General features: G+C 58.2%; 226 protein-coding genes and 4 tRNA genes (2 of these 230 only partly in view). 102 read left to right on the forward strand and 128 right to left on the reverse strand.

Going from position 1 to position 227,589, the window contains the following annotated elements; translation table 11 throughout:
* On the forward strand, window positions 1–740 hold the 3' portion of the coding sequence (gene folP / locus B0B09_RS01070; RefSeq protein ID WP_076658001.1) for a dihydropteroate synthase. The gene continues 274 nt to the left of window position 1, outside the view; 740 of the gene's 1,014 nt are visible here — the last part of the coding sequence; its start codon lies off the left edge, out of view; its stop codon occupies window positions 738–740.
* Window positions 737–2,080, forward strand: coding sequence for a phosphoglucosamine mutase (gene glmM / locus B0B09_RS01075; RefSeq protein WP_076659719.1), 1,344 nt, complete (start codon window positions 737–739; stop codon window positions 2,078–2,080). Before folP ends, glmM begins: the two co-directional genes overlap by 4 nt.
* Here glmM and B0B09_RS01080 read toward each other — a convergent pair.
* From B0B09_RS01080 to B0B09_RS01090, 3 genes are read right to left on the reverse strand one after another with little or no spacing between them, the layout of a single operon-like run.
* Window positions 2,077–2,976, reverse strand: coding sequence for a DMT family transporter (locus tag B0B09_RS01080; RefSeq protein WP_076658002.1), 900 nt, complete (start codon window positions 2,974–2,976; stop codon window positions 2,077–2,079). The genes glmM and B0B09_RS01080 overlap by 4 nt on opposite strands.
* A complete protein-coding gene (locus B0B09_RS01085; protein ID WP_076658003.1) occupies window positions 2,973–3,335 on the reverse strand; it encodes an antibiotic biosynthesis monooxygenase family protein in 363 nt (120 codons plus the stop codon). Before B0B09_RS01085 ends, B0B09_RS01080 begins: the two co-directional genes overlap by 4 nt.
* Window positions 3,332–3,655, reverse strand: coding sequence for an NIPSNAP family protein (locus B0B09_RS01090; protein WP_076658004.1), 324 nt, complete (start codon window positions 3,653–3,655; stop codon window positions 3,332–3,334). The genes B0B09_RS01085 and B0B09_RS01090 overlap by 4 nt, the downstream gene beginning before the upstream one ends.
* 79 nt (window positions 3,656–3,734) lie before the next feature.
* Here B0B09_RS01090 and B0B09_RS18185 point away from each other — a divergent pair, with 79 nt between their 5' ends.
* Both B0B09_RS18185 and B0B09_RS18190 read left to right on the forward strand, forming a co-directional pair.
* Entirely contained in the window at window positions 3,735–4,166 is a 432-nt protein-coding gene (locus B0B09_RS18185; RefSeq protein WP_311135444.1) for an ArsR/SmtB family transcription factor, read from the forward strand.
* Window positions 4,163–4,414 carry a hypothetical protein gene (locus B0B09_RS18190; protein WP_311135445.1) on the forward strand — a complete coding sequence of 84 codons (252 nt, stop codon included), beginning with the start codon at window positions 4,163–4,165 and terminating at the stop codon, window positions 4,412–4,414. The genes B0B09_RS18185 and B0B09_RS18190 overlap by 4 nt, the downstream gene beginning before the upstream one ends.
* 67 nt (window positions 4,415–4,481) lie before the next feature.
* Here B0B09_RS18190 and ilvC read toward each other — a convergent pair whose 3' ends face one another.
* Complete coding sequence (gene ilvC / locus B0B09_RS01100; RefSeq protein ID WP_055292133.1) at window positions 4,482–5,504, reverse strand: ketol-acid reductoisomerase; 1,023 nt, start codon at window positions 5,502–5,504, stop codon at window positions 4,482–4,484.
* A gap of 130 nt (window positions 5,505–5,634) precedes the next feature.
* Between ilvC and B0B09_RS01105 the strand changes: the two genes are divergently transcribed.
* From B0B09_RS01105 to B0B09_RS01115, 3 genes are all read left to right on the forward strand, one after another.
* Window positions 5,635–6,090 carry an Lrp/AsnC family transcriptional regulator gene (locus tag B0B09_RS01105; protein ID WP_076659720.1) on the forward strand — a complete coding sequence of 152 codons (456 nt, stop codon included), beginning with the start codon at window positions 5,635–5,637 and terminating at the stop codon, window positions 6,088–6,090.
* On the forward strand, window positions 6,087–6,539 hold the full coding sequence (locus B0B09_RS01110) for an Lrp/AsnC family transcriptional regulator (RefSeq protein ID WP_076658006.1): 453 nt from the start codon (window positions 6,087–6,089) through the stop codon (window positions 6,537–6,539). Before B0B09_RS01105 ends, B0B09_RS01110 begins: the two co-directional genes overlap by 4 nt.
* Before the next feature lie 66 nt (window positions 6,540–6,605).
* The gene (locus tag B0B09_RS01115; RefSeq protein WP_076658007.1) at window positions 6,606–7,733 is read left to right on the forward strand and encodes an aminotransferase class V-fold PLP-dependent enzyme; all 1,128 of its coding nucleotides are present in this window, start codon (window positions 6,606–6,608) and stop codon (window positions 7,731–7,733) included.
* Here B0B09_RS01115 and B0B09_RS01120 read toward each other — a convergent pair.
* Both B0B09_RS01120 and B0B09_RS01125 read right to left on the reverse strand, forming a co-directional pair.
* Complete coding sequence (locus tag B0B09_RS01120) at window positions 7,730–8,920, reverse strand: UbiH/UbiF family hydroxylase (protein ID WP_076658008.1); 1,191 nt, start codon at window positions 8,918–8,920, stop codon at window positions 7,730–7,732. The genes B0B09_RS01115 and B0B09_RS01120 overlap by 4 nt on opposite strands.
* A gap of 38 nt (window positions 8,921–8,958) precedes the next feature.
* Window positions 8,959–9,606, reverse strand: coding sequence for a pyrimidine 5'-nucleotidase (locus B0B09_RS01125; RefSeq protein WP_076658009.1), 648 nt, complete (start codon window positions 9,604–9,606; stop codon window positions 8,959–8,961).
* Window positions 9,607–9,707: 101 nt separating this feature from the next.
* On the opposite strand from B0B09_RS01125, the gene B0B09_RS01130 reads away from it, so the two are divergent.
* Window positions 9,708–10,361 (forward strand): GntR family transcriptional regulator, encoded by a 654-nt coding sequence (locus tag B0B09_RS01130; RefSeq protein ID WP_055292145.1) that lies wholly within the window; start codon window positions 9,708–9,710, stop codon window positions 10,359–10,361.
* A 107-nt stretch (window positions 10,362–10,468) separates the two neighbouring features.
* Here B0B09_RS01130 and carA read toward each other — a convergent pair whose 3' ends face one another.
* Window positions 10,469–11,605 carry a glutamine-hydrolyzing carbamoyl-phosphate synthase small subunit gene (carA, locus tag B0B09_RS01135; protein WP_076658010.1) on the reverse strand — a complete coding sequence of 379 codons (1,137 nt, stop codon included), beginning with the start codon at window positions 11,603–11,605 and terminating at the stop codon, window positions 10,469–10,471.
* Between the two features lie 174 nt (window positions 11,606–11,779).
* Between carA and B0B09_RS01140 the strand changes: the two genes are divergently transcribed.
* Window positions 11,780–12,241, forward strand: coding sequence for a GatB/YqeY domain-containing protein (locus B0B09_RS01140; RefSeq protein WP_076658011.1), 462 nt, complete (start codon window positions 11,780–11,782; stop codon window positions 12,239–12,241).
* On the opposite strand, the gene B0B09_RS01145 is transcribed toward B0B09_RS01140, so the two are convergent.
* The 3 genes from B0B09_RS01145 to ctaD all read right to left on the reverse strand — a co-directional run bounded on the left by B0B09_RS01145 (window position 12,222) and on the right by ctaD (window position 15,379).
* A complete protein-coding gene (locus tag B0B09_RS01145) occupies window positions 12,222–12,740 on the reverse strand; it encodes a DUF2244 domain-containing protein (RefSeq protein WP_076658012.1) in 519 nt (172 codons plus the stop codon). The two genes, B0B09_RS01140 and B0B09_RS01145, sit on opposite strands and share 20 nt — an antisense overlap.
* A 60-nt stretch (window positions 12,741–12,800) precedes the next feature.
* Window positions 12,801–13,625, reverse strand: a complete 825-nt coding sequence (locus B0B09_RS01150) for a glycosyltransferase family 25 protein (RefSeq protein WP_084190695.1) — start codon at window positions 13,623–13,625, stop codon at window positions 12,801–12,803.
* Window positions 13,626–13,705: 80 nt separating this feature from the next.
* A complete protein-coding gene (ctaD, locus tag B0B09_RS01155; protein ID WP_076658014.1) occupies window positions 13,706–15,379 on the reverse strand; it encodes a cytochrome c oxidase subunit I in 1,674 nt (557 codons plus the stop codon).
* 212 nt (window positions 15,380–15,591) lie between these two features.
* Between ctaD and B0B09_RS01160 the strand changes: the two genes are divergently transcribed.
* Window positions 15,592–16,725: a carboxylate-amine ligase gene (locus tag B0B09_RS01160; protein ID WP_076658015.1), complete on the forward strand. Its 1,134-nt coding sequence runs from the start codon at window positions 15,592–15,594 to the stop codon at window positions 16,723–16,725.
* Window positions 16,726–16,759: 34 nt separating this feature from the next.
* On the opposite strand, the gene B0B09_RS01165 is transcribed toward B0B09_RS01160, so the two are convergent.
* Together B0B09_RS01165 and lipB are read right to left on the reverse strand one after the other, a co-directional pair.
* The gene (locus B0B09_RS01165) at window positions 16,760–17,044 is read right to left on the reverse strand and encodes a hypothetical protein (RefSeq protein ID WP_131824978.1); all 285 of its coding nucleotides are present in this window, start codon (window positions 17,042–17,044) and stop codon (window positions 16,760–16,762) included.
* A 563-nt stretch (window positions 17,045–17,607) separates the two neighbouring features.
* Window positions 17,608–18,258: a lipoyl(octanoyl) transferase LipB gene (gene lipB, locus B0B09_RS01170; RefSeq protein ID WP_076658017.1), complete on the reverse strand. Its 651-nt coding sequence runs from the start codon at window positions 18,256–18,258 to the stop codon at window positions 17,608–17,610.
* Between the two features lie 107 nt (window positions 18,259–18,365).
* Between lipB and B0B09_RS01175 the strand changes: the two genes are divergently transcribed.
* From B0B09_RS01175 to B0B09_RS17755, 7 genes are all read left to right on the forward strand, one after another.
* A tRNA-Leu gene (locus tag B0B09_RS01175) sits at window positions 18,366–18,452 on the forward strand.
* Between the two features lie 467 nt (window positions 18,453–18,919).
* A complete protein-coding gene (locus B0B09_RS01180; protein ID WP_242654316.1) occupies window positions 18,920–19,636 on the forward strand; it encodes a tetratricopeptide repeat protein in 717 nt (238 codons plus the stop codon).
* Window positions 19,637–19,644: 8 nt separating this feature from the next.
* Window positions 19,645–21,303 (forward strand): ShlB/FhaC/HecB family hemolysin secretion/activation protein, encoded by a 1,659-nt coding sequence (locus tag B0B09_RS01185; protein ID WP_165689272.1) that lies wholly within the window; start codon window positions 19,645–19,647, stop codon window positions 21,301–21,303.
* Between the two features lie 12 nt (window positions 21,304–21,315).
* Complete coding sequence (locus B0B09_RS01190) at window positions 21,316–27,261, forward strand: two-partner secretion domain-containing protein (protein WP_076658020.1); 5,946 nt, start codon at window positions 21,316–21,318, stop codon at window positions 27,259–27,261.
* A gap of 11 nt (window positions 27,262–27,272) precedes the next feature.
* Complete coding sequence (locus B0B09_RS01195) at window positions 27,273–27,611, forward strand: immunity protein CdiI family protein (protein ID WP_076658021.1); 339 nt, start codon at window positions 27,273–27,275, stop codon at window positions 27,609–27,611.
* Window positions 27,612–28,023: 412 nt separating this feature from the next.
* Window positions 28,024–29,784, forward strand: coding sequence for a toxin glutamine deamidase domain-containing protein (locus B0B09_RS01205; protein WP_165689273.1), 1,761 nt, complete (start codon window positions 28,024–28,026; stop codon window positions 29,782–29,784).
* The gene (locus tag B0B09_RS17755) at window positions 29,784–30,095 is read left to right on the forward strand and encodes a hypothetical protein (RefSeq protein ID WP_131824979.1); all 312 of its coding nucleotides are present in this window, start codon (window positions 29,784–29,786) and stop codon (window positions 30,093–30,095) included. The genes B0B09_RS01205 and B0B09_RS17755 overlap by 1 nt, the downstream gene beginning before the upstream one ends.
* Before the next feature lie 9 nt (window positions 30,096–30,104).
* Here the strand turns inward: B0B09_RS17755 and B0B09_RS17825 are convergent, their stop codons facing one another.
* Window positions 30,105–30,263 carry a hypothetical protein gene (locus B0B09_RS17825; RefSeq protein WP_165689274.1) on the reverse strand — a complete coding sequence of 53 codons (159 nt, stop codon included), beginning with the start codon at window positions 30,261–30,263 and terminating at the stop codon, window positions 30,105–30,107.
* A gap of 9 nt (window positions 30,264–30,272) precedes the next feature.
* Here B0B09_RS17825 and B0B09_RS01210 point away from each other — a divergent pair, with 9 nt between their 5' ends.
* Window positions 30,273–31,160 carry a hypothetical protein gene (locus tag B0B09_RS01210; RefSeq protein ID WP_076658024.1) on the forward strand — a complete coding sequence of 296 codons (888 nt, stop codon included), beginning with the start codon at window positions 30,273–30,275 and terminating at the stop codon, window positions 31,158–31,160.
* A gap of 32 nt (window positions 31,161–31,192) precedes the next feature.
* Here the strand turns inward: B0B09_RS01210 and B0B09_RS01215 are convergent, their stop codons facing one another.
* The 6 genes from B0B09_RS01215 to B0B09_RS01240 form a co-directional block, all read right to left on the reverse strand.
* The gene (locus B0B09_RS01215; RefSeq protein ID WP_076658025.1) at window positions 31,193–31,834 is read right to left on the reverse strand and encodes a hypothetical protein; all 642 of its coding nucleotides are present in this window, start codon (window positions 31,832–31,834) and stop codon (window positions 31,193–31,195) included.
* Window positions 31,835–32,144: 310 nt separating this feature from the next.
* Entirely contained in the window at window positions 32,145–32,810 is a 666-nt protein-coding gene (locus tag B0B09_RS01220) for a hypothetical protein (protein WP_076658026.1), read from the reverse strand.
* Between the two features lie 14 nt (window positions 32,811–32,824).
* A complete protein-coding gene (locus tag B0B09_RS01225; RefSeq protein WP_076658027.1) occupies window positions 32,825–33,277 on the reverse strand; it encodes a hypothetical protein in 453 nt (150 codons plus the stop codon).
* Between the two features lie 71 nt (window positions 33,278–33,348).
* Window positions 33,349–33,594 (reverse strand): RHS repeat-associated core domain-containing protein, encoded by a 246-nt coding sequence (locus B0B09_RS18200; protein WP_076658028.1) that lies wholly within the window; start codon window positions 33,592–33,594, stop codon window positions 33,349–33,351.
* A gap of 348 nt (window positions 33,595–33,942) precedes the next feature.
* Window positions 33,943–34,359, reverse strand: coding sequence for a VOC family protein (locus tag B0B09_RS01235; protein WP_076658029.1), 417 nt, complete (start codon window positions 34,357–34,359; stop codon window positions 33,943–33,945).
* A gap of 87 nt (window positions 34,360–34,446) precedes the next feature.
* Complete coding sequence (locus B0B09_RS01240) at window positions 34,447–34,998, reverse strand: pseudouridine synthase (RefSeq protein WP_076659722.1); 552 nt, start codon at window positions 34,996–34,998, stop codon at window positions 34,447–34,449.
* A 218-nt stretch (window positions 34,999–35,216) separates the two neighbouring features.
* Here B0B09_RS01240 and B0B09_RS01245 point away from each other — a divergent pair, with 218 nt between their 5' ends.
* Window positions 35,217–36,497 (forward strand): DUF3422 family protein, encoded by a 1,281-nt coding sequence (locus tag B0B09_RS01245; RefSeq protein WP_076658030.1) that lies wholly within the window; start codon window positions 35,217–35,219, stop codon window positions 36,495–36,497.
* Between the two features lie 64 nt (window positions 36,498–36,561).
* Entirely contained in the window at window positions 36,562–37,872 is a 1,311-nt protein-coding gene (locus tag B0B09_RS01250; RefSeq protein WP_076658031.1) for a cytochrome-c peroxidase, read from the forward strand.
* 50 nt (window positions 37,873–37,922) lie between these two features.
* On the opposite strand, the gene B0B09_RS01255 is transcribed toward B0B09_RS01250, so the two are convergent.
* Together B0B09_RS01255 and B0B09_RS01260 are read right to left on the reverse strand one after the other, a co-directional pair.
* Window positions 37,923–39,389 (reverse strand): CRTAC1 family protein, encoded by a 1,467-nt coding sequence (locus tag B0B09_RS01255; RefSeq protein ID WP_076658032.1) that lies wholly within the window; start codon window positions 39,387–39,389, stop codon window positions 37,923–37,925.
* Window positions 39,386–40,651 (reverse strand): ROK family protein, encoded by a 1,266-nt coding sequence (locus tag B0B09_RS01260; protein ID WP_076658033.1) that lies wholly within the window; start codon window positions 40,649–40,651, stop codon window positions 39,386–39,388. The genes B0B09_RS01255 and B0B09_RS01260 overlap by 4 nt, the downstream gene beginning before the upstream one ends.
* 208 nt (window positions 40,652–40,859) lie before the next feature.
* Between B0B09_RS01260 and xylF the strand changes: the two genes are divergently transcribed.
* The 8 genes from xylF (at window position 40,860) to B0B09_RS01300 (ending at window position 50,136) form a co-directional block, all read left to right on the forward strand.
* Window positions 40,860–41,888, forward strand: a complete 1,029-nt coding sequence (xylF, locus tag B0B09_RS01265; RefSeq protein ID WP_055292184.1) for a D-xylose ABC transporter substrate-binding protein — start codon at window positions 40,860–40,862, stop codon at window positions 41,886–41,888.
* A 91-nt stretch (window positions 41,889–41,979) separates the two neighbouring features.
* Window positions 41,980–43,245, forward strand: coding sequence for a sugar ABC transporter permease (locus B0B09_RS01270; protein WP_076658034.1), 1,266 nt, complete (start codon window positions 41,980–41,982; stop codon window positions 43,243–43,245).
* Window positions 43,245–43,994, forward strand: coding sequence for an ATP-binding cassette domain-containing protein (locus B0B09_RS01275; protein ID WP_055292187.1), 750 nt, complete (start codon window positions 43,245–43,247; stop codon window positions 43,992–43,994). Before B0B09_RS01270 ends, B0B09_RS01275 begins: the two co-directional genes overlap by 1 nt.
* Window positions 43,994–45,433 (forward strand): xylulokinase, encoded by a 1,440-nt coding sequence (xylB, locus tag B0B09_RS01280; protein ID WP_076658035.1) that lies wholly within the window; start codon window positions 43,994–43,996, stop codon window positions 45,431–45,433. Before B0B09_RS01275 ends, xylB begins: the two co-directional genes overlap by 1 nt.
* Window positions 45,430–46,731, forward strand: coding sequence for a xylose isomerase (gene xylA, locus B0B09_RS01285; protein WP_076658036.1), 1,302 nt, complete (start codon window positions 45,430–45,432; stop codon window positions 46,729–46,731). The genes xylB and xylA overlap by 4 nt, the downstream gene beginning before the upstream one ends.
* 66 nt (window positions 46,732–46,797) lie before the next feature.
* Window positions 46,798–47,751: a hypothetical protein gene (locus B0B09_RS01290; RefSeq protein WP_076658037.1), complete on the forward strand. Its 954-nt coding sequence runs from the start codon at window positions 46,798–46,800 to the stop codon at window positions 47,749–47,751.
* Window positions 47,712–48,959, forward strand: coding sequence for a phosphatidylglycerol lysyltransferase domain-containing protein (locus B0B09_RS01295; RefSeq protein WP_242654317.1), 1,248 nt, complete (start codon window positions 47,712–47,714; stop codon window positions 48,957–48,959). The genes B0B09_RS01290 and B0B09_RS01295 overlap by 40 nt, the downstream gene beginning before the upstream one ends.
* On the forward strand, window positions 48,949–50,136 hold the full coding sequence (locus B0B09_RS01300; RefSeq protein WP_076658038.1) for a glycerate kinase type-2 family protein: 1,188 nt from the start codon (window positions 48,949–48,951) through the stop codon (window positions 50,134–50,136). The genes B0B09_RS01295 and B0B09_RS01300 overlap by 11 nt, the downstream gene beginning before the upstream one ends.
* 70 nt (window positions 50,137–50,206) lie before the next feature.
* On the opposite strand, the gene B0B09_RS01305 is transcribed toward B0B09_RS01300, so the two are convergent.
* The gene (locus B0B09_RS01305; RefSeq protein WP_446001691.1) at window positions 50,207–51,508 is read right to left on the reverse strand and encodes a cytochrome-c peroxidase; all 1,302 of its coding nucleotides are present in this window, start codon (window positions 51,506–51,508) and stop codon (window positions 50,207–50,209) included.
* Between B0B09_RS01305 and B0B09_RS01310 the strand changes: the two genes are divergently transcribed.
* Window positions 51,494–51,994, forward strand: coding sequence for a tetratricopeptide repeat protein (locus tag B0B09_RS01310; RefSeq protein WP_076658039.1), 501 nt, complete (start codon window positions 51,494–51,496; stop codon window positions 51,992–51,994). The genes B0B09_RS01305 and B0B09_RS01310 overlap by 15 nt on opposite strands.
* A 308-nt stretch (window positions 51,995–52,302) precedes the next feature.
* Here the strand turns inward: B0B09_RS01310 and B0B09_RS17830 are convergent, their stop codons facing one another.
* Window positions 52,303–52,479, reverse strand: a complete 177-nt coding sequence (locus tag B0B09_RS17830) for a hypothetical protein (RefSeq protein WP_165689275.1) — start codon at window positions 52,477–52,479, stop codon at window positions 52,303–52,305.
* Window positions 52,480–52,676: 197 nt separating this feature from the next.
* Here B0B09_RS17830 and B0B09_RS01315 point away from each other — a divergent pair, with 197 nt between their 5' ends.
* On the forward strand, window positions 52,677–53,921 hold the full coding sequence (locus tag B0B09_RS01315) for a PqqD family peptide modification chaperone (RefSeq protein ID WP_076658040.1): 1,245 nt from the start codon (window positions 52,677–52,679) through the stop codon (window positions 53,919–53,921).
* Window positions 53,922–54,032: 111 nt separating this feature from the next.
* Here B0B09_RS01315 and B0B09_RS01320 read toward each other — a convergent pair whose 3' ends face one another.
* The 6 genes from B0B09_RS01320 to B0B09_RS01345 form a co-directional block, all read right to left on the reverse strand.
* On the reverse strand, window positions 54,033–55,088 hold the full coding sequence (locus B0B09_RS01320; RefSeq protein ID WP_076658041.1) for a TRAP transporter substrate-binding protein: 1,056 nt from the start codon (window positions 55,086–55,088) through the stop codon (window positions 54,033–54,035).
* 22 nt (window positions 55,089–55,110) lie between these two features.
* Window positions 55,111–56,682 carry a TRAP transporter large permease gene (locus B0B09_RS01325; protein WP_076658042.1) on the reverse strand — a complete coding sequence of 524 codons (1,572 nt, stop codon included), beginning with the start codon at window positions 56,680–56,682 and terminating at the stop codon, window positions 55,111–55,113.
* Window positions 56,682–57,278 carry a TRAP transporter small permease gene (locus tag B0B09_RS01330; protein WP_055292205.1) on the reverse strand — a complete coding sequence of 199 codons (597 nt, stop codon included), beginning with the start codon at window positions 57,276–57,278 and terminating at the stop codon, window positions 56,682–56,684. Before B0B09_RS01330 ends, B0B09_RS01325 begins: the two co-directional genes overlap by 1 nt.
* Window positions 57,279–57,384: 106 nt before the next feature.
* The gene (locus B0B09_RS01335) at window positions 57,385–57,888 is read right to left on the reverse strand and encodes a flavin reductase family protein (protein WP_076658043.1); all 504 of its coding nucleotides are present in this window, start codon (window positions 57,886–57,888) and stop codon (window positions 57,385–57,387) included.
* Entirely contained in the window at window positions 57,888–58,778 is an 891-nt protein-coding gene (locus tag B0B09_RS01340) for an aldo/keto reductase (RefSeq protein ID WP_076658044.1), read from the reverse strand. The genes B0B09_RS01335 and B0B09_RS01340 overlap by 1 nt, the downstream gene beginning before the upstream one ends.
* Entirely contained in the window at window positions 58,778–59,935 is a 1,158-nt protein-coding gene (locus B0B09_RS01345; RefSeq protein WP_076658045.1) for an LLM class flavin-dependent oxidoreductase, read from the reverse strand. Before B0B09_RS01345 ends, B0B09_RS01340 begins: the two co-directional genes overlap by 1 nt.
* Before the next feature lie 104 nt (window positions 59,936–60,039).
* Between B0B09_RS01345 and B0B09_RS01350 the strand changes: the two genes are divergently transcribed.
* The gene (locus B0B09_RS01350; RefSeq protein ID WP_076658046.1) at window positions 60,040–60,747 is read left to right on the forward strand and encodes a GntR family transcriptional regulator; all 708 of its coding nucleotides are present in this window, start codon (window positions 60,040–60,042) and stop codon (window positions 60,745–60,747) included.
* Window positions 60,748–60,752: 5 nt separating this feature from the next.
* Entirely contained in the window at window positions 60,753–61,841 is a 1,089-nt protein-coding gene (locus B0B09_RS01355) for a Gfo/Idh/MocA family protein (RefSeq protein ID WP_076658047.1), read from the forward strand.
* On the opposite strand, the gene B0B09_RS01360 is transcribed toward B0B09_RS01355, so the two are convergent.
* From B0B09_RS01360 to pobA, 10 genes are all read right to left on the reverse strand, one after another.
* Window positions 61,838–62,101: a hypothetical protein gene (locus B0B09_RS01360; RefSeq protein ID WP_055292214.1), complete on the reverse strand. Its 264-nt coding sequence runs from the start codon at window positions 62,099–62,101 to the stop codon at window positions 61,838–61,840. The two genes, B0B09_RS01355 and B0B09_RS01360, sit on opposite strands and share 4 nt — an antisense overlap.
* A 248-nt stretch (window positions 62,102–62,349) precedes the next feature.
* Window positions 62,350–62,688, reverse strand: coding sequence for an MBL fold metallo-hydrolase (locus tag B0B09_RS01365; RefSeq protein WP_076658048.1), 339 nt, complete (start codon window positions 62,686–62,688; stop codon window positions 62,350–62,352).
* Window positions 62,689–62,789: 101 nt separating this feature from the next.
* Window positions 62,790–63,401: a protein-methionine-sulfoxide reductase heme-binding subunit MsrQ gene (locus B0B09_RS01370; RefSeq protein ID WP_076658049.1), complete on the reverse strand. Its 612-nt coding sequence runs from the start codon at window positions 63,399–63,401 to the stop codon at window positions 62,790–62,792.
* Window positions 63,402–63,517: 116 nt separating this feature from the next.
* Window positions 63,518–64,567: a 3-carboxy-cis,cis-muconate cycloisomerase gene (locus B0B09_RS01375; protein ID WP_076658050.1), complete on the reverse strand. Its 1,050-nt coding sequence runs from the start codon at window positions 64,565–64,567 to the stop codon at window positions 63,518–63,520.
* Entirely contained in the window at window positions 64,564–65,343 is a 780-nt protein-coding gene (pcaD, locus tag B0B09_RS01380) for a 3-oxoadipate enol-lactonase (protein ID WP_076658051.1), read from the reverse strand. Before pcaD ends, B0B09_RS01375 begins: the two co-directional genes overlap by 4 nt.
* A 22-nt stretch (window positions 65,344–65,365) precedes the next feature.
* Entirely contained in the window at window positions 65,366–66,202 is an 837-nt protein-coding gene (locus B0B09_RS01385; RefSeq protein ID WP_076658052.1) for a 3-oxoadipate:acetyl-CoA acetyltransferase, read from the reverse strand.
* Window positions 66,203–66,208: 6 nt separating this feature from the next.
* A complete protein-coding gene (pcaG, locus tag B0B09_RS01390) occupies window positions 66,209–66,805 on the reverse strand; it encodes a protocatechuate 3,4-dioxygenase subunit alpha (RefSeq protein WP_076658053.1) in 597 nt (198 codons plus the stop codon).
* Between the two features lies 1 nt (window position 66,806).
* Window positions 66,807–67,526, reverse strand: a complete 720-nt coding sequence (gene pcaH, locus B0B09_RS01395; protein ID WP_076658054.1) for a protocatechuate 3,4-dioxygenase subunit beta — start codon at window positions 67,524–67,526, stop codon at window positions 66,807–66,809.
* On the reverse strand, window positions 67,523–67,906 hold the full coding sequence (gene pcaC, locus B0B09_RS01400; protein ID WP_076658055.1) for a 4-carboxymuconolactone decarboxylase: 384 nt from the start codon (window positions 67,904–67,906) through the stop codon (window positions 67,523–67,525). The genes pcaH and pcaC overlap by 4 nt, the downstream gene beginning before the upstream one ends.
* Window positions 67,907–67,948: 42 nt before the next feature.
* Entirely contained in the window at window positions 67,949–69,118 is a 1,170-nt protein-coding gene (gene pobA, locus B0B09_RS01405) for a 4-hydroxybenzoate 3-monooxygenase (RefSeq protein ID WP_076658056.1), read from the reverse strand.
* Window positions 69,119–69,211: 93 nt separating this feature from the next.
* Between pobA and pcaQ the strand changes: the two genes are divergently transcribed.
* A complete protein-coding gene (gene pcaQ / locus B0B09_RS01410; protein WP_076658057.1) occupies window positions 69,212–70,114 on the forward strand; it encodes a pca operon transcription factor PcaQ in 903 nt (300 codons plus the stop codon).
* Here the strand turns inward: pcaQ and B0B09_RS01415 are convergent.
* The 4 genes from B0B09_RS01415 to B0B09_RS01430 are packed head-to-tail and all read right to left on the reverse strand — an operon-like array spanning window position 70,083 to window position 75,012.
* Window positions 70,083–71,372: a flavin-dependent oxidoreductase gene (locus tag B0B09_RS01415; protein ID WP_076658058.1), complete on the reverse strand. Its 1,290-nt coding sequence runs from the start codon at window positions 71,370–71,372 to the stop codon at window positions 70,083–70,085. The genes pcaQ and B0B09_RS01415 overlap by 32 nt on opposite strands.
* A 12-nt stretch (window positions 71,373–71,384) precedes the next feature.
* A complete protein-coding gene (locus B0B09_RS01420; protein WP_076658059.1) occupies window positions 71,385–72,911 on the reverse strand; it encodes an acyl-CoA dehydrogenase family protein in 1,527 nt (508 codons plus the stop codon).
* Window positions 72,912–72,919: 8 nt separating this feature from the next.
* The gene (locus B0B09_RS01425; RefSeq protein WP_076658060.1) at window positions 72,920–74,098 is read right to left on the reverse strand and encodes a cytochrome P450; all 1,179 of its coding nucleotides are present in this window, start codon (window positions 74,096–74,098) and stop codon (window positions 72,920–72,922) included.
* 26 nt (window positions 74,099–74,124) lie between these two features.
* Window positions 74,125–75,012, reverse strand: coding sequence for an amidohydrolase family protein (locus B0B09_RS01430; protein ID WP_076658061.1), 888 nt, complete (start codon window positions 75,010–75,012; stop codon window positions 74,125–74,127).
* 96 nt (window positions 75,013–75,108) lie between these two features.
* Here B0B09_RS01430 and B0B09_RS01435 point away from each other — a divergent pair, with 96 nt between their 5' ends.
* From B0B09_RS01435 to B0B09_RS01450, 4 genes are all read left to right on the forward strand, one after another.
* Complete coding sequence (locus B0B09_RS01435; RefSeq protein WP_076658062.1) at window positions 75,109–75,894, forward strand: crotonase/enoyl-CoA hydratase family protein; 786 nt, start codon at window positions 75,109–75,111, stop codon at window positions 75,892–75,894.
* A gap of 76 nt (window positions 75,895–75,970) precedes the next feature.
* The gene (locus B0B09_RS01440; protein ID WP_055292242.1) at window positions 75,971–77,020 is read left to right on the forward strand and encodes a TRAP transporter substrate-binding protein; all 1,050 of its coding nucleotides are present in this window, start codon (window positions 75,971–75,973) and stop codon (window positions 77,018–77,020) included.
* 88 nt (window positions 77,021–77,108) lie between these two features.
* A complete protein-coding gene (locus tag B0B09_RS01445) occupies window positions 77,109–77,618 on the forward strand; it encodes a TRAP transporter small permease (RefSeq protein WP_242654318.1) in 510 nt (169 codons plus the stop codon).
* Complete coding sequence (locus B0B09_RS01450) at window positions 77,615–78,943, forward strand: TRAP transporter large permease (protein ID WP_076658064.1); 1,329 nt, start codon at window positions 77,615–77,617, stop codon at window positions 78,941–78,943. The genes B0B09_RS01445 and B0B09_RS01450 overlap by 4 nt, the downstream gene beginning before the upstream one ends.
* Here the strand turns inward: B0B09_RS01450 and B0B09_RS01455 are convergent.
* Genes B0B09_RS01455 through B0B09_RS01465 form a run of 3 tightly spaced genes read right to left on the reverse strand, consistent with a single transcriptional unit; the run spans window position 78,940 to window position 81,936 of the window.
* Window positions 78,940–80,724 carry a feruloyl-CoA synthase gene (locus B0B09_RS01455; RefSeq protein ID WP_076658065.1) on the reverse strand — a complete coding sequence of 595 codons (1,785 nt, stop codon included), beginning with the start codon at window positions 80,722–80,724 and terminating at the stop codon, window positions 78,940–78,942. The genes B0B09_RS01450 and B0B09_RS01455 overlap by 4 nt on opposite strands.
* A 13-nt stretch (window positions 80,725–80,737) precedes the next feature.
* Window positions 80,738–81,505 carry an SDR family NAD(P)-dependent oxidoreductase gene (locus B0B09_RS01460; RefSeq protein ID WP_076658066.1) on the reverse strand — a complete coding sequence of 256 codons (768 nt, stop codon included), beginning with the start codon at window positions 81,503–81,505 and terminating at the stop codon, window positions 80,738–80,740.
* Window positions 81,505–81,936 carry a MarR family winged helix-turn-helix transcriptional regulator gene (locus B0B09_RS01465; protein ID WP_242654319.1) on the reverse strand — a complete coding sequence of 144 codons (432 nt, stop codon included), beginning with the start codon at window positions 81,934–81,936 and terminating at the stop codon, window positions 81,505–81,507. The genes B0B09_RS01460 and B0B09_RS01465 overlap by 1 nt, the downstream gene beginning before the upstream one ends.
* Before the next feature lie 142 nt (window positions 81,937–82,078).
* Between B0B09_RS01465 and B0B09_RS01470 the strand changes: the two genes are divergently transcribed.
* Window positions 82,079–82,543, forward strand: a complete 465-nt coding sequence (locus B0B09_RS01470; RefSeq protein WP_076658067.1) for a DUF3237 domain-containing protein — start codon at window positions 82,079–82,081, stop codon at window positions 82,541–82,543.
* A gap of 28 nt (window positions 82,544–82,571) precedes the next feature.
* Here the strand turns inward: B0B09_RS01470 and B0B09_RS01475 are convergent, their stop codons facing one another.
* From B0B09_RS01475 to B0B09_RS01500, 6 genes are all read right to left on the reverse strand, one after another.
* The gene (locus B0B09_RS01475) at window positions 82,572–83,576 is read right to left on the reverse strand and encodes an endonuclease/exonuclease/phosphatase family protein (protein ID WP_076658068.1); all 1,005 of its coding nucleotides are present in this window, start codon (window positions 83,574–83,576) and stop codon (window positions 82,572–82,574) included.
* Complete coding sequence (locus B0B09_RS01480) at window positions 83,573–84,610, reverse strand: ABC transporter ATP-binding protein (RefSeq protein ID WP_076658069.1); 1,038 nt, start codon at window positions 84,608–84,610, stop codon at window positions 83,573–83,575. The genes B0B09_RS01475 and B0B09_RS01480 overlap by 4 nt, the downstream gene beginning before the upstream one ends.
* Before the next feature lie 9 nt (window positions 84,611–84,619).
* Complete coding sequence (locus B0B09_RS01485) at window positions 84,620–85,471, reverse strand: ABC transporter permease subunit (RefSeq protein ID WP_076658070.1); 852 nt, start codon at window positions 85,469–85,471, stop codon at window positions 84,620–84,622.
* Window positions 85,472–85,482: 11 nt separating this feature from the next.
* Window positions 85,483–86,364 carry an ABC transporter permease subunit gene (locus B0B09_RS01490; protein WP_076658071.1) on the reverse strand — a complete coding sequence of 294 codons (882 nt, stop codon included), beginning with the start codon at window positions 86,362–86,364 and terminating at the stop codon, window positions 85,483–85,485.
* 71 nt (window positions 86,365–86,435) lie between these two features.
* The gene (locus B0B09_RS01495; RefSeq protein WP_076658072.1) at window positions 86,436–87,737 is read right to left on the reverse strand and encodes an extracellular solute-binding protein; all 1,302 of its coding nucleotides are present in this window, start codon (window positions 87,735–87,737) and stop codon (window positions 86,436–86,438) included.
* 327 nt (window positions 87,738–88,064) lie between these two features.
* Window positions 88,065–90,203 (reverse strand): esterase-like activity of phytase family protein, encoded by a 2,139-nt coding sequence (locus B0B09_RS01500; RefSeq protein ID WP_076658073.1) that lies wholly within the window; start codon window positions 90,201–90,203, stop codon window positions 88,065–88,067.
* Between the two features lie 337 nt (window positions 90,204–90,540).
* On the opposite strand from B0B09_RS01500, the gene B0B09_RS01505 reads away from it, so the two are divergent.
* On the forward strand, window positions 90,541–90,723 hold the full coding sequence (locus B0B09_RS01505; protein WP_076658074.1) for a DUF2783 domain-containing protein: 183 nt from the start codon (window positions 90,541–90,543) through the stop codon (window positions 90,721–90,723).
* A gap of 109 nt (window positions 90,724–90,832) precedes the next feature.
* On the opposite strand, the gene B0B09_RS01510 is transcribed toward B0B09_RS01505, so the two are convergent.
* Complete coding sequence (locus B0B09_RS01510) at window positions 90,833–91,243, reverse strand: Rrf2 family transcriptional regulator (protein ID WP_076658075.1); 411 nt, start codon at window positions 91,241–91,243, stop codon at window positions 90,833–90,835.
* 107 nt (window positions 91,244–91,350) lie between these two features.
* On the opposite strand from B0B09_RS01510, the gene B0B09_RS01515 reads away from it, so the two are divergent.
* Both B0B09_RS01515 and B0B09_RS01520 read left to right on the forward strand, forming a co-directional pair.
* Window positions 91,351–92,559, forward strand: coding sequence for a GTP-binding protein (locus B0B09_RS01515; protein ID WP_076658076.1), 1,209 nt, complete (start codon window positions 91,351–91,353; stop codon window positions 92,557–92,559).
* The gene (locus B0B09_RS01520; protein WP_076658077.1) at window positions 92,556–92,864 is read left to right on the forward strand and encodes a DUF6525 family protein; all 309 of its coding nucleotides are present in this window, start codon (window positions 92,556–92,558) and stop codon (window positions 92,862–92,864) included. Before B0B09_RS01515 ends, B0B09_RS01520 begins: the two co-directional genes overlap by 4 nt.
* 25 nt (window positions 92,865–92,889) lie before the next feature.
* Here B0B09_RS01520 and B0B09_RS01525 read toward each other — a convergent pair whose 3' ends face one another.
* From B0B09_RS01525 to B0B09_RS01605, 17 genes are all read right to left on the reverse strand, one after another.
* Window positions 92,890–93,789 carry a TonB family protein gene (locus B0B09_RS01525; protein ID WP_076658078.1) on the reverse strand — a complete coding sequence of 300 codons (900 nt, stop codon included), beginning with the start codon at window positions 93,787–93,789 and terminating at the stop codon, window positions 92,890–92,892.
* A complete protein-coding gene (locus B0B09_RS01530; protein WP_055292276.1) occupies window positions 93,789–94,175 on the reverse strand; it encodes an ExbD/TolR family protein in 387 nt (128 codons plus the stop codon). The genes B0B09_RS01525 and B0B09_RS01530 overlap by 1 nt, the downstream gene beginning before the upstream one ends.
* Complete coding sequence (locus B0B09_RS01535) at window positions 94,172–94,552, reverse strand: biopolymer transporter ExbD (RefSeq protein WP_076658079.1); 381 nt, start codon at window positions 94,550–94,552, stop codon at window positions 94,172–94,174. Before B0B09_RS01535 ends, B0B09_RS01530 begins: the two co-directional genes overlap by 4 nt.
* A complete protein-coding gene (locus B0B09_RS01540; RefSeq protein WP_076658080.1) occupies window positions 94,545–95,195 on the reverse strand; it encodes a MotA/TolQ/ExbB proton channel family protein in 651 nt (216 codons plus the stop codon). The genes B0B09_RS01535 and B0B09_RS01540 overlap by 8 nt, the downstream gene beginning before the upstream one ends.
* Window positions 95,192–95,626: a hypothetical protein gene (locus B0B09_RS01545; protein WP_076658081.1), complete on the reverse strand. Its 435-nt coding sequence runs from the start codon at window positions 95,624–95,626 to the stop codon at window positions 95,192–95,194. Before B0B09_RS01545 ends, B0B09_RS01540 begins: the two co-directional genes overlap by 4 nt.
* A 157-nt stretch (window positions 95,627–95,783) precedes the next feature.
* The gene (locus tag B0B09_RS01550) at window positions 95,784–96,254 is read right to left on the reverse strand and encodes a Dps family protein (protein WP_055293315.1); all 471 of its coding nucleotides are present in this window, start codon (window positions 96,252–96,254) and stop codon (window positions 95,784–95,786) included.
* Window positions 96,255–96,362: 108 nt separating this feature from the next.
* Window positions 96,363–96,701, reverse strand: coding sequence for a hypothetical protein (locus B0B09_RS01555; protein WP_165689276.1), 339 nt, complete (start codon window positions 96,699–96,701; stop codon window positions 96,363–96,365).
* A 128-nt stretch (window positions 96,702–96,829) separates the two neighbouring features.
* The gene (locus B0B09_RS01560) at window positions 96,830–97,090 is read right to left on the reverse strand and encodes a DUF1289 domain-containing protein (protein WP_076658083.1); all 261 of its coding nucleotides are present in this window, start codon (window positions 97,088–97,090) and stop codon (window positions 96,830–96,832) included.
* A 54-nt stretch (window positions 97,091–97,144) separates the two neighbouring features.
* Window positions 97,145–97,627: a hypothetical protein gene (locus B0B09_RS01565; protein ID WP_076658084.1), complete on the reverse strand. Its 483-nt coding sequence runs from the start codon at window positions 97,625–97,627 to the stop codon at window positions 97,145–97,147.
* Complete coding sequence (locus B0B09_RS01570) at window positions 97,624–97,788, reverse strand: hemin uptake protein HemP (protein WP_375342217.1); 165 nt, start codon at window positions 97,786–97,788, stop codon at window positions 97,624–97,626. The genes B0B09_RS01565 and B0B09_RS01570 overlap by 4 nt, the downstream gene beginning before the upstream one ends.
* Before the next feature lie 5 nt (window positions 97,789–97,793).
* On the reverse strand, window positions 97,794–97,961 hold the full coding sequence (locus tag B0B09_RS17835) for a hypothetical protein (RefSeq protein ID WP_165689277.1): 168 nt from the start codon (window positions 97,959–97,961) through the stop codon (window positions 97,794–97,796).
* A 178-nt stretch (window positions 97,962–98,139) separates the two neighbouring features.
* On the reverse strand, window positions 98,140–98,466 hold the full coding sequence (hmuQ, locus tag B0B09_RS01580) for a heme-degrading protein HmuQ (RefSeq protein ID WP_076658087.1): 327 nt from the start codon (window positions 98,464–98,466) through the stop codon (window positions 98,140–98,142).
* Between the two features lie 10 nt (window positions 98,467–98,476).
* Window positions 98,477–99,229 (reverse strand): ChaN family lipoprotein, encoded by a 753-nt coding sequence (locus tag B0B09_RS01585; RefSeq protein WP_110549911.1) that lies wholly within the window; start codon window positions 99,227–99,229, stop codon window positions 98,477–98,479.
* Between the two features lie 11 nt (window positions 99,230–99,240).
* Window positions 99,241–100,023, reverse strand: coding sequence for a heme ABC transporter ATP-binding protein (locus B0B09_RS01590; protein ID WP_076658089.1), 783 nt, complete (start codon window positions 100,021–100,023; stop codon window positions 99,241–99,243).
* Window positions 100,020–101,087, reverse strand: a complete 1,068-nt coding sequence (locus B0B09_RS01595; RefSeq protein ID WP_076658090.1) for a FecCD family ABC transporter permease — start codon at window positions 101,085–101,087, stop codon at window positions 100,020–100,022. Before B0B09_RS01595 ends, B0B09_RS01590 begins: the two co-directional genes overlap by 4 nt.
* A gap of 3 nt (window positions 101,088–101,090) precedes the next feature.
* Window positions 101,091–101,987, reverse strand: coding sequence for a heme/hemin ABC transporter substrate-binding protein (locus B0B09_RS01600; RefSeq protein ID WP_084190699.1), 897 nt, complete (start codon window positions 101,985–101,987; stop codon window positions 101,091–101,093).
* Window positions 101,984–103,036: a hemin-degrading factor gene (locus tag B0B09_RS01605; protein WP_076658092.1), complete on the reverse strand. Its 1,053-nt coding sequence runs from the start codon at window positions 103,034–103,036 to the stop codon at window positions 101,984–101,986. Before B0B09_RS01605 ends, B0B09_RS01600 begins: the two co-directional genes overlap by 4 nt.
* 196 nt (window positions 103,037–103,232) lie before the next feature.
* On the opposite strand from B0B09_RS01605, the gene B0B09_RS01610 reads away from it, so the two are divergent.
* Window positions 103,233–105,275 carry a TonB-dependent receptor domain-containing protein gene (locus B0B09_RS01610; RefSeq protein ID WP_076658093.1) on the forward strand — a complete coding sequence of 681 codons (2,043 nt, stop codon included), beginning with the start codon at window positions 103,233–103,235 and terminating at the stop codon, window positions 105,273–105,275.
* A 329-nt stretch (window positions 105,276–105,604) separates the two neighbouring features.
* Here the strand turns inward: B0B09_RS01610 and B0B09_RS01615 are convergent, their stop codons facing one another.
* From B0B09_RS01615 to B0B09_RS01625, 3 genes are read right to left on the reverse strand one after another with little or no spacing between them, the layout of a single operon-like run.
* Window positions 105,605–107,011 carry a S8 family serine peptidase gene (locus B0B09_RS01615; protein ID WP_076659728.1) on the reverse strand — a complete coding sequence of 469 codons (1,407 nt, stop codon included), beginning with the start codon at window positions 107,009–107,011 and terminating at the stop codon, window positions 105,605–105,607.
* Between the two features lie 2 nt (window positions 107,012–107,013).
* Window positions 107,014–107,880: a phosphatase PAP2 family protein gene (locus B0B09_RS01620; protein WP_084190700.1), complete on the reverse strand. Its 867-nt coding sequence runs from the start codon at window positions 107,878–107,880 to the stop codon at window positions 107,014–107,016.
* Between the two features lie 12 nt (window positions 107,881–107,892).
* Window positions 107,893–109,635: a tetratricopeptide repeat protein gene (locus tag B0B09_RS01625; RefSeq protein ID WP_242654320.1), complete on the reverse strand. Its 1,743-nt coding sequence runs from the start codon at window positions 109,633–109,635 to the stop codon at window positions 107,893–107,895.
* A gap of 397 nt (window positions 109,636–110,032) precedes the next feature.
* Between B0B09_RS01625 and B0B09_RS01630 the strand changes: the two genes are divergently transcribed.
* Window positions 110,033–110,701, forward strand: a complete 669-nt coding sequence (locus B0B09_RS01630; protein ID WP_076658094.1) for a LuxR C-terminal-related transcriptional regulator — start codon at window positions 110,033–110,035, stop codon at window positions 110,699–110,701.
* Between the two features lie 335 nt (window positions 110,702–111,036).
* Here the strand turns inward: B0B09_RS01630 and B0B09_RS01635 are convergent, their stop codons facing one another.
* The 5 genes from B0B09_RS01635 to B0B09_RS01655 form a co-directional block, all read right to left on the reverse strand.
* The gene (locus B0B09_RS01635; protein ID WP_076658095.1) at window positions 111,037–112,722 is read right to left on the reverse strand and encodes a S8 family peptidase; all 1,686 of its coding nucleotides are present in this window, start codon (window positions 112,720–112,722) and stop codon (window positions 111,037–111,039) included.
* A 13-nt stretch (window positions 112,723–112,735) separates the two neighbouring features.
* The gene (locus tag B0B09_RS01640) at window positions 112,736–113,011 is read right to left on the reverse strand and encodes a hypothetical protein (protein WP_076658096.1); all 276 of its coding nucleotides are present in this window, start codon (window positions 113,009–113,011) and stop codon (window positions 112,736–112,738) included.
* A gap of 65 nt (window positions 113,012–113,076) precedes the next feature.
* On the reverse strand, window positions 113,077–113,493 hold the full coding sequence (locus B0B09_RS01645; protein ID WP_055292311.1) for a hypothetical protein: 417 nt from the start codon (window positions 113,491–113,493) through the stop codon (window positions 113,077–113,079).
* A 638-nt stretch (window positions 113,494–114,131) separates the two neighbouring features.
* Complete coding sequence (locus tag B0B09_RS01650; RefSeq protein WP_076658097.1) at window positions 114,132–117,203, reverse strand: efflux RND transporter permease subunit; 3,072 nt, start codon at window positions 117,201–117,203, stop codon at window positions 114,132–114,134.
* 4 nt (window positions 117,204–117,207) lie between these two features.
* Entirely contained in the window at window positions 117,208–118,284 is a 1,077-nt protein-coding gene (locus tag B0B09_RS01655; RefSeq protein ID WP_076658098.1) for an efflux RND transporter periplasmic adaptor subunit, read from the reverse strand.
* A 115-nt stretch (window positions 118,285–118,399) separates the two neighbouring features.
* Here B0B09_RS01655 and B0B09_RS01660 point away from each other — a divergent pair, with 115 nt between their 5' ends.
* Window positions 118,400–119,014: a TetR/AcrR family transcriptional regulator gene (locus tag B0B09_RS01660; RefSeq protein ID WP_076658099.1), complete on the forward strand. Its 615-nt coding sequence runs from the start codon at window positions 118,400–118,402 to the stop codon at window positions 119,012–119,014.
* Between the two features lie 165 nt (window positions 119,015–119,179).
* Here B0B09_RS01660 and B0B09_RS01665 read toward each other — a convergent pair whose 3' ends face one another.
* Both B0B09_RS01665 and B0B09_RS01670 read right to left on the reverse strand, forming a co-directional pair.
* Window positions 119,180–121,495, reverse strand: a complete 2,316-nt coding sequence (locus tag B0B09_RS01665) for a TRAP transporter permease (RefSeq protein ID WP_076658100.1) — start codon at window positions 121,493–121,495, stop codon at window positions 119,180–119,182.
* A gap of 40 nt (window positions 121,496–121,535) precedes the next feature.
* Window positions 121,536–122,591, reverse strand: coding sequence for a TAXI family TRAP transporter solute-binding subunit (locus tag B0B09_RS01670; RefSeq protein WP_076658101.1), 1,056 nt, complete (start codon window positions 122,589–122,591; stop codon window positions 121,536–121,538).
* A gap of 139 nt (window positions 122,592–122,730) precedes the next feature.
* Between B0B09_RS01670 and B0B09_RS01675 the strand changes: the two genes are divergently transcribed.
* A complete protein-coding gene (locus tag B0B09_RS01675) occupies window positions 122,731–123,249 on the forward strand; it encodes a MarR family winged helix-turn-helix transcriptional regulator (protein WP_076658102.1) in 519 nt (172 codons plus the stop codon).
* Complete coding sequence (locus B0B09_RS01680; RefSeq protein ID WP_076658103.1) at window positions 123,249–124,895, forward strand: sulfatase-like hydrolase/transferase; 1,647 nt, start codon at window positions 123,249–123,251, stop codon at window positions 124,893–124,895. Before B0B09_RS01675 ends, B0B09_RS01680 begins: the two co-directional genes overlap by 1 nt.
* A gap of 176 nt (window positions 124,896–125,071) precedes the next feature.
* On the opposite strand, the gene B0B09_RS01685 is transcribed toward B0B09_RS01680, so the two are convergent.
* The 5 genes from B0B09_RS01685 to B0B09_RS01705 form a co-directional block, all read right to left on the reverse strand.
* Window positions 125,072–126,253, reverse strand: coding sequence for an acetyl-CoA C-acyltransferase (locus B0B09_RS01685; protein ID WP_076658104.1), 1,182 nt, complete (start codon window positions 126,251–126,253; stop codon window positions 125,072–125,074).
* Complete coding sequence (locus B0B09_RS01690) at window positions 126,250–127,911, reverse strand: AMP-binding protein (protein ID WP_076658105.1); 1,662 nt, start codon at window positions 127,909–127,911, stop codon at window positions 126,250–126,252. Before B0B09_RS01690 ends, B0B09_RS01685 begins: the two co-directional genes overlap by 4 nt.
* Before the next feature lie 70 nt (window positions 127,912–127,981).
* The gene (locus tag B0B09_RS01695; RefSeq protein ID WP_076658106.1) at window positions 127,982–129,517 is read right to left on the reverse strand and encodes a DUF2306 domain-containing protein; all 1,536 of its coding nucleotides are present in this window, start codon (window positions 129,515–129,517) and stop codon (window positions 127,982–127,984) included.
* Between the two features lie 83 nt (window positions 129,518–129,600).
* Window positions 129,601–130,536, reverse strand: a complete 936-nt coding sequence (locus B0B09_RS01700; RefSeq protein WP_076658107.1) for a SphA family protein — start codon at window positions 130,534–130,536, stop codon at window positions 129,601–129,603.
* An 84-nt stretch (window positions 130,537–130,620) separates the two neighbouring features.
* Window positions 130,621–132,027, reverse strand: coding sequence for an aldehyde dehydrogenase family protein (locus B0B09_RS01705; protein ID WP_076658108.1), 1,407 nt, complete (start codon window positions 132,025–132,027; stop codon window positions 130,621–130,623).
* Between the two features lie 247 nt (window positions 132,028–132,274).
* Between B0B09_RS01705 and B0B09_RS01710 the strand changes: the two genes are divergently transcribed.
* On the forward strand, window positions 132,275–132,814 hold the full coding sequence (locus B0B09_RS01710) for a MarR family winged helix-turn-helix transcriptional regulator (protein ID WP_165689278.1): 540 nt from the start codon (window positions 132,275–132,277) through the stop codon (window positions 132,812–132,814).
* Window positions 132,815–132,835: 21 nt separating this feature from the next.
* Here B0B09_RS01710 and B0B09_RS01715 read toward each other — a convergent pair whose 3' ends face one another.
* The gene (locus B0B09_RS01715; RefSeq protein ID WP_076658110.1) at window positions 132,836–133,318 is read right to left on the reverse strand and encodes a MarR family winged helix-turn-helix transcriptional regulator; all 483 of its coding nucleotides are present in this window, start codon (window positions 133,316–133,318) and stop codon (window positions 132,836–132,838) included.
* 97 nt (window positions 133,319–133,415) lie between these two features.
* Between B0B09_RS01715 and B0B09_RS01720 the strand changes: the two genes are divergently transcribed.
* The 6 genes from B0B09_RS01720 to fahA are packed head-to-tail and all read left to right on the forward strand — an operon-like array spanning window position 133,416 to window position 139,402.
* Entirely contained in the window at window positions 133,416–134,366 is a 951-nt protein-coding gene (locus tag B0B09_RS01720; protein ID WP_076658111.1) for an MBL fold metallo-hydrolase, read from the forward strand.
* Window positions 134,363–135,967, forward strand: a complete 1,605-nt coding sequence (locus B0B09_RS01725; RefSeq protein ID WP_076658112.1) for an FAD-dependent oxidoreductase — start codon at window positions 134,363–134,365, stop codon at window positions 135,965–135,967. The genes B0B09_RS01720 and B0B09_RS01725 overlap by 4 nt, the downstream gene beginning before the upstream one ends.
* Window positions 135,964–136,161: a DUF2783 domain-containing protein gene (locus B0B09_RS01730; RefSeq protein WP_076658113.1), complete on the forward strand. Its 198-nt coding sequence runs from the start codon at window positions 135,964–135,966 to the stop codon at window positions 136,159–136,161. Before B0B09_RS01725 ends, B0B09_RS01730 begins: the two co-directional genes overlap by 4 nt.
* A complete protein-coding gene (hmgA, locus tag B0B09_RS01735; protein WP_076658114.1) occupies window positions 136,158–137,507 on the forward strand; it encodes a homogentisate 1,2-dioxygenase in 1,350 nt (449 codons plus the stop codon). Before B0B09_RS01730 ends, hmgA begins: the two co-directional genes overlap by 4 nt.
* Window positions 137,504–138,133, forward strand: a complete 630-nt coding sequence (gene maiA / locus B0B09_RS01740) for a maleylacetoacetate isomerase (RefSeq protein ID WP_076658115.1) — start codon at window positions 137,504–137,506, stop codon at window positions 138,131–138,133. Before hmgA ends, maiA begins: the two co-directional genes overlap by 4 nt.
* Window positions 138,134–138,145: 12 nt before the next feature.
* A complete protein-coding gene (gene fahA, locus B0B09_RS01745) occupies window positions 138,146–139,402 on the forward strand; it encodes a fumarylacetoacetase (RefSeq protein WP_076658116.1) in 1,257 nt (418 codons plus the stop codon).
* 429 nt (window positions 139,403–139,831) lie between these two features.
* Here the strand turns inward: fahA and B0B09_RS01750 are convergent, their stop codons facing one another.
* The 4 genes from B0B09_RS01750 to B0B09_RS01760 all read right to left on the reverse strand — a co-directional run bounded on the left by B0B09_RS01750 (window position 139,832) and on the right by B0B09_RS01760 (window position 141,888).
* Window positions 139,832–140,473 carry an NAD(P)-dependent oxidoreductase gene (locus tag B0B09_RS01750; RefSeq protein ID WP_076658117.1) on the reverse strand — a complete coding sequence of 214 codons (642 nt, stop codon included), beginning with the start codon at window positions 140,471–140,473 and terminating at the stop codon, window positions 139,832–139,834.
* A gap of 102 nt (window positions 140,474–140,575) precedes the next feature.
* A complete protein-coding gene (locus tag B0B09_RS01755; RefSeq protein ID WP_242654385.1) occupies window positions 140,576–141,187 on the reverse strand; it encodes a DODA-type extradiol aromatic ring-opening family dioxygenase in 612 nt (203 codons plus the stop codon).
* A gap of 21 nt (window positions 141,188–141,208) precedes the next feature.
* A complete protein-coding gene (locus B0B09_RS18080) occupies window positions 141,209–141,373 on the reverse strand; it encodes a hypothetical protein (RefSeq protein WP_242654321.1) in 165 nt (54 codons plus the stop codon).
* 65 nt (window positions 141,374–141,438) lie between these two features.
* The gene (locus B0B09_RS01760) at window positions 141,439–141,888 is read right to left on the reverse strand and encodes a DoxX family protein (protein WP_110549912.1); all 450 of its coding nucleotides are present in this window, start codon (window positions 141,886–141,888) and stop codon (window positions 141,439–141,441) included.
* 94 nt (window positions 141,889–141,982) lie between these two features.
* Between B0B09_RS01760 and B0B09_RS01765 the strand changes: the two genes are divergently transcribed.
* A complete protein-coding gene (locus tag B0B09_RS01765; RefSeq protein WP_076658119.1) occupies window positions 141,983–142,891 on the forward strand; it encodes a LysR family transcriptional regulator in 909 nt (302 codons plus the stop codon).
* Window positions 142,892–142,987: 96 nt separating this feature from the next.
* On the opposite strand, the gene B0B09_RS01770 is transcribed toward B0B09_RS01765, so the two are convergent.
* A complete protein-coding gene (locus B0B09_RS01770; protein ID WP_076659733.1) occupies window positions 142,988–143,866 on the reverse strand; it encodes a LysR family transcriptional regulator in 879 nt (292 codons plus the stop codon).
* Between the two features lie 111 nt (window positions 143,867–143,977).
* On the opposite strand from B0B09_RS01770, the gene B0B09_RS01775 reads away from it, so the two are divergent.
* The 4 genes from B0B09_RS01775 to B0B09_RS01790 all read left to right on the forward strand — a co-directional run bounded on the left by B0B09_RS01775 (window position 143,978) and on the right by B0B09_RS01790 (window position 147,243).
* Window positions 143,978–144,340, forward strand: coding sequence for a DoxX family protein (locus B0B09_RS01775; protein ID WP_076658120.1), 363 nt, complete (start codon window positions 143,978–143,980; stop codon window positions 144,338–144,340).
* Between the two features lie 354 nt (window positions 144,341–144,694).
* Window positions 144,695–145,690, forward strand: a complete 996-nt coding sequence (gene dusA, locus B0B09_RS01780; RefSeq protein ID WP_076658121.1) for a tRNA dihydrouridine(20/20a) synthase DusA — start codon at window positions 144,695–144,697, stop codon at window positions 145,688–145,690.
* Window positions 145,691–145,702: 12 nt separating this feature from the next.
* Window positions 145,703–146,521: a sulfite exporter TauE/SafE family protein gene (locus tag B0B09_RS01785; protein ID WP_076658122.1), complete on the forward strand. Its 819-nt coding sequence runs from the start codon at window positions 145,703–145,705 to the stop codon at window positions 146,519–146,521.
* A gap of 38 nt (window positions 146,522–146,559) precedes the next feature.
* Window positions 146,560–147,243, forward strand: coding sequence for a hypothetical protein (locus B0B09_RS01790; RefSeq protein ID WP_311135447.1), 684 nt, complete (start codon window positions 146,560–146,562; stop codon window positions 147,241–147,243).
* Here the strand turns inward: B0B09_RS01790 and B0B09_RS01795 are convergent.
* Window positions 147,240–147,899 carry a helix-turn-helix transcriptional regulator gene (locus B0B09_RS01795; RefSeq protein ID WP_076658124.1) on the reverse strand — a complete coding sequence of 220 codons (660 nt, stop codon included), beginning with the start codon at window positions 147,897–147,899 and terminating at the stop codon, window positions 147,240–147,242. The genes B0B09_RS01790 and B0B09_RS01795 overlap by 4 nt on opposite strands.
* 205 nt (window positions 147,900–148,104) lie before the next feature.
* Between B0B09_RS01795 and B0B09_RS01805 the strand changes: the two genes are divergently transcribed.
* From B0B09_RS01805 to B0B09_RS01820, 4 genes are read left to right on the forward strand one after another with little or no spacing between them, the layout of a single operon-like run.
* Window positions 148,105–148,317 carry a twin-arginine translocase TatA/TatE family subunit gene (locus tag B0B09_RS01805; RefSeq protein ID WP_055292409.1) on the forward strand — a complete coding sequence of 71 codons (213 nt, stop codon included), beginning with the start codon at window positions 148,105–148,107 and terminating at the stop codon, window positions 148,315–148,317.
* Window positions 148,318–148,348: 31 nt separating this feature from the next.
* Window positions 148,349–148,777: a Sec-independent protein translocase protein TatB gene (gene tatB / locus B0B09_RS01810; RefSeq protein WP_076658126.1), complete on the forward strand. Its 429-nt coding sequence runs from the start codon at window positions 148,349–148,351 to the stop codon at window positions 148,775–148,777.
* The gene (gene tatC, locus B0B09_RS01815) at window positions 148,774–149,757 is read left to right on the forward strand and encodes a twin-arginine translocase subunit TatC (protein WP_055292413.1); all 984 of its coding nucleotides are present in this window, start codon (window positions 148,774–148,776) and stop codon (window positions 149,755–149,757) included. The genes tatB and tatC overlap by 4 nt, the downstream gene beginning before the upstream one ends.
* The gene (locus B0B09_RS01820) at window positions 149,754–150,596 is read left to right on the forward strand and encodes an ATP-binding protein (protein ID WP_076658127.1); all 843 of its coding nucleotides are present in this window, start codon (window positions 149,754–149,756) and stop codon (window positions 150,594–150,596) included. Before tatC ends, B0B09_RS01820 begins: the two co-directional genes overlap by 4 nt.
* A 34-nt stretch (window positions 150,597–150,630) precedes the next feature.
* Here B0B09_RS01820 and B0B09_RS01825 read toward each other — a convergent pair whose 3' ends face one another.
* The 6 genes from B0B09_RS01825 to purF form a co-directional block, all read right to left on the reverse strand.
* On the reverse strand, window positions 150,631–151,827 hold the full coding sequence (locus B0B09_RS01825) for a M23 family metallopeptidase (RefSeq protein WP_076658128.1): 1,197 nt from the start codon (window positions 151,825–151,827) through the stop codon (window positions 150,631–150,633).
* A gap of 62 nt (window positions 151,828–151,889) precedes the next feature.
* Window positions 151,890–152,531, reverse strand: coding sequence for a protein-L-isoaspartate(D-aspartate) O-methyltransferase (locus B0B09_RS01830; protein WP_055292419.1), 642 nt, complete (start codon window positions 152,529–152,531; stop codon window positions 151,890–151,892).
* A complete protein-coding gene (gene surE / locus B0B09_RS01835; RefSeq protein ID WP_076658129.1) occupies window positions 152,528–153,313 on the reverse strand; it encodes a 5'/3'-nucleotidase SurE in 786 nt (261 codons plus the stop codon). The genes B0B09_RS01830 and surE overlap by 4 nt, the downstream gene beginning before the upstream one ends.
* A 112-nt stretch (window positions 153,314–153,425) precedes the next feature.
* Window positions 153,426–154,079: an SDR family NAD(P)-dependent oxidoreductase gene (locus B0B09_RS01840; RefSeq protein WP_076658130.1), complete on the reverse strand. Its 654-nt coding sequence runs from the start codon at window positions 154,077–154,079 to the stop codon at window positions 153,426–153,428.
* A gap of 39 nt (window positions 154,080–154,118) precedes the next feature.
* Window positions 154,119–154,385, reverse strand: coding sequence for a hypothetical protein (locus B0B09_RS01845; RefSeq protein ID WP_076658131.1), 267 nt, complete (start codon window positions 154,383–154,385; stop codon window positions 154,119–154,121).
* Between the two features lie 134 nt (window positions 154,386–154,519).
* Entirely contained in the window at window positions 154,520–155,977 is a 1,458-nt protein-coding gene (purF, locus tag B0B09_RS01850) for an amidophosphoribosyltransferase (RefSeq protein WP_055293333.1), read from the reverse strand.
* Window positions 155,978–156,215: 238 nt separating this feature from the next.
* On the opposite strand from purF, the gene B0B09_RS17760 reads away from it, so the two are divergent.
* Complete coding sequence (locus B0B09_RS17760) at window positions 156,216–156,410, forward strand: hypothetical protein (protein WP_131824981.1); 195 nt, start codon at window positions 156,216–156,218, stop codon at window positions 156,408–156,410.
* Between the two features lie 74 nt (window positions 156,411–156,484).
* Here the strand turns inward: B0B09_RS17760 and B0B09_RS01860 are convergent, their stop codons facing one another.
* The 8 genes from B0B09_RS01860 to pyrC form a co-directional block, all read right to left on the reverse strand.
* On the reverse strand, window positions 156,485–157,075 hold the full coding sequence (locus tag B0B09_RS01860; RefSeq protein WP_076658133.1) for a CvpA family protein: 591 nt from the start codon (window positions 157,073–157,075) through the stop codon (window positions 156,485–156,487).
* Window positions 157,076–157,097: 22 nt separating this feature from the next.
* Entirely contained in the window at window positions 157,098–158,462 is a 1,365-nt protein-coding gene (gene radA, locus B0B09_RS01865; RefSeq protein ID WP_076658134.1) for a DNA repair protein RadA, read from the reverse strand.
* A 41-nt stretch (window positions 158,463–158,503) separates the two neighbouring features.
* Complete coding sequence (locus B0B09_RS01870) at window positions 158,504–158,962, reverse strand: paraquat-inducible protein A (protein WP_076658135.1); 459 nt, start codon at window positions 158,960–158,962, stop codon at window positions 158,504–158,506.
* A 45-nt stretch (window positions 158,963–159,007) separates the two neighbouring features.
* On the reverse strand, window positions 159,008–160,045 hold the full coding sequence (gene alr, locus B0B09_RS01875; RefSeq protein WP_076658136.1) for an alanine racemase: 1,038 nt from the start codon (window positions 160,043–160,045) through the stop codon (window positions 159,008–159,010).
* Window positions 160,046–160,102: 57 nt separating this feature from the next.
* Window positions 160,103–160,459, reverse strand: coding sequence for a hypothetical protein (locus B0B09_RS01880; protein ID WP_055292433.1), 357 nt, complete (start codon window positions 160,457–160,459; stop codon window positions 160,103–160,105).
* A 40-nt stretch (window positions 160,460–160,499) separates the two neighbouring features.
* Window positions 160,500–161,987, reverse strand: coding sequence for a replicative DNA helicase (locus B0B09_RS01885; protein ID WP_055292435.1), 1,488 nt, complete (start codon window positions 161,985–161,987; stop codon window positions 160,500–160,502).
* 201 nt (window positions 161,988–162,188) lie between these two features.
* Window positions 162,189–162,857: an orotate phosphoribosyltransferase gene (locus tag B0B09_RS01890; RefSeq protein ID WP_076658137.1), complete on the reverse strand. Its 669-nt coding sequence runs from the start codon at window positions 162,855–162,857 to the stop codon at window positions 162,189–162,191.
* Between the two features lie 12 nt (window positions 162,858–162,869).
* Window positions 162,870–163,922 (reverse strand): dihydroorotase, encoded by a 1,053-nt coding sequence (gene pyrC, locus B0B09_RS01895; protein WP_076658138.1) that lies wholly within the window; start codon window positions 163,920–163,922, stop codon window positions 162,870–162,872.
* 135 nt (window positions 163,923–164,057) lie between these two features.
* Between pyrC and B0B09_RS01900 the strand changes: the two genes are divergently transcribed.
* Window positions 164,058–164,345, forward strand: coding sequence for a hypothetical protein (locus tag B0B09_RS01900; RefSeq protein ID WP_076658139.1), 288 nt, complete (start codon window positions 164,058–164,060; stop codon window positions 164,343–164,345).
* 110 nt (window positions 164,346–164,455) lie between these two features.
* A complete protein-coding gene (locus tag B0B09_RS01905) occupies window positions 164,456–164,668 on the forward strand; it encodes a YjiS-like domain-containing protein (protein WP_076658140.1) in 213 nt (70 codons plus the stop codon).
* Here the strand turns inward: B0B09_RS01905 and B0B09_RS01910 are convergent.
* Complete coding sequence (locus B0B09_RS01910) at window positions 164,659–165,597, reverse strand: hypothetical protein (protein WP_055292444.1); 939 nt, start codon at window positions 165,595–165,597, stop codon at window positions 164,659–164,661. The two genes, B0B09_RS01905 and B0B09_RS01910, sit on opposite strands and share 10 nt — an antisense overlap.
* Before the next feature lie 106 nt (window positions 165,598–165,703).
* Window positions 165,704–166,927 (reverse strand): acyl-CoA dehydrogenase, encoded by a 1,224-nt coding sequence (locus B0B09_RS01915; RefSeq protein WP_076658141.1) that lies wholly within the window; start codon window positions 166,925–166,927, stop codon window positions 165,704–165,706.
* Between the two features lie 114 nt (window positions 166,928–167,041).
* On the opposite strand from B0B09_RS01915, the gene B0B09_RS01920 reads away from it, so the two are divergent.
* From B0B09_RS01920 to B0B09_RS01950, 7 genes are all read left to right on the forward strand, one after another.
* The gene (locus tag B0B09_RS01920; RefSeq protein WP_076658142.1) at window positions 167,042–167,947 is read left to right on the forward strand and encodes an AAA family ATPase; all 906 of its coding nucleotides are present in this window, start codon (window positions 167,042–167,044) and stop codon (window positions 167,945–167,947) included.
* On the forward strand, window positions 167,947–169,194 hold the full coding sequence (locus tag B0B09_RS01925) for a vWA domain-containing protein (protein WP_076658143.1): 1,248 nt from the start codon (window positions 167,947–167,949) through the stop codon (window positions 169,192–169,194). Before B0B09_RS01920 ends, B0B09_RS01925 begins: the two co-directional genes overlap by 1 nt.
* A 58-nt stretch (window positions 169,195–169,252) precedes the next feature.
* A complete protein-coding gene (locus tag B0B09_RS01930; protein ID WP_076659735.1) occupies window positions 169,253–170,227 on the forward strand; it encodes an XdhC family protein in 975 nt (324 codons plus the stop codon).
* Window positions 170,224–171,204 (forward strand): molybdopterin-binding protein, encoded by a 981-nt coding sequence (locus tag B0B09_RS01935; protein WP_076658144.1) that lies wholly within the window; start codon window positions 170,224–170,226, stop codon window positions 171,202–171,204. The genes B0B09_RS01930 and B0B09_RS01935 overlap by 4 nt, the downstream gene beginning before the upstream one ends.
* Before the next feature lie 106 nt (window positions 171,205–171,310).
* A complete protein-coding gene (locus B0B09_RS01940; RefSeq protein WP_055292455.1) occupies window positions 171,311–171,796 on the forward strand; it encodes a (2Fe-2S)-binding protein in 486 nt (161 codons plus the stop codon).
* A 71-nt stretch (window positions 171,797–171,867) separates the two neighbouring features.
* The gene (locus B0B09_RS01945) at window positions 171,868–174,237 is read left to right on the forward strand and encodes a xanthine dehydrogenase family protein molybdopterin-binding subunit (protein ID WP_076658145.1); all 2,370 of its coding nucleotides are present in this window, start codon (window positions 171,868–171,870) and stop codon (window positions 174,235–174,237) included.
* Between the two features lie 12 nt (window positions 174,238–174,249).
* On the forward strand, window positions 174,250–175,041 hold the full coding sequence (locus tag B0B09_RS01950) for an FAD binding domain-containing protein (protein WP_076658146.1): 792 nt from the start codon (window positions 174,250–174,252) through the stop codon (window positions 175,039–175,041).
* Between the two features lie 53 nt (window positions 175,042–175,094).
* On the opposite strand, the gene infC is transcribed toward B0B09_RS01950, so the two are convergent.
* Window positions 175,095–175,649, reverse strand: coding sequence for a translation initiation factor IF-3 (gene infC, locus B0B09_RS01955; RefSeq protein WP_311135457.1), 555 nt, complete (start codon window positions 175,647–175,649; stop codon window positions 175,095–175,097).
* Window positions 175,650–175,836: 187 nt separating this feature from the next.
* On the opposite strand from infC, the gene B0B09_RS01960 reads away from it, so the two are divergent.
* Complete coding sequence (locus B0B09_RS01960) at window positions 175,837–176,613, forward strand: hypothetical protein (protein WP_076658148.1); 777 nt, start codon at window positions 175,837–175,839, stop codon at window positions 176,611–176,613.
* 71 nt (window positions 176,614–176,684) lie between these two features.
* Here the strand turns inward: B0B09_RS01960 and B0B09_RS01965 are convergent, their stop codons facing one another.
* The 6 genes from B0B09_RS01965 to cysG form a co-directional block, all read right to left on the reverse strand.
* Entirely contained in the window at window positions 176,685–177,533 is an 849-nt protein-coding gene (locus tag B0B09_RS01965; RefSeq protein ID WP_375342218.1) for a ferredoxin--NADP reductase, read from the reverse strand.
* An 88-nt stretch (window positions 177,534–177,621) separates the two neighbouring features.
* Window positions 177,622–178,032, reverse strand: a complete 411-nt coding sequence (locus B0B09_RS01970) for a DUF934 domain-containing protein (RefSeq protein WP_076658150.1) — start codon at window positions 178,030–178,032, stop codon at window positions 177,622–177,624.
* Window positions 178,029–178,748 (reverse strand): phosphoadenylyl-sulfate reductase, encoded by a 720-nt coding sequence (locus B0B09_RS01975; RefSeq protein WP_076658151.1) that lies wholly within the window; start codon window positions 178,746–178,748, stop codon window positions 178,029–178,031. The genes B0B09_RS01970 and B0B09_RS01975 overlap by 4 nt, the downstream gene beginning before the upstream one ends.
* A complete protein-coding gene (locus B0B09_RS01980) occupies window positions 178,738–180,408 on the reverse strand; it encodes a nitrite/sulfite reductase (RefSeq protein WP_076658152.1) in 1,671 nt (556 codons plus the stop codon). The genes B0B09_RS01975 and B0B09_RS01980 overlap by 11 nt, the downstream gene beginning before the upstream one ends.
* Window positions 180,409–180,410: 2 nt before the next feature.
* Window positions 180,411–180,710 (reverse strand): DUF2849 domain-containing protein, encoded by a 300-nt coding sequence (locus B0B09_RS01985; protein ID WP_055292470.1) that lies wholly within the window; start codon window positions 180,708–180,710, stop codon window positions 180,411–180,413.
* Entirely contained in the window at window positions 180,710–182,101 is a 1,392-nt protein-coding gene (gene cysG / locus B0B09_RS01990; RefSeq protein WP_076658153.1) for a siroheme synthase CysG, read from the reverse strand. Before cysG ends, B0B09_RS01985 begins: the two co-directional genes overlap by 1 nt.
* Before the next feature lie 135 nt (window positions 182,102–182,236).
* On the opposite strand from cysG, the gene B0B09_RS01995 reads away from it, so the two are divergent.
* The 3 genes from B0B09_RS01995 (at window position 182,237) to B0B09_RS02005 (ending at window position 183,928) form a co-directional block, all read left to right on the forward strand.
* Window positions 182,237–182,698 (forward strand): Lrp/AsnC family transcriptional regulator, encoded by a 462-nt coding sequence (locus B0B09_RS01995; RefSeq protein WP_076658154.1) that lies wholly within the window; start codon window positions 182,237–182,239, stop codon window positions 182,696–182,698.
* A gap of 84 nt (window positions 182,699–182,782) precedes the next feature.
* On the forward strand, window positions 182,783–183,118 hold the full coding sequence (locus B0B09_RS02000) for a hypothetical protein (RefSeq protein ID WP_076658155.1): 336 nt from the start codon (window positions 182,783–182,785) through the stop codon (window positions 183,116–183,118).
* 12 nt (window positions 183,119–183,130) lie between these two features.
* Entirely contained in the window at window positions 183,131–183,928 is a 798-nt protein-coding gene (locus B0B09_RS02005; RefSeq protein WP_076659736.1) for a DUF2145 domain-containing protein, read from the forward strand.
* A gap of 2 nt (window positions 183,929–183,930) precedes the next feature.
* On the opposite strand, the gene B0B09_RS02010 is transcribed toward B0B09_RS02005, so the two are convergent.
* Window positions 183,931–185,100 (reverse strand): cytochrome P450, encoded by a 1,170-nt coding sequence (locus B0B09_RS02010; protein ID WP_076658156.1) that lies wholly within the window; start codon window positions 185,098–185,100, stop codon window positions 183,931–183,933.
* A 197-nt stretch (window positions 185,101–185,297) separates the two neighbouring features.
* Here B0B09_RS02010 and B0B09_RS02015 point away from each other — a divergent pair, with 197 nt between their 5' ends.
* A complete protein-coding gene (locus B0B09_RS02015; protein ID WP_076658157.1) occupies window positions 185,298–186,116 on the forward strand; it encodes a cobalamin B12-binding domain-containing protein in 819 nt (272 codons plus the stop codon).
* An 8-nt stretch (window positions 186,117–186,124) separates the two neighbouring features.
* Here B0B09_RS02015 and tpiA read toward each other — a convergent pair whose 3' ends face one another.
* The 4 genes from tpiA to B0B09_RS02035 all read right to left on the reverse strand — a co-directional run bounded on the left by tpiA (window position 186,125) and on the right by B0B09_RS02035 (window position 188,290).
* Window positions 186,125–186,856: a triose-phosphate isomerase gene (gene tpiA, locus B0B09_RS02020; protein WP_076658158.1), complete on the reverse strand. Its 732-nt coding sequence runs from the start codon at window positions 186,854–186,856 to the stop codon at window positions 186,125–186,127.
* Between the two features lie 192 nt (window positions 186,857–187,048).
* Window positions 187,049–187,411 (reverse strand): HesB/IscA family protein, encoded by a 363-nt coding sequence (locus B0B09_RS02025; protein WP_055292483.1) that lies wholly within the window; start codon window positions 187,409–187,411, stop codon window positions 187,049–187,051.
* Window positions 187,412–187,506: 95 nt separating this feature from the next.
* On the reverse strand, window positions 187,507–187,869 hold the full coding sequence (locus B0B09_RS02030; RefSeq protein ID WP_055292489.1) for an SUF system Fe-S cluster assembly protein: 363 nt from the start codon (window positions 187,867–187,869) through the stop codon (window positions 187,507–187,509).
* A 139-nt stretch (window positions 187,870–188,008) separates the two neighbouring features.
* The gene (locus B0B09_RS02035; protein WP_076658159.1) at window positions 188,009–188,290 is read right to left on the reverse strand and encodes a hypothetical protein; all 282 of its coding nucleotides are present in this window, start codon (window positions 188,288–188,290) and stop codon (window positions 188,009–188,011) included.
* Window positions 188,291–188,866: 576 nt separating this feature from the next.
* Between B0B09_RS02035 and tgt the strand changes: the two genes are divergently transcribed.
* From tgt to B0B09_RS02080, 9 genes are all read left to right on the forward strand, one after another.
* Window positions 188,867–189,997, forward strand: a complete 1,131-nt coding sequence (tgt, locus tag B0B09_RS02040) for a tRNA guanosine(34) transglycosylase Tgt (protein ID WP_076658160.1) — start codon at window positions 188,867–188,869, stop codon at window positions 189,995–189,997.
* Entirely contained in the window at window positions 189,994–190,899 is a 906-nt protein-coding gene (locus tag B0B09_RS02045; RefSeq protein WP_131824982.1) for an alpha/beta hydrolase, read from the forward strand. The genes tgt and B0B09_RS02045 overlap by 4 nt, the downstream gene beginning before the upstream one ends.
* A gap of 220 nt (window positions 190,900–191,119) precedes the next feature.
* On the forward strand, window positions 191,120–193,525 hold the full coding sequence (lon, locus tag B0B09_RS02050; RefSeq protein WP_076658162.1) for an endopeptidase La: 2,406 nt from the start codon (window positions 191,120–191,122) through the stop codon (window positions 193,523–193,525).
* Window positions 193,526–193,654: 129 nt separating this feature from the next.
* Window positions 193,655–193,969 (forward strand): HU family DNA-binding protein, encoded by a 315-nt coding sequence (locus B0B09_RS02055; RefSeq protein ID WP_076658163.1) that lies wholly within the window; start codon window positions 193,655–193,657, stop codon window positions 193,967–193,969.
* 12 nt (window positions 193,970–193,981) lie between these two features.
* Window positions 193,982–194,536 (forward strand): histidine phosphatase family protein, encoded by a 555-nt coding sequence (locus tag B0B09_RS02060; RefSeq protein WP_076658164.1) that lies wholly within the window; start codon window positions 193,982–193,984, stop codon window positions 194,534–194,536.
* A 41-nt stretch (window positions 194,537–194,577) separates the two neighbouring features.
* Window positions 194,578–194,653, forward strand: a tRNA-Val gene (locus B0B09_RS02065).
* A 136-nt stretch (window positions 194,654–194,789) separates the two neighbouring features.
* Window positions 194,790–195,728, forward strand: coding sequence for a pirin family protein (locus B0B09_RS02070; protein ID WP_076658165.1), 939 nt, complete (start codon window positions 194,790–194,792; stop codon window positions 195,726–195,728).
* A gap of 71 nt (window positions 195,729–195,799) precedes the next feature.
* Window positions 195,800–195,876: transfer RNA gene (locus B0B09_RS02075), tRNA-Asp, on the forward strand.
* Between the two features lie 285 nt (window positions 195,877–196,161).
* Window positions 196,162–196,238: transfer RNA gene (locus B0B09_RS02080), tRNA-Asp, on the forward strand.
* A gap of 58 nt (window positions 196,239–196,296) precedes the next feature.
* Here the strand turns inward: B0B09_RS02080 and mgrA are convergent.
* Together mgrA and B0B09_RS02090 are read right to left on the reverse strand one after the other, a co-directional pair.
* On the reverse strand, window positions 196,297–197,337 hold the full coding sequence (mgrA, locus tag B0B09_RS02085; RefSeq protein ID WP_076658166.1) for an L-glyceraldehyde 3-phosphate reductase: 1,041 nt from the start codon (window positions 197,335–197,337) through the stop codon (window positions 196,297–196,299).
* Between the two features lie 84 nt (window positions 197,338–197,421).
* Entirely contained in the window at window positions 197,422–198,795 is a 1,374-nt protein-coding gene (locus B0B09_RS02090; protein WP_076658167.1) for a M20/M25/M40 family metallo-hydrolase, read from the reverse strand.
* Between the two features lie 292 nt (window positions 198,796–199,087).
* Here B0B09_RS02090 and hemA point away from each other — a divergent pair, with 292 nt between their 5' ends.
* The 6 genes from hemA (at window position 199,088) to B0B09_RS02120 (ending at window position 205,846) form a co-directional block, all read left to right on the forward strand.
* A complete protein-coding gene (hemA, locus tag B0B09_RS02095; RefSeq protein ID WP_076659738.1) occupies window positions 199,088–200,311 on the forward strand; it encodes a 5-aminolevulinate synthase in 1,224 nt (407 codons plus the stop codon).
* Window positions 200,312–200,427: 116 nt separating this feature from the next.
* Entirely contained in the window at window positions 200,428–201,624 is a 1,197-nt protein-coding gene (locus tag B0B09_RS02100) for a helix-turn-helix domain-containing protein (RefSeq protein WP_076658168.1), read from the forward strand.
* A gap of 77 nt (window positions 201,625–201,701) precedes the next feature.
* Complete coding sequence (gene ispG, locus B0B09_RS02105; protein WP_076658169.1) at window positions 201,702–202,823, forward strand: flavodoxin-dependent (E)-4-hydroxy-3-methylbut-2-enyl-diphosphate synthase; 1,122 nt, start codon at window positions 201,702–201,704, stop codon at window positions 202,821–202,823.
* A gap of 7 nt (window positions 202,824–202,830) precedes the next feature.
* Window positions 202,831–203,487: a hypothetical protein gene (locus B0B09_RS02110; RefSeq protein WP_076658170.1), complete on the forward strand. Its 657-nt coding sequence runs from the start codon at window positions 202,831–202,833 to the stop codon at window positions 203,485–203,487.
* 62 nt (window positions 203,488–203,549) lie between these two features.
* On the forward strand, window positions 203,550–204,695 hold the full coding sequence (locus B0B09_RS02115; protein WP_076658171.1) for a pyridoxal phosphate-dependent aminotransferase: 1,146 nt from the start codon (window positions 203,550–203,552) through the stop codon (window positions 204,693–204,695).
* Complete coding sequence (locus tag B0B09_RS02120) at window positions 204,692–205,846, forward strand: N-acetylmuramoyl-L-alanine amidase (protein WP_076658172.1); 1,155 nt, start codon at window positions 204,692–204,694, stop codon at window positions 205,844–205,846. Before B0B09_RS02115 ends, B0B09_RS02120 begins: the two co-directional genes overlap by 4 nt.
* Here B0B09_RS02120 and B0B09_RS02125 read toward each other — a convergent pair.
* Window positions 205,843–206,454 (reverse strand): class I SAM-dependent methyltransferase, encoded by a 612-nt coding sequence (locus tag B0B09_RS02125; protein WP_076658173.1) that lies wholly within the window; start codon window positions 206,452–206,454, stop codon window positions 205,843–205,845. The genes B0B09_RS02120 and B0B09_RS02125 overlap by 4 nt on opposite strands.
* A gap of 159 nt (window positions 206,455–206,613) precedes the next feature.
* Between B0B09_RS02125 and B0B09_RS02130 the strand changes: the two genes are divergently transcribed.
* The 4 genes from B0B09_RS02130 (at window position 206,614) to B0B09_RS02145 (ending at window position 212,499) form a co-directional block, all read left to right on the forward strand.
* Window positions 206,614–209,130, forward strand: a complete 2,517-nt coding sequence (locus B0B09_RS02130) for a penicillin-binding protein 1A (RefSeq protein ID WP_076658174.1) — start codon at window positions 206,614–206,616, stop codon at window positions 209,128–209,130.
* Between the two features lie 75 nt (window positions 209,131–209,205).
* Window positions 209,206–210,330, forward strand: coding sequence for a peptide chain release factor 2 (gene prfB, locus B0B09_RS02135; protein WP_055292520.1), 1,125 nt, complete (start codon window positions 209,206–209,208; stop codon window positions 210,328–210,330).
* A 43-nt stretch (window positions 210,331–210,373) separates the two neighbouring features.
* On the forward strand, window positions 210,374–211,750 hold the full coding sequence (locus B0B09_RS02140) for an amidase (RefSeq protein ID WP_076658175.1): 1,377 nt from the start codon (window positions 210,374–210,376) through the stop codon (window positions 211,748–211,750).
* A complete protein-coding gene (locus tag B0B09_RS02145) occupies window positions 211,729–212,499 on the forward strand; it encodes a DUF2189 domain-containing protein (protein WP_076658176.1) in 771 nt (256 codons plus the stop codon). The genes B0B09_RS02140 and B0B09_RS02145 overlap by 22 nt, the downstream gene beginning before the upstream one ends.
* Before the next feature lie 49 nt (window positions 212,500–212,548).
* Here B0B09_RS02145 and B0B09_RS02150 read toward each other — a convergent pair whose 3' ends face one another.
* The 4 genes from B0B09_RS02150 to bcp form a co-directional block, all read right to left on the reverse strand.
* Entirely contained in the window at window positions 212,549–213,043 is a 495-nt protein-coding gene (locus tag B0B09_RS02150; RefSeq protein ID WP_055292524.1) for a bactofilin family protein, read from the reverse strand.
* Window positions 213,033–214,340: a M23 family metallopeptidase gene (locus B0B09_RS02155; protein WP_055292526.1), complete on the reverse strand. Its 1,308-nt coding sequence runs from the start codon at window positions 214,338–214,340 to the stop codon at window positions 213,033–213,035. Before B0B09_RS02155 ends, B0B09_RS02150 begins: the two co-directional genes overlap by 11 nt.
* Window positions 214,341–214,495: 155 nt before the next feature.
* Window positions 214,496–215,308: a ferritin-like domain-containing protein gene (locus B0B09_RS02160; protein ID WP_076659740.1), complete on the reverse strand. Its 813-nt coding sequence runs from the start codon at window positions 215,306–215,308 to the stop codon at window positions 214,496–214,498.
* 11 nt (window positions 215,309–215,319) lie between these two features.
* Window positions 215,320–215,787: a thioredoxin-dependent thiol peroxidase gene (gene bcp, locus B0B09_RS02165; RefSeq protein WP_076658177.1), complete on the reverse strand. Its 468-nt coding sequence runs from the start codon at window positions 215,785–215,787 to the stop codon at window positions 215,320–215,322.
* Window positions 215,788–215,833: 46 nt separating this feature from the next.
* Here bcp and B0B09_RS02170 point away from each other — a divergent pair, with 46 nt between their 5' ends.
* The 5 genes from B0B09_RS02170 to lpdA all read left to right on the forward strand — a co-directional run bounded on the left by B0B09_RS02170 (window position 215,834) and on the right by lpdA (window position 223,795).
* The gene (locus B0B09_RS02170) at window positions 215,834–219,178 is read left to right on the forward strand and encodes a YhdP family protein (RefSeq protein ID WP_242654322.1); all 3,345 of its coding nucleotides are present in this window, start codon (window positions 215,834–215,836) and stop codon (window positions 219,176–219,178) included.
* Window positions 219,175–220,242 (forward strand): tRNA preQ1(34) S-adenosylmethionine ribosyltransferase-isomerase QueA, encoded by a 1,068-nt coding sequence (queA, locus tag B0B09_RS02175; RefSeq protein ID WP_076658179.1) that lies wholly within the window; start codon window positions 219,175–219,177, stop codon window positions 220,240–220,242. The genes B0B09_RS02170 and queA overlap by 4 nt, the downstream gene beginning before the upstream one ends.
* 77 nt (window positions 220,243–220,319) lie before the next feature.
* Complete coding sequence (locus B0B09_RS02180; protein ID WP_076658180.1) at window positions 220,320–221,591, forward strand: MFS transporter; 1,272 nt, start codon at window positions 220,320–220,322, stop codon at window positions 221,589–221,591.
* Between the two features lie 125 nt (window positions 221,592–221,716).
* Window positions 221,717–222,298, forward strand: a complete 582-nt coding sequence (locus B0B09_RS02185; RefSeq protein ID WP_055292535.1) for a DUF924 family protein — start codon at window positions 221,717–221,719, stop codon at window positions 222,296–222,298.
* Between the two features lie 102 nt (window positions 222,299–222,400).
* The gene (lpdA, locus tag B0B09_RS02190; RefSeq protein ID WP_076658181.1) at window positions 222,401–223,795 is read left to right on the forward strand and encodes a dihydrolipoyl dehydrogenase; all 1,395 of its coding nucleotides are present in this window, start codon (window positions 222,401–222,403) and stop codon (window positions 223,793–223,795) included.
* 80 nt (window positions 223,796–223,875) lie between these two features.
* Here lpdA and B0B09_RS02195 read toward each other — a convergent pair whose 3' ends face one another.
* Entirely contained in the window at window positions 223,876–224,727 is an 852-nt protein-coding gene (locus tag B0B09_RS02195; RefSeq protein WP_076658182.1) for a DUF4394 domain-containing protein, read from the reverse strand.
* Between the two features lie 297 nt (window positions 224,728–225,024).
* Between B0B09_RS02195 and uvrA the strand changes: the two genes are divergently transcribed.
* Window positions 225,025–227,589, forward strand: partial view of an excinuclease ABC subunit UvrA gene (gene uvrA / locus B0B09_RS02200; RefSeq protein ID WP_076658183.1) — the 5' portion only. The gene runs 294 nt beyond the window's last position; the window shows 2,565 of its 2,859 coding nt (coding positions 1–2,565); its start codon is at window positions 225,025–225,027; its stop codon lies off the right edge, out of view.

Consider the following 227,589-nt stretch of genomic DNA (forward strand, 5'->3'; position numbering starts at 1 on the left):
ATGCGCCCGACCTTGCACTGGCACATGCGCAGGCAATGCAAGAAGAGGGCGCCGAGATCATCGATGTGGGCGGTGAAAGCACACGTCCGGGCGCGGCCGAGGTGCAGATTGCCGAGGAAATCGCGCGGACAGCCCCTGTGATTGCAGCCATTCGTGCGCAGAGCAATGTGCCGATCTCGATTGATACACGCAAATCCGATGTGGGATTGGCGGCAGTGGAGGCGGGTGCGACCCTGATCAATGATGTGGCGGCCTTTACCTTTGATCCGAAATTGGCCGCGGTCGCAGCCGAAGCCAGAGTTCCGGTTTGTGTCATGCACGCCAAAGGGTCGCCCGAGACGATGCAGAACGATCCCAGCTATGATGATGTGCTGCTCGATGTCTATGACTTCCTCAGTGCGCGGATTGATGCGGCCGTGGCCGCAGGCATTGCACGCGATCAAATCATTGTTGACCCCGGGATCGGGTTTGGCAAAACGCTCGAACACAACCTGACCCTCCTGCGCGGTATCGCGCTTTTCCACGCGCTTGGCTGTCCGGTACTGCTGGGTGCCTCACGCAAGCGGTTCATCGGCACAATCGGTGGCGGCAAGGAGGCAACGGACCGCGTGAGCGGATCTGTGGCGGTCGCTCTTTTTGCCGCAAGGCAGGGCGTGCAAATCTTGCGGGTTCACGATATCTTCGCAACAAAGCAAGCATTAGACTTGGAATGGGCAATTGGCGGGGCAGCAATAACATGACACGGAAACTCTTTGGCACGGATGGTGTGCGCGGCAAGGCAAATACCTTTCCCATGACCGCAGAAATGGCGCTTAAGATTGGTGCCGCTGCCGGCCGCTATTTCCGCAATGACGGGTCGAACGGGCACCGCGTTGTGATTGGCAAGGACACGCGGTTGTCGGGTTATATGTTTGAAAATGCATTGACCGCCGGTCTGACCAGCACGGGAATGAACGTACTTCTTTTGGGGCCTGTGCCGACACCGGCTGTTGGTCTTTTGACAACGTCGATGCGCGCTGATCTGGGCATTATGATTTCCGCAAGCCACAACCCGCATCATGACAACGGGATCAAATTCTTCGGTCCTGACGGTTTCAAGCTCTCGGATGAGGCTGAGGCCGAGATTGAAGCGATTATCAGCGGGTCGGTTGAGCCGGTGAAGGCGCAGAATATCGGACGCGCCAAGCGGATCGACGATGGCCGTTTCCGCTATGCCGAGCGGATCAAATCGACCTTTCCTTCAGGCATGCGGCTTGATGGTCTGAAGGTTGTGATTGACTGTGCGAATGGTGCCGCCTACCGCGTTGCCCCCGAGGTACTATGGGAGCTTGGCGCGACGGTTATTCCTGTGGGTGTTGATCCCAACGGGTACAATATCAACGAAGGCTGCGGTTCGACCAACACCGCGGCGGCGGCTGCGAAAGTGGTGTCTGAGGGCGCACATGTCGGCATTTGTCTTGATGGCGATGCGGACCGTGTAATGATCCTGGATGAGAACGGCGAAGTTGCCGATGGTGACCAACTGATGGCGCTGATGGCAGGCCGCTGGGCGGATCAAGAGCGCCTGAACGGCGGGACACTGGTTGCAACCGTGATGTCCAATCTGGGGCTTGAGCGGTATCTGGATGGGCGCGGATTGCGCCTTGAACGCACCGCTGTCGGTGACCGCTATGTGGTTGAGGCGATGCGCGCGAATGGCTGGAACCTTGGCGGCGAACAATCTGGCCATATCGTAATGACCGATTACGCGACGACCGGTGATGGTCTTTTGGCAGGGCTGCAATTTCTGGCGGCCATGGTCGAGACAGGCAAGCCCGCCAGCGCGCTGACCAAGAGCTTTGAAACTGTGCCCCAAATGCTCAAGAACGTGCGCTACGCGGCAGGGCAGGACCCACTGGGCGCCGCGCTTGTGCAGAAGTCCATTGCGGATGCCGAGGCCAAGCTGCAGGGCAAGGGTCGGCTCTTGATCCGCAAGTCGGGCACAGAGCCGTTGATCCGTGTGATGGCGGAATGCGAAGATGATACGCTCTTGGCACAGGTCGTGGACGGTATCGTGGCCGAGGTCGAGGCTGCGGTCTAGCGCAGCAAGAGCCTTTTGAGGTTGTTGCCCTGACTGACCACAAGACCCAGCATGATCAGCCCGAGAGCCACGAAGAAGCGCAGTGGCAGCACTTCGTTCAGAACCAACGCGCCAAAGATCATCGACCAAAGGGGCACCTGATAATTCACAAGCGTCATGAAAATTGCGCCCGCTGACCGGATCGTTGCAACGCGGATCAGCGCGGCCAATGCCGTTGGAATGAACCCCAACACAATAATCGCGATTGTCGGGCGTGCGTCGCCCATTGTGGGCACGCCCTCAAAGATGAGCATCGCGGGGATCAAAGCGACTGAGCCCACTGTCAGCAAAAGGGCAGCCATGGTGAGCGGGTCAATCGGCGGGCAGCGGCGTGTCATCACGCTGGACACCGCATAGGACATTGAGGCCGCGACACAGGCGATTTGTCCCAGTGGCTCCCACCCTGTCCCGATCCGCAGAACCCCGGGGCCAATCAAGACAGCGGCCCCGATAAACCCCATGATGACGCCTAATGTACTGCGCAGGCTCATCCTTTCGTCGGTCAGAAAGTGGGCCAGTGGCAAAACAAATAGCGGTAGCGCCGCCATGGAAATACCGGCAAAAGCCGAAGGCACATACTGCTGGCCCCAACAGAGCAGCGCAAAGGGGACAGCGGTATTGAACAGGCCGATGGCGATTAAATAGCGGATCATCACAGGGGTAAAAATCGGCAAGGAGCGGTTTAACAGTCGCATGAACACCAGCAATGTCACCGCGCCCAACGTCGTGCGGGCGCAGGCGACTGTCAGCGGGCCATAGCCTTCCAGCGCGATAGCCACGACCATAAAGGTCGCGCCCCAGATCAGGCCAAGGGCTGCAATCGAAAGCCAGTTTGCCAGTGTCGGTTGATGTGTCATTGGTCTTGTGGCCTCAGCCCGTGATGCAGCCTGCTGTCTTTGGGCGCTTCGATGCGATCATGCAACCCGTAGTCCCGCGAAACCTCGGCGATGCGTAGGCGGTAGTCAAGGAATATGCCATGGCGGCCAGCGGATTGCGTGTTGCGGTGATGGCGCGTGTTGCGCCAGGTGGAGATGGCATTCTCATCTGTAAAAAACGACAGCGACAGAAGTTTTTGCGGGTCCGACAGGCTCTGAAACCGCTCAACCGAAATGAAACCGGGGTGGTCATCCAGCAGCGGACGCAGCTTGGCTGCGTGCGCGAGGTAAGTATCCATCTGGCCCGGTGCCGGGGTGACTTCGAAGATCACGGCAATCACGGGCGCACCCCATGCGGGGCGGAGGCGAGCTTTAGAAAGGTACGGTCTTCGCTGCGGATGAATTCTTCTCGCATGGCGAATTCGTAATTTTCTTTGCCCAGCGGATCAGCTGCCAGCCGCGCGCGGTAAGCCTCATATGCGGCGAGTGAGGGGATGTTGTAGATGCCATAGGCCAAGGTGGACGATCCTTCATGCGGCGCGAAATAGCCGATCAGATCAGCGCCACTGCGGGGAATGGCTTGCCCCCAGTTGCGCGCATAGGTTTCAAACTGGGCCTTCTTGGTCGGGTCAATGTCATAGCGAATGATGCAGGTCAGCATGGTATCAGGTCCTTTCGTTTTGTGACTGCGCGATACTTAGCGGCTTGGCGGATAGGCATGCTTCGGCTACGATCGAAGTATGAAAGAAGGTCCTGATATCGCCCGTATTGCCGCGCTGATTGGCGATCCTGCCCGCGCCAACATGCTGACGGCGCTCATGACCGGCAAAGCGCTGACCGCGACTGAACTGGCGGCTGAGGCCGGTGTGACGCTGCAGACCGCCAGCGGACATCTGGCCAAGCTACTGGACGGGCAATTGGTGCAGGTGCGCAAACAGGGGCGACACAAGTATTTCGCGCTGGCTCACGCAGATGTGGGGGCAGCGCTGGAGGCCTTGATGGGGCTGGCTGCGGGGCAGGGCGCGCTGCCACGCGGACCGGCCCGAAGGATGCGCAATTGCGGCAGGCGCGGGTCTGCTACAACCATCTGGCAGGGCAGAAGGGTGTGCAAATGTTTCAGAGCATGCTGGCGCGCGGTCTTTTGTGTGAAGACGGGGAGGCGCTCGGGTTGACAGCGCAGGGCGAGGTGTTTGTCGCCGGTTTTGGCGTGGATCTGCACGGGCTGTCCGCGGCGCGCGCACCACTTTGCCGGTCTTGCCTTGACTGGAGCGAGCGGCGCACGCATCTGGCCGGTTCTCTTGGCCGTGCAATGCTGTCGGAAATGGAAAAGCTGCGTTGGGTGCGCCGCGACAAGGACAGCCGGGCGCTGATTTTCAGCCCGCGCGGCACGCAGGCTTTCAAGGCGGCCTTTCCCGACTAAAAAAGGGCACCCACGGATGTGGATGCCCTCTGAAAGCGGGTGGATCGAGATCCACCTTACATGTCGATCAGTTTTTCGCTTTATCGACCATCTTGCCTGCAGAAATCCAAGGCATCATCGCGCGCAGTTTCTCACCGACCTGCTCGATCTGGTGTTCGTCGTTGATGCGGCGTGTTGCCTTGAAGTAAGGCTGGCCCACGGCGTTTTCCTGCATGAAGTCACGCACGAATTTACCGGTCTGGATGTCGGTCAGCACGTCTTTCATACGCTGCTTGGTTTCGGCGTATGGCAGGATGCGCGGACCGGAGACATATTCCCCATACTCGGCTGTGTTCGAGATGGAGTAGTTCATGTTGGCAATACCGCCTTCGTAGATCAGGTCCACGATCAGCTTGGTTTCGTGCAGGCATTCGAAGTAGGCCATTTCGGGCTCATAGCCAGCCTCGACCAGTGTCTCAAAGCCCATGCGGATCAGCTCGACGATGCCGCCACACAGAACAGCCTGTTCGCCGAACAGGTCGGTTTCGCATTCCTGACGGAAGTTTGTTTCGATGATGCCGGAGCGCCCGCCACCGATGGCCGAGCAATAAGACAGGCCGATTTCCATCGCCTTGCCGGATGCATCGCGGTCAACCGCCACAAGGCAGGGCACGCCGCCGCCTTTGGTGTATTCGCCGCGCACCGTGTGACCGGGGCCTTTGGGTGCCATCATGATCACGTCGACGCCTTCTTTGGGCTCGATCAGGCCGAAGTGTACGTTCAACCCGTGGGCAAAGGCGATTGCAGACCCTTCTTTCAGGTTGTCGTGCACATATTTCTTATATGTTTCGGCCTGCAATTCGTCGGGCATTGTGAACATGATCAGATCACACCATGCGGCAGCTTCTGCGATGCCCATTACCTTCAGGCCTTCGCCTTCGGCTTTGGCCGCAGAAGGCGAGCCTTCGCGCAGGGCCACAACAAGGTTTTTCGCGCCGCTGTCGCGCAGGTTCAGCGCGTGGGCGTGGCCTTGTGAGCCGTAGCCCAGAATGGCAACTTTTTTGTCTTTGATCAGGTTCACATCGCAATCGCGATCGTAATAAACGCGCATAGTCGTCATCCTTTGTTTGATTTCTGGGGTGGGTATAACGGATCTTTCGCCTGAAAGTAGTGTTGCTCTTTGAGTATTTTTGGCAAGATGATGATTGTTATGCGTCATATAATTCATTAACGTGATTTTTATGCTTGATGATATTGACCGCCGCATTCTGCGCCTCTTGCAGGCCGACCCCGCGACCGCGATGCCGGAACTGGCCGAGGCGACGGGGCTGACACCCGCGCGCGCGACGCGGCGCGTGGATCGTTTGCGCGCGGACCGGATCATTCAGGGCAGCCATGCCATCATTCATTGGCCCGCCTTGGGCTATGCTGTTTCCGTCAGTTTGCGTATTACGCTTGATAAAGCTGTCGCGCGCGCCTTTGACGAGTTTATTTCTGCTGCACGGGCGGTGCCGGAAGTCATCGAAATCCAGACCTTTCTGGGGCGTGTCGATGTGCGCCTTTCGTTGATCGCCAGAGACCTATCGGATTATCAGCGCATATACCGTGAAGACGTTCTGACCTTGCCACATATCGCCGACATTGAGGCGCTGATGACAGTCGCATCGGTGAAGTCTGACGAAAGCCTGCCACTATGACGCTGGATGATCTCGACCTTGCGATCCTGCGCGCGCTTTCGGCCAATGCGGATCAATCCACGACACAACTGGGGCAGAAACTTGGGCTCAGCCAGCCTGCCACGTGGCGGCGGATCCGTCGCTTGGAAGAGGCCGGGGTAATCGCAGGGCGCAGGCTTGTGCTGGACGCCGAAAAACTGGGGTTCGGCGTGACGGTATTTCTGGGCGTCAAACTGGCCACCAAGGGGCGTGTGAGCCTTGAGGATTTTGAGCGCGCGGTGGGGGCCATTCCCGAAGTGCAGACAGTGGATCACGTGCTCGGGCTCTATGATTACCGTTTGCGCGTCGTGGCCCGCGATCTGGCCGATTTCGAACGTGTCCTGCGCCGCCGTATCATGACCATGCCGGGGGTCGGGAACGTCGAGGCCAATGTGCTTTTGTCAGAGGAACGCAGGCCGGGGCCGATTTAGGCAGGCGCTGCTTGCTTTGTACCGGTTCTGCACATAGCCATACGGATAAGCAGCAAGGAGATGGCAATGGACAACGCAATTTCAGGGGTCGACCCGGACGGTTTGATGGAGTTTTCGGTGGTCTTTACCGACCGGTCACTCAACCACATGTCAAAGGTCTTTCAGGGCGTGATGACCGATATCTCGGACATGCTCTGCGAGGTCTACAATGCTGATAGCGTGGCCATTGTGCCGGGCGGCGGTACCTACGCAATGGAGGCCGTGGCGCGCCAGTTCGGCGCCGATGCCCATGCCTTTGTGGTCCGCAACGGATGGTTTTCCTATCGCTGGAGCCAGATCTTTGAAGCGGGCAAATTTACAGCCAAAACAACCGTCATGAAGGCACGCCAGGCAGGCAACGACACGCGCGCGCCATTTGCTCCGGCACCGATTGAAGATGTCACAGCTGCGATCAGGGATGCGCGACCCGATGTTGTCTTCGCGCCGCATGTGGAAACCTCTGCCGGAATCATCCTGCCGGACGACTATATCAAAGCCCTTGCCGATGCGGCCCATGACGTGGGTGCGCTCATGGTTCTGGATTGCATCGCTTCGGGGTGTGCGTGGGTGGATATGAAAGCGACCGGCGTTGATGTGCTGATCTCGGCACCGCAAAAGGGCTGGTCTTCGACACCCTCGGCCGGACTGGTCATGATGTCAGAACGCGCCGTCGTGCGCCTTGCAGAAACAACATCAAATTCATTCACCGTGGACCTGAAAAAATGGCACAGCATCATGCAGGCCTACCTCAATGGTGGTCACGCTTATCACGCCACGATGCCGACCGATGGCTTGCGGGCTTTCCGTGATACAATGCTCGAAACCCGTGAATTCGGTTTTGACAAACTCAAAGAGGCGCAATGGGCCCTGGGCGATGCTGTGCGCAAGGTGCTGGCGGATAAAGGTATCAGATCGGTTGCTGCCGAAGGGTTCGGCGCACCGGGGGTTGTGGTCAGCTATACGGATGATCCGGCGATCCAGAACGGGTCGAAATTTGCCGCCGAAGGCATGCAAATCGCAGCCGGTGTGCCGCTGCAATGTGACGAGCCGGACGATTTCCGCACCTTCCGTCTGGGTCTTTTCGGGCTGGACAAGCTTTATGATGTGGACGCCACGCTGGCGCGTCTGGTGCCTGTGCTGGACAAGGTGCTTTAGCGCGCACCGAGGCCCATCTGCATCAGAGTCTGCCGGACGGGCGCAACACCATACAGTGCCTCGATCCCTTTGGCGCGAAGCGACTGCAGCATCGGGCTTCCGGCAATTGATGCGCGGTTCAGCGCGTCAATGCCGGTGACGCGCAATTTGATGTCAGGGTGGCGTTTGCGCGCATAGGTATCAAGCATCGCAGGTGCGCCCAGTTTGTCGGGTGCCGCCGCCGCGAGATCAAGCAGGCAGGACAGGTCACGCAAAGACATGTTGAGGCCCTGTGCGCCAATCGGTGGCATCACATGCGCTGCTTCGGCGACCAACGCGGTGCGGGGCGCTGTCAGGTGATCCGCGATCTGGCTTATGATGGGCCAAAGTGTCCGCTTGCTGGCAAGCTTGAGTGGCCCGTAAAGATAAGCGGAGCGGTCGTTCGCAGCAGCCTCGAACGCCGTTTCGGGCAGTGCATGCAGACGGTTTGCCTCGGCGCCACCTTCCATCCACACTACAGCAGAGCAGGGCTTGCCATCATGATCTGGCAAGGGCACCAGCGTGAATGGCCCGCCGGAGCGGTGGATTTCTGTCGAGACATTGTCGTGCGGCGCATCATGGGTGACGGCAAAGGTCAGTGCCTTTTGCCCGTACCGCATTGTTTTCACGCCAATTCCTGCGCTTTCGCGTACGGCTGATCCGCGCCCGTCGGCCCCGATGACAAGTTTCGCGGAAAGCTGGCTGTTATCCGAGAGCGTCACCAGCGCTTCATGACTGCGCGCCACCATGCGGGCAAAGCCGACACCTGCGCGGAAATCGACATTCGGCAGCTCAGTCAGCCGCGCAACCATTTCGCGCCGCAAAAGCCAGTTCGGCAGGTTCCAACCGAAGGGTTGGTCGGAGATATCGGCGGCGTTGAAATCGCGGGTGACATGGGCGTCGGTCCCGATATCGACGATCCGCATGACCTGAAGCGGCGCAGCAAAGGGGGCGAGCCGCGTCCATAGTCCTGCGGCCTCGAGAAACTGCTGGGCGGGCTGCAAAAATGCGGTTGTTCGCAGATCGGACCCTTCCGCATCGCTTGTGGTCACGGGGGGCGTGGGGTCAACGATTGTCACGTCAAAGCCAGCCGTGCCAAAAGCCGCCGCTGCGGTCAGGCCTGCCACACCGCCACCACTGATCACGATATCTGTTGTTTTGCGTTCCATGTGCCTGACATAGGCCGCTTGGCCGCGCCCTGAAAGGGCTAGCGCGTCAGCTGCGACAAGAAATCCGTCAGATGATCGGTGTGATGGTGGATATGGGGGGCTGGAAGGGGCGTTTCATGCACATGCACCGTCCGCATGCCCAAGGCATGAGGCACCGCCAGATTGCGGGCTTCGTCCTCGAACATGGCGGATTTTGTCGGGGTCAGCCCGTCTTTTGCAAACACACGCGAAAAGGCGTCCTGCCCCGGTTTCGCTTTAAAATCTGCGTGCTCGACGCCGTAGACAGCATCAAATTGACGTGTCAGGCCACGCGCGGCGAGAACACGTTTGGCATGGTTTTCTGATCCGTTGGTAAAGACAATTTTCCGCCCCGGCAGTGCGGCAATCGCAGAGGCCAGCACCCCGTCTTCTTCGAGATGAGAAATGTCGATGTCATGCACATCAGCAAGAAAATGATGCGGATCAACATCGTGGTGTTCAATCAAGCCAAGCAAGGTTGAACCATAGTCGTTCCAGTATTGCTTGCACAGCTCCAGTGCACGCGCCTGATCGCGCCCCGTCAATCGTGCGACATAAGCCGCAAAACGCGCGTCCATCTGACCGAAAAGATCAGCGGACGGCGGATAAAGTGTATTGTCGAGATCGAAGACCCATGTGTCTACATGCTGAAAGTGCTTGGCTACCATAGGCGCACAGTATGATGGTCCACAGCGCGCTTCAATCGCTTTGGCTTGATTGCAGGGCGGGCAGGGGCATATGGTGAAACAGTTACGAAAGGTCCGACCCGATGCAAGATACCCGCGCGTCTCAGAAAGACGCATACGCCCTGATCCTCGAAGCGATCGACAGCCACATCTACAAGCCGGGTGACCGCCTTGTGGAAAGCGAATTGGCCGAACGGTTTGGCGTATCGCGCACTCCGATCCGCGAAGCGCTGCAGCGGCTCGAGACGCAATCGCTGCTGACGCGGGACGGACGCTCGCTGATTGTGGCGTCGCTGGATCATTCGCAACTGTCCGAGCTTTATGTCGTGCGCGGTGAACTGGAGGGGCTTGCCGCCCGTCTTGCGGCCCGCCATGCGGCCCCGGAAGAGGTGAAGGTGCTGCGCGATATGCTCGAGGCCGATCAGAAACTGGTCGGTGATCCAAAGGCCATGAGCCGCGCGAACCGCCGCTTTCACAAGCAAATCCACCTTGCCTCGCATAACCGTTTTCTGGTGCAGCAACTGGATTTGGTGCATCGGTCCATGGCGCTATTGGCGACGACGTCTATTGCGGCTGAAGGGCGGGGGGCCGAGACGCTGCGCGAACATGCAGCCATCGTCAAAGCGATCGAGAATGGTGATGGCGATGCGGCCTATAAAGCGCTGCGTGACCATATTTCACAGGCCTTTGTCACGCGCCTGAAACTGGATGCAGAGGCGGTAGAAGCTGCAGAATAACCCCAAACTGCAGCCCGCACCGGGATAGTGCACGAAGCAAACCTAACACCGTCGACTCACATGACGTCTTCGTGCGAGCAATTTGAACGAAATAAGTTAACCAGACGTTAAGCGCTCATCGCCTCGGCAAATCTTTCGAACAGGTAATAGCTGTCCTGCGGACCGGGGCTGGCCTCCGGGTGGTATTGGACGCTGAAAACCGGTCGGTTCGCGATGCGAATACCGCAGTTGCTTCCATCAAACAGCGACACATGCGTTTCCTCGACACCCGCAGGCAGCGTTTGGCTATCAACGGTAAAGCCGTGATTCATCGAAGTGATCTCGACCTTGCCGGTCTCCATGTCTTTGACCGGATGGTTGGCGCCGTGGTGGCCGTGGTTCATCTTGATCGTCTTTGCACCCACGGCGAGCGCCAGCATCTGGTGCCCGAGACAGATGCCAAAGACCGGCAGGTTGGCATCAAGCACACCCTTGATCATGGGGACGGCGTATACACCTGTTGCGGCAGGATCGCCGGGGCCGTTGGACAAAAACACGCCATCAGGGTTCAACGCCAATACGTCTTCGGCGGTTGCCGTCGCGGGCAACACGGTGACATCGCAGCCAGCGCTTGCCAGACAGCGCAGGATGTTGCGCTTGGCACCAAAATCAATCGCGACAACCTTATGCCTCGGCGCGGTTTGTGGCTTGTAGCCTTCGGGCCAGGCCCACCGCATCTCATTCCACTGATAGGACTGGGCACAGGTCACTTCCTTGGCGAGGTCCAGCCCTTCCAACCCCGGGAATTCGCGGGCTTTCTTCACCAGGGCAGCAATATCGAACTGTCCGTCCGGGTTATGGGCCAGTGCCACATGCGGCGCGCCTTGCTGGCGGATCGCCCGCGTCAGACGCCGTGTATCGACGCCGCCCATCCCGATCCGGTTGCGTTTGGTCAACCATGTGGTCAGCTCTTCGGTCGCACGCCAGTTCGAAGCCTGCGTCGGATCCCATTTGACGACCATGCCCGCTGCAACAGGATCAGCAGTTTCATCGTCTTCGGGGTTTACGCCCGTGTTACCGATGTGCGGGAAGGTAAATGTCACAACCTGTCCTGCATAGGACGGGTCTGTCATGATTTCCTGATAGCCGGTCATGGCTGTGTTAAAGCAAAGCTCAGCCACGGTTTCGCCGGTGGCGCCAAAGCCCACTCCATAAAAGATCGTACCGTCCGCGAGTGCCAAACAGGCCGTTGGTTTCTGCGCCATAATCGATCTCCCCAGATGTCAAATTGGTGCGGGTGTACGCAGGCCGGCGGCGCGGGTCAAGGCCGGATTGCGCCCTTGCAAACAAGGGTGACGTTGCGCGCAGGGCGCTTGTCAGTCTGGCGGGTTCACACTATGTTAGCGGTTCGTTTGACGGCAGATGTACTGGACAGATTTATGGATATGCGTGACAGGGTCTCAGCGGCCCTTAAAGATGCGATGCGCGCGAAAGAAGCAGATCGCCTATCAACGCTGCGGCTGATCAATGCCGCAATCAAGGATAAAGACATCGCAGCCCGCGGCACAGGCGATGATGAAGGCGGGGTGTCGAACGAAGGCATTCTGGCGATCTTGGGCCGGATGGTGAAGCAACGTCAGGAAAGCGCGCGCGCCTATGAAGAGGGTGGCCGGCTTGAGTTGGCGGAGAAGGAACTGTCAGAGATCAAGATCATCGAAGAATTCCTGCCCAAGCAACTGAGCGAAGACGAAGCCGCAGCAGCCGTTGACACAGCGATTTCCGAAGTGGGTGCAGAGAGCATCCGCGACATGGGCAAGGTGATGGCCGCACTGAAGGCCAAGTACACAGGGCGTATGGATTTCGGCAAAGCCGGCCCGATGGTCAAAGACCGTTTGGGGTAACAGGCTCGCGCCCCGCGCGAAGCGCGACTTGCAACTCATCAAAAAGCACGAGGCGTTCTTCGGCATCGAGGAACGCACCGATCTCGACCTCGCGGTCACCGCCGCGCAGGGTGATATAGTTTTCAACCGGCCCGCCTTTGGGGTGTAAGTGCGCGGTGACCCAATAGCGGTTGGCCTCCCACTCCTGCACATCGCCTTTGGGATTATGCCGTGCCAGGTAGGCGCGGGCTTCATCCACGGTCAGTTCTTCCAACACCTCGCCACGCCGGTAGCTGACGTGAAGGGCGTACCACACCCCTGCGAGCATCATCCCAAAGAACGGCAGTAGCCCCCAAAGCACCGCTTGCCCCAGAAGTGTGAGCAGGGGGAGCGACACGAGCGCAGCGGTGCCGCCGATGAACAAGACAAAGTCTTTGCGCAGCAGTGAGCGATAGGGCCAGAGGCTAAGCTGCCAACGGCGATCTTGGTGGGGTGGGGTCGGGGTCCATTCGTAGGGCATGCGTAGTGGCTTAGGCTAGTTTGGTGTTCAGGTTCATTGTCCTGAATACCATATAGGCCCTTACTTCCTGAATGGGACCCTTTGGGGTGTATTCGAGAAAACTTTCCAGAACGAATACTTTGATAACTGTGCATGCAACTGATTGAATGGTCGTTTCAGTTCGCGCAGGACCTTCTTGTATCCGAATTTCATCCGCGGTTTGCCTTGGGCGATAAGCGATATTTCTGCGTTGGCGGGAAGAAAGGCATTCTCTTGGTCCAGAGATTGTTGAATGCAAAGCGCTGGTATCAATTGAAGAAAGTCCCAGTTCAAAAAGGTCGCGTGGGTCCGATTGAACATCTGGACGTCAATCGGCGCAAGTGGTCTTGGCGTCTGATCCAGGAGGCTCTGGGCAGCACGGCGAGAGATAATGTAGCCCGCAGTTCCGCGAAGGTCCCCGCGCGATGTCATCAGCGTGAAATCGCGAAAACCAGTTTCTCGTTGATGGTCGAATATTCCACCGACGCTTGACGTATCAATCTTCACGCATTCGGCAGACTCTGGGATCCAGTCAGCTTGCCCAAGAAGTGTCGCGGCGTCCGACGAGAGTTGAATGTCGTCCTCGAACACAGCCGCATATGCGTCAGGTTGGTCTACGATCATTTGCCAGGTCTTGCGGTGGCTCAGAAAGCAGCCAATCTCTGGTCCGGTCAGTGTCCGGTGCCAGCGTTCTTCGGATGCAGTCAGGCGCCATTCTTCCAGGTCAGCATTTCGCCCATCGATCGCGCTGACCCGCGTCGCCTTGAGCGACAGGGAACGGAACGTTGTTTCCATGTGTTCGCGTCGTGCAACTGAACGGTCTAGATTGATGAAGTAACATGGTAGAGGCATAGGGCCATTTCTCATATTTCATGTTCAAGCAAACACGGGAAAGTCAAACAAAAGAGGGCCCCCAACGGGGCCCTCTTTCTTGTCTATACTCTCGCTTAGTGCGCGTGCTGCTTGTCCCAGTCGGACTGCTTTGGCAGTGTCTCGAATGTGTGCTCTGGTGGTGGGCTTGGCAGTGTCCACTCCAGTGTGTCTGCATATTCGTTCCAAGGGTTGTTCTCGGTGACGCGCTTGCCCTTTGTCAGGGTCCAGACCATCACGCCGATGAAGAACAGGAAGGAGGCGAAAGACAGGAAGGCACCCCAGCTGGAGACATAGTTCCAGTAAGCGAAGGCTTCGGGGTAGTCGATGTAGCGGCGAGGCATGCCCTGACGGCCCAGGAAGTGCTGCGGGAAGAATGTCAGGTTTGCACCGATGAACATCGTCCAGAAGTGCAGCTTGCCGGCCCACTCAGGGTACATGCGGCCCGACATCTTTGGCAGGTAGAAGTAGATACCCGCGAAGATCGAGAAGACCGCACCAAGGCTCATCACATAGTGGAAGTGTGCAACGACATAGTAAGTGTCGTGGTACACGCGGTCCACACCGGCCTGCGACAACACGATGCCGGTCACACCGCCCAAGGTGAACAGGAACAAGAAGCCCATCGCCCAGAGCATAGGTGTCTTGAACTCAACCGAACCACCCCACATCGTGGCGATCCAGCTGAAGATCTTCACACCTGTCGGTACCGCGATGACCATCGTGGCCAGCATAAAGTAGGACTGCTGTGTCAGCGACATGCCCACGGTGTACATGTGGTGCGCCCAAACGACGAAGCCCAGAACACCAATCGCGACCATCGCATAAACCATCGGCAGGTAGCCGAAGATCGGCTTGCGGCTGAAGGTTGCAATGATGTGGCTGATGATACCAAAGCCGGGGATGATGATGATGTAAACCTCGGGGTGACCGAAGAACCACAGGATGTGTTGGTACAGAACTGGGTCACCACCGCCTTCGGGCTGGAAGAAGGTCGTGCCAAAGTTACGGTCTGTCAGCAGCATCGTGATCGCGCCAGCCAGAACGGGCAGGGCGAGAAGGATCAGCCATGCGGTCACGAAGATCGACCATGCAAAGAGCGGCACCTTGTGCAGCGTCATGCCAGGTGCGCGCATGTTCAGGAAGGTCGTGATCATGTTGATCGCGCCAAGGATTGAGGATGCACCCGACAGGTGGACCGCAAAGATCGCAAGGTCCATCGACATGCCGGTTTCCGAGGTCGACAGCGGCGCATACATAACCCAACCAACGCCGGAACCGGCCTGACCGTTACCGCCTGGGGCCAGCATCGACGCGATGCCAAGCGAGGCACCTGCGACAAACATCCAGTAGGACAGGTTATTCAGGCGGGGAAACGCCATGTCCGGCGCACCGATCTGCAACGGCATGAAGTAGTTACCGAAACCACCGAAAAGGGCCGGAATAACCACAAAAAACATCATCAGGACACCATGATAGGTGATCAAAACGTTCCAGAGGTGGCCATTTGGCGTACATTCACCGGCGGCTGCCGCTGTGAAACGTGCGCCTTCAAGGCACATGTACTGCACGCCGGGCTCCATCAGCTCCATGCGCATGTAGACGGTGAACGCCACCGAGACAAAGCCCAAGAAACCTGCGGTAAACAGGTACAAGATGCCGATATCTTTGTGGTTTGTGGACATAAACCAGCGGGTGAAGAAACCGCGCTCGTCTTCGTGTGCATCGCCGTGGATGGCTGCGTCTGCCATTTTGGCTCTCCTCGTATTGGCTACTTTTGATGTCGCCGAGTCGTTGCCCGACGCACATTTGCTCTGGTTCTAATGCGTTGATGCTTAAGGAGCAACAAAGGATGCGCCGATTTGGCTGGGTTAATTTGGCGCAGGCAAGTGGTGGAATTGATGTGTTGCGCTGACAGATGAAACAATGCCCGCTAGGGTAAAGCAGAAACAGGAGGTAACGCATGGCAGACAAAACCCCGCCATTCACGATTGGCATCGAAGAGGAATACCTGCTGGTCGATCAGACGACATTTGCTTTGGCGCAAGCGCCAGACAGTCTGATTGCGGCCTGCAAGAAAGACCTTGAGGGGCAAGTGAGCCCCGAGTTCCTGCAATGCCAGATCGAAATCGGGACAGGGGTTTGTCAGACGATCGGTGAGGCGCGCCGCGATCTGGCGCATCTGCGCCGCACGGTGGCGCGCCATGCAGCCGACTATGGGTTAGCGCCCATCGCCGCCTCTTGCCATCCGTTTGCAGACTGGAAAGAGCAGCACCACACCGACAAGGAACGTTATCATCAATTGCGCCGCGACCTTGGCGGCGTCGCGCGGCGGATGCTGATTTGCGGGATGCATGTCCATGTGGGCATCCCTGATCAGGATATGCGCATCGATTTGGTCAATAAGCTCAAGTACTTTCTGCCGCACCTTCATGCGCTTTCCACCTCTTCGCCCTATTGGCAGGGCGAAGATACAGGCATGAAATCCTATCGTCTAACGGTGTTTGACAATCTGCCCCGCACCGGCCTGCCGCCCGCGATGGCCGACTGGGCCGAGTTTTCGTCAACGGTTGATACGTTGATTGACCTTGGGCTGATTGAGGACGCTTCAAAAATCTGGTGGGACCTGCGCCCATCGTCAAAATTTCCCACAATCGAATCCCGCATCTGCGACGTCGCTCCGCGGATGGAGGTGACGCTGACATTGGCGGCGTTGACGCAGTGCCTGACGCGCATGCTGTGGCGAAGGTCGCAGACGAGCGCGGGTTGGCCGGTGGTCCAGAATTTCATGATCGGCGAAAACCGATGGCGTGCGCAGCGTTACGGCACTTCGGAGGGCCTGATCGACTTTGGCCGCAAGGCGTTGATCCCGTTTGCGCAAGCCGTGGACGAGATTCTTGCGCTGATCGCAGAAGATGCTGTCGCCCTCGCGTGTGAGGCCGAAGTGAACGCCGCCCGTGACATCGTGGCCAATGGCACGAGCGCAGACCATCAGCGTAAGGTCTTTTCGGCGTCCAAGCAGGCAGGTGCGACTGACAAAGAGGCGCACGACGCTGTCGTCGCGTCTTTGATTGCGGATTTCGAAGCTGATTTATAGCGCAGGCGATGTGTCTGCGCTGCAATCAAAGCCGCTACAAAGCGATCCCGTATTCGATCACGGCCCATTTGAAAACGATAAGCCCGATTGAAAACACTGCGGCTGCCCTGACCCACAAAAACAGGATCAACCATACACCGGCTGCGGTCAAAAGGTTCCAGTACAGATGGTCGTAATATGCACCAAAACCCAACGGTTCGATCAGGAAAGATATCTCGGAAATCGGCTCTAAGAAGATTCCGAAACTGCCGCTTAGTCCGATCGTCAAAAACACCGCACCCACAAACAACGAAATTGCTTGTGACAGTATAAAGTACATTTTTTCGTAGATAGACCGCGACATCGTCATACCAGTACATTCTTGGGGGGGCGCGAATGATATGTCGGTATCAGATGCGTTGACGGCCGTAAACGCTCGTCGAAGTGATTTTATTGCCTTTTGTAGAAATGTGCCTCGTTTCCAGAAGACCCGTTTTATCAGGCTTATTCGCTGATCTGCGCCAACTGACTTTTCTTGACTGCCGAAGGTCGCTGTGATGATGGACCAATCAATGCGACGACGACCAAAAGGACGATAAGAAACAATTCAAACATTTACCAAACTCCAACTATGTAAAAACCCACGATTTATCCGCGACGAATGTCCTGAGTCGTGTCTTAAATGGTTCATGCGCAAAAAAATACCTATCCTAAAGGCTAGAAATTTATAGCAAATCTGGCGTTTCGACCATATCCTTGCCTACTTGGTGACACAATCTAGTCGTTTGCCGCAAGAAAGCCAGAAAGCCCCTGCTGCATCGGCGATAAAGTGTATTGGCACTCACGCGGGTCTGCAGTGTTAAGGTCGAAATGCCGTTGCGTCACTGGCACTGAAGAAGCGGGCTATTGGCGAAATTGACTGTTGAAGGTCTGCCGCAGCGCCACGTCCACATCGTCCATCGTGACCGGAAGCCCCAAGTCAACGAGCGATGTAACGCCGTGATCACGAATCCCGCAGGGAACGATACCCTCAAAGTGGCTCAGGTCCGGTTCTACATTGATCGACATCCCGTGAAGCGACACCCATTTGCGCAGGCGGATACCAAGGGCTGCGATTTTGTCTTCTGCACATGAGCCGTCGGCGTTTCGCGGTTTTTCAGGTCGTTCCACCCAGACACCGACGCGTCCTTCACGGATTTCGCCTTTGATGTTGAAAGTCTCGAGTGTCGCGATCACCCATGCTTCAAGATCTTTGACAAACCGGCGCACGTCATGCCCGCGTTTGCCGACATCGAGCATCACATAAACCACCCGCTGCCCCGGGCCGTGGTATGTGTATTCTCCGCCGCGCCGCGCCTCATGAACAGGAAAACGGTCTGGATCGACCAGATCATCAGGTTTTGCCGAGGTGCCCGAGGTGTAAAGCGGGGGATGTTCAAGCAGCCAGATACACTCATCCGCGGTGCCCTCAATAATGCCCGCAACACGGGTTTCCATAAAGGACAGCGCCTCTTGGTAATCGGTCAGGCCGTCTGTTGTGATCCATTCCACCATACACGTCAGGTAACGTCGGCATGTTGCGTTGAAAAGGGGGTGTTTTCCCTCTTGGCATCGCAAAACGCCTCGTCTATGAGTGCCGCACTTACCAAGCTAGTGGTCTTGCGGTCGTGGCGGAATTGGTAGACGCGCAGCGTTGAGGTCGCTGTGAGGTAACACTCGTGGGGGTTCGAGTCCCCCCGACCGCACCAGAACTTTGCAAAATTCCATATATACTTGATTAGTCGGCGCTAGCCGGCCACCTGCGACACGCATTGCAGCACACAATCGAGACAAAAGGGCTCTCACAAGCATAATCAATCACATCATCCGGCTTGCGACTGGTGTTCTCAGATTCCGTCGAAGTCCCCCAGGGTCAGGACTCATAACCCGCTGATGGCGGTTGCGGCGAGGGCAATTGCCGAGATGCCGCGTTGTCGAACGCGCCTCATCCATGAACATACTGCATGTCGCAGAAACCTTCGTTCTGATGTCAGACACAGAGTTAAGAAATAGCTACTTCGGTGTTGACGATTCGTCTCTTGGTTGTTTTATCAGTACGCATAATTCTTCACAGATTGGTTCTGCTATGCGTTGTTTTCATTATACTTTATTAGCTTTTGTTCCCTTTTTATGGACAATCCCCGCTGCTGCCGATGTCGCGCAGGGTGTTGAGCTTTTGGACGCAGGAGATGTATCCGGTGCGGCCACAGAATTTGCTGCCGCTTATGAAGCAGGCGACAGCGAAGGCGCGTTTTATCTGGGCCGCTTGTTTGAATTGGGGCTGGGTACCGAGCAAGACGAGATGCGCGCGGCCAACTTGTATGCTGCCGCCGCCGAGGGTGGATCGATAAAAGCGCAGGTCCGACTTGGCCTCATGTATCACGAGGGGCGCGTCTTGCTTAGGGATTATGAAGAAGGCACCCGGCTTCTTTGCGAAGCTGCCGATGCGGGCGATGCCGATGGTCAGTTGAACTGTGGTTTGGCATATCGCGCCGGTCGCGGAGTAGGGCCTGATGATGCGCGGGCCCTGTCATATTGGCAGCGCGCCGCCGATCAGGGCAACATTCTGGCGATGAACGTGCTGGGTCAGACCGCACTTGCAAGTGGCAACGTTGAGCAGGCAGCCGTGTATTTGAAGCAATCTGCTGATCTCGGGAATGCAGGCGGCATGTTTGAATACGCCAAGCTGTTGATGATCGGGGCGTCCCCTGATCCGGTTACGGCCTATTCCTATGCCAACTTGGCGGTTGTGCGTGGTCTGGCGGATGCGGGCGTGCTGCGGGACGAAATCGAAGCACAACTCACTGCTGAACAGGTCGCGGCTGGTCAGGCCATGGCGCGCGCGTGGACCGAGGCGCGGATCCTCGCAGAGGGCGCTGAGCAAGAGAATTGATCGAGGCTTTGGTTCACCGTTCCCGCTTTACCGCACTGAGTGGCGCATTCGGGTTGCTAGCCGGTGTCGCTCAGGCGCAGGTTAATTGTATTCCGATTGATACGATTGAGGTGACGGGCGTCACATTGTTGCGTGCTGCCGAGACCGACGCGGCCCTTGCCCCCTTTCGCGGGCAGTGTCTGGACATAGACGGGATCAATGGCGCGCTCGAGGCGATTACATTCCTCTATGTTGACAAGGGCTATGTTACCGCACGCGCCTATCTGCCCGAGCAAAACATTGCGGATCGGTCGCTGGATATCACGGTGGTTGAGGGTGAATTGTCAGCTGTTACCTTTAATGGTGAGACCCGCCCCCTCTGGGAAGCGATTGTGTTTCCAGACCTGAGCGGTAAAGCGGCCAACCTGCGCGAGATCGAGCAAGGATTGGAGATTATCCGCGCGATGCCATCTTACAACGCGACGATGGAGATCAGCGCGGGTGCGGAAGAAGGCCAGTCTGTGCTTGAGGTGACAGCAGTGGCCGAGCGGCCCTGGACCGCGCGGATCGGGGCCAACAACGGCGGAACACCGGATAATGGCGAATATGTCGGCACCATTGATCTGACCTATGATCATCTGCTGGGGCTGAATGAGACATGGTCGCTCAACCTGTCGCGCGGGTCTGAGGAATACCCGTTTTCGCCAGACACAGGCGGCGCCGGAACCGAAGCCATCGGTGGGTCGCTCCGCTTGCCTTACGGGCGGTGGGCGCTGACGGGAAACTATCGGTATTCCAGCTATGAAACCGACACTTTGGGCCCGATTACCGCGATTGGCACCGATGGCTGGACAACGACGGCGGACATCGGCCTGAGCCGTGTCATGCACCGCAATCAGACCAGCAAAACAACTCTGTCCGGCAACGTCGAATACCGCGACAACGTGAACCGCATTGCAGAAATTGAGATCAACGCCTCAAGCCGGACACTGGCCAGCGCGCGCCTTGATCTTGAACATGAACGCAGCGTCTGGGGCGGCAGCCTGACAACGCGGCTCGGATATGAGCAGGGGCTTTCGGCCTTTGGCGCCGAAGAAAAGGGCGATCCGTTTTCCTCGGCGAACCCGCAGTTTTCATTGAGTGATTTCGAAATCAGCTATTTCCGGCCGTGGCAGCCAGAGATTGGCACTCTGAGCCTGACATCCGCATTGCGCGGCCAATTCAGTGACGATGACCTTTATGGGGCCTATCGTTTTGGTCTGGGTGGCCAATCATCCGTGCGCGGCGTCAAAAGCTGGACGAATGAGGGCGAACCTGCACGGCCCGACCCGGATGGTGGGCCCGATTTGGAACCGGTAGATGCCGTGAATGTCGGACTGTTCACAGGCAATACGGGTGTCGTGTGGCGCAACGATATGGCTTGGTCGCCTCAACTGGAACTCCCCAGCCAATTGGGGCGCTTTCAGGTCTATGGTGCGCTGGACGCCGGTGTTGTGGATTTTGATCGCTCGGGCGCGGGCAAGGCCTTGTCAGGGGGCGCCATTGGTATGCGGACCGTGGGCGGTCTTTATTCGTTTGATGTGGCATGGCAACGGTTGATCGCGATTGACGAGGAAACAACCTCGGCGCTTTCGCCCGTTCTCGACCCTGATGGTATTTTCATTGTTTCTCTTTCAGCCCGATTTTAAGGTGATGATAATATGGCACGCACATTGAAGACATATGCAAAGAACGCGGTTTCTGTGCTGTGCATGACTTTGATCAGCACACAGCCGTTGCTGGCACAGTCGATCGTTGCTGATGGCAACGGCCCGCTCGTCATTCAGGCGCCAAATGGTACGCCGATGGTTATGATCGCAACGCCTGGTGCGAACGGGCTGTCGCACAATACCTATACCGAATTTGGCGTTGGGCCTGGCGGTGCGATCCTGAACAACGCCGACAGCAACACGATCCTGACAGATCTTGCAGGACAAGTGCAGGGTAACAGTAATCTTTCCGGCGGTGCGGCAAGCATCATCCTCAATGAGGTCACATCGACAAACCCGTCAGTTCTGAACGGGTTTTTAGAAGTTGCCGGCCAACAGGCTGATGTCATCGTTGCCAACCCCAACGGGATCACCTGCGACGGGTGCGGTTTTATCAATACCAACCGTGGCACACTGACGACAGGCACGCCGACAGTCGAAGCCGGCGCCTTGACTGGGTTTTCGGTTGACGGGGGTGCCATCCAGATCGGGACCGGGGGCCTTGATGCCTCGGATACAACAACATTCGATCTGATTTCGCGTCAGATCATGGTGGGCGGTGTCGTCAGCGGACAACGCATTCGTATCGTGGCGGGCCGCAATGATGTGCTTTATGCGACGGGCGAAGTGACCGAGAAGGCAAGTGACGGGTCCACGGCCCCTGCATTGGCCATCGATTCCACCGCACTGGGTGGCATGTTTGCCAATGCCATCACCATCACATCAACAGAGGACGGGGTTGGCGTGCGTGCGCCGCAGAACATGGCGGCCAATGCGGGTGGCATGATGATCACCGCTGATGGCCGTTTGGTGATGAACAACGCAACCGCCAGTCAGAATATCGAGGTGCGCAGCAGCGACCGTGTTGAGGTGCAGGGCAATGTGGTCGCGCAAGAGATTGACGTTACGAGCGCCGATGATCTGGTGCTGGCTGCGAATGCAAATCTGGTTGCCGAAAGCGCGGCCATCCTGACCACAGGTGGCGATCTTGATGTCGGCGCAGGTGCCGAGATTGCCGCAACCCGTTTTGATTTTGACATTGCCCATGCCTTTCGTGTCGCCAACGGCGCTGATGTTGTTTCGGTTGAAACAGCCGAGATTGAAGCCGAGAGTCTGCTGAACTTTGGCACGCTTGCCTCAACCGACGGGGGCTTGCTGGTCACGACCAGTCTTGATCTGACGAACGCGGGGCTGATGTTCGGCGACACGGGCGTCACCCTGCGCAGCGATGAATCGATTTTTAACAATGGTGGCAGCATTGTCGCCAATGGCGATGTAACGATCCGTGGCGACAGCAACGCCCGCGCGCTCGCCTTTACCAACCAGTTTGGCGGTGTGGTTGAGACAATCACCGGTGACATCAGCATTTCCGCTGTCAGCTTTGGCAATTTGCGCGATGAGATCGGACCGGAACTGGCCGATGGCGTGCGCACCGACGGCGATGCGAACGACGCGGTCTGCGAAGGCGACACCTGTTACGAAGAGCTCTTTGCCGGTGACGCGATCAGCTATGAAAACGAGGCTTCCCGGATCATCTCGGCCGGTAACATCGTGATCAATGCCGATGCCGCGACGAATGCCTACAGCACCATTTCGGCCTTTGGCAACATTACGATTGCAGGCGGTAGCCTGACCAACATCGGGCAGAACTACTACCGCGATAACGGTGTTGGCAGCCTTGAGTTCATCGGTGCGGATTTCGGCGTCATCGAAGCGGGCGGTGCGATCAATGGCACAGCCATCGCGGGATATGTTGTGAATGGCGCAACCACGGCGCTGGCTGCACCCGAAGATTTGACTGGGACAACAAATACCGACCTCAGCACTGTCGATGTCGCATCTATCGGCAACCCGGACCTGATGGTCGTGAACCAGGACCCGGAAGCTGAGTTTCTTGTCGAAACACGCCCGGAATTTGTGGATCTGGATCAGTTCGTCTCGTCCGATTACTTTCTGGACGCGATCCAGTACGACCCGGAACTGAAACGCTTCGGCGATGCCTACGCGGAAGTGCAACTGATCCGCAAGCAATTGCAAGAGTTGCTCGGTCAGCTGATCCTGACCACCGGCATTGATGAACGCGCGCAGATCGAGGCAATGTATAACAACGCGATCAATGCGCTTGAAAACCTTGATCTTACACCCGGTGTGGCCTTGACGCCTGACCAGATCGGCGCACTGACCAGCGATATCATCTGGCTCGAAGAAACCGTGATTGATGGCCAGCGGGTGCTTGCACCGAAGGTCTACCTCGCCAATCCAGAAATTCGTTTTGCGGGTCTGAGCGGTGCGATGATCACCGGTCAGAACGTGAACTTCAACACCGGCAATTTTGACAACTCCGGCAGCATCCGCGCCACAGACACAATCAGCATCGCGGTCCGCGATACCTTCCGCTCGTCCAGCGGGACAATCTCGGCCGAGAACATCGCCGTGATCGGCAACAATATCGAAATCGTTACGGATGCGCGGACTGTCGTGACCGAGCGGGGCATAACATTGGTCAGATTGCCGTTGTTCCCCAGCACGAGCTGGACCGACCGCGAAGACCGCGCGCTGCAACCGGCGACTTTTGCGGCGGGCAGCACCATTGTGCTGACAGCGCGCGATTCCATCACAACAGCCGGGGCCCAGATTACCGCTGGCGACAATATCACTCTTCTGGCCGGTGGCGATATTACGATCGGGGCTCTTGCGTTGGCATCCGAGCGGGGCAGGACGAGCGGCTCGAACCGCAACCGGATCGAACGCTTTGACCACCTTACCACCAGCCTGAGTGCCGAAGGTGACATCACCATTCTGTCGTCGGGCAATGTACCGGGGCAAAATGACATCGTGCTGGAAGGTGCGAGTGTCACCGCAGGCGGCAATGTCGGCCTGATCGCGCAAGACGGCGATTTGGTTCTTGCCGCTGTCACGGATGTGTACTTCCGCGATTACGCACGCAAAAGCGGCAACATCATTCGCAAGAAAATCACCCGGTCACAGACCTTGAACGTAACCAACCGGACGACATCGATCACCGGGGCCTCTATTACCGGGGTTGCAGCCCGCAACATCTTTGTCGAAGGCAGCCGCTTTACGATACCCGGCGTTCCCAACAGCGATCTGGCACCGGGGCAACTGTCGCTTGTTTCGGTCAACGGCAGCACGACCTTCACGGCACCGACGGATATAAGGGCCAGATCAAGCTTCAGAAGTACGCGGTATCTGGGCGGGCTGATCACCAATTCTCGCGACAAACGGTCCCTTGTGACCGATAGCGTGGGCGCGGTCGCCAATACGGCAGGTGACATCGGTATCAATTCCGGCGCGGACCTGACGCTGACCGCCGTGGATTTCAACGCTGGCGGCGAATTTGTCACGCAGGTCACCGGCACGACTTATCTGCTGGCTGCGATCAACGTCGAGTATGACTTCCTTGTCGAGCATAAAGACAACGGTGTCATCATGACCGATATCCGGTCCGAGGATCTGACTGAAAACGTCACATTCAACGCGATCGAAGCGGCAGGCGGCGTCAATTTCGACATCACCTCGCAGATCGTTCTGGCCGGCGTACGCAATCCACTGATCGACAGCATGCAAACCGGCGGCTGGGTGGCCGAGAGCGCAGACAGCGGGCGAATGAACATCGCGGACGTCTATCTGGACAAATCCGATGACGCTGCGGCAACAGATGAGGACGCAACCGACGAGGATCCACACTGGCGTGAGGGCGGGGAATGGTCCGAAGAGGGTGAATTCTTGGTGCGGCAGGTGGCCCTGCCCACAGGCGCGGATGGTGCCGAATACGCCTATCTGGCGGGCGTCCTGAGCCGCGAGAGCACGATCAATGAGCCGATCGAACTGGTCAGCTATAGCTTCTATGAAAAAGAACAAGCCCTGAGCCCCGCGTTCAAGGCACTGCTGACGGTGGTGGTGACACAGGGTGTGGACCTGAGCGGTTTCCTCAACATCGCCGGAAATTTGCATGGCGTCGGCGGTGTTGCCCTGACGACAGGAACAGGTGCTGCCACACAACTGACCGCACTTGGAACAGCGGTGAATGCGATGGCCGCGAGTACGATCGTCGGCGTGATTGATGGCGCTGTCGCCGGTGACATCGACATGGGCGAGATTCTTGGCCAGGCCAGTTTCTCTGCGCTCTCGGCTGGTCTGACAGCAAAGATCGATCTCGCCACCTTTGGCGGTGACTGGGAGGGGATGGCCTGGGCCGAGGAATCCATTGGTTTTGGTAAAAACCTGACCTTTGCAAATCTGGTCGAGCACGGAATTGATGCAACGATCACTGCGGGGCTCAGTTCCGCGGTCTATGAAACCGATTTCCTCGATAGCTTCGAGAGCAGCTTGAAAGCCTCTGCTGTCAACATGGTCATGGCTGACTTGCAGGCGGGTGTTGGTGACGGGGTCGAGCGCGAGCTTTATAGCGAGGGCAGCGTCCCCCACGCACTGCTCCACGGCGCGGTAGGCTGTGCGGCGGCAGAGGGGCTCGGGGGGAATTGCGCATCCGGCGCGGCGGCGGGCATCGCGCAATCGGTCTTTGCGGGGCTGCAGGAGGGTGAGCCGAAGCAGCAGCTGGGTCAGTCCGATGAGGACTACGCTGCCGTCTATGCCGCTTGGAAGAACGATGTCGCGGGGCAGGCCAAGCTGCTGGGGGCCGTTGTCGGCTACACGACCTCCGGCGGGCAGGCTGTCAACGTCAGCAACGCGGCCAGCATCGCCGAAAGCGGGGCGCGGCATAATTACCTGAATCACACCCAGCGCGCCCGCGTCGAAAAACTAATCGATGAGTTGAACAGTTGTCGCGTCACGCGCGACTGCTCCCTTGCCGAACATGACGCGATGGTGACCGAGTTGCGTCAGTTGCAGGATGTGTCCTCGCAACAAACCATTGCAATGCTGGCGGCCTGCGAGAACGGCCCGTCACCGGCCTGCGCGGCCCATGTGGCGGCAGCTGCGGAGTTTGAGGAGTGGGCGTGGCACTCTGCCTACAACGATCTGGGCCGGGTCGTCGGCTTCACGCCATCGATGTTTCAGGCGCGGACGGCGGGTGCCGGTTATGATCTCGACAACGATGTGAACCTAGATATGATTGCCCTGGAGCTCGCGCGCGGCATTCAGAGCGGCACGCTCGCCCCTGATGTGGCGGCCGCGCAGCTACTTGCAGCACTGCAACGGCAGGATGGCGGGATGAAGGTTCTGGGGGGTGTCGGTCAGACCCTGAGCGCCGGGGCGTGCTTTGTGACAAAGCTGACCTGTGTGCTTGGCCTGGCCAATGCGGCGGTGGGCGTCGATCGCACCTATGAGGGGACGGTCACGCTGATCTCGGGCGAAAACCAGCTTTCGGCGATCGAGGCCGGTCTGGTCGCGACAGGCTATTCTGCGACCGAAGCCGAGGCGTTGCGCGATGATATCGAAGCAGGGGTGGCCATCGTGACGGTCGGCGTCGGCGGCGCGTATTTCGTCTATCGCGGAGGCATCGCTGTCGCCCAACTGGGCAAGGTTGACGGGTTGCCGGGGGCGGGTGCTCCAAATAGGCTAGCGTTGATTGATGATCTGCAAGCGAGTGGTGCAAAAATCACGCCAGAGAATGTTGTAGACATTCAGAAACTACCTGATGGTCGGACGGTCTGGCTGGAAACGGGTAATAATTCGGCTGGTTTGCAGCACATTAACCGTCATGCGGATGAGTTTGCACAGAAAGGCATTTTACAGGATCAAATCCCCGACGCTGTATTCTCGGCGCTACAACACAATAATGTGGTCGGGTACCAAGGTGCAGGAACTGGTCGCCCCATATATGAATATACATTCAATGGGCAGACACACCGCATGGCAATCACTGTAGGCGACAACGGGTTTATCGTTGGCGCAAACCCCACATCGCTGCCGTAGAGGGCTGAACAATGGAAGATTTGCGCCCTAAAATTAAGTTGATGGCCGACTATGATTGTTGGCCACTTTGGGGGCTGTCAGAGGTCGGAAACATCGATCCTTGCACCCTCTCGTTGTCGCCAACCACTAAAGAGGCCTTGGCCAAATGGGCCCAAGACTACAGCAATACTTTGAATCGTTCTGACCCAATTCAATCTGGGTTTGAAACCCCGGAAGATGCTTTGGCCTTCAATGAAGAAGGGTGGCGGTTGTGGGAGTGCCTTCAGAGAGAATTGCCCGAATTCAAAGTTCTCTACTTTGATAACGACCTAGGCCGACTATTTGATGAAAGGCCTATAGAAGCTTCTTAGTCACCTTCCGGTTCCGCGTCTTTGGCATCTGGATAGCGCAGTAGGAGAGGCCGTTGCGGTCTTGGATGATGGGCGCGTTTGCCCCGCCACACCAGTATGCGTCGTCGTCCCGGGTGGCGAGGTTGACGTATCGCTGGAAGTCGGCTCTTTCGATGTTTGCCTTTGCGGCGAAGAACACGCCGCCGCCCGCGAGGAAGGTTGTTTCCTGCGTGAATTTTGCGGCGAGCGCTTGGAGTGTTTTGCTTGTGTTGCGCAGGTCGTGGTCGCGTTGGCGTCTGCGTTGGCGTTGAGGGCGCGGGCGAAGTTCTGTGTCATGTCGCGCATGACTGCGGCGTTGTCTTCTGACGTACTCTGAGCGCTGTGCGATGAGACCCAGATGGTCATCGGCCCATTGCTGTGCAACTATGCTCCCATGACTACCGCCCGCTTTTTCCTTGCGCACTGCCTGATCTGGCTGCTCACGCTGGCCAGTCCGGCGGGGGCGGGTCATCTTGTCGTGGACCTGCAGGAGGGCATCGCGCAGTCGGTCTTTGCGGGGCTGCAGGAGGGCGCGCCAGAGCGGCAGCCGGGGCAGTCGGATGACGACTACGCCGCCGTCTATAACGCCTGGAAAAACGATGTGGCAGGACAAGCGAACCTCTTGGGTGCAGTGGTGGGCTACACGACCTCGGGAGGGCAGGCGGTCAACGTCAGCAACGCCGCCAGCATCGCGCAGTCGGGTGCGCTGAATAATTATCTCGGGCATACCGAGTTGCGGCAGTATCGCGATGCTTTGGCAGAGTGCGCCCCTAGTGATCGCGCTTGTTTCGATGCTGTGGCGGAAAGGTTTGAGCAGATCAGTCGCGATCTTGATGCAGAGTTTGCCGCCTGTGAGACCGAGCAGTACCGTCTCTACCATCTCTCCCGGATTGAAGCGGCCGAACAGTCCGGCGCCTTCGACGACATCATGCGGCTTCTAAGCCTCCAAGCTGTCAATTTCAGTGACGACTTCCGTGTTGATCTCATGGCGCTGCAATATGACCGGGCTGAAACGCTTGATACTGCCTTGTTCACGAATCTGGACGAAGTTGGCCGCGCACAACTGCGCGAGGAAGTGACAAGCAGCATGTGCGCAGGCGCGCGCGTCAACGCATGCAGCATCGCTGTGCGTCAGGATTTGGCGGAATGGGGCGCGCTGACCGGTGACGAAAGGCAGGTTCTGAGCGGCGACATCTTCATCGCGCGCATGGAAGCGCATGAGCGGGTGCGCGAAAACATGCGCTCTGAACAATGTGGCAGTGCTCGCGGGGGCGCATGTGAGGCGCTGGTTGATGCTGAAATCGCGCGGCTAGAGGCGCGGGCGGCGCGCATCGGTGGTGTGCTCATGATCGTAGGCGGCGGTCTGGAAATTGTCGCTGGAGGTGCTGCCGCATCGTCATGTGCGACCGGGTTGGGTTGCATCGCAGCAGCGGGCCTTGCCACGCATGGGGCGGACATTGCCGGTCACGGTGTCGTGCAGCTTTGGACTGGCGAAGTGACAGACACATTTGGCGGTGGCTTGCTGCAGCAGGCAGGTCTCAGCCCAACGCAAGCCGAACTGGTCTACGGGTTCATGGGGGCCGGGATCGAGATCGCAGCCTTGCGGGCGATGCTGCATGCACCAGCGACAATCACACCGCAGGCCCTGGCCACTTACCAGCGCACTGGAGTCTTGCCGGAAGGGGTTGCACCAAATAGAACAGGAAGTGCTGTTGACGGCATCTATGGCGACATACGTCCAATGACGGACGAATTTCCTGAGCTTGCCGGTGTGAACCCGCATTATGTTGATGGTGCAGGACCGAGTGAGAACACAAATTGCGTTTCGTGTGTCAATGCAACCGTTGATCGTCTTACTGGACGAAATCCAGATGCTGTAGCAGGTCCTTCCAATGGATATGGGGTCCCCAATGATCTAAACCCATCAGCACCATGGGGGTTTCGGCAACCAACCAGCCCTGCAAATGTTACCAACGAACTTCTTTCCCAAGGAGATGGTGCAATTTCGGTGGTACGCATTCAACAAAGTGGCACTGATATTGAACATGTAATAGTTGGGGTAAATAGAGGTGGGACCGTACACTACATTGACCCACAGTTAGGGGCGATTGTTGATCTCCAACCTAATTTGACCGTAATTCCAGGTTATAACTGATGCCTAGTGCGAAGCTTAAATTTGAAGAAATACGAAAACTTGCAGAAGATGCAGGCCGTGAACATTGGCAAGCCTTCATAGGCGAAGGGATGCCTCCTTTAATCGATGAATGCATAAACGATCGGCGAGCATGGATGTTCTTTCGTAACCCAGCTATAGAAATACCTGATGAGGCTAATTTGAGAAAATGTGCTCTGGTAGTAAGTGAAAATGGTGAAGTGCGGTTCACCGCTGATTATTATCCGAACTTTGATGAGTGTCGCGCTTATTTGGCAAAAATGGCTGATCACTTTGAAGAGCGAGACCTTTAACTACCTTTCCTACTCCAGTGCCACAATCATCAGCTCGAGTTGGATAGTTACCCGTTCGACCACATCCTGTTGTTCTTCGTGTGCATGGTTCATGCTGGCGACATAGCTGGCGTAGTGCGGATTGCCAATGACGCCATCAGTATGGCCATGCGTCCCGCATCGTGCCACTCTGCCCGCATGACCACCGCCCGCCTGTTTCTTGCCACCTGCCTGATCTGGTTGCTCACGCTCGCCAGCCCGGCGGGGGCGGGTGCCGTCACCATGGCCGATCTGCAGACCGGTATCGGTGATCTCAAAGACAACTCTGATCTGGTTGATGGCGGATTGGGGGCAGCGCTGCTTCATGGGGGTATTGGCTGCGCCGCAAATGCAGCGTTTGATGGCAGCTGCGCGTCCGGCTTTGCCGTCAGCTTTGGGACCGAACTGATCGCGGGCCAATTGTCGGCAAACTTTGAAGCGGATCCCAATATGGATGCCCGCGCACAAGAAGCCGCGCGGATGGCGTTTGAGCAGAACCGCGCCGCGCTCATCGGGGCGTTTGCCGGTTACATCACGTCTGGCGGCAATGCGGTGAACGTGAACCAGGGCGCGTCGGTGGCGCGATCCGCTGTTGCGAACAACCGGCAGCTGCATGTGCAAGAGGCAGAGCTGATTGGGCTTTATGCCGGTGTCTTTGCGCGAGAACAGGGGATCAGTGTTGAAGAGGCCACGGCACTGCTGACTGCCGAGACACTGATTGGCATCTCAGATGATTTTGCGCATCTTGAAAGCGATGCCGCAGCACGCGCGTTCCTCGATGGGCTGGAGCAGGCCGGTCAGGTTGTCGATGGGCAGACCCTGTTCGGTCAGCTTGACCGCGGGTCGGATGAATACCGCAATTCGACGATCAACATGGGCGATATGGTGCAGACTAGCGGGCTTCTGCTGATCGCTGATCAGGTGGCGTTCAATAGGGCGCTGGCGCTTTCTTTGGGGCTCCGACATTTACGTAGTAACTCCTATGGGAACCTCGTTGTATCGCCAAAGGTCGGTCGCCGGTTGACTGCAAAAAACAGCGCAAGCTGACAAAGGCAAGTGTCTAGGAAACTAGGGGCGCGTCACTCACTGAGTTCAGGCTGCCGCATTAAGTATGAACGCAAGAGACCACAGTAACGGAGCCACTCATCCGTCCAGTAGTAAAAATCGTCTTTTTGCACTACTTGGGCTCGGCGATAGTCCGAGAAGATCACACTGACTTGCCCTATTATTCCAAGGCCAATCCTTACTTGAGCTCTAACTGAAGCAATTGGAGATGTCTCCCAGACTAACTCAAATCTTATAGGAGAACTATGGTCCAACGATCCAATGGCAAAATCAAACCGACGCTTCCCCTGCTTCATCTCTAGAAGCCCAAAACCTGGAAGGTATTGAGTTACTTTCGCCTCCACAGTCTGCTTTGCCTCACTGGCGGTCACTTTTGGTAGATCATAGCTTCCAAGTATCGGATGCACCTTTTCTAGGTACCACGTGAATTTATTTCTTATCGACTGCTTCTTTTCCATTTGAAGTGGATTCTCATCGTAGTTTCCTGGGTGCAAAGCATCTCTTACTTCTTCCTCGGACACTCCTATCGCTAATGAGAATGCTCTCATGAGTTTTGCATGGTCGTCTGGTTCCGACCCCGCAAATTCCTCTCTGCGAGCTGCAATAGCTAACTTCATTCTATCGACAGCTGGCTGGAATTCTGGTCCGACTACCATTTTGGGGCTCCGGTCAATGGGGATCTCACTCTATCAGCTTTGTCGCAGGTGGGCGAGATGATGCTGGACGGAGTGGAGCGAGGCGAGGTTGAGTATCAGGGGGAACGTTTTGTGGTCAGGATGACAGAGGCTGCGACGCGAGACTGGTATAGTGTCGACATTCGGCGTTAACAATTGCGGCGCTTCGCTCGCTCCGGTTACGTCGCTGGTTTGGGTAAAGGCATCGTGTGAGGAGCCTTCAAATTGCTCAAACGTTCGCCGCGGTTCACATCTGTTGTTCTTCAATCTCCGTGAATTGCGGACTCTGCTGTTACTCGACGATATTCCTCGGCGCGGCTGAAGGGGCGAAATACTTCGCCATAGCGGCAGCATATGGAAACCATTCATCCAGCCAATAGCCAAGCCCGTCGTAGTCTTCAAATTGGGCTCCGCGTTGATCTCCCATAAACATGGGGACATTTCCTTTCAGCTTGTCGTCGACCCCAACACTAAAGCTGACCCGCGGAACAGATCGAAAATCAAGCACGAGGTTAAACCAAATGTGACTGTCTTTTGACGTATCTCTTAGAAAGTATTCCCTCCTCGTTCGGCTGCTAATCGTTTCCTCATGTCCAAAGTCCGGCAGAAACTTACGTCTTGCAACTGTGATGGTTTCCTCCAAACCCTTCTTTGAGAATTTGAAGTCAGGTTTATCGGCAACATATTCTTTTTGACTTCTGCAAAACATAGAAAAACCCATCCGCAGCTTCTGCGACTTGCGGAGGCGCTCCAGATCCTCTGCAGTTATTTTTCCGGCGCGAAATTGTCGCCGCGATTCAGCAAGAACTTCGCAAAGTTCCTGTCGGTATCCTTCCCGACCCACTAAGAAGCGTTCTATTAGCGCTTCATTGTCTTTCGATCGCACCGACGAGAAAAGTGGTGCATCGTCGTCAATAGCCGACAACATATCAAGAAACTGGCTTTGGGGGTCCGACATTTGAGAATTCGCTCCTAGGGAAAACGAGTTGTATGGCCAAAGACTGGCGGAAGGAACATTTGGATTGTTGAGTTCATTACATCCGTCATGCCCTCCATCAGTCGGAGAGCATAGGCATCTGTGCGCCCGTAGTCGATGCGCTCATAGTGCATGAGACCCGCCGTCGTCGGGCTTGGATAAACGTATTTATTGTATGTGATGCCGTTGGTCCCCAAGATACGCCCACCATACGTCCCGGCTGGTACAAGCGATTCCATTTCTGCAACTGACATCGGTGTAATAGTAGCACCTGCTTGGGCCACCGTTGCCATCCAGGCGTTTTGCTGTGCCAGCGCCCGGCCGTGACCAGCAGAACCCGGCGTCAAAGCAGTGATCGGCATATAATCGAAGAATTCGCCACTATTTGGATTGATAGCGTCTGGGCCCCCGTTAATAATCTCGGTTAGGGTGTTATCAATCGAAAACACTCCCTTGTTCCAAGCACCCGAATTTTGAAGAGGCTCGTTTCTGACTGCATGTTAGGTGCTCTTTGAGTTACCTAGAGGGCCAGTTGTTGATGAGCATATGTCCCATTGATATGATTATATTCAAAGTACCCAAATTCAGGCAAATTCCCACTTGGATCGCTTAAGTTCAGGGGATCATTCGCCGAGGATGCATACCTATTCGTCCCGACATCTGATTCAGTGACCTTCCACCAGTCTGGCTGCAGGAACAGTCCCAACTCCGGATCATAGTATCTTGCGTTGCCCCCATGACCACCGCTCGCCTTTTCCTTTCCCACTGCCTGATCTGGCTGCGCACGCTGACGAGCCTGGCATCAGCGTGTGGCGGCGCATGGCGGACGCGCAGCACGGGATCGGGGAGCAGGTGCGTTCGTCCCGGTATGTTGCTGTATAGCGTTGTACGCGCTTGAGCCCGATATTGGTCGCACGGCAGGATTGCCGTGCCCTCAAATTTGCGGGACACAAAGCAGCGACAGTCAGAGACACAATGGGATTTCATCGTATCCTGATAAGTATTTAGTTACAGAACGGTAGGCGCTTTTCAGGTTGTCTGATCATGCGCCCTGACCGCACCAATCTTTATCCTGATTTTTAATCGGACATGCCCTGACAGTCCCACGTTTACCTTATGCGTCACGTCCAGGTTCTTTTGGGTCGTTCGAGAATAACGCGATCTTGTTGCCATATGGGTCACGCAGGTAACCAACGTAGAAATGCGGACCATAGGACGCGCGAAAACCCGGTTTACCCTCATCGGTTCCGCCGGCGGCGACGGCTGCTGCGTGTAGGGCGCGTACCTGCGCCTGATTGCGCGCCGCGAATGCGACCATTGTACCATTCCCGGCCGTGGCAGGCTGCCCGTCGAAGGGCGCTTTTACATAGAAGTCCGGTAGGGCAACAGACTGCCCCGGTTGTTTGGGCAAGATGTAACTCAAGTCACCGTGAAATTCTTGCTGCGTATAACCGAGGTCAGGCAAAAAAGCTGCGTAAAACCGCGCAGCGCGCGCAATGTCGTCAGCACCAACGGTAACATAGGCAATCATCCTGGGCTCCTTTTTGCGCCGTGGGGGTTTGCCGGTGGTTTGGCACAGCTGGTCATGCCCGATCAATCCTGTACGACGAACCGGCACTTATGTCGGGTTGGCCTCGAGCCATGCCCCGCTTTCAATTCCGTCCAGCGTCCAGTTGCCGACACGCCATCGCACCAGCCGCAGTGTCGGAAAGCCGATATGCGCCGTCATCCGGCGTACCTGTCGGTTCCGCCCCTCGCTGATGGTCACCTCGATCCATGTATCGGGCACAGATTTGCGAAACCGCACTGGCGGATCGCGCTCCCATAAAGCGGGGGGATCAATCAGGCGGACCTTCGCGGGGCGGGTCGGGCCGTCTTTGAGCGTGACGCCGTCCCGCAGCGGCGCGATGTCTTTGTCTGTTGGCGCGCCCTCGACCTGTACCAGATAGGTCTTGCTCATCTTGTTTTTGGGGTCCGCGATGCGGGCCTGCAACGTCCCGTCGTCGGTCAGCACCAAGAGCCCCTCGCTGTCGCGGTCCAGCCGCCCCGCAGGATAGACCCCGGGCACGTCCACGAACGAAGAAAGCGTGGGCCGTGGTGTCGGGCTTTTGGCGTCAGTAAACTGCGACAGCACGCCAAAAGGTTTGTTCAGAAGGATCACACGCGACATGCGCCTGACTAACGCAAGCGGTGCCATGCCGTCCATGGTCTTGTGCGTTTCGGTTTTCTTTGTCAATTCGGTGCCGTCACGTGCGCTGTGCAAACGCCAAACCAGCCTGCGGTATACAGATGTACTCTGGTAACATATTATAAATGAATAACTTTTTGATTTACTTGCGCGCAAACGCGACTAGATTGAAGTTCATTGATGAGTAAAAAGGCGCGCCAATGCCCCCAATCGCCGACCACCCCTTGCGCTATGCGATGGCGAATGAGTTGCACGCCCGGCCGTTTCCCGCTGTCGGAGCACCCAGCCGTGCGGCCTTTCTTGCGATCAAACCGGCCAGCAACGCCGCGGGCCGTGATCGCGGGGCGGACCGTACCCATCTGATTGATCTGCTCGACAGATTTGGCGCGCAGCATCCCCAGCCGGATGCGACCCACTATTTCGGAAAGATCGGACGCCATCATCTGAAATGGGAAAGTCATACCGAGTTTGTGACCTACACGATCTTTGGTGAAGGTGTCGCGGATCAGCCTTTCGATGCCGCAACCTTTTCTATTTTTCCCCAAGACTGGCTCGAGGCTGCACCTGGCGTGCGCGTCACCTCTGCGCTGATCCGCATCGAGGTGGCGGACGGAGATGAAGGGATCATCGAGAAAGCACGCGAATGGTTTGTTCCCGAAAGCCTCGCCATCAGTCGGGTGATTGAGAATGATCTGGTTGTTGCGGGTGATTTTCGCATCGACCATGCCGGACACACGCGTTTTGCCGTTTTCGCGCGGCCGCATGTCGGCAATCGTCGTGTGGGCCGCGTTGTCCAGCGTCTGTGCGAGATCGAGACCTATAAATCCATGTCCATGCTTGGCCTGAGCCGCGCGCGTGAACTCGGCCCGCGGATGGCCGCCTTCGATGAAAAGCTCACAGGTCTTCTGGAAGATATGCGCGGATCAGACGGCGATCCTGCCAAGGTCCTGCAGTCTTTGCTCGAAGTGTCGGCCGAGATTGAGAATACGATCGCGCAAACCTCGTTTCGTTTTGGCGCTACAGTGGCCTACGAGAAGATCGTGAACCAGCGGATCGAAGTCCTGCGCGAAGCCCGCTTTGAGGGACGGCAGACCTTTAGCGAATTCATGATGCGCCGTTTTGACCCTGCGATGCGGACCGTGAATTCAACCAAAGGGCGGCTGAATGCGATGTCGGACCGTGCCCTGCGTGCCGGTGATCTTTTGCGTACACGGGTGGATGTGGAACGTTCGGCCCAAAACCAGGAATTGCTGACCAGCATGGACAAACGCGCCGATCTGCAACTGCGTCTGCAGCGCACCGTTGAGGGGCTGTCGGTTGTGGCAATCAGCTACTACGCCGTCAATCTGGTGCTCTATGTCATTGCCCCGATCAGCGAACCGCTGGGCATCAGTAAAGTGCTGATGGCCGCTCTTGCAACGCCGGTCGTGTTGCTTTTCGTCTGGCTGATGGTCAATCGCATCCGCAAACATATGGAATAATCCGTCGCACTTGTAAGCAATGGAAACCATGGTAACACTTTGCCAGGATACGGGTGGAGGTACTATGCGCATAGTCTTGGGGTTAGCGGCAATCATCGTTGCGGATACCGCTTTTGGCGACGCGCTGCCCGCACCTTTGACAGAGGCGGATTTCGCCCCCGTACGTGAGATCGAGGCCCGTTTGGGCCAGCTTTTGTTCTACGATCCCATCCTGTCCGGCAACCGCAACGTCTCTTGCGGGACCTGCCACCATCCGGCCTTCGGCACAGGCGATGGTTTGTCACTGGGTATCGGTGACGGGGGGATCGGTCTGGGGCCGAAACGTGTGGCGGACCCCGACAATATGCCGGAACAGCGGATACCGCGAAATGCACCGGCTCTCTTCAACCTCGGCGCATACGAGTTCACAGTGCTCTTCCATGATGGCCGGATCGAGGTAGACCCCGACCGCCCCGGTGGACTGCGGACACCGCTTGATGCGGATATGGTCACCGGTTTTGCCTCGCTTCTTTCTGCGCAAACCATGTTTCCGGTGCTCAGCCCCGACGAAATGGCAGGTCACTATAGCGAAAATGAAATTTCCCAAGCGGTGCGGCGTGGCGTGATCACGGGGCAGGGTGGTGCTTGGGACCTGATCTCGCAGCGCGTGCGCGACATCCCCGCCTATGCCGACAGCTTCATCGCGACCTATGACCATATCGACGCGCCCGATCAAATCACCTTCGCCGATATCTCGAACGCCATCGCGGCCTTCATGGAATTCGAGTGGCGCTCTGACAATGCCCCGTTCGACGCGGTCCTGCGCGGCGAAGCCACGTTACCCGAACCCGCCGCCACCGGCATGAACCTGTTTTACGGTGACGCAGGATGTGCAAGCTGCCACAGCGGCCCGTTCCTGACGGATCATGAATTTCACGCAATGGGCGCCCCCCAGATCGGTCCCGGCAAGGCTGCGCGCTTTGAAAGCCACGCCCGCGACGAAGGCCGTTTCCGCGTGACAGGTGATCCTGCCGATCTCTACGCCTTCCGCACGCCATCCTTGCGCAACGTGGCCTTGACCGGCCCTTACGGTCACGCGGGCGGACATCGCGATTTGCGCAGCTTTATTGAAGCACATCTCGATCCGGTTGCGGCGCTGGAAACCTATGATCTGACCAATGCGGTCCTGCCCGCGCTTCCCGTTGATGACACGCGTGGCCTGGCGGATAGCGCTGCGATCGCGCAGGCCGTCACCTATGCCCCCCGCCGGATAACAGACGCGCAGATCACGTCCTTGGTGGCGTTTCTGGACGCGCTGACTGACCCCGCCGCGATTGATGGAAAACTGGGCATTCCTGACGCCGTGCCAAGCGGGCTGCCGATAGACCAGCCCTGACCCTTATTATCGGCCCGTAAATATCCCCGCCGCAGGCATCTTTCCGCGCGTCAGCGCACCAGCCGTAGCTGTTGATTTGCCTGGGCCTGATGGCTGGTTTGCTGCCCACCCGGCCAAACCACGGTCACATCGGCACTGTCGGCCGCACCCAACCCGAAGTGCAATGGCAATGCTTTGCCGCCGCCATGCCCGCCACCGACGGTCAGTTGCTGGCTTTGACGGTTTCCTTCCGCTTCCACCACGACAGTCGCACCCACAGCATTCATATTGCCGCCGGGCTGGGTGAGCGCAATCTCAAGCCAGTTTCCGGTGTCCGGTGTGACATTGCGGTAAAGCTCCATCGGCGCACGCCGGTTGACAACCACCAGATCAAGACGCCCGTCACCGTCAAAATCGGCCAATGCCGCGCCGCGCGCGCGCTCTTTGGTGGCAACACCTGCAATCGCTGCAGTTTCGCGAAAGGTGCCATCGGCATTTTGCATCAACAGGTTATTGGGGTCCTGGATCGCCAGTCCCGGCATCTGGTCAACGTTTCCTTTGGCGATGAACAGATCCGCGCGCCCGTCATTGTCCACATCCGCAAATTCGGCATGCCAGCCCGTAGAGGGGCGCCCGTCATCGCCGGTATGGGGGCGCTGGGCATAGGTGCCGATCGTGAAAGGGGCTGCGGCATAGGTGCCGTCCTCTTGGGCCAATTGCATCAATTGATCGCCCATGGAGGTCAGCATTACTTCATCGCGCCCGTCACCGGTCAGATCACGGCTCGCGATGCCCATGCCCCAGAGCGAGACGTTCTTCCAGCCGTCATCGGCGCCCAGAAAACGCTGCTCGGCGATATCCCACATCTGCTCATAGCCTTCACGGACATAGTAGTGCCGGTCATTCGAGAGCCGCAGGGTCGGGCGTTCGCGTGCATCATTGGCCGCCAATATCGACAGAGGGCAGAAACCCGGGGTCAGCGGGGTGCTCTGATAACCTGATGCGCCGGGACGCAGGATCATATTGTCATCGCAAGCCCCGAAAGGTCCCTCAGGATCGGCACGGTCTACATAATTGCCTACGGCCATGACAGGTTTGCCGTCATCCTCCCACCAGGCGGTGAAAGCGGTCGACCACGCATCATCTTGAGGAAGCTCATTGCTGGCGGTAAAGCGGCAATTACCCCCTCCCATCAACAACTGGTTTTGGCCAACGCGCAGCACGAAGAGGTCCATTGCCCCATCTGCGTTTACATCCAGCGGATAGGCTCCGGTGACGCCTGTCAGTTCAGGTATCGCACCTTTGGCGAACGTAAAATCCCCGCGGTTGATCATTAATTGCGCGGGGTTTGCGCCGCCTGCGGCAAAGAGATCGGGCAGTGCATCGCCGTTACAGTCAAAGACTGCAACGCCACCGCCGACGAAATGCTCCCACTCTCCGCCATAGATATGTTCTGGCAACCCCGCCGAGCGATCCTCGAACAAAGGGTCTGCCGCAACCGGTGCGGCCGCGATAAGCAGCGCACAGAGCCGGATCATCCGCGGGCCTCTCCCAGAGCAGCTGCTGTCACGGCCTCAAGCGCCAGCGCCGTGGCGCCGCGCGCCCAGATCATGCCGCCCCATGCGTGAACTTCGACCTTGCAGGGCGTGCGCCCGTCGCTCAGGGTCAGTTTTTGCATCTCGGACAGCACCTCTTTGGAATAAAGATAGTCATACTGCATCCGCTCACCCGACAGGATGATCAGGCCGGGATCGAAGAGCTGGATCACGTTCGAGAGCCCCAGCGACAGATAGCGCCCTGCGCGGCGAAAGATCGTGCGCGCGGCCTCATTGCCGGATTTGGCCTGTGCGAAAAGCGCATCCAGCATCACATAGGGGCTTTGCGGGGTGCGCGGGTTGCGATCCAGTGCCGTTGCCGCCTCGCGCGCCAGTGCGTAATCCGCCAGATAGGCCTCAAGACAGCCGCGTTGCCCGCAGCGACAAAGTGCACCATCCAGTTGCACCTTGGTGTGCCCCAGTTCCAGTCCCATGCCGCGCGCGCCACGGAAAAGCCGGTTGTCGAGAACAAGGCCCATACCCACGCCATTCTCGATCGTGACGACCACGAAATCTGCAATCGTGCGACCGGCCCCGAACCACAATTCTGCAAGGCTGAGCACATTTGTGTCGTTGTCTACGTAAACCGGGACACCAAACCGCGCCATGAACGCACTGCGCATATCAACATCGGTTTCGATCAGAAAGGGTGACCATGTCACGGTACCTGTATCGTGGTCTACAATTCCCGGGATACCCATACCAACCGCTGAAATTTCCGGCAGGGTCATATTCGCACCCTTCAGAATGCGGTCAATAAGGACATCAACCTCTTCCAGCACCGTATCAAGTGACTTGCGCCCGGGCGAGGAGGGTATGGTCGTATCTGCAACAGGCCGGCCCGCAAAATCAGACAGCACGGCAGAGTGCGTTTCATCCGACAACTTAATTCCAATGACATAACGCGCCTCTGGCACGACCTCGAGCGCGACAGGAGGGCGGCCGCGGCCACTTTCGCGGGGCAGGCCCTCGACTTCGCGCAAAAGCCCCGCGCAGATCAGGTCTGCGGTTAGCGTTGTTGCGGATCCGGCACTGATATTGAGCGCACGGGTGACATCAGAGCGCGCAGCACGACCAGTCGCGCGGACATGTTCGAACACCTGCTGACGCAACGGCTTGGCGTCGGGCGACCCTGTGGACAATAATGGGCCACAGCCGTTCGGATCCTCCGATTCGTCGTTCTGATCCACTATTCTGTCGTACATAGTTCAATCTCTGAATTAATTTGTCCGCTGCGCATCCTGAAATTCGCCTCGTTTTCCAGACTGCCCAAAATATTTGCACGTTCAAAGCATTATTTTCACATTTCGCGTCAATTTTTATTTTGACAACTGAATTTAATAAGTCATGCTGGCGAGCGTAGGGTCAAATGGCCCACGCCCCAATGCATGGGGCACACTATGGGAGGAAAACATGCATAAATCCGTTGTTGCGGCAGCCATTGTTGTCGCTGGTCTAGGTACGACCGCTTTTGCTGATGGTCATGGAATTACAGTCGGCGTGAGCTGGTCAGACTTTCAGGAAGAGCGCTGGAAAACAGACGAAGCCGCCATGCTTGGCGCGCTTGAAGCCGCTGGCGCAAGCTACCTGTCTGCCGACGCGCAGTCATCCGCAACAAAGCAGCTGGCAGATGTCGAAAGCCTGATCACACAGGGTGTTGACGCCCTGATCATCCTTGCACAGGACGGCGCGTCCATCGGCCCGGCACTTGATGCTGCCGAAGCTGCCGGCATTCCTGTCATCGGTTATGACCGTCTGATTGAAGACCCGCGTGCATTCTACCTGACATTTGACAACGTCGAAGTTGGCCGGATGCAGGCGCGTGCCGTGTTCGATCTGGCACCTGAAGGCAACTACGTCATGATCAAAGGCTCGCCAACCGATCCGAACTCTGACTTCCTGCGTGGCGGTCAGCAAGAGGTGCTGCAAGCCGCCATCGACAGCGGTGCGATCACCATTGTTGGTGAAGCTTACACTGACGGCTGGCAGCCTGCGAACGCGCAGCGCAACATGGAGCAGATCCTGACACAGACCAACAACGAAGTTGACGCTGTTGTGTCTTCCAACGACGGCATGGCCGGCGGTGTTGTTGCGGCGCTTGCTTCACAAGGCATGGACGGCATTCCTGTCTCCGGTCAGGACGGCGACCACGCAGCTCTGAACCGCGTCGCACTGGGTACACAGACCGTATCTGTCTGGAAAGACAGCCGCGCGCTGGGCCGCAATGCAGGCGAGATCGCAGTGGCACTGGCCAATGGTACAGCTTTGGCTGACATCGAAGGTTCCGCAACATTCACATCACCCGGTGGTGTTGAAGTGAACTCCATGCTGCTGGCACCATTGCCAATCACACAGGACAACCTGAACGTCGTTCTGGAAGCCGGTTGGATTGAAAAAGACGTGCTTTGTCAGGGTGTCTCGGGCGTCGCCGCTTGCGAGTAAACTGACGCGAACCACGCAGGCCCCATCCGCATCTGCGGGTGGGGCCTTCTTACAAGACAACCCTGCCACGGGTTGAAAGGGGAGGAAACCAATGTCTGGCGGACTTGGTAAGCTAATCAAAACATTGCAAATCGACACACGGCTTTTGGGCATGATCGGTGCCTTCGTGATCATTGCCTTGGTATTTCACGTCGCAACTGGGGGCACGTTTCTGACCCCCCGCAACCTGTTTACGCTGACATTGCAGACCGCATCGGTCGCGGTAATGGCCACCGGGATGGTGTTTGTCATTGTCACCCGCAACATTGACCTGTCCATCGGGTCCCTGCTGGGGATCGTGGGCATGATCATGGGTGTCATTCAGGTGCAAATCCTGCCTGATTTCGTTGGTTTCGGCAGCCCCTCTATCTGGATTATTACTGTCATTGCAGGCCTTTTGCTTGGTGCTGCAATTGGCGCATTCCAAGGCTGGTTGATCGGTTACCTTCTGATCCCGTCCTTTATCGTCACTTTGGGTGGCCTGTTGATCTGGCGCGGTGGCGCATGGTGGGTTTCCAAGGGCACAACCATTTCCCCGCTTGATCCGAATTTCATCATGCTTGGCGGTGCGACGGGGACAATTGGTGTGACCGCAAGCTGGGCACTGGCGCTCGTCGGCTCTGCACTGACCGTGCTGTTTTTGATCAATACGCGCCGCAAGCACATCAGCCACGGGTTTGCTGTCAAACCGATGTGGGCCGAGTATGCGCTGGGCGCGATCCTTGTGGGTGCGATTTGCGGGGTTACCGCGATCATGAACGCCTATATGGTCCCGACCCGTATTCTGGAGCGTCGTTTTGCTTCGGAAGGGCTGGAAATGCCCGAAGGCTACACCGAAGCTTACGGTTTCCCGATCTCGGTCCTGATCGTTTTGGCCGTCGCCATCGGTATGACCATCATCGCCAAGAAAACCCGCTTTGGCCGTTACATCTTTGCGATGGGAGGCAACCCTGACGCGGCAGAGCTGTCGGGTATCAACACACGTTTGCTGACGGTCAAGGTCTTTGCCCTGATGGGCGCGCTGACAGCCATCGCTGCCGTCATCGCTTCGGCCCGTCTGGGATCTGCCGGATCATCCTTGGGTGAGCTGGACGAATTGCGCGTGATCGCGGCAGCCGTCATCGGCGGCACTGCACTGGCAGGCGGCGTCGGCACGATCTATGGCGCAATCCTTGGCGCATTGATCATGCAGGCACTCGTGTCCGGTATGGGCATGGTGGGCGTTGATTCACCACTGCAAAACATGATCGTGGGTGGCGTGCTGATTATCGCTGTCTGGATCGACATTATCTACCGCCGTAAGACAGGAGACGCATGATGAGCACCCCACTTTTGGAAATGCGCAATATCTCGATCCATTTTGGCGGGATCAAAGCAGTTGATAATGTGTCGATCGACGTGATGCCGGGCGAAGTTGTGGGCCTTCTGGGCCACAACGGGGCCGGTAAATCTACGCTAATCAAAATTCTCTCGGGTGCGTACAAGAAGGACGCAGGCGAGATTTATGTCGACGGCAAGAAAGTTGAAATCAACAGCCCGATTGATGCGCGTACGCACAACATCGAGACGATTTATCAGACACTTGCCTTGTCGGATAACCTTGATGCGGCCTCGAACCTGTTCCTGGGGCGTGAGATCACAACCAAGTTCGGTTTGCTGGATGATACCGCCATGGAAGCGGAATCGCGCAAGATCATGGCGCGCCTGAACCCGAACTTTCAGCGTTTCTCGGAACCTGTCCGTTCGCTGTCCGGTGGTCAGCGCCAGTCCGTGGCGATTGCGCGCGCGGTCTATTTCAACGCGCGTATCCTGATCATGGACGAACCGACAGCGGCGCTTGGCGTGCATGAAACGGCGATGGTTGCGGACCTGATCAAAGAGCTGAAGGCCCAAGGTCTGGGCATCTTCCTGATCAGTCACGACACCCGTGAAATGATGGAACTCTGCGACCGTGTGTCGGTGATGAAGAACGGCCAGTTGATCGGGACGGAGCGCGTCGAGGACGTGACCGAGGATGATATCCTGTCCATGATCATCATGGGCAAGAACCCCAAACAGGCCGCGTAATGTTCATTGGCCTTGATCTGGGAACGTCGGGTCTCAAGGCTGTTTTGATCAACGAAAGTCAGGCGATTGTCGCGGAAGCGACAGCGCCGCTTGCTGTGGTACGTCCGCAGCCCGGTTGGTCAGAGCAGGATCCTGCGGCATGGTTGGATGCAGCAGATACCGTGATGCGGGCCCTCGCGGGGCAGGTCTCATTGGCACAGGTGCGCGGCATCGGTTTGTCGGGGCAAATGCATGGTGCGACCTTGCTGGACCGCGACGATGCGGTGCTGCGCCCGTGCATCCTGTGGAACGATACGCGGTCCGCAGAGGAGGCTGCCGCGCTGGACGCCGATTCAAGGTTCCGTGCGCTGACGGGCAATATTGTTTTTCCGGGTTTTACAGCACCGAAACTTGTCTGGGTGGCCAAACACGAGCCGGACATTTTTGCCAAAACGGCCCGCGTGCTCTTGCCCAAGGACTATCTGCGCCTGTGGCTGACGGGCGAGGCGGTGGCGGAGATGTCGGATGCCGCGGGCACAAGCTGGCTTGATGTCGGTAAACGCGACTGGTCGGATGATCTCTTGGCCGCGACCGGCATGTCGCGCGCGCAGATGCCACGCCTGGTTGAAGGCTCAGAGGTGTCAGGGCAGTTGCGCGATAAGCTGGCAGACCGCTGGGGCCTGCCCAAAGGTGTCGTCGTGGCAGGTGGCGGCGGTGACAATGCCGCGAGTGCCGTGGGCGTCGGTGTGGTCACCGCAGGCGATGCGTTTGTGTCGCTTGGCACCTCTGGCGTGTTGTTTGCGGCTTCGGATGCCTATCAGCCGGATGCGGCGACAGCCGTGCATACCTTTTGTCACGCGCTGCCGGATACATGGCACCAGATGGGTGTGATCCTTGCCGCCGCCGATGCGCTGAACTGGTTTGCGAGGATCACGGATAAGCCCTCGGCCACCCTGACGGGTGTTCTCGGGGCGTTGCAGGCGCCGGGGCGCACATTGTTTTTGCCATACTTGGGCGGCGAGCGCACACCACATAATGATGCCAGTATCCGGGGATCGTTCCTGCATCTGGACCACGCCACCGATCAGTCTGGGATGACGCGGGCTGTGCTTGAAGGCGTGACCCATGCAATCCGTGACAGCTATGACGCGCTGTCGGCCACAGGCACACAGATCAACCGCCTGATCGCGGTCGGGGGCGGGTCGAAATCGGACTATTGGGTTCGGGCGATCGCCACTTCTTTGGATCTGCCCGTACACCTGCCTGTCGCAGGTGATTTTGGCGGGGCATTCGGCGCGGCCCGCCTTGGGATGATGGCTGCAACAGGCGCAGGGGTCGAGATTGCAACTGCCCCGCAGATTGCCCGCACAATTGATCCTGAACCCTCACTCACCAGTGCCTTTGCAGAGGCGCACACAAGATACCGCGCAAGCTATGGCGCGTTGAAAGGACTGACATGACCGATTTTTTCAAGGGCATTCCCGCCATTACCTACGAAGGCCCGTCGACAGACAATGATTTTGCCTTCCGCCACTATAACCCCGACGAGATCGTGATGGGTAAGGCGATGAAAGATCATCTGCGGTTTGCGGCCGCCTATTGGCATTCCTTTGCATGGCCCGGTGGCGACCCGTTCGGTGGACAGACCTTTGATCGTCCATGGTTTGGCGACACGATGGATGCTGCGCGGATGAAGGCCGATGTGGCCTTCGAGATGTTCCAGATCCTTGGCGTGCCGTATTTCTGCTTCCACGACGCTGATGTGCGGCCCGAAGGGGCGAGCTTTGCCGAGAGTACAAAGAACCTTGAGGCCATCGTCGATTACTTTGCCGAGAAGATGGAGGCGACCGGCGTCAAGCTCCTCTGGGGCACGGCGAACCTCTTTTCGCACCGCCGTTTCATGGCGGGGGCTGCCACGAACCCTGACCCTGATGTATTCGCCTACTCAGCGGCCACCATTAAGACCTGCATGGATGCGACCATGAAACTTGGTGGTGAAAACTACGTCCTTTGGGGCGGGCGGGAAGGCTATGAGACGCTGCTGAACACCGACATGGGCCGCGAACGCCAGCAGGCGGGGGCCATGTTGCAGATGGTCGTGGATTACAAACACAAGATGGGCTTCAAAGGCGCGATCCTGATCGAGCCAAAGCCGCAGGAACCGACCAAGCATCAGTATGATTATGATGTGGCGACAGTCTATGGCTTCCTGAAAGACTTTGGTCTTGAGGGCGAAGTGCAGATGAATATCGAGCAGGGCCATGCCATTCTGGCGGGCCATTCTTTTGAACATGAACTGGCCCTGGCGCGCGAATTGGGGATTTTCGGGTCCATCGATATGAACCGAAATGATTACCAGTCCGGTTGGGACACCGACCAGTTTCCCAACAATGTGCCTGAAATGGCTTTAGCCTATTACGAAGTGCTGCGCGCCGGTGGTTTCATCACAGGTGGGACGAACTTTGACGCCAAACTGCGCCGGCAGTCGCTGGATGCAGAGGATCTGATCCTCGCGCATGTCGGCGGGATGGATGCCTGTGCGGCGGGCCTGAAGGCGGCCGCCGCGATGTTGGAGGACGGCAAACTCGAGGCTGCGCGCAAGGCCCGTTATGCAGGTTGGGACACGGCCGAAGGCAAGGCGCTGCTGGCCAGTGATCTGGACAGCATCACGGCCAAGGTGCAGGCCGAGGGCATCAACCCCGAACCCCGTTCCGGCCGTCAGGAGCGGTTGGAAAATCTGGTGAACCGCTACCTGTGATCCCGCGCTCTTGTGCCGCCCGCCGCCCGTGCCTAACGTGGCTGCGGGTGGCAGAGGTGTAACAGCGTGATCGGCACAATCTTCAGGACTTTCGGGCGCAGATACATGGACGTGTCATTGCGTGCTGGTGCCGATTATGTCGTGCGGATTGTTGAGCGTCCGGGGCTGTGGATGGAGGACGCGGCCCTTGCCGCGCTGAGCGCTGATCTGCGCCAAGTGGCGGCGCGCACGCTCGATGCGGGCAGCCTGACTTATGGCGTGTTTTCAGGGGATAAGTCGCGGATGGAAGCGGTGATCATCACGCTGGTTTCCCGCCGCGATGGCACCCCCGTTGCATTCAACGCGCTGGCGGTGATGGCGTTGGATACCGCCCCTCACCCGACTGATGTCTTGCATCTTGGTCTGGTTATGGTGGACCCCGACGAGCGATCCAAGAACCTGTCATGGGTGCTTTATGGCCTGACTTGTTTTTTGATCTTTTTCCGCCGCCAGTTCCGCCCTGTCTGGGTGTCCAACGTCACGCAAGTCCCCGCTGTCGTCGGCATGGTCAGCGAGATGTTTTCCGATGTCTGGCCCAGCCCGAACAAGGGGCGACGCACGCTGACCCATCTGCTGTTGGCGCGCGAGATCATGGCCACCCAGCGGCATATCTTCGGTGTGGGCGCAGATGCGGGCTTTGATGAACAGCGCTTTGTCATTACCGATGCCTACACAGGCGGGTCCGATGATCTGAAAAAGACATGGGAGAGCGCGCCCAAGCACCGCGATGCGCGCTATAACGCTTTTTGCCAAGAGGCACTGGACTACACCCGTGGCGATGATGTGCTGCAATTGGGACAGATGGATGTGGCCGCGATGCGCACATACCTGACACGCGAAGTGCCGAAATCTGCGGTGATCGGATTGCTGCTGACAGGTGGGATCGTGGCGCTCAGACGAATTGTTCTGCCAGCGATCCATTGGGCGGATAGCACGCAGGAATGGGGGCACCTGCGCCCTTACATGCGGCGCAACAGATGATTGCTGCCGCCACGATCATGATGCAGCTTTTCCTGTCTGCGGCGGCGTTGACCGGGCTCTTTGTGTTGCAAACCGTGCTGACGCGCCGTGACCGCGATGATCCGATCAACTGGCGCTTTCTGTTCGGTGTACGGGTCACGATGGTGCTTTTTGCGGGGCGCGCGTTGATGATACTCACCGGAATTGAGGCGTTTCGTATTCTCACCCTGCTTGGGGCCGCAATCATCCCTTTGGCGGTCTTGATCCTGACCGAGGGCTTGTTGCGCCGCCACGCGCCGCCATTGGTGAAGGCGGTGATCGGGGGCGGGGCGGTGGTCTTTGCGGTATCTTCCTTGTGGTATTCAGGGAGCATTGATCCCGCAAGGCTGTTTGCGCTGTTGGGGTTTCAGCTATTAGGCTTCGTGTTGTCGGGGTGGCTGATCATACGTCGTGACAAGGCCTCTCTATCAGTCACCGAAAACGCGATGGTCGTGCGTTTGGGGCTGTCGTTGATCCTGTTCATACCGCTTGCGGCAGGTGATTTTCTGCTGCTTTCCGTTGGGTTGCCGATCCAGTTTTCGGCGCTGGGGGTACTGATCCTGTGTTGGTTGGCCATCGGATTAGGGCGTCCACATATCGGGCATCGCGCAACGCTTGCGAACCTTGGCGTGATGGTTGCGGCGGCCTGTGGCGTGGGGGCGATGATCGCCACTTTCGCACAGATGGGGCGTGATGGATATCTGCTTTCTATTGCCGCGATCATGACGACGCTCTTTGTCGTGGCGATCCTGAATGATGCGCGCGCGCTGCGTCTGGAAGAGCAGAGCGTTGGTCTGTTGCGCCAACTCGTGATGGCCCGCACCGATGATCCGATGACATTCTTGCGCGATCTGCAAGACCATCCGCTTGTGGAAGGCGCGGTTGTCGTCAGCGAAGAAAGCCTCCAGGGGTTGCAGGATGATGTGCTGGACCGGATTTTCGCAGTTGCCCCCGTTTTGCGCCGGAGTGATCCACCGGTGTTGGGGCCGGTCGCTGATGATCATATCGCCTATCTGTTCGCGCGCTATTCTGCGACCCATGTGATGTTGGCGGCTTCGCGCCCCAGGGTGCTGGTCGCATTGGCGATGCCTTCGCTTGGCGCGTCGCCTTCGGCAGAGCTGGAATTGCAGGTGGTGCAGCGGATGGCGGGTTTGATCGCCATGAGGAAAGGGGATCGCGATGAAGGATGACCGCGCAGAGGTGTTGCGGATTTTTCAGGCGGGCGTGAAGGCGGCCGATCCGTATCTGGCCGTTTCGGAGGCTTTGGAAGATGTGCCTGCCCCTGCCTTGATCGTCGCGGTGGGCAAGGCGGCACGTTCGATGGCCAGGGCGGCCTTGGTGCGGTTTGCAGGTGTGAAATGCCTCGTTGTGACGAACTATGAGAATGCCAGTGATCTGGATGGGGCAGTGGTGATGGCAGCGGGGCATCCCGTACCCGATGAACACGGCGCAGCGGCGGCGAAGGCCGTGATCGCAGCCTTGGATGCGGTGGACGGCCCAGTGCTGGCGCTGATATCGGGGGGTGGGTCAGCTCTCTTACCTGCCCCCGCAGGGGCGCTGACCCTCGCGGATAAAGCACGGGTGAATGACCTTTTGCTGGGATCAGGACTTGATATCGTGGCGATGAATCTGATCCGCCAGCAATTGTCTGACCTGAAAGGTGGCGGGTTTCTGCGCCATGCGACCCCTTCAAAAGTGACGGCGCTCATCCTGTCAGATGTGATCGGTGATGATCTTTCGGCCATTGCGAGCGGTCCGACGGTTGGACCGATCGGGACAGCCGGGCAGGCAATGGCTTTGTTGCAGGCGCATGGGTTGTGGGAGGACCTGCCAGAGGTCGTGCGTGATCATCTACGTCAGGCAGTACCGCCCGCGCCATTGCCGGAGGCCCGCAACATATTGGTGGGGTCGAACGGGAAAAGCGTGGCAGCGATGCAAGATGCAGCCCCCGAAGCCCACGTGATTGCGACACCCATCATCGGTGATGTGGCGGATGCAGCGCGGATCATTTGCGATCAGGCCGTTGTCGGCACGACCGTTTGGGGTGGCGAAACCACCGTCGTTTTGCGCGGTACGGGACGCGGTGGACGTAATCAGGAACTGGCGTTGCGGATCGCGCAAGAGGCTGCGCTGCGCGGCTGGACAGACTGGACCTGCCTGCAAGCGGGCAGTGATGGCCGTGACGGGCCGACCGATGCAGCGGGTGCTCTTGTTGATCAAGACACGCTTGCCAAGATCGCTGATCTGGACAGGCTGCTGGCAAATAACGACAGCTATGCCGCGCTGAATGCGGCGGGTGATCTTCTGATAACAGATGCGACCGGCACCAACGTGGCTGATCTCGGGGTGATGATCCGGCGGAGCTAGGCCCCCCATGGCGGTGTCGGAGCCTCCGGCGGGGATATTTTGAGGCCAATAATAACAGGGTGTTGTGAATTCAATCGACGGGTAGGCCGCTGGGGACGGTGTCAGGGCGGCCCATCGGGCGGGTATGGGCGGTTTCGCCGGTCAGCGCGTTCAGGAAGGCGATGAGGTCTGTGATTTCGGTGTCGGTCAAAGCAATGGGGCGCATGTCGATCGCGGCGGATTGACGGGCCAGTTCCAAACGGTCCTGGCGGATCGCGAAGTCAGCTGCGGCGAGCCAGGGCACTTCAGGCAGGTTGGCCTGTGCCGGTGTCCACGCCGCACCCGTGCCAATGGGGTCGGCGTGGTGGCGGATGATACCGTCCAATGTGGCATAGGCACCGTTGTGGCCGTAGGGCGCGGTCAGGGCCACATTGCGCAATGAGGGCGTCCTGAATTTATAGGCATCCTGTGGCAGGTTGGTTTCGGCCATACGGCCTACATCGCGTGAAATCTGGTCCCAGGGCCGCGTGCGCCCCGGGCCGAAGGCGGGCAGGCCGAGCGCATGGAAACTCTGATCAGTAAAAAGCGGCCCCGCGTGACAGGATGCGCAGCGACCCGTGAAGAAAAGTTGACGGCCCCGTTCGGCGTCCTCGGGCAGTGGCGTGCCCGCGAGCCATTTGTCGTAGGAACTATCGTAGGATTGCCATTCGCTGATGATGAAAGCGCCCAAAGCATTGCCGATTTCCACGATGGTCACATCAGCGGGTTCTTCAATGTGGTCAAAGGCTTGGACGAACATGCTCCCATAGGCAGGGATCGTACGCACCCGTTTGGCGATGATGGGCCAGGCTACATCAATCCGGTCATGAGTGGCGCCTGCGATTTCGTTTTCGCGGGGGTTTCCGGCCATTTCGAATTGCGACACCATGGGAAAAAGTGCCTGTGCAGCCACGAGGTTATCAAGGCCCGCCGGCAGCCATTCCTCGGCGGGGGAATCGTAGCCGTTGCCGTAGATCTCCGAGCGCGTCAGACGGCCGTCATGGAACAGCGTTTCAATGTCATTGTGTCCGAGATTCCAAAGGCTTGGTGCATTTCGGGGAATGCGTTTGCGGATCGCATCAGGGCCGGATCCGGCCGTGCGTTCGGGGCCAACGCCAACGCCGCCCTCGCCAATCCCGAGCGAGAGGCCGTCACCGCCTGCGTGATCGTGGTGGTGACAGGTCCCGCAGGAGATATTCTTGTTTCCTGACAGTATCTTATCGTAGAAAAGCAACTGCCCGATGCGGGCTTGATCCGGGTCAACCTGGATGTAATCATCAGGGTCTATCCCCTGTGCCGTCGCCAGACTGGCCCCCAGAAAGAGCCAAAGGACCGCTGTATGGAACGCGTACACAACCTGTACACAACCTGTACCTACATTTGTGCAGCCGTGTTGTTTTTTGCGGCACCTGCGCAGGCCGATATGGAAGTGGCGCGCGATCTGATGGAGGCGGGCGACTATGCCGAGGCGCGCGCGCTCTTTGAGGTTTATGCGCGGTCCGGCAACGCCGAGGCTGAAGAGTTGATCGGTGTCATGTACGCGCTTGGCCTGGGTGTTGCGCGCGACGATGAACGGGCGTTCGAGTGGTATCTGCGGGCATCTTTGAAAGGGCATCCTGGCGCACAATCCGGCTTGGGGTGGTACTATGAAGTGGGCCGGGGCATTCCCGCGCCTGATATGGTGAGAGCGTATCTTTGGTACGCATTATCGGCAATAGGCGGGGACCCTGATGCGCTGGATTCGCTGGAGTTGATCACCCCGCGCCTGACGCCGGAAGAACGCGCGCGGGCAGAGGTGCTGATTGATGACTACAAAGGCTGGATGTATCCGTTTCGCTGAATAGGTGAATATTTCCCAATAAAAACGGGATTTGTGTTTATATTCAGTCGGGCAAAGACAATGAAAACCTGCGTATACCTTCGGTTTATTTCTGTGTTCTAAACCTTTGCTCGATTGAGAGACCGGGTGTCTTGGGGCCAATGTCGTCTTATTCACCTGCCGCATGTATGCGGCGACACCTTCAACCAAGGTACGTAAGACCGTATCAAAGGACACAAAAAAGAAAGACTGGATACGATGACAGATAAGACAACCGCAGTTTCACGCCGTCAGCTTTTGACCCGCATCGGCGGTCTGGCCGCCGCTGCCTATACGGTGCCTGCATTTACAACGATGTCGATGGCACACGCCTCGGATGGGGCTTCTGCAGCATCCGCTAACAGCCCGGCAAGCTCACCAAGCGAGCCAAGCGCACCAAGCGAGCCAAGCGCACCGAGCGAGCCAAGCGCACCAAGCACACCAAGCACACCCAGCACGCCAAGCACTCCGAGTGCGATCAGCGGTCCTTCGGACGCAACCGATCCCGGTTCCTGCGGCGAGTCGGGCGGTACCTGGAATTGGTCAAATAGTTCTTGTAACTCTTGATAGCGGGTTACGTTGTTCCAGGTCGGTGATCTGATGCTTTTGCACCGTTCAGTTGATGAACACGGTGACGTGGTCCCTTTGCAGGGGCTGCGTCCTTATGGATAAAACTGCGGAGGTTTGTTTGAACTTCGCCGGTTTGGATGCGCCTCTAAGGGTTGCGCAGCCCGATGTGGTCCGCCCCTTGCTTGATCCTGTCATAGGCGGATGGCCCTTTTCGGCGGTGCCATGCGCTGATCTGCATGCCAAGCCTGCCTTCGCCACCCTTCGTCCGCGTGACGCCAAAAAATGGCGTCTTGAAGCCCCACTTGCTGGCAAGCCGGCGGCCGATCATAACCCTGTGAATGCGATCTGTGATCTTGTGGTTGAAATGTCGTGGGAACGCCTGCGCAGCCGCCCTGATCTTTTGTGCTTGCATGCCGCAGCGTTGACGTTTGATGACCGCCTTGTGATTTTTCCCAATGCCCGCCGTGCCGGCAAAAGCCTTTTATCCGCGACGTTGGCACACGCGGGGCATGAGGTGTTTTCGGATGATTTTGTGCCGCTGGCTGTTGACCCGCAAAGCGGTGTCATCAGTGGCATGGCCAACGGGATCGCGCCGCGTTTGCGCATGCCTTTGCCGGATAATCTCTCTGCCACATTGGACAGTTGGATCATGGACCGGATTGCCGTGCGGAATAAGCAATACGGGTATCTGACGGGCATTGATTTGCCGCAATCGGGCACCGTGGCGCCGGTGGGGGCCATTGTTGTGCTTGAGGGCGATCCGACAATGACGGCGCCTGCGTCATTGACCCCTGTCACCCAAGAAGAGGCGATGGCCTCGCTGGTCACACAGAATTTTGGCCGTCAGGTGCATGCCGGGGCCATTTTGCGGGTCGCGGATGCGCTCACCCGCACGGTGCCTGTATTACGGTTGCGCTATAACAGGGTTGAGGACGCAGCGGCGCTTTTGCATGAGACCCCGCTCTTGCGTGATCTGCCTGCGGCGCAGATGGCCAAGGCCGATTTATCTGGCACCTTGCCGCTGGCGCCGCTGGACCTTCCGGATGTGGTAGTGGACAGGCCGGTTGATCTTGATGGCTATTTTGCAAAACTGCCGGACTTTACAGCCCTAGAGACCGGCACAGCGATGTATCTTGCCGACGGCGACGGGTTCGCGATCCATCGGTTGAACTCTGTCTCTGCAATCATTTGGACACTGCTGGATGAGGGGCTGACCGGGGCCGAGATGGTTGAGGTCATGCAGGGATTATACGTTGAAATCTCTGAGGAACAGCTGCGAGCAGATGTTGCGGGCGCATTGGCGTTCATGTGGCAACAACGGCTCATCGCGCCGTCCTGACCCCGCTTGGCGGGGGCTTGGTGCAGGACATATATTAAACCTGTCTGTCTGCCCCATCCAACAAAAAAGGCCGCCCTGAAGGAGCGGCCTTTTGTCTTTGTGTAAGGACCCTTAGTTCAGGTCGCTGGCATAATCAGCGGCCAGTTCGGCCTCGACCTCGGCCGTGGCCGCGATCAGCGCGTCCAGCATCTCACTGCCGCCGTCCACGTTTTCACGGAACCATGCATAGACGGGGGCTGCGGCTTCTGCGAAGGCCGCTTTCTCTTCTGGGCTTGGCACATAGATGTCGCCGCCACCTGCAACGAAGGCTTCATAGGCTTCGATGGATTTGCGCTTGGGTGAGGCGAAAGTTGCCTGCTGAAGGGCAGAGAAACCGTCAACGACAACGCGGCGCAGGTCTTCTGGCATGGCCATGAAGTTATCGTTGTTCATCCACCACAGCGCACCCATGTAGGAGTGGCCGTCCAGTGTGAGGTATTGCAGACCCGCATCAGGGAACTTCATGCCCATGATGTCGGTAATGCCGTTGGCGGTGCCTTCAACAACGCCGGTTTGCAGCGATGTGAACAGCTCTGGCCACGGGATCGGTGTCGCAGAGGCACCCATTGCTTCGACCAGCTGCACCGGCAGGTCCGCAACAACAGTGCGTAGTTTCAGGCCTTCCATGTCGGCAGGGCTGGTCACGCGGCGTTCGGTATTGGCAAAGTTGCGCCAGCCGCCGGTATTGCCCACGGTCATCAGGCGCACGGTATTGCCGCTGTCCTCAAGCGCCTTGTTGCGCAGGGTGCGGACGAAATCACCGGACAGAACGGCCTCGGCCACGCGGTCAGATGACATCAGGTAGGGCAGGTCGAGCACTTGCACATAGGGGAAGATGCCGGCGGCACCACCTGATGTGGAAATGTAGACGTCAATCGAGCCTTCAGACACACCTTCAAGGCATTCCGCACCGGTCGCACAAAGCTGTGTGCCGATGAAAAGTTCAACGGCAATGCGCCCGTTCGAGGCCGCTTCGACGTAGTTTTTGAACACGACCAGACCGTCATAGTCCTCGTCGTTCTCGTTTGAGTTGGCCGTGGCGCGGATTGTGAAATCCTGTGCCCAGGCCGCCAGCGGGGTCGCCAGCAGTGCGGCGGTGGCCGCGATTTTTGTGAACTGTCTCAGCATTATTGTCTCCCTGTTGATGCTGTTAGTTGATGCCCGGTGGTGGGCTAATGCAGGCGCTAAACCCGACCTCTGGGCCGCAACCCAAGAAACCGGCAAGGTATGGCACTGTCATGGAAATGGCGGGGATATAGGTGATCAGGAAGATCACCAGAATTTCCACCGCAAGAAATGGCAGGATCGCTTTGGCAATGGTCTCAACCCGTTCACCGGACACAGTACTGGCCACGAATAAGACAAGCCCCATGGGTGGCGTTGCCAGCCCCACGGTCAGGTTCACACTCATGATGATCGCGAAGTGCACGGGGTGCACGCCAAGATCCACGAAGATCGGCCCGAGGATTGGACCCAGAATGATAATCGCAGGCCCCGCATCAAGGAACATGCCGACGATAAAGAGCAGGATGTTGATCAGGAACAATAGCATCAGCGGGTTTTCTGACAGCGACAGGATATAGTCGCTGAGGATCTGCGGGGCATATGACAGCGATACGACAGTCTTGAAGGCAACCGCCGCGCCCACCAGCAATAGCACCGCCGAGGTGGCGAGTGCCGAGCGCGTCAGCACCTCGCCCAAGTCTTTGAGTTTCATGGACCGCAAGACAAAGAAGCTGACGATCAGCGCATAGGCGACCGCCACTGCCGAGGCCTCGGTCGGGGTGAAAACACCCACAAGGATGCCGCCCAGAATGATAATGGGGGTTTGCAACGGCGCGATGGCCTTCTTGCAGACCATGCGGAAATCGTGGGTCACGCGCTTGCGGTAGCCCATCAGCATGAAATGGGCGGCAACCAGCAGCAGGCCGAAGACGATCCAGAGGTTCAGGTTGTGCACCTTGTCGCCTGCTTCGTTGATTGAAGACAGACCGACGAGGCCGGACAGCCCCGCGTAAAGCGCCATCAGCAAACCTGCGAGGTTGATCCGTACGAGCGCAAAGCTGACCCAGTATTCAATCGGGGTGATCGTCTGGTTCTTGGTAACGATCCGCTCTGCCTTGGGCAGGTCATAGCGGTCAGCCATCAGGCGGACCATCACCATCAACCCGACGCCCACCATGATGCCCGGCACGATACCTGCAAGGAAGAGCGAGGCCACGCTTTCGCCCATCACATAGGCGTAGATGATCATGATGCCCGATGGCGGGATGATCGGGCCGATAACCGAGGATGCGGCGGTGATCGCGGCGGCGAATTTGCGGGTGTAGCCGTTCTTCTCCATCGCGGGGATCATGGTGGAGCCGATGGCAGAGGTATCTGCAACGGCAGAACCGGAAAGGCCCGCGAACAGCATGGATGACAGGATGTTCACATGGGCCAGACCGCCGCGCAAATGGCCCATGAAGGCCTGCGCGAATTCCACCAGCCGCAGGGTAATGCCGCCACGGTTCATGATCTCGCCTGCCAGCATGAAGAAAGGCAGTGCCATCAGTGGAAAGCTGTCCATGCCGTTGTAAAGGTTGCGGTAAAGCCCTGCGACGACATTGCGGGTGTCGCCTTCGAGCATGATCAGTGCGAAAGGCGAGGCCAGCAATGCAAAGACCACTGGCAGGCCGATCATGATCAGCACAAGGAAGAGAGGGAGGAACCATAACAGCATCAGTCGGCTCCCTGAAAGTCATCGGCATTGAGCGGTGTGAGGCGGTCGCCTTGGCCCAAGAGCTTGATGATCTGGCGGATGATCAGTTCCACATTCACAAGGATCAGCAGGTTCACCCCCACAAAGAGCGACGCGTATTGATAGTTGTTCTGGAACTTGGCACCGCATTTGCCGATCTCGATCCCGAAGGGCCAGCGCAGCGAGGACGAACACCCGCGCCCTGAAAGCGTCTGGACATGGTTGTTCAGCCCACGTTCCCACGCGATGACAAGCACCCAAAGGGCGATGCCGAGGATCAGCAGCGTGAGCAGGCCGGAGACAACGCGGGGCAGGGCGCGTTCAAGCATGTCGATCGACACAAAGCCGCCCATGCGGAATGCAAGCGGCGCCATCAGCCCTGTCATCCAAAGCATCCCGAAGCGCGCGCCTTCTTCCGTCCAGTTAGGGGCATCGCTGAGCACATAGCGGAAGAAGACCTGCCCCAGGATCAGCGCGACCATGATGGCGAGTGCGATCACCGCGATGACCTTGCCGATGGCAAGGACCACGGTGTTGAACCGTTCAAGCGGCCATAAAAGACCAAACAGGACCGACATCGGCTCCTCCCCTGTTTATGTGCGGGCTTGCGCCCTATTGTTCTTGGGGCTTTGCCCCCGCCGCATGCTGCGGCTGCCCCAGAATATTTAGGGCAAAATGATAAGATCAGGTCGCGCTGAACTCTCCGTATTTTCCCGCGTGAAAGACGAGCGGATCGCCGCCACGGTGGTGGGCCTTGGTGACAAGGCCCACAACAATCACGTGGTCGCCAGCGTCATATGTGGCCTCGAGATTGCATTCGAACGTGGCCAGCGCGCCTTCGATGATCGGCATGCCGCAGTGCGACAGATGCGTTGGTACGTCTTTGATCGCGGTCTTGGATTTGATGATGGCCGCACAGATATCGCGCTGGTCCGCCGCCATGACATGGACGGCAAAGCGGCGCGAGCCTGCGAAATGTTCAAAGCGCTTGGATGATTTTGCAGGCGACCACAGCACCAGTGGCGGATCGAGCGACACGCTGGCAAAGCTGTTGGCGACGATAGCAACAGGTCCTTCAGGGCTATCGGTGGTGATGATGGTCACACCGGTGACGAAGGTGCCCAAGGCACCGCGAAAGCTGTCGCTGTCGGTGCTGGGGTCGAATGTGGCGATCGTGCCTGCGTCCATTATGGTACCTCTGTGCCGAGTGCGGCTGTGTAAAGTTCGAACCATGTTTCACGGTCCATATTCACCTTCAAAGCGTCTGAGAGTGATTTGATACGATTGATATTATTCGTGCCCATGACCGGCATGATGTTTGCCGGATGCGCCAGTAACCATGCCACTGCGACGGCGGCATTGTCTACGCCATTCTCGGCCGCCACTTTGGCCAGCGCGTCCTGGGCTGCCCCTGTGCCTGTCATCAGGCTGCCACCGCCCAAGGGGGACCATGCCATAATGGGGATATTACGCTCTTGCAGGTAGGCCACATCGCCGTTGGTAAACCCTGCATGCGCGGTCAGCGACAGTTCGATCTGGTTGGTCACCAGCCGCGTTTTCATCGCAGATTGCAGCAGGGTCCAGTCGTGCAGTTTGAAGTTGGACACGCCGACCGAGCGGACTTTGCCGGAGGCCACGACCTCATCCAGTGCCGCACCCGTTTCATGGTGGTCCATCATTGGATCGGGGCGATGGATCAGCAGGGTGTCGATCTTGTCGATGTTCATCAGCCGCAGGGAATGATCTACGGATGCGAGGATATGCGCGCGGCTGGTGTCATAGTATTTCACCCGTGCATCCGCATAGCGCCCTGCGGGGGCCACGATATCGCATTTCGTCACGATCTCGATCTGGTCTTTCAGGGCAGGGGCTGCTTTGAGTGCCGCGCCCAGCACCTCTTCGGCCTCATAGCCGCCGTAGATATCGGCCTGATCCATCGTCGTGATGCCTTGTTCAAGGCAGGCCTCGATCTTGGCCTGAACGTGCGCCACGGACGTGTCGCTGTCATCGCCCAGACGCCACATGCCATAAACGATACGGCTAAAGGAAAGGTCGTTGGTGATCGAGATACGGGTCATTAACGGCGGGGTCCTGTTCCTAGGGGTGTTGCGGGTGTTTCGGCCGGGACACGCCCGTAGGCGTGGGGCAGCGAGCAGGTCTTCAGATGCGGCATGACGCGGGCGCCGAAGTGTTCGGCCTCGTCGATATGCGGGTAGCCCGAGAAGATGAAAGCACGGATGCCCATCTTTTGATAGGCTTCGATTTTGGACATGACCTGATCGGTCGAGCCGACAAGGGCCGCACCACAGCCCGAGCGCGCGCGCCCGATGCCTGTCCAGAGACCGGGTTCTGTATAGCCGAATTTATCGGCCAGTTCGCGGGCGCGGGATTGATGCGCCACCCCCAGAGAGATGCTGTCATGGGCGCGGTCGCGGATCAGTTGGCCGTATTCGTCGTCCAGCTTGGAGGCGATGTAGTCGGCGTATTCCTTTGCTTCGGCTTCGGTATCGCGCACGATCATGTGGACGCGCAGGCCGTAATCCAGTGTCCGGTTGTGGGCGGCGGCGCGGGCGTGCACATCCTTCATGCGTTGTTCCAGCATGTCGGTCGTTTCGGGCCACATCAGATAGACATCGCATTGCGCGCCGCAAAGTTCGAGCGCATCGGGCGAGTAGCCACCGAAGTACAGCAGTGGGCCGCCGTTTTGTTGGTAAGGGCGGGCAGGGTCGGTGGTGAGTTTGGAGATCTGGTAGATGTCGCCGTCATAGCTGACCTCATCCTGCGTCCAGCACTGGCGCAGGATTTCAACAACCTCATGGCTGCGTTTATAGCGGTAGCTGCTTTCGGCCACTTCGCCGGGGAAATCGCTGCTGATCACATTCAGCGTCAGCCGGCCCTTGAGCATATGATCCAGCGTGGCGATGGTGCGCGCCAGCATGATCGGCTGGACTTCACCGCAGCGGATGGCGGCGAGGAAATTGATCTTTTCGGTGAGTGGGGCCATGCCTGCCACGAAAGACAGCGTGTCTTGACCGACCTGATAGGACGAGGGGGCGAGGATGTTGCGGAACCCTTGTTTTTCAGCCGTGAGTGCGATGTCGCGGCAATGCTCCCAAGACGAGCGCAGGTCGCCATCAGGAACACCAAGGAACTGGTAATCATCCGAACAGAGCGCGGAAAACCATGACACTTCCGCAGCATCCAGATCAGGGCTGGTGATGGGCACGATTGTCATTGATTCTCCTCCCCAGAAGATCGTGTTTCCACTTGCCTAGCACGCAAATATCTGTGCAACAATAGTGTATCAATTTTCATGCGTCGGCTCGGGGAGGTGCCGCCATGGCGACAACCTCTGCACTGCCGAAGTTCATTCAACTGAGTGAAATGCTGATCCGCGAGATTGCTGCGGGGCATCTGGCGGATGGTGCGCGATTGCCACCCGAGCGCGAGATGGCGGATGAATTGGGTGTGGCCGTGGGGACGTTGCGCAAGGCGCTTGCGGATGTCGAGGCCAAGGGATTGCTGGACCGCGTGCAGGGGTCAGGCAACTATGTGCGCCACCGCCCTGCGGTGAATTCGGTCTATGCGTTTTTCCGGCTCGAACTGCTCAAGGGGGGTGGTTTGCCGACCGCACAGGTGCTGTCTGTGGATCGCTTGGCCAAGCCTGCCGGCTTTGCGCGCTTGGGTGGTGATCCGCAGGGTCACCGGATCAGGCGTTTGCGGTCGCTGGATGGCGTGTTGGTCGCGCTCGAGGAGATCTGGCTGGATGGGGCGGCGCGTGACCGGATCGCTGTGTCGGATCTGTCAGACTCGCTCTATCACTTCTACCGCCATGAACTGGGTGTGGTGATTGCATCGGTCGAAGACCGGATCGGCGTGGATGTGGTGCCCGATTGGGCGCCAGCCGCTTTTCATCTGCGCCCCGGCGCACCGGTGGGCTATATCGAGCGGGTCAGCCTGACCGCCGCCAAAGACCCCGCCGAATTTTCGCGCACTTGGTATGACGCCAAGCGCGCCAACTACATCTCTCGTATGGGCAAAGGTTAAGCAACGTGGATACGGTAAACTACGGCCTGATTGGCTGCGGCATGATGGGTCGCGAACATATCTTGAATATCAATCTGCTACCGCAGGGCCGCGTGTCGGTGGTTTATGATCCGGTGGCGGAACTGGCGGAATCAGCGGCGACCTTGGCGGAAAACGCCCATGTTGCGGGGTCGATTGAAGAGCTTTTGGCCTTCGAGAATCTGGATGCAGTGGTGATTGTCAGCCCCAATTATCTGCATGTGCAGCAGTTGCAGCAAATCGTGGCAAGGCGCCCGCTGCCGATCTTGTGTGAAAAGCCGCTTTACACCGACCCCGCGGATGCGCCCGTGCTTGAGGCGCTGTTCAAGGATTACCCCCATCCGGTCTGGGTGGCCATGGAATACCGCTATATGCCCCCCGTCGCGGCCTTGATTGCGCAGGCCGAGCAGGCCACCGGCGGCATCAAGATGCTGACCATCCGCGAACACCGTTTTCCGTTCCTGCCCAAGATTGGAGACTGGAACCGGTTCAACGCCAATACCGGTGGCACATTGGTCGAGAAATGCTGTCACTTCTTCGATCTGATGCGGGTCATATTGCAGGATGAACCGGTCCGCGTGATGGCGAGCGCGGGGCAATCGCTGAACCACATTGACGAGCGCTATGACGGCAAAGCCCCAGATATCTGGGACAACGGCTATGTGATCCTGGATTTCGCCAAGGGCGCGCGCGCGATGCTGGAACTGTGCATGTTCGCCGAAGGGTCAAAGTATCAAGAAGAGATCAGCGCTGTAGGGCCGAAAGGCAAGATCGAGGCGCTGGTGCCAGGTCCGGGGCGGTTCTGGCCGCAACTGTTGGGTGCGCCGCCGGTGCCGCAAATGATTATCAGCCCGCGTGCGCCCAAAGGCCCTTATGTGTCGGAAATTCCGGTTGATCCCACGTTGTTGGAAGCGGGCGATCACAACGGATCAACCTTTTATCAACATCAGCGCTTCAACGCGGTTGTGCGCGGTGAAGGTGAGGTCGAAGTCACCTTGGCCGATGGGGCCAAGGCGGTTGCGATCGGGATGGCCGCGCAGGAAAGCGCGCGGACAGGACAGGCGGTGACGCTCTAGCTGTCTGCAATCATGTCGGAGGTGGCTGCCTCACAGGCGGCCCCTTCGCAGGACACCATCGCCGCAGGAACGTGCATTTCACCGTTTTCTGTCATGATGATGTAGGCACCTTCGGCGAAGCCTATAAACTGCCCGACAACTGTGAAGTTTTGTGCCTTCAACGTCAGTGAGATTTGCTCTGCACTGACGCCTGAAGGGGAGATGAGTGCGATGGCACCCAACATCATCGTACCAATGATACCGTTTACTGATTTCAACATTTTACTCGCCAATTTTTAAATTCTTGCACATCAACAAGTGTCACCTAGTGAACCCGCACTGACCGCGTCAATGAAATTATCCCAAAAAATATCATTCCCTTACCTAAAGGATAGCCGCATCACTTTTTGCACGAAAAACGGCCCGAATGCTGCCGCAATTGGGCATTGAAACGCCTTATTTTATTGGGTTTTGGGGTGTTTTCGGTGATCGGCCGCACAGGTGAGTCGCCGCCAAGGACCGGTGTAGTCTAGTCATGATCCAGCAGGTCGCGCCTGTGCCCGTCAGATCCGGCAAACGACGTCCTGTCGAAATGACCAGCCACAGCCTTGTGCCAGTCTTCAACGCGCGCGAAGTCCGCAAATGTTGCGATGGGCGCTGTATCGCCCGAGAACACGACATGGGTGTCGGCGGATTTGAGAAAGAAGGCAAAGCAATCAATCAAACGCGGGTGGACTGTGCGCATCGCCGTGACTGTTGCGCCGCCTTGTTCCATGATGTGGCCTGCGTCGATATCGTGTAACTGCACTGGCGCGCGCAGGTCAGGGCGGCCCTCGTCTGCGATCCGCAGGTCGATGTGGGCTTTCAAAGAGGCTCAAAAGCTGTCCCAATTCGTTGCGATCCCTTGATCCATATCGAAGGGCAGGCGCCGTGAAGCAAGCAACGAAGCGCACGTTGCCTGCAAGTCTTTCAGGCTGCTACGGTCCGCCTGCCGGGGCGCAGGTACCAATACCAGACGCGGTAGGCCTCAAGTGCGATCAGCGGGCCGAAGTGGATCAGTGCCGGTGTCGTCCCGTGCCAGTCTTGCAGGGCCGCCCAGTGGATCAGGGTCAGCACGGCAGCGGCATAGGTCCAGCGTTGGAGCCATTTCCACCATGTGCCCATCTTGCGCACGAAGTAATCCATCGACGTCAAGGCAAGCGGAATGAAGACGATAAACGCGATCCAGCCTGTCCAGATGTAAAGCCGCGAGAGTTCGCCTGTTACGGTCGCAAGCGAGCCTTTGTCGATCAGGTAGAACACAGTATGCAAGAGCGCGTAACCGAAGGCCGCAACACCCAGATAGCGGCGGTTCTTTTTGAGCCATTGCGGCCCGCGCCACCCTTTCAAGAGCATTGCCAGCGGTGTGGCCATCAGGGTGACGATCAGAAAGCGGGCGGAAAACTCGCCCGTGGGATGGACCAGAATATGAAAGATCCGGGGATTATCCGAAGTGAGGGCCTCGTAGCTCATCAGCACGGCAGGCAGGGCAAAGAGCGCCCATAGCCAATAGGGATGCAGGGCAGAAAGGGTTTTGCGCATAATCTTATCCTTGGAATGTCGTCTTCGCTGGGGATTACACGCAAGGGTGCTGGCTTTCCGTCGCGGGAAAGTCCGAAAAATAAACTTTTTCACATTTGTAGAGGCTTAGGGCGGCCTTATCCGATCCGCGTGATGCGTGTTGCCAGATCATGCGCAACCGACAGGCTGCGCGCCGTGACTTCGGCCATTTGCGGCAGGATCATCCACTCCAGCACCCAGGCCGCGCCAGAGCGTTCCTGTTCATGGACCAACGCGTGGTGCATCCCGGCAAGCTGTGTCGCATTGAACCGCGCGTTGCTGACCAGCAGTTCGGCCAGCACTGGGTTTTGCTTGTGTGGCATTGCAGATGACCCACCACCGCCTTCCAAGCCGATTTCTTCAATACCCTGTTGCGCCATCAGGCAAATGTCTTGCCCCATCTTGCCGAGGCTTCCGGTGATCAGGGACAAGAGGTTGGCGTAATCGGCGATATGATCGCGCATCGCATGGGGCGCTTTGGACGGATTGTGCAGGCCAAGGTCTGTCGCCATGGCTGCGGCGATGGCATCGCCATGATCGCCAAAGGCCGCCCGATCTCCGACGGCCCCGCCAAGGCTCAGAACCTCGATCTCGGGGCGCAGGCGCGATAGCCGCAGCGCGTGCCGCGCCATGGGTTGCGACCACGTCGCGAGCCGTTCCGAAAAGGTGATGGGCAAGGCTGCCTGCATGCGGGTGCGCCCCATGATGGTGCGGTCGCGAAACTGGTCCGAGAGCGTGTCAAAGTCAGCGGCCAAGAACGTGAGCCTGTCGCCAAGCAGATCGTTGAAGGCTTTGATGGTCAGGGCCAGCGCTGTGTCGACCACATCCTGCGAGGTGGTGCCTGTATGGACCGCACCGGCATCCGGACCCGCGGCGCGTTTCAGTTGCGCCACCAATTCGGGGACAGGTACACCGTCGCGCATCGTGGCGGTATTGATCGCATCAAGATCGGGTTTGAAATCGGTAATCAGTGCGGCGACCTTTATCGCCTGATCCATGCATATCTGGCCTGTGTGCCCCAAGGCGCGCGTAAAGGCTGCCTCGCATGCCAGCATCTGCTGCATTTGCTGCTCGGGCCTCCAGATCGCTGCGGCTTCGCTGTCGCCAAGCAGCCCTTTGAGCCATGGATGGTGCGTGAACCCTGTCATTGGATCCTCTTATGCACCGCATTGATCGCTTGGGCCACCGTTTTGGGGGCCTCGATACAGGGCAGGTGGCCGCAGTCCGCGATCACCTCAAATGTTGCACCTTGGATCAGCGCGCTGAGGGCGCGCACAAGGTCAGGTGGCGTGGAAAGATCCGCGCTCCCTGCGATGCAGTGGGTGGGTACGGTGATGGTTCGGGTGGCCGCAGTTGAATCCGTGTCGCGCAGGGTGGCGCAGACGGCGGCATAGCCGTTGGCGGTGGTACGTGCCAGCATGTTGCGGTAAATCGCAAGGGCGGTGGGCTGTTCGGCTCTGAACTGCGCACTGAACCACCGCTCAAGGATGGCAGGTGCCATTGCGCCGATACCGTCGGTCTGGACCGCGGAAATCCGCGTGTTCCACATGGCCGCATCGCCGATTTTTGCGCCCGTACAGCACAAGACCAGCCCAGAAACGAGGTCGGGGCGCGTTGTCGCGAGCCCCTGTGCAATCAAACCGCCGACCGAGACACCGCAAACAAGGGCAGAGGTCAGACCGGTGTGATCCATCAGTGCGGCGACATCACCGACCAGATTTGGCATGGTGATATCATTGCCATCGCTCAGGCCGTGGCCGCGTTTGTCGATACACAGCACGGGCGTCTCTGCTGGGAGTTGGTCAATCACCGCGTCCCAAATCCGGAAATCAGTTCCAAGCGAGTTGAGAAAGACGACCGCACGGCCTTGGCCCGCACGGAAGCGGTAGTGCAGGGTGGCCCCGTTGAGTGTTGCAAACATCATTGGCCGCAGTCCTGCGGGCTGATCATGCAGCGCTCTTTTGCAGGCCGAGGATCGCGCGCGCCTCTTGCCATGTGGCGACGGGGCGTTCGTATTTTTCGCACAGGTCTACCGCACGCTGCACCAAAGCCGCGTTCGACGGGGCCAGCGTGTTGCGATCAAGGCGGATGTTGTCTTCAAGGCCGGTACGGGTATGCCCACCCTTTGATATAGCCCATTCGTTGACCGTCAGTTGCGCAGGACCAATGCCAGCAGCGCACCACTGGGCGTCGGGGGCGAGCCGTTTCAGGGTCTCGATGTAAAAGTCAAAGATCGGTTCATCCGCAGGCATCGCGTTTTTGACGCCCATCACGAATTGCACGTAGAGCGGGCTTTTCAGCCGCCCGTCACTGGCCATGCGGGTGGCCTGGACAATATGGCTGAGGTCAAAGGCCTCGATTTCGGGTTTGACGTTATAGGCCAGCATTTCCGAAGCCAGCCAATCCACAAGATCGGGGCTGTTTTCATAGACCCGTGTCGGGAAATTGTTGGACCCGACCGAGAGTGACGCCATGTCGGGGGCCAAGGGTAGCATGCCGCCGCGTTCGCGCCCCGCGCCTGAGCGTCCGCCGGTAGACAGTTGCACGATCATGCCGGGGCAATGTGCCTCGATGCCCTCTTTCAGCCGTGCAAAGCGTTCGGGGTCGGAGGTGGGTTTGCCCGCGTCATCGCGGACATGACAATGGGCGATGGTGGCACCGGCCTCGAATGCGGCATGGGTGCTTTCGATCTGTTCGGCGATCGTCACGGGCACCGCCGGATTATCGGCTTGTGTCGGGACAGAGCCGGTGATGGCGACGCAGATGATACAGGGGTTTGTCATGGTCGGTTATACATCCAAGAAGACGGTTTCATTCTCGCCCTGCAGGCTGATGTTGAACGTAAATGTGTTCGCATCACCCGTCGCGATCAGCGTGTCGCGGCGGTGTGCCTGCTCGATCAGGTTGAGCACCGGATCGCTGGCGTTGGCGGTCTCATCGTCAAAATACATCCGCGTGTTCAGGCCCACATTGATACCGCGTGCGACCAGCCAGAGGTTCAGGTGTGGTGCCGCCATGCGCCCGTCTGTGCCCGCAACGGGGCCGGGCTTGACGGTTTCAAAGGTGAATTTGCCGGTGTCAAAATCTGGGATCACACGGCCCCAGCCACGAAAGCCCTCTTCGACATCGCCCGCGCCGGCATAGATGCCCGCGGCATTGGCCTGCCAGATTTCAATCAGCACGTCCTTGACCGGCGCGCCGGTGCCGTCGGTGACTATGCCGGTGACGGTAATCCGCTGGCCCTTGGCGTTGGGTCCGGCGATATCGCGGCCCAGTTCCTGTGCGTAGATGTCAAACCCCGCATCACCGGGGGCGAGGCCGATATGCACATAGGGGCCGGCCGTCTGCGAGGCGGTTTCTTTGAGGTAGTTGAGCGATTGGGTCATATCAATTTCCCTCTGGACGGTTTTCAAAGAAGGTCGAGCGACTGCCGCGCAAAATGATGTCGAACTTATAGGCCATGCTGTCGAGCGGGATGGTGGCGTTCAGGTCGAGGGCTGCGACGAGTTGGTCAACCGCGCGCTGGTCGGGGATGGATTTCACGATCGGGCATTTCGCGATCAGCGGATCGCCTTCAAAATACATCTGGGTAATCAGGCGCTGGGCAAAGGCGGTGCCGAACACCGAGAAATGGATATGCGCCGGACGCCAGCTGTTGATCCAGTTGCGCCACGGGTACGCGCCGGGCTTCACGGTGCGGAAGGTGTAATAGCCGTTCTCGTCTGTGAGTGTCCGGCCACACCCCCCGAAATTGGGGTCAATCGCGGCAAGGTAGCTGTCTTTCTTGTGCCGGTAGCGCCCGCCTGCATTGGCTTGCCAGATTTCCACAAGCGTGTTGGGCACAGGGCGCGCATTTTCATCCAGAACGCGCCCATGCAGGATGATGCGCTCACCGATGGGATCACCGGATTTGGCGTAGTTGCGCAACAGGTCATTGTCGATGGCGTCGATATCGTTGTGGCCGAAGGTCGGGCCTGTCAGTTCGCTGGGCGAGCCCTCGAGCGACAGAAGCGCATTTTTCGGGGACCGGCCGAGGCTGGTTTTATAGTCAGGTGCCAGTGCAGGGGGGTGCCATTCGCGGTCGCGTTGGTAAAGCGGTGATGTCATGTCTGATCCCCTTCCATTTCGGCATAGGTTTGTTTGGCAAGCTTGATCGCATGATTGGCCGCTGGCACGCCTGCATAGATTGCCACATGCTGAAACGCCTCGATCACGTCTTGTTTGCTGGCGCCGGTGCGTGCTGTGGCGCGGATATGCATCGGGATTTCTTCAAAGTTCTTGGTCGCGGCCAGTAGCGCCAAAGTCAGCATTGAACGTTCGCGCGGGGTGATCCCATCCGACGCCCAGACCGTGCCCCATGCGGCTTCGGTGATCAGCGTCTGGAACGGCAGATCAAAGTCGGTCTTGGCGGCTTCTGCCTTATCCACATGTGCGTCGCCCAGAACGGCACGCCGTGTTGCCATGCCTGTGTCAAACCGGTCTGTCATTTTGATCCTCCGTCGTGAGTGAATGTCAGACGCGCGCGTAAATCAATACGGCAAGCCCACATAGTTTTCCGCCATCGCCTTTTGCGCGGCTTTGTTGGACCGCAGGAATGCGAGATCGGCAACCTGCATTTTCAGATCAAACTCGGACTGATCAGGATAGCGGTGCATCAGGGACGAGAACCACCAGCTAAACCGCTCGGCCTTCCAGACACGGGCGAGGGCCTTTTGCGAATAGCTGTCGATGCCGTCAGTGCTGCCGTTAGCGTAGAATTCTGTCAGGCCGTTATAGAGGTAATGCACATCAGAGGCTGCGGTGTTCAGGCCTTTTGCCCCCGTGGGCGGCACGATATGGGCGGCGTCACCGCAAAGGAACAAGCGCCCCCAGCGCATCGGTTCGGTCACGAAGGACCGCAAAGGCGCGATGGATTTCTCAATAGACGGGCCTGTGACCAGATTTGCCGCCTGATCGGCAGGGATGCGGCGCTTGAGTTCCTCCCAGAAGGCCTCATCCGTCCAGTCCTCTGGTTTGTCATCCAAAGAACACTGGATGTAATAGCGGCTGAGGTTTTCGTTGCGCATCGAACACAGCGCAAAGCCGCGCGGTGAATTGGCGTAGATCAGTTCATGGTTCACAGGCGGGGTTTCTGACAGGATGCCAAGCCAGCCGAACGGGTAGACCTTTTCATATTCGCGCCGCACATCCAGCGGAATTGTCTGGCGGCTGACACCGTGAAAACCGTCACAGCCAGCGATGAAATCACACTCAAGCCGCCGCTCTTGGCCATCAACCTTATAGGTGATCGAGGGGGCGTCAGTGTCGGCGCCGTGGATCACCACGTCTTCGACGTTGAATTCAATCTGCCCGCCTGCTTTTTCGCGCGCGTCATAGAGGTCCCGCGTCACTTCGGTCTGGCCGTAGACGATGACCGGCGTGCCTGTGTGTTCGGTAAAATCAACGCGGAACATCTCGTCGCCGTATGAGATCAGCGTGCCGTCATGCAGGATGCCTTCGGCAAGGAGCCGGTCGGCACAGCCTGCTTCTTCCATCAACTTGACCAGGCCTTGTTCCAGTACGCCTGCACGGATGCGCCCCAGCACATAGTCGCGCGTCTTGCGTTCCAACACGACGCTTTCAATGCCGCGTGTGTGCAGCAATTGAGACAATAAAAGACCCGATGGTCCACCACCGATGATCGCCACCTGCGTTTTCATGTTTGAAGTGCCTCCTTCAAAAGGGAATGGCATATTGAAACGGTGATGAAAATTGATTATTCGCGTCATTTAGTTGCTATTTTGGGAAACTAAATGGATCACAGGATCAAGTTTCGACATCTGAATGCCTTCAGCGCGATTGCACGGGCGGGCAGTCTGAAGGTCGCGGCTGAGCAGTTGCATCTGACGCAGCCTGCGATTTCCAAAGCCCTCAAGGAGCTGGAAGAAATCATCGGCGTTGTGTTGCTTGAACGGAGCCGTGCGGGCGTGAAGCTGACGGCAGAGGGTGACACATTCCTGCAATTTGCAGAGCAAAGCACCTCGGCCTTGCGGCACGGGTTGCGGAGCGTGCGGGCGACGGGGCTGTCAGCAGGGAAACTACGCATAGGGGCGTTGCCCAGCGTGGCCTCGCATTTGTTGCCGCAGGCCGTGACGGATTTCTGCGCGCGTAGTCCCGACACTTTGGTCGAGCTGCATGAAGGTCCGCATCAGGACCTGACGACGCGGTTGCGTAGCGGGGGGCTGGATCTGGTCGTGGGGCGGTTGGGGCGGCCCGAGACGATGACGGGGCTGGAGTTCTTGCAGCTTTATACCGAACGCGTGGTGGTCGTGGCCCATCCGGACAGTCCTGCTGTGGCGGTGCGCCAGTTTGCGGAATTGGATGCCTTTCGCATTCTTTATCCGCCGCAGGATTCCGCCATCCGGTCGCTTGTCGCACGTTTGTTGATTTCGCAAGGTGTGCCGCTGTTTCGTGACCGGATTGAATCAGCCTCTTCTGCCTTCGGGCGGGCCGTCACGCTGGCCGATCCGAACACCGTGTGGGTGATCAGCTATGGTGTTGTGGCCGCTGATCTGGCCGAGGGGCGGTTGGTGGCGCTAGATCTTGATACATCTGCCACCGCAGGTGCGGTGGGCGTGATGTCGCGCGCCGAAGAGGTGCGTTCGGTCGCCGCGCGCGCGTTCATCAGTGCGCTGGTACGTGCAGTGCCGGCGTAGGCGCAATCGTTGGCGGGGCTGCGTTCAGGCGGTCGATGGCAAAGCCAGCGGCGGCTTTGTAATCGGCCATAAAGGCCGCACGCTCTGCGGCGGGGATCACATCGTCGATATTGTCGAACACACCGCCGCAGCGGTCATCCAGCAGATTGAGCAGTCCGAACGGCCCTGCGCCGCGGTTGCGCAGGATCAAAGCAGAAACAGGTGCGCAAAGCTGCGCGTCATAGGCCGCGAGTGCTGCAGGGGTCACACCATGCGCCAGCATTTGTGCGCCGATCACGCGGGCGTCGACGATGGCCTGGCTCGCCCCGTTGGACCCTGTGGGATACATCGCGTGGGCCGCGTCACCCATCAGGCCGACGGGTCCATCGACCCACGTAGGGATCGGATCGCGGTCGATCATGGGGTTTTCATAGGCATTGTCGGTGCGCGCCAGCATGGCGGGCACATCAAGCCAATCATAGCGGAATTGATCGAAGTGATGCGCAAAGCTGTCCACATCGACAGGGCGGAACCAGCCTTGTTCCTGCCAGCCGCCCGCATTGTCGCGGGTCACTTCGGCGATCCAGTTGATCAGCGCTGTGCCATCTGCGGCAGGGGCCGAGATCGGATAGATCACCATGCGGTGTTCATGCGTGCCCAGCCCGATAAAGGATGAGTTCGTGCGCATCGGTTTGGCACGGATTGTGCCGCGCCACATGACAGCACCGCCCCAATGGATGGGCGGTTGGTCAGGGTGCATCTGGGCGCGGATGGCCGAGTGGATACCGTCCGCTCCGATAAGCAGCTTGGCTCTAAGGTCGCGTGTCGTGCCGTCGGCATCGCATAGTTCTGCGATCACGCCGTTTTCCGTCGTGCGATAGCCTGTGACCCGCGCGCCGAGGATCACGGCATCGGCCCCCAGCCGTTCCACGACCTTGCGGTACAGCAGCATATGGAATTCACCGCGATGGGCCGCGTATTGCGGCCATTTGTATCCGGCCTCGGTCCCGCGGGGTTCGGCGTAGACCTCCTTGCCGTTCAGCCCCACCAAGGCCCATTCGCGTGGGGGCACGCCAACGGTATCCAGATCGGTGGCCGTGATGCCCAGATCGAAGAGTTCGCGCACGGCGTTGGGTTGAATGTTGATGCCCACGCCCAAAGGCTGCATGACGGGTGCGGCCTCGATCACGCGGCACGACACCCCGATCTGGTGCAGTGTCAGCGCCATGGTCAGCCCGCCGATGCCGCCGCCTGCGATAATGACGTCTGGGTTGGTCATGGGATGATCCTTCTAGCGTGCTGTTTGCGCAAGGCGCAGCAACTCTTGGGGGGCGTGGTGGTGATCTGCCACATGGGCGATCCGCGCCCAAGAGGCTGCGCAAAACAATTGCGCTGTTTCCTGCGCAAAGGCGTGGGCTTGCGGCAGGGGATCGGCGGTTTCGGTCATGTCCGCGCGCCATGTTTGCCAAGCGTCGAGCCGCGCGAGTACCGCTTCTGAGCCTTGCGCGAGCTCAGTGATCAGGTCCGCGAATTCATCTGCGCCGCCACCCGGGCGCAGGCCGCGTGTGGCGATGCTGCGTTCGTGAATGCCGTTTGCCCCTTCGTAGATCGCGCAGATGCGGGCGTCGCGCCAGATTTGGTCAAGCCCGTATTCTGTGAGGTACCCATAGCCGCCCAAGATCTGGATGCCGAGGTCAGCTGCGCGGATGCCTGCCTCGGAGCCGAAGACCTTGCACAGCGGGGTCAGGAAATCGCCAAGCGCAGGGCGGTCGTTGCGCGCAAGTTCTACCAGCGCGATATGGCACATGGCCCGCGCGCCCATGGCAAGCCTGCGCTGTTCGTCCAGCATCCGCTGCACATCGGCATGATGATGCAATTGTGCGGGCGCGCCATCTGCTTGGCGGCCCTGTGTCCGCTCGGCGGCATAGGCGGCAGCAATATCGGCAGCGTGGCTGGCGTGTGCGACCCCTTGCAGCGCCACATCAATACGGGCGTGGTTCATCAGAGTGAACATCGCCTGTAGGCCTTGGCCCTCTGCGCCGATCAGTTCTGCCTCTGCGCCGTCAAAGCGCATCTGGCACGTGGGCGAGGCATGGAGGCCCATTTTTTCCTCGATCCGTGTGACGCTGACTTGTGCCTGTGCGGGGCAGAGGTAGAGGGACAGGCCTTTCATTCCGGAATGCGCGGGTCCGCTCCGCGCCAGCACCAGATGCAGGATATTGGCGGACATGTCCTGATCGCCGCCAGAGATGAAGATCTTTTCGCCGGTGATTTTCCAGCCATCGCCCGTGTCTTCCGCACGGCAGCGGATGGCGGAAAGATCAGAACCCGCCTGCGCCTCGGTCAGGCACATGGTCGAGAGTGTGTCGCCTGAGGTGAGTTTCGGTATCCAGTGGTCCTGCTGTGCGGGGCTGCCGTATTTCAGCAAGGTCGTGATCGCGCCGGGCACCAGATTGCAGACCATTTGTAACGCGTGGTTAGCGCCAGAGAAAACCTCGGACACAGCGGCGGCGATCAGCGGGGATGCGTCCATGCCGCCAAAGTGTTCGGGCGCTGTCAGGCCTTGCCAGCCATCGCCCGCAAGCTGTGCATAGGCCGCGCCAAAGCCTTCCGGCATCCGCACGCGGCCATTGACCAATTGGGCGTGTTGCTGGTCGCCAATGGTGTTGAGCGGGGCGATGACGCCTTCGGCGAAGCCTGCGAAATGGCCTAGAATATCGCCTGCAAGCTCGGCGTCCCAGTCATCAAGCCTGTCGGCCTGCGCCACGTGGTTGAGTGAAAAGAGAATGTCTTCGGTGGGGGCTTTGAAGGTAGTCATGGGCGGCCCTATTTCAGCAACACAGGAATTTGTACGGCCCCGCGAAAGCCAAAACCGCGCCAGATGACGGCGTCAGTGTCGGGAATTTCCATGTCGGGGAACCGGTCAAACAGGATCGGCAGCATCACCTTGCCAACAGCGCGACGTGCGACATGCGTGCCTTGGCAGAAATGCGGGCCGTTTCCAAAGGATTGATGGGGGTTCTTGTCACGGTAGACCTGAAACTCCTCGCCGTTGTCATAGAGCTCTTCATCGCGGTTGGCGCTGGCTTGAATGGTCATGACCGTGTCACCCTTGGGGATCAGATAGCCGCGAATTTCCGTGTCTTCGGTGACGAGCCTTGATGAGGCCGAGATCGGTGCAACCCAGCGCACGCCTTCTTCAAAGGCTTTGTCCCAATCGTCGTTGCGCTTGACCTCTTCCAACTGGTCGGGGTTGGTCAGAAGGCCGTAGAGGATGGTGTTGAGCGCATCGCGTGGCTCATTGATCCCGCCCCCGATGGCGATTTTGATGTTGGCGTAGATTTGCGACATCGCGATGGGATCATCGGCGTTGAGCATGACCGAAAAGGCCGAGTTGTTGGGTGCTGCGCGGTGGCGGTCCTGAATGCTGTCAAGCAACGCATCAATCGCGTCATTGGCGCGGTCGCTGCGCGCAAAAGGCGCGTCGCGCCAGCCGAAGTTGCCTGCCCCTTCGATCAGGGCTTGCGACCATTCGAGCATGTCCTCGTCGCTGGCCTCTTCCATCCCCAACAGGATTGCAAGGCCACGCGCGGCGTAGGCACCCGACAGGATCGAAAAGAGGTCAACCACCTCGCCGCGCGGCAGGCGGCCGACATAGTCACGGGCGATTTCCTCGTAACGTGGCATCCAGTCGTTCTGGATCACGCGTGCCGCAAAGGCGGGGGCCATCGCCATGCGTTCGCGGCGGTGTTCCTCGCCGTCCTTGCGCATCAGGGTATGGGCGCGGAAGGCGCGTTTCATGGGGGTGTTTGGGTCGTCCGAGCTGAAGATCTCGGGGTTGTCTTTGACGTATTTGGTATCCGTGGCTTTGGTCAGAAGGGTGCGGCCGGCAGATTTGACGCGCAAGACGGGCGCTTCGGCGCGCAGGCGGCGGTAGATCGGAAATGGGTCGCGGTCCAATTGGTCCAGCGTGATCCGGTCATCGAGCGGTGCTTGCTTTGTCATCGTCGCAACCTTTCCGGCCTGGGGGCCTAAACGGTTTCACCCAGGATCCGCAGGGCGTTTTCCTTAAGGATCAGAGGGCGGACCTCGTCTTTGAACGGAGCATTTTCAAAGTCGGCCAACCAGCGGTCCGGCGTGATCGCGGGCCAGTCGGACCCGAAGAGCATTTTCTTTTTGAGGATCGAATTGGCGTAGCGGACGAACGTCTCGGGGAAGTATTTGGGCGACCAGCCTGACATGTCGTAGTAGACATTGGGCTTGTGCTGGGCGACGGCAAGGCCTTCCTCGGTCCATGGAAAAGACGGGTGCGCCAGCACGATGGGCATGTCGGGGAAGTCGACCGCCACATCATCAAGGTGCATCGGATTGGAATATTTCAGCCGCATTCCCATACCGCCGCGCATGCCGGACCCGACACCGGTCTGCCCGGTGTGGAAAAGCGTGATCGCCCCTTCTTCGGCGCAGGCTTCAAGCACGGCATAGGCGGTGTCGCGATCGTTGGGAAAGAAGCCCTGCATCGTGGGATGGAATTTGAAACCGCGCACGCCGAATTCGCGTACCAGACGGCGGACTTCGCGCGCGCCGGCCTTCCCCTTATGCGGATCAACCGAGGCAAAAGGGATCAGGATGTCATCGTTCTCGGCGCAGAGTTGCGCGACTTCTTCGTTGGAATAGCGCCGGAATCCGGTTTCGCGTTCCGCATCGACGGGAAAGATCACGGCGGCGATATTGCGTTCGCGGTAGTAGTTGGCGGTGTCCTGTACCGTGGGCAACATGCCCTTCGCGCCTGCGGGGTTTTTGAAGTAGGCGGCCATGCCTGCCTGAAATTCATTGTACCCGTCATCGCGATGGTCACAGCAGGGCTCTTCTGCGTGGGTGTGAAAATCAATTGCTTTCACCGAGGCGAAATCGACCATGTAAACCTCCCGCATGACCAGTCTGTGCAAAAAAAGATATACAGCAAAACTGTTAACCTATACAACATTTTTCAGGAATGAGTTTTTACGGAGAGAATGATGCGGTCTTCGGATCTGGATACCTCTGTCACACGCGTTGACCTGGACGGCGATGTTGCGACCATCGTTTTCAACCGTCCTGACAAGCGCAATGCAATGAACGACGCGCTGGTCGATGCGCTTGACGCTTTCTTCTCCAACCCGCCAGAGGGTGTGAATGCCGTTATTCTACGCGGTGAGGGCGGGCATTTCTGTTCCGGTCTTGATCTGGCCGAACATGAAAGCCGCAAACCAATCCCCGGCGTTTACCATTCGCGCAACTGGCACCGTGTGTCCGAGTTGATCGAGTTTGGCGGCTTGCCTGTCATCTCGGTTCTGACTGGTGCGGTGATCGGTGGCGGGCTTGAGATTGCGACATCGACTCATGTGCGGATTGCAGAGCCATCGGTGCGGTTTCAACTGCCCGAAGGGCGGCGCGGTATCTTTGTTGGTGGCGGGGCGACCGTGCGGGTGGGCCGGATTCTCGGTGCTGACCGGATGCGCGAGATGATGTTGACGGGCCGCAGCTATGGCGCCGAAGATGGACTGGCGATGGGGTTGGCCCATTATGCTGTTGAAGAAGGCGAGGGTCTGGCCCTTGCGCAAAAGCTGGCGCGCCGTATCGCGGATAATGCGCCATTTTCAAATTACCTGATGATCAATGCGATTTCGCGCATCGGGGATATGTCGCGCAGTGACGGGCTCTTCACCGAGAGCCTTGCGGCAGCAATGTCTCAGTCATCTGATGGCGCAAAAGAAGGGCTGCGCGCCTTTCTTGAGAAGCGGGAGCCAAAATTTAGGTGACAAAAGGCTGAACTAGCGCGCAGTGTGAAAGACGCATTGCGCACGAACACACAGATAATCTTTGGGAGGAGATATCATGAAGAGAAGAGACTTTCTGAAAACGACGGCAGCCGGCGCACTTGCTGTTGGCGCGGCGCCACATATGGCCTTTGCGCAGGATGCAACCTTGCGGTTCCACCAGTTCCTGCCACCTGTTGCGCCGCTGCCTGCCGCTGCGTTCAAACCGTGGGGTGAGCGGCTTGAGGCCGCTTCGGGTGGCCGTTTGCGCATTCAGCACTTCGACGCAATGGCCCTTGGTGGGCGTCCGCCAGAGCTGCTTGATCAGGCGCGTGACGGTGTTGTCGATATCGCGATGTCTGTTGTGGGCTACACCCCCGGACGTTTCCCGCGGACCGAGGTGTTCGAATTGCCTTTCATCATGAAGGATTCGATTGCCACTTCGTTGGCATTCCAGCAGATGATCGAAGAAGACTTTGCGGAAAGCGAATACGGCGACTTCAAAGTCTTGGCCGGTTGGGTCCACGGACCTGGACTCATCCACTCGGAAGAGCCGATTGCGCGGCTGGAGGATATGGCGGGCAAGACCCTGCGTGGGCCGACCCGTATTATCAACGATCTGCTGTCCGAACTGGGTGCTGAACCTGTGGGCATGCCGTTGCCCGCGATCCCCGAGGCGCTGTCCAAAGGGGTCATCAACGGCACGGTCATTCCGTGGGAAGTGACACCGTCGATCCGTCTGACGGAACTTGTCAGCAACCACACTGCATTCGGTGGGCCAGAGGCGCTCTATACTGCCACGATCATCATGGTGATGAACAAGTCCGCCTACGAGGCGCTTCCGGATGACTTGCGTGAAATCCTCGATGCCGAGAGCGGTGCTGCGATGGCGCAGGCCTTCTCTCAGGTGATGTTCGATTACGACGCGCCGGGTCGCGACATTGCGGTGAATGCGGGCAACAACATCATCACATTGGATGAGGCAGAAGTGGCCCGTTGGAAGGAAGCAGCACAGCCGGTTATCGACAGATGGGTTGCTGAAATGGATGCCAAAGGCATCGACGGTCAGGCACTGATCGACCGCGCGAAACAGCTGATCGACGAGAAAACAGCGATGCTTGCGGGCTAGCAGTTTTGGCGATTGATCCGGGCGCCTGCAAAGACGCCCGGATTTTTGCTGCGCTTGGGAGGGTGCAATGTATCTGATGCTTTCACGAATGGCTGGAGGAGTGGCACGCCTTCTGGCGCTTGCGGGGGGTGCGTTGCTCTTGGCCATTGTGGTGCTGACGGTTGTGTCAATTGCCGGGCGCGCGTTGTTTTCGGCCGGTGTCTGCTGTGGCCCGATCCGTGGAATCTATGACTATACCGAGATTGCCGTCGGGGCCGCGATTTTTGCCTTTTTGCCGTGGTGTCAGTACATGAACTCCCATGCGGCTGTTGATCTGTTCAAATCGACATTGCCCGATATCATGAACCGGTTTCTGAATGTTTTGATTGATGTGGGCATGCTGGTTCTGGCGACGCTGATTGCCCATCGGCTTTGGTTGGGCCTGCTGGATAAACAGCGTTATGGCGAAACCACCCTGATTGCCCAAATTCCTGTCTGGATCGGCTATGCCGCCTGTCTGGTGGGGGCTGTTGGATTTGTGCTTGTTGCCGCATTTTGTGTGATCCGGTCCGCACGCGGCCTGATCCGGAAAAACGCCCAAATGGAGCCCCAGTCATGAGCGATCTTGCGCTGGCCCTGTGGTCGTTTCCAGCCCTTTTGCTTTTGGTGTTTTTGCGGGTTCCGATTGCCTTGTCGATGATGGCTGTGGGCGTCTGCGGATCCTATCTGATTTACGGCACCTCGCTGCCGGTGCTGAATGCGTTCAAGAATGTGACCTATGGGACGTTCTCGAATTATTCGTATTCAATTATTCCGCTGTTTTTGCTGATGGGCCAGTTTGCGACCCTGTCCGGCATGTCGGCCTCGCTGTTCCGCGCGGCCGAAAGTTTTCTCGGGCACCGCCGCGGCGGTGTGGCGATGTCGGCGATCGGTGCCTGTGCCGGTTTTGGCGCGATTTGCGGAAGCTCACTGGCGACCGCCGCCACAATGGGGCAGGTGGCACTGCCAGAGTTGAAGCGCTACGGATATCCCGGATCCTTGGCAACGGGCGCTTTGGCAGCAGGGGGGACCTTGGGGATCCTGATCCCGCCGTCTGTGATCTTGGTGATCTACGCCATTCTGGCCGAGCAAAATATCGAAAAGCTGTTCGTGGCCGCTCTGGTGCCGGGCATTTTGGCTGCACTTGGCTATATCATCGCGATTTCCGTCTGGATGCGCGTGTCGCCCAATTCCGCGATGGTCAAAGACCGCGTGCCGTGGTCCGAGCGTCTGGTCGCGCTGGGCAAGGTCTGGCCTGTCCTGACGATCTTTGTGGTGGTCGTAGGGGGTATCTATATCGGTGTGTTTACGCCCACAGAGGCCGCAGCAGTGGGGGCCGCGGGCACGGGGTTGATCAGTATTTTGTCGGGGCAGATGACGTGGGCGAAACTGGGGCAGGCGATCCTTGCGACCGCCAGTGCCTCGGCGATGATCTATCTGATTATTCTCGGTGCGGGGTTCTACAACAGCTTCTTGGCACTCAGCCAATTGCCACAGGTCGCCGCCGCATGGGTGGGAGAAGCGGGGCTTTCGCCTTGGGTCGTTTTGGCCGTGGTCCTGTTCATGTATCTGATTTTCGGCTGTGTGATGGACAGCCTGTCGATGGTGCTTTTGACGGTGCCGATTATCTATCCGATTATGATCGTGCTGGATTTCGGCATGTCGCCGCAGGATTTCGGGCTGTGGTTCGGTATTCTGGTGCTGATCGTGGTCGAGGTCGGGCTCATCACGCCGCCTGTGGGTCTGAACCTGTTCATTATCAACGGGATGGCCAAAGATACGCCGATCAAAGAAACCTATAAGGGCGCGTTGCCATTCGTGATCACCGATCTGATCCGCGTCGTTATTCTGACGGCGTTTCCGGCGATCACGCTGTGGCTCGTCTGGTTTATCGACAGCTTTTAGACAGCGATGACCACAGGATCATCGCTGTAAAGACGGGCGAGTGTCTCTGCGCGGTTGCTGCGCAGGGCGCGCTGGTTGAGCGAACCTTTTTCGGTCACCTCGCCTTTGTCGAAACTGGGCTGTTCCGTCAGCACAATAATCCGCCGCACGCGACTGGCAGATCCGGTGGCGGCCTTTGCTGCCGCTGCCAGTTTCTCGGACAAGGCGGCGCGGAGCGCGGTCGCATCCATCTGTGCGGCGGCGGGTGACAAAAGCACCATCGCGCCAAGTTGGGCCTGATCTTCACCGGTGATGACCGCGTCACGGATCAACCCGTCCATCGCATCGACCAATCCGGCGCGCACGGCACCGACGGCCACCCATGTGCCGGTTGAGAGCTTGAAGTTTTCCGCGATCCGCCCGTCAAAGAAGAACCCTTTCGAGAAATCATCGGGGTCAGCAGGGCGCAGGGCATCGCCCATGCAGTAGTAGCCCTCATCATCAAAGGCTTTGGCGGTCTGTGCGGCGTCGCCATAATAGCCCGGAAAGATTGTGGGGCCTTTGATGCGTGCCTCAAGCTTGCCGCCATTGGGCACAAGCTTTAGTGCCAGCCCGCGCGAAATCACACCGACATTGCCGGATTTTTCCTGTGGTTCGGTACAGGCCAGCGCGAAGGGTGCAGTTTCGGTCGCGCCCAGCCCTGTGGCCAGCAGCACCTCGTGCCCGGTGGTCGCTCGTCCGGCGGCGCGCAAACGGTCCCACGTGCGCTGGGCCATACCGGCCCCGGCGTAGAACATCATGCCAAGCTTGCCAAAGAAGGTCTGTGCAAGGGCAGGGTCCGTCTCAAGCTGCTCGACCAGCATGTCGTAGCCCATGGGCACGTTGAAGTACCATGTGCAGGAGATTTCGCGCAGGTTGCGCAGGGTTTCATCGAACTTGCCCGGCACGGGCCTTCCATCGTCGATGTAATAGCTGCCGCCATTCGTCATCACGAGATAAAACACCTTGTTGCCCGCCGCGGTGTGGTTCCACGGGCCCCAGTCCAGCACAACGGGCGGTTCTTTGGTCAGGAAGCGGTAGCAATCGCGCACGACGGCCTGCATGGCACAGATCATGCGGTTGGTATTGATCACCGCCTTGGGTGATCCGGTTGACCCTGAGGTGAAGAGGTACTTGACGACCGTATCGGGGGTAAGCGCGGCGCGGGCGGTGTCGGCGGGTGCGGGGTCTGTTTCAAGCAGGCTTTCGAAACTGACGGCCCCGTCGCCGAGGTTGCGCAGATTAATTACCTTGCGGTCGGGCGCGCTGATCGCTTTCAACGCATCCGCAAACTGCGCTCCATCGTCTGCGAAAACGGCGCCCGGATTGAGCAATTCAGCGATATTGCGCAGCTTGGCGTGATCGGTCGAGACCAGCGAATAGGCCGGTGAGAGCGGCGCATAGGGCACGCCCACGTAAGCGCAGGCCATGCCAAGAAGTGCGTGTTCAAGGCTGTTTTCGGACAGCACGAGAAGCGGGCGGTCTGGTCCGAGGCCCATGGCCAGCAGGCCCGCGCCAATCGCTTTGGCTTGCGTACGACCTTCGGCGTAGGCGATATGCCGCCAGTCACCCCCAGCCGCACGCCGGGCAACCCACGTGGTGTCAGGGGTCTCGTCCGCCCATTTGTCAAGATAAGCAGCCAGCAATTGCGGGTGATCCGGTAAATCCCCTTGCTGCCGGATGATCACGGTTCCGTCGTCGCGGCGTTCGTAATCGAAGGTGGGGTTCCAGAAATCGGCGGAGGCAGAGGTTTGTGCCGTCATGGCCTTTGTCTTTCTAGCGTGGTGCCATGCGGATTGCGCCATCCAGACGAATGACCTCTCCGTTGAGCATCGGGTTGCGGGTGATGTGATCGACCATTTCGCCGTATTCGACTGGATCGCCCAGACGGGACGGGAAGGGCACCTGTGCGCCAAGCGAGGCCTGCACCTCCTCTGGTAATTCACGCAGAAGCGGGGTGAGGAAAAGACCCGGTGCAATGCTGCAAACGCGGATGCCCTTGTCGGCCAGATCGCGGGCCATCGGCAGGGTCATGCCCACGATGCCGCCTTTGCTCGCAGAGTAAGCCAACTGCCCGATCTGCCCGTCGTAGGCTGCGACCGAGGCGGTGTTGATGATCACACCACGCGCGCCGTCGCTGTCAATCGGGTCCGCTGCCACCATGCGGGCCGCTGCCTGGCTGGCGCAGTTGAAACTGCCGATCAGGTTCACGCGGATTATGCGGTCAAACATGTCCGGGTCGTGGGCTTCGCCACGTGACACGGTTTTGGCTGCCGCGGCGATGCCTGCGCAATTGACCAGAACGCGGGTCGGGCCATGGGCGGTCTCGGCATTGGCAATTCCGTCAGCAACAGATTGAGGGTCTGAAACATCGACAGCGGCAAATATGCCGCCGATCTTGTCGGCCTGCGCCTGCCCTGCGGTCGTGTTCATATCAAAGATCGTGACCTTCAGCCCGCTTGCCGCAAGCCTTTCAGCGGTTGCGGCGCCAAGCCCCGAGGCCGCACCTGTGACGATTGCGCCATGTCCTGACCAATCTTGCATTATGTGCTCTCCCTATCTGTCAGGCGGATTTTTTTCAAAAGCTTCATCAGCGTGTCTTTGTCCGACGCGGAGAGATCGGCCAAAAGACGATCTTCATGCGCCTGAACTGTCGCCAGAGTATCGTGATAGGCCAACTGCCCATCCGGCGTGGCCACAAGCGCCTGTATGCGCCGGTCATTGGGCACGACGCTGCGCGTTAACAAATTGCGGCGTTCAAGTTCATCAATGATGGCAACCAGGCCCGAACGTTCGATGCCGAGCATCCTAGCCAGGCTGCTTTGGCTGATATTGGGATGGGCGACGACGAGGGACAGGGCGGAAAACGTGCGCGGCGACAGACCGCCTTCGCCAAGTGCGGCGCGAAAATCCTTCTGGATCGCCACATAGGCCCGTTTCATATTGTAGCCAATCAGCGTTTCCAGATCCGGCACGACCCCTGTCGTATCAGTCTCTGTCTGTTTCGCAGCTGCGCGAGGTGCCATAATATGCCTCCGTAGATCTATCGACAGGCATAGCGTATATTGTTAAGTAGGTAAACAGTTTTGCACGCGTGCCGCAGAAAGGATGACTGTGATGGACTTACCCGAACCAAAGCTTGTCTGGGTCACCGATCTGACGGTTCATCTGGACCCGATCCGCGCGATGGGGCAGGGCCGTGCTGGTGCGCGCCGGATCATTCCGATTGTGGGCGGTACGATGGACGGTCCGAAACTGAAGGGCCGGGTTCTGGACGTCGGTGCGGATTGGCAGACCATCTTTGCGGACGGTCTGGCGGAACTGGACACACGCTATGCGCTGGAAACCCATGACGGCGCCACGATCGAGATCGTGAACTACGGGTTTCGCCACGGCCCGCAAGAGGTGATCGCGGCCATTGCGCGTGGTGAGGATGTCGCGCCCGATAGCTATTACATGCGCACCCATGCAAGGCTGGAAACGGGCGATAGCCGCTACGGCTGGGTGAACCGCACGCTCTTTGTCGGGGTCGGCGCGCGCAAAGAGCAAAGCGTGCTGATGCGGCTTTACGCGCTGATGTAGGCCGCACTCTGACCGGATCAGAGGTGCGTTATTGCGCCGGAAGCGCGACCCGCGCATGAACAGCGTCATGGTCCGAGAGCGGGCGTCCGTTGGGATCGAGTGACGCCAGCACACCCTTTGACAGGCAAGTCACCCCACGCCCGCAGATCCAGTCGAGCTTCATTTGGCGCGTCGGGTGCAGTGTGATCAGACTGGGGCGGGTCGTCATCCCGTCGGCCGTGAAGGACCAGTCGTAGCCTCGCGCCTCGGCATTGGCAATGAGGGCCTCATCGCGCCAGTCAAAGTCGGGCGGCATGTGGTTGCCCGTGTTCAGGTCACCGCCGATCACAACCGGCAGACCGGGGGCGAAAGCATCGACTTTTGCCATCAGCAGGTCGAACTGTTTGGCGCGGTGCGCGCCATCCGCGTTGCTTTCAAGGTGGGTCGAGACAACGCATAACGGGCCGTTGATTGTCGGAACGACCGCTGCAATCGCATTGCGCCCACCCACACGGGGCTGGCCTGCATCACCGCCCGCGTCGGGGGTGAACCAATGGCCGTGATCATCAAGGCGGATCAGTGTTACCCTCTCAAAAGGGACTGCGCTGAGGATTGCGTTGCCGTGCCAGCCACGCGCGTTGAAATCATCATCGCAGAACGCTTGCTCGGTCGACCCCCCAAGATCCATCTCATAGAACTCCACCCCGAAGGCATAGGTCATGCCAAGCGCCTGCGCCATATCGGCTGTGGTATGGCGCTGCTTGGTGCGGGCCATGCCGTGATCCATCTCGGACAGCAGAACGATTTGCGGCGCAATACCGGACAGATGGGCGGCGCTGTCTTGCGGAAAGAGGCAGCGTTCGAGGTTCCATGCCACAATGGGAAAAGTACGAGGAAGCTGTTGCGCGCTGGCAGTCCCACCCAGTTGCACCGCGTTGAGGCCCGGCAGACTTGCAAGTAGGGCGCGATGCGCCGCAGAGGTGCGCGGTGCGGCCATGATCCGGGTGCGATCCGCGGCGCTGACGATCTGCAATGTATCCACTGTGGGGGTCATAGGCGTTTGCCGTCGATGGTGTTGAAAACGCAGACAGCATCAGGCCTGACCGACAGGTGCTGCGGGCCAGTTGCCGCTGTAATATCGTTGCTGACAAGCACCGTCACGGAATGCGTGCCAAGCGTGCCGTGCAGCAGCCGGTGCGCGCCAAGCTCTTCGATGATCTGCACGTCCATGGACAGCGGGCCGGTTGCATCAAGGATAAAGTCTTCGGGCCGGATGCCCGCCGTGACTGCGCCTTGTGCCGGTGCGGCGCAGAGCGGCTGGCCGCCCAGCATCACCTGACCGTCCGTCACCTCTGCCGGAAACAGGTTCATCGGTGGTGCCCCCATGAACGCGGCCACAAAGGTGGATGCGGGGTTGTGATAGACCTCGGACGGTGTGCCGATCTGTTCGATCCGGCCCGCGTTCATGACGATGATACGGTCAGCCATCGTCATCGCCTCGACCTGATCGTGGGTGACATAGATCGACGTGACACCAAGACGGCGCTGCAAGGCCTTGATCTCGATCCGCATTTGATTGCGCAGCTTGGCGTCAAGGTTCGACAGGGGTTCGTCAAAGAGAAACAGGGCTGGATCGCGCACAATGGCACGGCCCATGGCCACGCGCTGGCGCTGGCCGCCCGACAACTGGCTTGGCTTGCGATCAAGGTAGTCGCCAAGGTTCAGCAAAGCCGCCGCCTCATCGACTTTCTGCGCGATTGTCTGCTTGGATGTACCGCGGTTCTTCAGGCCGTAACCGATATTCTTGCGCACCGTCATATGTGGATAAAGGGCGTAGTTCTGGAACACCATGGCAATGTCGCGTTCTGCGGGTTCGACGGTGTTCACGACGCGTCCCGCAATCTGCAATTCGCCCGATGTAATGTCCTCGAGCCCGGCCACCATGCGCAAGAGCGTGGACTTGCCGCACCCCGACGGGCCGACAAGGACCGTGAATTCGCCCTCGGCGATCTCAAAGCTGGTGGGGTGTAGCGCCTCAAACCCGTTGGGGTAGGTCTTGCCGATATTTTGAAGTTGCACCTGTGCCATGTGTATTGCCTATTTGTCGGATTCAGTGAGGCCCTTGACGAACCAGCTTTGGAAAAACACCACCACAAGAACCGGTGGAATGACGGCCACGAGGGCCAGAACGTTGGAGCGCCCGAACTCGGGCACCACCGCACCTTCGAAAACCTGCACGATCTGTTTGATACCCCGCACCAGCGTGTACATGTCTTCATCTGTCGTGATCATTGTGGGCCAAAGGTATTGGTTCCAGCCGTAGACGAACATGATGATGAACATGGCCGCGATCATCGTCTGGCTGAGCGGCACGAGGATATCGATGAAGAACTTCACAGGCCCCGCACCGTCGATGCGCGCGGCCTCGACCAGTTCTTCGGGGACAGAGCGGAAAAACTGCCGGAAAAAGAAGGTGGCCGTGGCAGAGGCGATCAGCGGGATGATCAGCCCTTGGTAGGTGTTCAGCATGCCAAGCCATTGCACCACCTCGTAAGAGGGCAGGATGCGGACTTCGAGCGGCAAGAGCAGCGTCGTAAAGATCAGCCAGAAGGCAAATGTGGCAAAGCGCAGACGGAAGTAGACGATGGCATAGGCTGCCATCATCCCGAGGACGATCTTGCCAAAGGCAAAGCCGATGCCAAGGATCATGCTATTCTTGAGCATCGACAGACCGGTGTTTTCACCGGAAAAGCCGGAGGCCTCGAACATGGCTTTGCGAAAATTGTCATCCAGCTGGTCGCCAATGGTCAGTGACGGGCCGGTGCGGATGATTTCGGTGTCCGGCACGGTTGTCATCTGCAACAGCATGAACAGCGGCAGTATCATGAACAGGCTGCCCGCAATGAGAACAGCGTGATCGAGCACGGTCGACAGTTTGAGTTTACGCATTGAACCGGCTCCTATGTATAGTGGATGCGTCTGTCGATCAGACGGAACTGGAAGATCGTAAGCGCCAGCACCAACACCATGAGGATGACCGATTGAGCTGAAGACCCGCCAAGGTCATTGCCGCGAAAGCCATCGACATAGACCTTGTAGACCAGTGTCATGGGGTTGTTGCCCGGCTCTCCTTTTACGACCGTGTCAACGATGCCGAAGGTGTCAAACAGCGAATAGGTGATGTTGATGATCAACAAAAAGAAACCGGTTGGTGCCAGCAGTGGAAAGGTCACGTCCCAGAACCGCCTTGAGGCCGAGCCGTTATCAATCAAAGCGGCCTCGCGCACCGAACGCGGGATCGATTGCAGGCCGGACAGAAAGAAGATGAAGTTCACCGGCACTTGTTTCCAGACCGAGGCAAGGATCATCGAAAAGGCGGTATCGTTGAAGTTGACCCCGACCATGTAATCATGTCCGAAAAACCCGAAGAATTCGGTGAGCGGCCCCCAGCTTTGGTTGAACATGATGACAGCGATAAAGCCCGCCACCGGAGGGGCGACCGCATAAACCCACATCAGCAGGGTCCGGTAGGTCCGCGCGCCGCGCAGCACCTTGTCGGCTTTGACGGCAAGGACCAGGGCGATGGCCAGCGAAAAGAAGGTGACCAGCAATGAAAAGACCACGGTAAAGGACGCGATCCTGCGATACTCGCGACTGCCGAAAAGGTCGATGTAGTTTTGCAAGCCCACGAATGTGGAGCCAAAGCCGAAGGGGTCTTGCAGGTAGAATGAAGACTGCAACGCCACGACCGTCGGCCAATAGAAAAAGACCGCAATGATCACAAGCTGGGGCAGCAAGAGCAGCACAGGTAAAGAGACAGTCGTAAATCCGGCCCGTTTCATGAGAATTCCTTCTGGTACATCAGAACGGCCGCCTGTTCCGGCGGCCGTTCGGGTTTTCAAATCGCTTGGTGCTAGCCTTGGGTCTGCGCGAAACGTGACAGAAGCTGGTTGGCTTCTTCTTCGATCGTGGCAAAGGCGTCCTCGACCGATGTTTCACCGGTCAGGATGCGGCCGTATTCACGGTTCATCACGTCGCGGATCTGCACGTAAAAGCCCATACGGTACCCGCGGGTGTTATCACCTGCGGCAAGTGACAGCTGCTTGATGCCGATTTCAGCGGCAGGCTGCTCTGCGTAGTATCCTTCGGCAGTGGCCAACTCATAGGCGGCTTCGGTGATCGGCACGTAGCCCGTCTCCTTATGCCACAACACCTGTGTTTCAGGTGCTGTCAGGTATTCGAAGAACCGTGCTGTCGCTGCATTTTCCGCATCAGATTTGCCGGACATCGCAAACAGCGCCGCGCCACCGATGAAGGTCTGCTTTGGCTCTGATGTGACGGCTTCCCAGTAGGGCAGGTAGGTTGCGGAAAAATCGAACCCGAGGTCTTTCTGGGCAAGACCGCCGAAGGACCCCGAAGAGCCGAGCCAGATCGCAACCTTACCTTCTTCGAAAGGTGTCTGGTTGTCGCCCCAGCCGGTGCCATACCATTCAAAATAGCCCGCATCCTGCCATTCGGTCAGAGCGGTGAAATGGGCCTTGATGGCATCGTTATTCACGAGGATCTGTGTGTCCAGACCGCCATAGCCGTTGTCGTTTGTGGCGAAGGGCAGGTTGTGGCGGCTGAAGAAGTTCTCGGTGAAGATCCAGGGCAGGTGGGATTGGGCCAGCGGGATATAGCCTGCGGCGGCAAGGGCCGGTGCGGTTGTTTCCTGGAACTCTTCCCAGGTTGCGGGCGGTGCCACGCCCGCCGCTTCGAGCGCATCGACATTGTAATACATGATGGGCGAGGAAGAGTTGAACGGCATGCCGATCATCTTGCCGTCGCTGTCGGCAAAGAAGTAGCGCACGCCGGAAATGTAGTCTTCGATGTCAAAGTCTACGCCGTTGTCGGACAGCAAATCCTGCACAGGGATTGTCGCACCTGTCGCGCCGATGACCGTCGCGGCACCGGCATCGAATACCTGCATAATATGCGGCTGTTCGCCTGCCCGGAAGGCGGCGATCCCAGCGGTGAGGGTTTCTTCATAAGTCCCCTTGAACACAGGCGTCAGCCGGACCTCATCCTGAGAGGCGTTGAAATTCTCGGCGATCTGGTTGACGGTTTCACCAAGAGCACCGCCCATGGCGTGCCAGAGCTCGATCTCGGTCTGCGCTGAGGCAGCTGTGGTCAGCGCAAGTGACATGACAGCGCTGGTAAGCGTAATACGGGACATTTACGTTCCTTCCATTGAACATTGCCGCTGGGGCAAAAAAGACGGTTGTCTGTGGAAGGGGGCGCAAAGACTTGTGTGGCAGCGCCGTCGTCCGGCCAATTGAAACTGCCGCAGCAGGGCCCCCACCCACACTACCACCGCTCCAATGGTTCCCGAAGGTCACGCGCATTTAACAAGCGTGCAAAGTATTTGTGACATCGCAAAAATCGTGGTGTCTGTTCGCCTGCGGATCAATGTCAACTCCGCTCAACATATTGGTTTCGCTGAAATAAGAAGCGCCCGCAGACGGATGTCGCGGGCGCAATGCGTGTCTTTCTCGGGGGATGGTCAGGGTTTGACGGCGAAGAACATCGTCTCACCTGAGTGGTCATCAACGCCGTCATTGTCTGTTGCGACCCACATCGTTCCGTTCTGGGTGATGGCCAGAGCCTCGACCTTGTCGAGAACGTAGCCGCCCGTAGAGGTCAGCGCGGGCAGCAGATCAACAACCAGTTGGGGCTCCAGAACCGCAGGGGTTTCGCCCAGAGGAACCATTGCATCCATCGCGCTCAGCGGCACGCTGGTGATCTGCTTGGTCACGGCACGCGCATCAAGCTGGTTATCGCGCTCGATGAAGTAAACCCTGTCATCATGGGCTGTGATTTCGGACAGTCCCACCCAGCCTGTTGCAGGCACGGTCAGCGGGTAATGGATGACGGACCATTCCTCGCTGTCGAGGTTATATCCCAACACCTTTGCATGGTTTGCCGGATCATCGCGCCATTCGCGCTGGACGGCGATGTAGAGCATATGACCCACCCGTGTGATCCCTTCGAAACCGAAGCGGGCTTCGACGGCAAGCAGTTCATTGGGCAGTGCAATATAGTCTTCAATCGCGCCATCAGATCCGACGCGGTAAATTGCGTGCGGGACAAGACGGTCGGAACGACCTTCGGATGCGATCCAGAAACCGCCCTCACCATCCAGTGTGATGCCTTCCATATCCATCAGCTGGGCCGGTTGGCCTTCGCGCGTGACGCGGATGGCATCGACGATCTGCGCGGGTGTCTGGCTGACGTCGATGTGGAAGATTGTCGGCTGCATTGCGTAAAAGCTGTCGTTGACTGCGTAGATCGTCCCGTCCTCGGCAGCGACCTGACCGGAAATCGCACCCCATCCAGTCAGCGTCTCCATGCCTGCGGATGTCAGATGCGGATAGGCGGCAGACGCGTCCTGATATTCAAAGATCATGACATGGGCGCGCGGGCCTGCGTCGTCAGTCTCGTTGGCAGAGATCAGCAGGTTACGTTCCGGAATTGTCACATAGCCTTCCGGCCCGATGCCCGATGGCAGCAGTTGGGTCAAGACGGGTGCGGCAGGATCGGTGATGTCATAAACACCGACGACCGACGCGCGCTCTGCGCCCACGAACACGTAAGGTGTGCCGCCGAATGTATCAAAGGTCACGCTTTCAGGTTCCACACCCTTGTTGGCTGAACGTTCCTCGGGATAGTGGCCGATCTGGATGATTGCATTTTCGAAATCTATCCCGCTTTCATAAACAAGCGCGCCGTCTTGGCTGAAGATTGTCCAGCCACGCGATCCACCGTCCATGTCGCCCTCGTTGGCCATGGCGAAATGGGTATTGTCGATCCAAGTGATACTGTCGGGTTCGCGCGGGACAGTGATGGTCTGGTCAAACACCAGCGCGCCTTCCTCAATGGTATCGACGCCTTCAAGCGTCACGTGGCCGGCAGAGAAGTGGCTCAGCACCGCGCCCGCAGCGGACAGAACGACAATGTGGTTGTTTTCCTGCAGGGTGACCACAACTTCGTTTTCGGCGTTGATCGAAACAAACTCGGGCTCGGGGTCTTCGGGGGCGATATCGGCCAGACCGGTGATATCGGCGACGCGGGCTGTCGCGCAGTCGATCAGGCCGTCGGCGGTCAGGTCAACCATGAAGACAGAGCCGGCAGGCATCTGGCCGACGCGGCCATCGCCAAGGTCTTCGTCGCGTTCGTTTTCAATCGCGACCGCAAGGAATGACCCGTCCGGCGCGATGCCCACGCTGTCAGGTTGGCCTGGTAGCGTGCAACGGCCGACTTCTTGTTGTGTGGTCATGTCGATTTCGACAAGAAAACCTGATGGTTCAGTGTAGCTGGGAGATGTATTGACACCGGCGAGTGCGTAGCCACCGATCACGGCCACGGATGTGGGTTCGCCTTCGGGGATGAATACGCCAGCGGCAACAGGGTTTGCCGGATCAGTAATGTCGATAAAGCCGATCGATTTGCCGGGGCTGTCTGTGTAGACCAAGGTCATGCCATCTTCTGATGCGGCGATAATCTCGGCAGAGGTCTCTTCTGCTTCGGGCAGGTTGTCTGCGACCATGAAAGAGGCGATGCGGTTGAAGTTCATGTCCTGCGGGAATGCAGGGGCCGCAAGCAGCGTAAGGGCGGACGTCATCGTCAGCGCGCGATAGGTCATTCGTTCTTCCTGTGTGATATCAAATTGACAGGCGAAAAATGACCCATGACCAAGAACGCAAAGTCACAGAAGGACGACAGATTTGTAAAATGATGGCGGAAAGTCGTTTCAGTAAAGTCTTGCTATGTGATCCTAGGGCAGGTCTGCCAATTGCCGAAGGCAGCAGCGCAGGCGATGGTCGATAAGGGCGTTGTCTGGAACGTGGGTAAGATATCTGGGGGATGAACCCTGCGGGGTCTATCTGATCCGACCACCATGTGGTGGCGCGCTGGGCTGTCGCTGACGCAGCAGATATCAAGGCCGCCTTGCGGACGGCAACAGGACGGGACGGGTGACGATGGAGCGCAATCTTGCGCCAAACATCAACGATCCTGACGGGTTCTACGATGCACTGCTCGGCGCGCATAACGGGCTGAGCAAAGACGAAAGCGACGCGTTCAATGCGCGGTTGATCCTCATTCTGGCCAACCATGTGGGCGACAGAAGCATTCTACGGGCCGCGTTGGAATTCGCGAAATAGCGCGGCCAAATCCTCGGTCATCTTGGCGGTGCAGCAGTCGCGTCCAGAGTGTTTCGGACTGTCGGGATTTCGCCAAGGCGAGGCGCATGCCAATTGCAATGCGAAGCGATCAATCGGCGGAGTCGCGGATTTCAAGGATCGTTGTTTCGGATAGTTTCTGGATCAGGGTCTGCTCCACCTCGGCCATCACTTTGGACACACGATCATGCAGCACATGTTCGACGTTGCAACTGTGCGCGGTATCGTCAGTTTTTGGTGCGGCCAGACGCTCATCAAGGGCAAGATAAACATCCGCAAGCGTGATTTCTTGGGGCGGGCGTGCAAGGCGCCAGCCACCGGAATGCCCTGCTTCTGACACCAAAAGCCCGGCCTGCCGCAAACTCCCCAGAACCCTGCGCACAACGACAGGGTTTGTGCCGGCATGTGCGGCAATATCGGCGGATTTGCGCAGGTTGTCAGGTGCATGCGCCATATGGCTGAGCGTGTGCAAGGCAAGTGACAGGCGGCTGTTGCGTTTCACAAGAGGGACTCCCGATATACGACCATTCACGTAACAATATGAGTTGCGGGAATCGCGTAACTTCTCTAGTTACGGGAATCAACGCCCACATTGCAAGGAAGCCAGCCATGAACCAAGACCGTCTCCCCGTCACAGTCCTGTCAGGCTTCTTGGGTGCTGGCAAGACAACGCTGCTGAACCGCGTCCTGAACAATCGCGAGGGGCGGCGCGTTGCGGTGATCGTAAACGATATGTCCGAGGTGAACATCGACGCCGATCTGGTGCGCGCCGATGGTGCGCTGTCGCGCACCGATGAGACGCTGGTCGAGATGTCGAACGGCTGCATCTGCTGCACGCTGCGCGACGATCTCTTGCAAGAGGTGCGCCGCCTCGCAGCTATGGGGCGCTTTGACTATCTGCTGATCGAGTCCACCGGTATCTCTGAACCCTTGCCTGTCGCGGCCACCTTCGATTTCCGTGACGCGGCGGGGCAATGCCTGTCGGATGTGGCGCGGCTTGATACGATGGTGACGGTTGTCGATGCGGTGAACCTGTTGCGTGACTATGCCAGCCACGATTTCCTGCGTGACCGCGGTGAGACGTTGGGCGCGGAGGACGACCGGACGCTGGTAAACCTGCTGGTCGAGCAGATCGAGTTTGCCGATGTGGTGATCCTGAACAAGATCAGTGATGCCGGACCTGAGCGGACGGATGCCGCGCGCAAGATCATCCGCAGCCTGAACGCCGATGCACGTATCATCGAAACAAACCATGCCGACGTCGCAGCGGACGCGATCCTTGATACGGGTCTTTTTGATTTCGAAAAGGCGCATGAACATCCGATGTGGGCCAAGGAGCTTTACGGATTTGCCGACCATGTGCCGGAAACCGAGGAATACGGCGTTTCATCCTACGTCTACCGTGCCCGCCAACCCTTTGCGCCTGAAGGCATCCTCGCCGTTCTGAACGGCGATTTGCCCGGGGTCATCCGTGCCAAGGGCCATTTCTGGATCGCGACGCGGCCCGATTGGGTGGCCGAATTCTCGCTTGCGGGTGCGCTCTCGTCGGTCAAGCCGCTTGGCACATGGTGGGCGGCTGTGCCCCGCGACCGTTGGCCCGACGATGACGGCGCACGGGCCTATGCAGCACAACATTGGTCCGAGCCTTGGGGTGACCGGCGGCAGGAGATTGTTTTCATCGGTGCGGGTATCGACTGGTCTGCGATCCGGGCACGGCTGGACGCCTGTCTGGTGCCCGAGACTGTGGCGACCGGTCCTGACAGGCTGCCCGATCTGCCCGATCCTTTCCCGCTCTGGCGGCGGACGGACGGACCATGACCGGCAATCTCGGCGAAACGGGTCTGAAGCGGAAAAGGCGCAGGCATGATCCGATGCAGGCCTATGACGCCCTGCCGCCTGCATTGCGGGGGTGGCTGGCGGATGCCGCCTTGCCATGGTCGCCCGTGTCATGCCGCCGCATCTGGCAGCGCGCCCGTGCGCGGGGTGAACCGATCGAGGCCGTTCTGGCGCGCCTTGAGCGCGCGCAGGCGCAAACACTTGCCAAAGATCCGATCTGGCGTGCCTCTCGGGCGGGGCAAGAGCGCGGTTGCAACCGGATCACGCAACTTGATTGGAAGCCGTGACCGCGCGGGTCTTTTGCAAAAACCGCTAACGCCCTTCGATCTGGATCGAGAAACTGCGCCGCGCGCCTGCTGGCGGGGTCGGAAAGGGGCCTGCGCCGCGCACCAGTTGCAGCGCTGCCTGATCCAAGGCGTCCGAGCCTGAAGGGTGCGCCAATGACACCGAGGCCAATCCGCCCTGTGGGCCGATGCTAAAGGATACAACAGCGGCGCCACGCGCGCGCACACGCGGTTTACCCGCCCGTGACAGGATCCGCATGACCAGACCGGGGTAGTCGCTCGCCGCGGCATTTCCCGCAGCCTGCTGACGCCCGCCAGGGCCGCTTTGTTGCGCGATGGCGTCCTGATTTCCCGATGCTTCACCCGCCTGCGCGTTGCGATCTGCATTTCCTGGCGCGGGTCTTGCTGGTGGTCGCTGGCGGGGCGCCGCCGCCTGCACGGGCGTCTGTGTCTCCACAAAATCTGCGCGGCGGGCTTGGGGGCGCAGTGAGCGTGCCACAGCAAGGCTATCAGCGGCTTCTGCCGCGATCCGTGCCGGTTGCGGTTGAACCGCTTCGGGCGTTGCGGAGGCGGTATCTTGCATCGCTGGCAAGGCTTGCGTGGGTGCCATGCGCGCGGGCGTTTCGCTTGCGGCAGTCGCGGTCACGTGTTCGGGGGCCACTGTCTCTGCTTCGACTGGCTTGGCCTGATCGGCCGTCTTTGCAGGTGGTGTCTCAGTCGGCGGCGTTTCTTGGGCCGCTTCCGGACGCGCGGGGCTCAAGGTGCCAGCCGCCATGTCCGCAAACGCGCTGCCGAGCCGGACCTCGGCGGCACCTCCGCCCCCCTCGGTCTGTGGCGTTTCCTGTGCAACAAGTGTGAGGGCCAGCGCGCTATGTGCAACAAGGGCCAGAGACAGGGCGACGAACTTGGCTGAACCGGCGTGGCGCATTATTCCAACCCCTGTTCGGTCACAATCACCACGCGGTCCGCGCCCGCCGCGCGCAAGGCGCGGCCTTGGGCGACAAGCGTGGCCGCAGGCAGATCACGGTCCGGGATGATCCGCACGTTTGCGCGTGCGGATTCGGGAAGATCGGCGAGAAAGTCCGCAGCCGAGGCGATAGCGACACCGCCATAGGTCATGCGCCCATCCGCATGCAGAACCAGCGCGTCGGCGGGTGCGGAACTCGCAAGATCAGCGGTCCTGACAAGCCGCAGGTCTTTGTCCAGCGGCTTGGCCAGCGTGCCTGCAACGAGAAAGAAAATCAGCATCAGGAAGACGATATTGATCAGCGCGATGGTCGGTTCGCGTTCGCTTCGGGTGCGGCGCCGTCTCATGTCGCCTCCAGAACCGTCACCGTGATGTGCGGGATCGCGCGGAGAGCCACAAGCAGGTCTGTGAGCCGTTGTGCCGTCACATCAGTGCCGGTCGAGACCAGCACCCCAAGGGGGGTATCACCGGTCCTGTGCGCGGCCAATGCCGAGGGCAAGCGATCAAGAGCCGTTTCCGCGCCGTTCAGACGTAACGATACTGTGGCCAGTGATACAAAGACCGGACGTTCGGCGGATGCGGTACCACCAGAGCGGCCCACGGCAAATTCGACTTCGGAAAAGCGGGTGAAGGTTGAGGACAGCATGAAAAACAGAAGCAGCAGGAAGATGACATCAATCAGGGATGTCATCGACAGCCTGCGCCTGCGTCGCATGTTACGCATGGGCGGGCGCCCCTTGGAGGTGCGTGACTTTACGCACACCAGAAGGCGACAGCACTGTATGCAGGGCCTTTTGCGCCAGCACGCGGTCTGCATCCATACGCGCCTCGAACCAGCTCAGCATGACTGAAGTGGGCATGGCGACGGCAAGGCCTGCGGCAGTGGTTAACAGGGCCACCCAGATACCACCTGCGAGGATCGCGGGGTCGACTTGGCTCCCTGCCTGCTGAAGCGCCTGAAACGCAGAAATCATGCCCAGAACTGTTCCGAACAATCCCAGCAGTGGCGCAAGCTGTGCGACGGAATCGAGAAACCTGAAGCCGCTTTCCAGTCGGGCAAAACGCGCTTCGGCCTCTGCTTCGAGGCGGGCTGCATCTGTCTGACCGTCAAGCGCCATGGTCACAAGCGGGACAAGGTAGCTGCGGGACCGCGAGAGGTGATCACGCGCGGCTGTTCTGTCGCCGGTATCCCAGGCTGCGATGGCATCCTGCAGCGCCTTGTGGCGTCCGACACCTGCCGCCGTGAATTGCCAGAGTTTGAACAGAACCACCGCCAGCACGAGCACCGAAAGTGCGCAAAGCAGCAGGACGACCGGCCCGCCGAGTGCAGCGATGCGCTGGATACTTTCCTGAAGGGCGATAATCATCCCAGCACCTCGACATCGGTGCGGCTGTTGAGTGCGAGCCCGTCGCTGCAAGCACCTGCAGGCAGATTGTCTCCGGCGCAGGTTTCGGCGCCGTTGATCAGAAGGCTTCCCAATGATGCACAAGCAAGACCGGGCACTACGAATTGCCGCACGCGGGGCCGCGCCGCGGGCAGGGCGCCGAAATCAAAAAGTGTGAGCCGGTTAACACGTCCTTGCGTGTCAAAAAGCACCGCCTCATAGACCGCTTGCCCGATATCATGGCCATGCCCGTTCTGGACAAGAAAACTGATCCGGCAGGCGTCTTCGACAGGCTCTACGGCATTGAGTTCGATAGAGATATGCGCGCCCGGCGCCTCTTGGGCGAGGGCAGGCGCCGCCGATAAACAGGCCGCCAGAATAACAGCTGCACGCACTGATTTGAATTTGGACATTTTTCCAGCCTTCGATTTCCCGATGGGTCATCTGGCTGGGGTTGCGCGCCCTTGCTGGATGGCGCTTTGTTACCATCCAGCAGGTGCGTGTTCAATACCTGATTAAATTAGTATGTCATTTTCACAAAGGCGTCGCGCGCTGATCGTCCAGCTTGCGTCAGGCCAGATGCGACCGCAGCATCCAGGCGAATTTCTCATGCACCTGACCGCGCGCAATGCAGAGATCTTCGGTCAGTGTGTCACCATGATCTGCGGCAAGCTCGCCTGCACCGGCAATCGTTTCGGCCAGTGTTTCCTGCGCTTCCTTCATGAGCCGGATCATCTCTTCGGCCGTAGGCACACCATCAACTTCCGCGACTTTGGAGCGTTTCAACATCCCGGCGAGCGTGCCTTCGGCATGGGCGTCAAGCGCCTTGATCCGTTCGGCCAGATCGTCCTGTGCGACGAAGTGATCTTCGTAAATCTTCTGGAAAAGATCGTGCAACGGCCCGAAAGCCATGCCGGTCACGTTCCAATGGAAATTCTGTGCCAGCATCGTGGTCACGGCGGTTTCCGCGACGCATTGATTGAGTGCCGTGGCAATCTGTGTCGTTGCGTCGGTCGAAAGAGTTTGGGCGGTCTGGGTCAAGGGTGCCTCCTGCATCAAAAAGGGATTCAGTGCTGGCTGGCGATTAGCTGGCTTGCACGCCTTTGATATAGGGTGAAACGACGTCGGGCAAGCGGTTTTAGAATGATTCTAAATACGACTAAAATTGTCAACTACATTGCGCAGAAGAAACACCAGATTTCTTTGCGCGTGTTTCGGAACGCGCGAGTTCAAAAGGAACGCGGCGCTGGCGTCATCGCCGTTCTTGAGGCTGCGGGCCAATGCGATCAGCCACTTTTCGTCAAACGAGGTTTCCTGCTCTCCGACGCGATAAAAGGCGGGTCGGTGTTTCAAAGCCTGCGACAGGCAGCGCACGAGCACTTCGGCGGCGGCGTGCTGCGCGACATTGCGGTTTGTAGACAGGGCGGCGCAGGCACCGAAAATCTCGATATGCCCCTTGCACCGATTGCTGCGCGCGACATCGCGCAAGTGGTCCAGCAAGCTGTTCGAAGAACACTTAGCGTCCGGCGTCGCTACGCGGTCGTATGAAGTCTGGTAAACGGCTGCGGTCATCGGGTCTCGGTTCTTGTTCTTGGGTCTTTCATGACGGGGGAGTTTCAGGCGGCCTTCCCGCCATCCAGCATCGTCAGCGTGACCTTTTCCTTCCGGCAGCGTTTTTCATACGCCTGTTCCCAGTGGTTGTAGCGCCCCATGACGGCCTGTTGGGCGACGACAAGTGCGACAAAGGCCTCGCGGTGTTTGTTCTTTTTCAAAGCCTTGAATGTCGATTTCTGCGCTTTGGTCATAGAACATCCGATGCAATGGCCTTCACGTTTGAATTTGCAGACGCTGATGCAGGGGCTAGGGATCTTTGGCATGATAAGCTCGCTGGATGTGTGGGCAGGGTGCCCGTTCTGGCTGGGGCGTGTTGTTCAGTGCAGGGTACGGTCTTCGGGTTTGTGTCGGGGCAGGGATGAGGCCGGCGCTGTTTGCACCATGCGCTGCATTGCGAGGCCGACCCGCGCCGCCATAAGGGCAACCGGTTCGGCATGGCGCGCAGGGACAATCAGACTTGCGATCATTGCAGCCTCGGCAAGATCACCGCGCGCGGCTTCGCGGACCAGAGTTTGCAGGATCGCTTCGTCAGAACCGATGCAAGTGCACCCAAGCCCGTGCCGGACAAGCGGCCTGCGTGCAAACCTGCATAGATCGGACAGCAGGCACTCGAAATTGCGCAACTCGGCGAGGCCCTCAACGGTGCCAAAATTCTGCGCAAAACCATTCCAGACTTCGGTCTGGCTATCGGCGCCAGCCATCCAGAACCGGACCGACATGATCAGTTCGGCTTCCCAAGGTGCGACATCAGTCAGTTGACCGACCACACTGGCGCCTTTGGTGTGTGCGGTGCCTGTCATTTGGTCAGGATCAGCTTGCCCGCACGCGTGATGCGCAGGGTGTAGGTCTGGCCATCCAGCACGATGTCGGCCTTAAGGCCGTTGCGGATCAGATCACGTGCGTCGTAGGTGTCCGTTTCAGAGGTCCTGTCGACGGAGGCGGGGCGGGGCAGATTTTGCATCAGAGTCATTGACCCTCTCCTGTCGGCCGCATGCGATCGCGTTGCAGGTCGATCAGATGCTCAAGCGCAAACCCTTCGATCTGGGCGCTATCGGCTCCGGATTGCACGATTTCACGCCATGTAGAGCTGGCAGTTTCAGGCTTCTGGCTGGTTGCCCGGGAGACGGGTGTCATTGCGATTTCATCCTTATAGTTGACATCCGGGCTGCCGTTCGCGGTGGCTTGGACGGGCATCGAACGATGCCTTGCGGTATTCTGACTAAATAAGTCAGGTTATACACTATGCCTACAGTAATCCGACAGTTTTAGTCAAGAACATAGATGTGCCTAAACGGCTGCGGGGTTTCAGGCGTCATGCGCTTTGTAGTGCGTCGATTTTCTGGATTGCGGTGAACCCCTCAAAACGTGGCGCGCCCTCATGCAGCTTGCGGCTTTGACCCGCGCGGGCGTGTGAGGCGCGGAATTCTGCGCTGGTTGTCCATGCGCGGAAATGCGCCTCTGATTGCCATGTGGTATGCGAGGCATAGAGGATTTTGCCATCGTCCTCGGGGCCTTTCAGCATGTGGAAGGACACGAAACCGTCCATGTCCTGCAATTTGCTTTCCCGGGTAAGCCAAAGCTCTTCGAATTCAGCGGCATTTTCCAAGGGTACAGTGAAACGGTTCATCGCAAGGTACATCTATTTCTCCTTAGTTGGATGTCAGGGATTTGCAGGGATCGTCGCGTTCAGCGGGTGGGACGATGCGGACCTCGTCAAAAGGTACGCCTGCGCCGTCGTCTTCGATAAAGCCGATCGCAAAGGTTATCACGTCAGGGGCCGCCGTGGCGATCTTGGCTGGGACGCCCCAATCGGTGCGGGCGTGGCCGTTTCCGGCAATCACGGCGACGGGTGGTCCATAGGTTTCGAGCGCTTCAAGTGCGGCGCGGGCAAAAACAGCATCGCGGTAGCGCTGCACGGTAACCATACCCGCCATCATCGCAAACGGCATGGCTTCGCAATGCGCCTCGAATTGCAGTTGCATGCGTGCCTCTTGCTGGCTGTCCGGCAAAGGCTCATCCAGACCGAAACGCGCGGCGTCTTCACCGAAAAGGGCAGCGGCACCATCACTGTAGACACTCTGGATCGCGTCGCGCGGGGCTGCAGCACCGACGATGCGCGCATGCCCCATGGCTTCAAAGACCGGCGCATAGATCGGGAAATTACCCCAACCGCTCGCTTCCCATGCGGCGGCGATCTGGGTCCGGTCGGCGTCGGCACGCGCGGCTTGCTCTGCGGTCAGCATCTCGAACACGACCGCGGTGGGCCGCAGGTCCTGCAGGGCGGCGGCTTGCCCCAGATGTGCATCAGGGTTGTCATGGACCTCGCCAAGAATGACGATATCGGCAACAGGTTCGGCCGCGGCAGGCAGGGCAAGCACCAATAATAGAGCGGTCAATCGCATGTGGGGTCCTTTCAGGCAGATGCCGCGTGAGGCAGCACAAAGGGGATGCCGGCGGGCGGTGGGGCCGAGACGCGCAAAGCGCAGCCGTAGGCGTCCGACAGTATCTCATCTGTCAGTACCTCTTGCGGCCGTCCGAAGGCCATGCGTTTGCCTGTCGCAAGCAGCGCGACACGGTCGGCATAAAGCGCTGTCAGGTTCAGATCATGCATCACCGCGATGACGCCACCACCCGCGCGGGCAAACCCGCGTGCGATGTCCATCACTTGGAGCTGGTGCGCGATATCGAGACTGGAAACCGGCTCATCCAGCAAGAGCCAGCGTGGTTGACCGTTCTCGAAAGGGGCCCAGACCTGCGCCAGAACACGGGCAAGCATGACCCGTTGCGCTTCGCCGCCGGACAATTCCTGAAAGGTCCGGTCGGCGTAATGCGCGAGGCCGACGCGTGCCAGCGCCTGCATCGGCACCTCGGCTCTGTCTCCTGCCGTGCCAGATTGCAGGCCCAGCCGGACCACCTCCATGACCGTAAACGGAAACGCAAGACGCGACGCCTGGGGGAGGACAGCACGTTGTGCTGCAAGTTGCCAAGGCTTCATGCCGCGTATGTCCTGCCCGTTCAAGCTGACCGCACCGCGATAGGGCAGAGAGGCCGTGATCGCCCCGAGCAAGGTGGATTTGCCAGAGCCGTTGGGGCCAACGATGGCGGTCACTTCTCCGGGGAGGGCGGTCAGGCTCACGCCGCGCAGCGCCTCGCGCTTGCCGTATGAGACGCGGATATCTTCGGCAATCAGGCTCATAGTTCCACCAATCCGCGACGTTTGAGCAGGATCCACAAAAAGACCGGTGCGCCAAGGACGGCTGTCACGATCCCGATGGGCAGTTCTGCGGGGGCAATGACCACGCGCGCGATGACATCGGCGAGGATCAGCAGGGTCGCCCCCAGAAGCGCTGAATTCAGTAGCAGCGTCCGGTGATCCGGACCGGCGGCAAGACGCAGCAGATGCGGCACCACGATCCCGATAAACCCGATCCCGCCCGAAACAGCGACCGCCGCACCGGTGGCACCGGCGACGGCAAGGATGGCGATGGATTTCATGCGCTGCACATTGATGCCGATATGGGCAGCGGTCGCTTCGCCCAGGGCCAGCCCGTTAAGCCCGCGCCCCAGCATCATTGCCGTGCCGAGAGAAAGCAGGATCAAAGGCGCGGCGGACAGCACCTTGGCCCAGCTCGCACCCGCAAGCGAGCCAAGACCCCAGAAGGTCAGATCGCGCAGTTGTCTGTCATCGGCGATATAGACGAGGATACCCGACAAGGCCCCTGCCAGTGCGCCAAGCGCGATGCCCGCCAGAAGCATTGTGGCCACAGATGTGCGCCCGCCCCGCGTCGAGACGCGGTAGAGCAGGATGGTCGAGCCCCAGCCACCCAGAAAGGCGGCAAAGGGCACAAGGTGGTTGCCTGCGCGGTCGATTATCCAGCCGGGCAAGAGTGCGCCCAGCACGATGGCAAGGATCGCACCCAGCCCCGCACCGGCCCCCACGCCAACGATGCCCGGATCGGCCAACGGGTTGCGGAACAGACCTTGCATCGCAGCCCCTGATACGGCCAAACCTGCACCGACCAGTATACCCATGGCAAGCCGGGGCAGGCGGATGTCAAACAGCACCACGCGTTCGATCTGGCTCAGCGTCTCACCCTGCGCCAGTTTTGCCAGCACGGATGACAGGGTGACGTCTGTCGCGCCAACCTGCAGGTTCACAAGACAGGCCAGCCCCAAAGCAACCGCAAGAATCCAATGCAAGGCGCGGGCGTGGTTCAACCGGTCGCGCGGGGCGACCGCGATATCCGATACGACAGTCACCGGTCAGGTTCCCTTTGCATAAAGCGCGTCGTTCAGCATCTGCACGGCCTGCGCTGTGCGCGGCCCGAAGCCCAGCATCAGCAGGCCATCCATCCGCACGATCGAACGCGTTTGCGCGGCGGGCGTCAACTGGACCGCAGGCATGGCGAACAATTCGTCATCCGCCAACCCATGATCGCCGCCCCTGTCCATCATCAGGATCACATCGGGTGCGGCCAGCCCGACCGCTTCATCGGTGATCTGTTTGTAGCCTTCGTAATCGGAGACCGCATTCACACCCCCCGCCATGCGGATCAGCGCGTCCGCTGCCGTGCCTGTACCAGAGGCATTGATCTTGCCGCCCTGCGTGGACAGCACAAAAAGCACGCGCTTCTTGTCACCCTCAGGGCGTTCAGCGTCCGCAAGCGCCGCCACGAGATCGGCCTCAACTTCGGCCATTAATCCGGCAGCGTGTTCCGGCACACCAAGTGTCTCGCCCACGATCTCGATCTTTCGCAGGATGCCTGCAACGCTCAGGGCGTCGGGCACTTCGACAAGGGCGACATTCGCCGCACGGATCACATCGAGCGCCTCTGGGGGGCCAGCGCCTTCCTCGGTCAGGATCAGTGACGGCCCGACCGAGAGTACACCCTCAGGCGAGAGGGCGCGCATGTAACCCACATCGGGCAGGTCGGCGACACTGGGTGGATAACTGGACGTTGTGTCGCGCGCCTTGAGGCGGTGCGCCTGACCAAGGGCTGCAATGATTTCGGTGACTGAACCGCCGATTGATAGCACATCGGCCGATGCCTGCGGCGTATCTGCGCTTTGTTCGGCGTTGACAGCTATGGCAAGAAACGTGCTGCACAAAGCGGCGCATATTCCTGTCCGGAAGGCGGTTTTACGAGGCCAGTGTCTCATGCGGGCACCTCTACAAGCGTTGAAAGGCAATCCACGATCTGGCCCCATTCTGCGCGCGAGTCGCGTCCCTCCTTGCCGACGCCGAACACCTGAAAAATCATGCCGCCTTCAGCATCGAAGGCTTCGACAGATACGGCAGGTCCGCGTTGCGTGGGTTTGTGCACGGCCCAGACCTCGGCCACCTTATCGAGACGCAGGTGCAGGTTGAACCCGGGATCCATGACGTTCTGCCAAGGCCCCATCGGTTTCAGGCTATGGATCTTACCGGTGTGGATCTGGATGCAGCCACGGTTTCCGACAAAGACCATCACCTCGATCCCGGCATCACGCACCGCCTGAAGCATCGTATCAGCGGCCTTGGGGGCAAGCTGGCGCACCCAAGGTGCACCGGCAATCCGGTAGGCCCCGAGCCGGTTCATCTTGAGTTTGGCACACAGGCGCAGGAATTGGTGCGTATCCGTCAGCTTTGCCCACTCTGTCCGCAGGATGTCGGCTTTGTCGGCGCGCGATTTCGGGCCCTCGACGGGCGCGCGCGCGGCGACCACCTGACTGTCCGACTGATCAGCGACGGCCAGATCGGCGACGATTGCGGGCCATGCCGCGTGGTGCGATCCCTCGCGCAGGTGGATTTTGTGCACCGCATCGCCTGCTGCATCGAAAATCTGCAAAGAGCGGCGCAGCCCCTGCGCGGTTTCTGTTTCGACGGCAAACGCATGCACCCAATGTGACGGAAAGATGCGCAGGTCCACATTCTCGGTCAGGGTCATCGCCGCATGATCGCCACGGTGGTAGTTGCCGTATTCGCCCACTTTTTCATGTACGCAGGCATCGACGCGCGTGAGCGCCATGACTTCGCCCAAGGCTTCGGCTGCGGGGATGATCCGGTCGGGGTGGGCCGCGATTCGGGTGGTGCCATGGCCGATGCCGGCCGCAACGAGTTGCGCCTCGGTAATGCCTTGGGCGTCTGCCGCATCGCGTGCGCGCAATTTCGGGTTTTCCGCAAGAAAAGTGCGAATATCGGAAGGATTGGCAGCGCTATGCTGTGTCATGGGCGTCCTCGGATGTTTGTTTATGGTCCGATGGCTGCGCCCGAAAGACGTGGTGCGTGGCTGTCTAAGTACTTGACTGTTTTAGTTGGATAAGATTAATGCTGCAACCCATTGCGGTACCTCGTAGCGCAAAATCATTCAAACTGCCGCGCCAGCCTTCGCGAGCTTCGGCCTGAAACACACGAAGGATGGCGCAATGCTTACCTCTTTGATGCGCGGCACGACCGCGCTCGTCTGCTTGTCGCTGGCCATGCCAGCCACGGCACAAGACAGTGATCCCGGCTTTCTGGGGACGCTTATCCTCACCGGCGGTAAACGCGATCTCAGCTTTGGCACCGCGCTGTCGCGGACGGTTGTTGGCGAAAATGAGATCATGGACCGACAAGCCAGCACGGTCGCACAACTGATCGACAGCGTGCCGGGTGTCACCCTAGTGAACGGCACGACGCCGCAAGGGTCGGGTATCAATATCCGCGGGTTCGGCGCGAACACGACATTCGGTTCGGATCAGAAAATCGCGATCCAGATCGACGGTGCCTCGGTCGGCTCGGAAGAGCTTTACCGTATCGGCACACAGCTTTTCACCGATCCGCTGCTCTATCGCGAAGTCGAGGTGTTGCGCGGCACCATCGGCAGCTTTGCCTATGGGTCCGGCATCGTTGGTGGCGTTGTGAAACTGGAAACAAAGGACGCCTCGGACTTTACCGGCGGTGTTCCTGGATTTGGGGGCGCCCAGACCCTGTCGTTCGGCTCAAACGGCAGCGCATGGGTCAGTTCGACCAACCTTGCATGGATGCCGACGGAAGGTGCCGAGTTTCTGCTGAATTATACCTTGCGCGATCAGGACGACCTCAAGGCAGGTGACGGGACGACGATTGGCAACAGCGGCTTCCGCACGCCTTCGTTCCTCGCGAAGGGCACATTCACTTTCGGGCAGGACGACGCACACTCCCTGATGTTCAGCCATTCCAGTACGGTCGCAGACGACAAGGATGTCCCCTATGACCAATTCGTGACGACGGCGGATTCCTTTGGTCGCGTAGACCGCCTGACCGAAACGACACAGACAGCTGTCGAGTATCGTTTTAACCCGGTCACGGATCTCGTCGATCTGCGCGCCAATCTCTCTTATGCCGATCAGGCAATCGACTCAGACTACATTCCCGGGTCCTCGCCTTTGGAAGGGACGCCGAGCTTCCCGTTCCTACTCGAAACGGTAAATGCCGACCAACGCTATGAAACGGCCAAGCTGACGGTGACAAACCGCGCCCTGTTTGACACCGGCGCAATCGCGCACGACATGCTTGCAGGGGTCGAGGCGCAGCGACGGATCCGTGCCGATAACACGGCCGGTAGTGCGCCGGGTGGCACAAACGATCGTTTTGCCCTGTTTGTTGTTGATGAAATGAGCATGGGACAATTCACGGTGACACCGGCCATGCGTTATGAAAGCTCCAGTATTGAAAGCGAAAACGACCTCGCAGGTGTTCCCGATACCTATGAAAAAGACGCTCTGATGGGTGGTCTGGCTCTGGCGTATGATTTTGGCGTGGGGCTCTCTGTCTTTGGCTCGGCGGCCTATACCGAAGGTCTGCCGATCATTGATGATCTGGGGACCAGCGACACCGCACAGCGGCGGATCGGCATGTCTGAGAAATCCAACACATTCGAGCTTGGGGCCGAATACACAAGCACAGACGTCTTTGCCAATGGTGACACCTTTACCATGCGCGGCAATCTCTATCGGACCGAACTGAGCGACATCACCAGCTACACGGTGGCCGGTTCAACGGCGACTGAACTGGACCGCGTTGAATCCAGCGGGATTGAACTGGAAGCCTCTTATGGCACGGCAAGCGGCTTTTACGCTGATTTTGCCGGACATATCGGTGAGGGTACTGAATTCAACCCCGATGGCACCGATGCAACATGGCGCAACACGCCGTCGGACCGGGCACAGGTGACGCTGGGCAGAAAATGGGAAGAGCGCCTCGATCTGAGCTGGGAACTCATTCATGCGGTTGATCGCCGCGATGCCCTTGGCGATGATCTGCCCGACAGCACTGTGCATAACCTGCGTGCAACATGGACCCCGCAAGCCGAAGGATGGCTTGATGGAAGCGAAGTGCGCTTCGGTGTCGAGAACGCGCTCGATACCGATTACGTGGGACATCTGTCTTCCCCCAGCCGGAAGGCGCCGGGCCGGTCGTTCAACGTGTCGTTCACGAAAAGCTTCTAAACGCGCAGAGGGCCTTGGCCCGACCTGTCAGCAAGTCATAGCGCGCGCACTGCGAAAAGCGTGCCGCACCCATGACCTGCTGACAGGCCTGAATGGACGAGTGTATCGCAACCTTGCCTTTGGTTGGTGCCGTTATTGCAGCCGCAGCATGGCCTCGCATATGCGGCAGCCACCATTTGGCCGGGTGGCGGATTTCACCGAGCCAGCCAACCCGAGCCGGGGAATCGGCGCAATCCAAGACGTGTCTTTCGCGACATGGCATTTGAAAGCGAAGGACGCCTGCGTTGCTGCCGTAAGAGCGGTCTGACGGCAGGTTCACGGGGCATCTTTCAACTTGGGGCAGGCGTCGTTTGCCCGTCGCCATCAGGGAAAACGGGCTTGCCAGACCAGCACAGCACATTGCACGCATCTTCATCGCGGGTGTGTTGATAACAATGGGTCAAAAGCCAAGACTTTGCGTCGAGGCCTGATCGACCTGTGATCTTGCCCGTGGAATAGCCAAGCGAAAGAAACCCCGCGACCAATGCTGACGCACAAGAGGTGCCACCAAATCTGTTAAAGTAGGAACCGTACTCGCGCATGCTGTTGCCAATGGCTGCCTGTGCAAAAGGGCCACCCGAATAGCCCGCAGGGCCCGGCACGTCTGTGGTGATCACATCATAGCTCGAGAACTTGTGGTTCGCATTGTTCGCGGGCACACCGACGGGGTCATAGGCTGCGCTTTGCTGGTCAAGCCGCACTTCGGCGGCATCAAACGCTTCGGCGTCATTGCTTGGGGCCATCACAGTAATGTTTCCAGTCGCAGAATAGCTGCTTCTATAGCCCTTGGCGTTCACCGCGCCGACCGAGATGATACCATTGTGTTCCGACGCCAGGTTGGCAGGGTAAATCCCGTCATCCTCATTGGCATTGCCCGCCGCACAGACGACTGGTCTGACCTGCGAAATATTGACAATCAGTTCCGCCAGTTCGCCCCAGACTTCGGCCTGTTTGGGGTTTGGTGCAATCTGGCGCACCAAGTTTGAGAGCGGCTCTTCACCCAGCTTGATATCACCGATTTCAGGGATCATCCGATGTGGATCGGCAATGTTGCGCGGAAACAAGACGACATCAGAACCGATGATATCCGCATAGAGAAACGCAAGGATCAGACCCTCTGGTTCGGGATCAAAGTTGGTCGAGATTTGGACAATCTCGCACATCGGATCAACACCACTATAAGGCAAAGCCAATGGCGTCGTTTCGCCCGTCGGTAAGAGCTGCTGTGTGATACAAGGCCGCGCGCCGACAAGGCCTGCAACACTGGTGCCATGGCTGGAAAAGGTTGGCGACGTACAAGGTGCCACACCGTTTGCGTGCGCTTTAGAGGTCTGCGAAAGCCTGTCGCGCAATTCGGCAAGCAATTTCGCAGTGTGCGGCAAGCCGTCTGCGATTTCCGTGTCTAGGTTCAGTGACATACAGCCAATCGTCGCCTGGCCATCCGGCGCGAAAGCAAAGGACCCCAGCCGCGCAGAAAAGAAATCAATGGACAATTCAGTGTTGATCGCGCCTTGCAGATTTGGATGTGCTGCGGCCACGGACGTGTCGATAATGGCAACGCGCGTCGGCTTGTCTTTGGGTTCAACACACCAGCCGACCGGTGCTTGGTCTTCATCTAGAACGCCCAAAGTTCTCAGGTGCCATAGCGCGTCATACTGCGGATAAATCTCGCGACCTGTCTGTCCACTCTGTTGCATGATCAAATCCACTCTGCTTGCGCTGCGAGCATCTGTTTTTCGCAGACCTTTTCAAGAATTGGGGCAACCATCCGCGCCAACTGGTATCCCGCATTCGTATCCGCGGCATAATGCAGGCCCGCCCATTCGCGGTTCTCAGCAATCCTGCGCGCGCTGACAAAAAGCTCCGAGCTGGCAGGATGTTCAGGCAGCAATCGCGAAAACAAAAACGCGACCGAGAACGACTGAAATGAATGGTTGGAGGGGTAGGATTGATGTGGCGGGTTCGGCAACAGGGGGCGCAGGCGTGGCTCAATCTGGTTCGGGCGCAGAACATTATAGCGGTCCTTATAGCGCAGCCCGATTTCATCGGTCAGTGACAGGATCAGATAGAACAAGGTCTCTGTCGCCTCATAGCCGCCGATATCTTCGATACCAAGCGGACGCAGATAACCTGATAGCTCTATTGATGCCTCACGCATGATTTCATGTTCGCGGTGTGCTTCGCGTGGCGTGCGCAACAATACTTGTTTTGCAAGCAGATCAACGGCTTGCCGGCGCAACTGGGCTGTGTTTGGCGGCAGTGGAATGGGCAGATCCGCCCATTGATCTAGCGCGGCGTAGAGTTTCTCGCGTTCCTTCCAGGGCTCTTGCATGCCGGATCCTGCAACCACATCCAGCGCGCGATTGCGGTTCCTGTTGCGGTTCCGATTTCTGTTGCGATTGCGATTGCGGTTCCGGTTCCTGTTGAGGACCAGCAACGACAGCGAACCACCCGCAGTGGCACCACCATCTGGATTGGCGACAGCTTGTGTTGCTGATGCGTTCAGCTGCAATCCAGTCGCAGTGACTGTAAACTTGTGTTGCGCAAGAATGTCGTGGATGTCCAAAACTGTCTCCTCTTAGGTGAAGCGTTTGATCGCCTCAATAAAGTTTGTTTCTTTGTCTTTTTGGGAAATGCGAAAGCGCTCTTTTTGCACTTCGATGTCTGCAAAGTCCGGATCGTGCACCAGGAGCTCATTGTAGATGCGCGTCGCTTCGTCATGGCGGCCAGTTTGTGCCAGATTGACCAAGAGATAGCGCATCGCGGCCTTAAATTTTGGCTGCTTGCCCAAGGCGTTGCGACTGGCATGGATCGCCTTTTGATGTTGGCCCAGCATCGTCGAAGTCATCGCCAATGTGGTGTCGTAGCTATAGCTGAGCGGGCTGTAGCTGCCCAAGTAAACCGCGCGTTCGGCCGCTTTTTGCGCCGTCTCATAGTCCGCTGCATAAAGCCGGTTCAGTGCGTAGTGATCCCAGACAAAGGCCTGGTTTTGATTGAGCCGCAACGCGCGTTCGAGCAAATCACGCGCCAGATCATGGTTGCGGAACACATAGCCTGTGACATGGCCCAAACACGCCAGAGAGATGGCGTTAAATGGGTTATCGTTCAACGCATCGCGGACAAGTTTGTCAGTATCCCCAAAGGTCTCTTGGTTCAGCGTGCCAAGGTTTTCTCCGATTTTGAAGCTGGCGGCATAGGTGCGCAGCGCCGCAAACAGGGCTTCATTTTGGCCGGTCTGATCTCGGGACAAAAGATACTCTGCGTTCTGTAGTGCCCCCTCATCAAGGCGAAACATCATATTCAGTGCGGTATAACCGGCGATCATTGGCTCTTGGCCTTGTGCTGCCCGGTCGGTTGGTTTGCGTTCAATGCTACGTGAAACACGGTCCACATTTTGCGTTATGAAACCCGACAAGACATAATTGGTCCAATCTAGCGCCTCATCCACGGTGGTCTGGATTGACTGGCTCCATTCGATCGACATGTTGGCAGCGGTATAAAGAAAGAACGTCAAAGTCAGGGATTGGCGCACCTGCAGCGCGCGCACACGGATGAAATGATCCGTATTGCTTGCCCCGATCAAACCATCCGACGGGCCTGTCGCATCGCGCAAATCGTAGACATCAACAGGATGCAATTCGCGCAGGTTTTTGATGATGCCTTCCAGCAAATGATCGGCGACATGGGCGGTGGTTTCATCACAGCCTTGCTGGATGTTGGGCAGCACCCCAAATGAAATACGCGCAGCAGGCAAGGGTGCAATCGCAAGGCTATGATGCGCTTGCGCTTTGGCGGGGGGGTGCTGCACGGGTGTTTGGGCCGCACGCTCGAACAGCCGTTCGGCATTGTCACGCCAGTTTTGGCGTTCGAGCAAGAGCCAGTCTTCGAATTCCTCATCCTGAATATCCATCCCTTCCAGAAGGTCGGCTTCTGGTGACAGGGATAAGGCCGCCAATTCAGACGGGTTTTCCATGACGGCATGATAGTCAATCCAAAGTGCTTCGCGACGCAGCTTGATAGAATGGCGGTCGACTTCAATGATGGCGTCAAAAATCGGGCCGAGATCACGGCGCTGTTCAAAAATGATCTGACGCAGGCTAGTGGCAGATTTTCCCTCGGAACTTTCGCTCCATAGCTTGTCGCGCAGCCACACGCGTGTGCGCTGACACCGCGGCGCAAGTGCAAGCAGCGCAAACAACGCGCAGGCTTTCTTGCTGCGCGGTGTGTAAGACGTGCCAGACGCATCGGTCAGCTCAAGCGGACCAATGAGAAAAAGCCTGGCAACTATCTGGTTGTGTTCCGCCATCTGAAAACCATGCATAGATTGTGGTGCATTTGGAAGGAAATTGGAAAAACGAGGTACCGTCTGCGCTGTTTCAGTGCCCTTGGTGCCATACAAGGATCGCAGCTTTGGCGCAGATTCACTAGTTACAGATAAATGTGTTTCATCAAAGACTTCAGTATTCAAAATTGATGTCCCAGTTTCACTCCAAATGCACGAATCACTCTGGCTGACCTAGCGTTAACGAAACGTTAGGGGTTTGAGACGGGGCTGTCAGGACGATCAGCCTCTGGCGTCAAACACGTGGTGGGGAGGGAGATAAAGTAACGCTACGTCAATTTCTTAACGGTCATCGTCTGCGTGATGTGTGTTTGTGACTGACGCGTCGCTAACGGCAGCACTTTTAGTGTGTGCGCATTGAAAGGGGCATTATTTCATGAGAATCACGATCGTTTCGAAAAATACATTCTTTCAACATGCGCTGGCGTCAATGTTGGCACAGGAAAACATGACCGTTGCAGGGCAGTTCGATGACCTGAAGGCGCTGATGAAAGGCCAAAGCATCTGTACGGCAGATGTTGATGTGCTGATCATTGAGGATGCAGCACCCTGCACAAAGCGGCTGTTTGCGGATCTGGCGACATTGCACCGCCGCAAGCCATTATTGAAATCGTTGCTTGTTGTGTCGCAAGTCGATGCGGCATTCTTGTCGGCGCTGTATGAAGCAGGCTGCGCCGGGTGTTTGCTATCAAACATTCCGCCCAGTGCGATGTCGCATTACATCCGGCTTGCGGCTTCTGGTCAGCGCGTCTTGCCAGACGGGGCCGCAGATATGTTGCGCCAGTTGCTGCAAGAAGTCACACCATCCGCCAATGTGAAAGAGTTGCTATCAAAGCTGACACACCGCGAAGGGCGGGTATTGGGGCATTTGCTGAAGGGCTCTCCCAACAAATTGATCGCATCGGACCTGCAGTTGCCGATAACGACCGTCAAAGGTGACCTGAAATCAATTATGCGAAAGACGGGTGCCGCGAACCGGACAGCCTTGGCGGTTTCCGTCATGAAGCAGGGTTTGGCTGGGGCTGTACATTCCGCCGCGCACTAGGGGCGAGCCCCATTCAATCGGTGTCGCCAGTTCGCCAGATGTCTGCGCGGACAAGGCGCAAGGTCGCAGCAATGGCTATTCTGCTTCAGGGCCTCGCAGCGCATTCCAGTGCAGATAGCCGCCAAACTCAAGGGCGTGATCTTCACATCATCTGAGTGGCCTGGGCCGCCCAGCGCGAGAAGCGGGATCACTTTTGTGCACCAAGTCATTGATATATATTAAAAGTTTTTCTGATCCTATAGAGCGAATGGGTCCTTGCTCTCGGCATAAAGCAGACGCCGGCACCAGGGGGCCGGCGTCTGTGTGTTTGGCGGGTCAGAAGCCCAAGGGTGATCTCAGGCGCTTTCCTTGATCTTTCTGGCAGCTTCGATTGCTTTTTGGATCAAATCGGCAACCATATCCAGACCAGCTTCTCCGCCCGGTGTTTCTGGCGTCTCGTCGTCGTCTGCGACGGGCCCGTCAGCGGGGGCACCTTGTGCTGTCAGAACCGGCATTCCGCGGCCTTGAAATTCAGAGGGCAAGCCCAGCGGTTTGCATGCGCCCACGACCTTTGCAAACAGCGCATCAGAGCGTGTCAGGTCGCGTGCCATTGCCTGAATACCAGCGTCCTGCGCCAGCAAAACAGCTGCAATACCCGCCACATGTGGTGACGCCATTGAGGTGCCATCGTAGCTGCCAAATCCGGGACCGGGCAGCGTTGAGATCACCGCAACACCGGGCCCACACACATCAATCTGCGGTCCGCGGCAGGTGAAGTGAGCGGCAAAGTACTGGCCATCTTGACTGACATGCTCCGTTTCGTGGCGCTTATGAAAGCTGTCTTCGGGGTAAGTCCCGAATTTGCCGATTGCAGCAACCGCCATTACTTCTGGATAGGCGGCCGGATACATCACAGGCCCCCCGCTATTTCCTGCAGCCGCGACCAACAGAATCCCCGCAGCGCGCGCTGCTTGCATACGTTGCTGCAACAGAACACTTTTTTCCTTACCACCAAGCGACATGTTGACGACATCAACTTCCAATTCAATTGCCGTATCAATTGCTGCGATCAGTTTTGCAATTGTAGCCCCCGGAAAGACGCGCAATGCAAACAGATCAACACGGTCCGCAATACCGCGCATACCAATCGCATTGTTCAACGCGCCAATGGTGCCCGCAACATGGGTGCCGTGCCCGCTGTCGTCTGATTTCCAGTCTTCTTGCGGGTCGCCACCATCGGCAAATCCGCGACCGCCTGCCGCGACAACATCAGGGTGGCCATCGGCAAACCCGCTGTCGATCACAGCAACGCGCACGCGGTCGCCTTGTGGCATCGCCACATTACCGACGGCCTGATTGCCCCAGAGGTCAATCTGCGGTCCATCCGTACTGGTGGGCAACGCCGAGACACGCACCACATTATCGCGCGATGCAAATTGCGGCGCAGCAATCACTCTGCTCCAGAAGCCGCTTGCGGCTTTCAAGCGCAACTCGGTCAGGGTTTCATAGGTTTCACCAGGCAATTTCAGCGTGACTTTGCCTTGCGCATTGGTGCGTTGACGATCCGACCAAAGCTCTCCCAAGAGATCGACCTGCACGCCCTCTACAGGTGCACCGTCGTCATCGATCACTTTCAGCGTGACTTTGAAGTCGTCGTTTTGCGTTGTCAGCATCGGCGAGTGGCTCATCTCGAATTGTGCGAGGCCACTGAACATTTGCAGACTGTGGTTCTTCTCAATGATCAACGCTTCGCCATACGTGTCCTTAAGCTCTTGAACATGATCTTCCGTCAGCTCGACGCTGAGCGAATGGACCTCTTTTGTCTTGGGGTCGGACAGCGCCTCAAAGGCGAGCGGCGCAATATCTCCTGCGTCCGCGTCGTCGCCTGCAGCCATCGCCGCAAAGGCTTTCTGGCGTACAGTCAGCTGCGCGGCCAGAGCAGTCAGGTCGACTTCTTCAAGATTTGCGGGCGTGACGGCTGGTTTCCCGATAATGTAAGGGGCAGCTTTTTTGCGCGCGTTTGTGGATGTAACTTCATGCATAACCGATACTTTCCTATTGGAGATTTTGGTTGATCTGCGCCAGATCGACGGCAATCTGTTCCAGACGCTGCGCAAGTTCCTGCACCTGCAAACGTAAATCGTCGGATGCCGGAGCGGCGTGGCGTGTCAGCGAAGAAACCGTTTCGAAACTTGTTTCAAGCTGAGCGATCAAGATGTCGAGTGATGCGTCATCCTCTGGCATCTCATCATCGTTATCAGCGGCAAGGCCGAATTCCTCATAGAACTGGTCGATCTCTTCCAGGTCGCTCTTCGTCAATGGTCGGGTCATGGCTTTCTCCTGAAATGGGGGTGCGCGGACCCTTTGGGAGGAGGAGGGTCCGCGCAGCGGGGACTTTACTTCTTGGTGCAAGCGCGGATGCAACGATATGCATCGTAGGCGGCACGAATGGCCGAAGCGTATTTCTTGGCCTTGAAGTAACGCACCGCAATCAGCACCTTTGGCAAGCACTTCTTGCATTTGCTGTAGCGGCGCACCAAACGGACGATTGTTGCGATCAGCTTTTTGGCTTTGTTCCGCAGGAATATGCCAATAAATTGCGTGTCATATTCGTTGTCGGCCAGTTCACCGATCGACATCGTATCAAAGTCCATCGCCGAGATGCCGGAGGCATCAAGCTCTGCATCCAGCTCGGCAAAAGCCTCGCCGAGTTCGCTGTCCATCTCATCCAGACCAAATTCGCTGAATTCTGCGTCCATCGCCGCAAATTCAGTTGCCATTTCGTCCAGCTCTGCTTGGGTATAATCAGACATTGTCAAATTCCTTTATCGGTTCAAAATTGTGCCAATCAGTTGGCAAAACCGTTTTGGAACAGACAAAAGAGGAAGGGTGTTCTCTTTCGAGAAACTGCCGTCTCTTTAGAGAAGTGAGGTGGCGGAGAGACCGATCGTTTGTGCGACGTCTACGTCTTGCCTCGCGCTGCAGCCCTTTTCTCCCGTCCGGCTTCGCCGCGCGGAATGGGTGCTACAACCACTCGGTTCCAAACCAATCGCGATGGCGCGTCGGCTAGCTGGTGACGGACATTCGGACATCCGCAAAAGAAAGAGGATTTCGAACCTAGACCACGCGATGTCGCACCGCGTCTGAAGATCAGCTTTGCATCTTGCGCGCTGACAAACGGATACGAGATTTTGGGACAGTTGACCGCCCGGAAGATAGCCTAGATCTGGGCGAACTTGTCATCACACGCGGTGTCGTCCACGACCTTTTTGATCCGATTTTTGCGGGTTGGCCATGTCCGGGCGTGATACTCATTCTTCCGGCACGCGTTTCTTGAAGGTGACAGGCCAGATATTTCCAGCCTGCCCATGGTGCGCCGCCAACCAGTCATGCGGTTCAGCCATTGAACTGACTTGAACCTTTTCAAACCGATCGGCGGGCATACCAGCTATTATGCAGCTACCGCCGCAAGCTCTCCGCGCTTGTCTGCGAGGCGTTCTTTGCGCAGGTAGGTGTGATAAAGTACTGGGACACCGATCAGCGTCAGGATGGACGCAAAGCCCAAGCCGCCCATGATCGTGACTGCCATCGCCGCAAAGAACCCGTCAGACAACAAGGGGATCATGCCCAAAATTGTGGTGGCTGCGGCCAGAACGACGGGGCGAAGACGGCTGACGCTCGCTGTGATGATCGCCTTGTCCTGTGGCAGGCCCACTTCTTTTTGCGCATCGATCTCTTCGACAAGAACAATAGCGTTCTTGATCAGCATGCCCGACAGCGACAAAAGCCCGAGCATTGCGGTAAAGCTGAACGCGAGATTGGAATATAGCAGGCCGAGTGCCACGCCATTGATCGCCATAGGCACAATCGTCCAGATCACCGCTGTCTGGCGCAGCTTGCCAAACAAAAGGACCGTGATCAAAAGCATTGTCCCAAAGGAAAGCGGCATCTGACGCCCCAATGAGGCTTGCGCCTCGCCTGCGCTTTCAAACTCGCCGCCCCATTCCATGCGATAGCCGGCAGGCAGTTCAATCGCCTCAATCAACGGACGGATTTCTGCAAAGATGGTTGGCGGTGTCAGGCCGTCAATGACGTTGGCCTGCACGGTAATCGTTTGTACGCGGTTACGCCGTTCGATCACCGGATCTTCTGCCACAACCTCAAAACCGTCGATCACTTGGCTCAGCGGCAGATAGCCCCCGATGGCGGTGGAATAGACGATCTGATCCAAAAGCTGGCCATCACGTGTCGTTTCGCTGCGTGGCGTGCGCACGACGATGTCAATCAGTCGGTCACGCTCGCGATAGGTGCCAGCGGGGAGGCCATTTGTGGCCAGCGCAATCGCGTTCGCGACATCGCTACGCCCGATTCCTGCGGCTTGGGCGCGATCTTCGGCGTAGATGGGCCGTGTGATAATCTCGGTCTCGCGCCAGTCGTTGTGTTCGCTGTGCAGCAGCGGCGTTGCGTTGCGCAAGACATCTTCGGCTTGTGCGGCGAGCGCGCGCAGCACCGACGCATCAGGCCCAGAAAAGCGCGCTTCAATATCAGAACTGACAGGCGGGCCATAGATGATCCGCTTGGTCTGTAATTCCGCCCAAGGCAAAGCTTCGATACCAAATTGATCAAGATCTGCGCGCAGGGCAGGGATGACTTCATCGCTTGTGGCCCGGATGACCAACTGCCCGTATGAGCTGTCAGCCGTTGCTGGATTGTATGTGAGGATGAACCGCGTCAGGCCTTGACCGATTGTGGCAGTCACCGCGTCTACATCGTCGCGGGCCAAAAGCCACTCTTCGATGACCTGAAGGTCACGCGACACTTCGCCAATCGCAGTGCCTTGGGCGGCTTTGTATTCCAGATAGAATAGCGGCGTTGTTGCCGGTGGAAAAAACTGCTGCTTCACTTGTGCAAAGGCCATGACACAAGCAACGGTCGTTCCAAGCAGGCCCGCAATGACAAGCCAGCGCAGCTTCAAAGCCCAACGCACAACGCCGCCATAGGCGCGAAACACAGGGCCGTCATAGCCGGTATCGTCGCCGACAAGACCACCTGTCTTGAACAGGTAGTGACCCAGTAGAGGTGTCACGGTGACAGCCACCAACCAAGACAACAAAAGCGAAATCCCAATCACGGCAAAGAGCGAGAACATGAACTCGCCCGTCGCATCAGGTGACAACCCGATGCCGGCAAACGCCATGATGCCGATAATCGTGGCGCCAAGAAGTGGGATTTGGGTTTTCTGGGCCGCAGTATCAGCAGCTTCGCGCGACGTTCGGCCTTTGCGCATCTCTTGTTGCATGCCTTCGGCGATCACGATGGCATTGTCGACAAGCATACCCATCGCGATGATGAGCGCGCCAAGACTGATACGTTCAACTTTGACGTCGAACAGATACATGAAAAAGAATGTCGCCATCACCGTCAGCAACAAAGATACCCCGACGACAACAGCGGCGCGTGGCCCCATAAACAAGGCGAGAACGGCGATCACAACGCCGACCGAAAGCGCCAGAGAGACAAGGAAACTGCCGTTTGCTTCGTCGACGACACGGTGTTGTTCATAGATGGGCGTCACGGTGACACCAACGGGCAGCATGTCCTGCAACACATTCAATGCGGCCTCGACCCGTTGACCGACCGCGACAATATTCTCTGACGGCAGCCCAGACACACCAAGGGTAAATATCTCTTGTCCGTTATGACGCAGGATATGCGCGGGCGCATCAACGCGGCCGCGCGTGACCTCGGCGACGTCGAGCAGGTTCAAAACCTTACCCTGAAATCCGAACGTCAGGCCGCTGATTTCTCTGACGCTGTCCTCGGCTGAAGGGCCCTGAATGCGCAGGTTTGCGCTGCCGTTGGTCACAAACCCTGTCGGGTTAATGGCCGTAGACGTGCTGATGGCATTTATGATCACACCAGGATCTATCCCGAGAGACGAGACGATTTGCGAGGACGGTTCTACAAAAATAGCCTCTTCGGGCAATCCTCGAATTTCAACATTGGCGACACCCTCGACGGTCAACAGGTCGCGGCGCAAGAATGTTGCCATTTCCCAGATTTCCGCGTCCGAAAAACCTGGCGCTGAAACTGCATAGAGAATGCCAAACACTTCACCGAAGTCATCATTCACGATGGAAGGAAGGGCACCAGAGGGCAGGTGTGCGCGGGCGTCGGCGACCCGGTCGCGCAGATCATCCCAGATTTGGGGCAGTTCATCGCCGCCATACTGGTCTTCGACCTCGACTTCGATAACCGAACTACCTTGCGTGTTGCGTGATGTGACTTTTTTGACTTCGTCCATCTGCTGGATTTCAGCTTCAAGAACTTCTGAGATTTCGGTCGCTACTTCGGATGCTGAGGCGCCGGGGTACGGGGTAATGACAAGAGCGGACTTGAGTGTGAAAGTTGGATCCTCGAGTTTGCCAACTGACAAATACCCGAAGGCTCCGCCAAAGATCGCGAACAACATGAATATCCACGTATAGATTGGAAATTCGATTGAAAAACGAGCGATTTTCATGCCGTTACTCCACACTCAGACCAGTGAAGGGACGGACTGTATCGCCTGCCCGCAGCATCTGAATGCCCGCGCCGACGATCAATGCCGCAGGATCAATCCCGGTGACGGTGATCTCGGTGCCATCGAGCGAAGACACATCTACACTGTGCCAATCCACTGTGCCACTTTGCCCATCCTCAGCGGGGGTATAGAGCATAACCCGCGCACCATCTGCGCCGATTGAAACAGCGGACGGCGGCAAGGTGATTGCACCGGCTGCACCGGCGGACAGACGCGCTGCAACGGTCATTGATGCCCCGGGAATGATCGCCGGTTGGACCTCGTCCGAAGGCAAGGCGAGTGTCACGCGGTAGCTTTGACCAATATTCTGTGTCTCTGCGTTAAACTCGCGCAGGACCAAAGGCACTTCGCTGTCAAACAAGGGCGATGTCCCGACAAAGCTGATCTCACCCACGTTCGAAAGGCTCTGAAACAACCGTTCGGGGACATCAATTTCAACACGGACTTCTGACATATCATGCAACCGTACAATCGGTTGGCCTGGCGCGACATTGGCAAAATTTGGGGTCAGCCGTGACGCGACAAGGGCGCGAAACGGGGCGGCCAAGCGGGCGTCATCAAGCGCGTCCGTGGCTTCACGCAAGGACACAGCGGCTAAATCACGTACTGTTTCGGCGTTTTCAGCCTGTGTTTCCGAGGCGGCGTTGGATTGCACCAGCGTTTGCGCCCGTGTCAGGTCGCGTTCGGCTTGTGCCAACTCAAGCGTAGCGCGCTCAACAGCACGCTCAAAAGGTGCGAGATCCAATGCGGCGATCTGGACACCCTTCTCCACAAACTGACCCTCTCGGGCTTCAAACATGGTTAAGCGCCCACCGACTTCAAAAGATAAATCCACAGTTTCAAGTGCCGCGACCTGGCCAAAGAAAATGCGTTCGTTTTGTACAGCGTCGCCACCTGCGGGGATCAATTTCACTGCACGGATGGGGGCTGGGTCGCCTGACGGGGTCAGCACCTCAGTCTCTTGTGCGTTCAAGGGAGCAGCCAAGACGAATGCTGCGACAAAGGGAAATATGAGCTTCATGAGATGGGTCCAGTCTGAGTACTGGTCGGTACTTAGGGCATAGATTGTAAATCGCAAGGCAAAAGAGTACTGGTCAGTACCTTTTCTTTTGCAAACGATCATCTAAGTTCGAAATATGAGCAAACAAACTCCACAAGAACGGATTTTAAGCGCTGCAAGGCGACTATTCTTTGAACATGGCTTCGAGAAAGTATCGACTGAGCTGCTCGCGCGTGAGGCGGCCGTTTCAAAGGCAACGATCTATCGCCACTTCAAAAATATGGGTGATATTTTGCGCTGTGTCACCGAAGCGGAAGCGGAAAAGTTCCGCGAAGCGACGCCGCCCAAGACCGAGACTCTTGAAGAACTGCGCGATGCGCTCACGAAATACGGTACCAAACTGCTTACGTTTTTGAACCGTTCTGACACGATGCAATTCGCGCGCGTCATCCACGAAGAAGCGCGCGGGAACCCAGACATTGGGCGGACCTTCTTTAATGCAGCCCATCGCCGTACGCAGAGGGATCTCGCCAAGATGTTCAGAACCGCACAAACGCATAGAGTCTTATCCGATACGACCGATGCAATGGATATCGCGGAAGACTTTATCGCACTGCTGGAGGGGCTCGGGATGGCACGCGTGCAACTGGGCGTCGTCAAAACGCCTTATCCCCGCGTCGATGAACGCACGAACCGCGCCGTTACGACCATTCTCCAAATGCATGCTAAATCAGCTCGGAGCGGCCAATAGGACACAGACGTCTTTTGTTTTGCGGGCGATTCAAAGAGTGGCCTAAATCACGAGCGCACCCAATGAGTGTCGTTCAACTGTCTTCGCTTCCATGGGACGAGATGCCCCCAATTCCTATGTATTTCGCGTATTGGACCGAGGTTCACCGCAAGACGGAATGCGAATTCATGCTGTCGCGCGTTGATGGGCTCGCCGTGAAAGAATATTGTGCAGCACGATCACGGCCAGTCCGGCGCAGATGCCAAACCACATAACCGGTTCTGTTTTCCACATGATCAGGACGGCCAGACCAAGGCGGGCCGCGATCTCTACAGACCCAATCGGGCCACGGTCATACCGTGCCAAGGCCGACGCCACGAGATACAGCGCAAGGATCAGTCGGGCGGAGAGCGCTGCCAGCGCCGCGATGTCGACCTCGCCGCTATAGCCTTCGATCAGGGCTTTGGCCCCCGACTCGTCGGTGATTGTGACCGCTTCGGGGATCAGCAAAAGTTCGGGGTACCATGCAAAGATGAAGGGGATCGTGAACATTACAATGCCCACGCGCACGGCCGCAACGCCGGTGCGCATCGGCTCGGCTCCGGTGATGGAGGCGGCTGCAAAAGCCGCGACCGCCACGGGCGGCGTGATCGCGGACGCTACGGCGAAGTAGAAGACGAACATATGCGCGGTGAAAAAGCTGACGCCAAGGTTGGCAAGCAAGGGCCCGAGCAACAAGGCGACATTCACATAGGCAGGTACCGTCGGCATGCCCATGCCCAGCACGATCGCGCAGAGCATTGCACAGGTCAGGGCCAGCATCAGATAGACGCCGCCGACGATCTGCATCTCATACCCGAAGAGACGGATGCTCTGGACCTGTTCCAGCCACGAAGTGACAGCGCGGGTCAGTTCTCCGGTCAGACCACTTTCATTCAGGAATGCGGAAATGATCGACACAGCAAAAAGCAGCAGGAAGAGCCTTGAAATCAACAGCCCCCCGTCGGCCAGTGATGCCAATATCTTGGACGGTTTCGCGCGGGTTTCAGGGTCAAGCAGCAGCAGCGGGATCAGCACCGCAACTGCCCACCAACCGGCGGATACGGCATCCCCTGTGGAATTGATGATCGTGCGCGTGACCGCATCGGGCAAGATTGCCCCGATCCATCCGCTGCCGCTGGCGTCCTTGCTGCCCAGAAGAAGGAACAGGATTGTGAGGATAGGCAACACAATGATGATCAGGTTCAGCCAGTCCTGCCTGTCCATCACAAGGTCCGCGGGGACCTCACCGACGGCCACCACACGCTCGCGGCGGGCCTGAAACATTACTGCCAGAAAGATAGAGAAGAAAAAGAACATCGCAGGCAGGAAAGCCGCCGTGATGACTTTGGTGTAGGGTACCGCCGTCAGCGCCACCAGCACGAAGGCTGCAACCCCCATAACCGGCGGCATGATCTGCCCGCCGGAGGATGCCGCCGCCTCGACGCCACCTGCAAACTCTTTTGAAAACCCGTTGCGCCGCATCATCGGGATCGTCAGCCGTCCGGTGGACAGCACATTGGTGACCGGCCCGCCGGTGATCGTGCCGAACATGGCCGAGGACACGATGGCCGCATGGGCCGGACCGCCGCGCAGGTTGCGCGTTGCGCGCACGGCAAGCTTGATCAATGATGTGCCCCCCGCTGACGTGCCGAAAAGCGCGCCAAGAACCACATAGGGAAAGACCTGATTGACCACGATATCCATGAAACGGCCCATGAACCCGTCGGGTGTGACAAAGACGTTTGTGGCTTTCTGGATCGCCGCCGCAGTCACATCCCCGCCGTCGGCCCCCAGTTTGGTCAGCAGGAAATTGTTGTCCGACAGATCAAAGATCCAGATCAGGGTCGTGCCAACTGTGTAAAGCACCACGATACTGGCGACGGCCACCAAGGGCAGGCCCCAGACACGGATGTTGTAAAGGAAAAACAGCGTTATGATGGTGAACAACAGGGGAATGATCCACACCCCGAAGCGGGCCTGACAGGCAGGCACTTCCGCCTCAAAGGACATTCCGGGGATAACACCGGCCGAGCGTTCAGCGGCGTCCTGAATGAGGCGGGCGCGTTCGCCTGTGATCTGATCAATCAGGCAGACGGAATCGATTTCAACGAGGTATCCAAAGGCTGCCAGAAAGGCCGCAAGCAATAGTCCCGCGTCCAGCAAGAAACCAAGCCACGCAAGATGGGGCTTGTCTGCACGCCACGCCTGATAGACCGAGGCATCGAGTGCCACAATTGTCATCATCAGAAGGAAGATCGGCGGATAGAAGTATTCCGGCGGGAAGTTTGATACCCTGAAAAATTGCCGCCCCGTCAGATCACGCGCCCAGTCCTGAAGCCCCGGGATCTCGGGCATGGTGTTCAACATTCCAAAGAACACCAAGACCAAGGCGAGGGATACGGCGATGCGGCGGCCAAGAGGCAGATTGGTCGACTGCGACGTCACGGTTTGAGCCTCCATATGGGAAAGGCCGAAGCGCCGGCCTTTCCGTGATCAGATTTTAGGGGCGTAGACAATCGGCGACGCTATGGCCGGCCTCTTCAAAGGCACGGATCGCGCCTTCGTGCATTTTGATCTGCACAGCGCCGCAGGCACCTTGGGACACACCATCGATATCGCCAAAGCTGAGCATCGCGAACGGTCCGCGCGGCGATCCTTCGATAAAGCGCTGCTCGCCTTCAAGGTAGGCTTTCGTGATCTGATAGGCGAGCTCTTCATCCATTGCCGCATTCACGATCTGGCCAAAAGCCGTGGCGAAGCTGTCAAAGGTATCATCGTCGGTGACAATCGTGATGTCATTCCCTGCATAAGCGGCCCGGAACGCCTCAACCGGAACAGAATAGGGCGCATGGCCCGGTGCCGCGAGGATTTGTTGGCCCAATTCGCTGGCCAAAAGATCCGACGGCACGTCGTGCATCGTGATCCCGCCTGCGGCTGCAATTGCGATTTCGCGACCGGATGGCAGGCCTTCAGGGATGGTCCATGCATCTACGCCACCGCCGGTGATGGCCGACACAGTGTCAGGCCAGGGTGTCTGAATGCCTTCGTAATCCTCACCGTCCTTTGCGCCGGACAACAGTTGGATCATCGCCCGTCCAGATGTCAGTGCTGCGCCCCGTGGCGGGCCGTTCCAGATACGCAATCCATCAAGAGAGCGAATATCTTCGATGGGATTATTGTTGTAATACGCGAAAATCTGGGCTGAGCCAGAGTTCCAGAACAAGACGCGTAGATTGCCTGCCATCTCGGCGCCATCTTCGGCGCCAACACCACTATATGGACCGATGCCGCGTGACAAAAGAAACGGCAGGATCAGAGGTGCAGGCGCCATGTCTAACTGCCCCTGAGCAACGGCCTGAACCGAATTGGTCAGCGTCGCACCTTCGGTAATCTGCACCGTGGCAACCCCCGCGCTATCAAGGATCGCGGCCAAAGTTGTGTCGATGTAGTGGGGTGTTGACCCCGGTGTGGTCGTTTCTGCGGTCAGGGTCGCCTGAGCAGATGCCGCCAGTGGCGCAAGCGCAACGGACACACCAAAGATTGCAGTTTTGATCATGATATCCTCCCTTGTTCCCGCACCTTCCTCCAAAGACGCGCAGGCCAAAACTGGCTGGCCTAAATCTAGGCTTGCAGAAAATATATGACTTGTCACGTAATTTTTTTTCCCCATTATGGAACCCAAGGGAGGACAGCCTATGACGGAACATCTGAAAGTGGACGCCGAGCAGATACGGGCCCGTATGGAGCGGGAAGGGTTCAACATCTTTGCACGTCTGCCTGCCGTCTATGCCGCGTCCCGCACGCAAAGCCGCAATTTCCTTGATATCGCAGGCGGCCTGTCCGTCGTGGAATGGCGCACGCTTTGGGATTTGGCAGAGGCCGGACCTTTGACAATACGCGACCTTGCTGCGATCCAGCGGGCGGACCATTCCCTGCTCAGCCGTGCCCTGCCGGATATGCGCAAAAAAGGCTATGTTACGATGCACAAAGACACACGGGACGGCCGCCAAACCGTTGTCGCACTGACAGAATCGGGCCGTGCGGCCTATGACCGTGCCGCCCCCGTCATGGCCCAACGCCGCGCCGCACTTCGGGACGTTTTTTCCCAAGAGGAAATTCGCGCCTTTGCAGGGTTTCTCGACCGGCTGGAAGAGTTTTTGCGGATCCCTACAACCGAACTTCTGGCGAGCCGGAAAACACAAGAGGACGCATAATGACCGACCGCCCCAACGTCCTGTGGATTATGGCAGACCAGCTTCGGTTCGATTACCTCAGCTGTTATGGCCACCCGCATTTGCACACCCCCCATATTGATGCACTGGCCGCCCGCGGCGTGCGTTTCACGAATGCCTATGTGCAGTCACCAGTCTGTGGCCCGTCGCGGATGTCGGCTTATACCGGGCGCTATGTGCGCAGTCACGGATCCACATGGAACGGTATGCCTTTGCGCGTCGGAGAGCCGACGTTAGGCGACCATTTGCGCGAGGTCGGGGCACGTGCCGTTGTTGTTGGCAAGACCCACATGACGGCAGACGCCGAAGGGATGGCTTGGCTTGGCATTGATCCAGCCAGCGAAATCGGGGTGCGCGTGTCCGAATGCGGGTTCGAACCGTTCGAGCGTGACGACGGCCTTCACCCCGACAGCGCACGGCAAAACTGGTCCGCCTATGATGACTATCTTGTGTCGCATGGCTATGCATCTGACAATCCTTGGGAAGACTTTGCAAACTCGGGCGTCGGAGAGGATGGCGACTTGCTGTCAGCGTGGCTTTTGAAGAATTCCCGTCTTGCCGCGAATGTCCCAGAGGAGCATTCGGAAACCGCCTATATGACCGACCGCGCCATCGCTTTCATGGAACAGGCCCAGGAAGATGGGCGGCCGTGGATGTGCCACCTCAGCTACATCAAGCCGCATTGGCCCTATATCGTGCCTGCGCCTTATCATGACATGTATGACGAAAGTCATATCGTGCCGCCAATCCGTTCCGCGGCAGAGCATGACACCGATCACCCCCTTATGCAGGCCTACCTCAAGGCGCGGGTTTGCCAAAGCTTCGCGCGTGACGCGGTACGCGAGCACGTGATCCCTGCCTACATGGGGCTCATTAAACAACTCGACGATAATCTGGGTCGCCTGTTTGCATGGATGGATAAGGCGGGCCTGAGCGAGAATACGATCATCGCCTTCACCTCGGATCACGGTGACTACATGGGCGACCATTGGATGGGTGATAAGGATTTCTATCACGAGATGGCCGTAAAAGTACCGCTGATCATAGCCGATCCGCGCACGGGCGCGGAGGCGACGCGCGGACTTGTGTCAGACGCGCTTGTCGAGATGATCGACTTGGCGCCGACATTCATGAACGCGCTTGGCTGCCCGCCGAAACCCCACGTGATCGAAGGCCGCGACCTGACGCCGATCTTACATGGGGCAGGGGGCTTTTCGCGGACCTATGCCATCAGTCAGCACGACTATCATTGGTCTGATATGGCCCGTCTGTTGGATCAACCGCAGGAACATGCCCATACAACAATGATCTTTGATGGGCGCTGGAAATACATCCGCTGCGAAGGCTTTCGGCCGGTTTTGTTTGATCTGCACTCTGATCCGCACGAACTGACCGATTTGGGCGCATCTGAAGACCCTGATCATACCGCCGTCCGCACCCGTATGGAGGCGGCTTTGCTGGATTGGGCCACGCGCCATCACACGCGGATCACAGCGACGCCTGCCGTCTTGGCGCGACAGAAAAAGGCCGCCGAAGGGGGCATTCTGATCGGTTTCTGGGATGAGAAGGAATTTGAAGACAACACCGGCATCGCATTCGACGACCTAACGCCTGTCGGGCGATCTTGATCTGGCCGCGCTTCCTTGGCGGTGACAAAGATTGCTTAGAAACAAGGATATTGTCTATCCCCTTCTTGCGCCGCAACACCGGACAGCCCTGTCATCTGGATTACGCAGTTTCTTTGGATATCAGCCGTGACTTTTGTTTCTTTTACGCAGGTCAGTCCGACCGGCTGCCTGTGTGATCAGAAGATTTCAAAAAGACCAGCCGCGCCCATGCCACCGGCAATACACATGCTGACAATACCGTATTTTGCACCTCTGCGGCGCCCTTCCAGCAACAAATGGCCTGTCAGACGTGCGCCAGTCATACCGAAGGGATGGCCAACGGAGATAGAACCACCGTTGACGTTCAGTTTGTCCGGGTCAATTTCGAGCTTCTGCGCGCAGTAGATCGCCTGGCTGGCGAAAGCCTCGTTGATTTCCCACAGATCGATATCCGACACCCGCAGCCCGGCCCTGCGCAACAGTTTGGGGATCGCGAACACCGGACCGATGCCCATTTCATCTGGCTCGCAGCCCGCCACGGCAAAACCGCGCAGCGCGCCCAGTGGTGTGGCATCGGAAGAAGCTGCCACGGCTTCTGACACCACCACACAGGCCGAAGCTCCGTCGGACAATTGCGAGGCGTTGCCGGCTGTTACAAATAGATCGGGGCCATTTATCGGGCTCAGACCAGCAAGATCTTCCAATGTGGTATCGGGGCGGTTGCATTCATCGCGTGTCACGGTCACGGCCTTTTGGCTGACAGCGCCGGTATTGCGGTCCTTGACCGTCATCACTGTCTCCATCGGCACGATTTCCGCATCGAACAGACCCGCTTGCTGGGCCGCGGCAGTGCGCTGCTGGCTTTGCAGGGCAAACGCGTCTTGCGCATCGCGGCTGATCCCGTAGCGGGCGGCCACAATATCGGCGGTCTCGATCATTTCCATGTAAACGGCAGGTTTGTGTTCTGCCAGCCACGCATCTTGCAGCGCGTTGGTGTTCAGGACCGGCTGAACCATGGAGATGCTCTCGACCCCGCCTGCGACCACGGCAGAGGCTTCGCCCAGCCGCACCGCTGCATGGCCCATGGCGATGGCCTGTAGTCCCGATGCGCAGAACCGGTTCACTGTTTGCCCTGGTACGCTAACGGGCAGGCCGCCCCGCAAGGCCGATTGCCGTGCGATGTTCATGCCGGTGGCCCCTTCGGGAAAGCCGCACCCAAGGATCACATCCTCGATCTGGTCCTCTGCCAGACCTGCGCGCGTGACGGCGTGCTTGATCACATGGGCACCCAGTGCCGCCCCATGGGTGGCATTCAACGATCCGCGAAAGCTTTTGGCAAGCCCAGTGCGAGCTGTGGACAGGATCACGGCGTCAGTCATGTATTTACCTTTGCATCTTCGTTGTCTTGCAGTGTGCGCCAAAGCACTTTGCCCGCGGGGCTTTTGGGAAGGCTGTCCACCACTTCAAGTAAACGCGGGACCTTGTAAGCCGCCATATGGTCTTGCGCCCAAGCGGTCAGGTCTTCTGCTGTGAGCGTTGTGCCTGTTTTGAGGACGGCCACGGCTTTCACGGTCTGGCCGCGATAGGCATCTGGGGCGCCGACCACACAGACTTCGGCGATAGCGGGGTGCTGATAGAGGCGGCTTTCGACCTCTGCAGGCCAGACCTTATAGCCCGAGGCATTCACCATGCGTTTCAGCCGATCAACGATGGTAATCCGGCCTTGCTCATCGGCCTGCGCAAGATCGCCCGTCCGCAAGAACCGTTTGCCTTCAAGCGTGATGAAGGTCTCTTGGTCGGCATCTGGGTTATTCCAGTAGCCGCGCAACATCTGCGGGCCCGACACAACAATTTCACCGACGTCGCCAGCGGGCACGGGTGCCAAAGTATCAGGGTCAAGCAGGGCCAGATCGGTGTCCATCACAGGCATGCCGACGCTGCCGGTCTTGGGATTCTCGGCACTATTGTGCGTAATCGGCCCCATGGCTTCCGTCATGCCATAGACTTCGACGAATTGCAGTCCGGTCAGATCGCGCAACCTGCCAGCCACCGCATCAGGCATCGCGCTGCCACCACCATAGATCAGGTCCAGGCTGGCAAGGTCTTCCGCTTTCAGACCTTCGGCATTCAGCAGATCGATGATCGCTGTGGGAACGGTGCACCAGACGGACACGCCATAGGCCGCAATCAGACCGGCGGCGGCGTTGCGATCCCAGCGGGACATGATCACAATCGTCGCTTGCGTGGCGATGGCGGCGTTCATGATCCCTTGCATGCCGACGATATGGAACATCGGGGTTGCGCCCAGATGGACCTCGTCTCCGGTATAGTGAAACCAGCTGGCCATGACATTGACAGCGTGCAGCGCAGTGGCATGCGTATGGATGCAGCCTTTGCCACGTCCGGTCGATCCGGATGTATAGGGCATGATCGCCACGTCATCCACGGCAAGTGCTACAGGCGCGAAAGGGCACTCCATCGCCATCATCTCGGTCCAGTCGACGACGCCGGTCATGGGGTCTGTTGCTTTGGTCGACGGGAAATCAGGCACCGGAACCAATGGCGAAGCAGGCAGCTCTGATCCGTAATAGGCTGTCATCACGTGGTCCAAGACGCCAGTCCCTATCAAAGGGGCGGCGGTGCCGACTGTGTCTTGCGCAGCAAAAACGGTGCGTATGCCCGCATCCTTGCAGATATAGGTAACTTCATCCTGCTTGTGCATGGCATTGATTGGAACAGCAACGCCGCCTGCACGGATCACGCCATAGAAAGCCGCCACAAACTGCGGCGCGTTTTGCATATAGATGCCGACCCTGTCGCCCTTTGCGACATTGCAGACCTTTTGCAAGTAGCCCGCAATCTGGGTCACCTCAGCGTCAAGAGCCGCATAAGTCTTTGTCGCACCGTAGAAGACCAGCGCCGGTTTGTCAGGCACGGCCGCCGCCGCTGCGCGCAGATTGTCATCCAGCGTATGGGTGGCGGGTGGCAGTGTTCTGGGCAGACCCGCAGGCCAGTGATCCAAATGTGTCCGAAGCATCTTTATCCCCTCCAACCTTTTGCGACAGCGGAGCCGATTTATCGGCCCCGCTGTGGGTTTCATGCGCGCTTCAGGAAATGACCCGCGACTGGGTTTCGCGGCTGGTCATCATGCCGATGAAGCCGTTGAACGTCGGCGTCAGGATCGCGGCACCTGCAGCCAGCACGTAGCCGTGGCCGCGGTCTGCGTAGTAGGTCGGGACAACATCCAGCAAGTACCAAAGCCCATGGCCCCAGACGATCAGTGCAGGCGCAAAGGCAAAGTTCACGGCAAAAATCATGACCTCGTGCCAGAGGTTTTCGCGGCCGCGGCTTTGGAAATAGAGCGCAAGCAATGCAAAGGCGGTCAGGGACAGACCAGAGACGATATAGAAACCGCCACCTGACGTCACCGCCATGCTGGGTTCGCCCAACTGCTCGCCCCAGGCGATCTGTTGCAGGCCGGCCAGGACCGCGCTGACGTAAAAGATGTTTCGCGCCAGTGTTGATGTACCATCGCGCATCATCAACCACATGCCCGACACGATGGCCGCCGCGATCAAAATACCGAAACCTGCTGTTTGCACATATCTACCTGCATAAAGCGCCGCTTCGGCTGCCAATGTAGTCGCGGGGGCAACGTCCTGTGCAACGGTCCAGCCGCTGAGCCCCGTACCGGTCAGATAGCTGGCCAGAACAGTCAGGACCGCTGCGACAGTCGCGAGACCCAAAAAGACCTGCAGGCCAACCGGATGTGGTGCGACCTCGACCGGCTTGGGGCGGACGGGTGCGGTCGACCGGTTCCACGCGAAAAGCGCATAGCCAATCAGCAGACACTGCCAGAAGGTCAGGATATTGACGAGGTTATTGACCTCACCTTGCGTCAGATGCGGATAGACCCATCCCAAGACGGCCCAGTCATAGCGCTGGATCGGCGCATTCAAGAAGGCCGCGAACGTATAGATCTGAAAGCCAAGGTGCAGCGGAAAGTTGCGTTTCTTGATGAACACGATCGCGAGGACCTGTGCGATAATCGTGCTGAGCGCGAGGAACCACAGCTGAATATGGAACGCAAACCCCTGATAGGTGTTTTCAATGCCTGTATGCACCATGTGATAAATCGCAGCAAAACACATCGCAAATAGTGCCAAGATATAGGCCCCGCCGATGGCGCGGTGTGCTTTTCGATGTTTCTTGCGAAAGGACGGGGTGAACTGGAACATGCCAAGGATCAGCACCGCACCGCCCAGAACCATGTGCAGGCTCAGCGCTGACTTCTCGACCGGCGCCATGCTGTCGTAATAGCGCACCGGATCGGAGTTGCCGTTGCTGCCGAAGCCGAAATAGGTGCCAGTGACCATCGCAGTCAGGTTGTTCCACAAAGGATAGGCTTCCTGCGCCTTCTCGGCGATTTCGGAATAAGGCACACCTTGGTTGCCCGCCGCCTCGACCTCGTCGAACAGCTGTTGATGGCTTGGGTCGTAGTTTTGCGGCAGCAGTTTGAAACCTGCCTCCCAGACCAGAAAGCTGTAAAAGGCCAGCGCCACACAAAGCACGGCCCACAAGATGACTGGTTTGGACACGCGCGCTGTTCTTTCGCGGGGGGGATCAATGGACTGGATTGTCATGGCATTTTTCCTGTTGCTACAAGAAGAGAGGGATAAGACGGGGCGGTCAGGCCGCCCCGGCGTGGTTTGTATCTACCTGCGGGTCACTGGCCAAAAACGGCGATCGGGACGATCACGTTGAACCAAAACCGGTCGCCGCCGCCTGTATTCTCGACAAGCACATCGGTTGTGTACATTGCGTTCAAATTGACCGGCCCCAGTTGCTTGGTCACCGACAACCCGACACCGGCAGATGCGCTGCGTTCTGCAACAAATCCGCCATAAGCCGCGTCAGGGTTTTCATCATCGGTGATCTGTTGGCGCCAATAGCCTACGGCACCGGCGCTGAAATCATTGCCCACGTCTTTCATTGCGGTCAGGTTCAGCATGACCTCGTCGCCGGAGGTGTAGCCGTTGTCTTCATTTTCCAGATTGGCAAAATACAAAAGATGCGCCGAGGCGTTCCAGCCGTCGCGCAAATAGCTGTAGCCAACGCTGGGCGAAATGGTCCAGAAGTTCTGGCCCGGATTGACCAGTTCCGCCGCATCCCAACCGGTCGGCGTATGAAAGCTGACACCTGCATTCAGGAACGCACCGGGTGTGATCTCCCACGCGATGTCGATAGGCCGGATTTCCATCGACCCGACACCGGAGTTTTCGGCATCCACAGGGCCGAACGGTGTCGCGATATTTTCCCCTTCGACGTCGATAAAAGGCACTGTCAGGAACGCGCGATATTCGCCGCCAAGCACCTGTTGGCCCGGCACAATCGCGAATTGCAGAACGGTGTCGCGGATCGTCAACTCGGTGGGCGTCTCGTTACCGTCGTCATCATAGAAAGTCTGATCGCTTAGCCCCGACCGGCTACTGACGAAAATGCCGTCAACCGGTGTCGGGCCTGCAATTGGCACGCCCATGCTGGCCCCGGGCGGAATGGTTGGCAGTACGCCGGGTTCGCGCGCGACAGCGCTGGTGGCGCAAACAAGCGCGAGGGCAGCGCAAGCACCGCTTCGGGCTGTGAATTTGGTAAGTTTTTTCATGGGTTTTATCCTGTTTCGCAGGCATCAGTGGTCCGGCCCGTCAAGTGCGGGGGGCGGGCAGGACCGTGATGCAGTACGCGCTGGTTACTGAAGAATGACCTGAATATCGGTGTTTTCCATCAGGCCCTCGTCGCCGAATTCGACGCCGATGCCGGATTTCTTCACGCCGCCGAAGGGGGCATTGGGTTGCAACGCACCATGCTTGTTGATCCAGACAGAACCAGCTTCCATGCGCAGCGCCAGTGATTTGGCCTTGTCCATATCATTGGTCCAGATCGACCCACCAAGCCCAGCATCCGAGGCGTTCGCGCGCTCCAGCGCGTCCTCGATATCGCGGTAACGCATCACCGGCACAGCGGGACCGAATTGCTCTTCGGTCACCAGCGGATGGTCGTCGGGCAGATCGGTGACAATCGTGGTCTCGTGGAACTGGCCCTCACCCGATTTGCCGCCCAGTTGGACAGTGCCGACCTGCGCCGCAGATTCAACCAGACGCGCAACTTTTTCGTGCTGGAACGGTGTCGTCAGCGGACCCATCAGCACGCCCTCGTCCATGCCATTGCCCATCGGCATGTTTTTGGCAACATTGACGAGTTCCGCGACAACCGCATCGTGGACATCTTCGTGTACGTAGACGCGCTTCATCGCGGCGCAGGTCTGCCCGGTATTGATAAATGCGCCCCAGAACAAACCCTCGGCAATCGCCTTGGGGTCGACATCTGGCAGGACGATGCCCGCGTCGTTGCCACCCAGTTCCAGCGTGAGACGCTTCATTGTCGTTGCGGCACCCTGCATGACCTTTTCGCCGGTCGCTGTCGATCCGGTGAACACGATCTTGCGGATGTCAGGGTGCTGGGCCATCGCGGCCCCGATGCTGGCACCCTGATCGTCGGATGTGACGACATTCAGAACACCTGCGGGCAGGATCTGGTTCATGATCTGCACGGCAAGCATGGTGGACAGCGGCGTAAACGGCGATGGTTTCACCACCACGGTATTGCCGGCAAGCAAGGCTGGCATAATGTGCCAGATCGCAATGATGACGGGCCAGTTCCATGGCAGGATGGATCCGACAACGCCCAAAGACTTGCGGTGCAGTTCAACGCGACCTTCTTCGTTGTCCTGCAGGACCTTCACAGGCATTTCAAGTGCGGCAGTGTATCTGGTCCAGGCAACGGCTCCGCCCAACTCAAAATGGGACCCGATGCCCGCCAAAGGCTTGCCGTTTTCACGTGTCAAAAGCTCGGCCAGTTCACCGGCGCGCGCCTCCATCGCGTCGGCCAGTGCATTCAGCGTCTTCTGACGTTCCGCATAAGGCAATGCCGACCAAGCCGGATAGGCCGCTTTGGCGGCGCTGACGGCGCGATCCAGTTCATCAAGGCTGGCGTTTGCGACACTGCCGATGACCTCACCTGTTGCCGGGTTCATCACGGCAAAACTCTCTTGTCCGGCGACCTGAAGGCCGCCGATTGTCATGCCCATATCAAGCATAATTCTCTCTCCCTAGTTCGGTGCGATCTTGTGGCACTTGCGGGCATCAAGGGCGAATCGCCGCTGCTGAACGCTAATGCTTTAAAAAGGCTCCTACATTTCCTCCGATCCACCTCGATTCTGCGGTGGAATACAAAAATGGTAGCGGATATAAGTTGCACGAGCAACATAAAGTTGCATGTGCAACACCGTACTTTGGCCGATGCAGGCCGTTGGCTTACATGCCGCAACGCAGTATGAGGGACCTATGGATGATCTAACCAAAGGCCCGATGGGCACGGACATGTATTTCGTTGATGTCGAAGACCCGAATACGGGTGAGACGTTTCAAACGCTCAGTATTTCGCGCACGCCTGCGATGCTGATGTCCTTTGCGGCCAACAAGTTTACCGAAGGGGCGTCCAATTACTTCAGCGACAATTTCGGTTTGGGGACCGTGGATTGGCGCATGCTTTTGTTGCTGGCGCGCACGCCGGGTGTGACGTCCGCCGAAGCGGCAAGCACAATTGGTGTGGATAAAGGGACCGTCAGTCGCAGTGTCAGTCGCCTGACCAAGAGTGAATTGATCAAGCTGGGCGAACTTCATGCAAACGGGCGCAGCCGCGGCCTCACGCTCAGCCCGACAGGCCGCGCACTGCACGACAAGATTTTGCAGGCGGCAACGGTTCAGAACAATTTTCTGATGAAAGGCTTTGATCCGGACGAAGTGGCCGTTTTCTGCGACTTTCTTCAGCGGTTCACGCAAAACCTGAACGAATTGATCGAACAAGGAAATTCCGCGTCTTAGGTGCCAAAGGCGTGGTAACGCCTATGCGCTATCAAGCGGCGGTTTCGGCATCGCCTTGGCCTTTGGGTCATCGTCCAAGACGCTGTGGAAATGGTCAATGACGCGGTAGAACGCCGCCATATCCGCCGGTGGCACGTCTTTCAAAAGGCGCGCTTCGGTCTGCGTGGCATCCGTCAGCAGGGCCTTGATCGCGTCTCTCCCTGTCTGCGTAAGTATAATTTCGATCAGTCGCGCGTCATTTGTGCTGCTGTGTTTTTCCACCAGCCCCGCCTTTTCCAACCTTCCGACAGCGCGGCTGACGCGGGATTTCTCAAGATTCGTAAAGTGCTGGATATCGCGGACAGACACCACGCCGCAATGTTGCAGGTGCACCAGAACCCGCCATTCCGCCACGCTCAGATCATGCGACGCTGCATAGTCGACCGACAGCCTGTTGCTGATCCGCTCGGATATGACTGCAAGGCGATAGGGAAGAAAATCCGACAAGCGGAAGCGGCTGTTCATAGGGGCACTCTCACGAATTTTGTCGCAGGATATTGACATTTGTTGCAGATGCAACGATTAACTTGTTGCAAATGCAACGATCTTCAGGGAGAGAATCATGGCCAAGGCATTCGCGTCACAAGGTGACATGACCGAAAAGGAAATTTCATTTACCAAGATCGGTCCGGGACTTTATGCCTTTACCGCCGAGGGCGATCCGAATTCCGGCGTCATTATTGGCGACGAAAGTGTTATGATCGTCGAAGCGCAGGCCACGCCCCGTTTGGCCAATAAGGTCATCGAATGCGTGCGCAGCGTGACAGACAAGCCTATTTCCCATGTCGTGCTGACCCATTATCACGCGGTGCGGGTTCTTGGCGCGAGCGCCTTTGGTGCCGATCAGATCATCATGTCCGATGCGGCACGCGGCATGGTCGAAGAACGCGGGCAAGAAGATTGGGACAGCGAATTCCAACGGTTCCCGCGTCTGTTCGAGGGGCACGAGAGCATTCCCGGGCTTACCTATCCCACAACGACGTTTAGCGATTCGATGACCGTCTACCTTGGTAACCGCCGGGTTGAGATCAAGCAGATCGGCCGCGCTCATACTGCTGGCGACAGCATCGTTTGGGTGCCGGATGCGCAAACCATGTTTACCGGTGATATCGTCGAATACCATTCCGCCTGCTATTGCGGCGACGGCTATTTCCGCGAATGGGGGGCCACACTTGACGCTGTGAAAGCCTACAACCCGCAAAGCATCGCACCGGGCCGTGGCGACGCACTGATCGGGGTCGAAATGGTGGATGCGGCCCTTGCCGCGACACGGGATTTTGTCGACAGCACCTATCTGCCCGTGGCACAGGTCGCCGCCCGTGGTGGGACTTTGAAAGAGGCATGGGACGCCGTACGCGCCGCCTGTGATCCAAAATTCAAAGACTACGCCATCTACGAACACTGCCTACCGTTTAACGTAGCCCGCGCCTATGACGAGGCGCGCGGCATCGACCACCCGCGCATCTGGACCGCCGAACGTGATATCGCGATGTGGGAGGCGCTTCAGTCATGAACGCCCCGCTGCGCGACCGCTATCCACTTGCGTTTCAGCTGTACCCCTACGCGCGCAGTGCCGATCAGGATGCAGCCACCCCTGTGCGCCATCCGGTTGTGATCGTCGGCGGGGGGCCTGTGGGCCTGACATTGGCGCTCGATCTGGCCCGACGCGGCACACCCGCCCTTGTTCTGGACGATCACGAAGGGGTGGGGCAGGGATCACGCGCCATCTGTTTCGCCAAACGCACGCTAGAGGTCATGCACCGCCTCGGCGCGGGCGCGCCCATGGTCGAAAAAGGCGTCGTCTGGAACAAGGGCCGCGTGTTCCGTGACCGCGATGAGGTTTTTGAATTCGACCTTCTGCCGGAAAGCGGCCACCGCAATCCTGCCTTTATCAACCTGCCGCAAACCCAGTTTGAAAAGTTTCAGGTCGAGGCGGTTCGACGTGCACAAGCAGACGGACAGCCGATGGATATTCGCGGCAAAAACCGTGTCGATGCCGTCACCGACATGGGTGACCACCTGCTGCTGGACCTGATGACCCCCGAAGGCCCCTATCAAATCGCAGCCGACTATCTTGTCGCCTGCGACGGCGCGCGCTCGCCGTTGCGCGATATGATGGGCCTCGCCTTTGAGGGGCGCGTGTTCGAGGACAATTTCCTGATCGCCGATGTCAAAATGACGGCCGATTTCCCCACCGAGCGCTGGTTCTGGTTCGAGCCTTGGTTCAAATCCGGCGACAGTGCCCTGCTGCATAAACAGCCCGATGATATCTGGCGCATCGACTTTCAGCTTGGCTGGGACATCGACCGCGAGAAGGAATTGAAGCCTGAAAACATCCGCGCCCGCGTTGATCAGATGCTGGGGGAGGGGGTGGAATACGAACTCAATTGGTGTTCGATTTATACCTTCCAGTGCCGGCGGATGGAAAAGTTCCGCCATGGCCGCGTGATTTTTGCGGGCGACGCGGCGCATCAGGTGTCGCCCTTTGGGGCGCGGGGCGCGAATTCCGGTGTGCAGGATGCCGATAATCTGGGCTGGAAACTGGCGGCGGTGTTAAATGGCGCATCCGATACCTTGCTGGACAGCTATGACAGTGAACGTGTGCTTGCGGCGGATGAGAATATCCTGAACTCCAGCCGCGCGACGGATTTTCTGACCCCCAAATCAGATATTTCCAAAACCTTCCGCAATGCGGTGCTCGATTTGGCGAAAACCCATGCCTTTGCCCGCCCGTTGATCAATTCCGGACGGCTGAGCGTGCCCAGCGTCTACGACGGCTCACCGCTGAATGGCGCAGACGATCTGCAAGGCCCGGATCGCACCCGCCCCGGCGCGCCCTGTCCGGATGCCCCTGTCGGGAACGGCTATTTGCTTGATCACTTGACGGCTGGCTTTACCGTGCTGTCGATCGGCGCAGATGCGCCGGATGTTGCCGGAACGACATCTTTGCACATTGCCGACGCCTCACCCGAACTGGCGGCGCGGTATTTGGGCGATGCGCCCAGTGCCATCTACCTGATCCGCCCTGATCAACATGTCGCCGCACGTTGGGCCACTGCCGATGTGCCAAGCATCAAATCGGCGATAATAACCGCAATGGGGGGCGTGCAATGACCGATCTGAACCTTGATCCCAACATTCCGGATCACGACGCCTTTTATGCCGAACTGATCGACCTGCATAACGGGCTGGACGCGGCGCAAAGCAGCGCGTTGAACGCCCGTTTGATCCTGATCCTAGCCAATCATATTGGCGACAGAAACGTCCTGACACAGGCCTTTGCTGCCGCGAAAGGAGATGCCACATGACCAAGATACAACCCCATGACCTGATCCAATCGGACGGGGCCAGCACGACACCTGGCTATATGTCCGGCTGGGCCAATGATTTTGAGACCGAGGCGCTGCCCGGTGTGCTGCCACAAGGCATGAACTCGCCCCAAAAGGTGAACTACGGGCTTTATGCCGAACAACTGTCCGGCACGGCTTTCACCCAACCACGGCCAGAGCGGACGTGGTGCTATCGCATCCGTCCGTCGGTCAAGCACACGGCGCGGTTCACGCGCATTGATCTGCCTTATTGGAAGACAGCGCCGCATGTTCAGGAAGACATCACATCGCTCGGTCAATACCGTTGGGATCCGCTGCCGCATTCGGATGCACCGCTGACGTGGCTGACGGGCATGCGGACGATGACGACAGCAGGCGATGTGAACACCCAAGTGGGCATGGCGTCACATGTCTATCTGGTGACCGAAAGCATGAAAGACGCCTATTTCTATTCCGCTGACAGCGAGCTGCTGGTGGTGCCGCAAGAGGGGCGTCTGCGCTTTGCCACCGAGCTTGGGATCATCGATATTGAACCCAAGGAGATCGCCATCATTCCGCGCGGGCTGGTCTATCGGGTCGAGGTGCTTGAGGGGCCCTGCCGTGGCTTTGTCTGTGAAAACTATGGGGCGAAGTTTGATTTGCCGGACCGCGGGCCGATTGGCGCGAACTGTCTGGCCAACCCGCGTGATTTCAAGACACCCGTCGCCGCTTTTGAGGACCGTGAGACGCCATCCACCGTCACCGTCAAATGGTGCGGCCAGTTCCATGAAACCAAGATCGGCCACAGCCCCTTGGACATTGTCGCATGGCACGGCAACTACGCGCCGAGCAAATACGACCTGCGCACCTATTGCCCGGTCGGCGCAATCCTGTTCGACCATCCTGACCCGTCGATTTTCACGGTGCTGACCGCGCCCGGTGGGCAACCCGGTGTCGCCAACATCGACTTTGTGCTGTTCCGTGAACGCTGGCTGGTGGCCGAAGATACCTTCCGCCCGCCGTGGTACCACAAGAACGTCATGTCCGAGCTGATGGGCAATATCTATGGCCAGTATGATGCGAAACCGAATGGCTTTGCGCCGGGGGGCGTGTCGTTGCATAATATGATGCTGCCGCATGGGCCGGACATGGAGGCCTTTGAAAAGGCGTCGAACGCCAACCTTGGCCCCGACAAGCTGGACCAGACCATGTCGTTCATGTTCGAAACCCGTTTCCCACAGCATCTGACCCAATTCGCTGGTCAAGAGGCCCCGCTGCAAGACACCTACATTGACTGCTGGACCTCGCTTGAAAAGAAATTCGACGGCACACCGGGCAAGAAATGAAGCTCTATTGCTATTGGCGCTCGACCACGTCCTACCGCGTCCGTATCGCGCTGCATCTCAAGGGGGTGGTGTTTGACACGGTGCCTGTAAACCTTGTGACCGATGAACAGGCCCGTGCAGAGTATGCTGCGCTGAACCCGCAACGCGCGGTCCCAACGCTGGCGACCGATGAGGGCCTCGTGCTGACCCAGTCGCTGGCGATCATGGATTATCTTGATGCAATCGCCCCGGACCCGGGCCTGTTGCCCGGGGATGCCCCGATGCGGGCGCGGATGTTGGCCGCTGCACTGGTGCTGGCAAGCGATGTGCACCCTGTCAATAACCTGCGCGTGATGAAGCGCCTCAAGGACATGGGGCATAACCAGCAAGACTGCACCGACTGGATGCTGCATTGGATGGCCGAAGGGTTGACCGCATTCCAAGCCCTGATTGACCCTGACACGCCGTTCTGTTTTGGCGATAGGCCGACCTTTGCCGATATCTGCCTGATCCCGCAGCTTTATAACGCGCACCGCTGGGGGCTGGACATGGCCCCTTTCACCCGCCTCACCGACATCGAAGCGCGTTGCTTGGCCCTTGCGCCGTTTGATGCAGCCCGCCCTGAAAACCAGCCCGACGCAGTCTAAACGGAGACCCAGATGACTCTTATTCGTTCATGGATCGAAAGCGCAAACGCGCCGGACACCGACTTTCCGCTCAACAATTTGCCCTATGGGGTGTTCTCGCTCCCGAACGAAAACAAACGTATGGGAGTCGCGATCGGAGACAAAATTATTGACCTTCCCAAGTTGGTCGAGAACGGGCACCTGAGTCACGCAAACCTGATCCCGAACGGGCATGACAATCCTTTTCTGCAAGAAAGCTGGAATGATTTCATGGCGCTTGGGCCGGGGTTTTGGCGCTTCTTTCGAGAGGCTCTTACCAAATCCCTCAGCGAAGGATCTGATCCGTCACATATAGAAGAAGCCCTCGTTCCGATGGCAGAGGCCAAGCTCCTTATGCCGTTCCGTGTCTCGGAATTCACCGATTTCTACGCATCGCGCCACCATGCGACGAATGTCGGCACAATGTTCCGTGGTGCGGAAAACGCCTTGCCTCCCAATTGGCTGCACATTCCCATCGGGTACAACGGGCGCGCTTCATCGGTGGTGGTGGACGGGACTGACGTCATCCGTCCGCAGGGGCAGTTGAAGGGGCCAAACCAAGATGTGCCATCTTTCCTGCCGTCCCGCCGGTTCGATTTCGAACTGGAAATGGGTGCGATCGTTGGCGTCCCCTCCGACGGGCCGATCAGCCTTGATGACGCCATGGCGAATATCTTCGGCTATGTGATCCTGAATGATTGGTCCGCACGTGATATCCAAGCTTGGGAATACCAGCCGCTCGGACCGTTTCAGGCCAAGGCGACCGCCACCACAATCAGCCCGTGGATCGTGACGGCCGCCGCGCTAGAGCCATTCCGTGTCGACACACCCGAACGTGAGTTTGATCTTTTGGATCACCTCAAAGACACAGGCCCGATGCTTTATGACATCGACCTAGAGGTCGCGATTGCGCCTGAGGGCAAAGATGAAACTGTCATCACCCGCACCAATTATCGCGAGATGTATTATTCATCTGCTCAGCAATTGACCCATCACACAAGCAGCGGCTGCCCGATGCGGGTGGGCGATCTGCTGGGGTCGGGCACGATTTCTGGCCCATCCAAGGAAAGCCGTGGCGCCTTGCTCGAACTCAGCTGGGGCGGGAAAGAACCGCTGACCTTGGACACTGGCGAAACCCGTAGCTTTATCGAAGACGGTGACACAATCACGATGCGCGGTGCCGCGAAAGGCGACGGATACCGGATCGGCTTTGGTAAATGCGCAGGAAAAGTATTACCAGCACGGAGCTGACGGTGGCACCCAGATTCGACACCCTGATGGTTTGATCATTCGTCCATCTCGCCCGCTGCCGAGGCAACCTGACGACCGGCGCGTCAACGGAATAACACGCCGTCACTTGTAACATGGGTCAGACCATCAGGCTGTAATGCCACATTCACAGCCTTGACAGTGGAGTGACTGAACCAAATCTCGTTTTCGGAAGCGCGCAAGATTTGCGCTGCTTCCCGAAATATTCGACGGTTGCCGCCCTATAAAGGCAAACACTAAAACCCGTGTCAGGATGCCAACGAAGGTCGCCACACACCTGGCGACCCATAGAATGCCGCTTTCGTTTTCTTTGGTATTTCGGGGTCTTGTGCGCGCCCGCGTCACGGCACCTCGAATTCGAGGCATGCCGTGTACTACAGGGGCGTCGCTTCCGACGAACCGATTTTGGCTTTATCTCTCAGAGACGACGGGGGTTTGACCAACGTGGCTGTCATTTTCAACGCAATCCAGCATGAATTTTGCAACGGCGCTGCGACGTACCATCATGCCCGGCTTGGGGGTCGTTGCCGTTCCGACGATCAACGCTTTCTCCTTCTCGCTGTTGGAAAGCCCCATCGCCCGCACGAGGGTCCAAGACGCGTCAGAAGCACGAAACGCTTGTTCGACGCTGTTGTGATCCGCGTAGGCATACCCGAGGTTGGTCCGCTTGATCATGAACCGCATGAACCAAGGGGCCGTTTCAAAGCTATCTCCGACACCAGCCGCCGACAAAAAGACGACACGCTTCTTGCCAAGGGCAATGATATTCTCAGCGACCTTTGTCAGAATCTTTTCCGTCGTAATCGGCTTTGCCCATGGCGCATCGGATTGGCGCGGGTTGTTGAGCGCAACCAAGATCGCGTCCTTGCCTTGCTCTGCTGCGGCAAGGTCAGCCGGGTTCGTCGGCGTGCCCTTGATGACCGTCAGGCCGTCTTGCGCTTGCATGCTATTTGGGTTGCGCACCAATGCGGTCACGTGGTGCCCTCTGGACAGGGCTTGGTCAACGATATGCTTGCCTGTGCGTCCACTGGCGCCAAGTACGAGAAGATTCATTTTTTGTTCCTTTTCAATGTTTTGTTAAGCAAGGCCAACCGTTCTGTCCGTGAAGCGATCAAGCACGACCGGCGCCCTGCAGTTTTGTGGCAGTGATGCGGATCAACCGAACTTGTAGTTCGAAACGGTGATGCCGGTCATTTCGCTGGTATGGTGATAAATCCGTTCTGCTGGTTCATCCTCCGCAGCGCCAAGTGCGACGAAGATCGGCACCAGATGGTCCTCTTCTGCGTGGCAGATACGCGCGGCGGGGGCGCTTTCCCATTTCAACATGGCTTTGTGCCGCACATCAGGTGCTGCCATCATCGCGTTAAACAGCCATGCATCAAACTCTGCCGAAGGGTCTTTCCCGACACCGCGCGGCAAACGCAAGTTGTGAAAGCTCAGGCCCGATCCGACGATCATGATTCCTTCATCCCGCAGTGGTCGCAATGCGCGGCCAATAGCGAAATGATCAGCCGGGTCGTAGGATTTCAGCATCGACACCTGAAAGATTGGCATGTCGGCCGCCGGGTACATGACCTCCATCGGGGCATAAAGCCCGTGGTCAAAACCGCGATCCGGGTCGATCCTTGCGGTAATCCCGGCCTTTTGCAGCAGCGCGAGGGTCCGGGCCGCGACATCGGGCGCACCGGGGGCGTCATAGGTGATTTCGTAGGTATGCGGCGGAAAGCCGGAATAATCATAGATCATCGGGGGCTTCGCCGCGCCCATGATGGCCACATCATCTTCTTCCTAGTGTCCCGATATCATCAGGATCGCTTTGGGGCGTTCGCCGTGGTCGGCGACCATCTGTTTGAGCGAAGCCTCGAGCGGGGCAAAGAATTCGCGCATGGGGGGGACCCAAGGCCATGGGCCGCCGCCGTGCGAGATAAAGTAGGTGGGCAGAGTCTTGGTCATTGGTATCTCAAACTAGTATCGGACAAAAAGGCGCTTGGGACTTCCCCCAAGCGCGTGATGTGTGTTCAGCCGCGCGGCGTGATCGGTGCCTTTCGGCCACGGCCCCAAAGCACGATCAGAGCACAGCCTATGTAAACGACGTTCAAAGGCAGAACCTCGAATTCGCCACGCGAGGCGTGAAACAGGATCGCAAGGATCTGCAGCAGTACACAGGCAGCCGCTGCGACGACGGTTAGGCGCGGCATGATGCGCGTCAAGGATGGCAGTAGCAGGCCAAGGCCACCGGCTAGATCGACCACGCCGATAAACCGGACGAAGCCTTCCGAGTATTCGCCCGCCCATGGCATCATCGCCGCAAGTTCCGGGATTGGCGTGAAAAGTTTCATCGCTCCCGACATGAGGAAGAGAGCCGAGCCGATCACTTGTGCTGCCCATATGCTGATATTGGCGCCTTTGGATACAGGCGCGGTGTTGAGTGTGGAGCTTATCACGGGGGTACCTCTCAAAATTTTCATTCGACATTTGTCGCCTGATGAGAGTCATACGCAGAAATAAAAAACTAAAAAATAGTGATAGTTTCGAAGTTCTTGTTCAGATAATCTGAACGCTATGGATGCAATTACTCTGGATCAATTCACAGTATTCCTCACGATCGTCGAAGAAGGCAGCTTTGCCGCGGCTGCGCGAAAGCTCGGTCGCGCGCAATCGGCCATCACCTATGCTGTTCAAAAGCTTGAAGATCAAAGCGGAGTCCCACTTTTCGACCGGACCGCTTACCGCCCCACTTTGACCGAACAAGGCCGCGCTCTGTTGCCACGCATCCGTCGGATCATGGACGACCTGGGTGAATTTCGCGTGCAGGCCCAGAGCATGTCAAAGGGTATCGAGGCTGAGTTGATATTGGTTGTCGAGACCTTTCTGCCGCTCTCGATATTCATGCCAGCCTTGCGCCATTTTCAGAGCGAATATCCGATGGTGCAGCTCAGGATCAATGCGGTGCGGCCGCAAGACGCATCGGGGCAGTTGCTGGAAAACCGCGCAGATCTTGGCCTTTTTCTGTTGTCGCCAAAATCAGAACCGGATCTGGAAAGTCGGGTGATTGCAGAGATGGACTTTGTCGCCGTTGCAGCGCCTGACCATCCACTCGCAGAACTGCCACCACACTTTCCGAAAGAGGCGATGCGGGACCATCTGCAGATTGTCGTGTCAGACCCAAAGGCGGTGACCGATAGTACGGCATACGGCGTTGTCGGTGTGAACCAGTGGCGCGTAAGCGATGTTCGTCTGCGCTATGAACTGGTGAAGAAAGGCATCGGCTGGGGGTCCATGCCACGACCGATGGTTGAAGCCGATCTGATGCGCGGAGAGCTTGTGGAACTGCTCCCTGCGCAGTGGGACTCGTCCAATTCAATGCCACGCTTCAAGATCGTCGTCGCCAGACGGAAAGACAAGGCCTTGGGGCCCGCCGGCAGTTTTCTTATGGCTACCCTGATTAACGGGTCTGGCTCCAACGATTGAAACAGCAATCCGTCATGCAGGCGTCGATGAAGCATTGGGTTGGCGCATTTAGATTGACCTGTATCAGTTCTGGAAAAACACCTCGGCTGCGCTTGTTTACCGATCCTGTTTTGATTTGAAGTGCTTGATACATGAAAGCATCGCCTGCACCTTTTCCGTGCGATGCAGGTCAACATGGGTGATGAGCCACCCCGTAACGGTCCAATCCGCAGTGGCCGGTAAGATCACGCGCAGATTATCACGCTTCTGGGCCTCTGCGTCGCTGAGAAAACCCAAGCCTAGGCCTGAATAGACGGCCCTTTCGATAATCCCGACATCGCGGGACGACAGGGCGACCGCTCTTGGATCGACGTTGTCCTGAATCCACGCGCCGAATGGAAGGCGCTCCAGTGGGAAGTCAGGCAAAACGAAAGCGTGGCCTTCAAAACCATCATGAACACCGGCCGGCCCGTGCCGTGTCAGATAGCTGTCATGGGCGTAAAGGTTGAACGTGATGTCGCCGAAATGCGTGACCACGTAGTCGGGATGATCCGGTTTGTTGCCTGCCCGAAGGGCGATATGTGCCTCTCCGTATTCGAGGCGGGCCAGATCCTCTGTCACATCGATCCTGACAGCGCATTCCGGATTTTCGATGCGAAATTTCTGGATCGCTTCCATGAGAAATCCCGCAAAGGGCGCAAGCAGCGTGAGTTTGATTTCACCGTCTATCTGACTCTTGCCACCTTTGACGCGGCCTGCCAGATCTTGGATCATTTCATCGGCCTTCTGGGCGACCCGAAGCACATCTTCGCCAGCCTCGGTCAACGTATAGCCCCGTGCGTGGCGTAGAAAGATCTTGGTGCCGATCTCCGCTTCCAGCGCATCAATATGGCGGTTTACGGTTGCGCGGTGTAGCTGCAGCGCCTCGGCAGCCGTGCTCACAGTGCCAAGGCGTGCCACGTGATAGGCCGTGCGCAATTCCGTCCATTTATCCAAAGAGCCACCTGTACAATTTTCGCGCATGTCATGCCTGAAATCGCGCGTTGATTGCGAATTTGCGGCGCTTTAGATCAGATATCAAGCAAAATGACATTCTAGGAGTTTTCAATGAAATATGTCTCGCTCGGCCTTCGCGGCCTTCTGACGCTCGCGTTTGTCGCCGCAGGTGGTGCAAAACTTGCTGGCGTTGAAATGATGGTTGGTACCTATGATGCGATCGGCGTGGGCCAGTGGTTTCGCTATCTGACCGGCGCGCTTGAGGTCGGTGCCGCAATCCTTCTGTGGTTGCCCGGCAAACAGGTACTGGCCGCAGCACTCCTCGGTGCAACGATGGTCGGTGCGGTTTTGGCCCATTTGTTCATCCTCGGTCCGTCGGCTGTTCCTGCGGTGGTCCTTGGCCTCATCTGTATCGCCGTGATCTACTTGCACCGTGACCAGATCGCTGATCCCTTGGGCCGTGCGACCGCCTGATCCGCTTTTCGCTAGGGTCGCGTGCAAACACTGTGCGCGGCCCAATCCCTGTTCCGATTAGTTGGACCAGACATGGAAATCGGTATCGACAGCTTTGCAGCTTTCTTGCCCGAAATGTAGGACCGGACCGGTCTAGGGGCAGGATTCCTCGAATTTCATAGCCAGAATGGAACGGTTGCTGCGAAAGTGATTGTGGCAGATTCACCAGTTTGGCCATTTGCCAACTTTCGACCCATCCGAACACCGCAGTGTACCTGTCTTCGCACTCTGTAGGGTGGCGCGTCATGCATCGTTTGCGTATGCTGCGCCCCGTGCGTCTGTCCCCAATGCTATCGGACCCGAGGAGAAAGCTGAATGCCCAACAACGCAGCCACTGCGGCAGCGAGATTGTCTATTGCGCCTATGATGGACTGGACGGACCGCCATTGCCGGTTTTTCCATCGCCTGATGTCGCGGCATGCGTTGCTGTACACGGAAATGGTGACAGCGCCGGCTGTGGTGCATGGCGATAAAGAACGCCTGTTGGGTTTTGATGCGCGCGAGCATCCCGTGGCGCTGCAGTTGGGCGGGTCTGATCCTGCGCAGCTCGCGCAAGCGGCGCGGATTGCCGAGGACTTCGGCTATGCCGAGATCAACCTCAATTGCGGGTGCCCCTCTGACCGTGTGCAATCAGGCAGCTTTGGCGCCGTGCTGATGGAAAACCCGGCTTTGGTTGCCGAATGCGTGGCAGCGATGATCGCGGCAGTGCGCGTTCCTGTGACCGTCAAGTGCCGGATCGGCGTGGATGACCAGGACCCGGCTGTGGTGCTGCCCGATTTTCTGGCCCAAGTTTCTGCGGCGGGGGTCCACAGGTTTTCGGTGCATGCGCGGAAGGCATGGTTGCAAGGGCTGAGCCCCAAAGAGAACCGCGATATCCCGCCATTGAATTATGATTTAGTGATGGAAATGAAGGGGTTGTTTCCGCATCTTCATCTAAGCGTCAATGGCGGTATCGCGACATTGGATGATGCGGTGGATTTCCTCGATCGCGGATTGGACGGCGTTATGATCGGGCGCGCGGCCTATCATACACCTGCGGATATCCTGCTTGAGGCGGATGCGCGTATCTTTGACGATCCCTTAGGGCGCACAGCCGAAGAAGTCGTCCATCTGATGTTGCCCTATATCGCGGATCACCTTGCAAAGAACGGCCGTTTGGGGCAGGTGACGCGCCATATGTTGGGGCTGTTTCAGGGCCGCCCCGGTGCACGGGGTTGGCGCAGGCATTTGTCCGAGAACGCCCATGTTGATGGGGCAGGACCGGACGTTGTCTTGGCCGCTCTCGATCACGTGACGCGAAAAGCGGCCTAAAGGGAAAAACAAATGGAAGATACGGTGCTGCTGGCCACGATGGCCGGTTTGCTTTTGGCGCTTGGGGCATTCTCGGGTGTGTTGGCGGGGCTTTTGGGTGTCGGCGGCGGGATCATTCTGGTGCCTGCATTTTTCTACGTCTTCAGCGGATTAGGCTATAACAGCCCCGAATTGATGCAAATCTGTCTGGGCACATCGCTGGCGACGATCATTGTCACCTCGCTGCGGTCGCTGTCTGCGCACAGTAAAAAAGGCGCAGTTGACTGGTCTATCCTCAAAGGGTGGGGGATCGGGATCGCCATTGGCGCTGCAATTGGCATGTTGGTGGCCTCGACGCTGCGGTCCGAGGTTTTGCAGGCAATTTTCGGTGTGCTGGCGGCGATGGTGGGGGTTTACATGGCCTTCGGGCGTGAAAAGTGGCGCTTGGGCGCAGAAATGCCCAAAGGTGTTTTGCGGGCGGTTCTGTCGCCTGTTATTGGGTTCCTCTCGGTGCTCATGGGGATCGGCGGCGGATCATTCGGGGTTCCTCTCATGTCATTGTTCAACGTGCCAATCCACCGCGCCGTAGCGACGGCAGCGGGGTTCGGTGTCATTATCGCGGTCCCTTCGGTGATCGGGTTTCTCTTGGTCGATATCGCTGTGGTACCGCCCTTCACCATCGGTGCGGTGAACTTTCTTGCCTTCGGTCTGGTTGTCACGATGACCCTGATTACGGCACCGTGGGGGGCTGCATTGGCGCATCGGATGGATGCCAAACCACTCAAGCGCATTTTTGGCGTCTTTCTGATCCTCGTGGCGCTCAATATGTTGCGCAAAGCGCTGGGATGGTAGGGCAGGACGGCTTTTGCGTCTTTCCACCGGATGCCGCGGTGGCACGGTGGGCTGCAGCTGCAAAATTGGCCGCCATCACGGTGCTTGGCGATGGTGGCGCGCGACGGCATGGCGGCACATGGTTTGTCGGGGTTGACGCTTTGCCTAATGCCCCTGACGGGAGCATCGGTGGCGTGCCTCTGGCAGGTGCTTGGCAAGCCCACGTAAAGGCGCCGCCCAATTGGCACCGCGCGCAGCTTTCTGTTGTTTTTCCGGGGTATCCGCAACAGGACCCCGGCGAAAGTGAGGCGGCACATCGCTTTCGGCGGGATCGTGATGCCGCGCATGTGGACGGGCTTTTGCCGGAAGGGCCGCAAAAGCGGCGGCATTTGCGCGAACCACACGGGTTTATTCTGGGATTGCCGCTTGATGCGGTGCGTGCCAGCCCGCTGGTGGTTTGGCGTGGCAGCCATGACATCATGCGTACGGCTTTCCATGCGGCTTTCGCTGGCATCCCGCCTGCGCAATGGGGTCATGTGGATGTCACCGAGGTCTATCAGGATGCGCGCCGCAAGGTTTTCGCGACCTGTGACCGGGTCGAAGTTGTTGCCGAACCCGGTCAGGCGGTCTTGCTGGATCGCCATATTCTGCACGGTGTCGCACCTTGGCCGCAGGATGTGCTGGGTGAGATGCGTATGGTGGCCTATTTTCGTCCGCAGATCAGCATAGAAGACTGGCTCTAGGCCTTGAGCCGGTTGAAATCCTTAAGTGCCTTGCCGGGTTCATCGACAAAGAGGCTTGGCAGAATGCGCTGGCTGGCGATCTGGTCAACCCTGATCTCATCAAATTGCGCAGTGGTTTCACACCAGACGACGCATGTCCAAAGGCGGCCCCAGTAATCAAGCTGGAGCGGCCGCACGATGCGCTTTTTGTTGTCCATGACAAGTTCCAGTTTTTGCCGCGTCCGCATGGCCTGACGCAGGATCGGCAGATGCTGAAAGCCCCGCGCGGCATCGGCGAAAGGATAGATTGCAAAGCCATAGCCGCTGGGTGCGCGACCACGGTCCTCGGGCATTACGGCATCAATCTTGCCCGAGAGGGCGCGGGCCGCCGCCGAAAGCTCAGGGTCGTTGCTTTGGATCACGGCGTTTAGGCCCAGATGCAGCGCCTCGACCTCGGTCATGGTCAGGTTCAGCGGGGGCAGGGTGATTGCGGCGGTCACGCGGTAGCCGATCCCGCGTTCACCCTCGATCGGGACGCCCGATGCGGCGAGCGTTTCCATGTCGCGGTAAATGGTGCGCAATGATACGTCTGTCGCTTGCGCCAGATCACTGGCGCGGTGCAGTGATCCATCCCGCATGATTTGAACAAGACGCATAAGGCGGTCGGCACGGCGCATGGTTTTCCTTTCGATTCGGGATAGTTTTGTCAATTTTCTGACAACTGACAAGTTTTTGTCACAACTATCAAAAAACCCTTGCAAAAAAGGCCTCTCCAGCCGCCAAAATCGCGAGTTCGCGCTTCCCTTGTGGCGCATCCGGCCCTATTTGTTCAATGAAGAGAATAAAATGACGCAGGGCACGCCCCGCTAAAGGAGAAGAGACATGCTTAACAATATCGGCCTTCCCGGCCTTCTTTTGATCGCTGTTGTGGTTCTGGTTCTGTTTGGCCGCGGCAAGATTTCCAGCCTGATGGGCGAAGTCGGCAAAGGCATTACAGCGTTCAAAAAGGGCGTCGATGATGGCAAAAAAGAAATCGAAGACGGCATGGCCGACGCCAAAGACGTGACGCCCGCAGAAGAAAAAGACAAAGTCTGATCGCTTTGCCGCATAATAAGGACTGCGTCTGATGTTTGGTCTTGGCTGGAGCGAATTGCTTGTTGTCGGCATTGTGGCCCTGATTGTGATCGGGCCCAAGGATTTGCCGGGCTTGTTCCGCACGATAGGGCAATTCACCGGTAAGGCCCGTATGATGGCGCGCGAGTTTTCGCGTGCGATGGAGCAGGCCGCCGATGATGCTGGCGTCAAGGATATCTCCAAGACACTGAACGCGGCAGCTAACCCCAAGAAATTCGGCGTCGACAAGATCAAGGAAGCGACCGGTGTCACCGAAACACCCTTGTCGCCCGAACGTCAGGCCGCAAAAGAGAAAATGAGCAAGGCGATGGGTGATGCAGCGCTTGCCCGTCAGGCGCGTGAGGCAGAAGAGGCCGCCGCCAAGGCCGCAGCTGCTGAGGCCCCCAAACCCGATACGCCCGCACCAGAGGCCAAGACATGAGCGCCCGAGACGAGATCGAAGACAGCGCAGCGCCGCTGCTGGAACACCTGACCGAACTGCGCTCGCGGCTGATTTATTCCGTGATGGCTTTCCTCGTCGGCATGATTATCTGCTTTTCCTTCGGCGGTGCCCTTTTGGATTTTTTGCTGGCGCCGATTGAGCGCACCATGCGGTCCTTGGGCAATCCCAACCCTGTGATGCAGTATACGGCGCCGCAAGAGTATTTCTTTACCTTGATCCGCATTTCGGTTGTGGGCGGGCTGGCGCTGTCTTTTCCCGTGATCGCTTATCAGCTCTGGCGCTTTGTGGCGCCCGGCCTTTACCGCAATGAAAAGAACGCCTTTCTGCCGTTCATCATTGCCTCGCCTGTGTTGTTCCTGATCGGGGCGGCCTTTGCGCATTACATTGTCGTGCCGCTGGCGATGGCATTTTTCCTTGGGTTTGCGGATTTGCCTTCTTTTGTGCAGGCCATCGCTGCAGAGGCAGTCCCGAACCCCGGAACCGACCTTCTGCCGGCTGCGGGTGGCGGGCTGACATTGCCGAGTGTCGCGCCTGATCTATCGGAAGGCGGTGTCGATATCGTCTTCAACGGCAAGGTGAACGAGACGCTTGATATCACACTGAAGATGATCGTGGCCTTTGGCGTGTGTTTCCAGCTACCTGTGCTGCTGACCCTGATGGGATCGGCCGGATTGGCCAGTTCGCGCGGCCTGCGCGGGACACGCAAATACGCTGTCGTTGGTATCCTGATTGTGGCTGCCCTTGTCACACCACCTGATGTCACGACGCAGTTGATCCTCTTTGTCGTCGTCTATGGGCTGTATGAAATCTCAATTCATCTGGTCGCTGCGGTCGAGCGCAAGAAAGACCGCGCCGCCCGTGCAGAAGGCATCATTGGCGAAAACGAGAGCCTCTTTGACATCGATGAGGATGATCTTTCGGATGGCGAGGCTGCGGCTGATGAGGGTACCAAAGGGTGAGCAAGAAGGCCCTGAAACGGATCGCTGCCGCGCTTGAGCGCATCAGTCCGGCCCCCATCGGGACCCCTGATTTTAGCGCAGCCTCGGCCTTTGTCTGGCATCCTGATCCTGATCGCCTTGTCCCTGTCGCGCGGGTGAACCGCGTCGGTGTTGAACTGCTGGTTGGCGTCGACCGGTCACGCGATACGCTGATGGCCAATACGGTTCAGTTTGCTGCTGGATTGCCAGCAAACAACGCGCTGTTATGGGGTGCGCGTGGCATGGGAAAATCAAGCCTTGTCAAAGCGATACATGGCGCTGTGAGTGCGGATTATCCGGCGTTGAAGATTGTCGAGGTCCAGCGCGAGGATCTGCCCAGCATCGGCCGTTGCCTGAACCTGCTACGCGGCGCGCCCGAGCGCTTTATCATGTTTTGTGATGACCTGTCTTTCGGGCACGACGATGCACATTACAAATCGCTCAAGGCGGTTCTGGATGGCGGGATCGAAGGGCGGCCTGATAATGTCGTTCTTTATGCGACATCCAACCGGCGGCACCTGATGCCGCGCGATATGATCGAGAATGAGCGCTCATCTGCGATTTCCCCGTCCGAGGCGGTGGAAGAGAAGGTGTCGCTGTCTGATCGCTTTGGTCTGTGGCTCGGCTTCCACCCCTGCGATCAGGATGAATACCTTGCGATGATCCGCGGCTATTGCGATGCCTATGGTGTCGCGATTGATGACGCGACACTGCGGGCCGAAGCCATCGAATGGCAGGCCACACGTGGCAGCCGCTCGGGCAGGGTGGCCTGGCAGTATTTCACAGACCTTGCCGGCAGGCGCGGTGTGAGCCTGTCGTAAGGTGGATCATGATCCACCTTACGTAGATCAGCCCTTATTGCAGAAAATCATTCGGATCGAGGCTTTGCAGGCCACGGCGCACCTCAAAGTGCAAGAAGCTGGGGTTTGCGGCACGCACCTTGCCGATCACCTGTCCGCGTGACACGCTGTCGTCCTTGCTGACGCTCAGATTGTCCATCTGTGTATAGACCGTTAGCAGACCATCACTGTGTTTCAGGACAACAATCGCGCCGCCACTGGTATCTGTGGTTACAGCGGCAACAGTGCCCGATCCCGCTGCGCGCACGTCCGAGCCGGCGGATGCGCCAATATCAATCCCTTCGTTCGTGCCGGGTGCGTAGTCGCGGATGATCGATCCCTGGATAGGCATGATAAAGCGCGCAGCACTGCTTGCGGGCTGTGCTGTTGTCGTGCCCAGATCAGGCGTCGCGGGAGCGGCGGCTGCGGCGACAGGGGCGGCGGGTGTCTCGCTTGGCAGGGGGAGCGCTGCACTCGGTGGCACAGGTGTCGCGGTGCCAACGCCCGGGGCTGTCACAGCCGCAGAGGCTGCCGCCGGTGCAGGCGCGCTGCCGCCTTGCGGGATCAGCAGATACTGGCCTTCGCGAATTGTGAATTCGGTATTGAGACCGTTCCATTCAGCGATGTTGGTGACAGGGACGTTATAGAGCCGCGAGATCGAGAACACGGTTTCACCGCGCTGCACCTGATGGCGAATTGGCTCGGTGCCGCGCACGACAGGTGCGGCGGGGGTCGTCGCTGCCGGCGCAATTGGCGTGGCCGTCACGGTGCCAGCCGCATCAGCGCGGTCAAGCGCTGTTGTGGCCACCGCTGTCACATCAAGCGGTTGGATCGGTCCGGTGCCGATGGCGCCGGTGGCAGGCGAAGGTTCGGTGACGCGCGACGGTAGGGCGATGATCTCATCGCGGCGCAGGATCACGTCAGGTCCGATCCCGTTATACTCCGCCAGCTCATCGGCATCGAGGCCCAGCCGGATCGCAATGCCGCGAATGGTGTCATCGCGGCGCGCCACAACAACCTGATAATTGGGATAGGAAATCACGCCACGATCATCGGGGCGCGGCCTGCCGGGCAGGCTTTGTACCGCTGCGGATGTATCAAATCCGTTGCCGATATCACGCAGGTCGGCGTCAAAGCCGTCACATGCCGCGAGTGCTGCCAATGTCATGCCTGTCAATGCAATGCGTCTTACAGGGTAATTCCTGTTCGCCATCCTACCGCTCCTTTGCCTAAGTCGCCCCTTATCTATGGGATCATACTATATTTTGGGGTAGTTTACTCTTGTCCGAGCCCTTCTAGCAAGGGCACAAAGCGGACAGCGCGCAATTCATCGTATTCGAGCCCTGTTTCCGTGCGCGTCACGCGGATCAGGCTTTGCACCGCGTCGGATTGACCGACAGGCAGAACCATGATCCCCCCCACCCGCAACTGCGCCAAAAGAGGGCCCGGCGGGTCCTCTGCTGCGGCGGTCAGCAGGATGCGGTCAAAGGGGGCCTGTTCGGCAAATCCGTGGCTGCCATCGGCGGTGAAAGCGGTGATGTTGGTGATATCATTGGCTTCAAACACCGCGCGCGCGGCCTGCACCAGACGGCGATAGCGGTCCACCGTATAGACGCGTCGCGCGAGTTTGCTCAGGATCGCGGCCTGATACCCTGATCCGGTCCCGATTTCGAGCACCTTGTCGCGCGGGGTGATTTGAAGGGCTTGCGTCATCAACCCCACAACAGAGGGCTGGCTGATGGTCTGTCCGCAGGCAATCGGCAACGGCATATCGTCATAGGCGCGATCCGCGAAAGTGCCCTTCACGTAATCGGCGCGGTCGACCTGTTCCATCGCCGTGAGCACCCGCGTGTCCGTCACGCCCTTGCTGCGCAAGGCGTAAAGGAACTGCATCTTGGTGGCGGCATCGAATGTCACTTGAGCACGTCTTTCAGGGTCTCGACCATCGTATAGTCGGTCAGGTCCACCCGCATCGGTGTGATCGAGACATAGCCGTCAAGGTTTGCAGCTGCATCCGTGCCGGGAGCTGTCGGCTCATGCTGGGGGCCGCCACGCACCCAAAGGAACTTGCGCCCTGTGGGCGAGGTTTGCGCTTCGGCACGGAAACGTGTGTTCAGGCGGAAGCCTTGGGTCGTGGCTGCCATGCCTTTGACCTTTTCGGCTGGTATGGGGGGGAAGTTCACGTTGTAGAAAACCTGATAATCCGCATCGTCCCAAAGCGTGTCGTTCAAAAGCTTTCGCACAACTGCGGCGCCATGCGCCGCTGCGGCCTCAAATGGATTGGCCAGATTGGTATTCTCCGGGCCGTAGAACTGCGACAAAGCGATTGACCGCACACCTTGCAGCGCCCCTTCGATGCACGCGCCAATTGTGCCGGAATAAAGCGTGTTTTCAGCAGCATTGTTGCCGCGATTGACGCCTGAGAGGATCAGATCGGGCGCTTGATCCTTCAGAACATCATGGATCCCTGCAAGCACACAGTCCGCAGGCGAGCCCTCTGCCGCAAAGCGCCGGGGCTCCAGTTCGGTAATCATGGTGGGGTGCGTGTAGCTGATACAGTGGCCGACCCCCGATTGCTCAAAGGCGGGGGCCACGGTCCAGACTTCGCCGTCTTGGCCGGCTATCTCATGGGCGATGTCGGTCAGGACCCGCAGGCCGGGTGCGTTGATACCGTCGTCATTGGTGATGAGAATGCGCATGCCGCCGCCCTTTTACTGTCGCCACGTTCCTAAGCCGTGACACGGGGGGCGGCAAGCACGGAACGCGCTAACGCGGCGTGTTGGGGCAAGACCGTAGACAAGCGGTCACGGTTTAGGCAGTCGCACCCTCCAGGATCGCTGGCAAAAGCCGTGCGGCCTCGTCTGCGGGCGTGGCCAATGCGTTGCGGTCTTCGCCGGGATAGAAGCGCGCGCGGGTCGCGGTTGGCATCGGCGCCGGTGTCAGGATGGTTACCTGAGGGCCGGTCTTTGCGCTTTCAGCGGCCCAACTGCGTGCAAGTGCAATCTGAGCGGATTTTGTTGCGCCATAAGCACCAAAAAACTGATCGCCACCACGCGGGTCATCGAAAAAGACAGCCTTGCCTGTTTGCCCCAATAGCGGGCTGACATAGGCGATCAGACGCGATGTGGCCTCGATATTGACGGTCATGGATTTCGCCAGATCCTTCGGCCCGATATGGCCTGCAGGGGCCAACGGGGCGGCGTGAATGGCAGTGTGCAGCCAAAGATCAAGGCTTGCCCATCGGTCAAAGATGCCGCGACAAAGCTGCTGCATGGCTTCATCAATGGTAATGTCCATCGGTGCCAGCGTCGCTTGGCCGCCTGCCGCCTGAATGGCGTCATCAAGTTCTTCCAGCGCGCCGACAGTCTTGCCGACGGCGATAATATGATGGGTCGGGGCAAGGGCCTTGGCCAAGGCCGCCCCGAGCCCGCGCGAGGCGCCAGTGATAAGTGCTGTTTTTGTCATGGACGCGGTGATGTGCCGAACCGTGCAAAAGGTCAAGACTTAGCTGTGTGGCAATGCCAAGGAATGGGTCCGGCCCCAGCGATCTGTCAGCAGCACCTGCGCATCGCCAATTGCTGTGATCTGCACACCGAATGCACTATCACCCACCTGCACCCGCGCAATCTCGCCACGCGAAGACCGGAGCAACGCGGCAATCCCGTCATGCGCATCCATCAGGCCGATCACCGACAATTCGCGCAATTCAAGCGTGTCTGGCAGCGTTGCCTTTTGTCCAGAAAGGGGGGATTGCGTTGTCTCGTTTGCCATGGGTCACTGCTTCAGCGTTAAGAATTTCTTACGCCGCCATGGCAGAACAGGATCGGAAGTAAAAGGGGCAGTTGTGACGCACCGCAAAACTGCGCGCGGGTTGCGCGTCTCGCCGCGCATTGCCGTGGCGGGGGTTATTCTGCGGCTGTCTTGGCCTCGAAACCCTGCTCAATCATATCAGAGGGAGCAACGGGATATTCGCCCGAGAAACACGCGTCACAATAGGCCGGTGCCTTGGGGTCGCGCCCCTCTGCTTCACCCACTGCGCGGTAAAGCCCGTCGAGCGAGATAAACTTGAGGCTGTCAACACCCAGATGCGCACGCATTTCTTCCTCGGACATGGTGGCCGCCAGCAGCTTTTCGCGCTGCGGCGTATCCACACCATAAAAACAGGGCCAAGCGGTGGGGGGGGACGCGATCCGGAAGTGCACCTCGGCGGCCCCTGCATCAAGGATCATTTCCTTGATCTTGCGGCTTGTGGTGCCGCGCACAACGCTGTCATCCACCAAGATCACCCGCTTGCCTTTGATCAGAGCGCGGTTGACGTTAAGCTTCAGACGCACACCCATGTTGCGGATGCTCTCGGTGGGTTCGATAAACGTGCGGCCCATATACTGGTTCCGGATGATGCCCATCGCATAAGGAATACCCGATTGCAGCGAATAACCGATCGCTGCGGGTGTGCCGCTGTCAGGCACTGGACAGACCAGATCGGCCTCGACCGGTGCTTCTTTGGCCAGTTCGCGACCAATGTTCTCGCGTGTCTCATACACCGACCGCCCGCCCTGAATGCTGTCAGGACGGCTGAAATACACGTGTTCAAAGATGCAGAAACGGGACCGGGCAGGGCGGAAGGGATAGTGGCTGGACACACCTTTCTCGGTGATCACAACCATTTCGCCCGGTTTGATTTCGCGCACGAACTCGGCCCCGATGATATCCAGCGCGCAGGTTTCCGACGCCAGCGCCCAGCCGTCACCGATTTTGCCTAGCACCAGCGGGCGCACTCCCAGCGGGTCGCGGCAGCCGATCAGCTTGGTGCGGGTCATCGCCACGATGGAAAACGCACCCTCGACCTTGCGCAGTGCCTCTTCCATGCGGTCGGGGATCGTGCGCCCCATGGACCGCGCCATCAGGTGGATGATGCATTCGCTGTCGGACGAGCTTTGAAAGATTGACCCGCGTTCGATCAATTCGCGCCGTAGTGACAGCGCATTGGTGATATTCCCGTTGTGGGCAATCGCTGCGCCCCCCATGGAAAATTCGCCAAAGAAGGGCTGCACATCGCGCATCGCGGTCTGGCCCTTGGACCCTGCCGTCGAATAGCGTACATGGCCAATCCCGATCGTGCCGGGCAAGGTTTCCATCATGGAAGACGACGTAAAGTTGTCACGCACCAGCCCCATGCGGCGCTGTTGGTTGAACCCTGTTTCGGGAGCATGCGTGACAATGCCTCCCGCTTCCTGGCCCCGGTGTTGCAGGGCGTGCAGGCCGAGGGCTACAAAGTTGGAGGCGTCAGTGACACCAACGACACCAAAGACGCCGCATTCCTCCCGTAGCTTATCATCGTCGAAAGGATGGGCGGGGGGCATCTGTGTGGACAAGAGGTCAGCTCCGAATCCGAGTATGGGCGGTTGTCCCTGTCTTAGTAGGTCCAAGGCCGCGTGTCACGGAACGATCATCGCCTAGACGCTAAAAACATGGCTGCCATCGCTGCTGAAACAGTTCCTGTTAAGGCTTGCGTGCAGGATCATCCGCTGTGCGGCAAGGACTTGCGCACCAAAAAGATGTGCATATTGAAACCGGCACCACGCCGCATAGTTTAGAAATATGACAATGCTCACAGCCTTATACTTTTTCGTCCCAGTCGTGATTTTCTTAATCATGGTGGTCGTTGCTTACCGTAAGATCGGCCCTGATCGCCCAACGCGATTTGACGAAGATATCAACCAAGCAGCGCAGCAGGCGTGGCAAGCAGGTCGCGAGGATGCACAGATGCGCCATGGCGACCGTGATGATCGGTAAGCCTTTCCAACGCCCCTAACGGAAAAGGCCACCGACAAAGCGGTGGCCTCTCAGATGTCTTTGGTTCGTGCGCCTTACTCGGTCGGAACGGTTGGCTCAACCGGTGCATCCGGTGCGCCACAGCTTCCGACCAGCTGCTGGTACTGTTCAGTGATCCAGCCCAAGGCCTGCTCGGGGTTTTGCTGTTCGATCTGGCCCGTCAATTGGGCGAACACCTCGGCCGAGCGGCTGTCATCAATTGCGGCGAACTGCTGGGTGGCGAAGATTGTGTCGTAGACAAAGAATGCGACCGCAATCAACAGGATGCCGCGCAGGACGCCAAAGAAGAAACCTAGGCCCTGATCGATACCTCCCAATGCGGAGCGCTGAACAACGCTCGAAAAGAGCGGTGTAAAGATGGAAACGACGACCAGTGCCACAGCAAACACAGCTGCGAACGCGGCGATGATGGCTAATTCACAGCTGTCGCCGATGAAATCGCCCAGGATCGGGATTTGGCGGACAAGGGGTTCGACCTGATCGGCAAAAATGAAAGCAACGATGGTTGCGCCGATCCACCCGACAATCGCCATCGCTTCGCGGACGAAACCCCGACTGTAAGCCAAGACGCCAGACACCAAAATAATGATTGCGACGCCTGCGTCGACAAGTGTGAAACCTTCCATGGTCCGTCTCCTGCGATTGACGCTATCTTGCGCCAAATACCTCTTCTACAAATCCAGCCAAGTCTGACGCATTGCGCAGGCTTATGCCGTCCACGCGGGGCTGCTTGGCCTGTTGTGGTATTATCGCAGTTGTAAAACCAAGTTTTTGCGCTTCTTTCAATCTATTTTCAGTTTGAACGACAGGACGGAGCGCACCCGACAAACTGATCTCGCCGAAAACAACAGCTTCGGAAGGCAGGGCTGCGTCTTCACGCGCAGAGACGAGAGCGGCAGCAACAGCGAGGTCTGCACCTGGTTCAGAGATGCGCAAACCCCCTGCTACATTGAGGTAAACGTCCAATCCGGTGAAAGGGACGCCGCAGCGCGATTCCAGCACGGCAAGGATCATGGCAAGCCGTCCGCCATCCCATCCGACGACCGAACGACGGGGTTGGCTGTGTGGCGAAGGTGCCACAAGTGCTTGTATCTCGCAGAGCATGGGACGGCTGCCTTCAATGCCAGCAAACACGACCGAGCCAGGGGCAGGGGTGCCACGTTCGGACAGAAACAGCGCCGAAGGATTCTTCACTTCTGCCAGGCCTTTGCCCGTCATTTCGAAGACACCAATCTCGTCAGCGGGACCGAAACGGTTCTTGACCGCCCGCAGAATACGGAACTGGTGCCCGCGTTCGCCCTCAAAATAAAGCACGGTATCGACCATATGTTCAACAACACGGGGGCCCGCGATGGTGCCGTCTTTCGTGACATGCCCCACCATCACCACCGCCATGCCGTTGCGTTTGGCGAATGTGGTCAACTCATGCGCGGATGAACGCACCTGGCTGACACTGCCCGGCGCGCTGTCGACGTTGTCGGCCCACATCGTCTGGATGGAATCGATGATCGCGAGGTCAGGTCTTTCGGCCTCAAGCGTCGTCAGGATATCGCGCAGGTTCGTTTCCGAGGCGAGCATGACAGGACTTTTCTCAAGTCCCAGTCGGCGCGCGCGCATCTGCACTTGCGCGTTTGATTCCTCGCCGGAAATATAAATGACTTTCAAACCGTTACGGGCAAATCTTGCAGCGGCTTGCAGCAGCAGCGTTGATTTCCCGATGCCGGGATCGCCGCCCACAAGCAGGGCCGAGGCCTTCACCAGACCACCGCCCAGGACGCGGTCCAACTCACCAACACCCGCTTGGGTGCGGGGCGGCTCTTTCTCTTGTGTGTCCAGATCTGTCAGCAAGATCGTTTTGCCACGGATTGCGCCCAGTGACTTGCCTTTGGGGCCGCTGGACAGCGCCTTGGATTCGCTGATTGTATTCCATGCCTGACAGGCATCGCACTGCCCCGACCATTTGCGAAAGGATGCGCCACATTCAGAGCAGGAAAAGGTAAGATCTTTGGCCATGTTCACCTTTTGGACCAAAAGAACAGCCTTGGCAATGATGGTTAGACTTTGGCCTTGGCCTGCGGTGTCAGCGCCGAAATCACGATCGAGGCGAGGATACAGGCGGTGAACATATAAAGCCCCCATCCAGTTTCGATCCGGCCAATGCCAACGCCCTTGAACAGCACGATGTAGAGCGCAATCAGGAACACATCTGCCATCGCCAGTTTCCCGATCCAGGACAGCACGGGCAGCGTCTTGTCTTTTAACAGATCGAAATGCACCAGCGCGATGCCGATGGTCTTGAGATAGGGCGCGAACATTGCAAAGGTAGTCACCAGCAGTGCCAGCGCAACATCACTTTCCCAAAGCGCCTGCATGCCCGAGATGACACTGATCTCGCTAAGGCCGAAAACGGGCAAAAGCCCTGCGTGCATCAGTGGCGCAAACCAAGCAATCGGAAAGAGAACAAGAAGGGCAAGGTTCGCGATGCGCAAGACGTTCAACACAATAAATCCCATAAATGACAAAGGGTTAAGAAATGAAGCTCGTTCTTTGAGGCAAGTTTATTTGCCAAAAGTCTTGCGATTATAGCGCGCACCAAGCTGTGTGAGCACCTCATACCCGATGGTATTTGCGGCGCGTGCCAGATCATCCACTGTCTGCTGCGGGCCAATCAGGGTCAGCTTGCTGGGTGTCTCCGGAAGGTCGGTGACGTCGATCGTCAGCAGGTCCATCGATACCCGTCCAACCAGCGGACAGGCAGTGTCGCCATGATAAAGCGTGGCCTTATCGGACAGGATCCTTGCGATGCCGTCCGCATAGCCACCCGATATGGTCGCAATGCGCGAAGGCCGTGCCGCTTGCCAGGCGTTGCCATAGCCCACGACTTCACCCTCGGCCACATCGCGCACCTGTACGACGGGCAAATCCAGTTCGATCACGGGTGTCGCATTCTCAAACGGCAGGCCGCCATAAAGCCCGATGCCAGGGCGCGTCAGATCAAAGTGATATTCCGGTCCAAGCAGGATACCCCCCGTCGCCGCCAAAGAGCGGGGCGCCGTGATCCCGTCGGTCATCTTTTTGAACTGGTCCAGCTGATAGGGGTTCATCGGATGATCAGGCTCGTCCGCGCAGGCCAGATGCGACATCACCAGACGGGGGTCTTGCGACAGGGCCAACTCGGCTACGGCCGCCCATTCCTGCATTTCCATGCCGAGGCGGTTCATGCCGGTATCAAGCTGGATGCCGAAAGGATGCGCGGGCAGGGCTTCAAAGTGGAGTGTCAGTTGTTCGACGGAATTCAACATGGGCGTCAGGCCCAGATCGCGGATCAGCCCCGTGTCGCCCTTCATATGGCCGGAGAATACACAGATTTCGGGCTTCGGGCCCAATTCCTCGCGGATCGCTACGGCTTCTTCGACGACGGCCACAAAAAACTGGCGCACGCCTTCTTTGAATAGCGCCTTCGCGACATTGCCTGCGCCCAGCCCATACCCGTTGGCCTTGACCACAGCGCCGGTTTTGCAATTCGTCATTGCATCCAGTGCGCGCCAATTGGCGACAACGGCGTCAAGGTCGATAATCAGGCGTCCAGTACTCATGACGACCTTTTGTCAGGGGCATTCGCGTGGGGCAAGTGTTTTGCGAACGCATACCTGTTATTCTGGGCAGTCACCCAACCCGTTCAGCGCGTCTACCATTTCTTGCGCACGTTCCAGCGGCATAGATTCGGTGATGGCAAAGCCGCTTTCGATGGGGGCCTGCACGGCAATGTTCTCAAACGATTGTCCGCAGACCGTGAAGGTGACGGACTGATTGACATGGGTGCGGGTGAAAAGCGCGAAGGCGGCTGTTGCCTCTTCATTCATCGCGATAGCCACTTGTGCGGTCTCGTCGGTTTCTCCCGACAGCCCTGCGCGCACGTCAGGCTGGAACAGCCGCAGGTCACCCAGAAATCCGGTAAACCGCACCAGATAATCTTGTGAAGTTTGCGCCGCAGCGGGCGGTGCCAACATGGCCAATACAAATACAAGTCTTTTGATGATGCGTTCCTTTCTAGAACTGCTGGTCTTCTCCTTGTTGCCAAGGTTTGACCAGATTGCCGAACCGCGTGAACTCTGCGGTAAACGAAAGCTCGACCGTGCCGATCGGGCCGTGCCGTTGTTTACCCACAATAACCTCAGCTTTGCCGTGAAGGCTCGACATTTTTTCCTGCCAGGCCGCGATTGCTTCCATGTTGTGGTCTTCAGGTTTCTCACGCTCGACATAGTATTCACCACGGTAAACGAACATAACGACATCTGCATCCTGCTCGATAGAGCCGGATTCGCGCAAGTCCGAAAGCTGTGGGCGCTTATCTTCACGGCTCTCAACTTGTCGTGACAGCTGCGACAGCGCGATGACAGGTATGTTCAATTCCTTGGCGATGGCCTTGAGGCCCATCGAGATTTCACCAATTTCCTGCACGCGGTTGTCGGACGTGCCGCGTACGAGTTGCAAGTAGTCCACGATCAACAGGTCAAGCCCATGTGTCCGCTTGAGCCGCCGCGCACGTGCCGCCAGTTGCGAAATCGGGATCGCGGCGGTGTCGTCGATAAACAAAGGACAGGATTCAAGCTCTTTGGCGGCATCCACGAAGCGGCGGAATTCGCCTTCGGTCATGTCACCTTGCCGGATTTTATGCGATGATATCTCGGAGGCTTCCGCCAAGATACGCCCTGCAAGCTGTTCGGCGCTCATCTCGAGCGAGAAGAACCCGACGACGCCGCCATCAACCGCGCCTTCGCTGCCGTCCTGCAACTGGCCTTTGCGGTAGGCTTTGGCGACATTGTAAGCGATGTTGGTCGCAAGCGAGGTTTTACCCATCGAAGGGCGACCGGCAAGGATCAGAAGGTCGGATTTGTGCAGGCCGCCGAGTTTCTTGTCCATATCCACAAGACCGGTCGAAATTCCCGCCAGCCCACCATCGCGTTGATAGGCGGTATTAGCGACATTCACGGCCTCGGTGACGGCAGCAAGGAACGACTGAAAGCCCTTTTCCGACACACCCTGTTCGGCCAGCGAATAGAGCGCCTGTTCGGCTTCGACAATCTGTTCGCGGGGTTCGTGATCGACATCGACCTTGGCGGCCTTGTCGGTGATGTCACGGCCCAGTTTGATCAATTCGCGCCGTGTCGCCAGATCATAGATCATCTGCGCATAGTCGCGCGCGGCGAAGGCAGAAATCGCAGCCCCTGCAAGGCGGGCAAGATAGGGCGGGCCACCCAGTTCCTTCAGACCTTCGTCGTCTTCCATGAACGCCTTGAGCGTCACAGGGCTGGCCAGCATGTTGCGGCCAATGCGCGTGGCGGCGGTTTCAAAGATGCGCGCATGAACCGGATCGTAGAAATGTTTGGGCCCAATGATTGACGCCACACGGTCAAACACATCGTTGTTGGTCAGAATAGCCCCCAGAAGCTGCTGTTCGGCTTCAATGGAGTGCGGCATCAAGTCGGCGTCGGCTTCTTGAACGCCGGAGGCATTAAAAGTTGTTATTTCATTCATTGCTGCTCACCTGTTCCCGTGGGCGTCCTAGCAGTTCAGGCCTGCGCTACGCCAGCCAAATAGCTGTGGATACTCTCGGATAACTTTCCAAGAGCATCACGGATTATGCCGATTCGATCAACATGTAGCGCCAGTGCCATCACCGCCGTCAGGATATGCGCCGATCCCTCTGCATTTTATACACAGCTGTGGAAAAGAAAATTACGCGGGTGTCCAGCCGGCCGGATCTTTCAGATAGGCCTCGACCGCAGTGAGTGTCGCGTCGTCATAGGCGCCGCGCGCTTTGGCCTCGGCCAAGACATCCCACCATGTGCACAGCGAAATCAATTGCACGCCGTGGTCGGCCAGTGTTTGTTCCACGCCTTCGAAAATACCGTAGTAAAAGATCACGGCAGTCGCCGAGCAGGTCGCACCTGTCTCGCGGATCGCGTCTACGAAAGAGAGTTTCGAGCCACCATCGGTGGTCAGGTCTTCAACCAGAATGACACGCTGGCCTTCGGTCATTACACCTTCGATCCGCGCGTTGCGCCCGTATCCTTTAGGTTTCTTGCGCACATAGGTCATCGGCAGGGCCAGCCGTTCCGCCACCAGCGCCCCAAAGGGGATACCCGCTGTCTCACCGCCTGCGACGTTGTCAAAGGCCTCGAACCCGGCTTCGCGCATGATCGATACCGCCATGAAATCCATCAGCGTGGACCGGATGCGCGGGAAGGAAATCAGCTTGCGGCAATCCACGTATGTCGGGGCTTTTTTGCCCGAGGCATGGGTGAAAGGTTCGGACGCGTTGAAGTCAATCGCACCGATTTCAAGCAACATACCGGCGGTGAGGCGGGCGATCTCTTCTTTGGCGGGAAAAGAGGTGGGGATCATCGGGTGGCCTTTCTATTCTTCGACACGCCAGTGCAGGTCAAATCCGGGGTCAAAGACGGTCACAGGCCCGTCCTCGGTGTCGATATGGGCAGGATAGCTGACAGGATCGCCCTTGGTCAGGGTGATCGTGTCTTCGTTCGGTTTCAGGCCATAAAAGCGCGGGCCGTTGAGCGAGGCGAAATCTTCCAGCTTGTTGATTTTACCGGCTGCATCAAACACTTCGGCCAGACAGGACATAGTGTTTGGCGCGGTAAAGATGCCTGCACAGCCGCAAGACTGCAGTTTCAGCGCATCGGTATGGGGCGCGCTGTCAGTACCAAGGAAGAACCGTTTATCACCCGAAACGGCGGCCTGCACCAAGGCGATGCGGTGCGCTTCGCGTTTCGCGACCGGCAGGCAATAGAAATGCGGTTTGATCCCGCCCGCCAGAATATGGTTACGGTTGATAATCAGGTGATGGGTGGTGATTGTTGCGGCAAGGTTCTTGATGCTGTCACGTACGTAATCCACGGCATCTTGTGTCGTGACATGCTCCATCACGACCTTGAGGTCCGGCACCTTCTTGCGCAGGGGTTTCAGGACCTTGTCAATGAACGTCGCTTCGCGGTCGAAGATATCAATCTCGTGATCTGTCACCTCGCCGTGCACACAAAGCGGCATGCCGATCTCGGCCATGACCTCAAGCACAGGGCGTACTTTTTCAAAGTCGCGCACGCCAGAGGCCGAGTTTGTCGTCGCCCCTGCGGGATAGAGTTTCACTGCTGTCGCAATCCCTGCGGCGTGGGCTGCGCGCACATCTTCGGGGTCGGTCGCTTCGGTGAGGTAAAGCGTCATCAGCGGGGTGAAATTGGCCCCAGCGGGCATCGCAGCCAGAATCCGGTCGCGATAGGCGGCAGCATGTGCCGCGGTCACAACAGGCGGCACCAGATTTGGCATGATGATTGCGCGGGCGAAATGCCGTGCGGTTTCAGGCAAAACGGCCCGCAGCATGGCACCGTCACGCAGGTGCAAATGCCAGTCATCAGGGCGGCGGATGGTGAGGCGGGTCGGGTTTTTATCTGGCATGTTTTCCGATTACACCGTTGCGCCGCAGGACGCCATAGCCCTTTCGCACGCAAACCGCTTTCGTGAATGCCCTTGCACAGGCTGCGGCAATTCACGATATTTCGCCCCAAGACATGGGATCACTGGAGAGACACGATGCTTGGATTTCTGATTGCGGCAGCCGCCGGGTTTCTGACACCGCAGATTGAGGGCCCTGTCGCTGGTCCGATCGTGAAGACGCTTGAGGGCTATTTTGAAGTCACACTGGCGGAAAAACGTCTGATTGCTTTTATGGTGGCGCTACTTGGCGCGGCAATCATTGCTGCGGCTTTTGATAGCGGATCGGTCTTTGGAATCATCATCGGTGCAATCCTGGGTTATTTCGGCACGCGTATCTTCAATGTGCTGAAAAAGGTGATCGAAGGCCGCCACGACGCGGACTAAACACGCTGACATGCGTTTGCTGCAATGCAGCAATGCAGCTTTGGCTGTTTTCAAGGCTGATAGGGCGTCTATCTAGCGGGTGAGAAAATGATCCCGATAGGATAGGCGTTATGGCCCGACAGACACCCTCACAAACGGCACCAATGCCGTTCCTCGCTTTCTTTGGCGCCATCACAAACAGCGTGTCACGGCTCTTGGCCGCGCAAAACCGGTCTGCCCAAGTGCTTCGCTTGCAAAACCTCAGTGATGATGAATTGGCCGACATTGGTCTGAGCCGCGACATGATCCTGCGGCATGTCTACCGCGACACCTATTACGTGTGAATATCCTCGGTCGGCGTGAGTTCCTCACGCTTGTCGATAAAGAACGCTTTGTGGCCGCGCCGGATCATGTATTCACAAACGATCAAGGCTAAGCGCGGATGACCCGTCACGATCAGACGGCGTACAAGCGCACGCACATAGGTCGGATCATAGCGCCGTGCGCGCAAAAGCCGCGTGAAACGGCGACGATCCAGCATATCGTCCATCGCCAGCTTGATGATCACGTCATGGATTCCCATCCGGTCAAACGCCTGATCGAGATCATCGCCCAGCAGCGGGCAGGGCAGGGCTGTCACTTGTGGCCGCCGAAAGAGTGCGGCGTGGCAGGCATCAAGCCGCTGGAACGGGTCGAAGGCGATAAAGACCTTGTCGGCGGCATCGATCATCTCGGGCGCATATCCATAGCGGTCATTGAAGCTTTTCTTGCGGGCGTGCTTATAGCGCGGGTCCCATCCGGCCAATTCCGCATCAAGTGTCGCTTGGGGACGCAGCGCGATGACCGTCGCGCCGGGGGCGGTGACGGAATAGGCTGCTGCGGCGTATGACGCTCCGCCGCCGCCGCCATGAAAAATCATCTTTTCGAACTGGTCAAAAAAGCCCGCATCTACCAGGCGGTCAAAGAAATCATAAACGTGGTGATCGCGAAACCAGCCGTCCTTGAACGAAAACAGCGACAGCAGCGACCAGCCTTCGTGACGGGTATAGGCAAAGCCGCGGGGTTCAGCATCGAGGTTGTTTTCGCGGACGAGTTGCGCGTTCTCAAAGGTGACCAAAAGCTTGTTGCCGGCCTCAAGAAAGCCTGCGCAATGCTCGCGTCCGAGCTGCTCAAAAAAACCGTGATCTTCGCAGAAATCGTCAAGACGACCCAGCCAATCATTGGCGCTTAGGTCCGTCAAATTGATATCGATGGCTAACTGCCGGTCATTCATACTCATAACTCCGGGGGCGGAACAACACCCGCCCCTGTCACCTGAGTATATACAAATTGGGCAGTAAAATAAGCAACAAAGACAGGTTTAATGTTGCGCTACTGGCCTAAAAGAAGGCCTGCAGACCCGTTTGTGCACGGCCAAGGATCAATGCGTGCACATCATGCGTGCCCTCGTAAGTATTTACCGTTTCGAGGTTCACCATATGACGCATGATTTGGAAATCTTCACTGATTCCATTTCCGCCATGCATGTCCCGCGAGGCCCGGGCGACATCCAGCGCCTTGCCGCAGTTGTTACGCTTCATCATGCTAATCATCTCTGGCGCAGCTTTGCCCGCTTCCATCAGACGGCCCAGTTGCAGGGCAGATTGCAGGCCAAGCGTGATCTCGGTCTGCATATCGGCCAGCTTCTTTTGGAAAAGCTGGGTCTGTGCCAATGGCTTGCCGAATTGCTTGCGGTCGAGCCCGTATTGGCGGGCAGCATGCCAACATGCCTCGGCTGCGCCCATCACGCCCCAGGCAATGCCATAGCGTGCGCGGTTCAGACAGCCGAACGGCCCTTTCAGTCCTTGGACGCCCGGCAGCAGCGCTTCTTCACCCACGGCGACGTTATCCATGACGATTTCACCTGTCACAGAAGCGCGCAGGCTGAGCTTACCGCCAATTTTCGGGGCAGACAGACCCTTCATCCCTTTTTCGAGCACAAAACCACGAATCTTACCGCCATGTGCCTCGGATTTGGCCCAGACCACGAACACATCCGCGATCGGTGCGTTGCTGATCCACATCTTTGACCCGCTGATCACATAGCCATCAGCGGTCTTTTTGGCGGTGGTCTTCATGCCTGCCGGATCGCTGCCTGCATCAGGCTCGGTCAGACCGAAACAGCCGATCAGCGTGCCTGCGGCAAGTCCGGGCAGGTATTTCTGGCGCTGTTCTTCGCTGCCGTATGCGTGGATCGGATACATTACCAAAGAGGATTGCACCGACATCATCGACCGATAACCGCTGTCCACACGCTCAACCTCGCGCGCGACCAAACCATAGGTGACATAGCCCGCACCCAGACCGCCGTATTCTTCGGGGATCGTCAGGCCGAGCAAGCCCGCGCCGCCCATCTCTGCAAAGATGTCCGGATCAACGGTCGCATCGCGATAGGCGGCGGTGACACGCGGTTGCAGCGTATTTTGCGCAAACTCATTGGCCGCATCGCGCAACATGCGCTCGTCCTCGGTCAATTGTTCCTCAAGACGTAGCGGATCGGCCCAGTCGAATGGTCCAAGGTCAGGACCGAAACCTGTGGCTTTGATTGGCGTGGAATCGTTCATTGTTCTTGCTCCCAACTTGTTCCGCGCAGAGTAGGACGTCTGCACAGCGGGGGCAATGGACGGCTTGACGCGGCGGTGTGGGGATGCAGTTCTAAGGCGCGGGAGGATCATGGAATGGCATTTGCAAATATTGACGAGGTGCAGGCCGCACTGGCCGCAGAAAACTATGTTTGCGGGCGGGCTCTGGCGACGGTGGTGTTTTTGAGCCTCAAGCTGGGCCGTCCATTGTTTCTTGAAGGCGAGGCGGGCACAGGCAAAACCGAGATCGCCAAGGTGATTGCGCAGGCTTTGGGCCGCCGTTTGATCCGTCTGCAATGCTATGAGGGGTTGGATGCGTCTTCGGCGGTTTACGAGTGGAACTTTGCCGAACAGATGATCGCGATCCGCACCGCAGAAGCCTCGGGGGGAACAGACCGCGATATGTTGAAATCGGAACTTTTCACCGAAGACTATCTGATTGAACGGCCGCTTTTACAGGCCATGCGCCCGCAACCCGGCGGCGCGCCTGTGCTTTTGATTGATGAAATCGACCGGACAGATGCCCCTTTCGAGGCCTTTTTGCTTGAGGCGCTCAGCGATTTTCAGGTCACAATCCCTGAACTCGGCACGGTCACTGCGCCGGAACCGCCAATCGTGATCCTGACCTCGAACCGGACCCGCGAAGTGCATGATGCGCTGAAGAGGCGGTGTCTGTATCACTGGGTCGATTACCCCGATTTTGACCGTGAAATCGAAATTCTCCATGCCCGCGCACCCGAGGCCTCCGAGTCCCTGTCGCGCGAAATTGTGGCCTTCGTGCAGCGGTTGCGCGAAGAGGATCTGTTCAAGAAGCCCGGCGTTGCGGAAACGATAGACTGGGCCAAATGTTTGCTGGCTCTGGATGTGATTGACCTGTCACCTGCCACCATTGCCGATACATTGGGGGCGATCCTGAAGTATCAGGACGATATCCAGAGGCTACAGGGGTCCGAGGCCAAACGTATCCTTGATGCCGCCAAGGCAGATCTGGAAAAGGCCTGATGGTCCAATACCCCACACTGACCCTGCCGGATGATCCCAAACTGGCGCAGAACATCACGCATTTCGCGCGTGCGCTGCGCCGCGCGGGGCTTTCGATTGGTACGGGGCGGGTGATTGATGCGATCGATGCGGTCAGTGCAGTGGGGTTCTCGCAAAAGCAGGATTTCTTTTGGACGTTGCATGCGTGTTTTGTCAGCAAACCTGAGGAACATCTGATCTTTACCCAGCTATTCCGGCTTTATTGGCGGGATCCCGAGTATCTTGAACACATGATGTCTTTCCTGCGCCCGATGGTGCGCGGCACACAGGAGGAACGCGCAGCCGCCCCCGCAGAGAAACGCGCGGCAGAGGCGCTGCTTGACGGGGAAGACCGCCCGCTGCCGCCGCAATCCGACACCGATGATGAGATCGAAATTGACATTGATGCGACGCAAACCGCATCGGCTGAAGAACGGCTGCGGACACTGGATTTCGAACTGATGAGCAACGCGGAAATGAACGCGGCAAAGGCGGTTCTGGCAAAGCTCTCCTTGCCTGTGCCGCCGGTCCTCAGCCGCAGGACTGCGCGGCTTCCGGGGACGTTACCCGACTGGCAGGGCACGATGCGACAGGCCATGCGCAAAGGCGGGGAAGTCACCGATTTTGCAACGAAACGGCGCAAGCTGCGATATCCGAACCTTGTTGTGCTTTGCGATATATCCGGCTCGATGTCGCAATACTCGCGTGCCGTTTTGCAGTTCGTCCATGCGGTGTCGAACCGGCAGGGGCAGGGGTGGGCGCAGGTCCACGCATTTACCTTTGGCACACGGCTGACAAACATCACCCGCCACTTGCGCAGGCGTGATGTGGACGCGGCACTTGCCGCTGCTGGGGCCGAGGCGCAGGATTGGCAAGGTGGCACACGGATCGGGGCCTGTTTGCATGACTTCAACCGCGACTGGTCGCGCCGTGTGGTCGGGCAGGGTGCGGTTGTACTGTTGATCACCGACGGGCTTGATCGTGACGCGGGCCACGATCTGGGCCGCGAAATGGAGCGTCTGCGGCTGTCCTCGCGCCAGTTGATCTGGTTAAACCCATTGCTGCGCTGGGACGGGTTTGCGCCCAAGGCCAAAGGGATCATGCAGATGCTGCCGCATTGTTCGAGTTTTCGCGCAGGCCACAATATCGCGTCGCTGGCAGGCTTGGCAGAGGCGTTGTCACGTCCTGATGATAGTGGCGAAAAAGCGCGCCTTTTGGCGCGATTGTGATGCGGGGAGTGTTGAGCTGTGATAAAGCTGGCGACATGTGAACGAGGGTATGGGTACCATGACAGATGACATCAATGACCTGCCGAAACTGGCGCTTGAATGGTACCGCGCAGGCCGTGGTGTGGCGATTGCGACAGTGGTGCAGACCTGGGGGTCCGCGCCGCGCCCGGTGGGCAGCCAACTGGTGATTGATGCCGATGGCGCAATGGAGGGGTCTGTATCAGGGGGCTGCGTCGAAGGGGCCGTCATCACCGAGGCGATTGATGCCATCGCGGACGGCGAACAGCGCTTGCTGAGCTTTGGCGTGAGCGATGATGAGGCTTTTGCTGTCGGTTTGGCCTGTGGCGGCGAGATCAAGGTTCTGATTGAACCCGTGGGCCCTGTGATGCCGGTTGATATTCTTGAACGGTTGGCCGATGCCCGCGCGGAGGCCAGTGCTGTCGTCTATGTCACCGATATCATCGCAAGCCGCCCACGATTGCAGGCGGCGTGGACTTATCCGGACCGGCAGCGGACCGATACGTCAGGGATTGAAGAGGACGGGCGCACCTTCGTGGCCGTGCATAACCCGCCTTTGCGTATGGTCATTGTCGGGGCTGTGCATATTGCCCAGCACCTGGTGCCTATGGCGCGGGCTTGCGGGTACCGGCCGGTCCTGATTGATCCGCGTCCGGCCTTTGGGTCACAGGCACGGTTTCCGGACGAAACGATCCTTGATGACTGGCCCGACGAGGCCCTGCGCGCGCTCAGGATTGATGCCCGCACGGCGGTAGTAACGCTCACCCATGATCCAAAGCTGGACGATCCCGCGATTGTGACGGTGCTCGAGTCAGAGGCTTTCTATCTGGGCTGCCTTGGATCGACGCGCACCCACGCAAAAAGGGTCACGCGTCTGAAAGAGGTGGGGTTCACCGATGAAGAGATCGGGCGCATCCATGCGCCGGTCGGGCTTGATCTGGGGGGGCGACAGCCTGCCGAAATTGCGGTGAGCATCATGGCAGAGGTCACGCAGGCCTTGCGGAAAAAATCGTGAAATTCGGACCTATCCCAACGCAAGAGGCGGCGGGTACCGTGCTGGCGCATTCCGTGCCGGTGAAGACGGGGGCGCTTCGCAAAGGGCAGGTTCTTTCTGATGCGGATATCGCCGCGTTGCTGGCGGCCGGACATCAGCAGATCATCGTGGCGCGCTACGATCTTCGTGATCTGGACGAGAACACCGCTGCAGCCCAACTTGCCGCAACGATTGCAGGCCCGGGGTTGCAGATCAGCAAGGCCGCGACGGGGCGTGTGAACCTTTTTGCAACGGGACCTGGGATTGTGCAGATCGACGCGGCGCGGATTGATGCCTGCAATGCCGTCAATCCCATGATCACGGTCGCCACACTGCCACCACTGCAGCGGGTCGAAGAGGGAATGATGGTCGCGACCATCAAGATTATTTCCTATGCTGTTCCTGCCGATGATATCACCACCGCCTGCGCTGTTGGGAACGGGGCATTGACCCTCTTGCCACCCCGCGTGACGACGGCAAGTTTGATTGAAACCGACATTGGTAAACCGCCTGCAATCAAAGGGCGACGCGCGCTGGCGTCACGTTTGTCACGATTGGGCGTCACGCTGACCCCCCGCGTGATTGTGCCGCATGCGCAAACGCCCTTGGCGGAAGCCATCATGGGGGCGGAAGGTGAGGTGGTGTTCATCCTCACCGCCTCGGCGACATCGGACGTGAACGATGTGGGGCCGGCGGCGTTGCGGCAGGCGGGTGGCAAGGTCACGCAATTCGGGATGCCTGTTGATCCGGGGAACCTGTTATTCCTCGGAAACCATGGGGAAAAACCCGTTGTAGGCTTGCCTGGATGCGCGCGTTCGCCGGCCTTGAACGGGGCGGATTGGGTACTGGAGCGGGTGATCTGCGGTCGCAGCCCCACACCTGACGAATTTGCAAAGATGGGCGTCGGTGGATTGCTCAAAGAAATCCCGTCCCGCCCCAAACCGCGTGCCATTCTCTAGGTGCAAATCGCCGCTACTGTGCAGGTGCAGCGGAAGTAGGGTGTTCTCAAGTCTCGTTTGGCGTGTTTAACTCGTCCCAAAGCACATAAGTTTTTGGGAGGAAACAATGGCGTCGGTAACTATGACCGTGAACGGAAAATCCGTGTCGGGTGAAGTGGAGGGCCGCACGTTGATGTCGGATTTCCTGCGCAACGACCTGCGACTGACAGGTACGCACGTGGGGTGTGACACATCTCAGTGCGGGGCCTGTGTGATCCATGTCAACGGCGAGGCGGTGAAAGCCTGTACGATGTTCGCGGTCGAAGCGGATGGAGCCGAGGTGGCGACCATCGAAGGGCAGGCGAATGCAGACGGATCGCTGAATGTGATCCAGCAGGCGTTTCAGGATCACCATGGATTGCAATGTGGTTTCTGCACGCCCGGAATGGTGATGTCTGCGGCGGCACTGCTGAAAGAGAACCCGACACCCACGGAACGTGAAGTCCGTGAATATCTGGAAGGCAACATCTGCCGCTGCACCGGATACCACAACATCGTCAAAGCGATCATGGCAGCATCCGGTCAGGATGTATCTGCCATCGCCGCCGAGTAAGCAAATTTTCGAGGAAAATTTGGGGCCAATTTTTCGATGAAAAATTGCGGTCCCGACAGGGAGGAATGAGAATGCCAAAAGATGGTGGAATAGGTGCCAGCACAACGCGCCGCGAGGACGTGCGCTTTCTGACTGGGAAGGGAAAATACACCGCAGACATCAATGTCTTCGGGCAGGCGGCGGCGATTTTCGTCCGCTCGACCGTGGCCAATGGTGTCATTAAATCCATTGATACATCCGCGGCAGAGAGCATGCCCGGTGTGCTGGCGGTCTTTACCGGCGCGGATTTCGTCGATGTTGGGGGCAACCCTGCAGGCTGGCTGATCAACAGCCGCGACGGCGAGCCGATGAAAGAGCCCAAGCGTCCTGTGCTGGCCCATGGCAAGGTGCGCCACGTGGGGGACGCCTATGCCGCCGTGATTGCCGAGACCGAACAGCAGGCGCGCGATGCCGCCGAGGAGATCATTGCCGATATCGAGGAGCTGCCTGCGATCATCAACATGGCTGACGCCTTGGCGAGTGATAACTTCGTCCATGACGAGATCGGCACCAACCAGTGTTTCGACTGGGGCTGGATCGAGGACAACCGTGCCGCCACCGATGAGGCGATCAAGAACGCACCGCATGTGACCACGCTGGAGCTTGTGAACAACCGTCTGGTGCCCAACGCGATGGAGCCACGGGCCTCGATCGGGACCTATGATGCGGCTGGCGATTCCTATCTGCTGCAAACGACTTCGCAGAACCCGCACCTGACGCGGCTGCTGATCTCGGCATTTGTATTGGGTATTCCCGAAAACAAGCTGACCGTCATTGCCCCTGATGTGGGTGGCGGTTTCGGCTCGAAAATCTACCACTACGGTGAAGAGGCGCTTGTACTGGCGGCCTCGAAAAAGGTTGGACGGCCTGTGAAATGGGTGGCCGATCGCACTGAAAGCTTCCTGAGCGATGCGCATGGGCGTGACCACGTGACCAAGATTGAGCTGGCCTGCGAAAAGGATGGTACCTTTATCGCTTTTCGCAGTGAAACGCTGGCGAACGTGGGGGCCTATCTGTCGAACTTCTCGACCGCAACGCCGACATTCCTGCATGGGACATTGATGGCGGGCAACTACACCGTGCCAAACGTCTACGTGAATGTGAAAACTGTGTTCACGAACACAGCCCCCGTTGACGCCTATCGCGGCGCTGGGCGGCCAGAGGCGACCTATTCGATTGAACGTGTCATCGACATGGCAGCCCGCGAACTGGGGATGGATCCGGTGGAACTGCGGCGCAAGAACTTTATCAAGCGCGACCAGTTTCCTTTCACCAGCGCCGCCGGACTGGAGTACGACAGCGGCGACTATGATGCGCTGATGGACAAGATGGAGGCAATTGTAGATCGCAAGGCCTTTGCGGAACGCCGCAAGGCCAGTGAAGCGAAAGGCAAGCTGCGCGGTCTGGGCATCAATGCCTATGTCGAAGCCTGCGGCATTGCGCCCTCAAACCTCGTCGGCGTGCTTGGGTCCCGTGTGGGCCTGTATGATGCAGCGACCGTGCGCGTGAACGCGACAGGCAACCTCAGTGTTATGGTGGGCGCGCATAGTCATGGGCAGGGCCATGAAACGGTGTTCCCGCAGATCGTGGCGGATATGCTGGGGATTGATCCTGCAGCGGTCGATATCGTGCATGGTGACACCTCGAAAATTCCCTTCGGGATGGGCACTTACGGCTCACGCAGCCTCGCGGTTTGCGGATCGGCCATGGTCCGTGCGACCGAAAAAATCATCGCCAAGGCCAAGAAGATCGCAGCGCATATGCTGGAAGCTTCTGCCGATGATGTGGATTTCGCCGAAGGGCAGTTCACCGTCAAAGGAACGGACAAATCCGTCAGCTTTGGTGAGGTCGCGCTCAAGGCCTATATCCCGCACAACTATCCCCTTGAGGATATTGAACCGGGATTGGAGGAAACCGCCTTCTATGATCCGGCCAACTTTACCTATCCATCAGGCGCCTACGCCTGTGAGGTGGAGGTTGATCCGGAAACCGGCAAAGTCACGATTGAAGCATTTACCGCCTGTGATGATTTCGGCAACGTCATGAATCCGATGATCGTCAGCGGACAGGTGCATGGTGGTGTTGTTCAGGGGATTGGACAGGCCCTGCTGGAAAACACGACCTATGACGAAAACGGCCAGCTGTTGTCGGCAAGCTATATGGATTACGTGATGCCGCGCGCCGATGATCTGCCCTTTATAGCCGTCAGTCATGACGGTGGCACGCCTTGCACGCACAACCCGTTGGGGGCCAAAGGCTGTGGCGAAGGCGGTGCCATCGGATCGCCGCCGACGGTCGTGAATGCGGTGATTGATGCGCTGCAATCGGGCGGCAAGAACGTGACCCATATCGATATGCCTTTGACGCCTGCGCGCGTTTGGGCTGCCATGAACAACGCATAGGGGAAAACGCTCATGTATGCTTTTGATATCGAACGGCCTTCCACGATTGCAGATGCGGTCAAGGCACTGAAAGAAGAAGACGCGCAGGCGCTGGGCGGGGGGCAGACATTGATCCCCACGCTGAAGCAGCGCCTGGCGATGCCCTCGGCCTTGGTCAGTCTGACGGGCATTGGCGAGATGAAAGGCGTGTGTTTGGCCGATGACGGTGCGGTTTGCATCGGGGGCGCGACCAACCATGCGACTGTCGCCAAAGAGGCGGCAGCGCATTATCCGGGGTTGGCGGGGCTGGCCGCCAATATCGGTGATCCTGCGGTGCGCAACCGTGGCACCATCGGCGGATCGCTTGCCAACAATGACCCGTCGGCTTGCTATCCTGCGGCGGCCTTGGGATCTGGTGCTACAATCATCACCAACGCGCGCGAGATTGCGGCGGATGACTATTTTCAGGGGATGTTCGAGACCGCCCTTGAAGAAGGCGAAGTGATTACCGAAGTGCGCTTTCCGGTGCCGCAAAAATCGCACTACCAGAAATTCGTGCAGCCCGCATCGCGTTTTGCCTTGGTGGGTGTGTTTGTGGCGAAATTCGCAGATGGCGTTCGCGTGGCTGTGACAGGCGCGTCTGAGAACGGCGTTTTCCGCTGGCATGAGGCAGAAGCGGCACTTTCGGCAGATTTCTCGGCAGCAGCGCTTGATGGGCTGACTGTGTCCGCTGATGAGATGATTGCTGATTTGCACGGCTCGCCCGAGTATCGCGCGCATCTGATCAAAGTTATGACAGGGCGGGCGGTCACCGCTGCGGCCTGAACCAAAAAGCCCCCGCGATTGCGGGGGCTTTTTTCATTCAAAACGTTTCAGCTTTACTTCGTCAGTGGTCCGATCAGCATAACCATCTGACGGCCTTCCATTTTCGGGAAGTTCTCGACCTTGCCGGTTTCCTTGGTGTCTTCGGCAACACGCTCCAACAATTGACGGCCCAATTCCTGGTGTGCCATTTCGCGACCACGGAACCGCAGCGTGATTTTCACTTTGTCGCCGTTTTCAAGAAACTTGAAAACGTTGCGCATTTTCACCTGGTAGTCGTTGATGTCCGTGTTGGGACGGAATTTGACTTCCTTGATCTCGATGATCTTCTGTTTCTTACGTGCCTCAGCCTCTTTCTTCTGAGTCTCGTATTTGAACTTGCCGTAGTCCATGATCTTGCAAACCGGCGGGTTGGCGTTTGGTGAGATTTCCACCAAGTCCAGGCCAGCTTCGTCGGCCATTTCCATTGCACGTGCGGGAGTAACAACGCCCACATTTTCGCCGTCCGCCCCGATCAGACGGATTTCATCCGATCTGATCCGCTCGTTGATACGTGGGCCGGTTTCGCGTTGTGGTGGTGCGTTATGAGGTCTGCGTCCTATGGTCTTTATCCTTGCGTTGTTCCAAAAAGGTAAGCGGCAAACTAAACCTCTCGCTGGTTACCTTCAACCCGGAAAAGATGCGGTTTTCCGCCGATTTTTCCCCCGCAATTGCACTTTCGTATTCGTTGCCCATCTGACATACCGCATAGCAAGGCCCAGTGGGGGCCAAATATCTTGATTTGGAAGGAGATGACCTATGCGTGCGATCATTATTCTCGTCGTTTTGGCGGTCGTTGGTTTTTTTGGATACCAGTATGCAGCCGAAGGCCGGACCCCGGGTGAGGCCGTTGGTGTCTTGACAGGGGCCACACAAGAAGCAGAACGCGCCGCTGCAGAAGCGCAAGCCGTCGCCGAGGCTGAAGCTGCGGCAGCAGCGGCATTGGCAGCCGAGCAAGCCGCTGCAGCTGAAGCTGCAGCAGCAGCCGAAGCCGCTGCCGCACAAGAAGCGGCCGAGCAAGCCGCTGCCGAAGCAGAAGCACTTGCCGCTGAACAAGCTGCCGCGCTCGAAGCTGCAGCGCAGGCTGCCGCTGAAGAGGCCGCAGCTGCAGCACAAGCCGCCATCGATTCCGCAACTGCTGCGGGCGATCAGGCAGCGGATGCTGTTCAAGACGCGCTGGATAGCGCAACGGACGCAGCAACTGATGCCGTCAACGCGCTGAGTGGTACAACCGAAGAAGCCGTTGAAGCGACCGAGGGTGCCGCAGAAGCTGCAACCGAAGAAGCCGTTGATGCCATGACCGAGGACGCAGCCCCGGCAGAAGCTGACGCCACACCGGACGCCATGCTGTCCGAGGATGGTGAAGTGCTGACGGTTGAAGGCTTCGACTTTGATAGCGTTCTCGAGATCGTGCAGAACTCCGAGCTGTCACAGATGCAGAAGACAGTGTTGACGACGTCGCTGGAAGGCGCACGGAACCAGCCGGAATTGCTGCAGCCTGTGCTTGAAAGCATCCGCGAAGCGCTTGGCATGTAAAGCGCCACAGCTTGAAACAAAAAAGGCCGCGTGATCACTCACGCGGCCTTTTTTATTTTACTTGCAATGACTTAGTCGAGGAAAGCTTTTTCCACGACATAATGCTGGGGATTGGAATTTGCCCCTTCAACCAGCCCGTAGTCCTCGAACATTTCTTTCAGTTCAAGATTAAAGGCAAGGTTGCCGCAGATCATCGCGCGGTCAGTTTCAGGCGACAGCGGCGGCACGCCCAGATCGGCAAAGGCCTCGCCCGAGCGCATCAGGTCAGTGATCCGGCCCATCTTGGGGCTCTCTTCGCGCGTGGTTGTGGGGTAGTATTTGATCTTTTCCCAGAACCCTTCGCCGATGACTTCGTTCAACAGCTCATCGGTTTTGAGCGCTTCGATCAGGTCGCGGCCGTAGGTCAATTCACCGACTTCACGGCATGTGTGGGTGATGATCACCTCGTCATAATCTTCGTACGTCTGCGGTTCGCGCAGCAATGACGCGAATGGCGCGAAACCGGTGCCCGTGGCAAAGAACCAGATCCGCTTGCCGGGCAAAAGAGCGTCATGCACCAGCGTGCCCACAGGTTTGGGGCGCAGGATCAGTTCATCACCGGGCTGGATATGTTGCAGGCGGGATGTCAGCGGGCCGTCTTGCACCTTGATCGAATAGAACTCCAACTCTTCATCCCAAGAGGGCGACGCGATGGAATAGGCGCGCAGCAGCGGCTTTTGCTTGCCGGTTTTCGGATCAGGGTCGCCCATCAGGCCGATCATCACAAACTCGCCCGACCGGAACCGCAAGGATGCAGGCCGCGTCACCCGAAAGGAAAACAGACGGTCCGTGTAGTGTTTCACTTCAGTCACGGTCTGCGCATCGGGCAGGGTGGGCGCGGCTTTGGCGGTATCTAAAGTCACTGGTTTTTGCTCGGTCATATCATTCATGGCAGCCCTGATAGGGCCGCCCTCCGGTTTAGTCGTTGATCTGGATCAGGGAAAGGGGTGCGGGTCTATTCTTTGCCGATTAGCCGCGCAAACGGGCCTGATAGTGGTGCTTTTGCCAATCTGCACGGTAAAGCCATTGGTCTTCGGGCTGGCGCGCGGCGAGGGCGTCATCAATCTCGACCTCGTCAAAACCGGACCGGCGCGCCATCGCGTATTGATCGGCCAGCACATGGCCCTTGGCGCGCAACCGTCCCTGATAGCCCGCCCGCCGCAACAGCGCGGCAAGCGTAAAGCCACGCCCGTCTGCCGAGGAGGGGAAGTCAATCCGGATCATCTTGGCCTGTGTCAGATTGGCCAAGGCGTCCGGTGACGTGTCGGACGGCAAGTCGATGCCATAACCGCAATCATTTGCGGCTTTTTCACCCAAGCCGACAAAGCCGGCGGTGAAATCATCCGTGGTAAACCCGCGGTCTGTTACAATCACGCTCATGCTGCCTGTCCTTGTCGTACGGCTTTGCCGTTTTCAAAATGAATCCCGCATTCGGTTTTGTCGCTACCACGCCAGCGGCCTGCGCGCGGGTCTTCATGGTCACTCACGCGGGTGGTGCAGGGCAAACATCCGATGGAAGGATAGCCTTTGGCCACCAGCGGATGGCGCGGCAGGTTGTGATCCGTAATGTAAGCGTTCAGGTCGGCAGAACTCCACTGGACAAGCGGGTTGATCTTGATCTTGCGGCCGTCCTTTTCAAACAGCGGGAGCGTCGCACGGCTGCCGCCTTGAAACTGTTTGCGGCCCGTGATCCAGCCGTCAAAACCCTCAAGCGCCTCAGCCAAGGGCCGCGTCTTGCGCAAATCACAGCAGGCGTCTTTGTCGGCCTGATGCAAAAGCCCGTCCACATCCTCGGTCAGAACCGCGTTGCGGTTTGGTGTAATCACGCGCACATCGCGCAGGCCCAGATGTTCTGCGACTTCTTTCTGATAGGCCAGCGTTTCCGCGAACAGCATTTCGGTATCGAGGAAAATGACAGGTGCGTCCTTGTCGATCTCGGACAGCATGTGCAAGAGCACAACACTCTCGGCCCCGAAGGAGGACACGAGTGCGATTTTGCCAAGTTCCACATCATCCAGCGCATGGCGCAGCACAGTTTGCGCATCACTCTTGCGATGCAGGATATTGCGGCGTTCAACGAGTTCTTTAAGCGGCATTTGCTTTATCCTCTCGTGGGTAAAGGATGGCTTTGAAAGGCTCCATGCCCAGACGGCGATAGGCCTGCAGGAAGGTCTCATCCGCGTCTTGGCGTAGTGACAGATAGCCAGTCACAAGGCGTTCAATGGCAGGCACGATTTCGTCAGCTGAAAAGCCGGGACCGGCGCGTTCACCGATTGTTGTGGTTTCGGTCCCGTCACCGCCCAGCGTGATCTGGTAGTTTTCCACGCCCGCACGGTCGAGCCCAAGGATACCGATGTGGCCCACATGGTGGTGCCCGCAAGCGTTGATGCAGCCCGAGATTTTGATCTTCAACTGGCCGATTTCGTGCTCGATCTTCAGTTCGTCGAAACGGGTCGCGATCTCTTGCGCAATGGGGATCGAACGGGCTGTGGCCAGCGCGCAGTAATCCATGCCGGGGCAAGCGATGATATCGGACGCAAGGCCGATGTTTGCCGTGGCCAGATCCGCCTCACGCAGTGCTGCATAGACCGCTGGCAGGTCTGACTTGTGCACATGCGGCAGGATGACGTTTTGCTCGTGGCTGATGCGCAATTCACCGTGACCGTATTGCTCGGCCAGATCGGCCATCACGCGCATCTGGTCCGATGTCGCATCGCCCGGTGTGGCACCGTGCTTCTTGATGCTGATCGACACGATGGCATAGCCGTCTGCCTTGTGTGCGGACAGGTTCGTGTCGCTCCATGACCGGAAGGCGGGGTTCGCAAGGCGTGCGGCCTCGTACCCGTCTGTGGATTTCGTCACAAAGGCGGGTGGTGCAAAGGCAGCCTCAATCTCGGTCAGCAGGGCTTGGTCGTGGCCTGTAAAATCAGCGCGGATATCGGCAAAGCGGGCTTCGACCAGTTCTTGTATCTTTTCCAGCCCGTTTTCGTGCACCGTGATCTTGATCCGCGCTTTATACTTGTTGTCGCGGCGGCCCAGCAGGTTGTAGACGCTGACGATCGCCTCGCAATACGGCAGCAGATCGGCCTTAGGCAGGAACGCCCGCAGCACCTTGCCCACCATCGGCGTGCGGCCAAGACCACCTCCGACGATAACCTCAAAGCCAGGCTCGCCCGCGTCATTGCGCACCATGCGCAAACCGATGTCATGCGCTTTCGTCACTGCGCGGTCATGCGCCGCACCGGTCACGGCGATCTTGAACTTGCGCGGCAGGAACTGGAATTCAGGGTGATCCGTGGACCACTGGCGCAGCAATTCGGCAATGGCGCGCGGATCCTCGATTTCATCCGCGGCCGCACCGGCGAAATGATCTGCGGTGACGTTGCGGATTGTGTTGCCCGAGGTCTGGATCGCATGCATGCCTACATCGGCCAGCGCATCAAGCATATCCGGCACGTCGCGCAGTTTTGGCCAGTTGTACTGGATATTCTGGCGCGTGGTGAAGTGGCCATAGCCCTTGTCCCAACGGTCCGCGATGTAGGCAAGCTGGCGCATCTGGGACGGGTTCAGCGTGCCGTAAGGCACCGCGACCCGCAGCATATAAGCATGCAATTGCAGATAAAGCCCGTTCATCAGGCGCAATGGCTTGAATTCATCCTCGGTCAAAGACCCGTCAATGCGGCGCTCAACCTGCGCGCGGAACTGGGCGACGCGGGTGCGCACAAAGGCTTCGTCAAAATCGGTGTAGGTATACATGATTAAAGTTCCACTTGCTTGCCGTGGGCGTAGTTTGAAGGACCGCGTGTGCGGAATTCTTCGCGGAAATGGGTCGGCGCAGGGCCGTCGTCGGTGGCTTTGGCATCGGCCAGATAGGCCCCCGCGATTTCATCCCTGCGCGCTTGCGCCTCAAGCAGGCGCAGATCGGCGTGGGCTTCATCGGTCAGCAGCTCGGCTTTGCGGATGTCGCGGGTCCATGTGTCGTCCTCTGCCAACCAGACTGCATCGCCGTCCAGCAGGGCGTTGGCGGTGACCACTTTGGGGGTGAAACTACGGGCCATTATGCAAATTCCTTTTGGCTGATCGCTTGTGCTGCGGCGTCACGGGGGGCAAGGCCGAGAAAGGTGATGGCCGGGCCTTGCAAATTGGCTTGGGTCAGGGTGGGTTCCAACTCGGCCAGCGTCGTTGCGATGATCTGTTGATCGGCGCGGCTGACGTTTTCGATGATTGTCACAGGCGTTGCGGGATCGGCGCCATGCATGAGCAAACGGCCCTGGATAAAGCGGGCTGATTTCTTGCCCATATAGATCGCGGCCACTTCACCGGGGGCAGCCAGCGCCCGCCAGTCGTGATCGGCATAGCCTTTGGTGTCATGCCCTGTGATCAGGCGCACCGCCGAATTACGCCCGCGTTTTGTCAGGCTTTGTCCGATGTTGGCAACAGCGGCAGATGCGGCTGTGATGCCCGGGATGATGGTGTAGGGAATGTCATGCGCCTCGATTGCGGCAATTTCTTCGTCCAAACGGCCAAAGACCGTGGGATCACCTGCCTTAAGCCGCACAACATGATGGCCGTCCAGCGCATGCTGTACGATCAGCGCGTCGATATCGGACTGTGCCATCGCGCGGCCAAAGCCTTCTTTGCCTGCGTCGATGATAATCGCTTCGCGGCGGGCAAGTTCCAGAATCTCGGGCGTTACCAACCGGTCGTGAATAACCACATCGGCCTTATCCAGCGCATTGCGGGCCTTCAGCGTCAGAAGTTCCGGATCACCGGGGCCCGCACCAACAAGGTCAACAGAACCGGATTTCCGCTCTTGCATGATGTGGCTATCCAGAAGGCTTTCCAGTGCGGGCACAACCGCCTGTTCGCCCGCATCAGCCAGCGCCTTGGGGCCTGTCCCAAAGTAAAAGGCCGACCAGAAATCACGGCGCTTGCGGCCCATCGGCAGCACATCAACCGCATGGCGGAAGGTTTTTCCGATCCGCGCAAGGACACCTAGCGATGTGGGTAGCCGTGCTTCCAGATCGGCTTTGATTGCGCGCGCCAGAACAGGGGCGGCACCCTCTGTCCCGATCGCGATTGTCACCGGATCACGGTCAACAATCGCGGGCGTGATAAACTGGCTGTCGGCAAGATTATCGACGATATTGACCAAAGCCCCCTCTGCAAGGGCAATCGTGGCCACGCGGGCGTCTTCGGCGTCATCCTCGTTGGCGCCATAGAACAGCGCAGCGCAGAGCGCGTCACCCGGTTCCATCGCGCGTTCAATGATCCGCAACTTGCCCTGATCGGCCCATTTGCGGATATCGGGTGCGATCTCTGCAGCGATCACGGTCAGATGCGCTTCGGTCTTCATCAGCAAGCGCAGCTTGGCCATGGCGGCATCACCACCGCCCGACAAAACGATGCGGCGGCCCTCTACGGCAAGGAAGATTGGAAAGTGCTTCATGGCAAACCTCAAATTTCTTAGCTTCAATATAGAACATTGTTCTGCTATTTGCCTCCCCACGCTGCTAGTTAAGGACATACGTTCTGCCATGCTGTGAATTTGGACTGCCTGTCCTGTGTTTAGGAGAATTTGAGAATGTCAGTACGCATTGACGCCACAGACAAGAAGATTTTAGCGGCGCTTCAGGCGGATGCGGCGCAATCTCTGGACGATATTGCCAAGGCTGTGGGGTCTTCCAAGACACCTGTGTGGAATCGCATTCGCAAATTGCGCGAAGCAGGGGTGATCGGCCAGCACACGGTTTTGCTCGATGCTGAGGCACTGGGATTCGAGGCTTGTTTCTTCGTCTTGATCCGCACCTCCGAGCATGACGCAGACTGGCAGGGGCGGTTTCTCAAGGCGCTCAAGTCACGGCCTGAGGTGCAAGAGGCGCACCGTCTAGCCGGTGATATTGACTATATTTTAAAGGTGCGCGTGCGCAATGCGCGGGCTTATGACACGTTTTATCAAGCCCTGATTTCCGAGGTCAAAGTCCATAATGTGACCGCACTTTTGTCGATGGAAGAGATCAAATCGACCGTGGCCCTGCCGCTTTAAATTGAACAATGTTCAATAATTGTGTTGACGGCGCCACTCCAGCTCTCTAGGTATGTGAACAATGTTCATATTTGGAGAGACACCATGCAAACGATAAAGATCACAGTTGCCCTCGCAACGCTTGCTTTGGCAGCGGCCTGTGCCGCACCTAGCGCCCAGCATACGGCCCAGTCAGCCAACCACAGCGCGCAAGCCGCCAGCCATGGCGCGGCGGCGGTGGCATCGGGTGCTGCGACTGTTTCTGCGGTGCCGATCATCGCGACAGGGGCCGCGCTATCCGTAACCGGCGCGGCGATTGAAAGCGTTGGGACCACCTCCGTGGCGGTTGGTAGCGACGTGTTGGAGGCGGGACTGGGCACCTGCCAGACCACGCAAACGGCAACATGTGTAGCGGCTGATGGCCCGCCGCGGTTGGACTAAGGGGAGGTCATGATGAAACGTCTTTTTTTTATTCTTGTGTTGGCGATAACTGCCTTCACCACGCCGTCCTTCGCAGGCAGCAGTGCAGCCAGTAACCCCGTTCTGCCTGCCGATGAAGTGGCTGCTTTTGCCAACCGTGTGCAGCGCGATCTCGCGTCGCGTGGTGCCAATGTGGCCATTGTTTCGCGGGTCGGGCGTGATCCGTCCGTCCTGCCGGACGGGATCAACTATACCCATGTCGCCTTTTGGGTTTATGCGCGGATCACCCGCGCTGACGGCTCAACAGGGCAGGGGTACCGTGTTTATAACCTGTACCAGCGCGACGGTGATTTGACCCAGAGCGACCTTGTTCAGGATACGCCGGCCGATTTCTTTGCTGGTGCGCATAGTCTTGATGCCGGCGTGATCATCCCTGATCCGCGCCTGCAGCGCAAACTGCTGTCCGTGATTGCCAGCCCGACCTATGCCGCCCTGCACAATGCCAATTATTCGGTGCTGGCCAATCCGCACACATCGCAATTTCAGAACTGCACCGAGCATACGTTGGATGTGGTGATGGCAGCCCTTTACGACACGGATGATCGCGCCCAAATCAAAGCCAATATCGCGGCCTATTTTGCACCACAGCCCGTGCCGATCAACGGATTGCAACGTCTTCTGGCCCCCGCTGCGTCACAGGCGCTGACCACGGTCGATCATGGTGCGCAGGTCGGTACGGCGACCTTCGGATCTATCGCGCGGTTCATGGGCGATAATGACCTTGCAGAAGAGATTTACCGGATCACGCCCACGGCGTTGACGCGGTTCTGATCTCAACGGCTGGTGGAGACCATCAGCCGTTCCAGCCCGTGAAAGTGATAAACGTCGCCATAGACCGGAGCTTCGGTCAGGCGCAGGTCCGGGCAGCGTTCAAACAACACCTCGAGGGCGATTTGCAGCTCAAGGCGCGCCAGTGGCGCGCCAACGCAGAAGTGGATGCCACCCCCGAAACTGGTGTTCTGCGGGCCTTTGCGGGTCGGATCAAAAGAATCGGCATTCGTATAGACCTGCGAATCGCGGTTTGCAGAGCCCAGCAGACAGGCGATTTGATCACCGCGCTTGAAGGACTGGCCGCCCAAGGTCACATCTTCATAAACCCAACGCGTGAATAGATGCAGGGGGGGATCGTAGCGGATCACTTCTTCGACCACGGTTTCATTGATCTCGCGGAGGCCATGTTCCAGCAGCGTCTTGGTGCCGTTGCCCAAGGTATGCACTGTCGCCTCGTGCCCTGCGTTCAAGAGTAGGATGCATGTGCTGATCAGCTCATCCTCGCTCAGACGTGCGCCGTCCTCTTCGGCGGCAATCAGGGTCGAGATCAAATCATCGCCAGGTGTCTTGCGGCGGACCTGGATGTAGCTGCGCATGAAGCCGACAAAATCATTGGTGGCGGCCACAGCGGCCGCTTCGATTTCGGGGGTGCGGCGGGCCTGGTACATTGCCACCATGGCGTTGGACCAGCGTAGCAAATCATCGGCACGTTCTTCGGGTACACCAAGAAGGCGCGCGATGATGACCACCGGTACGGGTTGCGCATAATGGGCCAGTAAATCAAAGGGTTGATCTGGAAACGCGTCAATCAACTCATGGCAGAGTTGGCGGATGTCAGGGCCGAGTGCGGCGACTGTCCTGCTCGTAAATGCACGCAGGACAAGGGATCGCAGGCGGGTATGGCGTGGCGGTTCAATGGCCAGCATCGAATGGGCCTCAACGTCGAAAAACGGCCTGAGATGTGACGGGATTTCTGGGGCCAGTTCCGGTGGACATTCGCGCCCCATCCGTTTGTCCCGCAGCACCGCATGCACCATTTTATGCGATACGGCACAGGCCATTTCAAAGTCGTCCCACCAGATGAAATCACCCGCAGCGCGGGCCTGCGCATAGAACGGATATGGGTCTTGAACAAAGGCCGGATCGGTGGGGGATTTTTGAAATTTCTGCATGGCAGAACATTTGTCCGACCGCTCTGTAGATTGCAAGCGACTGCGCGACCCTTACACAAAATGCTGCACCTGCGCCGCGACGTTCTGACGCGCTCGTTGCCCAGTTTTCCTATGTTAAGCTGCATGCGGTTGGATACAAATAGTCGTCGGAAACAGATGACATTATGAATTCAGTAGCCAACATGGGAGGGACGTTCATGGCCAACGCGCCTATGGACGATAACGCGTTTGATCGCTCAGAGTATCGCAAGGCTGACCGGCATTTCCGGTTAGTCGAAGAGAAACTGCCGGAAGAGGCCGTCTCGGCCCTTGCGCGCGAAGTTGTGAGGCGTCTTGCTTTTCGAATGCCACACGCGTTGAAAAAAGAAGATCTGCCAACGCAGTCAGATATCGAGCAGCTATGCGGCGCATTGCTGTCGAAGAATAATGATGCGGCCGATAACTTTATTCTGTCGGCGCGACGCGACGGGGTACAACTCGAGGCGATCTATCTGGGGTATGTTGCCGGTGCTGCGCGGCGTTTGGGCGATATGTGGGACAATGACGACATTTCGTTCATTGATGTCACGCTGGCCTGCGGCAAGCTTTACCGGATCATCCGTGGCCTGCGCCACGTCATTGCACCCGGTATTCTGGGCGACAGGGACGACTGGCCTGCGATGTTCGCGCTGGTGCCCGGTGAAACCCATACGATCGGGATCGAGATTGCCACAGATGTGTTCCGCCGTGAGGGCTGGGATGTGGATATGATGGTGGCGCTAGATCATGATACGCTGATTGAGAAATCCGAAAGGCGCAGTTACAAAGCGATCGTATTGGTGGCCAATTCAGACGGCATGCTTGAGGCGCTGACGCGTCTGGTGCTGGCTTTGCGTATCTCGCAACCGCTGGCGCATGTGATTGTGGCAGGCAACATACTCGATCATCACGCAGACATCATCGACGTGGTCGGCGCAGATGCGGTGATGAAAGATATGAAAACCGCCGTCGGTACACTGCGTGATTTGATCGCCTAGGAGGCGCCCTAAGCGTCTTCCAGCGCCGAAATAATAGGCGAGAACGCCTCAGCGGTCAGGCTGGCACCGCCAACAAGCGCGCCGTTTACATGTGGTACCGCAAAGATTTCCGCAGCGTTACTGCCTTTGACAGATCCGCCATAGAGCAGTGACATTTCAGTACCGTCCGCAAACCGGTCTTGCAGGCGCTTGCGGACATGGGCGTGCACTTCGGCGATTTGGTCTGTCGTGGGGACTTTTCCCGTGCCGATCGCCCAGACGGGTTCGTAGGCAATGACTGTATTCAGTGCATCTGCTGTTGCCGGTACTGAGCCTGCAAGCTGCCGGTCAATCACATCAAGCGTTGTGCCATTTTCACGCTCATCAAGCGTTTCTCCGATGCAGATCACCGCAATCAACCCTGCATCATAGGCCGCTTGCGACTTTGCCGCGACCAGCGCGTCGGTTTCACCGTGGTCGGTGCGGCGTTCAGAGTGCCCCAGCAGTACATAGCTGGCGCCCGCATCTGCCAGCATCTCAGCGCTGATATCGCCGGTATGTGCACCCGCTTGCGCAGTGTGGCAATCCTGACCGCCGATATCAAATGGCGTGTCCTCGCAGGCGCTGATCAGGGTAAAGGGGGGGCAGATCAGGATCGCAATATCCGCGTCGCCATGCTTGTCTTCGAGTTTTTCCAACTCAATCAATGTGCTCTGCATCCCGTTCATCTTCCAGTTGCCTGCGGCGATTTTACGGGGCATGGCGGCGTCCTTATTCCAGTGATGCAAGAGTGCTTTTAGCTAACTTGCAGGCCTCCTTGCTTACGTCAAGGCCAGCCACGGCATTGGACCCGGAGCATTGCTGTTAAATCACATGTCAACGCCATTTCCCGGGAGAGGGGCCAACAACTGTGGCTTGTGTCAGAACGCGCAAAATGGATTGGGCGGGCGTGATCAGCTCGCGGAAAGGTTCTCGTCAAACTTGATCGACTCGCCGCATCCGCATGCGTCAACAACGTTGGGATTGCGAAATTTGAAACCCGCTTCGAGGAGTGAGACTTCGTAATCAATCTCTGTGCCGAAAAGGAACATCTGCGCCATTGGCGCAATCATGACGCGCGCGCCGTCCTGTTCAACCACCTCATCCATCGGATCAACCTCGGTGACATAGTCCATGGTGTATTCCATGCCCGCACAGCCACCTTTCTTCACGCCGATGCGCAAGCCCTGATGGCCGTCTTTCGCCATCAGCTTGGCGATTTGCGCCGCTGCCTTGTCGGTGATGGTAACCGCTTGTTTGCCTGGAATGCCGAACATGAAGTGCTCCTTTGCATTCAATGTAGGTGAGATAAACCGCGCACTCAAGGTGCGGCTGTGCCAATGCCGAAGAATGTGATCAGGCTGGCGTGAGTTTACATGAAGCCAAGTTCAAGGCGCGCTTCGTCGGACATCATGTCCATGCCCCATTGCGGCTCGAACGTCATTTCCACATCAACCTGTTTCACCCCCGGCAGGGGTTCGACCGCATCGGCGACCCATCCGGGCATTTCACCAGCCACAGGACAACCCGGGGCAGTCAGGGTCATGATGATACTGACAGCGTTATCTTCCTTAATATCAATCGTGTAGATCAAACCCAGGTCATAGATGTTGACTGGAATTTCAGGGTCATACACAGATTGGCAGGCCTTGACGACATCCTCGTAAAGGGGGTGATCGGTCGTTGATGGCGCAATCATTGGCGCACCTTCAAGCTGAGCGTTACTGTCTGTCATGGTCTTGGTTCCCGCAATTCCTGAGCAAACATATAGGGATTGGGTGCGGGGGCGTAAAGGGGGTGTGAAGCAATGCGCCAGATCGATGACATGGTCGGGCAGGGCAACATTAGCTCGCGCAGCCAACATTGGCGCGGGATCAATGACGCCGTGTGGTGAAGGGCCACAAAGCAACCCAGTTCACGGTGTTCCAGTCGATTGTTTCTGGGGGCAGTTTCTGAATCAGTTCGCGCCTGCATTGCTGCGCATCCTTTGGGCAGGCGCTGGCGGAGCGCATCACCGCGACCAGTCTTTCGATATCGAGGTTGACCGGGACATCGCCCTTGGCGCAGTGCTGCGGGCGGATCGCCTTTGTTTGTTTTTGTTGCACGGGCTCTTGAACGGGGGGAACCGGTGCGAAGGTATGTGGGAACATTTTCATCAGACAGAACTTTCACTGGTACACTTACGGCCCAGCTGCATGTCCATGCCAAGGTTCGGCACATTCTTCGCCGGGATCGATAGACGCGATGACAACTGCCAAAGCGCTGAGTTTGCAGCAAATATACAAGCGGTCTATTCGCTGCGGCAGACTGTGGCGACCACGCGATTGAGGCGGAGGCCACTGGTTGCAGCCTGATCAGTAAATTTCAGGAATAACTGAAAGACATTTACTCATCATAAGGCGCTGCGTTCTATTCGAAAGGCTAATTTTGATAAGCAATGTTCTATGGTTAACCATTTTTATGCATGAAGTACACCTGACCTAAAGGCTAGTAACTACTTGTAATCATGTCTTTTTGGCCGCATTTTCGCACGTTTTCTGCCGTAATTCCCCACGTTTCCGCCGCCAGAAGCAGCATTTGGGTCTGCATTTCTGCTCTGCCCATCGTTTCCCTCAGCGGGCAACAGGCGCCTGATGCGCCCAGATTGATCTTGCGGGGTTACTCATCCGAAGGAGGCCTGCCAAAAACCGAAGCCCCTTGGCAAATTCAGCGATATCGGGGAAGAGGGGCGTATGACCCAACGCTTTTCATTCGCCCTGAACGCCACTGATGGCAAAGCCCGCACCGGCGTAATCTCAACCCCGCGCGGGGATATCCGCACGCCCGCATTTATGCCTGTCGGCACCGCGGCCACTGTCAAGGCAATGATGCCTGAAAGCGTGGCCGCGACCGGCGCGGATATCTTGCTCGGCAATACCTATCACCTGATGCTGCGCCCCACAGCCGAGCGGATCGACCGCCTTGGTGGGCTGCATAAATTCATGAACTGGGACAAACCGATCCTGACCGACAGCGGTGGTTTTCAGGTCATGAGCCTGGCCGAGTTGCGCAAGCTGACTGAGAAAGGCGTGACGTTCAAAAGCCATATTGACGGGTCCAAGCATGAACTGACGCCCGAACGGTCGATGGAAATTCAAAAACTGCTCGGGTCCGACATCGTGATGTGTTTCGACGAATGTCCGGCACTTCCTGCTGATCGCAAGCGGATCGCGGAAAGCATGGAATTGTCGATGCGTTGGGCGCAGCGGTCGCGCGATGCTTTCGGTGACAGGCCGGGACATGCGCTTTTTGGAATCCAGCAAGGCGGCTTGGAAGAAGACCTGCGCGCGCAGAGTGCCGAAGCGCTGAAAGCGGTCGAGTTTGATGGCTATGCCGTCGGCGGTCTGGCCGTGGGCGAAGGGCAGGAGGCGATGTTCGGCGTGCTTGATTTCGCACCTGACCAATTGCCCGTCGATAAACCCCGCTATCTGATGGGCGTGGGTAAGCCCGACGATATCGTGGGTGCTGTCAAACGCGGGATTGATATGATGGACTGTGTGCTTCCCAGCAGGTCCGGCCGCACAGGCCAGTTGTTCACCCGCCGCGGTGTGATCAACATCAAGAACGCGCGCCATGCTGATGATCCAAGACCATTGGATGAACACTGCACATGTCCTGCTTGTTCGCATTACTCGCGTGCGTACCTGCATCATGTGTTCCGTGCGCAGGAAATGATTTCCGGTATGCTTCTGACGTGGCATAACCTGCATTACTTCCAGGAGATCATGCAGGGGATGCGCGATGCGATTGCCGCAGGCCGCTTTGCAGATTGGGAGGCCGAATTCCATGCGACCCGCGCTTTGGGGGACGTCCCGCCGCTGTGACCCAGTCATCGGTTCTCATTAATGCAAGTGACGTGACACTTGCGGGAACACTGGTGGTTCCGGATGCGGCCAAAGCGGTGGTCATTTTTGTGCACGGCTCTGGCCCGATGGATCGGGATGAGAACAGCAAGGGCGCGAAGCTGAATATCTTCAATACCTTGGCGGACGCGTTCGCTGAGATAGGCGTCGCGTCGTTGCGGTATGACAAACGTGGCGTCGGCGCCTCTGGCGGGGATTTCAAACGCTTGCGGCAGTCTGAGATGGTGGCCGATCTCGTAGCATGCATCGCGTGGGTGCAGGCCCAAGGGCTGGGGCCCATTTATCTGTGTGGTCACTCCGAAGGAACCGCCATTGCGCCCGCTGCTGCGGCCCAGGCCGATGTTGCCGGATTGGTGCTGCTCTGTCCTTATCTGACGTCCGGTCCGGATTTGTTGCGCTGGCAGGCGCGAAACGCGCAAACCGATGTTGCGGGTCTGAAGGGCCTCACGGGGCTGGTCGCACGGTTGATCACCAAGGTGTTTGGCGGTCCTGTGGCGCTACAGGAAAAGCTGATTGCGCGCGTGCTCGGTGGCAATTCCGATTTCGTCTGGCTGGCGGGAAAACGTGTTCCGGCGCGCTGGTTGCGTGATTTCCTGACGGCTGATGTCGCAGCGCTTCACCGGACCAACCAGCGCCCGACCTTGGTTTTGGCTGCCGGACGTGACTGTCAGTGCCCGCCTGCAGATGCAGCAGACATCGCGCGAATGAACCCGCAGGCGCGTCTGGCACAGATTGACGATTTGTCGCATCTTTTGCGTGCGACCTCAGAGTTCGGTTTTATGGACTACAAAAGACAATTATCTCAGCCGATGGACACGCGTGTCGCAGGGTCCGTCTGCGCGTGGCTTGCCGAGAAAACCTAACGTTACGACAGGCGACGTGCCCCGAGCATCGCACATTTTGCGGAAAACTTTTCGTCTTTGCAGCTTGCGGTCACATCATGGGACAGGCAATCTGCGCGCAACAGGTGATCATTGAGTTGAAACCTCTGGCAGGTCACCCCACATATTGATCCCAAGAGGAGACGCCCCATGTTGCCGCTAAAGCGGGACCGGCGCGTCTTGCCGAGAAAAGGAAAAGAGCATGCAAGAACCGTTGAGTTCATCCTATCCCGTCCTGCCGTTGCGCGACATTGTGGTGTTTCCACATATGATCGTGCCGCTTTTCGTGGGCCGCGATAAATCTGTCCGCGCCCTTGAAGAGGTGATGCAGGACGACAAGCAGATTTTGCTGTCCAGCCAGATCGACCCCGGTGAGGACGATCCCAAAGAGGACGGCATCTACAAGACAGGCGTGCTGGCTAATGTGCTGCAGCTGCTGAAACTGCCAGACGGTACTGTAAAGGTACTGGTCGAAGGCCGTGCGCGCGTCAAAATCACAGGTTTTGTCGCCAATGACAGCTACTTCGAGGCGTCATGTGAATATCTGACCGAAACCGATGGCGACCCTGCCGAAATCGAAGCACTGGTGCGCAATGTCTCGGCCGAGTTCGAGCGCTATGCGAAGGTCAAGAAAAACATCCCTGAAGAGGCCATGGCCGCTGTCGGCGATGCGACCGAACCTGCGAAACTGGCGGACCTTGTTGCCGGTCATCTGGGTATTGAAGTCGAACAAAAGCAGGGGCTTTTGGAAACGCTTTCCGTGTCCGAGCGGCTGGAAAAGGTCTTTGGCATGATGCAGGGCGAAATGTCCGTGCTGCAGGTCGAGAAAAAGATCAAGACGCGTGTGAAATCCCAGATGGAGCGCACCCAGCGTGAGTACTATTTGAATGAGCAAATGAAGGCCATTCAGAAAGAACTCGGCGATGGCGAGGACGGCCAGAACGAGGTTGATGAGCTTGAGGCGAAAATCGCCGAGACCAAGCTGTCCAAAGAGGCCCGCGAAAAGGTGGATGCCGAGCTGAAAAAGCTCAAGAACATGTCGCCGATGAGCGCCGAAGCCACTGTTGTCCGCAACTATCTGGACTGGATCCTTGGCGTGCCATGGGGCACCAAATCCCGCACGAAAAAGGACCTGCACAAAGCGCAGGCGATCCTTGATGCGGATCACTACGGTCTTGAGAAGGTCAAAGAGCGCATTGTCGAGTATCTTGCGGTGCAACAGCGCTCAGCCAAGCTCAAGGGCCCGATCATGTGTCTGGTCGGCCCTCCGGGTGTGGGTAAAACAAGCTTGGGCAAATCTGTCGCCAAAGCGACCGGGCGCGAGTTTATCCGCATCAGTCTGGGTGGTGTGCGTGACGAAAGTGAAATCCGCGGTCACCGCCGGACTTATATCGGTTCGATGCCCGGCAAGATCATTCAGGCGCTGAAAAAGGCGAAAACCACGAACCCGCTCATCCTGCTCGATGAAATCGACAAGATGGGCCAGGACTTCCGTGGTGACCCTGCATCTGCCATGCTTGAAGTGCTTGATCCGGAACAGAACAGCACATTCGTCGATCACTATCTCGAGGTCGAGTATGACCTTTCGAACGTGATGTTCCTGACGACGGCGAACTCCTACAACATGCCCGGACCACTTTTGGACCGGATGGAGATCATTTCGCTCTCGGGTTACACCGAGGATGAAAAGGTGGAAATCGCCAAGCAACACCTGCTGCCCAAGGTCATGAAAAACCACGGTTTGAAGGCCAAGGAATTCTCGGTGTCTGATGACGCCTTGCTGGCGATGGTGCGGGTTTATACCCGTGAGGCCGGCGTGCGGAACATGGAACGTGAATTGGCGAAAGTGGCCCGCAAGGCCGTGACCAAGATCGTCAAGAAAGAAGCCGACGTGATTGAAGTCACAGCCCAAAATCTGTCTGACTTCCTTGGGGTCGAAAAGCACCGCTTTGGTCTTGCCGAGGAAAGCGATCAGGTTGGTGTTGTTACCGGTCTGGCATGGACCTCTGTGGGTGGCGAGCTTCTCAACATCGAAGCGCTGCGCCTGCCGGGTAAAGGCCGGATGAAGACTACCGGTAAGCTGGGCGATGTAATGAAGGAATCGATTGATGCGGCCTCATCCTACGTGCGCTCGATTGCGCCCGAGATCGGGGTGAAGCCACCAAAGTTCGATACCATCGACATTCACGTTCACGTACCGGATGGCGCGACACCGAAGGACGGGCCAAGTGCGGGTCTGGCGATGGTGACATCCATTGTGTCGGTGCTGACGGGTATTCCGGTGCGCAAGGATATCGCCATGACCGGCGAGGTGTCTTTGCGCGGCAACGCGATGCCAATCGGTGGTTTGAAAGAAAAGCTGCTGGCGGCGCTGCGTGGGGGTATCACCACGGTGTTGATCCCGCAGGACAACGCCAAGGACCTGCCGGAAATCCCGGATAACGTGAAAGAGGGGCTGACGATTATCCCTGTCACCCATGTGTCCGAGGTGCTGGAGCACGCACTGGTCCGCAAGCCCGAGGCGATTGAGTGGGACGAGGCCGCCGAAGAGGCCGCCGCCGCCGCGCTCAAGGCGCAAGGTGGCGGTGAAGTGGCGCGCGCGCACTAACTGCGGACTAATTTGATGAAAGACAAAGGCGCCCTTGCTTGCGGGGGCGCCTTTTGCATGCGCTATCCGCTTGACGTTGCTGGCCGCAAAGGACGTAATGCTCGCAACACATGAAAGGGACGAATGCACATGGCACGTCAGCCAAAAGAAACGCCGGAAACCGCAAAGACCGAGGACGGAACGCTGAAAAAGCCGGAGCTTCTTGATGCGGTTGTGGCGCGTACGAACCTCAAAAAGCGGGATGTCAAACCTGCCGTTGAGGCCGCCCTCGCGGTCTTGGGCGAAGCGCTGCGCGAGGGCGCAGTTGTGAATTTGCCGCCTTTGGGCAAGCTGCGCGTGGTCAAGACAAAACCGCTTGATGGCGGTGCTGCGGTTGTCACGTTGAAATTGCGCACGCCCAAGGATGCCACGGTTGCTGCCGAGGCCGCTTCTGACGACGCCTGATGCGGGCCAGCGATGCGGTATCCTGAACTCTATATCCTGCGCCACGGCCAAACGATGTGGAACGCCGAGAACCGGATGCAGGGGGAGCTGAATTCGCCGCTGACCGAGAAGGGCCTGCGCGATGCTGCAAAGCAAAGAGAAATTCTTGCGATGCGTGATCTGGGCGATTTTGTCTTTATCAGCAGCCCGCAGGGGCGGGCGTTCCAAACAGCGGGAATCGCTTTGGCCGGAATTGCTGATCATATTCGGACAGATGATCGTTTGCGCGAGATCGGTGTCGGCGATTGGTCGGGCCGTCTTCGGGATGAACTGCCGATGCCAACCAACCCCTATCAATCACAATATGAAATCGCCCCGAATGGCGAGGGTTTTGCACGGCTCAAACTGCGGTGCCGTGCGTTTCTTGCTGATTTGAAAGGGCCTGCCGTCCTTGTCACGCATGGGATTACCAGCAGTATGATCCGTGTGTTGGTCGTTGGCGAAAAGGCGCATGCCGAGCGTCACAGCCACGGCGGGCAGGGCCGCGTATATCACCTGAAAGATGGCGAACAATTCCTCTTGGAATAGGCTTGCACTACCCTGAACACTCGTCTAAATGATGCCGCATCGGGTGATTAGCTCAGTTGGTAGAGCGCTTCCTTTACACGGAAGATGTCGGGAGTTCGAGCCTCTCATCACCCACCATTCCTTCCCATAAAATGCAAATTGCGATTACACGGATGTGTTCTGCGCATCTGCGCACATAGACCCTTCGCCGGGCGCTCTATCTTAATTTTTCGCACCAATTATCTTGTTGGTAACGTAGGAATGGAGTGCAGATATGAGCTGGAACCCAACACTGAATGCCCATAATCCGACCGGTGACGCGATTGATGCGATCGACACTGTGATCGTGTCGCGCGCGCGTGACATTGGTGGTTTTGAAGTGCGGCGTGCTTTGCCCGCGCCGCGTCGGCAGATGGTCGGCCCCTTTATCTTCTTTGACCAGATGGGCCCTGCTGAATTTCTGACGGGCGAGGGCATTGACGTGCGCCCGCATCCGCATATCGGCTTGGCGACCGTCACCTATCTGCATAGCGGCACCATTCATCACCGCGATAGTCTGGGGACGGACCAGTGGATCGAAGCGGGTGATGTGAACCTGATGGTGGCAGGTCACGGGATCACCCATTCGGAACGCGTTGACGGGATCCAGCGGATGAAGCCGCAGCGGATGTTTGGCGTCCAGTCATGGATCGCGCTGCCCAAAGGGGCCGAGGATCGCGAAGCGGGATTTATCCATGCGCCCAAAGCGGAATTGCCGTTCTTGGAAGGCGAGGGCAAACAGGTACGCCTGATTATGGGCGAGGCTTACGGCGAACGCGCGCCGGTCGAGACGCCGTCTGAAATGTTCTACCTTGACGCGGTGCTGGAACCTTATGCGGCCATGCCGCTGCCGGACAACCACGAAGACCGTGGGGCCTATGTTCTTGAAGGTGAAGTAGAAATCGCAGGGCAGGTGTTTGATCAGGGCAAGATGGTCACCTTCCGTCCCGGTGACCGGATCAGCATGAAAGCGGGGCCGTGGGGCGCCCGTGTGATGTTGCTGGGTGGGGCGACCATGGAAGGCGAGCGCTATATCTGGTGGAATTTTGTGGCGTCGAGCAAAGAGCGGATTGAGGAGGCGAAAGAGGCCTGGCGTGCCGGAGATTGGCAGAATGGCCGCTTTCAATTGCCCCCCGGTGATGACACGGAATTTATTCCGCTGCCTAAGCGTTAAGGGCGCTTGACGGGGCGGGTTTGCGCACTTAGAAGCAGCGCACGTCCAGCGCTTGCTGGACAAGCAGATGCGCGGTTGTAGCTCAGTTGGTTAGAGTACCGGCCTGTCACGCCGGGGGTCGCGGGTTCGAGCCCCGTCAACCGCGCCACTGCCTTCCCCCCACCGATCAGAAGATGACGCAACGCCCTTGGCGGCACCGTGGCGTTGGACTGCGTTTACCGTTATTTTCCTGGCAAAAGTCCGGTGCACAGGCGGTACAGCATCCGTACACAGCCTGTACACACAGATGCGGACATCCGCGCAGTTTAACGCACCGCGCGCGGTCAAGTCTGAACAAGATTTAAATTCCGCCAGACCATTTTGGAAAAACCGCACTGCGATGAAGATTCGGCGTTGACGCCCCGCGCATCCACGACTATTCCGCCCCCTACGCGCGGTTGTAGCTCAGTTGGTTAGAGTACCGGCCTGTCACGCCGGGGGTCGCGGGTTCGAGCCCCGTCAACCGCGCCATTTTCCCAAGTTGCTGCTTAAAAGGTGGGTCATGGCCCACCTTCTTTTTGACGCGCGCTTAATCCAACTCCGACGAGCGGGCCCAGAGGTTGATCGCTTCCTCGGAACTGATCTCGTCGATCTGTTTCAGCTCAGCCTCGGTAAAGTCGAGGTTGTCGATGGCACCAGCGCAATCAATGATCTGTTCGGGCCGTGACGCGCCGATCAGTGCTGTGGTCACGCGACCGCCGCGCAGAACCCATGCGATGGCCATTTGCGCAAGGGTTTGCCCCCGTGCCTGTGCCATGTCATTGAGTGCGCGCACGCTCGCCAGCGAGCTTTCGTTGATCATGCCGTCGAGCAGCGATTTACCTTGTGTCGCCCGGCTGCCTTCGGGAATGCCACCCAGATATTTTGACGTCAGGATGCCTTGCGCCAATGGTGTGAAGGCGATGGAGCCGACGCCAAGCTCATCCAGTGTATCCAGGAGCCCGTCATGTTCCACCCAGCGGTTCAGCAGGTTGTAGGACGGCTGGTGGATCAGGCAGGGTGTGCCAAGGTCCTTCAGGATCGCCACTGCCTCGCGGGTCCGTTGGGAATTGTAGCTGGAGATGCCCGCATAGAGCGCGCGGCCCGAGCGCACGATATGATCAAGCGCGCCCATGGTTTCCTCAAGCGGGGTATCGGGATCAAAACGGTGCGAATAGAAAATATCGACATAATCCAGCCCCATCCGTCTCAGTGACTGGTCGCAGGAGGCGATCAGGTATTTGCGCGATCCCCATTCGCCATAAGGGCCGGGCCACATGTCGTAGCCTGCTTTGCTTGAAATGATCAGTTCGTCGCGGTGGCCGTTGAAATCGGTTTTGAGGATGTCGCCAAAGGCCTCTTCCGCCGATCCTGCGGGCGGGCCATAGTTATTGGCCAGATCGAAATGCGTGATCCCCAGATCAAAGGCCGTCTGGCACATAGCGCGTTTGGTGGCGTGCGGCGTGTCCTCGCCGAAATTGTGCCACAGGCCAAGGCTGATCGCGGGGAGTTGCACGCCCGAATTGCCACAGCGGCGGTAGACCATTTTGTCATAACGGTCAGCGGCCGGGTGGTAGGGGGATGTGCTCATATACGGGGGGCGTGATGCATTACTCATCCGCCTAACATGGGCGAATGCGGGGGCATGTCAAACGGATCATGCCCCCGCACTATTTTAGCTTGTCATTGCGTGCAGGATACGTGCCCAGCTGCGGATGCCTTTGTGAAAGGACGACAGGTCATATTTCTCGTTCGGGGAATGCAGCCCGTCATCGTCTTTGCCAAAACCGATCAGCATCGTGTCCATATCAAGGATTTCCTTGAAGTGCCCCGCAATCGGGATCGACCCGCCGCCGCCGGTAAAGGCCGCCGCGTTCGGCCATTCATCCGAGAGCGCCTTGCGGGCCTGTGCAAAGGCCGGATGCGTGGTGGTCATCACCGAGGCCTTGCTCGCGCCATGGTCTTTGAAGCTGACGCTGCAATCGGCAGGCAGCATATCCTGCACCATTTTCCGGAAGGCTTTGCGGATTTCGTGGGGGTTTTGTGTGCCGACAAGCCGGAAGCTGATCTTTGCGGAGGCCTTGGACGGCAGCACGGTTTTGAAGCCATCGCCGGTATAGCCCGACCAGATCCCGTTCACCTCGCAGGTGGGACGTGACCAGATCATTTCCAGCGGGCGGCGGCCTTTCTCGCCTGCAGGCTCGGAGAGACCGACTTCGCCCAGAAAGCTTTCGTGATCGAATTTCAGGTCGTCCCAAGCGGCCGCAAGTTCGTTCGAAAGCTCGGGTACGCCTTCATAGAAACCGGGCACGGTGATCCGGCCTTCATCGTCGTGGAGTGCCGCAATGATGCGCGCCAGCACGCGGGCAGGGTTCATCGCGACCCCGCCGTACATGCCCGAGTGGAGGTCGCGGCTTGGGCCTGTGATGGTCAGCTCTTCGCCCAAGAGACCGCGCAGTTGCGTCATGATCGCGGGTGTGTTTTCGTCGAAGAGCGAGGTGTCCGAGATCAGCGCGATATCGGCGGTGAGCTCGGCGCGGTTTTCTTCCATGAATGGTGTCAGTGAGGGTGAGCCGGATTCCTCTTCGCCCTCAAAGAACATCGAAATATTGGCGGGCAGGGTGCCATGTACGGCTTTCCACGCACGGCAGGCCTCGACGAAGGTCATCAGCTGGCCTTTGTCGTCCGCGGTACCACGACCGCGGATAACCTTGCCCTTTGGCGTTTCCTCGATGCGGGGATCAAAAGGGTCGTTGTCCCAAAGCTCAAGTGGATCAACGGGTTGCACGTCATAGTGTCCGTAGAACAGTAAGTGCGCTGCGTCCCCGCCGGAGTGGCCGACGACCATCGGATGGCCGGGTGTCGGGCGCTTGGAGGCGTCAAAACCGATGGATTTCAGATCCGCCACAAGCCAGTCAGCGGCCCTGTCACAATCTGCCTTGAAAGCAGGGTCGGTCGAGATCGAGGGGATGCGCAGCAGTTCAAACAGGCGCTCTGTGGCTTGGGGGAGATCTGCGTCGATCCGTGCAAGGACGGGGTCTAGGGTCATAACGGGCCTCATATTTAGGATTTTGGCGCAGGGTTGTCGGAAACCGGCGCAAGGTCAATGGGGGCGCTGAAAGGGGCGCTGCCCCTCGCGCTCACCCCGAAGTTTGAGGAGACATGGAAAGTTGTTGATGCAGATCAATGAACCCGCGGGGGGTGCCCTTCAAAAAGGGACGCAAAGGGGGGTGACACTTTGTAACGGCTTGTCCCGTGCGGTTGTGCCCTATATGACGCTTAGAACGATTCAAAAACCGCTGCAAAAAGTGGCTTTTGGTCCGACAAAGAGGACGAAAGACGTGGATTATAACGCCAAGTTGGACATTGCGATCGAACGGTTGCACACTGAGGGTCGCTACCGGACCTTCATTGATATCGAGCGCAAACGCGGTCAATTCCCCCATGCGACGTGGCGTAAGCCTGACGGATCAGAGGCGCCAGTTACCGTGTGGTGCGGGAATGATTATTTGGGTATGGGGCAGCATCCTGTCGTTCTGGCCGCCATGCACGAGGCAATAGAGGCCACCGGCGCGGGGTCGGGCGGGACACGCAATATCTCTGGCACAACGGTTTATCACAAGCGTCTCGAGGCCGAACTGGCCGACCTGCACAACAAGGAAGCGGCGCTGCTGTTTACCTCGGCTTATATCGCGAATGATGCGACGCTGAGCACGCTGCCAAAGCTGTTTCCGGGTCTGATTATCTATTCCGACGCACTGAACCATGCGTCGATGATCGAAGGTGTGCGCCGCAACGGGGGCGCCAAGCGGATTTTCCGCCATAATGATGTGGCCCATCTGCGTGAACTTCTGGCGGCTGATGATCCTGATGCGCCAAAGCTGATCGCGTTTGAATCAATCTATTCGATGGACGGCGATTTCGGACCGATCGAGGACATCTGCGATCTGGCTGATGAATTCGGCGCACTGACCTATATCGACGAGGTACATGCAGTGGGCATGTACGGACCGCGCGGGGCTGGCGTGGCCGAGCGTGATGGCCTGATGGGGCGGATTGATATTATCAACGGCACTTTGGCCAAGGCTTATGGTGTGATGGGTGGCTACATCGCCGCCAGCGCAAAAATGTGTGACGCCATCCGCTCTTATGCGCCGGGCTTCATCTTTACGACATCGCTGCCGCCTGCTGTTGCAGCAGGTGCTGCGGCATCCGTGGCGCATCTGAAGACAGATCAGGCACTGCGCGCGCAACACCAGACACAGGCGAAAATCCTCAAGCTGCGGCTCAAGGGGATGGGCCTGCCGATTATTGATCATGGCAGCCATATTGTGCCGTTGATCGTAGGGGACCCTGTGCATACCAAGAAGCTGTCCGATATGCTCCTGTCCGACTTCGGGATCTACGTGCAGCCGATCAATTTTCCGACTGTCCCACGTGGCACCGAGCGTTTGCGGTTCACCCCGTCGCCGGTCCATGGGCCGCGCGAAATGGATGCATTAGTAGGCGCTTTGGACGGTTTGTGGTCACATTGTGCGCTGAATCGTGCTGACTTGGCCGGTTAACACTATATACACCTGTGCATAACTTTATGAGACGTGCTAACGTCTTGGAGGGCGCAGGCATTGTTTCGATTCGTTGGACGGTAGGCGCTTAGGGGCATTAAGCGACGGGACAGTCGATGATCGGGAAGACCTTCAAGCGTGCAGACGCGTCGGGGGACGCAGAGGCAAGAGGCTTTGACGCCTACGACCTGCGTCTGGGCGACGTGATGCGTGGAGAGCGTGCGACGATGGGCAAGAGCCTGTTGGATGTGCAGCGTGAACTGAAGATCAAGGCCGCCTATATCGCCGCAATTGAAAACGCCGATCCTTCTGCTTTTGATACACCTGGATTTATCGCAGGCTACGTGCGCTCATATGCGCGATACCTTGGCATGGACCCCGAAGAGGCTTTTGCAGGTTTTTGTGCCGAAAGCGGTTTCGCCACCGCCCACGGTATGTCGGCTGAGGCCTCTTCACTGAAGGGCAAGACCTATGATCCTGCGGGTGTGCCGCTTGGCAAGGATATTTTCTCCGCCTCCGCGACCCCCTTTGTGCCGGCAGGTGACGCGATGCTGGCGGGTATTGAACCCCGCGCTATTGGCTCTGTGCTGGTGCTGGTCGCGTTGATTGGCGGGTTGGGCTTTGGCGGTTGGACCGTTTTGCAGGAAGTGCAGAAGGTCCAGTTCGCGCCTGTTGAGCAAACACCTGTTGTTGTTTCTGATCTTGATCCGCTGGCCGGTGCCACAAATGCGATCGAGCCAAGCGACGCTTTGGCCGGATTTGAAGCACCCTCCGCGCAGTCTTTGGACCGCCTTTATCGCCCACAAGCGCTTGATGTGCCTGTGTTGGTTGCGCGGGATGCGCCGATTTCCACGTTGCGGCGTGAAAGTATCGGCGCGATCCTGCCGCAAGAAGACCGCGCATTGTCGCCTGATTTACAGCTGGCAGAAGCCGAAACTGGCGAGCCTGTGCCGCCTGTTCAGGTGGTGGCGCCTAACGTGCCGGAACTTCAGCTTGTCGCCGTGCGTCCCGCGTGGGTGCGCATCCGGGCGGCTGACGGGACAATCATCTATGAGGGCGTGATGGAGCCGGGACAAAACTTTGTTGTGCCCGCGACCGAAGAGCCTGCAACGCTGCGTGTTGGTGAAAGTGGCGCCATGTATTTTGCCGTCAACGGCGTGCATTACGGCCCTGTTGGTCCATCGGGTGTTGTGACGTCCAATGTGGCTTTGAGCACCGACAATCTGACACAGACTTATGCTGTTGCGGATCTAAGCGCAGATGATGATCTCGCCGAAATCGTGAATGTGGCCGAGGTTGTCGCAGAGGAATAGCGCGACTGTCGCTTGATGATGTGCGCCTGCCGACATAGGTTGGGCGCAACGCTAACGCATCTGAAAGTCGATCTGACATGTCTCTGAACCATATCCGTCCGTGGCGCAATATCTACCGCCGCAAGTCGCGCCAGATCATGGTGGGTAATGTCCCCGTCGGGGGGGATGCGCCGATTACCGTGCAAACCATGACGAACACGCTGACCACGGATGTCAAAGCAACCATCGCGCAGGTGCAGGCCGCCGCCGATGCCGGTGCCGATATCGTGCGTATTTCTGTGCCGGATGAGGCGTCAAGCGCTGCCTTGAAAGAGATTGTGCGCGAAGTGTCCGTGCCGATCGTGGCGGATATCCATTTTCACTATAAACGTGGCATAGAGGCGGCAGAGGCGGGTGCGGCCTGTTTGCGCATCAATCCGGGCAATATTGGCGATGAAAAGCGCGTCAAAGAAGTGATCAAAGCAGCGCGTGATCACAATTGTTCCATCCGTATTGGCGTCAACGCGGGTTCGCTCGAAAAGCATCTGCTGGATAAATACGGTGAGCCGTGCCCCGATGCGATGGTCGAAAGCGGGCTGGATCATATCAAAATCCTGCAAGACAATGATTTCCACGAATTCAAAATCTCCTGCAAAGCCTCTGACGTGTTCATGGCCGCCGCCGCCTATCAACAGCTGGCCGATGCCACCGACGCGCCGATCCACCTCGGCATTACCGAAGCCGGTGGTTTGACCTCTGGCACCATCAAATCGGCGATTGGGCTGGGAAATCTGCTCTGGATGGGGATCGGTGATACGATCCGTGTCAGCCTTTCTGCCGATCCGGTAGAAGAGGTGAAGGTCGGTTATGAGATCCTGAAGTCTTTGGGCCTGCGCCACCGTGGTGTGAACATTATCTCTTGTCCGTCCTGTGCGCGGCAGGGATTTGATGTGATCAAGACGGTTGAGGCGCTTGAAAAGCGTCTTGAGCACATCAAAACACCGATGTCGCTGTCGATTATCGGCTGTGTCGTGAACGGCCCCGGAGAGGCGCTGATGACCGACGTGGGCTTTACGGGCGGCGGGGCAGGGTCCGGGATGGTCTATCTTGCAGGCAAGCAGAGCCACAAGCAATCCAACGAAGATATGGTCGATCATATCGTCGAACAGGTCGAGAAAAAGGCCGCTGAACTGGAAGCGCAAGCCGCAGCAGCGGAGTAGGCGCAGGTTGCGCGGCCTGCCTGTCTTGCTGGTTTTGCTGCTCGGCAGTTCTGCCGCATCTGCGCAAACCTGCCCTGATTTTCACCGTTTTGTGGATTTTGGCCTGACAGGCGGCGATGGCGTGACTTATCGTGGCGGCATTGTGCTGCGCGCCGAAGGGTTTGATGGTGCGCCCTTGCTTCTGACAGCGCAGACCCTTTGCCGTGATGTACGTGATCTGGCGGTGGACGGGCGCGGCAATCCGATCCCTGTGGTTGCCGAGGTTGCCTATGATCCTGCGGCGGCGGGGATTGCACTGCGCGACTTGCGCGTCGCGCTCTGGCCTGATGCCTTTACCGAAGCGCAAGTGGCGGCGGCGGCGCATCTGGCGGCGGTCTATAATCCCAATATGACGGTGACGCGCGGAGAGGATTACCTCTGTGCACTGGCGCCAACCGGCGCAGTCAGCTGTCAGGTGCAGCCGCCCTTTCCCAATCAGGCACCTGTTGTCGCCTATTGTGATGCGGGGCTGTGCCGGATGCCAGTGATGGCGATCAATGCAACTTTGGCCGTCAATGCGACATGGGCCAGTGACGTGGCCGATCCCGCAGCGATCGGCGCGCAAGTGTCGCAAAAGGCGCGGCAGATCCATGATTTTCTGGTGCCGCTTTCCGCGGCTTTCTAGCGGGCCATTGACCTTGACCGCCAGACAGGGGCAAACAGGCACCCAAACATAAGAGGCAGGCTATGCGACGCTCAGACAGAGGGAATGTCGATCCTTTCATCGTGATGGACGTGATGGAGGCTGCGCGTCAGGCCGAGGCGGCAGGACGGCATATCATCCATATGGAAGTGGGCCAGCCGGGCACCGGTGCGCCGGAGGCGGCGAAGGCGCGGTTGATTGACGATCTGGCGGATCCTTTGGGTTACACGGTGGCGCTGGGGCTGCCGGAGTTGAAAGAGCGGATCGCGAAGCATTACGCCGAATGGTACGGGGTGACGCTTGATCCGGCGCGCGTGGTGATCACCAGCGGGGCGTCGGGGGCGTTCCTGCTCGCGTTTTCGGCCTTGTTTGACAATGATGCGCGGGTCGGGCTGGGCACGCCGTGCTATCCGTCCTATCGCCAGATCTTGCGGGCTGTGGGCCTGACCCCGATTGATATTCCCACGACATTTGCGCAGCGTTTTCAGCCGGCACCTGCTGATGTGGCAGCGCATGATCTGGACGGGCTGATCGTCGCCTCGCCCGCGAACCCGACGGGGACGATGCTGGATCGTGACGGTTTGGCGGATCTGGCGGCGGCCTGTGCGGCACAGGGGGCGGCCTTTATCTCGGACGAGATTTATCACGGAATTGATTATGACGTGGCCCCTGTTTCGGCGTTGCAGGTCACCGATGACGTCTATGTGGTGAATTCCTTTTCCAAGTATTTCTCGATGACCGGTTGGCGCGTGGGCTGGATGATTGTGCCCGAGGACCACATCCGGCAGGTCGAGCGTCTGGCGCAGAACATGTTCATCTGTGCGCCCCATGCCGCCCAGCGGCTGGCGTTGCATGCGATGGATTGCACCGATGAGCTTGAGGCCAACAAGGCCGTGTACCGCGCCAATCGGGCGCTGATGATTGAGGGGTTGCAGGCCGCTGGCCTGACCCGTTTCGCGCCGCCTGACGGGGCATTTTATGTCTATGTGGATGTGTCGGAATACACCGATGATGCCTTGGCTTTTGCAGATGAGATTCTAGAGAAAGCGGGTGTTGCGGTCACGCCGGGACTCGATTTTGATGCCGCACGCGGCCACCACTGGTTGCGGTTTTCCTATGCGCGCTCCACGGCGGATATCACCGAAGGGCTGGACCGGCTGGCGCGGTTCATGCAGGGGCGGCGGGCATGATCCGCTGGCTGCTGTCTTTCCTCTTTATCGGCAATCTGGCCACCGCTCAGGTGACGGTTGACCCCGAGCGCACCAGTGTCAGCGACGGCTGGTGGACGCTTGAGGTTGCCATCGGGCTGGACCGGATCACGCCATACCGCGTGTTCACGCTGGATGACCCGCGTCGTCTGGTACTGGATGTGGAAGGGGCCTCGTTTGCGGGGCTTGATGCCGCTGCGCTGTTGTCGGGGGATCGGGCAACAGATGTGCGCTTTGGCCCGCTGCGCCCCGGGTGGTCGCGGATGGTGGTTGATCTGGCCGAACCCCTCGTCATTACCGAGGCGGGTATGGTGCGCACCGATGCGGGCGCTGATCTGACAATCGTGCTGGAGCGTGCAAGCGCCGAAGAATTTGCCGCCGCCGCAGGCGCGCCACCTGATCCGGGCTGGGATGTCGTGACAGGGTTTGATCCCGATGCCGCCGCGGCCCTTGCCGCAAGCGAGGATTTCATCGTGGTGATTGACCCCGGACATGGCGGCATTGACCCCGGGGCCTATCAGGGCGGGATCAAAGAGGCTGATCTGATGCTGATCCTTGCAGCAGAGCTTGCGGTTATGTTGAACACGCAAGAGGGGGTGCAGGCGGTGCTGACCCGCGAGAATGACGTGTTCGTCCCGCTTTCAGCGCGAATGACATTTGCGCGGCAGGTGGGGGCGGATCTGTTTCTGTCGTTGCATGCGGATGCCTTGGGTGACGCGGATGTGCGGGGCGCTTCGGTCTATACGCTTTCATCCGATGGTGGCGATGCTGCAGCACAGCGGATCGTCGAACGGCATGAGCGCGGTGATCTTTTGGCGGGTGTTGATCTGAACGACGCCGAGGACCGCGTGGCGACCACGCTGATGGACTTGGCGCGCGCGCGGACAGGGCCAGAGGGCGTGCGGATTGCCGACGCACTTGCAGCAGCGATGCAGGCGCAGGGTGTTCCGATGAATTCGCGTCCGCGCCGCGAGGGGCAGTTTGTGGTGTTAACGGCTGCGGGCTTTCCCAGCGTGTTGATCGAGGCGGGGTTCTTGTCGAATGCGCAGGACCGCGCGTTTCTGGCAACCCCCGAAGGACGGGCACGGATTGCCCGCGCGATCCGCGATACGGTGGTTTTGTTGGCCCGCTAGGTGCCGGTGAATTGCGCCAGCCAGATCGTATGATGCCCGCAGGTCGGATCCTCAGACGTGTAACGGAGAACCTTGAATCCGTTGTCCGCCAATAGCGTTTGGTATTCGGCTGGATCAAGGGAGGCGTGATAGATCGGCGCGTCTGCGACCTGTCCTATCGCCTCGCCTGCGATATGGCCGGACGTGAACATCAGCGTTGCAAGAGGGGCGCTATGGGCGGCAAACCGTGCAAACATCGCCCGTTGGTCATCTGCGCCAAGATGGAAGAAACTATTCCACGCAAGAATGGCGTCAAAGTTCTGATCGAGGTTCAGGCTGCGCATGTCTTCTTTGATCACCTGCGCCTTTGGCAGGTTTTGTGCATAAAGCCGTGTCATGGTGTCGGTCGCATCGACACCTGTTAAAACCGCCCCCCGTTCGGCAAGATAGGTCGCCATTGGCTGGCCTGACCCGCACCCGAGATCAAGGACGCGGACCGCGCCTGTTGCGCGGGGGGCTGTCGTCAGAAAACGGTCCAGCCACTGCTTTTCCATCAGGCTGCGGTTGCGGCTTTTGGCCCAGATGTGGCCAATGCGTTCGTAGGTGGGAATGACATCATTTGCTGGCATAGGGGCGATATGCACATGGCATGATGCGATAGCAATGCCTGTTCAAAAAGTGACCATCTTGCCGGCACCTTCTGGCCGAAAGCGGCATTTGGCCTTTTGACCCTAGGGGTGTGAGCGCGTATAACGGTCGGTGAAATTATCAGGACTGGGTTCCCTTTCGTGTTGCGCTTTATCTTTTCTTTTCTTGGCGGCTTGTTCACACTGCTGACGCTTGGGGCCTTTATGGGGGCGCTGGCGATTGGTGCTGTGCTCTACATGTATGGCCGCGATTTGCCGAGTTACGAGACCCTGTCGCAGTACACACCCAAGACAATCAGTCGGATTTATTCAGGTGAAGGGCAGATTATCGACGAATTTGCCGTCGAGCGCCGCCTGTTCACACCCGCTGAGGAAATCCCCGATATCGTCAAGCAGGCCTTCATTTCTGCCGAGGACAAAAACTTCTACGAACATGGCGGTTATGATGCCATGGGTATGGTGTCGGCCTTTGTGGATGCGGTGGAATCGCGCGGCGAAAACCTGCGCGGGGCGTCTACGATCACCCAGCAGGTGATGAAAAATTTCCTTCTGGATGGATCACGTTCGGTTGAGCGCAAGATCAAAGAGATCATTCTGGCGGTACGCATTGAGGGCGCAATGCCCAAAGAGCGTATTCTGGAGCTCTACCTGAACGAGATTTTTCTGGGCCAGAACAGTTTTGGCGTGACCGCTGCCGCTCTGACCTATTTCAACAAACCTCTGACCGAACTGACCCCGGGCGAGGCGGCTTATCTTGCGTCTTTGCCAAAGGCGCCCAGCAACCGTCACCCCGTGCGCGACCGTGACGCCGCTATCTTTTGGCGTAACAACACCCTGCGCGAGATGTTCGAGAACGGCTATATCGACGAAGAGACCTATGAGACCGAGCGCGCAGCCCCGCTTCTGTCTGTGCAGGGCGGCGACTATGAGGATTTCCGCGAGACATTGCCGGAGCGGGATTATTTCACTGATGAAATCCGCCGCCAGCTCAGCCAGAACTTCGGGGAAGAGGAATTCTTCTCGGGTGGTTTGTCGATCCGCGCGACCATTGATCCCGAGTTGCAGGTGACGGCGGCCCATTCCCTGCAGCGCGCACTTGAAGAGTATGACCGCGCGCAGGGTGCTTGGCGAGGCACCGAACTGACGATCCCGCAAGAGGCTTTGGCCAGCGAAGAAGACTGGCGCGCAGCCCTTGCCGGTTTGACTGTGCCGCGCAGCATTGATCTGGACGGTCAGTGGTATCCGGCGGTGATCCGCGAGGTGGCCGAAAACACGCTGACAATCGGCATTGAAGGCGTGGAAGAGACCGCAGACGAACCCTTTGTGGTGCCGCGCGTCGATATCCGTTGGCTGGTGGGTGATTTCTTTGACAATTTCACGCCCGGTGATGTGGTTCACGTGCGTCGTCTGCTGGATGGGGACGGCAATTTTGAACGCTGGTCCTTGCGGCAGGTGCCTGAGGTACAGGGCGGGTTTATGGCGATGGACGTCAACACCGGCCGCGTGATCGCGATGCAGGGCGGCTTTAGCTATGAAAGCTCGGTCTTCAACCGCGCCACACAAGCACAGCGCCAGCCCGGATCGTCGTTCAAGCCTTTCGTCTATGCGGCGGCTTTGGACAGCGGCTATTCGCCAGCCACGATCATTGTGGACGCACCGATCACGATTAACACACCGCAGGGCACATGGCGTCCGCGCAACTCGTCCAATCAGTTTTACGGCCCGACACCGATGCGCACAGGGATCGAGCGGTCGCGGAACCTGATGACCATCCGTCTGGCCCAAGAGATCGGGATTGATACGGTCGGGCGCTATGCGGAACGCTTTGGCGTCTACGAGGATATGAACCGCGTGCTTGCGGCCTCGCTCGGGTCCGATGAGACCACATTGTTCAAGATGGTTGCCGCCTATGCGATGTTCGCCAATGGCGGTGAGCGGGTCGAGCCGACGCTGGTGGACCGCGTGCAGGACCGTTACGGCCACACGGTCTACCGTCACGACCAGCGCACCTGTCTTGATTGCGATCAGGCCAATCTACCTGCCGGTGACGGGCCGCGGATCATGTCGAACCGCGACCGTGTGATGAATGAAATCACCGCCTATCAGCTGACGTCGATGATGCAGGGCGTTGTGCAGCGCGGCACCGCAAGTGGCACTGTAAACCTTCCTGTGCCGATTGCGGGCAAGACCGGTACCACGAACGATGCCAAAGATGTCTGGTTCGTCGGCTTTTCGTCTAATATCGTCGCAGGGTGCTATATCGGCTATGATACACCGCGCACCTTGGGCCGTGGTGCCTCGGGTGGCGGGTTCTGTGGGCCGGTGTTCAACCGGTTCATGCAAGAAGCGATCGAGAAGTACGGCTCGGGCTCGTTCCGTGTGCCTGCCAATTGCCAGTTCATCAACATTGACCGGTTCAGCGGTGCACGCCTGCCCAACGATGCTGCGGGCGATAATGTCGTGCGCGAATGTTTCCGCCCCGGCGAAGAGCCTTTGTTCGGCATCATGTTTGACGGTGGTTTTGCCATGGCGGCCGATTTGCCGCTCTTTGATGAAGCCCAGGCCGCACAGCGTCAGGTGACAACATCAACGGGTGAGACCGCGACTGTGGGTGATAAGGCGACCTTTGGGACATTGTCTTCGGGTGGTCTTTACTGACCATGTGCTTGTCGCGCTCCGAAGGGCGCGCTAAGACCGCATCATCAAATATAATTGACGAACAACAGGTGCCCCATGCGCGCGGAAATGCAAAATACCATTGCGGCCATTCAAAAGTCGCTTGCCTTGCTGGCGCAGCGGATGGACCGCGAAACAGCGCCCCACCGCTTGGAAGAATTCAACGCGCGCGTTGAGGACCCGACCCTGTGGGATGATCCCGAGGGTGCGCAAAAGCTGATGCGCGAACGTCAGTTGTTGCTGGACGCCATGACCGGCTATGACAGCATCCAGACCGAGTTGTCCGACAACATCGAATTGATCGAGATGGGCGAAATGGAAGACGACGCCGAGATCGTCGCCGAGGCCGAAGCCGCTCTGACCGCGCTGGCTGAAAAGGCCGCCAAGAAAGAGTTGGAGGCCCTGCTGGATGGCGAGGCTGACGGCAATGACACCTTCCTTGAAATCAACGCAGGGGCCGGTGGCACCGAAAGCTGTGACTGGGCCAATATGCTGGCGCGCATGTATGTGCGGTGGGCCGAAAAGAAGGGCTATAAGGTTGAACTGCAATCCGAACAGCCCGGTGACGAGGCGGGGATCAAATCCGCCGCCTATAAGATCAGCGGACACAATGCCTATGGCTGGTTGAAGTCTGAAAGCGGTGTGCACCGTCTGGTGCGGATTTCGCCTTTTGACAGCGCCGCCAAGCGCCACACGTCTTTTACGTCGGTTAAGGTCTATCCGGTTGTCGATGACAACATCGAGATCGAGGTGAGCCCCTCGGATATCCGCATTGATACCTACCGGTCCTCCGGTGCGGGTGGTCAGCACGTGAACACCACCGACTCGGCCGTGCGGATCACGCACATGCCCACAGGGATCGTCGTGACGAGCTCCGAGAAATCGCAGCACCAGAACCGTGATATCGCAATGAAGGCATTGAAGTCGCGCCTTTATCAGATCGAGTTGGACAAGCGTTCGGCCCTTGTGAACGAGGCGCATGAGAACGCCGGCGATGCGGGTTGGGGCAACCAGATCCGGTCTTATGTCCTGCAGCCCTATCAGATGGTGAAAGATCTGCGCACGAACTATGAAACCTCAGACACCAAAGGTGTGCTGGACGGTGATCTGGACGGGTTCATGGCGGCCACACTGGCGATGGCTGTCTCCGGCAAAAGCCGCGCGGAAGCGAACGCCGAATAACCTTGGTGCTTGCCAAAGTCGCACCTGCGCGCTTGGATAGCCCATGGGAGATTTTCTAGAATGGACTGCGCATGACCTGATCGCCGCCTTGCGGGGTGGCGAGCTCAGTGCCGCCGACGTGATGCAGGCGACGCTCGCGCGGATTGATGCGGAGAATCCGCAGTACAACGCGATTGTATCGCTGCGCGACCCGGATGTGCTCTTGCAGGAGGCCCGTGCCGCGGATCAGTCTGCCAGCAAAGGGCCGCTGCATGGCGTGCCCATAGCAGTCAAGGATCTGGCCGATGTGGGCGGGATGCCGACATCGCAGGGCTCGCCGCTTTTCGCCGGACAGATTGCACCCGAAAGCGAGATCATGGTGCAGCGGATGCAAGACGCGGGCGCCATTGTGATCGGCAAGACCAATACGCCCGAATTCGGATTGGGCAGCCATACATATAACCCTGTCTTTGGCGCGACCCAGAACGCGCTTTTGCCAGGCTGTTCGGCGGGGGGATCATCTGGCGGCGCGGCTGTTGCACTGGCGCGGCATATGGTGTGTCTGGCGGACGGGTCCGATGCGATGGGCAGCCTGCGCAATCCGGCAGGGTGGAACGGTGTTTACGGAATGCGGCCAACGTGGGGGCGGTTGCCGGCAGCACCCGGCGGTGATCTCTTTATGCATCAGCTCTCAACCAATGGCCCGATGGCGCGCAACCCGCGTGATCTGGCGCTTTTGCTTGGCGTGCAGTCCGGCCCCGATCCGCGTCTGCCTTTTGGATTGCCGCAGGCGAACTATTCGAATGACCTCGATGTGGATGTCGCGGGCCGCAGGATTGCGTGGCTGGCGGATTGGGGCGGGGCCTATCCGATGGAAGAGGGCGTTTTGGCTGCCGCGCAGGCCGGTGTCGCACGGTTTGAGGAGATGGGCTGTATCGTCGAGGCAATCGCGCCCCCCTTTGATGCAGCGGCACTCTGGGAGGCATGGACGGTGCTGCGCGCGTGGTATCAGGCGGTGAAATTCGGCGCGATCTATGACGATCCGCAACGCCGGGATCTGCTTAAGCCCGAAGCCGTGTGGGAGGTTGAGAAGGGCCGTGCGCTGACCGGTGCTGCCATTCAAAGGGCCAGCACCCTGCGGTCCGACTGGTACCGTGCGGCCCATGAATTGTTTGACCGCTATGACGCCTTTGTTCTGCCAACTGCGCAGTGTTGGCCGTTTCCGGTAGAGTGGGACTGGCCCAAAGAAATTGGCGGTGTCCAGATGGATACCTATCACCGCTGGATGGAGGTGGTCATACCGGTCAGCCTAATCGGGCTGCCTTGCGTGGCAGTGCCGATGGCGGGGGCACGCCCGATGGGCTTGCAGATTGCAGGGCGTCGCGGTGACGACCTTGGTGTGCTACAATTGGGGGCAGCATGGCACAGATTGACATCATAGAAGCAGAGCCAGCGGTCGTTCTGAGACACCTGACACTGTCGGATATAACGGCGGTCTTGCGCGCGGGTGTACGCGATTTCCGCCGTGCGCCGCAGTTCGGCCTGTTTTTCAGCGCGGTCTATGTGATCGGCGGGTTTGTCCTGATCTGGGTCGGTGCAGGGCATGTGAGCTGGACCTTGGCCACATCGCTTGGCTTTCCGCTGATCGCGCCTTTTGCGGCGGCGGGGCTTTATGAGGTCAGCCGCAGGATGGAGGCGGGACAGCCGCTTGATTGGCGCGGTATTCTGGGGATCGTCTGGAACGAGCGCACGCGGCAATTGCCGTGGCTGGGCGCGATCATCGTGATCTATTTTCTGTTCTGGACCTTTCTCGCGCATATGATTTTCGCGCTGTTCATGGGGCTGTCCACGATGACGAATATCAGCGAGAGTCTGGAAGTGTTTCTGACGCCAAGCGGCCTGATGATGATCGCGGTTGAGCTGGGGGTGGGGGCCGTGCTGGCGTTCTTGCTGTTTTCTTTGACCGTGGTGAGCCTGCCCTTGGTGCTGGACCGCGAGGTGGATTTTGTCACCGCGATGCTGACCAGTATGAAGGCTGTGCGCGAGAACCTCTTTGTGATGCTGGTCTGGGCGATGATCATCGCCGTGCTGTCACTGCTGGCGCTTCTGCCGTGGTTTCTGGGGCTGATGGTGGTGCTGCCGATCCTGGGCCATGCGACATGGCATCTTTATCGCAGAGTTGTTGCCTGAAACGAAAAGGGCGCCCCGAAGGACGCCCTGATACACGATAGCTTTTGTCTTACGACTTGGCGTCAGTCGCTGCCGTTGTCGGCATCTTCTTGGAGCCCGTGGCGAGTGGATCGTCCTGACGCTGCACGGAGCCTTCGAAGTGGGCGCCGCTTTCAATCGCGATTGTTTTATGGATGATATCACCTTCAACACGTGCGGTGGATGTCAGGCGGACCTTGAGGCCGCGTACACGGCCAACAACACGGCCGTTGACGACAACATCGTCTGCAACAACTTCGCCTTTGACGGTGGCACCTTCGCCGACGGTCAGCAGGTGGGCGCGAATGTCGCCCTCAACCTGACCTTCGACCTGAATGTCACCGGTTGTCTTCAGGTTGCCGGTGATCAGCAGATCAGAGGACAGCACAGACGGAGCCGGCTTTGCCTTTGGCGTTGCAGATGCCTTGAAATCAGAACCTGCGGGCTTGGCTGTGTCCGTCCCTTTGGAGGTGTCAGTTTCGGACGCTGCTGGTCCGGGTTCGTTGATTTTGGATTTAGAAAACATCTTGTCCAGCTCTTATATAAGTCATGGGGTTGACGGGGTTGCCGTTCACACGGACCTCGTAGTGAAGGTGGGGTCCGGTCGAGCGACCAGAATTCCCCATAGCACCAATTCGCTCGCCGCGCGAGACCCTTTGGCCGACGCGTACATCCATTGCGTTAAGATGGGCATAACGCGTCTCGATGCCAAAGTCATGTTGGATCTTGATCAAACGCCCGTACCCGGACGACCAACCTGCATGGGTGATCACACCATCGGCGGTGGCGTAGATTGGTGTGCCGATCGGACCGGCAAAATCAGTACCTGCATGTAACCGCCCCCAGCGTGGCCCAAAACCGGAGGTATAGCGAAAGTTCGACCTGACCGGGATCGAGAAGGGCGCCTTTTCAGCGGCGATCCGGTAAAGGTTGATGCGGTCCATTGCGGTCAGGATCGCATTTGCACGCAATGCATCAGGGTCAGGATCACCGCCGCGCGTCGAGAACTGGATCGGAGTCAGCGGACCACCCATGCCGGAATAACCACGGCGCACCTGTTCGATCAGATTGTCCGGGTTCATGCCTGCTGCGCGGAACATGTCGTCAAGCGGTTCAACAGAAACCAGCATCGCCTCTTCCAACTGGCGGAAGATCTGGTCGTTGCGTTCCTGCAAAAGCCGCAGTTCAAGCTGCATTTCTTCGGCCTGCGCGATGGCGAATTCCGCATCGGCGGCGATCTGGTCACGCTCTGACGCAGTATCCGCAAGAGCGGAGGCCAAGAGCCCGACGGTGCCGGCCGCGTCATCGCTGATCGAGGCAGACCCTTCATTCTGGTTTTCAGATGACAGGGCCGCAACTTCACGGCGGGCCTCTTCGCGGGCGCGCATGGTGTCGCGCAACGTGGCCTGCACAACCTCAAGACCAGTTTCAAGCTCGCGTCGTTTTTCTTCGGTTGCCAGCAGTTCGGACTGCATGATCGAGATTTGCTGGAGCGCGGAGGTAAAGCGTTCCTGTGCGGCCAGCGCTTCCATCGCGCGGGCGTCGCGTTCAGCAGACAGCGCGTTCAGGCGTTGCTCATAAGTGAACTGATCGCGTTGCGCCTGTGCGCGGAAGTTGCCTGCACCAATGCTGTCCATCAAGAGAATAGCTGTGGCGATGATCGTCCACGCGACCACAATGATGCTGCCCGTCCATGCGACCAGCTGTGTTTCGGATGTCAGACGGATAAAGCGCGTCTCGGTGTCCGAGCGTAGAAACAAACGTCTTTCAGGGAAAAACCGTTCCAATACGCCATGAATGCGTGCTGTTATACGTGATCTCACTTTGGTGCCTGTCCTGTCCCGTTAGCTTGCGCCGGTGCCCCGCCAGCAGTGATCTGCTCCCGTTTAAGTGCCTCTGCCAAAAGCTGCAAGAAATTTGCGGGATTTTTATGCCAAGATCCCGCGTTTCATCGAGGCTGGGCGGGGTTTTGCCGATCTTAGGAAGAACCCGCCGATACAGCGCCCGTTCCGGCGAGTGGCCAGTAGAAATCCGGCGGAATCCCGGCCTCCGCGCGCTTCTCTTCGTTGAAGGGCGGTTTGAGATTGCCGTGGAAATACTTGCGCACCAGATCGTGGAACACACCGGTCGGGTCAAGGTCATGGCGGCCACACAGGAAGTGGAACCATTTGGACCCGTAGGCCACATGATGGACCTCTTCGGCGTAGATCGTTTCGAGCGCCGCGACAGCAGAGGTGAGTTTTGCCTGTTTGAAAATCTTGATCATCCCGGGCGTTACATCAAGTCCGCGTGCCTCAAGCACCATCGGCACGACGGCAAGTCGGCCCATCAGATCATCGACGGTGTCTTCGGCCGCGCGCCACATGCCCGCATGTGCGGGCAAGGCCCCGTAGTGGCTGCCAAGCTCTTCAAGACAGTCGCACATCAGGTTGAAGTGTTTGGATTCCTCATCCGCCGCTTTGACCCAATCATCATAATAGCCCAAGGGAAGCTTCGTGTCGGAAAACCGCGCAATGATATCCCAATGCAGATCGACGGCGTTGAGTTCGATATGCGCGACCGCATGCAGGAGCGCAATGCGCCCCGCCTCAGTGCCCGGTTTGCGGTGGGGGACGTCGCGTGGATCAAGCAGTTCCGGTCGGTCTGGCCGCGCAGGGCGCAAGGGCGGCGTCGCTGTGCCAATCTCGATCACGTCGCCCGCGGCGCGGGCGGCCTGCCATTGCGCGGCGTATTGACGGGACAGGGCGGTCTTGGCGCGGCCGTCCGCGGTGGTCAGCACCGCGACGGCCATCTCTGTCAGGGTCACGCCGCGCGGACCGCTTCAAGCACGGCTTCGACGTGGCCGGGGACTTTGACCTTGCGCCACGCTTGGGCAATCTTGCCATCCGCACCGATCAGATAGGTGGCCCGCTCGATGCCCATATAGGTCTTGCCGTACATGCTTTTTTCGACCCAGGTGCCGTAGCGTTCACAGACATCGCCTTCCTCATCCGACAAAAGCGCAATTTTCAGGTCATGTTTGGCGACGAATTTATCGTGTTTCTTGACGCTGTCTTTGGACACGCCGAGCACGATGGTGTCTTCGGCGGCAAATGCTTCAACCATATCGGTAAATCCGATGGCCTCTTTCGTGCAACCGGGCGTGTCGTCTTTGGGGTAGAAGTAGAGCACGACCTTTTTGCCTTTGAAATCGGAAAGGTTCACGATCTCGCCACCGTCGCGGGGCAGGCTGAAGGCGGGGGCGGTGTCACCGATTGCGGGCTGTGTCATGGGGGCGTCCTTTTTGCGTTTCACTTTCCTAGTTTTGTTTTAGGTCATGACAGGCAAAGATAAAGAGCAAAGCGCGCGCCGTGCTGCGCAAGATAAGGCCATAATGACCGAAGAGACCGACCCAAACCAGACGAGGCCCGCGCGGCCCAAGGGGATGCGCCCTTGGGTGTTCTGGCTGCGTGCGGTGTTTGTGGTCTGCATGATGCCCCTTGTTTTTCTGGCGGCCGCCGCAGTTATGGTCATTGATCGCGATATTACTGCGCCCAGCTGGATCACCGACCGCATCGAGGCGCGGGCCGATGCGCTCTTGGAGGGTGGCAGTCTTGAGTTCGGGGCGATTACCGTGCGGATTGGCCGTGATCTGCACCCGACCGTGCGTCTTGTGGACACGCGGCTGGTGGATGCCGGCGGGTTAACGCTCACGCGGGTGCCTCTGGTTGAGGGGGGCATGTCGCCGCGCGGTTTGATCCTGCAACAAGAGGTCCTGATGCAGAACGTGCGCCTGATCGGCGCGCAGGTAAACCTGCGCCGCGCGCGCGACGGATCAGTGTCTTTTGCGCTGACTGCCGGGGGTGGAGATCTGGGGCAAGCGCGGTCTTTGCCTGAATTGCTTGAACAGTTTGATCGCGTTTTTGAACGCCCCGCACTTGAGGCACTTGAAACCGTGCGGGCGGACGGGCTGATCGTGAATTTTGATGATGCGCGGGCGGGCCGCAGCTGGGTTGTGGATGGCGGCAGTGTGGCGCTTGATCTGCGCGGCGGCGAGACCGCGATTAATGGCAGTTTTTCGTTGTTGTCGGGCCGCGCTGATGTGACAGGGGTGACCCTGTCCTATATCAGCCCGCGCGGCAGCCGTGCTGCGCAGGTGGGCATTAACCTGACCAATGCTGAGGCGAGCGACATTGCAGCGCAATCCCCTGCGCTGCGGTGGTTGCAAGGCGTCGAGGCCCCGATCACCGCCGCTTTGCGCACCGAGCTTGATGAAGACGGTGCCCTTGGGCAGCTCAATGCCTTCCTTGAAATCGGGACCGGTGTCTTGCAGCCGAACCCTGCGACCGATCCCATCGCCTTTGATGATGCCAAGGCCTATTTTACCTATGATCCTGTGCGCGATCTGATCGCCTTCAGCGAGGTGTCGCTGGAAACCGCGTGGGGCAGTTTGCGCGCAGATGGTGACGCCTATCTGCGCGAATTCAGGGATGGTTTGCCGCGCGCATCATTGGCACAGTTTCGGTTTCGCGATGTGGCGCTGAACCCGCCGGGCTTTTTTGATGCGCCGCCAGAAATTACCGAGGCTTCGATCGACCTGCGTCTGCGCTTTGAGCCCTTCTCGGTGGAGATCGGGCAGGCGGTGATGACGGATGGCGAAGTGCGGCTTGATGCAAGCGGCGTGTTGGCTGCAACCGACGCGGGCTGGCAATTGGCGCTGGATGCGCAGGTTGCAGAAATCACGCCCGAGCGGCTTGTATCCTTCTGGCCGATAAACATGAAACCGGGTTCGCGGCGGTGGGTGACCAACAATCTGACAGACGGACGTTTGTTTGACGTGGATATGGGGCTGCGGATTGCGCCCGAGCGCGCAGCACAGTTCGCGGTGGACTTTGAATTCGAAGGCACGTCAGTCAAGTTCTTACGGAATATCCCACCTATTACCGGTGCGCGCGGTTCTGCCAGTATCGCGGACAACCGGTTAATTGTCGGATTGGATGATGGTGTCGTGAATGCGCCACAGGGCGGGCCGATGCAGCTGGCCGGATCGGATTTCACCATTGTTGATCTGCGGCTGAACCCGTCGCCCGCGATTCTGAACCTGCGGGTGGACAGTTCTATGACTGCCGCCCTGTCTGTGCTTAATCAAGAGCCTTTTTCCTACATGGACAAAGCCAATCTGCCGGTGACACTCGGCGATGGACGGGCCCTGACCGAAGGCCAGATTACGTGGCCGTTGCAACCGCGCCCCGCACCGGACACCGTCCTTTTCGAGATGACGTCGCAGTTGCGCAATGTGCGCAGTGATGTGCTGATTGCGGGGCGCAGTTTTGCGGCCCCCCGTCTGACCGTGACAGCCAGCAGGCGCGGCGTGAATATCGCGGGTCCCGTACGTGTTGGGGATGTGACCGGCGTTGGCGCATGGGACCAACGTTTTGGTGATCCGGACCGTCCCGGCAGCCGTGTGACGGCGGATGTCGCACTTTCGCAGGCGTTTCTGGATGAGTTCAACATCGCGCTGCCGCCCGGCACGATCCGGGGCAATGGTACAGGTGCGCTTGCGGTTGATTTTCAGCGTGGCCGGCCTCCCGCATTCAGTTTGCGTTCCGATTTGCAGGGGCTGACGGTGGCAATTCCCGCGATCGGGTGGTCCAAAGGGCCCGGAACGGCGGGCAACCTGTTGATCGCGGGAACTTTGGGCGCGGTGCCGACTATCGACACACTTGAGATTGCTGGCGGTGGCTTGCAGGCGGCGGGGCGGATCACGCTGGACCCTTCGGGGGGTTTGCAGAGCGCGCAGTTCACGCAGTTCCGCGTCGGCAATTGGTTTAATGCACCGCTGACATTGCGCGGACGTGGGGCGGGCCAGCCGGTCGGCGTCGAGATTACCGGCGGCACGCTTGATCTGCGCAACGCTGCATTCAGCGGCGGGCAGCAGAATGGCGGGCCCGTCCAGATTGCGCTGGATCGCTTGCAGGTCACCGAAGGGGTCGCCCTGACAAATTTCCGTGGCGATTTTCGCGGTCAGGGCGGATTTCGGGGCGAGTTTACGGGGCGGATCAACGGTGAGACCGGTATCGCTGGCACGGTTGCGCCGCGCGACGGGCGCTCTGCGGTGCAGTTGCGCAGCGATGATGCGGGCGGTGTTCTGCGCGCGGCAGGGTTGATGCGCAACGCGGTAGGTGGCACGGCTGAGTTGACACTTTTGCCCGCGATCGGCCCAGGTACCTTTGACGGGACCCTGCGGGTGCGCAACATCCGCATGCGCGACGCGCCCGCAATTGCGGCCCTGCTGGATGCAATCAGCGTTGTCGGGCTATTACAGCAACTGGACGGGCAGGGGCTGGCATTTGACGAAATGGACGCGCGGTTCCGTTTGACGCCGCAACAAGTGATCGTGTCCGAGGCGAGCGCGGTTGGTCCGGGGCTTGGCATTTCTGTGGACGGCATCTACACGCTGGCGAATAAACAGATTGATCTGCAGGGCGTCGTGTCACCATTTTATCTGGTCAACAGTATCGGTTCTTTCCTGACACGCAGGGGTGAGGGATTGATCGGGTTCAACTTCAACATCGGCGGCACGTCTGACGCGCCGCAAGTGGCTGTGAATCCGTTGTCCGCGCTGACACCGGGGATGTTCCGCGAGATCTTTCGCAGGCCAGCACCGGAACTTCCCCAATGAAACTGAGCGAATTTGATTTCGACCTTCCTGAAGAATTGATTGCCACGCGGCCAGCGCGCCCGCGGTCCTCTGCACGGCTGTTACTGGCGCAGGGGACGGCCATCGAGGACCGGATCGTCAATCAGCTCCCGGACATCTTGCAGCCCGGCGACCGGTTGATCCTGAACGATACCAAAGTGATCCCTGCACGTTTGTTCGGCGTCCGTCATCGCAGTGGTGAGGCCGGCGAGACCGCCGCGCGGATGGATGTCACCTTGTTGGAACCGCGCGCGGACGGGGCGTGGTCGGCGCTGATCAAGCCGCTGAAAAAGGTGCGCGATGGCGAAGTGATTGTCTTCTCGGATGAATTAAGCGCCGAAGTTGTCGGGCGCGGTGACGGGCAGGGGTATCTGCAATTCAACCTCAAGGGCGACGATTTTGATGCGGCGCTGAATGCGGTCGGCGCGATGCCTTTGCCACCTTATATCGCAGGCAAAAGGCCTGCGGATGAGGCGGACAAGCAGGATTACCAGACTTATTGGGCGCGTCACAGCGGGGCTGTTGCGGCACCGACAGCGTCACTCCATTTTGATGGCCCGTTGCTCGCGGCACTGGCCGCGCGGGGTGTGGAATTCACGCATGTCACATTGCATGTGGGGGCGGGGACGTTTCTGCCAGTGAAGGTAGATGACGTGCGCGATCACAAGATGCACGCCGAATGGGGCGAGGTGACGCCGCAAGCAGCGGCAGAAATGAACGCGACAAAGGCCGCAGGCCACCGCGTGATTCCCGTCGGTACAACGGCGCTGCGGCTGATCGAGAGCGCGGTGCAGGACGGCAAAATGCAGCCCTGGACGGGGCCCACGGATATTTTCATCACGCCGGGTTTCCGGTTCCAGATGGCGGACGGGCTCATGACGAATTTCCATTTGCCGAAATCAACGCTGATGATGCTCGTGTCGGCGCTGATGGGCACGGACAACATTCGTGCGATTTATGACCATGCGATTGCGGAAAGTTACCGCTTCTTTTCCTATGGTGACAGCTCGCTTCTCTTGCCAGAACAAGAAGGCGCGAATGATTGAGGCCCTGTCGTTTCTGTGATGAATAATTAGGAGAATCGTGACATTGCACGGTTCTTGCTGTGCTGAAAGGGCGTGTCATGTTTCAGGTATTTACCGGCTCTTGGGCTTTGTTTGTCGGCATGTTCATGCTGATGGTGGGCAATGGCCTGCAAGGCACGCTGCTGGGTCTGCGCGGCGAGGCGGAAGGCTTTAGCACGTTCGAGCTTTCGATTGTCATGTCGGCCTATTTTTTGGGGTTTTTGTTCAGTTCGCGCTACACGCCCGAGCTGATCCGCCGTGTTGGTCACGTGCGGGTCTTTGCGGCCCTCGGATCGATGATTTCGGCGGTGCTCGTGGCCTATCCGGTGCTGATCGAGCCATGGGCATGGACCATTGGCCGCGTGATCATCGGGTTCTGCTTTTGCGGCGTGTATATCACTGCCGAAAGCTGGCTGAATGATGCGTCCAGCAATGAAAACCGTGGCAAATCCCTGTCGCTTTACATGATCACGCAGATGGCGGGGATCGTGTTTGCCCAGTGGATCGTCAGCCAGGGGGATGTTTCGGGCTATGTCCTGTTCATCATCCCGTCCATTCTGGTGTCTCTGGCCTTTGCGCCTGTGCTTTTGTCAGTGCGACCGATGCCGGCCTTTGCATCCACCAAGCCAATGAAACTGCGCAATTTGATCAAGGCGTCACCGCTGGCCTGTTTCGGCATGTTTATGTTGGGGGGCGTGTTTTCGGCGCAGTTCGGCATGTCGGCCGTTTACGGCAGCCGTGTGGGGCTGACGGTGTCCGAAATCTCTTTGTTTATTTCGGCGATCTATATTGCAGCACTCATCTTGCAGTACCCGATTGGTTGGCTGTCTGACCGTATGGACCGGCGTGCCTTGATCGTGTGGATTTCCCTGATCGGTGCGGCGGGTTCAATGATCGCCTTTCTTGTGCCGGGTTACTATGTGCTGATCGTGGTCAGCGGGGCCATCGTGGGCGGCATGTCGAACCCGCTTTATGCGCTGCTGATCGCTTATGCCAACGACTATCTTGAGAAAGAGGATATGGCCGCGGCCTCGGGTGGGTTGTTGTTTATCAACGGGGTGGGCGCGATTGCCGGACCACTGACCGTGGGCTTCATTATGGATAGCATCGGTGACAACGGGTTCTGGCTGTTTACGGCGGTCCTGATGGCGTCTGTCGGATTTTATGGCATCTACCGCGCAACACAGCGGAGCCGCGAGCATCTTGAGACCGAGAGCGTGACTGTCCCCTATGCGCCGGTCTCTGCCGCTTCCACACCTATTGCGGCCGAGTTGGCGCAAGAGATGTATATCGATGAAGTTGAGCTTGAAGAAGAGGCGACACAAACGTGATCTTGCGGCGCCAAGCCGACCTCTTATGTCATTTCGCAAGATGATGTGACCTTCTAAACACTTGTCAGGCACCAATTAGTCTGTTTGCAATGGGACAGGAGTGAGGATCATCAAGGAGCGGTGCCGTGGTAACCCCCGAAGAGGTGTTGGCGTTTTGGCTGGACGAATGTACGCCTGCCGACTGGTATAAGAGTGATCCTGCGTTTGACGCATTGATCCAGGACAGGTTTGGCGTGGCGTGGCAGGAAGCCACCGAAGGCGCTTACGGTCTTTGGCTCACATATCCATCAGGCGTTCTGGCCTATATCATTCTGACCGATCAGTTTCCGCGCAATATGTTTCGCGGGAAGGGCGAGGCCTTTGCCACGGACGGGATTGCGCGTGCCGCTGCCAAGATGGCGATTGATCGCGACTGGGATCTGAAGATTGATGAACCCGCCCGCCAGTTTTTCTATCTGCCCTTGATGCATGCCGAGAACCTTTCGGATCAGGATCGTGCTGTGCGCCTTATTCATACGCGGATGCCAGAGCATGGTGCGGGCAACCGTGATCATGCTTGCGCGCATCGCGCTGTGATCCGCGATTTTGGCCGTTTCCCCTACCGCAACGATGCTTTGGGGCGCAAGACAACGCCAGCTGAGCAGGCGTTTCTGGATCGCGGTGGTTATGGTGCGGCCTATCGCGCGCAGCAGGAAGCCGCAAAATAGGGCCGTTGCGCTAGCCGGTTGGCTGTTATGACCTAAGGTCACTAGAGGTCGTCCGGGAAATAGTTTAGTGTTCAACTAAATTTCGAATTGGAGGGCCCATCCATGGCTGCACAGAACTTTGACGTGATTGTAATTGGTGCCGGACCGGGCGGCTATGTGGCGGCAATCCGTGCCTCACAACTTGGTATGAAGGTTGCCATTGTTGAACGCGAGAACCTCGGCGGGATTTGTCTGAACTGGGGCTGTATTCCCACCAAGGCGATGCTGCGGTCATCGGAAGTCTTTCACCTGATGCACCGTGCCAAGGAATTTGGCCTTAAAGCGACCGGCATTGATTATGATCTGGATGCGGTGGTTAAGCGCAGCCGCGCGGTTGCGGGGCAGTTGTCGGGCGGGATCGGTCACTTGATGAAAAAGAACAAAGTGACCGTCTTTATGGGTGAGGCCACGATCCCCGCCAAAGGCAAAGTCAGCGTCAAGGGTGCAAAGGGCACCGAAGAGCTGACAGCCAAGAACATCGTGCTGGCCACGGGTGCGCGGGCGCGTGAACTGCCCGGGCTTGAGGCCGATGGTGATCTGGTCTGGACATACCGTCATGCGTTGCAGCCCAAGAAGATGCCAAAGAAATTGCTGGTCATCGGATCTGGCGCGATCGGGATTGAATTTGCCAGCTTCTACAACACGCTGGGCGCTGACACGACGGTCGTTGAGGTCATGGACCGCGTGCTGCCTGTGGAAGACGCCGAGATTTCGGCCTTTGCCAAGAAACAATTCGTCAAGCAGGGCATGACGATCATGGAGAAATCCATGGTGAAACAGTTGGACCGTGGCAAAGGCAAAGTCACCGCACATATCGAAACGGGTGGCAAAACCGAGAAAATGGAGTTCGACACGGTGATTTCTGCGGTCGGGATTGTCGGCAATGTCGAGGGTCTGGGGCTGGAAGACCTGGGCGTGAAAATCGACCGCACCCATGTGATTACGGATGAATTCTGCCGCACCGGTGTTGAAGGGCTTTATGCGATTGGTGATATCGCAGGCGCGCCGTGGTTGGCGCACAAGGCCAGCCACGAAGGCGTGATGGTGGCCGACCTGATCGCGGGCAAACACGCGCATCCGGTCAAGCCCGAAAGCATCGCGGGCTGTACCTATTGCCATCCGCAGGTTGCCTCAGTCGGCTATACCGAGGCGAAGGCCAAAGAGCTGGGCTATGACATCAAGGTCGGGCGGTTTCCGTTCATCGGCAACGGCAAGGCAATTGCCTTGGGCGAGCCTGAAGGCATGATCAAAACCGTATTTGATGCCAAGACAGGCGAGCTGTTGGGCGCACATATGGTCGGCGCGGAAGTCACTGAACTGATCCAAGGCTATGTTGTGGGGCGTCAGTTGGAGACGACCGAGGAAGACCTGATGAACACCGTCTTCCCGCACCCAACGCTGTCGGAAATGATGCACGAAAGCGTGCTGGATGCCTATGACCGTGTGATCCACATGTAAGGTGGATCAAGATCCACCTTACGCCATGCAAAACCCGCCCCTTGATGAAAAGGGCGGGTTTTTTGTTACAGGGATAACGCCTAGTTCGGCAACATCGCCGCGAAACCTGTGTAGGCGCGCATGCCCGCATCGGCCATCATGGTCGCTTCACCTGTTGTCAGGTCGATGCTGTAGAGACCCGATGTGTCCGCACCCTCAAGCATCAGAATGGCATAGGCCATGTTTTCGCCTTCGGCAGGCGAGACAATTTCAAAACCGCCCATGATTGACAGATCGGCAACTGCACCGTCAATCGTGATCGGCGCGACCGTGGCCAGCGTCCCTGCGTTATTGGCAAGTGTGACCAGCGCGTTGGTTTCGGCGTCCAGCGCGTATTGCGCTGTTTCTGATGCCGTCATGCCGTTGATGGCATTGGTGTAGGCGTTGGCAAAGATCATGGGCGCGCTGCCTTCGTTGGCATCACCAGCGGCATAGGCCAGATCGGTAAAGCGCAGGACCGAGTTTGCACGGTCGTCCATGTCACCAAAGCCCATGGGGAAATAAACCAAATTCAGACCATCTGTTGTAACGGCGCGTACCGCGTCGATCTGGTTGTTGAAGTCAAAGCCCATCGCGGCATCTGCACCGATCATCACCTCGGGTGCGACGGTGTTCTCCATGGGTGTCACCGCGCCAGTGACGGTGTCGATCCCGTAGACCATGCCATCACGGGTGATCCCGATCACATCTCCGGTCACAGGGCGGTAGGCGATGGCATCAACATGGGTAGAGAGATCAACGGATGTGCCTGTCTCGACAAGGCCGGGAAACATCACAAGTGTCCGTCCATCGTCGGTCAGGCCGTATCCGGAGGCAGGGCTCGCATGACCTGCGGCAAATGCGGGTGCTGCGAGGATGGTCAGCGCGGCTGCAGAAATCAGTGTCTTTTTCATAGTCGTTTTCCTTTTGGTTTGCGTCGGCGACAAGGCCTGACTTGACCTAAGAAATCGGCTCTAACATATTGAAAGTAAATGTATTAAACTTTTTTGTGAGAGTGAAACTATCGGCTTCGCGCTTGCGTGTCTCCTCGCTGTTTGTGCCTGATGGTGTGGCTGTTTTTGCCAAGTTGCGTGACGGCTGGTCTGTCCTTTGGCGAAGATTTCTGCAAAATGTTTCACGAATGTTCCCAAGACGGGCTGGCGGTTCGCTTCGGGACTGCTATCTGATGTCTATAGGCTCTGGGGGTCGAGATGGCTGAACTGAAAAATATCGAAGTGCGCGGCGCGCGCGAGCATAACCTGAAGAATATTGACGTGGATATTCCGCGTGACCAGCTGGTGGTGATCACGGGCCTGTCGGGGTCCGGAAAATCGTCACTGGCGTTCGACACGATTTATGCCGAAGGCCAGCGGCGCTATGTTGAGTCGTTGTCGGCCTATGCGCGCCAGTTTCTGGATATGATGGAAAAGCCCGATGTCGATCACATCAGCGGCCTGTCCCCTGCGATTTCGATTGAACAGAAGACGACATCAAAGAACCCCCGTTCGACCGTCGGCACCATCACCGAGATTTACGATTATCTGCGCTTGCTCTTCGCCCGTGCGGGTACCCCCTATAGCCCCGCTACGGGCCTGCCGATTGAAGCACAACAAGTGCAGGATATGGTCGACCGCGTGATGGCGCTTGAAGTAGGCACGCGCGGCTATCTGCTGGCCCCGATTATTCGCGACCGCAAGGGCGAGTATCGCAAGGAATTTCTTGATCTGCGCAAGCAGGGCTTTCAGCGCGTCAAAGTGGATGGGCAGTTCTACGAGCTGGATGAACCGCCGACGCTGGATAAGAAATTCCGCCACGATATTGATGTGGTTGTTGACCGCATTGTTGTGCGCGAGGGTCTTGAGACACGGTTGGCCGACAGTTTCCGCACGGCACTGGATCTGGCGGATGGAATCGCAATTCTCGAAACCGCGCCCAAAGATGGCGAACCCGAGCGTCTGACCTTTTCGGAGAATTTTGCCTGTCCTGTGTCCGGCTTCACCATCCCAGAAATCGAGCCACGGCTGTTTTCGTTCAATGCGCCCTTCGGGGCTTGCCCGTCCTGTGACGGTCTGGGCGTTGAGTTGTTCTTTGACGAACAGCTTGTTGTGCCCGATGTGACCCTGAAAATTGCTGATGGCGCTCTGGCGCCGTGGCGCAAGGGCAAGAGCCCGTATTTCCTGCAAACCATCGAGTCCATTGCCAAACACTACGGGTTCAACAAAAACGCCCGCTGGAAAGATCTCGACCCGAAGATACAGCAGGTGTTCCTGTACGGTTCCGGCAAGGAAGAGATCAAGTTCCGTTACGATGAAGGCGGTCGCGTCTATCAGGTCGAACGCGCGTTTGAGGGCGTGATCCCCAATATGGAGCGCCGCTATCGTGAAACAGACAGCAACTGGATTCGCGAAGAATTCGAGAATTTCCAGAATAACCGCAATTGCGGCACTTGCGGCGGCTACCGTTTGCGCGAAGAGGCTCTGGCGGTGAAAATCGGCGGCCTGCACGTGGGTCAGGTTGTGAAGATGTCGATCAAAGAGGCCTATGACTGGTGTCAGGATGTGCCGTCCTCACTGAGCAAGCAGAAGAATGAAATCGCCGCCGCGATTCTGAAGGAAATCCGCGAGCGATTGGGCTTCCTCAACAACGTTGGTCTGGAATATCTGACGCTGTCGCGCAATTCCGGCACGTTGTCGGGTGGTGAAAGCCAGCGCATCAGGCTGGCCAGCCAGATCGGTTCAGGCTTGCAGGGGGTGCTTTACGTGCTGGATGAGCCGTCGATCGGCCTGCACCAGCGCGACAACGACCGTTTGCTGACGACGCTTAAGAACCTGCGCGATCAGGGCAATACCGTGATCGTTGTAGAACATGACGAAGAGGCGATCCGCGAGGCGGATTATGTCTTTGATATCGGCCCCGGCGCGGGTGTGCATGGCGGTCAGGTGGTGGCCAAAGGGACGCCGGCCGAGATTATGGCGAATGAGGCGTCTGTGACCGGTCAGTACCTGATCGGGGCGCGCGAAATTGCGGTGCCGGCCAAACGCAGGAAGGGCAAAGGCAAGAAGCTGACCGTGGTCAAGGCCACAGGTAACAATCTGCAAAACGTCACCGTTGATTTTCCATTGCAGAAATTTGTCTGTGTGACAGGCGTATCAGGGGGCGGTAAGTCCACGCTGACGATTGAAACGCTTTTCAAGAATGCGTCGATGAAACTCAATGGCGCGCGGCAGACACCGGGACCCTGCGAGACGATCAAAGGGTTCGAGCATCTGGACAAAGTGATCGACATTGACCAGCGGCCAATCGGGCGCACACCGCGCTCGAACCCTGCGACCTATACGGGGGCCTTTACCCCGATCCGCGAATGGTTTGCGGGTATGCCGGAAGCCAAGGCGCGCGGCTACAAGCCCGGGCGCTTCAGTTTCAACGTCAAAGGCGGGCGCTGTGAGGCCTGTCAGGGTGACGGTGTCATCAAGATCGAAATGCACTTTTTGCCCGACGTCTATGTGACTTGCGAGACCTGCAAGGGCGCGCGCTATAACCGCGAGACGCTGGAGATCAAGTTCAAAGGCATGTCGATTGCCGATGTGCTGGATATGACCGTAGAGGACGCGCAAACGTTCTTTACCGCCGTGCCGTCGATCCGCGAAAAGATGGATGCGCTGATGCGTGTCGGGCTGGGGTACATCAAGGTCGGCCAGCAAGCGACGACGCTGTCAGGCGGAGAAGCGCAGCGCGTGAAGCTGTCCAAGGAACTGGCGCGGCGGTCGACGGGGCGC

The organism is Yoonia rosea (assembly GCF_900156505.1).
GTDB classification, from domain to species: Bacteria; Pseudomonadota; Alphaproteobacteria; order Rhodobacterales; family Rhodobacteraceae; genus Yoonia; species Yoonia rosea.

Coding starts and splice junctions, on each gene's coding strand:
- glmM (WP_076659719.1), top strand. CDS start 737: ATGACACGGAAACTCTTTGGCACGGATGGTGTGCGCGGCAAGGCAAAT.
- B0B09_RS01080 (WP_076658002.1), bottom strand. CDS start 2,976: ATGACACATCAACCGACACTGGCAAACTGGCTTTCGATTGCAGCCCTT.
- B0B09_RS01090 (WP_076658004.1), bottom strand. CDS start 3,655: ATGCTGACCTGCATCATTCGCTATGACATTGACCCGACCAAGAAGGCC.
- B0B09_RS18185 (WP_311135444.1), top strand. CDS start 3,735: ATGAAAGAAGGTCCTGATATCGCCCGTATTGCCGCGCTGATTGGCGAT.
- ilvC (WP_055292133.1), bottom strand. CDS start 5,504: ATGCGCGTTTATTACGATCGCGATTGCGATGTGAACCTGATCAAAGAC.
- B0B09_RS01105 (WP_076659720.1), top strand. CDS start 5,635: ATGCTTGATGATATTGACCGCCGCATTCTGCGCCTCTTGCAGGCCGAC.
- B0B09_RS01110 (WP_076658006.1), top strand. CDS start 6,087: ATGACGCTGGATGATCTCGACCTTGCGATCCTGCGCGCGCTTTCGGCC.
- B0B09_RS01115 (WP_076658007.1), top strand. CDS start 6,606: ATGGACAACGCAATTTCAGGGGTCGACCCGGACGGTTTGATGGAGTTT.
- B0B09_RS01120 (WP_076658008.1), bottom strand. CDS start 8,920: ATGGAACGCAAAACAACAGATATCGTGATCAGTGGTGGCGGTGTGGCA.
- B0B09_RS01125 (WP_076658009.1), bottom strand. CDS start 9,606: ATGGTAGCCAAGCACTTTCAGCATGTAGACACATGGGTCTTCGATCTC.
- B0B09_RS01130 (WP_055292145.1), top strand. CDS start 9,708: ATGCAAGATACCCGCGCGTCTCAGAAAGACGCATACGCCCTGATCCTC.
- carA (WP_076658010.1), bottom strand. CDS start 11,605: ATGGCGCAGAAACCAACGGCCTGTTTGGCACTCGCGGACGGTACGATC.
- B0B09_RS01140 (WP_076658011.1), top strand. CDS start 11,780: ATGGATATGCGTGACAGGGTCTCAGCGGCCCTTAAAGATGCGATGCGC.
- B0B09_RS01145 (WP_076658012.1), bottom strand. CDS start 12,740: ATGCCCTACGAATGGACCCCGACCCCACCCCACCAAGATCGCCGTTGG.
- B0B09_RS01150 (WP_084190695.1), bottom strand. CDS start 13,625: ATGAGAAATGGCCCTATGCCTCTACCATGTTACTTCATCAATCTAGAC.
- ctaD (WP_076658014.1), bottom strand. CDS start 15,379: ATGGCAGACGCAGCCATCCACGGCGATGCACACGAAGACGAGCGCGGT.
- B0B09_RS01160 (WP_076658015.1), top strand. CDS start 15,592: ATGGCAGACAAAACCCCGCCATTCACGATTGGCATCGAAGAGGAATAC.
- B0B09_RS01165 (WP_131824978.1), bottom strand. CDS start 17,044: ATGTACTTTATACTGTCACAAGCAATTTCGTTGTTTGTGGGTGCGGTG.
- lipB (WP_076658017.1), bottom strand. CDS start 18,258: ATGGTGGAATGGATCACAACAGACGGCCTGACCGATTACCAAGAGGCG.
- B0B09_RS01190 (WP_076658020.1), top strand. CDS start 21,316: ATGGCACGCACATTGAAGACATATGCAAAGAACGCGGTTTCTGTGCTG.
- B0B09_RS01195 (WP_076658021.1), top strand. CDS start 27,273: ATGGAAGATTTGCGCCCTAAAATTAAGTTGATGGCCGACTATGATTGT.
- B0B09_RS01205 (WP_165689273.1), top strand. CDS start 28,024: ATGACTACCGCCCGCTTTTTCCTTGCGCACTGCCTGATCTGGCTGCTC.
- B0B09_RS17755 (WP_131824979.1), top strand. CDS start 29,784: ATGCCTAGTGCGAAGCTTAAATTTGAAGAAATACGAAAACTTGCAGAA.
- B0B09_RS01210 (WP_076658024.1), top strand. CDS start 30,273: ATGACCACCGCCCGCCTGTTTCTTGCCACCTGCCTGATCTGGTTGCTC.
- B0B09_RS01215 (WP_076658025.1), bottom strand. CDS start 31,834: ATGGTAGTCGGACCAGAATTCCAGCCAGCTGTCGATAGAATGAAGTTA.
- B0B09_RS01220 (WP_076658026.1), bottom strand. CDS start 32,810: ATGTCGGACCCCCAAAGCCAGTTTCTTGATATGTTGTCGGCTATTGAC.
- B0B09_RS01235 (WP_076658029.1), bottom strand. CDS start 34,359: ATGATTGCCTATGTTACCGTTGGTGCTGACGACATTGCGCGCGCTGCG.
- B0B09_RS01240 (WP_076659722.1), bottom strand. CDS start 34,998: ATGTCGCGTGTGATCCTTCTGAACAAACCTTTTGGCGTGCTGTCGCAG.
- B0B09_RS01245 (WP_076658030.1), top strand. CDS start 35,217: ATGCCCCCAATCGCCGACCACCCCTTGCGCTATGCGATGGCGAATGAG.
- B0B09_RS01250 (WP_076658031.1), top strand. CDS start 36,562: ATGCGCATAGTCTTGGGGTTAGCGGCAATCATCGTTGCGGATACCGCT.
- B0B09_RS01255 (WP_076658032.1), bottom strand. CDS start 39,389: ATGATCCGGCTCTGTGCGCTGCTTATCGCGGCCGCACCGGTTGCGGCA.
- B0B09_RS01260 (WP_076658033.1), bottom strand. CDS start 40,651: ATGTACGACAGAATAGTGGATCAGAACGACGAATCGGAGGATCCGAAC.
- xylF (WP_055292184.1), top strand. CDS start 40,860: ATGCATAAATCCGTTGTTGCGGCAGCCATTGTTGTCGCTGGTCTAGGT.
- B0B09_RS01270 (WP_076658034.1), top strand. CDS start 41,980: ATGTCTGGCGGACTTGGTAAGCTAATCAAAACATTGCAAATCGACACA.
- B0B09_RS01275 (WP_055292187.1), top strand. CDS start 43,245: ATGAGCACCCCACTTTTGGAAATGCGCAATATCTCGATCCATTTTGGC.
- xylB (WP_076658035.1), top strand. CDS start 43,994: ATGTTCATTGGCCTTGATCTGGGAACGTCGGGTCTCAAGGCTGTTTTG.
- xylA (WP_076658036.1), top strand. CDS start 45,430: ATGACCGATTTTTTCAAGGGCATTCCCGCCATTACCTACGAAGGCCCG.
- B0B09_RS01295 (WP_242654317.1), top strand. CDS start 47,712: ATGGGGGCACCTGCGCCCTTACATGCGGCGCAACAGATGATTGCTGCC.
- B0B09_RS01300 (WP_076658038.1), top strand. CDS start 48,949: ATGAAGGATGACCGCGCAGAGGTGTTGCGGATTTTTCAGGCGGGCGTG.
- B0B09_RS01310 (WP_076658039.1), top strand. CDS start 51,494: ATGGAACGCGTACACAACCTGTACACAACCTGTACCTACATTTGTGCA.
- B0B09_RS01315 (WP_076658040.1), top strand. CDS start 52,677: ATGGATAAAACTGCGGAGGTTTGTTTGAACTTCGCCGGTTTGGATGCG.
- B0B09_RS01320 (WP_076658041.1), bottom strand. CDS start 55,088: ATGCTGAGACAGTTCACAAAAATCGCGGCCACCGCCGCACTGCTGGCG.
- B0B09_RS01325 (WP_076658042.1), bottom strand. CDS start 56,682: ATGCTGTTATGGTTCCTCCCTCTCTTCCTTGTGCTGATCATGATCGGC.
- B0B09_RS01330 (WP_055292205.1), bottom strand. CDS start 57,278: ATGTCGGTCCTGTTTGGTCTTTTATGGCCGCTTGAACGGTTCAACACC.
- B0B09_RS01335 (WP_076658043.1), bottom strand. CDS start 57,888: ATGGACGCAGGCACGATCGCCACATTCGACCCCAGCACCGACAGCGAC.
- B0B09_RS01340 (WP_076658044.1), bottom strand. CDS start 58,778: ATGACCCGTATCTCGATCACCAACGACCTTTCCTTTAGCCGTATCGTT.
- B0B09_RS01345 (WP_076658045.1), bottom strand. CDS start 59,935: ATGACAATCGTGCCCATCACCAGCCCTGATCTGGATGCTGCGGAAGTG.
- B0B09_RS01350 (WP_076658046.1), top strand. CDS start 60,040: ATGGCGACAACCTCTGCACTGCCGAAGTTCATTCAACTGAGTGAAATG.
- B0B09_RS01360 (WP_055292214.1), bottom strand. CDS start 62,101: ATGTTGAAATCAGTAAACGGTATCATTGGTACGATGATGTTGGGTGCC.
- B0B09_RS01370 (WP_076658049.1), bottom strand. CDS start 63,401: ATGCGCAAAACCCTTTCTGCCCTGCATCCCTATTGGCTATGGGCGCTC.
- B0B09_RS01375 (WP_076658050.1), bottom strand. CDS start 64,567: ATGACAGGGTTCACGCACCATCCATGGCTCAAAGGGCTGCTTGGCGAC.
- pcaD (WP_076658051.1), bottom strand. CDS start 65,343: ATGATGTTTGCAACACTCAACGGGGCCACCCTGCACTACCGCTTCCGT.
- B0B09_RS01385 (WP_076658052.1), bottom strand. CDS start 66,202: ATGACAAACCCCTGTATCATCTGCGTCGCCATCACCGGCTCTGTCCCG.
- pcaG (WP_076658053.1), bottom strand. CDS start 66,805: ATGACCCAATCGCTCAACTACCTCAAAGAAACCGCCTCGCAGACGGCC.
- pcaH (WP_076658054.1), bottom strand. CDS start 67,526: ATGACATCACCGCTTTACCAACGCGACCGCGAATGGCACCCCCCTGCA.
- pcaC (WP_076658055.1), bottom strand. CDS start 67,906: ATGACAGACCGGTTTGACACAGGCATGGCAACACGGCGTGCCGTTCTG.
- pobA (WP_076658056.1), bottom strand. CDS start 69,118: ATGAAAACGCAGGTGGCGATCATCGGTGGTGGACCATCGGGTCTTTTA.
- pcaQ (WP_076658057.1), top strand. CDS start 69,212: ATGGATCACAGGATCAAGTTTCGACATCTGAATGCCTTCAGCGCGATT.
- B0B09_RS01415 (WP_076658058.1), bottom strand. CDS start 71,372: ATGACCAACCCAGACGTCATTATCGCAGGCGGCGGCATCGGCGGGCTG.
- B0B09_RS01420 (WP_076658059.1), bottom strand. CDS start 72,911: ATGACTACCTTCAAAGCCCCCACCGAAGACATTCTCTTTTCACTCAAC.
- B0B09_RS01425 (WP_076658060.1), bottom strand. CDS start 74,098: ATGACAAAGCAAGCACCGCTCGATGACCGGATCACGCTGGACCAATTG.
- B0B09_RS01430 (WP_076658061.1), bottom strand. CDS start 75,012: ATGGTCGATTTCGCCTCGGTGAAAGCAATTGATTTTCACACCCACGCA.
- B0B09_RS01435 (WP_076658062.1), top strand. CDS start 75,109: ATGATGCGGTCTTCGGATCTGGATACCTCTGTCACACGCGTTGACCTG.
- B0B09_RS01440 (WP_055292242.1), top strand. CDS start 75,971: ATGAAGAGAAGAGACTTTCTGAAAACGACGGCAGCCGGCGCACTTGCT.
- B0B09_RS01445 (WP_242654318.1), top strand. CDS start 77,109: ATGGCTGGAGGAGTGGCACGCCTTCTGGCGCTTGCGGGGGGTGCGTTG.
- B0B09_RS01450 (WP_076658064.1), top strand. CDS start 77,615: ATGAGCGATCTTGCGCTGGCCCTGTGGTCGTTTCCAGCCCTTTTGCTT.
- B0B09_RS01455 (WP_076658065.1), bottom strand. CDS start 80,724: ATGACGGCACAAACCTCTGCCTCCGCCGATTTCTGGAACCCCACCTTC.
- B0B09_RS01460 (WP_076658066.1), bottom strand. CDS start 81,505: ATGCAAGATTGGTCAGGACATGGCGCAATCGTCACAGGTGCGGCCTCG.
- B0B09_RS01470 (WP_076658067.1), top strand. CDS start 82,079: ATGGACTTACCCGAACCAAAGCTTGTCTGGGTCACCGATCTGACGGTT.
- B0B09_RS01475 (WP_076658068.1), bottom strand. CDS start 83,576: ATGACCCCCACAGTGGATACATTGCAGATCGTCAGCGCCGCGGATCGC.
- B0B09_RS01480 (WP_076658069.1), bottom strand. CDS start 84,610: ATGGCACAGGTGCAACTTCAAAATATCGGCAAGACCTACCCCAACGGG.
- B0B09_RS01485 (WP_076658070.1), bottom strand. CDS start 85,471: ATGCGTAAACTCAAACTGTCGACCGTGCTCGATCACGCTGTTCTCATT.
- B0B09_RS01490 (WP_076658071.1), bottom strand. CDS start 86,364: ATGAAACGGGCCGGATTTACGACTGTCTCTTTACCTGTGCTGCTCTTG.
- B0B09_RS01495 (WP_076658072.1), bottom strand. CDS start 87,737: ATGTCCCGTATTACGCTTACCAGCGCTGTCATGTCACTTGCGCTGACC.
- B0B09_RS01500 (WP_076658073.1), bottom strand. CDS start 90,203: ATGACCTATCGCGCGCTGACGATGACGTCCGCCCTTACGCTGCTTGCG.
- B0B09_RS01505 (WP_076658074.1), top strand. CDS start 90,541: ATGGAGCGCAATCTTGCGCCAAACATCAACGATCCTGACGGGTTCTAC.
- B0B09_RS01515 (WP_076658076.1), top strand. CDS start 91,351: ATGAACCAAGACCGTCTCCCCGTCACAGTCCTGTCAGGCTTCTTGGGT.
- B0B09_RS01520 (WP_076658077.1), top strand. CDS start 92,556: ATGACCGGCAATCTCGGCGAAACGGGTCTGAAGCGGAAAAGGCGCAGG.
- B0B09_RS01525 (WP_076658078.1), bottom strand. CDS start 93,789: ATGCGCCACGCCGGTTCAGCCAAGTTCGTCGCCCTGTCTCTGGCCCTT.
- B0B09_RS01530 (WP_055292276.1), bottom strand. CDS start 94,175: ATGAGACGGCGCCGCACCCGAAGCGAACGCGAACCGACCATCGCGCTG.
- B0B09_RS01535 (WP_076658079.1), bottom strand. CDS start 94,552: ATGCGTAACATGCGACGCAGGCGCAGGCTGTCGATGACATCCCTGATT.
- B0B09_RS01540 (WP_076658080.1), bottom strand. CDS start 95,195: ATGATTATCGCCCTTCAGGAAAGTATCCAGCGCATCGCTGCACTCGGC.
- B0B09_RS01545 (WP_076658081.1), bottom strand. CDS start 95,626: ATGTCCAAATTCAAATCAGTGCGTGCAGCTGTTATTCTGGCGGCCTGT.
- B0B09_RS01560 (WP_076658083.1), bottom strand. CDS start 97,090: ATGCCAAAGATCCCTAGCCCCTGCATCAGCGTCTGCAAATTCAAACGT.
- B0B09_RS01565 (WP_076658084.1), bottom strand. CDS start 97,627: ATGACAGGCACCGCACACACCAAAGGCGCCAGTGTGGTCGGTCAACTG.
- B0B09_RS01570 (WP_375342217.1), bottom strand. CDS start 97,788: ATGCAAAATCTGCCCCGCCCCGCCTCCGTCGACAGGACCTCTGAAACG.
- B0B09_RS17835 (WP_165689277.1), bottom strand. CDS start 97,961: ATGACACCCGTCTCCCGGGCAACCAGCCAGAAGCCTGAAACTGCCAGC.
- hmuQ (WP_076658087.1), bottom strand. CDS start 98,466: ATGTACCTTGCGATGAACCGTTTCACTGTACCCTTGGAAAATGCCGCT.
- B0B09_RS01585 (WP_110549911.1), bottom strand. CDS start 99,229: ATGCGATTGACCGCTCTATTATTGGTGCTTGCCCTGCCTGCCGCGGCC.
- B0B09_RS01590 (WP_076658089.1), bottom strand. CDS start 100,023: ATGAGCCTGATTGCCGAAGATATCCGCGTCTCATACGGCAAGCGCGAG.
- B0B09_RS01600 (WP_084190699.1), bottom strand. CDS start 101,987: ATGAGACACTGGCCTCGTAAAACCGCCTTCCGGACAGGAATATGCGCC.
- B0B09_RS01605 (WP_076658092.1), bottom strand. CDS start 103,036: ATGACACAGCATAGCGCTGCCAATCCTTCCGATATTCGCACTTTTCTT.
- B0B09_RS01610 (WP_076658093.1), top strand. CDS start 103,233: ATGCTTACCTCTTTGATGCGCGGCACGACCGCGCTCGTCTGCTTGTCG.
- B0B09_RS01615 (WP_076659728.1), bottom strand. CDS start 107,011: ATGCAACAGAGTGGACAGACAGGTCGCGAGATTTATCCGCAGTATGAC.
- B0B09_RS01625 (WP_242654320.1), bottom strand. CDS start 109,635: ATGCATGGTTTTCAGATGGCGGAACACAACCAGATAGTTGCCAGGCTT.
- B0B09_RS01630 (WP_076658094.1), top strand. CDS start 110,033: ATGAGAATCACGATCGTTTCGAAAAATACATTCTTTCAACATGCGCTG.
- B0B09_RS01635 (WP_076658095.1), bottom strand. CDS start 112,722: ATGCATGAAGTTACATCCACAAACGCGCGCAAAAAAGCTGCCCCTTAC.
- B0B09_RS01640 (WP_076658096.1), bottom strand. CDS start 113,011: ATGACCCGACCATTGACGAAGAGCGACCTGGAAGAGATCGACCAGTTC.
- B0B09_RS01645 (WP_055292311.1), bottom strand. CDS start 113,493: ATGTCTGATTATACCCAAGCAGAGCTGGACGAAATGGCAACTGAATTT.
- B0B09_RS01650 (WP_076658097.1), bottom strand. CDS start 117,203: ATGAAAATCGCTCGTTTTTCAATCGAATTTCCAATCTATACGTGGATA.
- B0B09_RS01655 (WP_076658098.1), bottom strand. CDS start 118,284: ATGAAGCTCATATTTCCCTTTGTCGCAGCATTCGTCTTGGCTGCTCCC.
- B0B09_RS01660 (WP_076658099.1), top strand. CDS start 118,400: ATGAGCAAACAAACTCCACAAGAACGGATTTTAAGCGCTGCAAGGCGA.
- B0B09_RS01665 (WP_076658100.1), bottom strand. CDS start 121,495: ATGGAGGCTCAAACCGTGACGTCGCAGTCGACCAATCTGCCTCTTGGC.
- B0B09_RS01670 (WP_076658101.1), bottom strand. CDS start 122,591: ATGATCAAAACTGCAATCTTTGGTGTGTCCGTTGCGCTTGCGCCACTG.
- B0B09_RS01675 (WP_076658102.1), top strand. CDS start 122,731: ATGACGGAACATCTGAAAGTGGACGCCGAGCAGATACGGGCCCGTATG.
- B0B09_RS01680 (WP_076658103.1), top strand. CDS start 123,249: ATGACCGACCGCCCCAACGTCCTGTGGATTATGGCAGACCAGCTTCGG.
- B0B09_RS01685 (WP_076658104.1), bottom strand. CDS start 126,253: ATGACTGACGCCGTGATCCTGTCCACAGCTCGCACTGGGCTTGCCAAA.
- B0B09_RS01690 (WP_076658105.1), bottom strand. CDS start 127,911: ATGCTTCGGACACATTTGGATCACTGGCCTGCGGGTCTGCCCAGAACA.
- B0B09_RS01695 (WP_076658106.1), bottom strand. CDS start 129,517: ATGACAATCCAGTCCATTGATCCCCCCCGCGAAAGAACAGCGCGCGTG.
- B0B09_RS01700 (WP_076658107.1), bottom strand. CDS start 130,536: ATGAAAAAACTTACCAAATTCACAGCCCGAAGCGGTGCTTGCGCTGCC.
- B0B09_RS01705 (WP_076658108.1), bottom strand. CDS start 132,027: ATGCTTGATATGGGCATGACAATCGGCGGCCTTCAGGTCGCCGGACAA.
- B0B09_RS01710 (WP_165689278.1), top strand. CDS start 132,275: ATGGATGATCTAACCAAAGGCCCGATGGGCACGGACATGTATTTCGTT.
- B0B09_RS01715 (WP_076658110.1), bottom strand. CDS start 133,318: ATGAACAGCCGCTTCCGCTTGTCGGATTTTCTTCCCTATCGCCTTGCA.
- B0B09_RS01720 (WP_076658111.1), top strand. CDS start 133,416: ATGGCCAAGGCATTCGCGTCACAAGGTGACATGACCGAAAAGGAAATT.
- B0B09_RS01725 (WP_076658112.1), top strand. CDS start 134,363: ATGAACGCCCCGCTGCGCGACCGCTATCCACTTGCGTTTCAGCTGTAC.
- B0B09_RS01730 (WP_076658113.1), top strand. CDS start 135,964: ATGACCGATCTGAACCTTGATCCCAACATTCCGGATCACGACGCCTTT.
- hmgA (WP_076658114.1), top strand. CDS start 136,158: ATGACCAAGATACAACCCCATGACCTGATCCAATCGGACGGGGCCAGC.
- maiA (WP_076658115.1), top strand. CDS start 137,504: ATGAAGCTCTATTGCTATTGGCGCTCGACCACGTCCTACCGCGTCCGT.
- fahA (WP_076658116.1), top strand. CDS start 138,146: ATGACTCTTATTCGTTCATGGATCGAAAGCGCAAACGCGCCGGACACC.
- B0B09_RS01750 (WP_076658117.1), bottom strand. CDS start 140,473: ATGAATCTTCTCGTACTTGGCGCCAGTGGACGCACAGGCAAGCATATC.
- B0B09_RS01755 (WP_242654385.1), bottom strand. CDS start 141,187: ATGGGCGCGGCGAAGCCCCCGATGATCTATGATTATTCCGGCTTTCCG.
- B0B09_RS18080 (WP_242654321.1), bottom strand. CDS start 141,373: ATGACCAAGACTCTGCCCACCTACTTTATCTCGCACGGCGGCGGCCCA.
- B0B09_RS01760 (WP_110549912.1), bottom strand. CDS start 141,888: ATGAAAATTTTGAGAGGTACCCCCGTGATAAGCTCCACACTCAACACC.
- B0B09_RS01765 (WP_076658119.1), top strand. CDS start 141,983: ATGGATGCAATTACTCTGGATCAATTCACAGTATTCCTCACGATCGTC.
- B0B09_RS01775 (WP_076658120.1), top strand. CDS start 143,978: ATGAAATATGTCTCGCTCGGCCTTCGCGGCCTTCTGACGCTCGCGTTT.
- dusA (WP_076658121.1), top strand. CDS start 144,695: ATGCCCAACAACGCAGCCACTGCGGCAGCGAGATTGTCTATTGCGCCT.
- B0B09_RS01785 (WP_076658122.1), top strand. CDS start 145,703: ATGGAAGATACGGTGCTGCTGGCCACGATGGCCGGTTTGCTTTTGGCG.
- B0B09_RS01795 (WP_076658124.1), bottom strand. CDS start 147,899: ATGCGCCGTGCCGACCGCCTTATGCGTCTTGTTCAAATCATGCGGGAT.
- B0B09_RS01805 (WP_055292409.1), top strand. CDS start 148,105: ATGCTTAACAATATCGGCCTTCCCGGCCTTCTTTTGATCGCTGTTGTG.
- tatB (WP_076658126.1), top strand. CDS start 148,349: ATGTTTGGTCTTGGCTGGAGCGAATTGCTTGTTGTCGGCATTGTGGCC.
- tatC (WP_055292413.1), top strand. CDS start 148,774: ATGAGCGCCCGAGACGAGATCGAAGACAGCGCAGCGCCGCTGCTGGAA.
- B0B09_RS01825 (WP_076658128.1), bottom strand. CDS start 151,827: ATGGCGAACAGGAATTACCCTGTAAGACGCATTGCATTGACAGGCATG.
- surE (WP_076658129.1), bottom strand. CDS start 153,313: ATGCGCATTCTCATCACCAATGACGACGGTATCAACGCACCCGGCCTG.
- B0B09_RS01840 (WP_076658130.1), bottom strand. CDS start 154,079: ATGACAAAAACAGCACTTATCACTGGCGCCTCGCGCGGGCTCGGGGCG.
- B0B09_RS01845 (WP_076658131.1), bottom strand. CDS start 154,385: ATGGCAAACGAGACAACGCAATCCCCCCTTTCTGGACAAAAGGCAACG.
- purF (WP_055293333.1), bottom strand. CDS start 155,977: ATGCCCCCCGCCCATCCTTTCGACGATGATAAGCTACGGGAGGAATGC.
- B0B09_RS17760 (WP_131824981.1), top strand. CDS start 156,216: ATGACAATGCTCACAGCCTTATACTTTTTCGTCCCAGTCGTGATTTTC.
- B0B09_RS01860 (WP_076658133.1), bottom strand. CDS start 157,075: ATGGAAGGTTTCACACTTGTCGACGCAGGCGTCGCAATCATTATTTTG.
- radA (WP_076658134.1), bottom strand. CDS start 158,462: ATGGCCAAAGATCTTACCTTTTCCTGCTCTGAATGTGGCGCATCCTTT.
- B0B09_RS01870 (WP_076658135.1), bottom strand. CDS start 158,962: ATGGGATTTATTGTGTTGAACGTCTTGCGCATCGCGAACCTTGCCCTT.
- alr (WP_076658136.1), bottom strand. CDS start 160,045: ATGAGTACTGGACGCCTGATTATCGACCTTGACGCCGTTGTCGCCAAT.
- B0B09_RS01880 (WP_055292433.1), bottom strand. CDS start 160,459: ATGTTGGCACCGCCCGCTGCGGCGCAAACTTCACAAGATTATCTGGTG.
- B0B09_RS01885 (WP_055292435.1), bottom strand. CDS start 161,987: ATGAATGAAATAACAACTTTTAATGCCTCCGGCGTTCAAGAAGCCGAC.
- B0B09_RS01890 (WP_076658137.1), bottom strand. CDS start 162,857: ATGATCCCCACCTCTTTTCCCGCCAAAGAAGAGATCGCCCGCCTCACC.
- pyrC (WP_076658138.1), bottom strand. CDS start 163,922: ATGCCAGATAAAAACCCGACCCGCCTCACCATCCGCCGCCCTGATGAC.
- B0B09_RS01900 (WP_076658139.1), top strand. CDS start 164,058: ATGCTTGGATTTCTGATTGCGGCAGCCGCCGGGTTTCTGACACCGCAG.
- B0B09_RS01905 (WP_076658140.1), top strand. CDS start 164,456: ATGGCCCGACAGACACCCTCACAAACGGCACCAATGCCGTTCCTCGCT.
- B0B09_RS01910 (WP_055292444.1), bottom strand. CDS start 165,597: ATGAATGACCGGCAGTTAGCCATCGATATCAATTTGACGGACCTAAGC.
- B0B09_RS01915 (WP_076658141.1), bottom strand. CDS start 166,927: ATGAACGATTCCACGCCAATCAAAGCCACAGGTTTCGGTCCTGACCTT.
- B0B09_RS01920 (WP_076658142.1), top strand. CDS start 167,042: ATGGCATTTGCAAATATTGACGAGGTGCAGGCCGCACTGGCCGCAGAA.
- B0B09_RS01925 (WP_076658143.1), top strand. CDS start 167,947: ATGGTCCAATACCCCACACTGACCCTGCCGGATGATCCCAAACTGGCG.
- B0B09_RS01930 (WP_076659735.1), top strand. CDS start 169,253: ATGACAGATGACATCAATGACCTGCCGAAACTGGCGCTTGAATGGTAC.
- B0B09_RS01940 (WP_055292455.1), top strand. CDS start 171,311: ATGGCGTCGGTAACTATGACCGTGAACGGAAAATCCGTGTCGGGTGAA.
- B0B09_RS01945 (WP_076658145.1), top strand. CDS start 171,868: ATGCCAAAAGATGGTGGAATAGGTGCCAGCACAACGCGCCGCGAGGAC.
- B0B09_RS01950 (WP_076658146.1), top strand. CDS start 174,250: ATGTATGCTTTTGATATCGAACGGCCTTCCACGATTGCAGATGCGGTC.
- B0B09_RS01960 (WP_076658148.1), top strand. CDS start 175,837: ATGCGTGCGATCATTATTCTCGTCGTTTTGGCGGTCGTTGGTTTTTTT.
- B0B09_RS01965 (WP_375342218.1), bottom strand. CDS start 177,533: ATGACCGAGCAAAAACCAGTGACTTTAGATACCGCCAAAGCCGCGCCC.
- B0B09_RS01970 (WP_076658150.1), bottom strand. CDS start 178,032: ATGAGCGTGATTGTAACAGACCGCGGGTTTACCACGGATGATTTCACC.
- B0B09_RS01975 (WP_076658151.1), bottom strand. CDS start 178,748: ATGCCGCTTAAAGAACTCGTTGAACGCCGCAATATCCTGCATCGCAAG.
- B0B09_RS01980 (WP_076658152.1), bottom strand. CDS start 180,408: ATGTATACCTACACCGATTTTGACGAAGCCTTTGTGCGCACCCGCGTC.
- B0B09_RS01985 (WP_055292470.1), bottom strand. CDS start 180,710: ATGGCCCGTAGTTTCACCCCCAAAGTGGTCACCGCCAACGCCCTGCTG.
- cysG (WP_076658153.1), bottom strand. CDS start 182,101: ATGAAGCACTTTCCAATCTTCCTTGCCGTAGAGGGCCGCCGCATCGTT.
- B0B09_RS01995 (WP_076658154.1), top strand. CDS start 182,237: ATGTCAGTACGCATTGACGCCACAGACAAGAAGATTTTAGCGGCGCTT.
- B0B09_RS02000 (WP_076658155.1), top strand. CDS start 182,783: ATGCAAACGATAAAGATCACAGTTGCCCTCGCAACGCTTGCTTTGGCA.
- B0B09_RS02005 (WP_076659736.1), top strand. CDS start 183,131: ATGAAACGTCTTTTTTTTATTCTTGTGTTGGCGATAACTGCCTTCACC.
- B0B09_RS02010 (WP_076658156.1), bottom strand. CDS start 185,100: ATGCAGAAATTTCAAAAATCCCCCACCGATCCGGCCTTTGTTCAAGAC.
- B0B09_RS02015 (WP_076658157.1), top strand. CDS start 185,298: ATGGCCAACGCGCCTATGGACGATAACGCGTTTGATCGCTCAGAGTAT.
- tpiA (WP_076658158.1), bottom strand. CDS start 186,856: ATGCCCCGTAAAATCGCCGCAGGCAACTGGAAGATGAACGGGATGCAG.
- B0B09_RS02025 (WP_055292483.1), bottom strand. CDS start 187,411: ATGTTCGGCATTCCAGGCAAACAAGCGGTTACCATCACCGACAAGGCA.
- B0B09_RS02030 (WP_055292489.1), bottom strand. CDS start 187,869: ATGACAGACAGTAACGCTCAGCTTGAAGGTGCGCCAATGATTGCGCCA.
- B0B09_RS02035 (WP_076658159.1), bottom strand. CDS start 188,290: ATGAAAATGTTCCCACATACCTTCGCACCGGTTCCCCCCGTTCAAGAG.
- tgt (WP_076658160.1), top strand. CDS start 188,867: ATGACCCAACGCTTTTCATTCGCCCTGAACGCCACTGATGGCAAAGCC.
- lon (WP_076658162.1), top strand. CDS start 191,120: ATGCAAGAACCGTTGAGTTCATCCTATCCCGTCCTGCCGTTGCGCGAC.
- B0B09_RS02055 (WP_076658163.1), top strand. CDS start 193,655: ATGGCACGTCAGCCAAAAGAAACGCCGGAAACCGCAAAGACCGAGGAC.
- B0B09_RS02060 (WP_076658164.1), top strand. CDS start 193,982: ATGCGGTATCCTGAACTCTATATCCTGCGCCACGGCCAAACGATGTGG.
- B0B09_RS02070 (WP_076658165.1), top strand. CDS start 194,790: ATGAGCTGGAACCCAACACTGAATGCCCATAATCCGACCGGTGACGCG.
- mgrA (WP_076658166.1), bottom strand. CDS start 197,337: ATGAGCACATCCCCCTACCACCCGGCCGCTGACCGTTATGACAAAATG.
- B0B09_RS02090 (WP_076658167.1), bottom strand. CDS start 198,795: ATGACCCTAGACCCCGTCCTTGCACGGATCGACGCAGATCTCCCCCAA.
- B0B09_RS02100 (WP_076658168.1), top strand. CDS start 200,428: ATGATCGGGAAGACCTTCAAGCGTGCAGACGCGTCGGGGGACGCAGAG.
- ispG (WP_076658169.1), top strand. CDS start 201,702: ATGTCTCTGAACCATATCCGTCCGTGGCGCAATATCTACCGCCGCAAG.
- B0B09_RS02115 (WP_076658171.1), top strand. CDS start 203,550: ATGCGACGCTCAGACAGAGGGAATGTCGATCCTTTCATCGTGATGGAC.
- B0B09_RS02120 (WP_076658172.1), top strand. CDS start 204,692: ATGATCCGCTGGCTGCTGTCTTTCCTCTTTATCGGCAATCTGGCCACC.
- B0B09_RS02125 (WP_076658173.1), bottom strand. CDS start 206,454: ATGCCAGCAAATGATGTCATTCCCACCTACGAACGCATTGGCCACATC.
- prfB (WP_055292520.1), top strand. CDS start 209,206: ATGCGCGCGGAAATGCAAAATACCATTGCGGCCATTCAAAAGTCGCTT.
- B0B09_RS02140 (WP_076658175.1), top strand. CDS start 210,374: ATGGGAGATTTTCTAGAATGGACTGCGCATGACCTGATCGCCGCCTTG.
- B0B09_RS02145 (WP_076658176.1), top strand. CDS start 211,729: ATGGCACAGATTGACATCATAGAAGCAGAGCCAGCGGTCGTTCTGAGA.
- B0B09_RS02150 (WP_055292524.1), bottom strand. CDS start 213,043: ATGTTTTCTAAATCCAAAATCAACGAACCCGGACCAGCAGCGTCCGAA.
- B0B09_RS02160 (WP_076659740.1), bottom strand. CDS start 215,308: ATGGCCGTCGCGGTGCTGACCACCGCGGACGGCCGCGCCAAGACCGCC.
- bcp (WP_076658177.1), bottom strand. CDS start 215,787: ATGACACAGCCCGCAATCGGTGACACCGCCCCCGCCTTCAGCCTGCCC.
- B0B09_RS02170 (WP_242654322.1), top strand. CDS start 215,834: ATGACAGGCAAAGATAAAGAGCAAAGCGCGCGCCGTGCTGCGCAAGAT.
- queA (WP_076658179.1), top strand. CDS start 219,175: ATGAAACTGAGCGAATTTGATTTCGACCTTCCTGAAGAATTGATTGCC.
- B0B09_RS02180 (WP_076658180.1), top strand. CDS start 220,320: ATGTTTCAGGTATTTACCGGCTCTTGGGCTTTGTTTGTCGGCATGTTC.
- lpdA (WP_076658181.1), top strand. CDS start 222,401: ATGGCTGCACAGAACTTTGACGTGATTGTAATTGGTGCCGGACCGGGC.
- B0B09_RS02195 (WP_076658182.1), bottom strand. CDS start 224,727: ATGAAAAAGACACTGATTTCTGCAGCCGCGCTGACCATCCTCGCAGCA.